Source organism: Paenibacillus massiliensis 2301065 = DSM 16942 (assembly GCF_000377505.1).
GTDB lineage: Bacteria > Bacillota > Bacilli > Paenibacillales > Paenibacillaceae > Paenibacillus > Paenibacillus massiliensis.
This window is the reverse complement of the sequence record NZ_KB898186.1, coordinates 57,672-288,357: the sequence shown is the minus strand read 5'-3', so window position 1 is coordinate 288,357 and position 230,686 is coordinate 57,672. Positions and strand designations below refer to the sequence as shown.

Annotated in this window: 189 protein-coding genes, 1 tRNA gene, 1 pseudogene and 3 riboswitches (1 of these 194 running past the window's edge); of the genes and pseudogenes, 74 read left to right on the top strand and 117 right to left on the bottom strand. The window is 48.7% G+C overall.

The genetic code is table 11. The features are described from left to right. Nucleotides 1-6,293, top strand: partial view of a non-ribosomal peptide synthase/polyketide synthase gene (locus D328_RS0105190; RefSeq protein ID WP_018883904.1) — the 3' portion only. 17,518 nt of this gene lie to the left of the window's left edge; only the last 6,293 of its 23,811 coding nucleotides appear in the window; its start codon lies beyond the left edge, outside the window; its stop codon occupies nt 6,291-6,293. Between the two features lie 112 nt (nt 6,294-6,405). Here D328_RS0105190 and D328_RS0105185 read toward each other — a convergent pair whose 3' ends face one another. From D328_RS0105185 to D328_RS0105140, 11 genes are all read right to left on the bottom strand, one after another. Continuing rightward, complete coding sequence (locus tag D328_RS0105185) at nt 6,406-7,695, bottom strand: MFS transporter (RefSeq protein WP_018883903.1); 1,290 nt, start codon at nt 7,693-7,695, stop codon at nt 6,406-6,408. Nucleotides 7,696-7,981: 286 nt separating this feature from the next. Then, nucleotides 7,982-8,626 carry an SDR family oxidoreductase gene (locus D328_RS0105180; protein ID WP_018883902.1) on the bottom strand — a complete coding sequence of 215 codons (645 nt, stop codon included), beginning with the start codon at nt 8,624-8,626 and terminating at the stop codon, nt 7,982-7,984. A gap of 105 nt (nt 8,627-8,731) precedes the next feature. Beyond that, entirely contained in the window at nt 8,732-10,498 is a 1,767-nt protein-coding gene (locus tag D328_RS28380; protein ID WP_018883901.1) for a methyl-accepting chemotaxis protein, read from the bottom strand. A 230-nt stretch (nt 10,499-10,728) separates the two neighbouring features. Beyond that, nucleotides 10,729-11,007, bottom strand: a complete 279-nt coding sequence (locus D328_RS0105170; RefSeq protein ID WP_018883900.1) for a hypothetical protein — start codon at nt 11,005-11,007, stop codon at nt 10,729-10,731. A 16-nt stretch (nt 11,008-11,023) separates the two neighbouring features. Continuing rightward, a complete protein-coding gene (locus D328_RS0105165; protein WP_154658970.1) occupies nt 11,024-12,367 on the bottom strand; it encodes a DUF3999 family protein in 1,344 nt (447 codons plus the stop codon). Then, nucleotides 12,333-14,918, bottom strand: coding sequence for a DUF2339 domain-containing protein (locus D328_RS0105160; protein ID WP_018883898.1), 2,586 nt, complete (start codon nt 14,916-14,918; stop codon nt 12,333-12,335). The genes D328_RS0105165 and D328_RS0105160 overlap by 35 nt, the downstream gene beginning before the upstream one ends. Before the next feature lie 540 nt (nt 14,919-15,458). Then, entirely contained in the window at nt 15,459-15,683 is a 225-nt protein-coding gene (locus tag D328_RS30155; protein ID WP_018883897.1) for a hypothetical protein, read from the bottom strand. Nucleotides 15,684-15,752: 69 nt separating this feature from the next. Next, the gene (locus tag D328_RS30150; RefSeq protein ID WP_018883896.1) at nt 15,753-16,112 is read right to left on the bottom strand and encodes a hypothetical protein; all 360 of its coding nucleotides are present in this window, start codon (nt 16,110-16,112) and stop codon (nt 15,753-15,755) included. Between the two features lie 138 nt (nt 16,113-16,250). Continuing rightward, nucleotides 16,251-17,939, bottom strand: a complete 1,689-nt coding sequence (locus D328_RS0105150; RefSeq protein WP_018883895.1) for a methyl-accepting chemotaxis protein — start codon at nt 17,937-17,939, stop codon at nt 16,251-16,253. A 288-nt stretch (nt 17,940-18,227) separates the two neighbouring features. Further along, nucleotides 18,228-19,439, bottom strand: a complete 1,212-nt coding sequence (locus tag D328_RS0105145) for an MFS transporter (protein ID WP_018883894.1) — start codon at nt 19,437-19,439, stop codon at nt 18,228-18,230. A 269-nt stretch (nt 19,440-19,708) separates the two neighbouring features. Continuing rightward, nucleotides 19,709-20,305, bottom strand: a complete 597-nt coding sequence (locus D328_RS0105140; RefSeq protein ID WP_018883893.1) for an SAM-dependent methyltransferase — start codon at nt 20,303-20,305, stop codon at nt 19,709-19,711. A 233-nt stretch (nt 20,306-20,538) separates the two neighbouring features. On the opposite strand from D328_RS0105140, the gene D328_RS0105130 reads away from it, so the two are divergent. The 3 genes from D328_RS0105130 to D328_RS0105120 all read left to right on the top strand — a co-directional run bounded on the left by D328_RS0105130 (nt 20,539) and on the right by D328_RS0105120 (nt 23,626). Next, complete coding sequence (locus D328_RS0105130) at nt 20,539-21,009, top strand: MarR family winged helix-turn-helix transcriptional regulator (protein WP_018883892.1); 471 nt, start codon at nt 20,539-20,541, stop codon at nt 21,007-21,009. 242 nt (nt 21,010-21,251) lie between these two features. Further along, nucleotides 21,252-22,529: an MFS transporter gene (locus tag D328_RS0105125; RefSeq protein WP_018883891.1), complete on the top strand. Its 1,278-nt coding sequence runs from the start codon at nt 21,252-21,254 to the stop codon at nt 22,527-22,529. Next, nucleotides 22,526-23,626, top strand: a complete 1,101-nt coding sequence (locus tag D328_RS0105120; RefSeq protein ID WP_018883890.1) for a saccharopine dehydrogenase family protein — start codon at nt 22,526-22,528, stop codon at nt 23,624-23,626. The genes D328_RS0105125 and D328_RS0105120 overlap by 4 nt, the downstream gene beginning before the upstream one ends. A 215-nt stretch (nt 23,627-23,841) precedes the next feature. On the opposite strand, the gene D328_RS0105115 is transcribed toward D328_RS0105120, so the two are convergent. Beyond that, nucleotides 23,842-25,194, bottom strand: coding sequence for a sodium-dependent transporter (locus tag D328_RS0105115; RefSeq protein WP_018883889.1), 1,353 nt, complete (start codon nt 25,192-25,194; stop codon nt 23,842-23,844). 190 nt (nt 25,195-25,384) lie between these two features. Here D328_RS0105115 and D328_RS0105110 point away from each other — a divergent pair, with 190 nt between their 5' ends. After that, nucleotides 25,385-26,194 (top strand): undecaprenyl-diphosphate phosphatase, encoded by an 810-nt coding sequence (locus tag D328_RS0105110; RefSeq protein ID WP_018883888.1) that lies wholly within the window; start codon nt 25,385-25,387, stop codon nt 26,192-26,194. A gap of 487 nt (nt 26,195-26,681) precedes the next feature. Next, a complete protein-coding gene (locus D328_RS30590) occupies nt 26,682-26,834 on the top strand; it encodes a DUF1540 domain-containing protein (RefSeq protein WP_018883887.1) in 153 nt (50 codons plus the stop codon). Nucleotides 26,835-27,056: 222 nt separating this feature from the next. Here D328_RS30590 and D328_RS0105100 read toward each other — a convergent pair whose 3' ends face one another. Further along, on the bottom strand, nt 27,057-28,598 hold the full coding sequence (locus tag D328_RS0105100; RefSeq protein WP_018883886.1) for a DUF4153 domain-containing protein: 1,542 nt from the start codon (nt 28,596-28,598) through the stop codon (nt 27,057-27,059). A 108-nt stretch (nt 28,599-28,706) separates the two neighbouring features. Between D328_RS0105100 and D328_RS0105095 the strand changes: the two genes are divergently transcribed. Continuing rightward, a complete protein-coding gene (locus D328_RS0105095; RefSeq protein WP_018883885.1) occupies nt 28,707-30,476 on the top strand; it encodes an ABC transporter substrate-binding protein in 1,770 nt (589 codons plus the stop codon). An 85-nt stretch (nt 30,477-30,561) separates the two neighbouring features. Here D328_RS0105095 and D328_RS0105090 read toward each other — a convergent pair whose 3' ends face one another. The 4 genes from D328_RS0105090 to D328_RS0105075 form a co-directional block, all read right to left on the bottom strand. Continuing rightward, on the bottom strand, nt 30,562-31,563 hold the full coding sequence (locus tag D328_RS0105090; protein ID WP_018883884.1) for an asparaginase: 1,002 nt from the start codon (nt 31,561-31,563) through the stop codon (nt 30,562-30,564). Between the two features lie 198 nt (nt 31,564-31,761). Next, nucleotides 31,762-32,868, bottom strand: a complete 1,107-nt coding sequence (locus tag D328_RS0105085; RefSeq protein ID WP_018883883.1) for a nuclear transport factor 2 family protein — start codon at nt 32,866-32,868, stop codon at nt 31,762-31,764. 256 nt (nt 32,869-33,124) lie between these two features. Beyond that, nucleotides 33,125-34,159, bottom strand: a complete 1,035-nt coding sequence (locus D328_RS0105080) for a HAMP domain-containing sensor histidine kinase (RefSeq protein ID WP_018883882.1) — start codon at nt 34,157-34,159, stop codon at nt 33,125-33,127. Continuing rightward, on the bottom strand, nt 34,146-34,841 hold the full coding sequence (locus D328_RS0105075) for a response regulator transcription factor (RefSeq protein ID WP_018883881.1): 696 nt from the start codon (nt 34,839-34,841) through the stop codon (nt 34,146-34,148). The genes D328_RS0105080 and D328_RS0105075 overlap by 14 nt, the downstream gene beginning before the upstream one ends. Nucleotides 34,842-35,124: 283 nt before the next feature. Here D328_RS0105075 and D328_RS0105070 point away from each other — a divergent pair, with 283 nt between their 5' ends. After that, nucleotides 35,125-35,943, top strand: coding sequence for a glycosyltransferase family 2 protein (locus D328_RS0105070; RefSeq protein WP_018883880.1), 819 nt, complete (start codon nt 35,125-35,127; stop codon nt 35,941-35,943). A 196-nt stretch (nt 35,944-36,139) separates the two neighbouring features. Here the strand turns inward: D328_RS0105070 and D328_RS0105065 are convergent, their stop codons facing one another. Beyond that, the gene (locus tag D328_RS0105065; protein WP_018883879.1) at nt 36,140-36,763 is read right to left on the bottom strand and encodes a hypothetical protein; all 624 of its coding nucleotides are present in this window, start codon (nt 36,761-36,763) and stop codon (nt 36,140-36,142) included. Nucleotides 36,764-37,063: 300 nt separating this feature from the next. On the opposite strand from D328_RS0105065, the gene D328_RS0105055 reads away from it, so the two are divergent. Beyond that, on the top strand, nt 37,064-37,861 hold the full coding sequence (locus D328_RS0105055) for a VLRF1 family aeRF1-type release factor (RefSeq protein ID WP_018883877.1): 798 nt from the start codon (nt 37,064-37,066) through the stop codon (nt 37,859-37,861). A gap of 255 nt (nt 37,862-38,116) precedes the next feature. Then, nucleotides 38,117-38,638, top strand: a complete 522-nt coding sequence (locus D328_RS0105050) for a GNAT family N-acetyltransferase (protein ID WP_018883876.1) — start codon at nt 38,117-38,119, stop codon at nt 38,636-38,638. Nucleotides 38,639-38,933: 295 nt separating this feature from the next. Here the strand turns inward: D328_RS0105050 and D328_RS0105045 are convergent, their stop codons facing one another. Both D328_RS0105045 and D328_RS0105040 read right to left on the bottom strand, forming a co-directional pair. Beyond that, complete coding sequence (locus tag D328_RS0105045; RefSeq protein WP_026281010.1) at nt 38,934-40,250, bottom strand: nucleobase:cation symporter-2 family protein; 1,317 nt, start codon at nt 40,248-40,250, stop codon at nt 38,934-38,936. Between the two features lie 110 nt (nt 40,251-40,360). Next, nucleotides 40,361-40,951 (bottom strand): xanthine phosphoribosyltransferase, encoded by a 591-nt coding sequence (locus tag D328_RS0105040; protein WP_018883874.1) that lies wholly within the window; start codon nt 40,949-40,951, stop codon nt 40,361-40,363. A gap of 183 nt (nt 40,952-41,134) precedes the next feature. After that, nucleotides 41,135-41,238: riboswitch (purine riboswitch) on the bottom strand. A gap of 306 nt (nt 41,239-41,544) precedes the next feature. Between D328_RS0105040 and D328_RS0105035 the strand changes: the two genes are divergently transcribed. The 4 genes from D328_RS0105035 (at nt 41,545) to D328_RS0105020 (ending at nt 46,098) form a co-directional block, all read left to right on the top strand. Next, nucleotides 41,545-42,252 carry a response regulator transcription factor gene (locus D328_RS0105035; RefSeq protein ID WP_018883873.1) on the top strand — a complete coding sequence of 236 codons (708 nt, stop codon included), beginning with the start codon at nt 41,545-41,547 and terminating at the stop codon, nt 42,250-42,252. Next, on the top strand, nt 42,249-43,244 hold the full coding sequence (locus D328_RS0105030; RefSeq protein ID WP_018883872.1) for a sensor histidine kinase: 996 nt from the start codon (nt 42,249-42,251) through the stop codon (nt 43,242-43,244). The genes D328_RS0105035 and D328_RS0105030 overlap by 4 nt, the downstream gene beginning before the upstream one ends. 225 nt (nt 43,245-43,469) lie before the next feature. Continuing rightward, complete coding sequence (locus tag D328_RS0105025; RefSeq protein ID WP_025676801.1) at nt 43,470-44,234, top strand: ABC transporter ATP-binding protein; 765 nt, start codon at nt 43,470-43,472, stop codon at nt 44,232-44,234. Next, entirely contained in the window at nt 44,209-46,098 is a 1,890-nt protein-coding gene (locus tag D328_RS0105020) for an ABC transporter permease (RefSeq protein ID WP_018883870.1), read from the top strand. The genes D328_RS0105025 and D328_RS0105020 overlap by 26 nt, the downstream gene beginning before the upstream one ends. Nucleotides 46,099-46,371: 273 nt before the next feature. Here the strand turns inward: D328_RS0105020 and D328_RS0105015 are convergent, their stop codons facing one another. The 3 genes from D328_RS0105015 to D328_RS0105005 all read right to left on the bottom strand — a co-directional run bounded on the left by D328_RS0105015 (nt 46,372) and on the right by D328_RS0105005 (nt 50,359). After that, entirely contained in the window at nt 46,372-47,931 is a 1,560-nt protein-coding gene (locus D328_RS0105015; protein ID WP_051091102.1) for an acyl-CoA synthetase, read from the bottom strand. A 167-nt stretch (nt 47,932-48,098) separates the two neighbouring features. After that, nucleotides 48,099-49,340, bottom strand: coding sequence for a serine hydrolase domain-containing protein (locus D328_RS30145; protein WP_018883868.1), 1,242 nt, complete (start codon nt 49,338-49,340; stop codon nt 48,099-48,101). Between the two features lie 251 nt (nt 49,341-49,591). Continuing rightward, nucleotides 49,592-50,359: a MerR family transcriptional regulator gene (locus D328_RS0105005; protein ID WP_018883867.1), complete on the bottom strand. Its 768-nt coding sequence runs from the start codon at nt 50,357-50,359 to the stop codon at nt 49,592-49,594. A gap of 162 nt (nt 50,360-50,521) precedes the next feature. Between D328_RS0105005 and D328_RS0105000 the strand changes: the two genes are divergently transcribed. Continuing rightward, nucleotides 50,522-52,828: a GDYXXLXY domain-containing protein gene (locus D328_RS0105000; protein WP_018883866.1), complete on the top strand. Its 2,307-nt coding sequence runs from the start codon at nt 50,522-50,524 to the stop codon at nt 52,826-52,828. Between the two features lie 353 nt (nt 52,829-53,181). Here D328_RS0105000 and D328_RS31450 read toward each other — a convergent pair whose 3' ends face one another. The 3 genes from D328_RS31450 to D328_RS0104985 form a co-directional block, all read right to left on the bottom strand. After that, entirely contained in the window at nt 53,182-53,295 is a 114-nt protein-coding gene (locus tag D328_RS31450; RefSeq protein ID WP_018883865.1) for a putative holin-like toxin, read from the bottom strand. A gap of 121 nt (nt 53,296-53,416) precedes the next feature. Further along, nucleotides 53,417-54,349, bottom strand: coding sequence for a dihydroorotate dehydrogenase (locus tag D328_RS0104990; RefSeq protein WP_018883864.1), 933 nt, complete (start codon nt 54,347-54,349; stop codon nt 53,417-53,419). Then, nucleotides 54,330-55,034 carry a dihydroorotate dehydrogenase electron transfer subunit gene (locus D328_RS0104985; protein WP_018883863.1) on the bottom strand — a complete coding sequence of 235 codons (705 nt, stop codon included), beginning with the start codon at nt 55,032-55,034 and terminating at the stop codon, nt 54,330-54,332. The genes D328_RS0104990 and D328_RS0104985 overlap by 20 nt, the downstream gene beginning before the upstream one ends. Before the next feature lie 130 nt (nt 55,035-55,164). On the opposite strand from D328_RS0104985, the gene D328_RS0104980 reads away from it, so the two are divergent. Next, the gene (locus D328_RS0104980; protein ID WP_018883862.1) at nt 55,165-56,046 is read left to right on the top strand and encodes an Rpn family recombination-promoting nuclease/putative transposase; all 882 of its coding nucleotides are present in this window, start codon (nt 55,165-55,167) and stop codon (nt 56,044-56,046) included. 118 nt (nt 56,047-56,164) lie between these two features. Here D328_RS0104980 and D328_RS0104975 read toward each other — a convergent pair whose 3' ends face one another. After that, on the bottom strand, nt 56,165-56,707 hold the full coding sequence (locus tag D328_RS0104975; RefSeq protein ID WP_018883861.1) for a guanylate kinase: 543 nt from the start codon (nt 56,705-56,707) through the stop codon (nt 56,165-56,167). A gap of 144 nt (nt 56,708-56,851) precedes the next feature. After that, nucleotides 56,852-57,523 carry a hypothetical protein gene (locus D328_RS0104970; RefSeq protein ID WP_018883860.1) on the bottom strand — a complete coding sequence of 224 codons (672 nt, stop codon included), beginning with the start codon at nt 57,521-57,523 and terminating at the stop codon, nt 56,852-56,854. A 314-nt stretch (nt 57,524-57,837) separates the two neighbouring features. Here D328_RS0104970 and D328_RS0104965 point away from each other — a divergent pair, with 314 nt between their 5' ends. From D328_RS0104965 to D328_RS0104940, 6 genes are all read left to right on the top strand, one after another. Beyond that, nucleotides 57,838-59,202: a tetratricopeptide repeat protein gene (locus D328_RS0104965; protein WP_018883859.1), complete on the top strand. Its 1,365-nt coding sequence runs from the start codon at nt 57,838-57,840 to the stop codon at nt 59,200-59,202. Nucleotides 59,203-59,533: 331 nt separating this feature from the next. Further along, the gene (locus D328_RS0104960) at nt 59,534-60,874 is read left to right on the top strand and encodes a helix-turn-helix domain-containing protein (RefSeq protein WP_018883858.1); all 1,341 of its coding nucleotides are present in this window, start codon (nt 59,534-59,536) and stop codon (nt 60,872-60,874) included. Between the two features lie 291 nt (nt 60,875-61,165). Continuing rightward, the gene (locus D328_RS28365; protein ID WP_018883857.1) at nt 61,166-61,420 is read left to right on the top strand and encodes an aspartyl-phosphate phosphatase Spo0E family protein; all 255 of its coding nucleotides are present in this window, start codon (nt 61,166-61,168) and stop codon (nt 61,418-61,420) included. Nucleotides 61,421-61,799: 379 nt separating this feature from the next. Next, nucleotides 61,800-62,543, top strand: coding sequence for a hypothetical protein (locus D328_RS0104950; protein WP_018883856.1), 744 nt, complete (start codon nt 61,800-61,802; stop codon nt 62,541-62,543). Between the two features lie 191 nt (nt 62,544-62,734). After that, a complete protein-coding gene (locus tag D328_RS0104945) occupies nt 62,735-63,082 on the top strand; it encodes a cupin domain-containing protein (protein ID WP_018883855.1) in 348 nt (115 codons plus the stop codon). Between the two features lie 178 nt (nt 63,083-63,260). Beyond that, a complete protein-coding gene (locus tag D328_RS0104940; RefSeq protein ID WP_018883854.1) occupies nt 63,261-64,775 on the top strand; it encodes an aminotransferase class V-fold PLP-dependent enzyme in 1,515 nt (504 codons plus the stop codon). Between the two features lie 12 nt (nt 64,776-64,787). Here D328_RS0104940 and D328_RS0104935 read toward each other — a convergent pair whose 3' ends face one another. From D328_RS0104935 to rlmN, 3 genes are all read right to left on the bottom strand, one after another. Continuing rightward, entirely contained in the window at nt 64,788-65,672 is an 885-nt protein-coding gene (locus tag D328_RS0104935; RefSeq protein WP_018883853.1) for a hypothetical protein, read from the bottom strand. A 15-nt stretch (nt 65,673-65,687) separates the two neighbouring features. Next, nucleotides 65,688-66,785, bottom strand: a complete 1,098-nt coding sequence (locus D328_RS0104930) for a glycosyl hydrolase family 8 (RefSeq protein WP_026281009.1) — start codon at nt 66,783-66,785, stop codon at nt 65,688-65,690. A gap of 112 nt (nt 66,786-66,897) precedes the next feature. Next, nucleotides 66,898-67,986: a 23S rRNA (adenine(2503)-C(2))-methyltransferase RlmN gene (rlmN, locus tag D328_RS0104925; RefSeq protein ID WP_018883851.1), complete on the bottom strand. Its 1,089-nt coding sequence runs from the start codon at nt 67,984-67,986 to the stop codon at nt 66,898-66,900. Nucleotides 67,987-68,214: 228 nt separating this feature from the next. On the opposite strand from rlmN, the gene D328_RS30140 reads away from it, so the two are divergent. Continuing rightward, nucleotides 68,215-72,120, top strand: coding sequence for a cadherin-like beta sandwich domain-containing protein (locus D328_RS30140; protein ID WP_018883850.1), 3,906 nt, complete (start codon nt 68,215-68,217; stop codon nt 72,118-72,120). A gap of 331 nt (nt 72,121-72,451) precedes the next feature. Continuing rightward, a complete protein-coding gene (locus D328_RS0104915) occupies nt 72,452-73,714 on the top strand; it encodes a DUF4179 domain-containing protein (protein WP_018883849.1) in 1,263 nt (420 codons plus the stop codon). Nucleotides 73,715-73,788: 74 nt separating this feature from the next. On the opposite strand, the gene D328_RS0104910 is transcribed toward D328_RS0104915, so the two are convergent. Both D328_RS0104910 and D328_RS0104905 read right to left on the bottom strand, forming a co-directional pair. Further along, a complete protein-coding gene (locus tag D328_RS0104910) occupies nt 73,789-75,057 on the bottom strand; it encodes a hypothetical protein (protein ID WP_018883848.1) in 1,269 nt (422 codons plus the stop codon). A 206-nt stretch (nt 75,058-75,263) separates the two neighbouring features. After that, entirely contained in the window at nt 75,264-75,629 is a 366-nt protein-coding gene (locus D328_RS0104905; RefSeq protein WP_154658966.1) for a winged helix-turn-helix transcriptional regulator, read from the bottom strand. A 168-nt stretch (nt 75,630-75,797) separates the two neighbouring features. On the opposite strand from D328_RS0104905, the gene D328_RS0104900 reads away from it, so the two are divergent. Continuing rightward, on the top strand, nt 75,798-77,033 hold the full coding sequence (locus tag D328_RS0104900; RefSeq protein ID WP_018883846.1) for an MFS transporter: 1,236 nt from the start codon (nt 75,798-75,800) through the stop codon (nt 77,031-77,033). A gap of 161 nt (nt 77,034-77,194) precedes the next feature. After that, nucleotides 77,195-78,172 (top strand): aldo/keto reductase, encoded by a 978-nt coding sequence (locus D328_RS0104895; protein ID WP_018883845.1) that lies wholly within the window; start codon nt 77,195-77,197, stop codon nt 78,170-78,172. Between the two features lie 295 nt (nt 78,173-78,467). Here D328_RS0104895 and D328_RS0104890 read toward each other — a convergent pair whose 3' ends face one another. The 3 genes from D328_RS0104890 to D328_RS0104880 all read right to left on the bottom strand — a co-directional run bounded on the left by D328_RS0104890 (nt 78,468) and on the right by D328_RS0104880 (nt 81,125). Beyond that, a complete protein-coding gene (locus D328_RS0104890; protein WP_018883844.1) occupies nt 78,468-79,313 on the bottom strand; it encodes a class I SAM-dependent methyltransferase in 846 nt (281 codons plus the stop codon). A 32-nt stretch (nt 79,314-79,345) separates the two neighbouring features. After that, nucleotides 79,346-80,353 (bottom strand): polysaccharide biosynthesis protein, encoded by a 1,008-nt coding sequence (locus D328_RS0104885; protein ID WP_018883843.1) that lies wholly within the window; start codon nt 80,351-80,353, stop codon nt 79,346-79,348. A gap of 85 nt (nt 80,354-80,438) precedes the next feature. Then, nucleotides 80,439-81,125: a glycosyltransferase gene (locus D328_RS0104880; protein WP_018883842.1), complete on the bottom strand. Its 687-nt coding sequence runs from the start codon at nt 81,123-81,125 to the stop codon at nt 80,439-80,441. 261 nt (nt 81,126-81,386) lie between these two features. Between D328_RS0104880 and D328_RS0104875 the strand changes: the two genes are divergently transcribed. Continuing rightward, on the top strand, nt 81,387-82,100 hold the full coding sequence (locus D328_RS0104875; protein ID WP_018883841.1) for a GT-D fold domain-containing glycosyltransferase: 714 nt from the start codon (nt 81,387-81,389) through the stop codon (nt 82,098-82,100). A 140-nt stretch (nt 82,101-82,240) separates the two neighbouring features. Here D328_RS0104875 and D328_RS0104870 read toward each other — a convergent pair whose 3' ends face one another. Next, nucleotides 82,241-82,981: a Bax inhibitor-1/YccA family protein gene (locus tag D328_RS0104870; protein ID WP_018883840.1), complete on the bottom strand. Its 741-nt coding sequence runs from the start codon at nt 82,979-82,981 to the stop codon at nt 82,241-82,243. A 290-nt stretch (nt 82,982-83,271) separates the two neighbouring features. On the opposite strand from D328_RS0104870, the gene D328_RS0104865 reads away from it, so the two are divergent. Both D328_RS0104865 and D328_RS0104860 read left to right on the top strand, forming a co-directional pair. Then, nucleotides 83,272-83,628 carry a DUF805 domain-containing protein gene (locus D328_RS0104865; RefSeq protein WP_018883839.1) on the top strand — a complete coding sequence of 119 codons (357 nt, stop codon included), beginning with the start codon at nt 83,272-83,274 and terminating at the stop codon, nt 83,626-83,628. A 292-nt stretch (nt 83,629-83,920) separates the two neighbouring features. Then, nucleotides 83,921-84,544, top strand: coding sequence for an acetate uptake transporter (locus D328_RS0104860; protein WP_018883838.1), 624 nt, complete (start codon nt 83,921-83,923; stop codon nt 84,542-84,544). Between the two features lie 90 nt (nt 84,545-84,634). Here D328_RS0104860 and D328_RS0104855 read toward each other — a convergent pair whose 3' ends face one another. From D328_RS0104855 to D328_RS0104845, 3 genes are all read right to left on the bottom strand, one after another. After that, nucleotides 84,635-85,111: a DsrE/DsrF/DrsH-like family protein gene (locus tag D328_RS0104855; protein ID WP_018883837.1), complete on the bottom strand. Its 477-nt coding sequence runs from the start codon at nt 85,109-85,111 to the stop codon at nt 84,635-84,637. A gap of 264 nt (nt 85,112-85,375) precedes the next feature. Further along, complete coding sequence (locus D328_RS0104850) at nt 85,376-86,332, bottom strand: radical SAM protein (protein ID WP_018883836.1); 957 nt, start codon at nt 86,330-86,332, stop codon at nt 85,376-85,378. A 209-nt stretch (nt 86,333-86,541) separates the two neighbouring features. After that, on the bottom strand, nt 86,542-87,603 hold the full coding sequence (locus D328_RS0104845; protein WP_018883835.1) for an LLM class flavin-dependent oxidoreductase: 1,062 nt from the start codon (nt 87,601-87,603) through the stop codon (nt 86,542-86,544). Nucleotides 87,604-87,926: 323 nt separating this feature from the next. Here D328_RS0104845 and D328_RS0104840 point away from each other — a divergent pair, with 323 nt between their 5' ends. Next, nucleotides 87,927-89,660, top strand: a complete 1,734-nt coding sequence (locus D328_RS0104840) for a cellulase family glycosylhydrolase (RefSeq protein WP_018883834.1) — start codon at nt 87,927-87,929, stop codon at nt 89,658-89,660. 159 nt (nt 89,661-89,819) lie between these two features. Here D328_RS0104840 and D328_RS0104835 read toward each other — a convergent pair whose 3' ends face one another. Then, entirely contained in the window at nt 89,820-90,842 is a 1,023-nt protein-coding gene (locus tag D328_RS0104835; protein ID WP_018883833.1) for an SDR family oxidoreductase, read from the bottom strand. A gap of 292 nt (nt 90,843-91,134) precedes the next feature. Between D328_RS0104835 and D328_RS0104830 the strand changes: the two genes are divergently transcribed. Both D328_RS0104830 and D328_RS0104825 read left to right on the top strand, forming a co-directional pair. Further along, complete coding sequence (locus tag D328_RS0104830; RefSeq protein WP_018883832.1) at nt 91,135-91,560, top strand: SRPBCC family protein; 426 nt, start codon at nt 91,135-91,137, stop codon at nt 91,558-91,560. A gap of 2 nt (nt 91,561-91,562) precedes the next feature. Then, nucleotides 91,563-91,883: an ArsR/SmtB family transcription factor gene (locus tag D328_RS0104825; RefSeq protein ID WP_018883831.1), complete on the top strand. Its 321-nt coding sequence runs from the start codon at nt 91,563-91,565 to the stop codon at nt 91,881-91,883. A 182-nt stretch (nt 91,884-92,065) separates the two neighbouring features. Here D328_RS0104825 and D328_RS0104820 read toward each other — a convergent pair whose 3' ends face one another. The 8 genes from D328_RS0104820 to D328_RS0104785 form a co-directional block, all read right to left on the bottom strand. Then, the gene (locus tag D328_RS0104820) at nt 92,066-92,839 is read right to left on the bottom strand and encodes an ABC transporter permease (RefSeq protein ID WP_018883830.1); all 774 of its coding nucleotides are present in this window, start codon (nt 92,837-92,839) and stop codon (nt 92,066-92,068) included. 13 nt (nt 92,840-92,852) lie between these two features. Then, complete coding sequence (locus tag D328_RS0104815; protein ID WP_018883829.1) at nt 92,853-93,902, bottom strand: ABC transporter substrate-binding protein; 1,050 nt, start codon at nt 93,900-93,902, stop codon at nt 92,853-92,855. 79 nt (nt 93,903-93,981) lie between these two features. Then, nucleotides 93,982-94,752, bottom strand: a complete 771-nt coding sequence (locus D328_RS0104810; protein ID WP_018883828.1) for an ABC transporter permease — start codon at nt 94,750-94,752, stop codon at nt 93,982-93,984. A 1-nt stretch (nt 94,753) separates the two neighbouring features. Beyond that, complete coding sequence (locus D328_RS0104805; RefSeq protein WP_018883827.1) at nt 94,754-95,497, bottom strand: ABC transporter ATP-binding protein; 744 nt, start codon at nt 95,495-95,497, stop codon at nt 94,754-94,756. Between the two features lie 59 nt (nt 95,498-95,556). Further along, nucleotides 95,557-96,309, bottom strand: coding sequence for a nucleoside phosphorylase (locus D328_RS0104800; protein ID WP_018883826.1), 753 nt, complete (start codon nt 96,307-96,309; stop codon nt 95,557-95,559). Nucleotides 96,310-96,839: 530 nt separating this feature from the next. After that, nucleotides 96,840-97,706, bottom strand: a complete 867-nt coding sequence (locus tag D328_RS0104795) for a YwqG family protein (RefSeq protein ID WP_018883825.1) — start codon at nt 97,704-97,706, stop codon at nt 96,840-96,842. Between the two features lie 126 nt (nt 97,707-97,832). Continuing rightward, nucleotides 97,833-98,255, bottom strand: a complete 423-nt coding sequence (locus D328_RS0104790) for a macro domain-containing protein (protein ID WP_018883824.1) — start codon at nt 98,253-98,255, stop codon at nt 97,833-97,835. Between the two features lie 138 nt (nt 98,256-98,393). Further along, a complete protein-coding gene (locus D328_RS0104785; protein WP_018883823.1) occupies nt 98,394-98,948 on the bottom strand; it encodes an NADAR family protein in 555 nt (184 codons plus the stop codon). Nucleotides 98,949-99,364: 416 nt separating this feature from the next. Here D328_RS0104785 and D328_RS0104780 point away from each other — a divergent pair, with 416 nt between their 5' ends. Then, nucleotides 99,365-100,522, top strand: coding sequence for a GIY-YIG nuclease family protein (locus D328_RS0104780; protein WP_018883822.1), 1,158 nt, complete (start codon nt 99,365-99,367; stop codon nt 100,520-100,522). On the opposite strand, the gene D328_RS0104775 is transcribed toward D328_RS0104780, so the two are convergent. Beyond that, complete coding sequence (locus tag D328_RS0104775) at nt 100,486-101,046, bottom strand: hypothetical protein (protein ID WP_018883821.1); 561 nt, start codon at nt 101,044-101,046, stop codon at nt 100,486-100,488. The genes D328_RS0104780 and D328_RS0104775 overlap by 37 nt on opposite strands. A 128-nt stretch (nt 101,047-101,174) precedes the next feature. Here D328_RS0104775 and D328_RS0104770 point away from each other — a divergent pair, with 128 nt between their 5' ends. The 3 genes from D328_RS0104770 to D328_RS0104760 all read left to right on the top strand — a co-directional run bounded on the left by D328_RS0104770 (nt 101,175) and on the right by D328_RS0104760 (nt 103,722). Further along, complete coding sequence (locus tag D328_RS0104770) at nt 101,175-102,101, top strand: phosphatidate cytidylyltransferase (RefSeq protein WP_033412316.1); 927 nt, start codon at nt 101,175-101,177, stop codon at nt 102,099-102,101. A 79-nt stretch (nt 102,102-102,180) separates the two neighbouring features. Further along, complete coding sequence (locus tag D328_RS0104765) at nt 102,181-102,630, top strand: carboxymuconolactone decarboxylase family protein (protein ID WP_018883819.1); 450 nt, start codon at nt 102,181-102,183, stop codon at nt 102,628-102,630. Nucleotides 102,631-102,660: 30 nt separating this feature from the next. Next, nucleotides 102,661-103,722: a sigma-70 family RNA polymerase sigma factor gene (locus D328_RS0104760; protein WP_018883818.1), complete on the top strand. Its 1,062-nt coding sequence runs from the start codon at nt 102,661-102,663 to the stop codon at nt 103,720-103,722. Nucleotides 103,723-103,896: 174 nt separating this feature from the next. Here the strand turns inward: D328_RS0104760 and D328_RS0104755 are convergent, their stop codons facing one another. From D328_RS0104755 to D328_RS0104740, 4 genes are all read right to left on the bottom strand, one after another. Further along, complete coding sequence (locus tag D328_RS0104755) at nt 103,897-104,931, bottom strand: formylglycine-generating enzyme family protein (RefSeq protein ID WP_018883817.1); 1,035 nt, start codon at nt 104,929-104,931, stop codon at nt 103,897-103,899. A gap of 54 nt (nt 104,932-104,985) precedes the next feature. After that, entirely contained in the window at nt 104,986-106,383 is a 1,398-nt protein-coding gene (locus tag D328_RS0104750; protein ID WP_018883816.1) for an SMI1/KNR4 family protein, read from the bottom strand. A gap of 380 nt (nt 106,384-106,763) precedes the next feature. Beyond that, nucleotides 106,764-107,621, bottom strand: a complete 858-nt coding sequence (locus D328_RS0104745; protein WP_018883815.1) for an SDR family oxidoreductase — start codon at nt 107,619-107,621, stop codon at nt 106,764-106,766. Between the two features lie 217 nt (nt 107,622-107,838). Beyond that, nucleotides 107,839-108,258, bottom strand: a complete 420-nt coding sequence (locus D328_RS0104740; RefSeq protein ID WP_018883814.1) for an Rrf2 family transcriptional regulator — start codon at nt 108,256-108,258, stop codon at nt 107,839-107,841. Between the two features lie 177 nt (nt 108,259-108,435). Here D328_RS0104740 and D328_RS0104735 point away from each other — a divergent pair, with 177 nt between their 5' ends. The 5 genes from D328_RS0104735 (at nt 108,436) to D328_RS0104715 (ending at nt 113,466) form a co-directional block, all read left to right on the top strand. Then, nucleotides 108,436-109,242 (top strand): helix-turn-helix domain-containing protein, encoded by an 807-nt coding sequence (locus tag D328_RS0104735; RefSeq protein ID WP_018883813.1) that lies wholly within the window; start codon nt 108,436-108,438, stop codon nt 109,240-109,242. Nucleotides 109,243-109,336: 94 nt separating this feature from the next. Beyond that, entirely contained in the window at nt 109,337-110,320 is a 984-nt protein-coding gene (locus D328_RS0104730) for an ABC transporter substrate-binding protein (protein ID WP_018883812.1), read from the top strand. Between the two features lies 1 nt (nt 110,321). After that, entirely contained in the window at nt 110,322-111,365 is a 1,044-nt protein-coding gene (locus D328_RS0104725; protein WP_018883811.1) for a FecCD family ABC transporter permease, read from the top strand. Beyond that, nucleotides 111,362-112,339 carry a FecCD family ABC transporter permease gene (locus D328_RS0104720; protein WP_018883810.1) on the top strand — a complete coding sequence of 326 codons (978 nt, stop codon included), beginning with the start codon at nt 111,362-111,364 and terminating at the stop codon, nt 112,337-112,339. The genes D328_RS0104725 and D328_RS0104720 overlap by 4 nt, the downstream gene beginning before the upstream one ends. Nucleotides 112,340-112,668: 329 nt before the next feature. After that, the gene (locus tag D328_RS0104715) at nt 112,669-113,466 is read left to right on the top strand and encodes an AIM24 family protein (RefSeq protein WP_018883809.1); all 798 of its coding nucleotides are present in this window, start codon (nt 112,669-112,671) and stop codon (nt 113,464-113,466) included. 78 nt (nt 113,467-113,544) lie between these two features. Here D328_RS0104715 and D328_RS0104710 read toward each other — a convergent pair whose 3' ends face one another. From D328_RS0104710 to D328_RS0104695, 4 genes are all read right to left on the bottom strand, one after another. Then, nucleotides 113,545-113,847, bottom strand: coding sequence for a hypothetical protein (locus tag D328_RS0104710; RefSeq protein ID WP_154658965.1), 303 nt, complete (start codon nt 113,845-113,847; stop codon nt 113,545-113,547). Nucleotides 113,848-114,001: 154 nt separating this feature from the next. Then, on the bottom strand, nt 114,002-114,919 hold the full coding sequence (gene hprK, locus D328_RS0104705) for an HPr(Ser) kinase/phosphatase (RefSeq protein ID WP_018883807.1): 918 nt from the start codon (nt 114,917-114,919) through the stop codon (nt 114,002-114,004). A 459-nt stretch (nt 114,920-115,378) separates the two neighbouring features. Beyond that, entirely contained in the window at nt 115,379-119,362 is a 3,984-nt protein-coding gene (locus tag D328_RS28355) for a glycosyl hydrolase 53 family protein (RefSeq protein ID WP_018883806.1), read from the bottom strand. A 205-nt stretch (nt 119,363-119,567) separates the two neighbouring features. Next, the gene (locus tag D328_RS0104695; RefSeq protein WP_018883805.1) at nt 119,568-119,921 is read right to left on the bottom strand and encodes a hypothetical protein; all 354 of its coding nucleotides are present in this window, start codon (nt 119,919-119,921) and stop codon (nt 119,568-119,570) included. A gap of 265 nt (nt 119,922-120,186) precedes the next feature. Between D328_RS0104695 and D328_RS0104690 the strand changes: the two genes are divergently transcribed. Continuing rightward, entirely contained in the window at nt 120,187-120,480 is a 294-nt protein-coding gene (locus D328_RS0104690; RefSeq protein WP_205622111.1) for a hypothetical protein, read from the top strand. A 9-nt stretch (nt 120,481-120,489) separates the two neighbouring features. On the opposite strand, the gene D328_RS0104685 is transcribed toward D328_RS0104690, so the two are convergent. From D328_RS0104685 to D328_RS31790, 5 genes are all read right to left on the bottom strand, one after another. Continuing rightward, nucleotides 120,490-122,295 carry a glycosyltransferase family 8 protein gene (locus D328_RS0104685; RefSeq protein ID WP_026281007.1) on the bottom strand — a complete coding sequence of 602 codons (1,806 nt, stop codon included), beginning with the start codon at nt 122,293-122,295 and terminating at the stop codon, nt 120,490-120,492. A 119-nt stretch (nt 122,296-122,414) separates the two neighbouring features. Beyond that, nucleotides 122,415-123,455: a sugar phosphate nucleotidyltransferase gene (locus D328_RS0104680; RefSeq protein WP_018883803.1), complete on the bottom strand. Its 1,041-nt coding sequence runs from the start codon at nt 123,453-123,455 to the stop codon at nt 122,415-122,417. Nucleotides 123,456-123,767: 312 nt separating this feature from the next. After that, nucleotides 123,768-124,649 (bottom strand): AraC family transcriptional regulator, encoded by an 882-nt coding sequence (locus tag D328_RS0104675; RefSeq protein ID WP_018883802.1) that lies wholly within the window; start codon nt 124,647-124,649, stop codon nt 123,768-123,770. 272 nt (nt 124,650-124,921) lie between these two features. Further along, on the bottom strand, nt 124,922-126,442 hold the full coding sequence (gene mqo, locus D328_RS0104670; RefSeq protein ID WP_018883801.1) for a malate dehydrogenase (quinone): 1,521 nt from the start codon (nt 126,440-126,442) through the stop codon (nt 124,922-124,924). Between the two features lie 261 nt (nt 126,443-126,703). After that, a complete protein-coding gene (locus tag D328_RS31790) occupies nt 126,704-129,337 on the bottom strand; it encodes an S-layer homology domain-containing protein (protein ID WP_033412269.1) in 2,634 nt (877 codons plus the stop codon). A gap of 247 nt (nt 129,338-129,584) precedes the next feature. Here D328_RS31790 and D328_RS0104660 point away from each other — a divergent pair, with 247 nt between their 5' ends. From D328_RS0104660 to D328_RS28350, 4 genes are all read left to right on the top strand, one after another. Next, complete coding sequence (locus D328_RS0104660; RefSeq protein ID WP_018883799.1) at nt 129,585-131,918, top strand: helix-turn-helix domain-containing protein; 2,334 nt, start codon at nt 129,585-129,587, stop codon at nt 131,916-131,918. A gap of 151 nt (nt 131,919-132,069) precedes the next feature. Further along, a complete protein-coding gene (locus D328_RS0104655; protein WP_018883798.1) occupies nt 132,070-133,698 on the top strand; it encodes an extracellular solute-binding protein in 1,629 nt (542 codons plus the stop codon). Between the two features lie 358 nt (nt 133,699-134,056). Continuing rightward, nucleotides 134,057-134,338: an ArsR/SmtB family transcription factor gene (locus D328_RS0104650; protein ID WP_018883797.1), complete on the top strand. Its 282-nt coding sequence runs from the start codon at nt 134,057-134,059 to the stop codon at nt 134,336-134,338. A 246-nt stretch (nt 134,339-134,584) separates the two neighbouring features. After that, the gene (locus tag D328_RS28350; protein ID WP_033412311.1) at nt 134,585-135,769 is read left to right on the top strand and encodes an MFS transporter; all 1,185 of its coding nucleotides are present in this window, start codon (nt 134,585-134,587) and stop codon (nt 135,767-135,769) included. A 290-nt stretch (nt 135,770-136,059) separates the two neighbouring features. On the opposite strand, the gene D328_RS0104640 is transcribed toward D328_RS28350, so the two are convergent. The 9 genes from D328_RS0104640 to D328_RS0104600 form a co-directional block, all read right to left on the bottom strand. After that, entirely contained in the window at nt 136,060-137,004 is a 945-nt protein-coding gene (locus D328_RS0104640; protein WP_018883795.1) for an ABC transporter substrate-binding protein, read from the bottom strand. A 40-nt stretch (nt 137,005-137,044) separates the two neighbouring features. Then, on the bottom strand, nt 137,045-138,070 hold the full coding sequence (locus D328_RS0104635; protein ID WP_018883794.1) for a FecCD family ABC transporter permease: 1,026 nt from the start codon (nt 138,068-138,070) through the stop codon (nt 137,045-137,047). Further along, nucleotides 138,067-139,074, bottom strand: a complete 1,008-nt coding sequence (locus D328_RS0104630) for a FecCD family ABC transporter permease (protein ID WP_018883793.1) — start codon at nt 139,072-139,074, stop codon at nt 138,067-138,069. Before D328_RS0104630 ends, D328_RS0104635 begins: the two co-directional genes overlap by 4 nt. Before the next feature lie 362 nt (nt 139,075-139,436). After that, nucleotides 139,437-139,982: a glutathione peroxidase gene (locus D328_RS0104625; protein ID WP_018883792.1), complete on the bottom strand. Its 546-nt coding sequence runs from the start codon at nt 139,980-139,982 to the stop codon at nt 139,437-139,439. Nucleotides 139,983-140,228: 246 nt separating this feature from the next. Further along, entirely contained in the window at nt 140,229-140,846 is a 618-nt protein-coding gene (locus D328_RS0104620; protein ID WP_018883791.1) for an NUDIX hydrolase, read from the bottom strand. 52 nt (nt 140,847-140,898) lie between these two features. Beyond that, nucleotides 140,899-141,132: a hypothetical protein gene (locus D328_RS0104615; protein WP_018883790.1), complete on the bottom strand. Its 234-nt coding sequence runs from the start codon at nt 141,130-141,132 to the stop codon at nt 140,899-140,901. 209 nt (nt 141,133-141,341) lie between these two features. Then, nucleotides 141,342-142,766, bottom strand: a complete 1,425-nt coding sequence (gene araA / locus D328_RS0104610; RefSeq protein WP_018883789.1) for an L-arabinose isomerase — start codon at nt 142,764-142,766, stop codon at nt 141,342-141,344. 297 nt (nt 142,767-143,063) lie between these two features. Beyond that, entirely contained in the window at nt 143,064-143,759 is a 696-nt protein-coding gene (locus D328_RS0104605) for an L-ribulose-5-phosphate 4-epimerase (protein ID WP_018883788.1), read from the bottom strand. 1 nt (nt 143,760) lies between these two features. Further along, on the bottom strand, nt 143,761-145,377 hold the full coding sequence (locus D328_RS0104600) for a xylulokinase (RefSeq protein WP_018883787.1): 1,617 nt from the start codon (nt 145,375-145,377) through the stop codon (nt 143,761-143,763). A gap of 309 nt (nt 145,378-145,686) precedes the next feature. Here D328_RS0104600 and D328_RS0104595 point away from each other — a divergent pair, with 309 nt between their 5' ends. Continuing rightward, nucleotides 145,687-146,778 carry a GntR family transcriptional regulator gene (locus D328_RS0104595; protein WP_026281005.1) on the top strand — a complete coding sequence of 364 codons (1,092 nt, stop codon included), beginning with the start codon at nt 145,687-145,689 and terminating at the stop codon, nt 146,776-146,778. Between the two features lie 311 nt (nt 146,779-147,089). Here D328_RS0104595 and D328_RS0104590 read toward each other — a convergent pair whose 3' ends face one another. From D328_RS0104590 to D328_RS0104555, 8 genes are all read right to left on the bottom strand, one after another. Then, a complete protein-coding gene (locus D328_RS0104590) occupies nt 147,090-149,576 on the bottom strand; it encodes a TIM-barrel domain-containing protein (protein WP_018883785.1) in 2,487 nt (828 codons plus the stop codon). Between the two features lie 124 nt (nt 149,577-149,700). Next, nucleotides 149,701-150,786 (bottom strand): beta-galactosidase BglB, encoded by a 1,086-nt coding sequence (gene bglB, locus D328_RS0104585; protein WP_018883784.1) that lies wholly within the window; start codon nt 150,784-150,786, stop codon nt 149,701-149,703. Continuing rightward, nucleotides 150,777-153,359, bottom strand: coding sequence for a hypothetical protein (locus tag D328_RS0104580; RefSeq protein ID WP_018883783.1), 2,583 nt, complete (start codon nt 153,357-153,359; stop codon nt 150,777-150,779). Before D328_RS0104580 ends, bglB begins: the two co-directional genes overlap by 10 nt. A gap of 7 nt (nt 153,360-153,366) precedes the next feature. Further along, nucleotides 153,367-154,188 (bottom strand): carbohydrate ABC transporter permease, encoded by an 822-nt coding sequence (locus D328_RS0104575; protein ID WP_018883782.1) that lies wholly within the window; start codon nt 154,186-154,188, stop codon nt 153,367-153,369. Then, entirely contained in the window at nt 154,188-155,105 is a 918-nt protein-coding gene (locus tag D328_RS0104570; protein ID WP_018883781.1) for a carbohydrate ABC transporter permease, read from the bottom strand. Before D328_RS0104570 ends, D328_RS0104575 begins: the two co-directional genes overlap by 1 nt. 89 nt (nt 155,106-155,194) lie before the next feature. Next, on the bottom strand, nt 155,195-156,484 hold the full coding sequence (locus tag D328_RS0104565) for an ABC transporter substrate-binding protein (RefSeq protein ID WP_026281002.1): 1,290 nt from the start codon (nt 156,482-156,484) through the stop codon (nt 155,195-155,197). Nucleotides 156,485-156,518: 34 nt separating this feature from the next. After that, complete coding sequence (locus D328_RS0104560) at nt 156,519-157,382, bottom strand: helix-turn-helix transcriptional regulator (protein ID WP_018883779.1); 864 nt, start codon at nt 157,380-157,382, stop codon at nt 156,519-156,521. Nucleotides 157,383-157,998: 616 nt separating this feature from the next. Next, nucleotides 157,999-159,372 (bottom strand): MFS transporter, encoded by a 1,374-nt coding sequence (locus tag D328_RS0104555; RefSeq protein ID WP_018883778.1) that lies wholly within the window; start codon nt 159,370-159,372, stop codon nt 157,999-158,001. A gap of 120 nt (nt 159,373-159,492) precedes the next feature. On the opposite strand from D328_RS0104555, the gene D328_RS0104550 reads away from it, so the two are divergent. Beyond that, nucleotides 159,493-160,374 (top strand): LysR family transcriptional regulator, encoded by an 882-nt coding sequence (locus tag D328_RS0104550; protein ID WP_018883777.1) that lies wholly within the window; start codon nt 159,493-159,495, stop codon nt 160,372-160,374. A 125-nt stretch (nt 160,375-160,499) separates the two neighbouring features. On the opposite strand, the gene D328_RS0104545 is transcribed toward D328_RS0104550, so the two are convergent. Then, the gene (locus D328_RS0104545) at nt 160,500-164,123 is read right to left on the bottom strand and encodes an LPXTG cell wall anchor domain-containing protein (protein WP_018883776.1); all 3,624 of its coding nucleotides are present in this window, start codon (nt 164,121-164,123) and stop codon (nt 160,500-160,502) included. A 369-nt stretch (nt 164,124-164,492) separates the two neighbouring features. Continuing rightward, nucleotides 164,493-165,296, bottom strand: a complete 804-nt coding sequence (locus D328_RS0104540) for a transglutaminase-like domain-containing protein (protein ID WP_018883775.1) — start codon at nt 165,294-165,296, stop codon at nt 164,493-164,495. A 13-nt stretch (nt 165,297-165,309) separates the two neighbouring features. Then, a riboswitch (cyclic di-GMP riboswitch) is annotated at nt 165,310-165,397 on the bottom strand. Between the two features lie 59 nt (nt 165,398-165,456). Further along, nucleotides 165,457-165,544: riboswitch (cyclic di-GMP riboswitch) on the bottom strand. A gap of 212 nt (nt 165,545-165,756) precedes the next feature. Here D328_RS0104540 and D328_RS0104535 point away from each other — a divergent pair. From D328_RS0104535 to D328_RS0104495, 8 genes are all read left to right on the top strand, one after another. Then, nucleotides 165,757-166,380, top strand: a complete 624-nt coding sequence (locus tag D328_RS0104535) for a GNAT family N-acetyltransferase (RefSeq protein ID WP_018883773.1) — start codon at nt 165,757-165,759, stop codon at nt 166,378-166,380. 193 nt (nt 166,381-166,573) lie between these two features. Then, a complete protein-coding gene (locus tag D328_RS31735; protein ID WP_018883772.1) occupies nt 166,574-166,696 on the top strand; it encodes a hypothetical protein in 123 nt (40 codons plus the stop codon). Between the two features lie 343 nt (nt 166,697-167,039). Further along, nucleotides 167,040-168,308, top strand: coding sequence for a hypothetical protein (locus tag D328_RS0104525; RefSeq protein ID WP_018883771.1), 1,269 nt, complete (start codon nt 167,040-167,042; stop codon nt 168,306-168,308). 1,082 nt (nt 168,309-169,390) lie between these two features. Further along, nucleotides 169,391-169,822, top strand: coding sequence for a YgiT-type zinc finger protein (locus tag D328_RS28345; protein WP_018883769.1), 432 nt, complete (start codon nt 169,391-169,393; stop codon nt 169,820-169,822). Between the two features lie 336 nt (nt 169,823-170,158). Then, nucleotides 170,159-171,253, top strand: a complete 1,095-nt coding sequence (locus D328_RS0104510; RefSeq protein WP_018883768.1) for an iron-siderophore ABC transporter substrate-binding protein — start codon at nt 170,159-170,161, stop codon at nt 171,251-171,253. Then, nucleotides 171,250-172,293, top strand: a complete 1,044-nt coding sequence (locus D328_RS0104505; protein ID WP_018883767.1) for a FecCD family ABC transporter permease — start codon at nt 171,250-171,252, stop codon at nt 172,291-172,293. The genes D328_RS0104510 and D328_RS0104505 overlap by 4 nt, the downstream gene beginning before the upstream one ends. Beyond that, complete coding sequence (locus D328_RS0104500) at nt 172,290-173,321, top strand: FecCD family ABC transporter permease (RefSeq protein WP_018883766.1); 1,032 nt, start codon at nt 172,290-172,292, stop codon at nt 173,319-173,321. Before D328_RS0104505 ends, D328_RS0104500 begins: the two co-directional genes overlap by 4 nt. Further along, nucleotides 173,321-174,139, top strand: coding sequence for an ABC transporter ATP-binding protein (locus tag D328_RS0104495; RefSeq protein ID WP_018883765.1), 819 nt, complete (start codon nt 173,321-173,323; stop codon nt 174,137-174,139). Before D328_RS0104500 ends, D328_RS0104495 begins: the two co-directional genes overlap by 1 nt. Nucleotides 174,140-174,663: 524 nt before the next feature. On the opposite strand, the gene D328_RS0104490 is transcribed toward D328_RS0104495, so the two are convergent. Further along, nucleotides 174,664-175,554 (bottom strand): AraC family transcriptional regulator, encoded by an 891-nt coding sequence (locus D328_RS0104490; protein ID WP_018883764.1) that lies wholly within the window; start codon nt 175,552-175,554, stop codon nt 174,664-174,666. Between the two features lie 291 nt (nt 175,555-175,845). Here D328_RS0104490 and D328_RS28340 point away from each other — a divergent pair, with 291 nt between their 5' ends. From D328_RS28340 to D328_RS0104470, 4 genes are all read left to right on the top strand, one after another. Further along, nucleotides 175,846-176,280 (top strand): MerR family transcriptional regulator, encoded by a 435-nt coding sequence (locus D328_RS28340; RefSeq protein WP_033412302.1) that lies wholly within the window; start codon nt 175,846-175,848, stop codon nt 176,278-176,280. A gap of 4 nt (nt 176,281-176,284) precedes the next feature. After that, nucleotides 176,285-177,256 (top strand): aldo/keto reductase, encoded by a 972-nt coding sequence (locus tag D328_RS0104480; RefSeq protein ID WP_018883762.1) that lies wholly within the window; start codon nt 176,285-176,287, stop codon nt 177,254-177,256. 253 nt (nt 177,257-177,509) lie between these two features. Continuing rightward, on the top strand, nt 177,510-178,463 hold the full coding sequence (locus D328_RS0104475) for a copper amine oxidase N-terminal domain-containing protein (protein ID WP_018883761.1): 954 nt from the start codon (nt 177,510-177,512) through the stop codon (nt 178,461-178,463). Between the two features lie 204 nt (nt 178,464-178,667). Further along, a complete protein-coding gene (locus D328_RS0104470) occupies nt 178,668-179,105 on the top strand; it encodes a MaoC family dehydratase (RefSeq protein WP_018883760.1) in 438 nt (145 codons plus the stop codon). 266 nt (nt 179,106-179,371) lie between these two features. Here the strand turns inward: D328_RS0104470 and D328_RS0104465 are convergent, their stop codons facing one another. The 4 genes from D328_RS0104465 to D328_RS0104450 form a co-directional block, all read right to left on the bottom strand. Continuing rightward, on the bottom strand, nt 179,372-181,066 hold the full coding sequence (locus D328_RS0104465; RefSeq protein ID WP_018883759.1) for a histidine kinase N-terminal 7TM domain-containing diguanylate cyclase: 1,695 nt from the start codon (nt 181,064-181,066) through the stop codon (nt 179,372-179,374). A 427-nt stretch (nt 181,067-181,493) separates the two neighbouring features. Beyond that, nucleotides 181,494-182,252 carry an AAC(3) family N-acetyltransferase gene (locus D328_RS0104460; protein WP_018883758.1) on the bottom strand — a complete coding sequence of 253 codons (759 nt, stop codon included), beginning with the start codon at nt 182,250-182,252 and terminating at the stop codon, nt 181,494-181,496. Nucleotides 182,253-182,451: 199 nt separating this feature from the next. Continuing rightward, entirely contained in the window at nt 182,452-183,762 is a 1,311-nt protein-coding gene (locus tag D328_RS0104455; protein WP_018883757.1) for a DUF4179 domain-containing protein, read from the bottom strand. Then, nucleotides 183,749-184,300 carry an RNA polymerase sigma factor gene (locus D328_RS0104450; RefSeq protein WP_018883756.1) on the bottom strand — a complete coding sequence of 184 codons (552 nt, stop codon included), beginning with the start codon at nt 184,298-184,300 and terminating at the stop codon, nt 183,749-183,751. Before D328_RS0104450 ends, D328_RS0104455 begins: the two co-directional genes overlap by 14 nt. Before the next feature lie 235 nt (nt 184,301-184,535). Here D328_RS0104450 and D328_RS0104445 point away from each other — a divergent pair, with 235 nt between their 5' ends. Both D328_RS0104445 and D328_RS0104440 read left to right on the top strand, forming a co-directional pair. Further along, nucleotides 184,536-185,273 (top strand): glycosyltransferase, encoded by a 738-nt coding sequence (locus D328_RS0104445; protein ID WP_018883755.1) that lies wholly within the window; start codon nt 184,536-184,538, stop codon nt 185,271-185,273. Next, on the top strand, nt 185,273-185,989 hold the full coding sequence (locus D328_RS0104440) for a glycosyltransferase (RefSeq protein WP_018883754.1): 717 nt from the start codon (nt 185,273-185,275) through the stop codon (nt 185,987-185,989). The genes D328_RS0104445 and D328_RS0104440 overlap by 1 nt, the downstream gene beginning before the upstream one ends. Nucleotides 185,990-186,287: 298 nt before the next feature. Here D328_RS0104440 and D328_RS31870 read toward each other — a convergent pair. Continuing rightward, nucleotides 186,288-186,616 (bottom strand): annotated as a pseudogene (locus D328_RS31870) (5-methyltetrahydropteroyltriglutamate--homocysteine methyltransferase); the annotation flags it as partial. 119 nt (nt 186,617-186,735) lie between these two features. On the opposite strand from D328_RS31870, the gene D328_RS0104430 reads away from it, so the two are divergent. Further along, nucleotides 186,736-186,975, top strand: coding sequence for a hypothetical protein (locus D328_RS0104430; protein ID WP_018883752.1), 240 nt, complete (start codon nt 186,736-186,738; stop codon nt 186,973-186,975). Nucleotides 186,976-187,130: 155 nt separating this feature from the next. Here the strand turns inward: D328_RS0104430 and D328_RS0104425 are convergent, their stop codons facing one another. After that, entirely contained in the window at nt 187,131-187,667 is a 537-nt protein-coding gene (locus D328_RS0104425; protein WP_018883751.1) for a hypothetical protein, read from the bottom strand. Between the two features lie 110 nt (nt 187,668-187,777). Further along, a complete protein-coding gene (locus D328_RS0104420; RefSeq protein ID WP_018883750.1) occupies nt 187,778-188,134 on the bottom strand; it encodes a MerR family transcriptional regulator in 357 nt (118 codons plus the stop codon). A 113-nt stretch (nt 188,135-188,247) separates the two neighbouring features. Between D328_RS0104420 and D328_RS0104415 the strand changes: the two genes are divergently transcribed. After that, complete coding sequence (locus tag D328_RS0104415; RefSeq protein WP_018883749.1) at nt 188,248-189,009, top strand: SDR family NAD(P)-dependent oxidoreductase; 762 nt, start codon at nt 188,248-188,250, stop codon at nt 189,007-189,009. Between the two features lie 203 nt (nt 189,010-189,212). Here the strand turns inward: D328_RS0104415 and srtB are convergent, their stop codons facing one another. The 7 genes from srtB to D328_RS0104380 form a co-directional block, all read right to left on the bottom strand. Next, nucleotides 189,213-189,992 (bottom strand): class B sortase, encoded by a 780-nt coding sequence (srtB, locus tag D328_RS0104410; protein WP_018883748.1) that lies wholly within the window; start codon nt 189,990-189,992, stop codon nt 189,213-189,215. Between the two features lie 18 nt (nt 189,993-190,010). Further along, nucleotides 190,011-196,274, bottom strand: coding sequence for a DUF7601 domain-containing protein (locus D328_RS0104405; RefSeq protein WP_018883747.1), 6,264 nt, complete (start codon nt 196,272-196,274; stop codon nt 190,011-190,013). 472 nt (nt 196,275-196,746) lie between these two features. Next, a complete protein-coding gene (locus tag D328_RS0104400; RefSeq protein ID WP_018883746.1) occupies nt 196,747-197,217 on the bottom strand; it encodes a DinB family protein in 471 nt (156 codons plus the stop codon). Nucleotides 197,218-197,290: 73 nt separating this feature from the next. Next, a complete protein-coding gene (locus D328_RS0104395; protein WP_018883745.1) occupies nt 197,291-197,692 on the bottom strand; it encodes an Rrf2 family transcriptional regulator in 402 nt (133 codons plus the stop codon). A 244-nt stretch (nt 197,693-197,936) separates the two neighbouring features. Then, on the bottom strand, nt 197,937-198,173 hold the full coding sequence (locus D328_RS0104390; RefSeq protein WP_018883744.1) for a DUF6953 family protein: 237 nt from the start codon (nt 198,171-198,173) through the stop codon (nt 197,937-197,939). Between the two features lie 69 nt (nt 198,174-198,242). Further along, nucleotides 198,243-199,163: a hypothetical protein gene (locus D328_RS0104385; RefSeq protein WP_018883743.1), complete on the bottom strand. Its 921-nt coding sequence runs from the start codon at nt 199,161-199,163 to the stop codon at nt 198,243-198,245. Between the two features lie 31 nt (nt 199,164-199,194). Beyond that, entirely contained in the window at nt 199,195-199,527 is a 333-nt protein-coding gene (locus D328_RS0104380) for a nucleotide pyrophosphohydrolase (RefSeq protein ID WP_018883742.1), read from the bottom strand. Nucleotides 199,528-199,692: 165 nt separating this feature from the next. Between D328_RS0104380 and D328_RS0104375 the strand changes: the two genes are divergently transcribed. Next, complete coding sequence (locus D328_RS0104375) at nt 199,693-201,327, top strand: DUF2075 domain-containing protein (protein WP_018883741.1); 1,635 nt, start codon at nt 199,693-199,695, stop codon at nt 201,325-201,327. A 281-nt stretch (nt 201,328-201,608) separates the two neighbouring features. On the opposite strand, the gene D328_RS0104370 is transcribed toward D328_RS0104375, so the two are convergent. Further along, complete coding sequence (locus D328_RS0104370) at nt 201,609-202,154, bottom strand: helix-turn-helix domain-containing protein (protein ID WP_018883740.1); 546 nt, start codon at nt 202,152-202,154, stop codon at nt 201,609-201,611. 336 nt (nt 202,155-202,490) lie between these two features. On the opposite strand from D328_RS0104370, the gene D328_RS0104365 reads away from it, so the two are divergent. From D328_RS0104365 to D328_RS0104340, 6 genes are all read left to right on the top strand, one after another. Next, the gene (locus tag D328_RS0104365) at nt 202,491-203,387 is read left to right on the top strand and encodes an MBL fold metallo-hydrolase (protein WP_018883739.1); all 897 of its coding nucleotides are present in this window, start codon (nt 202,491-202,493) and stop codon (nt 203,385-203,387) included. A 39-nt stretch (nt 203,388-203,426) separates the two neighbouring features. Next, on the top strand, nt 203,427-204,425 hold the full coding sequence (locus D328_RS0104360) for an alpha/beta hydrolase (protein ID WP_018883738.1): 999 nt from the start codon (nt 203,427-203,429) through the stop codon (nt 204,423-204,425). Between the two features lie 30 nt (nt 204,426-204,455). Next, entirely contained in the window at nt 204,456-204,836 is a 381-nt protein-coding gene (locus D328_RS0104355; RefSeq protein ID WP_018883737.1) for a RidA family protein, read from the top strand. Nucleotides 204,837-204,880: 44 nt separating this feature from the next. Beyond that, complete coding sequence (locus tag D328_RS0104350) at nt 204,881-205,780, top strand: DMT family transporter (RefSeq protein WP_018883736.1); 900 nt, start codon at nt 204,881-204,883, stop codon at nt 205,778-205,780. Between the two features lie 311 nt (nt 205,781-206,091). Next, complete coding sequence (locus D328_RS0104345; RefSeq protein ID WP_018883735.1) at nt 206,092-206,571, top strand: pyridoxamine 5'-phosphate oxidase family protein; 480 nt, start codon at nt 206,092-206,094, stop codon at nt 206,569-206,571. 111 nt (nt 206,572-206,682) lie between these two features. Further along, nucleotides 206,683-206,759 (top strand) — tRNA-Met (locus D328_RS0104340). Between the two features lie 121 nt (nt 206,760-206,880). Here the strand turns inward: D328_RS0104340 and D328_RS0104335 are convergent. Next, nucleotides 206,881-208,329: a DEAD/DEAH box helicase gene (locus tag D328_RS0104335; RefSeq protein ID WP_018883734.1), complete on the bottom strand. Its 1,449-nt coding sequence runs from the start codon at nt 208,327-208,329 to the stop codon at nt 206,881-206,883. Nucleotides 208,330-208,616: 287 nt separating this feature from the next. Between D328_RS0104335 and infC the strand changes: the two genes are divergently transcribed. Beyond that, on the top strand, nt 208,617-209,138 hold the full coding sequence (gene infC / locus D328_RS0104330) for a translation initiation factor IF-3 (protein WP_018883733.1): 522 nt from the start codon (nt 208,617-208,619) through the stop codon (nt 209,136-209,138). A 59-nt stretch (nt 209,139-209,197) separates the two neighbouring features. Here infC and D328_RS31865 read toward each other — a convergent pair whose 3' ends face one another. From D328_RS31865 to D328_RS0104290, 8 genes are all read right to left on the bottom strand, one after another. Beyond that, entirely contained in the window at nt 209,198-209,449 is a 252-nt protein-coding gene (locus D328_RS31865) for an IS3 family transposase (protein ID WP_081625219.1), read from the bottom strand. Nucleotides 209,450-209,963: 514 nt separating this feature from the next. After that, the gene (locus tag D328_RS0104320) at nt 209,964-211,049 is read right to left on the bottom strand and encodes a 5-methyltetrahydropteroyltriglutamate--homocysteine S-methyltransferase (protein WP_018883731.1); all 1,086 of its coding nucleotides are present in this window, start codon (nt 211,047-211,049) and stop codon (nt 209,964-209,966) included. Nucleotides 211,050-211,203: 154 nt separating this feature from the next. Next, the gene (locus tag D328_RS0104315; RefSeq protein WP_018883730.1) at nt 211,204-212,943 is read right to left on the bottom strand and encodes an ABC-F family ATP-binding cassette domain-containing protein; all 1,740 of its coding nucleotides are present in this window, start codon (nt 212,941-212,943) and stop codon (nt 211,204-211,206) included. Between the two features lie 579 nt (nt 212,944-213,522). Beyond that, a complete protein-coding gene (locus tag D328_RS0104310; RefSeq protein WP_018883729.1) occupies nt 213,523-213,885 on the bottom strand; it encodes a nucleotide excision repair endonuclease in 363 nt (120 codons plus the stop codon). Between the two features lie 102 nt (nt 213,886-213,987). After that, nucleotides 213,988-214,653: a type 1 glutamine amidotransferase family protein gene (locus D328_RS0104305; protein WP_018883728.1), complete on the bottom strand. Its 666-nt coding sequence runs from the start codon at nt 214,651-214,653 to the stop codon at nt 213,988-213,990. 165 nt (nt 214,654-214,818) lie between these two features. Beyond that, nucleotides 214,819-215,739 carry a helix-turn-helix transcriptional regulator gene (locus D328_RS0104300; RefSeq protein ID WP_018883727.1) on the bottom strand — a complete coding sequence of 307 codons (921 nt, stop codon included), beginning with the start codon at nt 215,737-215,739 and terminating at the stop codon, nt 214,819-214,821. 2 nt (nt 215,740-215,741) lie between these two features. Beyond that, nucleotides 215,742-217,298, bottom strand: a complete 1,557-nt coding sequence (locus D328_RS0104295) for an SAM-dependent methyltransferase (RefSeq protein ID WP_018883726.1) — start codon at nt 217,296-217,298, stop codon at nt 215,742-215,744. Nucleotides 217,299-217,363: 65 nt separating this feature from the next. Further along, entirely contained in the window at nt 217,364-218,029 is a 666-nt protein-coding gene (locus D328_RS0104290) for a DNA alkylation repair protein (protein ID WP_018883725.1), read from the bottom strand. A 247-nt stretch (nt 218,030-218,276) separates the two neighbouring features. On the opposite strand from D328_RS0104290, the gene D328_RS0104285 reads away from it, so the two are divergent. Beyond that, complete coding sequence (locus D328_RS0104285) at nt 218,277-219,257, top strand: YndJ family transporter (RefSeq protein WP_018883724.1); 981 nt, start codon at nt 218,277-218,279, stop codon at nt 219,255-219,257. Between the two features lie 362 nt (nt 219,258-219,619). Here D328_RS0104285 and D328_RS0104280 read toward each other — a convergent pair whose 3' ends face one another. From D328_RS0104280 to D328_RS0104245, 8 genes are all read right to left on the bottom strand, one after another. Further along, nucleotides 219,620-219,856, bottom strand: coding sequence for a hypothetical protein (locus tag D328_RS0104280; protein WP_018883723.1), 237 nt, complete (start codon nt 219,854-219,856; stop codon nt 219,620-219,622). Between the two features lie 69 nt (nt 219,857-219,925). Next, the gene (locus D328_RS0104275; protein ID WP_018883722.1) at nt 219,926-220,648 is read right to left on the bottom strand and encodes a formylglycine-generating enzyme family protein; all 723 of its coding nucleotides are present in this window, start codon (nt 220,646-220,648) and stop codon (nt 219,926-219,928) included. A 139-nt stretch (nt 220,649-220,787) separates the two neighbouring features. Next, nucleotides 220,788-221,267, bottom strand: a complete 480-nt coding sequence (gene rlmH, locus D328_RS0104270; RefSeq protein ID WP_018883721.1) for a 23S rRNA (pseudouridine(1915)-N(3))-methyltransferase RlmH — start codon at nt 221,265-221,267, stop codon at nt 220,788-220,790. 467 nt (nt 221,268-221,734) lie between these two features. After that, nucleotides 221,735-222,223, bottom strand: a complete 489-nt coding sequence (locus tag D328_RS0104265; RefSeq protein ID WP_018883720.1) for a DinB family protein — start codon at nt 222,221-222,223, stop codon at nt 221,735-221,737. Nucleotides 222,224-222,284: 61 nt separating this feature from the next. After that, entirely contained in the window at nt 222,285-223,307 is a 1,023-nt protein-coding gene (locus D328_RS0104260; protein ID WP_018883719.1) for an AraC family transcriptional regulator, read from the bottom strand. A 341-nt stretch (nt 223,308-223,648) separates the two neighbouring features. Beyond that, nucleotides 223,649-224,239: a GNAT family N-acetyltransferase gene (locus D328_RS0104255; RefSeq protein WP_018883718.1), complete on the bottom strand. Its 591-nt coding sequence runs from the start codon at nt 224,237-224,239 to the stop codon at nt 223,649-223,651. A gap of 506 nt (nt 224,240-224,745) precedes the next feature. Then, complete coding sequence (locus D328_RS30575; RefSeq protein ID WP_018883717.1) at nt 224,746-224,913, bottom strand: CxxH/CxxC protein; 168 nt, start codon at nt 224,911-224,913, stop codon at nt 224,746-224,748. 173 nt (nt 224,914-225,086) lie between these two features. Then, nucleotides 225,087-225,953, bottom strand: a complete 867-nt coding sequence (locus D328_RS0104245) for a hypothetical protein (protein WP_018883716.1) — start codon at nt 225,951-225,953, stop codon at nt 225,087-225,089. A 633-nt stretch (nt 225,954-226,586) separates the two neighbouring features. Here D328_RS0104245 and D328_RS0104240 point away from each other — a divergent pair. After that, entirely contained in the window at nt 226,587-227,429 is an 843-nt protein-coding gene (locus tag D328_RS0104240) for a DegV family protein (protein WP_018883715.1), read from the top strand. A gap of 101 nt (nt 227,430-227,530) precedes the next feature. Here D328_RS0104240 and D328_RS0104235 read toward each other — a convergent pair whose 3' ends face one another. Both D328_RS0104235 and D328_RS0104230 read right to left on the bottom strand, forming a co-directional pair. Further along, the gene (locus D328_RS0104235) at nt 227,531-228,769 is read right to left on the bottom strand and encodes a S1C family serine protease (protein ID WP_018883714.1); all 1,239 of its coding nucleotides are present in this window, start codon (nt 228,767-228,769) and stop codon (nt 227,531-227,533) included. A gap of 494 nt (nt 228,770-229,263) precedes the next feature. Next, nucleotides 229,264-230,373: a hypothetical protein gene (locus D328_RS0104230; protein WP_018883713.1), complete on the bottom strand. Its 1,110-nt coding sequence runs from the start codon at nt 230,371-230,373 to the stop codon at nt 229,264-229,266. Between the last annotated feature and the right edge of the window lie 313 nt (nt 230,374-230,686).

Here is a 230,686-nt window from a genome sequence, read left to right as displayed (position 1 = left end):
GGAAGCTCATCGTGGGCGGGGAGAATCTCAGCACCCATCTGGCGAGCAGCATCACAGAGCTGTTCGGCGGCGATATCCAGATCTTTAACGAATATGGGCCGACTGAGACCGTCGTCGGCTGCATGATCTACCGCTACGATCCAGTCCGGGATACACGGGAGTCTGTACCGATTGGCGTACCTGCTGACAATGTGAGCATCTATCTGCTAGACGCACAGGGTCATCCTGTACCGATCGGAGTGCCTGGGGAAATGTACATTGCCGGAGACGGTGTGGCACGAGGCTATCTGAACAGACCGGAGCTGACCGCGGAGAAATTCGTGGACAACCCGTTCGTACCAGGCGGTCGCATGTATCGTACTGGCGATCTGGCCCGCAGACTCGCTGACGGTCATATCGAATACCTGGGTCGGATGGATGAGCAGGTGAAGATTCGCGGCTACCGCATTGAGCTGGGCGAGATTGAAGCTCAGCTACTGAAGGTGGATGCTGTACAAGAAGTCGTTGTCACCGCCTATGCCGCCGAGGATGGCCAAAAGCAGCTGAGCGCCTATCTGGTCGCTGACCGGCTATTGACAGCGAAGGAGCTTCGTGGGGCGCTGTCCCAGGAGCTACCTGGCTACATGATTCCGTCCTATTTCGTGCAGCTGGAGCAGCTACCGCATACTCCGAACGGCAAGATTGACCGTAAGGCACTACCAAAGCCTGATAGTAGTCTCCCTACAGGAAGCGACTTCGTAGCCCCAAGGACGGCTGTAGAGCAAGCGTTGTCCGCTATTTGGCAGAGCGTGCTTGGCGTTGCAAGAGTCGGCATTCATGACAGCTTCTTCGACCTAGGGGGCGACTCCATCAAGTCTATTCAGGTATCTTCAAGAATGATGCAGGCTGGCTACAAGCTCGACATGAAGCACTTGTTCAGATATCCGACAATTGCAGAACTTAGCCCGTATGTTCAGACCCTTGTACACACTGCCGATCAAGAAGAAGTCGGCGGCGAGACACCGCTGCTCCCGATCCAGCACTGGTTCTTCGAGCAGACACCAGCAGATCCACAGCATTTCAATCATGCGGTCATGCTATATCGGGCAGATGGCTTTGAGCTGACGGCACTGCATCAGACGATGACGCGGATTGTGGAGCATCATGATGCACTTCGGCTTGTATTCCGTCTGACAGATAATGGATATAAGGCCATGAATCGCGGCATTCATGAAGGTGAGCTCTATACACTGGACGTTGCCGATGTCCGCGATGAAGCGGATTGTACTGCAGCGATCGAGGCAAAGGCTAATGCGATTCAGCGCAGCATCCAGCTGAATGAGGGACCTTTATTGAAGCTTGGATTGTTCCACTGCGCAGACGGGGATCACTTGCTGATCGTCATTCATCATCTGGTTGTGGATGGTGTGTCCTGGCGGATTCTGTTCGAGGATATTGCCAGCGGATATGAGCAAGCCATAAGCGGACAGGACATTCAGCTGCCATATAAGACAGACTCATTCCGCACCTGGGCGCAGCAGCTATCCTCATATGCCGCAAGCCCAGCCATCGAGGCGGAACGGGCCTACTGGCAACAGGTAAAACAGATGGCCTCAGCCATTGATTCGTTGCCGCAGGATTATGACCAGCCTATCGCTCGTGTTCAAGACACAGAGACGGTCATGGCCCAGTGGACTGAGCAAGAGACTTCTCAGCTGCTGACGCAGGCTAATCGCGCCTACAATACGGAAGTAAACGATTTGCTGCTGACGGCTCTGGGTATGGCAGTTCACGAATGGACTGGTATGGAACAAGTTATGGTCAGCCTGGAAGGACACGGTCGTGAGGCAATCATACCGAATATTGATATCAATCGAACCGTGGGCTGGTTCACCAGCCAATATCCAGTAGTGCTGAGGATCCAATCTGGGCAGAATGTATCGCGCCATATCAAACGCGTCAAGGAGGATTTGCGCTGCATCCCACATAAAGGTATCGGTTACGGCATACTCACATACTTATCCGGTAGCGGCGCGCATGAGCACCATGTATCTCCTCTACATCCCGATATCAGCTTCAACTATCTGGGGCAGTTTGATCAGGATTTGGACAGCAATGCCATACACATGTCCTCCTATCCAACAGGTGTGGCTATAAGCGAGAGCCACGTACGAAACTATGTGCTGGACATCAACGGCATGATTGTCGATGGCACGCTAAAGCTCGCTATCAGCTATAGCGGGCAGCAATATCGCAAGGAGACCATGGAGAAGCTAGCCGCTCTGATCCAGAGCAAGCTTCAGGAGATTATTCATAATTGCACAAGCAAGGAACAGGCAGAGCTGACACCAAGCGATGTGCTGCTGCAGGGGCTTGAACTGGACGAATTGGACAAGTTAGTGGAGAACACTCGACATATTGGTGAGGTTGAGAATGTGTACCAGCTTACGCCGATGCAGAAAGGAATGCTCTTCTTAAGCCTCACAGATTCGAATCCAGGCTCCTATTTCGAGCAGTCTGCATTCTCCATCCAGGGAGAGCTGAACATTCAGGCATTTTCACAAGCCTTGGATGCCTTGATGCAGCGACACGATGCCCTTCGTACAGGCATTTATCGTGGTATGGCCGAGCCTGTGCAGGTCGTGTATCGCCATAAGCGCAGCGCGTTTTACTTTGAGGATCTGCTCGAAATGGCTCCCGCCGAACGCAGTGCCTATGCAGACAGCTTCATCGTACAGGATCGATCCCAAGGATTCGATCTGACGCAGGATGCACTGTTACGTATCTCGATTCTCCGTGTTGGCAAGGACAGCTATCGTCTCATCTGGAGCTTCCATCATATTATTATTGATGGCTGGAGCGTGCCTCACCTGATGCAGGAGATCTTCGAGCACTATGCTGCGATTGTAGAGCAACGACAACCGGAGCTTGCTCCAGCACCATCCTACAGCACTTATATCGAATGGCTGGAGCAACGTGATCTGAACGCAGCAGCAGCATACTGGAGAGAATACCTCGAAGATTATGAGCAGCAGACTCTACTGCCACAGGACACGAATCATGGCAAGGCTGGCGAGTATGTACTAAGAGAGCTCATCTGTAACCTTGGTGAAGACATGACCAAGCGAATTGAACAGCTAGCCAAGCAACAGCAGGTAACGGTCAGCACTATTTTGCAGGCCGTGTGGGGTATTCTTTTACAGCGATATAATAACAGTCTTGACGTTGTATTCGGAAACATCGTATCGGGTAGACCTGCTGAATTACCAGGTATTGAGCACATGGTCGGCTTATTTATTAATACGGTCCCGGTTCGTGTTCGATCAGAGGAGCAGACGATTTTTGCACAATTACTGAGAACACAACAAGATCAATATCTGGCTTCACATGCTTATGATACGTATCCACTCTATGAAATTCAGGCGCAGACGGGTCAAAAGCAAAATCTGATTAGCCACGTCATGGTATTCGAGAACTATCCTGTTGAGGAACGCTTCAGCCAAATGGGCCAAGATGATGCGAGTGATCTAAGGATTTCCGATGTGACGATGTTCGAGCAAACGAACTATGATTTTGTGCTCACCATCGCACCAGGCACAGAGCTCAAGCTTCATATGAGATACAATGAGCTAGTATTTGATACGATGACGATTCAGCGAATTCAAGGACATTTGATTCGTCTGTTTGAACAAGTACTGGATCATCCATATGCTCGGCTCCGTGATTTGCAGGTGATTACGACACAAGAGGTAGAGCAAATTAGCAGCTTCCAGGGAGCTCCAGTTGACTACATGCACCATGCAACGCTTCATCAGATATTTGAAGCTCAAGCCGAGTCTAGACCGGAGAAAATAGCTCTCGTCTTCGAAGATCATCATCTGACCTACAAGGAATTGAACGAACGGTCGAACGCTCTGGCCCGCACTCTCCGTAACAAGGGAGTCCAGCCAGATCAGGTTGTAGGGATCATGGTAGAGCGTTCACTGGAGATGATCGTGGGTATTCTGGGCATACTCAAGGCGGGCGGTGCATATGTGCCGATTGATCCTGAATTCCCTGAAGAGCGCATTCGGTATATGCTGGAGGACTCTGGTGCACAATTGCTGCTCACCCGAGAACATGAGCTGGAGAAGACCCCATTTGACGGCAGCATGGTTAATCTCGATGATCCGTTGGTCTACCATATGGATCGAACGAATCTGGAGGCTGTCGCGGGGCCAACCCACCTAGCCTATGTCATCTATACTTCAGGCTCAACCGGCAAGCCAAAAGGGGTTATGATCGAGCATCGCTCCGCTGTTCATACTTTAAGTCAGTTGGAGCGCATGTACCCGATGCTGGACGACGATGCATTCCTGTTGAAGACGACATTCACATTCGACTTCTCTGTACCGGAATTGTTCAGCTGGTTCTTCGGTCAAGGTAAGCTGGTCATACTGCCTCAGGGCTTGGAGAAGGACCCGGCCGCGCTGCTGAAGGCTGTAGAGCAGCATCGAATTACACACTTGAATCTTGTACCTTCCATGCTCAGCATCCTGGTACAGTATATGAAAGAAGCGGGAGTAGAGCAGATGCGTGCATTGAAATACTTGTTCGCCTGTGGGGAGGCTCTGCCGGCTAAGCTGGTGGAGGAATACTACCAACTGACCCCGAATGCACAATTGGAGAATATTTACGGACCAACGGAAGCTACCGTCTACGCCACGAAATACTCAACAAGTCGCGACATTTTGCATGCGACTAATGTGCCGATCGGTCAGCCTTTTGACAATGTGCAGGTCTGGATCATGGACAGTACACAGCAGCTAGCTCCGATTGGTGTCGCTGGGGAACTGTGCATTGCTGGTGACGGCGTAGGCCGAGGATACTACAATCGTCCTGAGTTAACAGCCGACGTATTCGTCCCGCATCCCTTCATAGCAGGAGATCGGATGTACCGGACCGGCGATCTGGCAAGATGGTTGCCTGACGGCAATCTCGAATATTTGGGTCGGATCGACCATCAGGTCAAAATTCGTGGCTATCGAATTGAGCTGGGTGAGGTAGAGGCACAGATTCTGAAGCTTCCACCTGTACAGGAAGCGGTTGTCGTAGCACATGAGGATGAACAGGGTCAGAAGCAGCTGTGTGCTTATCTGGTGGCGAATCGCCAGTTGGCTCTTGGCGAGCTGAGAGGCGCTCTGATAGAGGGATTGCCTGCGTACATGATGCCAACTTATTTTATCCAATTAGAGCGTATGCCGCTGACGCCAAATGGCAAATTAGATCGCAAAGCACTGCCACAGCCAGAGAGCGTCGTACGCACCCATGGCGAATATATCGCACCTCGTACTCAACTGGAGAGCGAGCTGGCTACTGTATGGCAGGAAGTGCTTGGAATCGAAAAGATCAGTATGCAGGATAACTTCTTTGATCTTGGTGGTCACTCTTTAAAAGTACTGCAGCTTATCCAGCAGATCAGCTCTAAAATGAACGTGGCACTGTCGATTCATACTGTATTTAATGCACCTACGGTTCAGGACATGGCCCTGGAAATTGTAAAATCCGGATTTGCAGCAATCGCCGACCATGAAGAGAGTGAAATGATTCGACTGAATGAGCACGGCTCCATCCGCCTGTTCTCATTCCCGCCAAGAGTCGGCTATGGTCTGGGATATTATGAAATGGCCCGACAGCTTGAGCACACCAGCATCGTGTACGGCTTGGAGTTCATCGGAGATCGTTATACAGGTGAAGAAATGCTGGAACGATACGTTGATTCGATCGTGAGTGTCCAAAAGGAAGGTCCATATGTATTCCTCGGCTACTCGCTGGGTGGCAATTTGGCGTTCGAGGTAGCCAAAGCTATGGAACGTCGCGGTCACACCGTCTCTGATATCATCATGGTCGATGCATTACGCGAGACGAGCAAGGAGGTCATGTCACCGCAAGAGATCGATGATATTATTGATATGCTCCTTGTCAGTGTCTCTGAGAGCTACCGATCATTGCTTGAAGATCCGAGTGAACGTGAGAGGGTCCGGAACAAAATCAAGGCATATACCGAATACAGAAATGAGCTGATTAATGACGGCACTGTCAATGCCAATATTCACGGATTAGTTGCGAATGGCCTACAGACAGGACAGATGCGAGGCACTGATGAGCTATTATGGAGAAAAGCAACATCAGGGCATCATGCTGAGTATGACGTTATGGGTAGCCATGATGTATTGCTGGAAGCAGGCTTTATAGAAGCAAATGGACCTCTGATCCAGCAAATCATTCAAGAGATTGCAGGACGCATACTACAGACGCACACTACAGCCGAATAGCAACAACGGATCAGACATGTAATGAATATCAAAAAGCGTTACTGCTGTTAGCCCTCCTGCTGACAGCGGTAACGCTTGTTTTATGTGAAGAAAGGAACGCCGAGATACTGACTTAGAGAGAAGGAGCGTTCTCCACAGTCTTTGTCTGAGTAAGCGAAGATGGTTCATCCTCCGTATATCGAGGAAGTGTAGCCAGGTAATATACAGCTACAGCTAGTAGGCAACCACCGATAAGCAGGAACAACGCTTCAATGGAGATCGCAGCCGGGAAGCTGATTCCAATCATCCCCAGAGTAAACGAGTGAGATAACATCATCAGTGGATTAATCCATCCCTGCACACGTCCCATCATTTGCGGAGCAACGATGCGCGGCAGCCAACCGCCCAGACCAATATTCACGGCAGGTAAGGCAAAATATCCTAGAAAGCTAAAAACAAAAAAGCTGTATATATTGTTCATGAGCCCAGCAGCAGCGAGCATCACTCCACTGATCAGCAGACCAACGGATATAAGCTGATACAGCTTGAATCTAGAAGAGATCATTGAGGCTACGAGACTTCCTATTAATAGAGCTACACCGACAATCATCCCCATCCACACCGAGTACTGTTCATAGGTGTCGGGGACCAGCTTATATTTCAGAATGAAGATAGGCATGACACTCAATCCGCCATTAACTATACCGAACACAAAAAATCCCATAATCAGCGATAGTAACAATTTGCTTCTCAAGATGTATATGAAGCCTTCCTTGAAGTCACTCGCTATCATTCTGATGCCCATGTTCCTCCATCCACTCTCCCCATTAGGAATACGTGTCTTCTCCTCGATCGAGCAAGCTCGAATCAGAAAAGTCGCGACGGTGAAGGAGATCGCATCGATCAGGATCGCTCCCATAATTCCAATATTCCAATAGGCCACAGCGCCAAGAGCGCTGCCGAACAAGACAAATAGACTTCCCAGTGCTTGATTAAGACCCGCTGCAACTGTATAGGTTTCTTTGGACAGTATTCCTTGAATCAACGAGCTCTCGGCAGGAAGGAAGAATTTACAGACAGCACTTCGCAGAAATAAAAACATGAAAATCAGCGGCATCCAGTTCATCCAGATCGCTAGCAATAGACCGATGGATAGAATCGCACTAATTGAATTACAATGAGCAGCAATTTTCTGCCGATCGAGACGATCTACAACGACACCAACAAGGAGAAAGACCACCAGCGTTGGCAAAGAGTACATTAGCTCGGCTAAGGTTGCATAAGCTGGTTGATTGGAGAAACGATTAAGTAGATAGAACATAAATGCTGTCAGGCCAATCACATTGCCTAGCTGAAAAGTTAGACTAGCGAGAAACAGTTTTACATAACTAGAATTTCGAAATACCATCTTCAGTTGCTGCATGACACATCTCCTTCTTGGATCAGCTCGACCGTTCACTGGAATGATATTCTATTTCATCTAATTATTATGTTAATATATCCATCCAAATAAGTCTAACTATTCATGGTATCTCTGTTCTAATGTTGTGAACTATTTCTAAAAGGAATACCTTGGAACACAAAAAAAAGGACGGTTATCCCGTCCTGATACTTTGCAAGGCAGCTGTCACGCCTCAGTGTTCCGAGCCTGCCAGTAGAGGCTCCTGTATGATCTTGTCTTTACAATATCCTCAAAATATCCAATATACTCACAGCCGCTGCAGAGCAAGTGAAATGGGCATATTGCCTGAAATGACGTCAAAAGCACGCCTGATCGTCGTAGGCTCATTCAAGGCAGCGACAACGATAGCAGCTACATCCGCTCTAGGAATGGTGCGGCGGGACGCATCCTCTCCAATCTGAATTCCGCCTGTCGCCTCCTCATTTACCAATCCACCAGGACGGATAATAGTATAGTCCAGCTTACTATTCATCAGGATTCGATCCGCAAAGTGCTTCGCTACATAGTAAGGCTTGATCTCCTCTGGCCACTTCTCCCGCTGATCCGCATACATCGCACTTACCAAAATGAAGCGCTGGATGCCGGCCTGCTCCGCAGCCTCCATCGCCTTGACCGCGCCATCCAGATCAATCAGCAGGGTCTTGTCCGCTCCTGTATGTCCACCAGAGCCTGCGGTGAATACGATAGCCTCGCAGCCAGCCGCAGCCGTAGCGATATCTTCGACCGAGCCTTCCAGATCGGCAATAACCGTCTCCGCTCCCCATTGCTCAAGAGCAGGAGCCTGCTCCTCCTTGCGAATCATGGCTTTTGCAGAATGATTCTCATCCTTCTCCAGCAGCTGGACCACATGCTGTCCAATCTGACCGTTTGCGCCAATTACTAGTATCTTCATGATTGCTGCCTCCTTATCCTAGCGAGTAGGGTTCGATGATATACATGGATTCCAAACACAAAATTAGGCATCTCATTGTATATTACCCACGCAGACACACATTCATCAAAAAGCTGGCTGCTCCTCTTCATAGTCTTCCTTACGGACCGGAGCGCTTACCATCTGGTCGCCAACCTCCTGCGTAGCCTCCAGCCTGAACTGATTCATCTCCCGCAGCAATTGGTCTGCCATCTGCTGCAGTCCCTCTGCTGAAGCAGATATCTGCTCGATGGATGCAAGCTGCTCCTGGCAGGTGTCCGCAACACCTTGAGATTGTCCGGAGATCCCCATGGATAAACCGACGAGCTTCCGCTCAGATTCCAGCAATTGCTCGGTCAGTCCTGACAGTTCCTCGGTTGCGGCTGACACCTCTTGGGAATGCTCTGCTACGGTAAGGACCGCCTGCTGCACCTCATGAAATACACCTGCTGTGTCGCGGATCATTCTCGACCCGGTATCCATCTCCTGTGACCCTGCCCTCATGGCCTGAACGGCCTCGGACACTGTATGTACCATGTCATGGATGCGCTCAGCTATCTCGCCTGAGGCCTTCTGCGTCTTGTCCGACAGCTGCTGTACCTCTTCGGCTACTACCGCAAAGCCCTTCCCCTGTACTCCAGCTCTAGCAGCCTCAATCGAAGCGTTGAGAGACAAAATCTTCGTCTGGCGGGCAACATCCTGAATTAACTGCGTAATCTTGACGATACTCTGGGATTGTTCACCCAGCTCGAAGATCAGCCCGGCAGATTGCTCAATGGATGAATTAATCAGGGCCATCTGCTCCACAGTATGCTCAAGCTGCTGCTCACCGCGCTTGGCTTGGGATATTGCCTGCTCCGACAGCTCGGCTGTGACTGCGGAAGATTCAGCAATGACCCGAATCCGCTCGGCACTGTGTCTGACCGCCTGCTGATTCTCCCGATTACGCTCTACCTGGAAGCTTGCTGATTCGTTAATATTACGGACTGCCTCCGACATCTGCTCTGCGCCGCCTGTACTATGCGCAGACAGAGTTGACAGTTCACTTGATGCACGAGATAGCTGATTCGCATTCATAGCGACAGCCTTCAACAGGGATTGCAGCTGCTGCTTCATGATGTTAAAGTCCCTGCTCATATCCCCTATTTCATCCCGCTGTTTGATCTGCAGATCTGCCCCAGTTAGATCCCCGGCGGCAATCTGTCTGGCAGCCGCTGCCACCATCGTCACTGGGCGTGCAATCAAGCGTGTAGTCCAAATGGACAAGACTGCCCCAGCGGCTACTGCAAGCAGCACGGTGATCAGAATAAATGATTCAATCTGTTCAACCTTAGCCGTCAGCTCATCGCGGGACTGATCAAGCAGCTTCTGCTGGTATGCAGCCAGCTCGTCTGCCGTATCTGATAGCGCTTGCGCCATGGGAACACACTTCTCCATTACCAGACGGGTGTAGGCTTCGCGATCCTCCACCATTTTATAAGCCTTGATCTCCTGTACTACATCTGCATATTCCTGTTCCATGGCAACGAAGCGTTCTGTCATCTGCTCAGCTTCTACAGGAGTTAATCTAGCTTCAAAGTCCTTCAGCCTGTTTGCAAAAGCCACCCTGTTTTTCTCATATTCCTCATACTGGGATATCTCTCCCGTCAGTAGATAAGCACGGAAATTCTTGGTCTGCGTAAGCGCATTGCTCTTCAAATCCTGGATTTGAACAATCTTGTCCACCCGATTGGCGAATAACTCACGGTACGACTGCTCCATATCACGAATCTGGAACCAGCCCGCACCGCCCACAATTAGTGTAATACATAGAACTACAGCAAAGCTGAACGATAGTTTCTTGGTAATATTCACATGAGCTCCCCCTCACCAAGACCTTTAGACTAGGTCATAGTACCTTATTATCCAGCTTCAATTGATGTGAAACAAGTAGATTTATGTCAATATAATATGAAAAATGTCGTAATAAGTCGACAAAAAAAATACTCCCTTAAAAACGCATGATTCCACGCGAGCTTAAGAGAGTATTCAATATACAAATATTTATGGATGTATCGAAGCAGTCGTTGGTCCTTCGATGCTGCTTAGTCCTCGAACCCGCCTAACTCTTTGTCCATAAAATAGTCCATTTCCGTGTCAAGGATCGTCTCCACCGTAATTTCATCCAACTTCACGTCAGAACGGCTTAGAATGTAATCCACCAATTCATCACTATCAATGTCCACCTCGCCATTCACATCTGCTTGAGCATTATTGATAAAGTCCTGCTCATGCTTCAATACAAGCATAATGCTCTTGGAATCGATCTTGGTTTCATCTGCTATGAACTGGACCAGCTCCAGCTCATTCACCTTTTCACTCATTCATTTCAACTCCTCATTATGACTTGTTGTTGGTGTAGCTTAGTTTACGGACAAGATATATAACCAACAGGATGGTTACGATCATCATTATAACACGAAACCACTTCTCTGTCTGAAACCACCATAGAAGTTCTCCCGTCGGCTCACGATAAGTTGTGTTAGCCTGTTGGGTGCCGAGAAGAATATCACTTGGATGTGCTTGATCAATGTAGGGCTTGAATGCAGCCAGATCATAATCGGGAGCCCCAGCGTCTTCATTGCCATAGAGTAGCGCATAAGGAGCAGTCCCACGCGCCTCGAATACCAGACGGTCCAATATATATTCATTCCTGATGGCCAAGATGCTGAGTGGTCTGTCATCGCCATTGTTGATCTCGATCTGCAAACGACTATCCTTCAAGGGTAGCTCCGGTGTCAAGGTCAACGGCTCCGATCTGGTGTCGTTGGTAGATAGCTGATACAACTCAGATCCTTCATTAGTCGCCACAAGCTGACCTGTCTCATCCAGAAGCCGATAGGCTCGCTTGAAGCTCCCCTCCAGCTCCAGCTCAAGTCTACTAATCAGTAGCCGCTCGGGATTGTGTACAGTTATCACAGTCCGAGTCCCCGCTTCAGAGATATCGTAAGCAGGTACCTTCTGTCTGCTGATCGGCTGACGAATATCGTCTATTCGCACCTTCTGCTCCAGCAGCAGATCTGGAAAAGCAAGCTCTTCTGCATTATCCAATACCCGCAGACGGTAATATTGAAAGCGCTGAGCCTCTTCCCATTCGATGCTATTCTTCTGATTCTTATCGGTGCGATACAGCTGAGCCTTATCCAGAAATGTCCACTCTGCTCCATCATAGCTCCCATATACCTCGACTTGCTTGAGGAACATGGCTGACGGCAAGGTCCAGTTCAGATGATTAATGACTGGGTCCGTGAGTTCCCTCTCTACCATCACCTTATAATCAAAAGAGGTATGTCCATCCGCCCTCGTAGTTCTCAATAGAGAGGTGTGATATTGCTTGCTCACCTTCTCCTGCTGCCCCTCATTCAATTGTCCCGCAGAAACGTACATATCCGTATTCTCCATATAAAAAGGGATAAACTGGCCCGTCGAATCCACGATCCGAATATCCTCCAGCCCTGCACTTGCTTCTGCGTAGACCTCCTCATCCAGAAGCACACTATAGTATGTACTACTATTCGGTATTTCAATCATTTTTTTAAATTTCCATGCTGACGTCGGGTCGGCTTCCGTTCCATGCGTCAAGGAAGAGGGACTCAGGACTAACAGGAGGCTGATTGTGCCAAGCAGGCAGCCCATTCTACGTAGTAGACTAGACATCGGTATGGGTAGACGCTTCTTGCTCACTCTCGCTTCTCCTCCGATTCTCCTCTGATTCCGATCCCCCCAGCTTACTGGAGACCTTTTGGTACATATACGAAATGCCTAACAGAATTACACCAAAAACAAAATAAGAGACAATCTTGCTGCCAGCAGAAACATACGTCATATCGAAGAGAACTAGCTTGGCCGTCGCCAGCAGGGTCAGTCCCAGGCCCATACGACGGATATAGATATACCTTCCACGGAAGCCATAAGCTATATAACCAATTGCCAGCAACAGATACAGCATACTGAACAGGTAGCCTAGCTCCCCAAGTCGCAGCTGCACCAGCATGAACACCGTCAGCATAACTAGCAGGTACAGTCCCATAATGACTGGATACAGCTCAGCATTGGCGTAGCGCTGTTGCATGAAGCGCAGCAGCACATCACGTACATGAAGGAAGATGAATGCATGCACCACGAACAGGATGACCAGAGCTACGTATTCACTAATGGAATGTGTATCACGCTCCCACTGGAACGTAGGTATGGCCAGCAGAACATACAGACAGATGAGATACCCTACCGCATAGAGAGCCGCACGGTAATAACGAACTACAGTGTCCTCCAGGATCTGAATTCTGTCCAGTATATAGGATAGCCCGATGGTGAGACCTGCCAGCAGCAGCGCATGATAATAGTCATTATGCACCCAATCCTGCGGTACGAGACGTGTATAATTTACGTGCCCCTCATACAAGAAATAGAACCATAGACTGATAAGGGTGATCCATTTAAAGACCCTGATTAGCGTCCACTCATAGGGCATGAACTCCATAGCTTCCCCACGCCTTTGGCTGACAGCATAATGGAGGGTCACTCCAAGCATGCCTGCGATCACAAAGGTGTATTTTAGCTCAAAGAAGGCTTCATCCACGCCAAGCAGCTGATAGACCGTAGCATCCACGAGTAGAAATGCTGCCAGACACAGCACCAATATCCCCCAGCCTGCACGTACCATCGACTTCAGTTGATGCCTGCTGCCATAAATAATGAGCAGCACCGCTTCTGCCAGCCAGCCCATGGAGAGCCAGCGCATACCCAACTGGAATGGAATCATCAGAATGGCGAAGGTTAATGAAGTGACATAGAAAAGGATGACAGCCGACTTTTCCTGACGTGCCGTTCTCTCGGTCAGCTTCCCAAGTCCCCAGAAAGCAGCGCAGAATAGCAATGCCAGCAATCCACGATAATCCTGCCAGCCGGCCTGATTGAACAATCCATAGACCAACACGCAGCTAATCATGGTATTCAAGGCCAGCAGTACGATGTCCGTTACCTTCAGCTTGGCCTTATGCAAGAACGGGTAGCCCAAAGTAATGCCGAGATACATGAGGAAGGATAGCATCGTGTACAGGATAGCGGCAGGCACGTTCTCCGTGAAGGACAGCAGCAGCAGCCAAGATGGTGTATGAAGGACGAAGCTGATCTGATGAATAATCTCCCACCGTCTTCGGAAGGACACGATCAGGATCGCTGCATTCAACAGGAACAGGTACACCATAGCAGCATAGACTGCATTCCCCTCCAGACCTGAGCTCGCCCAGATGTAGGACATCAGTGGCATATACCCACCTGCCAGTGCCAGGCCGAGAATCGTACGGGACTGATAACGCAATGACAAGAGCACTGCCAGCAAGGATACAATCACAGACATGGCTAGACCGAGCCACAGACTGATGATATCCAACAAGAAATAACTATAGAATATGGACCCATACAGCACCGAGATTCCTCCGCCTAGCAGTCCTAATGCAAAGGTCTGCTTCTGACGTCGGAATAACCACTCGCCTCCACCCAGAAGAAGCAGGCCGAGCAGGAAGAACGCACTTCCTTTCATATAACTGTTGAACCAGGTTGCATAGCTATAACGAAATGCTGCACCTACTCCCAGAATAATGAGCAAAATACCAAGCTTGTTAATCCAGTTCAGGCCGATCTTCATTTCGATCTGATTTTGCTTGATTCTCCGCTGAATGGTGGCCTCATCCAGTTCCTCATGCGCCATAGCATCCAGACGACCCGTGACCTGCTCCCGCAGATGACTCTGTGCAGCTTGAACCTTCTCACGGTGCCGCTCAATCCGTTGATTCAGCTCTGCCGACACTCGCTGCATCATCATGGCGAGCTCCTGCTGCTCTGTCTTCAGCTCTGCTGAAGCCTGCTGGAAGAGTCGGATGATACGTGTGCGCGTCTCCATCTCTAGCGCAGCGAGCCTGTTCATGTGCCCCGCTGACTGTGTGCCGAAGTACGTACTCAGCTTCTCACGGGATACCTTGAGGATATTCAGCTTCTCATCCATCATCTGCTCGGCCAAGGAGGTCCGCAATCTTCCATTCTCCTCCTCCAGCTGGCGCAATCGAAGCTGGAGCTCTGCCAGACGCTTCTGCCGCTCCTCTGCCTGCTGTCGAAGCACTTGATTTTCCAACAGCAGATCCTGTGATTCATATTCCCGCACGAGGGATTCATACTCCTGCAGCAGTCGCTCCTGACCACCTTGAATGTGCCGGAGCTGTTCTCTGAAGTCTTTCATGCTCAATCCTCCGCTTGAACAGTCCGATAGACTATGGACTGCCCACTTCCAATGTTATGTATGAAGCCATGAATAATATGTACAAACAATACAGAAATCGTGACGACATACCCTTCTATAATTTCACTATAATATTATAAACACAGGACTTCAGGACTCGAAACCGAGTAACGACCTAAATATTAGTGAAAATAAAGTGAAAATAACAACCAACTGTGCCTGAAAAGAGCGAATCCTCAGCAGAGCACAGGGCTTTAGTCGCATCGGAGAAGCTACCAGCCCGAATGATTCATACGAGGTTATGATTCAGAGGTCACACAATTCATAAGAGCTCAAACGATTCATACAAGCTTAAACGTTTCATACGAGTTCAAACGTTTCATACGAGCTCAAACGTTTCAATGAGCTCAAAGCAGATTATAGACACACACGAAAAAACCCTCCCGTTTACCACGGAAGAGTCCTCTAATGAATGACCTATTTATTTGGTGCAGCTTACCGCCTGTTCACGAATGCTGACTGTTTCTCGAACCATTCCATCTATTTTCTGCGAGTATAGAACCAGCGTACCCCCAGTAACAATGCGACAATAGCTACTACAGCGACTAGTATAAGTATGGGACTAATACGTTCAAATGACGCTGTCTCTCCAGAGCCCACCTGTTGCTCGGATGACTCACTCTGCTGTCCAGCGGAGTCATCTTGACCCGGTAGTCCAGAGCCACCTGACGCTTCTATACCATCTGGCAAGTACCCGTCCCCCAATACGATAAGCTCCTCGCCAGCCTCAGCTACAGGCTTTGTCCCCTCACAGAGCCCCGTCTTCAGGTCATCTTAATCTCCATAGGCGAATACCAGATATTCCTCATTCACCCGGAAGCCCTCGTAGCCACAGCTTGCCCCATACATAGCTGTACGTATGCTTAGTTCCGCATGAGGCTCCCCTTTCCATAGCTGCTTCACTGCAAACGTAACCTCAACAGGGTCTTCGCTGGACATAATCTTCTGCAGGACAGGCTCCTTGATGCTGGTTACCGTCCCTTGAAATACAGCCGTCTTTCGCTCCAGTCTCTCCTCCACCGGACCCGGCTCTACACAAGAACACGCATATGCAGGGGCAGGAGCCATAGTCCAAGTTCCCGTAAGCAGCAATGCCAAGATACAAATTCCCAACCACACAACCTTCGGTCTCATATCCTCACCTCAGCCCTTGGACGTATGAGCATGGGGGATTGTTGCAGTCTAGAGGGATTTATTTACATATTGCTATAGATTCTGATTGCTCTAGATTCTGATTGCTCTAGATTCTGATTGCTCTAGATTCTGATTGCTCTAGATTCTGAACTGACTCAGCGAGGTATGTAGCTCATCCGATACCTCCGAAAGAGCATCTGAAGAGGTCTTCACCTGCTCAATCGAATCCAGCTGCATGGCTGCCGAGCTCGCGGTCTGCTGTGCGTTCAGGCTGGCCTGCACAGCGTGGTGGCTGATCTCATGTACCGAAGCTGTAATCTCTTCTACTCCTGCCGACATTTCCTCCGTAGTGGCCACCATATCCTCCAGCTCCCCGGCGATCTGGGCATTCATCTCCAGAATATGCCCGAAATGACGTTCTGTCTCTGTCGTTAACCGCAGTCCTTCCTCGACCTCGCGGATTACATGTGACATGGAGGCCGTCGATTGGCTCATCTCAAGCTCCATGGCGCTAACCAGCTTCTCAATGGTGGTGGACGACTCCGCCGATTGCTGAGCCAGCTTACGCACCTCCTCGGATACGACAGAGAAGCCCTTCCCATGCTCTCCTGCTCTGGCCGCTTCGATGGATGCATTCAGCGCAAGCAGATTGGTCTGGCGCGCAATGTCCTGAATAGCCCCTACCATATGATGAATCTGGTGCGACTTCTGCTCCAGCAGGCTAATGACCTGCTCCGTCTCTTGGGCAGAGGTATGGATCGCGGACATCTGTCTGACGGATAATTGTACGGTCTCGCCGCCAATCAATGCCTGGCTCCGCGAAGAAGCTGCTGAACTGGAGATGTAAGTTGCGCGCTCAGCGATACGCTGCACACCTGCAGACAGCTCCTCCATCGCCTTCAGATTCTCAGCAGTGCTCTTGGTCTGACTATCCGCCCCATCAGCAACCTGTGTTGCAGTAGAAGCAATGTGCTGTGACTCCTTACGGGTCTGCTCGGCGATCTGCTGGAGCATTCCTGTTGATGCTTTGACCTTATGAGCTGCCTGCAGTCCTCGGCTAATAATCTCCTGCAGATTCAGTCTCATCTCATTGTAGCCACCGGCCAGTTGACCAATCTCATCTTGCACCGGATCTGTAACCGATTGTGTAAAATTACCGGTACCTGCCTGCCTAATCGCAGCCGATACGCGCTGAATCCGGCGACTGACCCGTCGTATATACCATAAGATCAGCACCAGAGTAATTGTCATCGCCAGCAGACCCACAATAAGAAAGGTACGTAAGAATGAGGCCATAATCACATCCATCAGCGATTGGGAAGCACCGACATAGAGAATACCGATGACCTCTCCAGTCGCATTGCGAATCGGCTCATAAGCTGTCTGATACGTCTGGCCGACCACCACAGCCTCCCCATAATAACTCTGCCCCTGCTTCAGCACAGCCTCAGCCACAGCCCCGGATACTTTGGTCCCGACCGCCCGTTCCCCGTCGATCATGACATTGGTAGCTACACGCTCATCTCCCCGAAAGATTGTCGCCGTATCCCCGGAGGCTTCACCAATCTCATCGACCAATTCAAAGTTCCCGTCCATCAAGGTTGTCCCTTTGTATAGCTGTCCGTCTCGCACTTCCCAGTCACCTGGATGCTTGTATTGAATTAAGCGATTCGTCATGTCCAGATCCCGCTTGGCCTTCTCCGTGGCGAACGCAGCTATGCCGCGTTTCATCTCATAAGCCACACTGATTCCTATGGCTACTGAATAGGCGAGAATGATGCCAATCAAGATCATACTTATTTTTGTGCCAATGCTCATGCTTCTCATGTCGTGAGCCACCTTTTTTCCCGATAATTGTTAATATAGACCTAAATGAATTTCATGAAGATGCATATAACAATCAATGTATCGGTAAAATAATCCCGGCTTTTTATATGTTCGCAATGACATTAGTCACATTATTTCGACAAAATTCAACTTTTTTTATGCGTCGAACGAGAAACAACCGTTTCTTCAATGAGAAAACTCCACTAGCTACCAACATACGACAGATTCTAGATCAGTCTCCCAGCAGTTACATGTACGCAGCCAACTTCTCTAACTCCTTAGCCATCGTTATGGTTGAGACACAGAGCTACGGATGCCTTTGTCTTTGTCCCTCACAAGAGGGATCAGCCACAGCGCTGCCACTAGGAACAGAAAGCTTGCCGTAGCGAACACACCCATTAACGAGAAACTAACCTTCAGCAGCCCCGATATGGACATTCCAATGACGGTCAGCCCCGTGAACACTGGCATTAGCGTACCACCCACTCTTCCCACGAAGCCTGCTTCGGTATTGCGCAACAGAAGCGTGTTGATCCCGATATGGATGCATGGGAAGCCAAGGCCATTCAACATCTGCAATACAATCGTAAGTGGAACACTATGAGACCAGCCGGTTCCAAGCGTACCGATCGTGCTGAACAAGAGGCCTACAGCGAGTAGCGTCTGTGGTCTGATCTTGCCGGACATTCCCATTAACCAAGCTCCCCCGAGCAGCATCGCTGCTCCATTCGCCATCATGAACCATTTCAGAGCGGATTTATCCAGCCCCAAATTCTCCATTACCACAAAGATAGACAATGGCTGAATCAGCCCAGAGGCCAAGCCTGTGAAGGCAAATACTACCCCGAGCGTCCGCAGGACAGAGCTAGACCACACGTACCGAAGTCCTGCCTTCAGCTCATGGATGAACGAATCATAGCGGGCAGCAGCACGCTCTGTGGTGTCCTTGGGCAATTGTGCCAGAATCAATGCTGAGCTGAACAGCAGGCCACCCATCAGCAGCATGGAGACAACAATTCCGTATTGCTGATATACGAAGGTACCTACGACAGGACCAATGACCATGAATATTGCAGTGAGCGATTGAAACATCGCCATGACCCCTTGTAGCTGCTCTTCGGGAACATGCTGCTTGAACAGCTTCATTGCCGATGGCTGGGAGAACTGGGATAGAATCGCAGACACGAGTGTAGCCAGCAGCAAACCGTACCACGAGCCGGTTCCCAGCGTAAGTAGCACCACGAAGGCGGACAAGCCTGATAACACATCACACCAGATCATCGTCCGCTTTGGTAGCCACCGATCCGCAAAGGTCCCGCCAATGACCGCAAATACAAATATAGGTGCATATTCAGCAATAGAGATCACAGATACATAGACAGGATTGTTATTCGTTAGCTCCGTAACATAGAGCAAGATTGCAAAATTCCGTATCCATATCCCCAAGTGCAGACATACACGCGAGAAAATGACCGTAAGCACATACCGGTTCTTCAACACCTGTACCAACCTCTTTCCAAGCGGGCGCGGCCCGCTATCATCACTTTCATCCGGCCGGATGTTACCTTTTGTATTATGGGCATCACTCATGAGTTAGTCAACATTTTTTATAGACATAATTAAATATTATCTATAAATAGACAAACAAAATTAAATTAAGTCCTTATTTTTTGGGATTGAAAAGAAAAAAAGACGACTGCCCAAACAGAATTCTCTGTCCGTACAATCGCCGCCGTCCCTTATGCAAAAGCCATTTACCCATGAATCACTCAGGCTCTATAGACGTATACCCTTGTCCGCTGGATGTCCCTGCAGACAATGACACGCTCTGGTTGCCAGTCTGGCAGGGCAAAGCACACGCTAATAATAGTTGCTCCCGGCAATAGACGCTCATGGAACAAGCCACTGAGCCGCTTCATAGCAGCAGGATACAAATAACAGACGACAACATCTGTCTGCTCCAGGGGCCATTCAAACAGATCGGCCCTTCGAAATACAAGACGCTTCCCAAGCGATTGATCAGGGCGGGAAGGCAGGCCCCAAGACAGCAAGAAGCTAACGACTCCGAGGCGCAGCCAGGCACATGCATATGGAACCGTGGAATTCTCTACCCCTGTAATCCGCCAGCCCGGACAATTCCGAGCCAGATAGAACGCCAATGAGCCCCAGCCAGAGCCTGCCTCTAGGAGAGTTCCATATGGACCCAGACGCTGTAGCTCCGCAGCCACGGCAGCCCGCGACTCGATGGGCGAGGGCATCGGAGAGATGCCATTGCGCCAGCTATACAGCACTATGGATATCAAGATCAATAGACCAGCCACTACAAGGCAACCGGTCAGAATTGTCGTGATTACATCCGCATTCATCTGAACATCCTTTCTGACAATACCTTCGTTCATCTACATATCACTAAGCTTGGGCCCTCAACGCATGACTATGAATAGTAACCTGCTCGTGAGTGCCTTGGTGCTGATTTCCCCATAGTTCTAGAACCATTGTAACCCTCCCGTGAGTGCATTGGGACTATATTCTAATGTTTATTTTCTATGGTCAGAATCTTTGGCTTGATTTTTATAAGTTTAGAAACTAAACTAAATGCATGAACAATAATCCAACCGATCAGCCTATGCCGGACAGAAGACAACGATCCGAGCAAGGCTCCCGTAATCTGGGACGCCTCATTATGCAGCTTCGCCGCCTGGAGCGACAGCCGCACAGCTTTGGTACAGCAGGAGCTCTGACACCTAGCGAGATTCACACGATTGATGCCATTGGTCCGAATGGCGACCTGCTCATGAGCGAGCTGGCCAACCGTCTCGGGATTACCAAGGGGGCGGTGACCCAACTTACGGCAAAGTTAGAGGATAAGCTACTCATTCAGCGCTCCCCTCACCCGACAGATTCAAGGGGTGTACTGATCTCACTGACAGATAAAGGGAAGGAGGCCTATATGGCTCACGAAGAGGTGCACATCCGCTTCTATGAGCAGCTACGCTTGCAGCTAAGCGAGCAGGAAATTGAAATTTTCGAGCATTGTATAGAGAAGCTTAATTCTTTTTTGGAGCACTAGTTTACGGGTGCGCTAGTCTGACCAGATCAAATTGGAGAATATTCGCCATAAGCGGGGAGTCCTGTTGACCACGACGCTCCCCAAATCATTCAATCTGATGCGATATTCGATCAAGATGCCAGGTTGGCAGCTTATTTTTTTGCCATAATAGTATAGTTGCTAAATAAAAACCTCAAATTTAACACCACATAAAAAGCATTATAAATATGAACAAATCTACGATGCTACAGGAGGTTATTAAGTTGCCGCCAGACAATACATCATGCACCATAGCACGTCCCTCTTCCTATCTCCCCATGATGGCTGCTGTCTGTATAGGAGTATTTATTTCACACTTTACAGCAGGTGTCGTCAATATGGCCCTGCCTCATCTTGCAGCTGTCTTTCATAGCGATGCGAATACTGTGCAGTGGATTACAACAGGATACTTGCTGGCGATTGCGGCCCTGCTGCCTGTGATGGGCAAGCTTGCTGACCGCTATGGCAGTCGAACCATACATAACCTCGGGTATATCGTGTTCGGCATAAGCTCCTTATTGGCGGCTTGTTCCCCCAACCTGACCCTCTTGCTAGTCGCACGGATCATGCAAGCGGCAGGTGCAGCCATGTTTCAGGCCACTAATATGGCCCTGATCAGTATTCATTTGCCTCAAAGCCATAAAGGACGAGCGTTCGGCCTGGTCAGTACGGCAGTAGCCTTGGGAGGAATGGCGGGCCCTGCTGTTGGTGGATTACTAGTGGAATGGGTTAACTGGCGCTCACTATTCATCGTACATATGCCTGCTGCCATCCTGGCTACCTGGCTGGCCTACCGTTATATTCCCGCAGCTAGACCAACGCAGGTGCGAAAGGCCTTTGACTACACAGGTGCCGTACTATTCACCACCCTCATGCTCTTGCTGATCACAAGTCTTACGCAAGGCCGTTCACTCGGTTGGCACCCTCTTGTCATGCCCGCTGCAGCTGTATTTATACTGATGGCTTTATACCGCTGTGAGCGGCGTCATCCAGATCCGTTCGTTCCCGTGGCAAGCCTGCGCATGTCGGCTGTACGTCTGGGGCTAATCGTTAGCTGTGCCTCATTCATGCTTACGAACGCGGTTGTAACTGCCTTGCCGTTCTATCTACTGCGAAGCTCATTGCCAGCTTCAGCGGCTGGATTGATGTTAAGCGCCTATCCTTTCATGCTCGCTGTGTCAGGGCCTCTCGCCGGGTATCTCTCCGATCGACACGGTCCGAGAAAGTGGATGCTGATCGGAATAGCGATTACAGCGGCTTGTGTTCTTGTGCTAGTGCTGAATCTGAACGACATGCCAACTGTAGGGATAAGCTTGATGCTTATTTTGCTAGGGCTCGGGATGGGATTAACGGTATCACCCAACAACAGCTTCATTATGAGGCATACGCCAGCTGGGCTGGCAGGCTCTACAGGCAGCATGATCGCACTCTCCCGCAACACAGGGATGGCCGTAGGAGCCGCGATCGGTATCAGCTATATGAATGGAGGATTATTCGGATGAGAGATCAGATTATTGTAATCGGAGGATACGGGCATACGGGCCAAATGATCTGCAGAGCGCTGGGAGCCACCTATCCTGGGAAAATATTCGCAGCAGGGAGAAGCATGGAGCGCGCAGAACAATTCTGCGCTACTACAGATGGGCAAGTACTTCCATTACAGCTGGACATCCATAGCGACTGGCGCCCGGAACTATTCCAGAACGTCAGACTGGTTGTCATGTGTATGGATCAGACTGACACAGCATTTGTTCACGCTTGTCTGAGCATGGGGATTCATTACGTTGATATTTCAGCAAATGGGGCGTTCCTGTCTCAGGTCGAAGCCCTCCATCCGATTGCTCTATCGCAGGGTGCTACTGCTGTATTGAGCGTTGGACTGGCACCCGGATTGACGAACCTGTTGAGCCGGCATGCCGCTGATCACATGGATGAGACACATGAAGTAGACATATCCGTCATGCTTGGACTGGGCGATTCCCACGGCAAGGCTGCCATTGAATGGACGATTGATAACATGAACACCGAATACGAAGTCATAGAGCAAGGGGTCCCGACCACCGTCTCCAGCTTCAAGGATGGCAAAGTCATTGATTTCGGCGATATGCTGGGACAACACACCGCCTACAGATTTAATTTCTCGGACCAGCATATTCTGCCACGTACACTTGCGATCCCGACCGTCTCCACACGATTGTGTCTGGACTCGGCTGTCGTCAGCAGACTGCTAGCCTGGCTGCGCGCGGCAGGTGTGTTCCGTTTGCTGCGGTTCGGCCCGCTTCGCCAAGCTGCTGTCTATCTATTCAGTAAGCTGCGCGCGGGTGAGCCTGTATTTGCCGTCAAAGTCGATGCCAGGGGTAGCGTGAATAACAAGCCGATATACATGGAATATATGCTGCAAGGTAGTAGTGAGGCCGCCATGACAGCCCGCGTAGCAGCAGCGATCGCAGCGCTCCTGTATCGTGCACCTATGCCACAGGGCGTCTATCATAGCGAGCAGCTGTTCCAACTGCAGGATGCTCTGGGATCAGAGCTGAGGGATGTACCGCTGAGCATACGGAGAAACGGAGAGCCGTTCTTAGGCTCCGGGGCATCTTAGTCTAGCACATTGACCGAATATGAGCATAGCGCCCGCTGTAAGCAGGGACCCCTGTCGACCACTGTTAAGCTTGTTGTTCTTCGAGAGGCTCTATATTCACATTGAAAGCACAAAAAAGGGGTGACTCCAGCCATTTGTTGGCTTGGAGCACCCCTACTTTTCGTTTGATTCTACGCATTTTTACAATATGCACAGCATGCATGACTGTGACGCGATTAGAACTTGATGATCCCCGTAGAATGCAGAAGCACCAGCAAGACGAGAATTGGTGCCACGTAACGCATCATAAACAGCCATACTTTGAACCAGCCCGCGGATAATCCAGCAGCCTCTCCTGCATTTTTCCAGAAGTAGCCTACAAATATCGTGATAATAAATCCGCAAACAGGAAGCAATATATTCGATGTAATGAAATCAAGCCAGTCGAAGAAGGCTTTACCGCCAAAGGTCAGTTCAGGTACCATCCCGAGCGACATCGCCGCCGGTACGCCCAGCAAAAATGCTAGTACCGAAGTGATGACAACAGCCTTGTTGCGAGTCCAGCCCCAACGATCCATGGCAAACGTAACAGGAACCTCCAATATGGAGACTGCCGAAGTGAGCGCAGCGAAGGCTAGCAATACGAAGAACAATCCCCCAAAAATCGCTCCAAACGGCATAGCCGAGAAAGCAGCCGGAAGTGCAATAAATACTAGAGATGGTCCTGAGTCTGGAGCAATACCAAATGAGAACGTCGTTGGAAAAATAATCAGACCTGCAACAAATGCATAGATCAAGTCACCTGCCCCAACGGCCAATGAAGCAGCACCCAATGACTGCCTCTTATCCACATAAGCACCATAGGTAATCAGGATACCCATACCAAGAGATAGTGAGAAGAAGGCATGTCCCAACGCGACCAACGCCGACTGTGCTGTCAGCTTGGAGAAGTCTGGCTGGAGGAAGAACGCTACTCCCTCTGCCGCTCCTGGAAGTGTGACGGCACGAATCATTAGGATGACAAGGAGAATAATCAGACCAGGAATGAGAATTTTGTTGAATTTCTCAATGCCTTGTGAGATACCGCGTGCTACAACCCAGCCTGTAATGGCTAAAGCTACAAGCTGGAAGCCGAGCGCACCATAGCCGGTAATGAAGCTGCCAAACTGCCCACTGAAATCCGCCTGCTTGAACAATTGACCTGAAAACGCAGCATAAGCATAATACAATGTCCAGCCTGCAATGACGACATAGAACGAAAGAATCAGAAATGGCGTAATGACCTGCAGTATTCCGAGACGAGCCCAGATGGGTCCGCCGCCAACTTTGGTGAAGGACGAAGACGCGCTGCCCCGACCACTCCGGCCAATAGACAACTCTGCCAGCAGGACCGGCATACCAATCAACAACAAGCAGACAATAAAGATCAGGAAGAACGCCGCTCCCCCATACTGTCCTGTAATATAAGGGAACTTCCACATATTCCCCAATCCTACAGAGCTACCGATGGCAGCCATAATAAAGCCGAAGGACGAGAAGCGTTCCCCCCCTGACGACTGTGTATTCGATGTTCCTTTGCCCAAACTCATAAAATCCCCCTTAATCATCTCTCTGTCGATATTCCTCATATTATATCCCAAGATGTCAGCTAGGTCAGTAAGAAAATGCACCTCTATTATCGCTATATTTTTCTAATCTATACTTTTTTAGTACAATACTTAGATGAGCGGGCAGTAACATAGATTAACCCGACCAATATATAGGAGAGAGGAGATACTGATGGATTTTTTTGAATTGTTAAAGTATGCCTTTCTGGGGCTTCTGCAGGGAATAACCGAACCAATTCCTGTATCATCTAGCGGGCATCTGATTATTGCGGAGCATCTACTGGGCATACATATCGAAGGGCTGAGCTTTGAGGTGCTGGTTAACTTTGCATCCTTGATCGCGGTACTGATTATCTATCGTCATGATATCGTAAGGATCGCTGGGAATGGTTGGCTGTATCTGCGAAAAAGAGAGCCTGAGGCTCGTGCGGACTTCATGTTCATCATTTATGTCATCGTCGGTACAATCCCCATTGTCATCTTCCAGCCTCTATTAGGCGGACTGCTGGATCGCTACTCCAAGGACCTGAATGTCATTGGCGTAACACTGCTAATTACAGGGATCGCGCTGTGGCTGATTCGAAATATGCGAGGACGCAAGCAGGATAACGATCTTCGCTACCGTGATGCAATCATTGTGGGCCTGGCACAGTGTGTGGCACTCTTTCCAGGAATTAGCCGCTCAGGCTCTACGATCGTCGCAGCAATGGGCATGGGGATGAAGCCAGCGACAGCTTTGCGCTATTCCTTCTTCCTGTATATTCCGGTCAGTATCGGAGCGATGGTGCTGGAGGGCCGCAACATGCTGGCAGACCCGATGCTGGGTCAATTGCTAGTCCCTTATTCATTGGCCTTCATTTGCTCGTTGATTGCCTCTTACTTTGCATTACGCTGGTTCATGGGCATTATGGCCAAAGGCAATCTGCTGGTCTTCTCCATCTACTGTCTGCTGGCAGGACTGGCCGTACTCATATTCCTATAGGATATATGCATAGAATACACGAACCATACGTCATACCGTACGCTATGCCCTAAAGAGAACCTTAAAAATGCACGAAAGGACGCCGAATTCTCGGCGTCCTTCTTCATATATTACATAACTGCAAATTGCAAATAAATCATGTAGTGAAGGTACTCCATTTAGTGGAGTTATCCATGTCGTCACAGCTGTTACGGAGTCCACAGGTCAAACAGTTACGAAATTCAAAAATGTTGCCATCAAAAAATTCGGTAGTTATATCGCTGTCGAATATGGTTAATACCTTTAAAATAGCCCTGCAACCATGCTCGTGTAGCTTGCTTCATTCATGCAGCAAGCTCCAGATTGCAAGTTGCTGTGAATTTTGATATTGTTATATTCAGGTATAGCAAAATCCCCCTTGCCCTACAAGGAGGATCGTTCGGACAGGCTTTGCCTGTACCTAGCTATATTTGCTTGCCTATTACACCACGTAAAGGAGGCGAACATTATGGCAAAAGACGTACTGTGTGAAGTTAACGCCTGCACTTTCTGGGCTGAGAACAACAAATGCAGCGCAAGCTCCATCTACATTGTCAGCCACTCTCCAGAGAAGGCTAAGAACTCTGAGCAGACTGACTGCAAAACCTTCGAAGCTAAATAAGACTTCAACTCATCTTGTATAGCCATTTATGTGTTCCATAAGAGGAGCCCCTGCCAGGGTTCCTTTTTTCATTATCCAATAGCTTCAGTTCATCTTATCTCATTGTAGCAAGAATGATAATTATTATCAAGTCCTTTTTCGCAGCTGTGAAGCCAAGGAACCTTCAACGGTCAGATATTCTTATAGTTATTTGTTATTTGTTGTTCGTTATCAAAGAGACTCTTATTTCATATAATTGAAGGCGACCTCACCAAGAGCTTCTTCCAGATTCCGCATCGCTCGATACTGTGATAGATTGAATGATTGCCAGCCTTCGTGACCCGTCGATGTCATAACATCATACCGGTCCTGCAAGTAGCCTCTCATCGCTGGATATTCCTTCGAGAAATCAATCAGCTTCGGCGTCGCCTCCACCGACAGATTGCTCAGATATATGGCATCAATCCGCCCTGTCTCACGATAGCGCTGGATATTCTTCTCGGCAATGATCTGGTCCATTCCGATATAATTCATTAAGACATATGCGCATAGACCGAGTACAATGTAGCATTTAGCCAGAGGAATCTGCTTCCAGCGGATCCGGCAGCCAGCAATGACTAGCAGCAAGCCAAGAAAGATCATAAATGCATGGACAAGAAAACGTATATAGGTATACCCATACATCTCCTCGTACAGCAGCAGACGCTGATATCCCGAGTACAGCATGACTCCAGAGCAGGCAAGCAGGACATACAGCATAACGCGATTCATGGACTGTACAATACTTTTTTCCTCTCCACTCAGCAGCATTACAATCAGTATGATGGTGAAGTTAATCGCTGTCACTACGACGAGCTCCAGGAATCCGCTACGTGCATACTCCGCATAGGACTGTCCCTCCGGCAGCAGCCCCTGCCCCGCCCCGAACAGGTAGCTGAACTGAATGGCTACGAACAACACATAGACCATATTGATCGCAATCAGCACAGTGGCTGTAATGATAGGGTCCAGTCTTGGCTTCTCGACATCTGCAGCCCATTCAGCCAGTCTTTCCTCCAGTGCATCTCCTGTTTTGGCTTCCGATTCATAACGTTTGAAGTCAATGAACCCCCACAGATACATGAAGAACAGCAGTCCGAAGAAGATCACCCATAAGAAGCGTGCCGTTCCCTCTCCGAAGCTCACCTGACGTCCCAGCCAGTTCGGCAGCAGTGAGAGAATGTGGTTGAAGCCCCCATCCGCTGAAGATAACAAGGTGACGACAACGATTAGTAATGGTAACGAAATGAGTAGTCCGATCAACACTTTGCCAAGTGTCCGCTTATGCTCCTCATCCATACTGCGCCCACTCGTGCTTCTCACGACGCGGAAGATAGTAGGAACATGGCGTAGGCTCTGGACGATCACATGATCGAGGGCATCTCCCACCAGCTTCAGCACAGACCAGTCCAGACGGCGTTCACTGAGGGAATAGGCCATATGTATGAAGAACAATCCAGGAATGACCAGCAGATTCAGGACATAAAATACCACATTCGAGAACAGTACATAGGTCAACGACAACAGCATAATCACGGTGAACATCAACCAGCCGAACCAGGTGAATGGACGCAGCTTATCCTTTGCGAATACATACATGTAGCCGTACAAGCAGGCAACAAAGATTGGATAAGAGACGGCCGGATCATGACCAAAAAATAAATATTGATGAACAACCGCCAGCACGAATGCACCTAACAAGGAATATAAGGGACGACGATCGGAATAGAGCCATGAATTTTCCATTTAAATATTACCTCCATCGTGTTCTATGACCTATTGTAGATGATAAAATAAGAAGATAAAGAGAAGAAAAAAGATGACAAACTTCCTATTTTAGGAGTGAACACGAGGATGAAATTACATAGCCAATTTCTAAGGCTTCACGCCCGTTATGGGGAAAATAATGAAATTTTCGTTACGATGGACGAGCTGGCTGTAACCTTTGACTGCACCCATCGCAATGCGCTCACGATCATCAACCGAATGGTTCAGATGGGCTGGATTCGCTGGACACCGCAGCGCGGACGCGGACGTCGCTCCACCTTAACGTTCCTGACCCGACCGGAGGAGATCGCCGTCCAGTCGATGATGCAGGCCATCAATCGTCGCGATATTCAGCGAGCCATGGACCAACTACAATCACACTCTCCGTCGGCTACATTGCAGGAACGGCTGCAGGGCTGGTTCATGACCTATTTCGGACGTCACTCGGAGGTTCGCAGCAACAAGCAGATTGATATGCTGCGGTTGCCGATTCGGCAGCAATTACATACGGTCGATCCACTTTACATGAATCTGCTTGCTGAATCCTTCGTGTCCAGCCATATCTTTGACGGCCTGGTCCGCAAGTCGAACACCACTGGAGGGCTGGTGCCTGGCATTGCCCATGCATGGGAGACAGATGCTTCGCGCAAGCTGTATACCTTTTATCTACGCAAGGAGGTGCTGTTTCACAATGGTAAAATGCTAACGGCCTATGATGTGGTCTATACGTTCGAACGACTAATGCAGACCTCGCAGCGGATGCTATACAGCGCGATATTCAAGCAACTGCAATCAGTTCGTGCACTCCATCCCTACATGGTGACCATGGAGCTGAAGGAGCCAAATGAGCTATTTCTGCCGTTTCTCTGTACGAGCCGGGCAGCTATAGTCCCCCGAGATCTGGATCAGCTCGGTGATAAGCAATTCGGGCAGCGACCGATCGGGAGCGGCCCGTTCCAGCTGCGCGAGATGAACGACAATCTGTGTGTGCTGGAGGTGTTCAAGCATTATTATCAGGAGCGTGCTCATCTGGATCGGGTTGAAATTGTACACGTTCCCTGGCAGATGACGGATAGTCCGAATGGCGAGGTCGACACCGGGATCGACATGGAGGCAGGCTCCAATGAGCCACTCTCTCCTTTCCACGTTATTCACAATCCAGCCGTGAGGGATTCCGCTGCCTGGAGTCAGATTCACTCGGATGTATCTGTCCGCAAATTCGTGACCTTCAACACTAAGAAGACCGGACCGCTGAGCGATCCGGCCATACGAGCCGCCATATGGAATGGTCTAAAGAGAGGGGCTATGGTAGCTGAGGAAGCAGCAAAGTCAACGAGATCAGCCGGGCAGCAAAAGGCATCCTCGACTACCAATAATAAGGAGCAAGCCTTCGAGCCGCTGCGCATTGCCACCATTAATCATTACAAGGCGGATGCGGAACAGGTTGCTGCAAGTCTTCAGGCATGTGGTTATGCCTGTCAGGTCTTTTCTTCCTCGGCTGAGGAATTCAAGGGGCCCATCCGGCTGGAAGCCGACCTGATCGTCTTCTCGCTCATTCGGGACCGCGACGAGCAGCTTCGCCTGTACGATCTGTATTCGACCATTAGCGAGCATGTCGAGCCACATACTCGTACAGACATCCGATCCAGGCTGGAATCCATCATTCGTGAGCCTGACGCAGCTGCGAGAGATATCGGCTTTCGGACGATTGAGGAGCTGCTGATGAAGGAGCATCAGCTGTATATTTTATATGAGCATCCAGTACAGACCGCATTCCTCCCCTCCCTGCGCGGCGTTACCTTCAACAGTCAGGGATGGGTGGATCTACGGCGGGTATGGTTCCCACCCGAAGCATGAGGTAATGGACGATGAGAAGAATAGTCTCTGACCTTGGTCGGACGCTAAATGATGATCCCTAGTGCCCGAGAAGCTCAGCTTGGCGTCACGAATTCGGAATGGTCACTTCATTCGCATAGTTGGTTGCCATGATGCGGGCAACCTCCTTCGAATCCGTGGACTGACCGAGTGCCCACATCATTTTGGTCACAAGTGCTTCTGTCGTCATATCATAGCCGGGGATAACCCCCTTCTCCAGCACCTTCTGTCCGACCTCATAGATCGTAAGATCGCCACCTTCATACGGGCACTGAGTCGTCACAGCTATGCTAATACCCGCTTTCATGAGCTGCTCGATCTTGTCGATCAGGCTGCGCTCCTTGAATGGGACACCGCCCATGCCGAAGCCCTCGATGACAATCCCTTGATAGCCAAGAGCCTGGATCGCATCGAAGATCCCCGGATTCGTGCCTGGAATCAAGCGTAGCAGGAACACGCCAGCCGAGTAGCTCTCATTATATACATGGTCCACGGGTGTAGCAGGCAACAGCCCCTCCGTGAAATCAATCGCTCCATGCTCCACGAGTCCAATATAAGGATAGTTAATGCTCTCAAAGGCATTGTAGCTACGCGTGCGGATCTTCGAGGAGCGCGGGCCGTTGATAATCTTGCCATTAAATACAACGAACACACCCGTTGCTTCACTGCAGGCTGTCACGAAGGAATCAATGATATTCCTTTGCGAGTCGCTATTCTCGGCCAGAATAGACACCTGTGATCCGGTCAGTACTACGGGCTTATCCAGCGCACCCAGCATGAAGCTCAGTGCTGAGGCGGTGTAGGCCATCGTATCCGTACCATGTGCAATGACAATCCCGTCGTACTTCGGCAACGAATCTCGCACCAATCGCGCCATCAGCACCCAGTCCTCTGGCTGCGTGTTCGTGCTGTCCATGCTCATAAGATCATGCGCATCAATGCTGCAGATCGTGCGCAACTGGGGAATCTGCTCCAGAATGTTATCTGCCGATTGCGTCGGGGTTAATCCATGCTCTTGGTGAGAGGATGAAATCGTGCCCCCGGTATTAATAAAAAGTATGTTTTTCACAATGCACTGTCCTTCCGAAAGCCAATATGTTATCCCTCAGCATCCCCTAATTACTCAAGGGGAAAACACAGCAGTAAACACATCAGGAATAGACCCGATTTATACGATGCTGAGCGTGAGTTGTACAAAATTAAAATTGACTTCATTATACGGCAGGAGGACTTGAAATGGAACTCATTCACACGGAGCACTGGAGACTTATTTGGTCCAGCTTTCAATCACTTTCACGCTGTCGCCGTCCTTCGCGAAATGCAAGAACTGCATCACATCACCGGCAGTCTTCTCGCCAGTCTTCGTGTCCTGATTGGTAATTCTGTAATGAATGGCGGCCCAATCTCCACTGATTATCATACTATCAAAGCGAATACGCTTTACTTCGGTGGATTCAGAAGCGTTCTTGACGAAAGCCTTGTATTCCTCAAGAGTCATAGTTGTATCATTCGTATGGTACTGCAGGTTGCTGTCATAATAGGAATCTGCGCCTTCCGTCCAAGCATCCATACCTTTATTCCAATTTTCAAAATCGTTCAATATGGCCTGTTGAATCTCCTTAGCCAAATTATCTTCGATCGGCGTGGGATAGGTAACAGGATACTTGGCTACAAGATCCGTTGTATCGGGAATCGTGGCATTCACGATGGCATCCAATGCTGCCTGCTGTGCCGCTTTCGCAGCGTCAGTCTGGAAGGTCGTCAGACCAGCAAAATCTGCGCCTTTTGTTCCTGCCCAGCCTTCCACAACTCGGGTGCCCAGCTGATCTCCATAGTCCTTGAAGTGCACAAACTCCATCACACTTCCATCCGAAGTTTTTTGGGTCTGTCTGTTGGTCGTTGAAATATCGTAGCGAATCGCAGCCCAGTCACCGGAGATGATCATATTATTGAAGTTGCCCATCTGAATGTCGCTGGACTGCAGCGTCGCATTCATGGAATCCTGATATTCCTTCAAGGTGAGCTTCACACCATGAACGTTGTACAGGGAATCTTCAGTATACAGAATGTCGCCCCAGGTTTCCCATGCATCATAGCCTCTGTTCCAGTTTTCAAACCCATTCAGCAGTCTATTCTGAATGTTTTTCCCCATTTGCGTGTCAATGGGGGTAGGGTTGATGACCGGAAAAGTAGCCGATAGCTCCTCAGTATTATCATAGGAATCAGAAATAACGACCGCAGACTCACTTGGGATCGAACTTGCCGCGCTCACAGCAGGGCCCGAACCCGTTTTCGCTCCACACCCCACAGCAACAACCATGATGGCCAAGGCTGTCGCACCCGCCACCAACACCTTCGTTATATTTTTGTTCAAAATGATTCTCCTCTCATAATTTCATCAGGTTAATAGACTTACTGCCCACCAGACAGTGGGTCGTTGAACAAGGGTACTTCCTTTCTTGTTGATGTTCGTATCTTAGCCTGCGAAGGTTGAGCCAAAGTAAAATCAAACCGATTTTTCACGATAAGTGCGCACAAGCAAAAACAGTTGAAGCACGAACCTTGACCAAGGTTTGTGCTTCAACTGTTTTTTTATCTCTATTATATTACACTCGGTTATACTGCACTCGTTAGACGGGGAGCTCGATGATAAAGGTACTTCCCTCCTGAGGTGTACTCTCTACATGAATCTTACCGCCACACAGGGAAATAATACGTAAAACAATGGACAGGCCAATGCCGTTACCCCGCACAGTGGAGGTTGTATCGTGCTGGTAGTATTTCTCAAATATACGCGTGGCAGTTGCTTCGTCCATGCCCACGCCGCTGTCTGAAAATGTAAGCGTAAGCTGATCTGAGGTGCATTTGGCGGAGATTTTGATTTCCCCATATTCAGGCGTGAATTTGATGGCATTGCTAAGCACATTGATCCAGACCTGTTCGATCAACTCCGCATTGCCCACATAAAGTATATCGTCTACATCCAGCTCCAGCTCAATCTTCTTGTGTTCAATTTTTGGAAGCAGCAGGATTACACAACGTTTTATTTGCTCGGATAAGTCGAATGTTTCTTTTTCAGTGATGATCTCGCAGGCTTCGACCTTGGAAAGCAGGAGCATGTTATGAGACAGAGCAGACAAACGAAGGGATTGATCGGCAATGACCTGAAGATACTGAATCCGTTCTGGGCTCTCAATGCCATCTCCTGTATCAATAAGGTGTTGGGCAAATCCGGAGATTGAAGTAATCGGCGTCTTGAATTCATGAGAGAACTCATTCACAAAGTTCTGCATCTCTGCCTTTGTGTTCTTCAGTTCTGAAGTCATGCGATTAAATCCATCATAGATCGGTGCATATTCTTCTGCCTTTCTGCTGTCTAACCGAACCTCCAGATTACCAGCGGATACCTCTTGTATTCCAATTAACAGATCACCCATTTTCCGGCGAACGGACCGTAGCGTAAAAAATGTCCCCAAACCGACAGCAATCATCATAAGCGGAATGATAGCCAGCATGGAAAGAGCGTTCTCCCTCGTCATGCCCAGCCAGTATGTAGCGATAAATCCATAGGCCATCACTGCGCCGACAACTACGATTGCATCTGCAATGAGAACCCACCGGAACTGAACCAGCTTAAAGATTTCGCCTTGTTTATACCGTGTCATTGCCGCCTCCCATCTTATGGATGACCGCTTTATAACCCAGTCCCCGAATGGATACCAGCTCGAATTCCTTGCACATCGAGAACTTGTTGCGCAGACGGCTGATATAGGTTTTGATGGTATCATACTCCGTTTCGGAATCGTAACCCCAAATCTCATCCATCAACTGCTGTTTGGTGAATACGACATTGGGATAGGAGAGAAACTTGTACAGCAGTTCAAATTCCTTGTTTGTTAGTGGAATAGTCTCTTCGTTATACTTAGCGGAAAAAGTGTTCTGTTCCATCAAGAGGTTACCAATCACAATTCGCTTTTCGTTGGCAATCTGTGCTCGCCGTAGCAATGCCTCGATACGCCAAATAAGTTCCTCATAGTCGAGGGGCTTTGTCATGTAATCATCCACGCCTGAGGCAAAGCCCTCCTTTTTGTGAGCAAAGGTGTTCATGGCCGTCAGCATGATCACAGGCGTCATATCGTTGACATTCCGCAGGGACCGCACCAGCTCATACCCATTCATGTTTGGCATCTGAATATCCACGATGAGCAGCTCAATATGTTCGCGGTCAAGAACCTCCAACGCTTCTTTGCCATCAGCTGCTTCTTTGATTTTATATAACGGGCTCAGCTTCGCTTTCGTCAAAAGACGCACCATCTCATCATCTTCAACGATAAGAATTGTAATCATACAAGCCCTCCTTTTAGATTACTATAAAGCATATCTGCGAAAGGTTGAACAAAAGTAAATCATTAAGACACGTTAGTTACTGAAATAGCGACAGTCCAGAAACTGTAGTCTCTCATCCCTCGCTGTCGCTGCTTCATTATATAAAAGAATATCCCCCTAATGTATATTCGTAAGCTGGGGACTATTTCTCAATTTTGGGCATACACTGTTGGAGATAACGAACTGTTAAAGTATATGGCAGATCAAGCGGTTACCGTATCTCAAAACAAGGAGAGAACCTCGGATGTCCCAGGATGTATTAACTATAGCTATTTTAGCTAAAGACAAGGCGCATGTTTTACCGCTGTATTTGAAATTGCTTGAACAGCAAACATACCCTTCCTCAAAAATCAATCTATATATCCGGACGAATAACAACAATGATCGCACTGGAGAAATCCTGAAAGAGTGGAGCGAGGAAGTTAAAGGTGCTTATCATGAAGTCTACTTCGATGACAGCGATGTTGAAGAGCCGGTTCAGAACTACAGTCCTCATGAATGGAATAGCCTCAAGCTTAAAGTGTTGGGAAGGATCAGACAGGAATCCATACAATGGGCGTTGGACAGAGACACTCACTATTTTGTAGCAGACTGTGACAATTTCATTGCTCCTGACACGGTTGAAAGCCTGTTGAATACCGGAATGCCGGTGATAGGGCCTTTATTAAGGCTCGCTGACTCACTGGAAAGCCTCTACTCCAATTATCATCATCAGACCGATGAGAACGGTTATTTGAAATCATCTACCCAGTACTATGATATTTTTTATGGAACCACCAAGGGTTTGATTCAGGTGGATGTCATTCATTGTACCTATTTAATTCGCAAGGAATTTCTGCAATATGTGCAGTATGATGATGAAAGTTATCGGTATGAGTATGTGATCTTCAGCGATGGACTTAGAAAAGCCGGGATTCCTCAGTATATCGACAATCGTCGTGTTTACGGAGCGCTTACGTTTGTGGACACGGCTGAAATATTTGTAGAGAAGAACATTGAGCAGCAATTTTACCTGCTTGCTGGCTTACAGGAAATAAGATCAGAAGAAGGTCCCGATAGCTGAAGCGATTTATAAGATTATACTTCTTCAGTCGTTTTGACCCACTACTTTAGCATGCAAGAATATGGTACTAAAGTAGCATGCAATCCCCCTCTAATGGAGGAGCCTACTACTTAAGAAGCATCCTGGTCAGCTATACCATGCTATATCCCTCACAACGAATAGGGTCCTCTCCTCTTCTAATAAGCCGTGTATCCTGCTACAAAGCCTGAAATGATACAGGACTTCTGCTCTGCATTCGGGACTGATCCAGTCCTGCGTAATCATACAGATACCCTTCGTAGACAATCTCAAATGCAGGATGACAACCAAAATCAAACGGTGTTACCAGCCCAGATGAACGCTCCCACAGCTGGATTCCTGTCCGTCCAAGCACCTCTGCCACAAATTGCGAGCAAAAAAATGCATTGTCCCGCTCAATGCTAAAGTTCAGCAATACACCAAATAGCCCTACCAGATTGTACCGATAGACACCCTCATGCTCCTCAAAGGCTTCCAGCAGGCACGCTGTCTTCTCCTTCTGTCCATAACTGACGGGCAGACGAAGCAGCATGCACCTCGTATGTGGAAAGCGCCGATAGACACCCCCATACACGTCCTCGCGGACGAAGCCCGCTACCCATGGATTATAGGGCCGCTTCCGTCCGAAGCTGTATAGATCCTTCAGATTGGCATCCAGCGACAACGATGCATGATTGTATGGTGCCGACGTTACCTGCTTGATGAGCGTGCTGAACCATGTGCCAGTGTCTGTCAGAAGGACATATAGACTGGCCTCATCGCGCTTGTGAATGTGCCGAACCTTTTCCCTATTGTGATTCATTACCGATTCACCTCATTACAACGTACTGAGGCTAATTATAAATTCCAACCCTGCTGCTCAAGAACAGACCTGCGCACGGATTCCCTACTGGACCTTAGGCCAGATTGAACACAGACCTCTGGAACGTTTATAGCGAATTGCACCTTGAAAAATTTTGTCGACTTGCCTCTAATCAACCTGTTCCTCCCCCATAGTAGTTCAGGCTCCATTTCCCTCCTTTTTTCCATATATGTATTCTATAACTAGCTTGTTTACTTTTATTCATGTGTGGTAATCAAGCTTAAGGAGGATGATGCATACATGAAATGGATTGATAAGTGGAAGGCCGTTCAGCAGTATGAACAATCTTCATCCGAATGCTTCCTGACCATCTATCTCAATACCGAGACCGCCAATGGTGCCAACGCCGAATGGCCGCTACGTCTGAAGAATGGGCTGAAGAAGCTCATGGAGTACTCTCTTTCGGGAGAAAGCCCTGAGCAGCAGAAGACGCTCAAGCGCCTCTGTGCCAAGGTCGAGAAGGACATCAACAGTCATCGCACAACGCTAAAGAAAGGGCTTATTGTCATAGCAAGCTCCTCCGGCGATCTGTATTTTCTGGAGAAGCTGCAGGTGCAGCTCCCCAATGCGTTCTACTGGGAGTCTTCTCCCCATCTGGATGAGATGAACGAGGTATTCACTCAATATCCGGCTGCAGGTGTCATTCAGGTCGGCAGTGACCATATCCGGGTGCTGGATACTCTACTCGGCAACATTCATCAGGAGTATCGCTTCGATTGGGACAGTCAGACAGAGAATTGGCGTGAGCATATCGGTGCCGAGAGTGTCAAGAAAGTGTCAGGTCGTACTCAGAAGGAGAACTACGATGAGCGGATCGCTGTGAACAAACAGCGCTGGATGAAACGAATCATCCCTGTATTGCAGCGTTTCTCCAAGCAAAAGCGTTGGCAGGAGCTCATCTTCACAGGTGAGAAAGCCCTGGCCGCAGAGCTATCCAAGGAATGTGATTTCGCCAAGACAAGAGTCATTTCGAAAAACATGAACGGCGCACCTGCTCATGAGGTGTTGAATGGGGTATACTCAGCTATCCGCGCCTGACCATTGTCCCGCTCACTCATGTTGAGCGCCCTTACAGTCATTCAGCTCGCACTGGACAAGCCGTCTCCTGATCCCGTACTGTAGCCCGTACTGTACAACGTAGGATATGCAGGGCGAGTATAGAATACACTAATTCAAGTCCTTCCATGGCTCCGTCGGGGGTCAGGAAGGGCTTTTTGCGTTACAATAAACTTATAGGCGAGATTCAAAATCATATTCATAATCACATTACAAAATGGAGACGTGACATCCACTATGAATTACACACCATTCACAGAAGTGTATCAGCTCATGGAGCTATCCTTTCCAGAGAGCGAATTTCGTATATTCGAGCACCAACAGCAGCTGCTACATCATGCCTACTATTCCCTTCATACAGAGCAGGACGCGTCCGGTAGAGTTACCGCCCTCCTAGCCGGGTGGAGACTGCCGGGGTTCTCATTCATTGAGCATCTAGCAGTAGACCCCACGCTAAGAGGGGGAGGTGTCGGGGCACGCATGATTCAACAGTTCATACAGGAGAGAGAAGCAGAGGGACCGATTATTCTGGAGGTAGAGCCACCGGAGGAAGAGATGGCTAAGCGACGCATCGGATTCTATGAACGACTTGGCTTTTGTCTCAATGCATTCGACTATGTGCAGCCTCCACTTCGCCAGAATGCGAACGAGTTGAAGCTGCTTATCATGAGCTATCCCTCTCCACTAACACCGCAGCAGTTCAAGGACTATCGGGGAATTTTATACAGAGAGGTCTACGGAGTAGAAGCAGCGGAGTAGAGTTGAAGAGACTATTCTAGGTAGCCTAGAGGCAAGACAGGCTAGATGAGTCTGAGGCCTCAAAGTTGAGGTGGATTCCATGAGTAAATTGGAATGCCAAGGAATAAAGTGGGGCTTATCTGTACTATGAATACACTTGTAGCTGGTGAAGTCCTATTTAACAATAAAAAACCGTTGTGATCACAGCCATGAGCCGCAATCACAACGTTTTTATACTAGTACAAGCACAAGCTTCCATAAGCTTCGTCCATACGTTTATAAACTTATAAGCTTAATCGTCTATCCGATACGCTCTTTAATTCGTTGCAGGCGCATCTGGAGCTGGCAGATCCGAGGTCGTCACCTCTGGCTCCTCTGCACGATTGCCAAGGAATATATTCAGTACGATCGCTGTGATGGAGCCTGTTACAATGCCACTTTGCAGGAGCATCTTGAGCCACTCTGGCACCTGATCGAACATTTGCGGTACAGCAGCTGAACCAAGACCCACAGCAATACTGCAAGCTACGATGAGCAGATTGCTCTCCTTGCGCAGGTTCACTTCGGACAGGATAGATACACCCGCCGCAGCTACCGAGCCGAACATCACAATCATGGCTCCGCCCAGAACAGCATTAGGAATCACCGTCGTTAATGCGGCCAGCTTGGGTAGCAGCCCGAGCACGACCATAATTGCGCCCGCCGCGAAGATTACCTTGCGTGTCTTCACTCGCGTCAAGGTAATGAGGCCAACGTTCTGAGAGAATGCGGTATACGGGAATGCATTCAGAAGGCCGCCGAGCATGATCGCTGCTCCCTCTGAGCGAAGTCCGTTTACAATCTGGCGTTGCTCGACCTTCTGGTCGGTAGCACGCCCAACTGCAAGATACACACCCGTCGATTCCACCATACTGACGATATTCACGATAATCATCGTAATAATAGCCATCACGCTGAATTCGGGCTTACCGAAGTAAAAGGGCTGTGCAATGCTGAGCCAGGACGCCGAGCCAACAGCCTCAAAGCTAACAATACCCATGAAGTAGCCCATAGCGGTACCGACAGCCAAGCCCAGCAGGACGGAGACGGCACGCAGGAAACCTGTAGCCAGTCGATTAACCAGCAGTATAATCACTAGTGTAGCCAGAGCCAGCAACAGATTGCGTGGTTCGCCGAAATCAGGCATATTTTGACCACCTGCTACATTGTTCATCGCTACTGGAATGAGTGTAAGCCCAATGATGGTAACGACAGAGCCCGTCACTACAGTTGGGAAGAAGCGAAGCAGCTTCCCATATAGTGGTGCGAACAGCACGACGAATAACCCGGATAGTATAATGGCGCCATAGGCCGTCGCAAGGTTCGAGGTTGAAGCAATGGCGATAATCGGCCCCACCGCTGTAAAGGTACAGCCCAATACCACCGGAAGACCGCTGCCGAAATACTTGCTGCGCATAATCTGCAGCAGTGTTGCCAGCCCGCAGGTGAACAGGTCTGCTGCGACCAGATACGCCATCTGGGCAGGAGTCAGCCCCAAAGCTCCACCTACAATGAGCGGCACCGCAATAGCACCGGCATACATTGCCATGACATGCTGGAAGCCTAGTGCGAAAATCTTTTGTCTACTTAACATATTCACGTTCACTTCTCCTCTAATTCAATCGAACTCACCAGTACTCTTTTTTACACAGTTACTTATCTTGTACAGTTACTTGCCTTATATAGATATCTCTTTCTTACGACTCAATAGATGTACATCTCTTCTTCTATGAACTCAATCTGTCCAGGGGACATTGAAGCGATGCGTGCCAGTGAGTGCACCCGAATGCCTCTCTCCTCCAGCAATCCGCGTCCTTCCTGGAAGCTCTTCTCGATGACACAGCCAACGCCGACCAGCTCGGCACCTGACTCCGCCACCATATCCGCCAGGCCTACCAAGGCAGCGCCTGTAGCCAGGAAATCATCGACGATCAGTACCTTATCCCCCGGGGTCAGATACTTGCGTGCAAGGCTGATCTGATAGGTCTCGCCTTTGGTAAAAGAGTGTACGGGCGCGGAGAATACCTGCTCACCCTGTGTGATTGCCTTCTTCTTCTTGGCATAGACAAATGGAACCTGGAGATCAATCGCTGTCGCCATGGCAAATTGAATCCCGCTCGCTTCAATGGTCAGTACCTTGGTAATCTGCTCGTCCTGGAATCTGCGACCGAACTCCCGTCCAATCTCCAAAGCCAGCATGGGATCCACCTGATGATTCAGGAAGGAGTCTACCTTCAGGACCGTATCGGACAGTATCTCGCCTTCCTGGAGAATACGCTCTTGTAATACTTTCATGCTCGAATCTCTCTCCTTCTATGTGCGGTTGTTCAGAAAACGCAAAAAAGGACAGATCCCTTGACGTACTTCGCTCAAGTGAACCTGTCCTTCTGGGTTTTTGTCCCTGTAGGTGTAGCACAGTCATCCTGTGCCCGTATCGCTCGGACCAGCCTTTCCTTGCCCACGGCAAAGAAACGGAACCCTAGATACGCTATCACTCATAGTCGGACGATTGCAATGGTCATCCGGTAGAAACTTTTGGGCCATATCCCCAAGATTATATGAGCTTGCATGTTGTCTTGCTTACCTCTCACGAATCAGACAACATGCCTGTTGACGGTAACATGTATAGTACACCTTCTGCGGACAGGTTTCAAGGATTTTTAGCATACTTGTACCCTCTATACGCTAATGCCCGTCGTAGCAGCTAGTAGAAGGACACCTCTCACAGCACAGCTGTCCGCCCATGATGGACTTGATCGGTACACTTTGCACACGAATGTTATAATGGTCCGTAGATTCATACTGAATATGATCAGTACAATTGTACGATGTAAGGTTAAGATATTTGAGTACAAGTACACCTTGCTAAATAAGGAGCGTTCTATGTGATGCAAAAAATTATGATCGTCGAGGATGACCCCAAAATTGCAGAATTGCTGCAATCACATATATCAAAGTATGGCTATGAGGTGGTTCAGCCCCACCGGTTCGAGCATGTACTGGATGAATTCCACAACCACTCCCCTGATCTGGTCCTGCTGGATGTGAATCTGCCCAGTTACGATGGCTACTATTGGTGCCGACAGATCAGGGCTGTCTCTACGTGCCCAGTATTGTTCATATCAGCTCGTGCTGGTGAGATGGATCAGATCATGGCACTGGAGAATGGGGCAGATGATTATATTACGAAGCCCTTTCATTATGGAGTCGTGATGGCCAAGATCCGCAGCCACCTGCGTCGCGCCTATGGAGAATATGCCGCTCAATTTACGGAGCAGATACTAGAGAAGGCCGGGCTACGCCTCTACCCAGAGCGACTGGAATTGAGTCTGGATTACCGAACCGTGACATTGACACGCAAGGAATCCGATATTATCGAGAGCCTGATGGAACGCCATCCCCGGGTAGCTAGTAGAGAAGCTCTGCTGGAGAAGCTGTGGGACGACCAAGCCTTCGTAGATGAGAATACACTGAACGTCAATATCACTCGGGTCCGCAAAAAATTCCAGGAGCTGGGCGTCGAGGATGCTGTTGAGACCGTGCGCGGTACAGGGTACCGGCTGAATACCTCCTGGCTGCAGGAGGAGGAGCGATGAGATTATTCCTGCGAGAGCACGCCTTATTGGTTGTAGTGCAATGCCTTCAGTTTGTACTCATATTGTCCATCTATTGGATGGACGGCTACCGTAATCTTCGGCCAGCGCTCTACTCTATCTTCCTTGGAATATTCCTGCTCAGCTGCTATCTCATCTACCACTACATCAGCCGACGTCGCTACTATCAGCGTCTGAGTGAACCTATGCTCAAGCTGGATGCCTCCTTCCGCACCATGGACACAGCACCGATCTCCGAAGCTTTGGAGCTGCTGCTGCATACCCAATACAAGCACTACCAGACCCAGCTGAACCATGCCCAGGCACAGCAAAGTCAGCATCTGACCTTCATGGACCAATGGGTGCATCAGATGAAGACACCTCTGTCGGTCATCGAGCTAACCGTACAACAGATGGATGAGCCTGAGGGAGCGAGCATTCGTGCAGAGCTAGAGCAAATGCGCTCCAATCTGAACACCGTCCTGTACATGGCCCGGCTGCGTAGCTTTGAGCAGGACTTTCACGTCCGATCCGTGACCTTGGCCAAGCTCGTCAACGAGGTGCTGCATGATAACAAGCGATTATTCATTCGCAGTCACGTATATCCAGAGGTTCGTACCCTACAAGACATTCGCGTCGATACTGATGAGAAATGGCTCTTCTTCATGATCTCGCAGATTGTGATTAATGCGGTCAAGTATTCCGCTGGCCAGCATGATAAGGTACTCATTACCTCTGGCGCGAAAGGGAAGCAGGCCTACATCGAAGTCCGGGACCAAGGTGTTGGTATCCCGGCTGCGGATCTTAAGCGTGTCTTCAGCCCGTTCTTCACTGGGGCGAATGGTCGAGGCTTCCGCGAATCTACAGGCATGGGTCTGTATCTGACGAAGGAGGCTGCTGACCGCCTGGATCATCGTATTGAGCTGGAATCCATAGAAGGCGAAGGGACAACCGTCCGCATTCTCTTCTCCTCCTTCCACCGTGAATCCGCCTGAACGAGTGGAACGAAGCATGGAAGGCATCCCCAACCTTACACGCATGTAATAAAAGTGAAAGCTGATTCGATGGTTCAGATGAAGGCATCAGCACTATACTGTGAACATCTGATAGATGCACAACTGAAAGGCAGCCAGCATAGTCGATGCGATGAAGGTCCTATCCTGTTATGGTAGCTGATCTTGCGAGGCTTATGCGGCATGCTGAAGAAAGGGGAAGCTGTCATGCTGAATGTCAATAAAGTTAGTAAAATCTATACTGGCAATATCGCTTATCGAGCCTTGACGGATATCGAGTTCACCATTGAGGAGGGAGAATTCGTCGGAATCATGGGACCATCGGGTAGCGGGAAGACAACACTGCTAAATATGATTGCTACCATTGATGAACCAACAACCGGGAGTATATTGGTGGATGGCCGGGATACAGGGAAGCTGAAGAAGCATGAACTGGCCCGATTCCGGCGGCGTGAGCTGGGATTTGTCTTTCAAGACTTTAATCTTCTGCACACTCTTACGGTAGAGGAGAATATGGTTCTACCTCTCACCCTGGATGGTCACAAGGTGCAGGATATGAAGGAGAAGGCTCGCAATATTGCCGATGAGCTAGGCATTACTGGCATCCTGAACAAGCGCACATACGAAATATCAGGCGGGCAGGCCCAACGGGCAGCCATTGCCAGAGCAATGATTCACACGCCCAAGCTACTGCTAGCGGATGAGCCTACTGGTAATCTGGACTCCAAATCTGCGCGCGATGTCATGGAAATGCTGGAGCGGATCAATCATACGCAGCGCACAACCATGATGCTAGTAACTCATGACGCCATGGCAGCAAGCTACTGCCACCGGGTCATCTTCATCCGCGACGGACAGCTGTATACCGAAATTAACCGTGGCGATAACCGACAGACCTTTTTCCAAAAGATTATCGATACGCTGTCACTGTTAGGAGGCCATACCCATGACATTTCGTCAATTCGCGTTTAATAATGTCCTCAGGAACAAGCGTCTCTATGCCGCCTATTTCCTGAGCAGCCTCTTCACGGTAATGGTGTTCTTCACCTTCTCGATCTTCGCTTATCATCCGATGCTCAGCGGAGAGAATGTGCATGGCAGTGCCGCTACAGCCCTGTCCTCCTCCAAATGGATTATCTATGTATTCTCCTTCTTCTTCGTGTTGTACTCCATGAGTACGTTCCTGCAATCCCGTAAGCGGGAGTTCGGTCTCTTGATGCTGCAGGGCATGTCGGATGGGCAACTGCGACGCATGGTCTTCCTGGAGAATATGCTGATCGGTCTCGCAGCCTCAGCAGGAGGTATCGGGCTTGGACTTATATTCGCCAAGGCCATCCTGCTGCTCGGAGAGAACATTCTCCAGCTTGGGGGCAGTCTGCCCTTCTACATTCCGTGGCAGGCTATCACAGTAACACTAATCGCATTTCTGATTCTGTTCGTGCTCATCTCTCTTTTCATCGCGTTGGTGCTGCGTAGCGGCAAGCTTATCCAATTGATCAAGAGCAACAGGATATCCAAGGGAGAGCCCAAGGCTTCCCTACTACTATCGCTACTGGTAGTTGCCTTGATTGGCATTAGTTATACGTTATCCCTGAACGCCAAGGGAGTAGAAGTGGTACTTCTGCTGGTTCCTGTAGTCATCATGGTCTGCATCGCCACTTATCTATTCTTCACACAGCTTAGCGTCTATCTGATTCGCAAGCTCAAATCGAAGGAGCAAATCTTCTGGAAGAAGACGAACATGCTGTTATTCTCGGACCTGTCCTACCGCATGAAGGATAATGCACGTACGTTCTTCTTGGTAGCCATTATCTCAACTGTCGCCTTCTGTTCTATTGGTTCATTGTATGGCTTCCGCACGGTGCTGACCAAGCCTCTCATTGAAATAAACCCATACATTTTCCACTATGTATCCAAGCAAGGAGACACTGAGCAGCAGATGCATCTGCGGTTGATCGAATCGACACTTCAACGTGAGCAGATTCAGGCTACGCGAGGCGATGTCCGACTGAATTACTATCAGATCGAGGGTCAAAAACAACCTATCTTGATGATCAGCTTATCAGAGTATAACCGCTTTGCCGGATTGATGCAGGCAGATCCGATCGAGCTTGCGGGCAACGCTCCAATAGTCGTAGGGGCTGATTACGGTTTTGCTGCACCGAAAGAGTCCGAGCTGCTGAGCAAGCCGCTCATCACATCATCCAAGCTCACTCTCCGGGCAGAGCAGAAGGTCACATCCCATCTACTGCCGGGTTCACTACACTATCTTATCGTTCCAGATCATATCCAATCGCAATTAGGCAAGCCAGCCGAGCAAGAGCATTATTATGCATGGAACGGTAAAGCAGGACAACCCGGCGCTATTGCAGCAGGTAAAGCCCTGCTGGGCACGCTTAAGCAATATGGAGATCAATATCAATTCCTTCCGAGGGACTATCAATTGGATGATACGATCAAGGGCTATGCCCCCATCCTATTCATCGGCTTGTTCATTGGAATTGTATTCTTCGTATCAGCTGGCAGCTTCCTCTACTTCCGTCTCTATAGCGATCTGGATGAGGATAAAGAGAAATTCAAAGCTATTGCGAAGCTGGGACTGAGCAAACAGGAGCTGAGCCATGTGCTTACACAGCAAATTTCCCTGCTGTTCTTCACTCCCATTGTAATAGCATTAGTGCACGGTGCCGTGGCTCTGACGGCCTTGTCGAACATGTTCGAATACTCCCTATTCTGGGAATCCGCCTCCGTGCTAGGTATCTTCTGTCTAATCCAGTTCATATACTTCGTCATCGTTAGGTATTTCTATATCCAGCAGGTGCAGTCCGTGGTGTGATTCATAATCCAATGCAAATAGCCTGAAGCCAAAGGATAGTGTATCCCGGCTTCAGGCCCTTTTATTATAAGGCGGATCGTTGCGTGCGTCCTTCTAGATGTATGTGCAGAGCTACTCAGCCATGGCTACAAGGCAAGCATCCAGCACCTGCTGATGGCCCGATGAATATGAAGCTTAGGCTTCTCTACTTCACCTCATCATGTAAATTCAACCACACTACTCTGGCTTGGGCCTGGTACCTTACGCTTGGTGCCTTACACTCAGTGCCTTGGCTTAGTCTTGCGCTTGGTTGCGCTCCCGCTCACGGAGCTCTATCCGTCGAATCTTGCCAGAGCTGGTCTTCGGCAGGTCGCTCACGAATTCAAGCTTGCGCGGGTATTTGTAAGGTGCCGTAATCGCCTTTACGTGATTCTGTAGCTCTCTCGCCAGCTCTGGCGAGGCCGCAGATTCGTTGCGCAGCACCACGAACGCCTTAACTACATGCCCCCGCATCTCATCAGGACTGGCAACGACTGCACATTCTTTGACTAATTCATGCTTCATAAGCGCTTCTTCAACCTCAAATGGACCGATGGTATAGCCCGAGCTGATAATAATGTCATCCCCACGGCCTTCGAACCAAAAGTACCCCTCTTCATCCTTGCTGGCCCGGTCTCCCGTGACAAAATAGGCTCCGCGCATGCTGGCTTCCTTGCGACCCGGGTCCAGATAATACGTGCGGAACAAGGCCGGCATATCTTGATGGACAGCGATATCTCCCACCACACCTGCCGGTAGTGGCTGTCCTTCCTCATCAATGACCTCGATTAGCCCCGGCGTGATAGACTGCCCCATGGAGCCAATCCGAAGCGGAGCATCCTTGAGACTGCCAATCAGCAGCGTGCTCTCGGTCTGTCCATAGCCATCGCGAATTGTAAGATTGAAGTGCCGTTGGAAGATCTCGATCACCTCTTGATTCAGCGGCTCTCCCGCCGATACTGCACTGCGCAGCTTGGACAGATCATAGCCAGGCAGATCCTCTGCCTTCGCCATCAGCCGATATTCAGTAGGCGTGCAGCATAATACCTGAATTCCATATTGTTCAATCAACTTCAGATAACGTCCAGGCTTGAACCCACCATTGTAGATGAAACCCGTCGCGCCCCGTCCCAACACGGACAGGAACGGACTCCAGATCCATTTCTGCCAGCCAGGTGCAGCAGTAGCCCATACGGTATCTGAAGGCTGAATGTCCAGCCACAGGGATGCGGCAATCCGCAGATGAGCGTATCCCCAACCATGGCTGTGGACCACGCCCTTGGGATTGCCCGTCGTTCCTGAAGTATACGCCAGGATCGCCATATCATCCCGATGAGTCTGTACAGAAATAGACGCATCTGGCGCTCCCTGCATAAGCTCACTCAGATTCACCCAGCCTGATGGTGTCGCGAATGCATCTTCCTGCATGCTCGTAGAGGAATGAACGACAATACGGTGTGCCAGGGCAGGCAGATCAGCTTCAATCTTCTGCACCTCCTCCGTCGTATCGGACCAAGCAATGACAGCACGAGCCTCAGAATGACGCAGGCGATATTCGAGATCCTTAGCTCTCAGCATTTCAGAGGATGGAATGATAACTAGGCCCAGCTTGAGACAAGCAATATAAATGATATAGGCAATAATCTGCCTAGGGACCATGACGAGCACACGATCTCCCTTCTCTAATCCTAGGCCATGGAGCCCAGCCACCAGACGATTCGCCTTATCGAGAAGCTCTCCATATGTAATCTCCTCCGTGTCTCCATGGTCGCTCAGCCAACGCAGCGCCACACGCTCCGCCGGGTGATTCTCCATCTCGGCCGTGAGATTATAATATTCAGGTGCAATCCACTGTTCAAAATTCAAAGACAGGTCTCTCCCTTATGATCAATTGTGTAGCTATGTATATTATACTCCTAAATCCTAGGACCTGGTACTAGGACAACCAATATTCTTTTTTTCCCTAATATAATTCTAATCCTCTACCCTTGAGACCCGGGCCAAGAACAGGCCTTGGCTATCTCGCGAAGTGCAGCACCCACCACCGACTCCTGCTGCGGTCTGCCGGGGTCCATGTTCGTCAGGACAGCAGCACCCATTCCGAGCTCTGGAAAAGCTACCATCATGCCTTGGAAGCCGATTCCCCAGCCTCTGGACAAGATCTGAAGAACATCATCGGCGGAATGCAGGAAGATACCAAGCCCCGCAGCTGGCTCACAACCAAAGCCTGTCATCATATAACGAACCAGATCTGATCGCAGGAATGCTTGAGACTCCCCTCGCCAAGCTTCCATAAGCACAACCAGCATTCGTGCCAAATCCTCCGCCGTGGTCCACAGCCCTGCAGCTGCCTGATAAGGATAATAGGCTCGTCTGCCAGGGACGACCTCTCCTTGAGCGTTATGACCTGCCGCAATACCGCGCCCACCTTCAATATCCATATCTTCAATATCCATGGGCAATGTCCTTCCTTCAGGATCGGCAGCCGAATTCCAGAATGACGTGCGTCGAAGCCCTAGTGGTCCTATGACCAGCTCATCCATGGCCTCCGCAAAAGGCAAACCAGTCACCTGCTTAACGATCTGCTCGATGACACAATAGCCCGCATCCGAGTAGCTGAACCGACTCTCTGGTACATAGCTTACTTTCAGAGGTTGCTGGAGATATCGAGTGCGTCCCGCCAAAATGTCCTCCAGCTCGGGCACCTTATCACCAGGCTGACATGCATCAAAGCTGCCCTCCGGGTCCTCAAGCCCTCCCTGATGAGCCAGAAGCTGCGATAAGGTAACCGTGACCTGACGCAAGCTCTGATCCGATACTTCATCCATATGCTTGACGAAGATATGCTGGTCTACCTCTTCACTTCGAGCTCCAACTCTGTCCTTTTCCCGTTCATGACCCATGTCCTGTGCCATAGAAATCCTCATGTTCGGGCCTTCTGTCAGCTTCCAGGACCCAAGATACTCGTTCACATCCGCATCCAGTCTGAGCCGCTCCGCCTGCACAAGACGTAGCACTCCTAATGCTGTCACCATTTTGCTCATGGAGCAGGCATGAAACAGACTGTCTTGCACTGCTGGACGATCTGTGCCTCTCTCCAGCGTTCCCAGCCCCTCACTCCACGCGACCTGCCCACCCTGTAGGACAGCCACACTCATCCCCGGAGTGCCGTGTTCTTCCATAAGGCGGGAGAGAGCTTTCTTCAATTCAGCGAAGCTGTTCATTGCTCCTCACTTCCTTCCTCCATCATCTAGGCCGATTTCTATGCATTCTACCTTATAAATTCTATCCCCTACCCGCAGAGAATGAATATGATTATAATCCCTTGATACGGTAAACAAGCCCAAAGTGCCGCTCCAAGCACCACTGAAATCATGGACTTTGAAGCGGCCTGCACTTTACTTCCTACTGGGCTCCAGCTCACAGCTAGCACCACGATTAGATCAACTGTGAGTTTCTTATCCTTCTTCTCTTGTCAGTTATTCTCTTGTACGTCCTCCCGCCGATCAACATAGACCTCCATGGCATCCCGCATGAACACAGCAAGTCCTGCTCCGAATTGGTCAATATTGCGGGTAAAACGTTCGTCATCCACATACATCTGCCCTAGACCCTTGAAGGCCTCCAGCGTATAGCTGTGACTACCCATGCTGTTGAGAAAAACATACCAATCCCCGATCGCTTCCTGGGCCTCCGCGCTGTCCGGTGCACCATCTCGTAATGCAGCGAGCCTGAAGTAAATAGTATTCATGCGATCAGACATGGCCTGCTTCTCAGCTGCGGGCATTCCCTTGACTTTGGCATTGGCCCCATCCACAGCTTCATCGCCCCAGCGCTTGCGTGCTTCTTCTTCATAGGGATTACTCCCGAAATCAAAGCCCTTAAATTGTTCGCTTGCTGTCATCGTTATCTCTCCTCTTGTAGATTTCAGAGTCTTCTCAATCGTATCCATCATCACATCAAGCCTTCGTCGCTTCTCACGCAGCATATTCTGCTGCAGCTCCAGTGCCTCTACCCGATCAAAGGAAGGGCTGCTCAGAATCTCCTGAATCTGCTTGAGCGGGAAGTCCAGCTCCCTGAAAAACAGAATCTGCTGTAGCCGAGCCAGGTCATCCTCCGAGTACAGGCGATATCCTGCTGTAGTCACTTCATTGGGGACGAGCAGACCGATCTCATCATAATGATGCAGTGTGCGCACACTAATGCCTGCCAGCTTGGCGACCTCTTTTACTCTCATGGCCATGATTCATCCTCCCTTCATCACTGACTATAAAGTATCACGAAGCGTGAGGGTCAATACCTGAATTCTTACCTGATTTATCATTTGGAGCCAAAGGTAAAGTCCTCTATAATGAAAGCATCTACACTCACATTACGCGCAACCGGGAAAGGATCTGTGGAACTCATGTTACGACTTCAAGCGGTGCGACTGGGCTTTCTGCTGGGAATCTCGCTCATTCTGTCAGCCATGATCTATTTCTTCGCTGCGAACTGGGGTGGCATGGATCGGCTGGAGAAGATTTCTCTGGCGACCGGACTTGTCATCCTGTTCTATGGAGTATCCTTTGTGCTGAGCCGCATGAAGGGGCTATTCGGACATCAGCATTTCCTGTCAAACATTGTGCTAGTCGGGGGTTGTATCTCCTTCGGAACGGCGGTTGCCTTATTGGATCAGATCTACAATGCTCACGCCAATAGCTATGTGCTGTTTCTGGTCTGGTCCATCCCTGCACTGCTCTTGGCCTGGATTACGCGCTATCCAGCGTTTCATGTATTATCGTACTTTCTGGTACATCTGGCGCTATGGTTCTACTTCATACCGTCCTCTGTATTCATGGCGTATGAAGAGCCCTATATGCTTATGTATGGATTCATTTTCCTGCTGGTGAATCTGGTGCTATTCATCCTGATCGAGAGTCGCAGACTACGTTCACCCGCCCTGCGTATACTTAGCTTCGTCGTACTGCACATTACGCTCTGGTTCCTGTCCAACTCCTTCTATTACGAGACCTATGGAGTGTATCTGAATGTGCTCTGGGTGGGGATTCTGGCAGCAGGCTTCTATTACTTCCTTCATGTACGTTTCAATACGACCTTCGTGGCTCTGAATGCACTGGCTGTCTCGGGCTTCGCGGTCTTCAAATTCATTGAGCTGACGGTGTATCACTCGTCGACGCTATTTTTTCTGTACGGCCTGATCTTCGTCGCAGCGCTGCTGACGGGAAACGTACTGTTCTTTCGCTATTTGCGCAGGCTGGAGCAGACCAGAAATGCCGAATCTGGTGTCGATGAAGCACACGCTGATCGGGAGAGTGCTGCCCCGACAGACAGCCTAGAATCGAAGCCTGTACCATCAAATTCGGCACACGATGCACGTTCGATCATGAGCGTACTTGTATCCCGAATCATTAAAATCGTAGGAATTCTGATCGGAAGCATTTCCTTGATCGGGCTAGCGCTCATTACCACCGGACTGTCGCATCCAGAGTATGGATTGCTCGCTCTGAGTCTAATCTTCATGGTCTCCATGACGATATGGCGTTCCGTGGATTCCGTGATTCGTTATACGATGCTCTGCATCGGATACATTATCGGGGTCATCGCTGCACTATGGATAGATAACCTCGCTGTATCCATTATCATCACGTTATTGATCGGACTTGGATGGCTGCGCTCCGAAGGACGGACACAGCTGTGGGCCACGCATGCCATCTGGAATCTCAGCATGGGCATGATGCTGTATCAGCTGCTGGATGACGTACCGCGCAGCTTCACTTACATGATGATGATATTGGCTCTGATCAACGGAGGACTTCTGGCTGCTCACTCCCGTCTGACAGCCCCGTCCTTGCATGAGAATGCACGCAAGCATCTCGGAGAAAGTAGCTTGTTCTTCACGCTGCTCTTCCTGTTGTGGCTGACTTTCCTACAGTCCGCAATCCCTTACGGTCACTTAATGTTCAATATTTTGAACTTTATTGTAGTCACTTATCTGGCATTCCGATACCTCCAGCAGCATAGGATACTTCATGCGACTATAAGCGTGGTGTTCTGGTTCTTGTTTATCGGCTTCCAGTATTATGACCTTTTATGGCCCTTGCTGCACAAGTCTCTGACACTGGCTCTCTTGGGTATCCTTGCACTGGTGCTCGCTTATATAGCTGCCCGTCGGGCCGCAGGTAGCTCTGAGACGGCTGACTCCATACCGCACAACAGCTTGATTCGCAGACGTACGATTGCCATCGGGCTGGTGATTCTACTGCAGTTGGCTTACATCGGCTCTGTGACAGTCTACAAGGAGACGCTACTGCAGTCAGGAACAACGGTGAAGCTGGAGCTCGTGCCAGTGGACCCCCGCTCACTGCTGCAAGGGGACTATGTACAACTGGGCTATACCATCTCAAATCCGCCATCTCCAGCACAGGAGACGCTGATTGCAATGCCTTATAGAGCACGGGTAAGCGTCGTTCTTGCCCCGGGTGCCGACGGGGTCTACACCTTCCAACGACTATATCAGTCTGGTGAGACGCTTGAGACCGGAGAGCTCGTGCTGAACGGCAGGATGTCCGGAGGTGGTGGGATCTACTATGGTATTGAGAGCTACTTTGTTCCAGAAGGCACTGGATTGGATGTACAGACAAATGCCCGCTATGCCCACATCCGTATCAGCGCTGCCGGGGATGCCATTCTGGAGAGCGTAGGGCAGGATTAATGTGGATGGGATTGAGACCTACTCCTGTAGACAATAGCCCATGAAAGCTGCAGATTAAGGCGTATGCTCCGTTGTCAATATGACCAACTTTGTGATAAAATGTAAAAAGATTGTGTACCCTAAGAATAACATCTGTCGACTTGCTTCACAGAAGACAGACCGCACTTAGCGGAAGTTTTTCTTATGATGATAGAATGGTTAGCTCCACTGTAGACAGATTATATTCTATCGTCTATAGAAAAAGAGTAAGGATGTTGGCGCATCCTTACTCTTCGGCAACAGTCCGCTTACAAGGGCGGTAGGCTGCAGGCATTGGTACATGAGATAGACCGCTTACCTTTCGACAGGGCGGTCTATTTCTTTTTGTCTTGGGTCAGTGCAACGACAATGGTGACGACAAGTCCAATCAGCGCAATCAGCAGCGAACCGAACGTCATCATGAGTGTCAGTGCATCCTTCACCTCCACAGGCTTCACCTCCCCTACAGGAGACTAGCCGACCGCCCATCTAAGCCATTCTGTTGTTATGGAATATTATAACATATACCTCAGTTTTAGAGAACGAAAAAGCGAACAAAAATATATAAAACTATACAATTCCTCTAATCTCATCCAGAGCTTGTACCTTTTCTTGTCTCATCCATGCTTCCAGGCCTGAGATCAGCTCCACCCCTGCTCGCAGATTCATGAAATTATACGTCCCTACCTGCACGGCGGCAGCCCCTGCCATGATGAATTCTACGATATCCTCAGCGGAGGTGATGCCTCCCATTCCTATGACTGGGATGCGCACCGCTTGGGCTGTCTGATGGACCATCCGTAGAGCGATTGGCTTGATCGCTGGTCCCGATAGACCCGCATAAGTCTGCTGGAAGGCGCTTCGACGACGACGGATATCAATCTTCATAGCCTGAAAGGTATTGACCAGCGAGATGCCGTCCGCCCCCTCCTCTTCACACATGACCGCCATAGCCGTCAAATCCTCCGCTCCCGGAGACAGCTTCACGATCAGCGGAAGAGCTGTTGCCATTCGTACCGCTCGTACGACCTGACGAGCCACCTCGGTGCGGATGCCGAACTGCATACCGCCCTCCTTCACATTCGGGCAGGAAATATTGAGCTCCAGCATATCCGCTGTCCGTAGTCCTTCCCGACGCTGAGCAGCACAGGCATCATTGATAATACTCGCTGCTTTCACGTATTCTTCGATGTCGGCTCCTCCAAGATTGATCATAACCGCGGTATCCCATTGTGTCATGGACTCCAGTTCATCCCTTAGAAAGGCCTCCACTCCCGGATTCTCCAGACCTACACTGTTCATCATTCCTGACGCCGTCTCTTGCATCCGCGAGCCTTTGTTCCCCGCGCGAGGGTGAAGCGTAATGCCCTTGCCAGAAATACCACCCAGTAGACAAGGATCATAGAACTGCGCATATTCCCGGCCAAAGCCGAAGGTACCGGAGGCCATAATGACCGGATTCTTCAGCTCTACCCCTGCTATATTACAGGTCATGGAGTGCATTCCAATCCACCTCCCCTGCTTCAAATACGGGTCCATCCTTGCATACCTTGCGATTGCCATGGGGTCCTTGCACAGAGCATACCAGACAGGCCCCTATCCCACAGGCCATACGCTTCTCAGCAGACAGGAACAATCGTACTCCCGTCCCCTCTACCTTGTGAGCCAGCGCCTCCAGCATCAGATGTGGACCACAGGCAAAAATATACTCATAGCGCTCAGGCTGGACATGCTCCAAAATACTCTCGGCACCTACCGTAACCGTGACCTGACTTGTCCGTTCCTCAAAAGCAGACACGCCAAAGGCCGCTGTCGAAAATCCCAGAAATACCTCAGCCTGTGTATACCGCTTGGCAGCCATATATAGAGGTGCTGTTCCCATGCCTCCCCCTACCAGTGCTATGCGGCCTTCCACCTCGGGGAAGCCTTGACCAAATGGTCCCTCCAGTTGGACCTCGTCTCCTGGCTGCAATCTGGAGAGTAGCTCTGTCCCCGTGCCGACGATTCGGAACATGAATGCGATATAGCCGTCCCCTATGTCATATATACTGATCGGACGTGACAACACGGGAAAGCTGTCCCAGCAGCGCAGCATATAAAATTGCCCCATCGCGCCTGCATAATTGCCCTCCACCTTCAACACACTGATATCCGGAGCATACCGGACATTTGAGATTACTTTAGCCACAGTGAACCTCCCCTTTTGCATTCCTCTCACTATAATACAAAGGGCGGATTTCACATGTGAAATGAATCACTCACCTTCAAAACAAGCGCAGGATCATGCTATAATATTATAAAAATGGAGATGACTAGTGATGAGTGAGTTGCTGGATCCTCGAAATGACTTTGTATTCAAACGAATCTTCGGTAGTGAGGAAAATAAGGATGTACTTCTTGCTTTTCTTAATCGCACTTTCGCAGAAGCTGGCGAACAGCCATTAAAAGAGATTATCTTGCTCAATCCGTACACTGATAAGGATGCTCCGCTCGACAAACAGTCTATTTTCGATATATGGGCTAAGACGGCTACTGGCAAACACATTAATATTGAGATGCAGCTGTTCAATAAATATGACATAGAAAAACGTACCTTGTACTACTGGAGTAAGCGGTACTCAGGCCAGCTTCAGGAAAGGCAAACGTACAAAGAGCTAAAGAAGTGTGTCACGATCAATATCCTTAATTACTCTCTATTGGAATCGTCACGTTATCATCATGTATTTCATCTGCGTGAAGACTATACAGGTATCCAATTAACCGATGATCTGGAAGTCCATATTATGGAGTTATCCAAGCTGGACAATACCTCTATACCAATAGAGGGCGGCCTTTTGAACTGGTTACTCTTTCTCAAAGGGACAGATAAATCGAACTGGGAGGTGCTGCAAATGAACGAACCGACATTGAAGAAAGCAATGACTACCCTAGAGTTCTTAAGCCAAGATCGCGAGGCACGGCGTCGGTATGAGGAAAGGCAAAAGTTCCTTCACGATGAAGCCTCAGCATTGGAGTGGGCGGCAGAAAAAGGGATGGCCCAAGGTATGGCCCAAGGTATGGCTCAAGGTATGGCTCAAGGTGAGCGCAACAAAGCCTTACAGATTGCCCGGAATCTGTTATCTATGGGGATGGAAATCAAAGTGATTGCCCAGGCAAGTGGATTAACGGAGGAAGAAGTTCTAGCACTGAAATCTCAATGACAATAAGACACTATATATCACACAAGCCACTGTCATAGGATTAACCTATTCACAGTGGCTGTGTTCATTTCGCGGGCCCTTGTTCAGCCTTTCCGACCCGCACAAAATACTACATCATCTACTTTAACAGTGCCCGCTTCAGTAGTTGGATCACACCCTCGGCCTTCTGCAGCTGTTCATCATTATTATTAATGATTAGATCACACTGCCCCAGACTTTGTGTCTCCTGATCAAAGCCCATGAGACGGCGCTCGACCTCCTCAGGAGAGCTCTGGCGCTCCAGCAGTCGCTTGTGAATCTGCTCCCGGTCTGCTGCGATGCCAATTAGAAGCGTCTGGTCAGGGAAAAGCGCCTTAACCACTGCTGCCCCCTGTGCATCCATAACAGTAGAGACGGTCATTCCTCCCTCTATGGCCTCTTGCAGTGAGCGAAGTGAAGTTCCGTATAGCTCCCCGTGATAGGTAGACATCTCTGCCATACCACCTTGTCTGTACATGAACTCCAGCTCTTCTCGCGTAGCGAAGAAATAATGCTGTCCATGCTTCTCACCGTCTCGAGGTGGTCTAGACGTCCAGGTGACTACACGCGGCAGTCCCAGCATAGCCTGAAGCGTGCTTTTACCCGAAGCGCTTGGCCCTTGAAAAATAACAATACGATACATGTACGTCCTCCACATTCCTGAACTGCTTCTATTCCCGTCTTTAAAAATATCAAGATCGTGTAACAGCATTCTCCATGAAGAGGTCTTTGTTACACAGTCACTTGTGTGTCTGTCTCACTTCTCGCCTAACCGATGATATCCTGCTCAGGATTCCAACTGCAATACTGACAACACCTCGCGAACCAGCGGCTTCAGCGGATGTCCGATCAGGTTCCCCCTGTGATCCACCTGCCCTTTCACAGCATCTACCATAGATAGCTGAGCTACAGAGATTCTACAATCAGGCTTCTGCTCTAGCAGCAGACGAATACGCTCCGATATAACGGCATCATACGTTTCCTTGTCTCCCTGCATAAGGAGTGGAAAGGCCCCGTCAATGACCTCCGTCTCCACCTGCACAGTCTGACCTGAACGGACGGCATATTGCTGTAAACGGTTCATCGTCCCCTCTACCGTCTCGGGGTTGGTGAACAGGAGTAGCTGAGGGGTATTTATACGGCAAAGCTCCACAAAATAAGGCTCATCAATCGTTAGAATCGGAATATCACTGGATATGGGATCGCTGAGCTGTGACAGCAAAGCAGCATAGTAGGTACAGGTGATTAGAATTGCATCCAGTTGGCATCGCTGCATCCAATCCAATTGCTCCCTAACACGCCGCTTCGCCCCCTCATCACCCGGATCACGCTCTGGGTCTGAGCTGTATACAAGCCCTGGGTCTACAAAATGCATCCACTGAATCCCTTTATCGTGAAATGCTTCTTCAATATAGGAGATATTCGAATAGTGAGCATGCAGACAGCCCATTCGTTTCATCTTGCCTCTCCTCCTTCTTAATGAACTGAACTGGAGTTTATTTTAGCATAGCTGTGTAAGGTCGAAGAGAGAAGAAATCCTGTTATCCAACCCAGATTAATAGAAATTTGAAGAAAACAATTGACCGACGTCCAATAAATGGTTATATTTGTAACAATCATAAGGAAAAAAATTACATATGAATTTGATGATGGATTGAAGATGAGGCTCCCTTACATAGTAGCGTTTTTTTAGTTAAAAATTTAATAAATTATTCCAAACGTATATCTGGACGATCATCAGATCCTAATGTTAAGCTTTAAGGGGTGGTTATATTGGCACAGGCAACCACGATTCGCACAGAACTTGAGAACTACATGGAGTTGAAAGCACTTAATATTAGTCAACTGGGAAAAATTTCAGGCCTTAATCCAGGAACGATCAGTTCAATTCTAAGCGGTAACAAAGTGATTGCCGTGGACCAGCTTGACCGCATTACCACCGTAATGGGGCTGGAGCATGGGCATTTTTACGAACAGTACATTGAAGAATGTCTTATTAACGCGCCACTGAACTGGCGGAGGATCAGACCTTTCCTGTATCGATGTGCTGAGCTCGGCAAGCTGAGCTGTATGGAGAAGGCTGTGGCCCTGCTGATTGATAATTTGACGTACTCTCCATTATTGTTCGAGACGGCCGAGGATTTCTTTCAGGATAACAAGCGTGAAGCTGCGGCAATCCTTTACGATGTCGTTGCCTCCAGTGAGCGCAGACAGCATTCAGAGCGCCTGGCTCTGTGTCAATATCGTCTCTTCTCCTTAAGATTGGGAGAGGATCATTCCAAGAATCTGCAAGCCGCCATTCAGTTCGAGCCGTTCGTGGAGCGTCTGGATGAAATTGATCAGTTGGATGCACTCAAGGATCTGGCTAATACCTATCGTTCCTTACGGCGGTGGGATAAGGTTGAAGAGGTCGCCAAGGAAATGGGTAGAAAAGCAGAAATTTTATATTTCATGTCTCAGAGTTCTAGAAGAAGAAGATCCTTGGACGAGAAGAAGCCGAGTAAACTATTATTCACTTATGTTGCCTATGCCTATTTGCTTCAAGCAAATGTCTACGATGAAACAGGCGAGTATAATCAGGCTCTTCAATATATTGAATTATATGCTGATTTAAGCTGGGTTAAGGAAGATGACCCCGATACCTTACACGCGATTCGACTTTTTGAATCTTGGGCAGAAAATAATAGACTGGTTGTTAGATTATTATCTGGAGACCTCAGTATATTAGATGAATATGTTCAGAGTTTTCGCTCACAAAATGACGAGTTGCTCACCGGATTACTGAATATTTCTACTGCAGCTAATCGCCATAATTTTAACATTGATTATATTTTGGTTGAATTTATTAATGATATTTCCGAACTTATAACCACCCAAGAGACTAACCAGCGTTACACGACCAGAACAACATTTGACCGTTATATTGAGCTTATGGTTGAATTAACCAAGTACTATTTAAATAGCGGTAACTATGCTCCCGGTTTTAATAGTTTAATTTCAGGCTTATCTAATTCAGTGTTTAGAAATAAAAAGGATTGTATCCTTCAATTCATTAAACTGTTTGAGCAATATAATAAATTTGCATCTGAAGGCATTCGTGAAAAATACAGTAATATAATAAGTAACATGAGTGTTTAATCTACAGAAGGGGTTGAATGTATTTGCTAAAAAAAGTAACTGTAATCCTCGTAACGATATGTTTTGTACTGGGGTTCAACACACCAATAAATGGACCTATTTTCAAACCTAACTCCCATCATGGGGAATACTAACTTTCTAGAATAGATTTTTTTGAATGTTTAATAACACTCACAAAGTTTTTAGTCTGCTATTCCATACACCACAATTACATTTTTTTGAAATAGACAGGTAATATGAGAAGTAACATCTCATATTACCTTTTTATTTTATTTATGAGAGTAATTAGCACCTACAAGGCACTTTGCAACGAGGTGACAGGGGGGATATCGTGACAAGCTCTACGATCATTCTTACAGAGTTGCAACGATTCATGAAAGAACGGGAATGGAGTATCAGCAGATTAAGCAAGGAATCGGGTATCAATGCAGGCACACTCAGCTCACTTATTAACGGTAATAAAATTATGGCTGTCGATCAGCTTGATCGGATCACCACAGCAATGGAGCTTCCTCTCGGTCATTACTACGAAAGATACATAGAAGAGTGTCTAGCTGGTGCACCTCTGAACTGGCGCAGAATGAAGCCTTTTCTCTACCGCTGCGCATCACTAGACAAGCTGGAATGCATGAAGCTAACAGTGTCTCTTTTAATGGATAACCTGATATACTCCCCTCTTTTATTTGACACCGCAGAAGACTTTTTCCGAGAAGGCAAGCAGCAAGCAGCTCTGATCCTCTATAAAAATGTAGCAGCAAGTGAATGCAAACAACATTCAGAGCGTCTAGCATTATGCCAATATCGCATATTTACTTTGAAGCTGGGCAAAGATCAGGCCCAAAACCTGCAGGTCGCTCTACAATTCGAGCCCTATGTGGAAAAACTTGAAGAAATTGACCAGCTTGACGCTCTAAAGAGCTTACTTAACACCTATCGCGCCCTACGCGAATGGGATAAAGTCAGTGAAAATGCTGAGAAATTACTGTACAAAGCAAAAATCATGTATTTCAGTCATAAACATTTACATGATGCAGAAGCAATTGATGATAGCAGACTCAGCAGACCGCTCTTCTTCTATATAGCCTATGGGTACCTGATGCATGGCTCTGCATGTGAAGGACAGAAAAATTTCAAACAAACATTACTATACGTAGAAAAATATGCTGATCTGAGCTGGGTTCGTGAAAGGGACAGTGATACACTATACTGGATGGGCCTATTTAGGAAGTGGTCCACGCTGAATACACTGATAACAAAGCTTTTTATGGGTGAGTTAAAGTTGTTACCCGAGTATGTATCATACATCGAAACAAATCAGGAAGAGTCGCTAATTGGACTCATTAACATACTTAAAGTAGCCAATCTCTTTGATTTGGATGTGAACCTAATTATTGACCAATACCATTCTGACATTCTATCTGCCATCAAAGAAATAGCTCAACAAATTTATTATGAAGAACATATCTTGGACCTACATGTACAGCTGTTACTGGAATTAGCAAAGTACTATCTTCAAAGGGGAGTACACACGAGTGGCAGAGAATATTTGCTAAAGGGCATTTCAGAATCTCTTGCCATCAATAATCGGAACACACACATAATACTCTGCGAAATCGTCCAAGAGCTAACAGAGTCCATGATCAGTCAGCAATCACCATCGACTTTAGCATAACCGCAACCTATGCTGGTGAGTAAAAACGGGCTCTGACATAGTACGTCCATTAGATCCTTTTCCTGCCCAAGCGCCCAAGGTTATTACTTTAATACCTCTACCAAACGGAGAGACTCTTCTTATTACCTAGTTCCCGGCAGACATTCCAACCTGCAACTGGATATGTAACATGTCCAAATTATTTACACCCAGATATAGACATATCCCCCTAAACTAAGGATGTGGGATTCTAGCTACTGATAGATACGGCCCACACACACAGAATAACCCAACAGAAGGAGGTGTGTAGGGTTGATCCATCAGAAGTCCTTGCAGCAGAGCATTGATGTAGCCCGACAGCAGCTCTATAACTTGGCCAAGCACTATGATCTGAGTCACCCGATTGTGTTGAAGCAATCCATGGTGTTGGACGAGCTTATTAATAAATACAATCGCTTGACTTATAAACGGAGTCCTCGCCCGCTCAGTAACAACAACGAGATTCATGAAGAGAGTGCGGCCTATACACTATCCTATTCGAAGAGCTATTTGATGCCTACCACATGACCATAGTCTGTTCAGCCAAACGAATCCTATATCATAGACAGTCAGATGTCCGCTATTAATCCCATGTGGGAGCAACGTCCCCTTGTTCATCTGGCTGTTTTTTTGTGCTGTCTTGCGAACCTCACTCCAGTTCACGTATATCCATAGCCCTCTCCACTTCCCACCTTTGGTGATCTCATGCATCTATCGTTCTCGCATCACTCCGCCCCAACTCCATACATAACGCCCTACATCTTCAACAATTACTCAACTTACCTTCAGTCTATATTCAGCTTCGCAGCCGATGAACTGCTCTGTGGGCGCTGCAATAGGGCGTTGAATGTGAAAGAGGATAGACAACAAACCAAATTGATTACGCTGAAAGGAAAGGGACTCCACTATGTCTATTAGCACCGACTATTACCGTAATCTTTTATCTTACACAACTACAGAATACGGGAGTGTAAACCATGCACAGAAAAACTCTCCTACACTGCCTCCCAAGCCTGCGGGACAAGAACAAGGAAATCACGACTCGCTGCAGTTAAGTGTAGAATACACCGAACACACGTCTGGAGAGCAGGCCATTACTCCAACAGGTACCTACAGCAGGCCACCACGCCCGGAACCGCTGACCACGGATCAGGAGAAATCCTTGCTCAGCTCGATCCAGCAAGCTATTGCAGAAGCCTCAACGTCCAGCTCGGTCACAGGGCAATCTTCCAGAGGAACAGAAGAGGAGATCGATCCATTTGCGGAGCTGCAGAATATTTTGACGGATTTTGATGCCTCGGTAGCTACAGATGAGGAAGTATCCGAGCTGTTTGATCAGGTTATGGAGCTTATGGAGAGCCTGAGACCACAGCCACCAATGAAGCAAGCAGAGGAAGAGGCAAGTGATTTTAGCGGGATTCCTTCGGAACTGTTAGCCATGAACGGTATGCTGCCTCCGTTCGTCATGAATCTCAACTCTGCCTTCGCAGATCAGGACAATGATTCCAGCAAGCTGAGCACAGAGGACAAACGCATACTACTGTCAGAGCTGAGCGAGCTGGATACAGCAGCAACAGATGAGGAGATTGGCGCCTGGTATGAGGAGCTGACGAAGTTAATTCAGAATTCCACATCTAGCACAGAGCTGTAAGCACCAACGAGTCTATGCAGCTAGCCCACACCGAATGTCATATGCAGCATCAATGAGCACCAGCATTGTCTCAAGAGATGAGGAACGTATGCAGGCTTTGTCCGAATCTTTAGCGAAATACCAATTTGAACGATTAAGCTTCGAGACAAATGTGTGGTTGTTTTAGGAATTTCTATAAGGAGGGATAAAGGATGATCGTCAGAAATTTTTTGGAGGCACCGCTGAGAATCGCCAGCAGCCATCAGGGCAAAGGAGAGGTGAAATCCGTCAAGCTGTTCGGTGAAGAGGATTATGACAGTAAGCTACAATTTTTCTACTACATGGAGCTTCCCCCTGGCACGTCTATCGGCTATCACGAGCACAAGCAAAATGAGGAGGTGTACGTGGTTCTGGAGGGCCAGGGACGAATGACGGTAAACGGGGAGGAGAGGGATGTAAAGCCAGGAGATGTGATACTGAATAAACCGAATTGGAGTCACGGGCTGGAAAATGCTTCAGACTCTATTGTTCGGTTGCTGGTATATGAGGCAAATTGCTGAGTAGTCAGCTTCGGAGGCACAACCGCAAGTGCAAGCTCCGGTGTATCTTGCCTAGGTGGGTATCTGCACCTGGAGTTAGCATTTAAGTCGGAACAGTGAAAATCCTTAGCTTTCATTAACCTTTGGGCACCTTCCAGCGTAGGCTACATAGCAGACTGAATGCAAAAGGAGGCTCATGATGCTCCAGGCAATAATCGGCCATGCCGCCTATGCGCCGCGCAGTACATCGGAGGATTATTTTCAATGGTATCGTAATCAGGTCATCGGCCAGCACCACATCTTCGCGACGCCATACGGGAAACAAAGATTGCTATATACTGACTGGACGGCCAGCGGACGACTGTATCGTCCAATCGAAGATTACATGATTCATGACATAGGACCGTTAGTTGCCAACACCCATACAGGTTCGAATCTTACCAGCGCAGCCATGACAGATGCCTATCATGAGGCTAAGGCCATGATTAAGAGACATGTCCATGCAGATGAACAGGATGTTATCCTGTTCGCTGGAACAGGAATGACCGGTGCAGTTCACAAGCTGCAGCATCTGTTGGGCTTGAAAAAAACGCCGCTCCTGCCTCTGGCGTCTGAGGATCTTCCGCTGATCATAGTCACACATATGGAGCATCATTCGAATCAAATTTCCTGGGCGGAGACCTATGCGGAGGTGTGGTGCCTTCCACCTGGACCAGATGGATTAGTCGATCTGAACGCTCTTGAGGACGTGCTTCACCAGCACCGTGAGCGCAAGTATAAGATTGGTGCTTTTACAGCCTGTTCGAACGTAACAGGTCTCCGCACTCCGTACCATGATATGGCCCGCATCATGCATGAGCACGGTGGCATTTGTGTCGTAGATTTCGCAGCAAGTGCACCATATGAGACGATTCGCATGCATACAAGTAATCCGCTGGAGCAACTGGATGCAATCTGCTTCTCACCACACAAGTTCCTCGGTGGCCCGGGTAGCTGTGGCGTGCTGATTATGAATTCCAGGCTATACACCAGTTCAATACCGGAACAGCCCGGAGGTGGAACTGTATCGTGGACGAATCCATGGGGAGAGCATCGCTATCTAGGTGATATTGAAGCGCGAGAGGACGGAGGAACACCGGGCTTTCTGCAAGCTATCCGTGCGGCACTGGCAATTCGTCTGAAGGAGCAGATGGGTATACGTCACATCGAACAGCGTGAGCGGCAGCTCACTACACGACTGCTTCAAGGGTTGAGTCGTATCAGCCGAGTCTCTGTGCTGGCAGGACAGCATAAGGATCGTGCAGGTATTGTATCTCTACTGATTGAGGGAGTTCACTATAATCTGGCTGTACGTCTACTGAACGATCGCTTCGGGATTCAGGCACGAGGAGGCTGCTCATGTGCTGGCACCTATGGACACTATCTGCTCCAGCTTGGACCATCTGAGTCTAAGGCCATGACAGACCAGATTGATCAGGGCAACATGTCGCTCAAGCTTGGCTGGGTGAGAATATCACTGCATCCAGTGATGACAGATCAGGAGATCGAATACATTTTATCCGCGATTGAGGCAATCGCAGATCACGGCGCACAATGGCAATCAGACTACGTATATGACGCAAGCACAAATGAATGGCAGTACTACGGGGATTCCGATCATCAGGGACAGCCAGTGAGCATAGGGCATCCGTTATCCTTGTTAAACGCATTTTAGCCAAAGATAATCCTACCTTATTACTGATAGCCCCTGAACATCCAGATCTGTTCGTGAATGGTGTTCCAGCTCGGAAATGACAGTATCAATGCATGGGTACTGCTCCCATTGCTCCAGCTGAAACACCATAGCTCCGGAACGAACAAGAATCTGTATATGATGTCCCTGGCTGTTAATATACTCCACCTCCATCAGAGCCGCCTTCAGCCGACCAATGAGCAACTGTATGTAATCCTCATTCATCATAGGACATAGAATGACGAACCTCCCCTCTCCTATGAAGAAAGTGTAGTCATCGAATCTTAGCTCCCTCTGAATCGAATTGGATAGATCCATCAACAATCGTGCACAGCCTACAGAATCTAGTGGCTCCGTATCGGCTGGCTGCGGCCTTACCTTGAACATCATGATGCACAGACTATAGCATTCAGGAAAGCGACGTGCCAGATTGGAGTGCCTCATGACAGCCTCTTGTAACGCTTCCTTATTGCCCAGATTCGTGCATAGCCTGAGACCTGGGCTGGTTGATTGCGGTCCGTATAGACTCTCTGTTGGAGATTCGCGGCGCAAGAGCGATTGTATACGAGATGCGATGATTGCATTTCCCGGAATAAGGAGCAGCCAGAACAAGTTCCATGCACCGATGTTGTTGTATGAGACAAGCCAGATTGGATAGGCAATCAGGAACATCCCCACACAAATGATGGTCCTGCGTACAGAAAGTAACAAGCCAGCGACCAAAGCCACAAGGCTACCTATCAGAAGTAGTAGCTCCGTCAACTGATAGGCACCATGGATACGGCTATGCAGATACAGCGCTACTTGCTGCAAGCTTGCAATACTGATTAAGACAACGTATGCCCAGACGGCTCCTCGCGGTACACTTCTCTTCTTCATAGCTACCACCTCCTGCTATTTTCCCAGCGCCCTCTCAGCCAACAACGGAAGCAGATTATCGAACATATGTGTATTCTGATCAAATACATAGCCTCCAGCATAGGCACCATGATTCGTACGGAAGGTAATCATACGGGCGTATAACTGCTCAGCCCATGGACGGTCATTCATATCCAGCGCCAAAAGAATGGCCAGCCCATAGACAGCCGGAGATTCATACTCCACCTGCGCCTGCAATGTGCCTGCCGCATAGCGCCCCTTCAATCCCCCATGCTCTGCGAACTCACGCTTCATGAATTCTATGAGCGCCTCTGGTCTACGACCAGCCTCCACCATGTGGATGCCTACAATCAGCTGGTCAATCAGATTCACCTCGTCCGCGTACTGATATTCCCCGCTTAATACATTGAAGGTTCTAGGGAAGAAGGTCCCATCCTCCGGTAAAGTTAACAGCATCTGCTCATACTGGTTGTATTCCTCCTGTCCAATCCATCCCTTGTCCCGCATGCCGCGCAGGGCAACCGTGTCCACATAGACAAGACTTAACGTCTCGGGGACATAGCTATGCTTGAAATCATTAAAGTCAACAAAATAGCCCTGGTTACGTACCTGTTCATGCAATGTCTTGGATATCACTTCAGCAGTCTGCTCGTAAGCTCCTCCTTCCTGCTCCCATAGACTGGAGGCCTCTAACAAAGCACGGATGATTCGAAAATCATCTCCCAGAGCATTCGTATTCACGGTAGAGCTTCCATCCGGCTCCAGCTTCCAGGTCACATACTTCTGATCGTTCAGGAAGCGATCCATTAACACACGATAACTACTCTCGAAGAGCTGCTGATCCTCCTTCATGACTGCGTATTCCATCCACAGTCCCAATGACTCCGACAATGCCTCTCGGCCTGCAGGGATATCTGGATGCTCGGATATATCAGCCTGTAGATAGGAGGCCAACGTGCCGTTCGAATTCGTCATATGCTTCAGGATGAATTGCTCTGTGGAATGCGAGGGCTTATCAGCCATGCTACTATACCCCCACCATCCAAGAGCTACGCCTACCATGACCAGCGTCACTGCACCTGTAAGTCTAAGACTGCTTGTACGCCTCTTCATCTCTAGCAATCACATCCCTTAGTTGTCATGTCTTTATTGAATCACTGCATATGAAAAATCCAAAAAAAGAAGCGCGCCCATCGAGGTACACGCTTCTTCCTCTGCCCGCCCCTTAACCGGCTGTTACTTGCTTGCGATCTGCTGCATCCTTCTTCATCTGTTTGCTACGAAGCTGTCCACATGCTGCATCGATATCCGTACCATGTTCAAGCCGTACCGTGCAGTTAATGCCGTTCTTCTTCAGAATATCATAGAATGCAACAATAGATTCCTGTTCGCTACGCTGATATTGGCTGTGCTCATCAACAGGATTGTAGGGGATAAGATTAATACTAGAGCTTCCACGACGAGGTGCAATCAGCCGTGCCAATTCGACTGCATCCTCTCTACGATCGTTCACATCCTTGAGCAGGATATATTCGAACATCACCCGGCGCTTCGTACGCTCTACATAATAATCGACAGCCTCCATCAGCTGCTCGATCGGGAAAGCACGATTAATCTTCATAATTCGTGTCCGCAGATCATTGGTAGCAGCATGCAGAGAGATCGCCAAGTGCACCTGCAGGTCACTATCCGCGAATTCCTTGATCTTCTCTGGCAGACCACTTGTTGAAACCGTTATACGCTTTGGCCCGATAGCCAAGCCCTTGTGATCCTTAATAATACGGACGAAGTTAGATACATGCTCAAAGTTATCCAGTGGCTCGCCAATTCCCATCACCACAATGTGAGTGACTCGTTCATCTTGTCCACGCTGATCCAGATACAGCTGCACATTCATCAGCTGCTCCACAATCTCGCCTGCCGACAAATCCCGACTCTTCTTGATGAGACCACTGGCACAGAAGCTACACCCGATATTGCAGCCTACCTGTGTCGTTACACAGACAGACATGCCGTACTTTTGCCGCATCAGCACCGTCTCAATCAGATTGCCATCCTGTAGTCTCAGGAGGAACTTGACCGTGCCGTCTCGCGATTCCTGCTTCACATGCTCACTTAGCGTATGCATGACGAACTGCTCTGACAGCAGCTGTACAATCTCTGGCTTAACCTCTGTCATTCGTTCAAATTCCGTAACTCTCCGGCGGTACAGCTCTTCCCACACCAGTGTGGCCCAGAACTTGGAGTGTCCGCGCTCACCCAGCCATCCCGTCAGCTGCTCCATCGTTAATCCATATATAGAAGGCTTATTCATAGCTATCCTCTTTTCAATCTCCATAATGATCCTCGTATACGACAATTTCAAGCCACTTTATCACAAACACTACTTGCTTTTTGCCCTATTGCTCATTGTCCCAAATTTTAAAGATGAACACAAGAGAGAAAGCATGGGGATTCCTGTTCAGAATCGGTTCAGTGACCCTCGTTACAATAGTCCTTAAGTCTTGTGGCTTATAGACCAACTAGAGAAAGGAAGTCGAGAATGAACAGGAATTTCCTGAATGCAAAAAAAGCTGTATCGATGATACTCGCCTGTCTATTAGTCCTTGGTGGTATACCTGGATTCAACTTGGGAGAAAACCGTGCTCATGCAGCTACTGACACATGGGTTGCACTGGGTGGCGCGGGCTTAAGCGCCGGACAAGCCGAATACACCTCAATTGCCTTGGATTCTCAGAATAATCCTTATGTTGCTTATAAAGATATGGCTAACGGTGGTAAAGCAACGGTCATGAAATTTGTGAATGGCCAGTGGGAAGCCGTGGGAGGACCTGGTTTTTCGTCGGGCGAAGTAAATGAATTGTTCCTGGCCATCGACAAGCAAGATACGCCATACCTTGTTTATCAGGATGGGGGCAACAGTTATAGACTAGCGGTTAAGAAATTCACGGCTGGTCAATGGGAATCTGTAGGGAGTGGCAACCTCTCGCCAGGTGCAGCGAACGGTATGCAGATCGCTTTCGACTCCGCAAATAATCCCTACGTACTCTTCAGAGATCACCCGAATCAGCTTAGAGCTGTAGTCATGAAGTTCACAAATAATGCATGGTCTACCGTGGGTGGAGCGCCAGTAACTACAACCCATGCCAATGAGATGGCTCTCGCTCTGGATTCACAGGACACCCCTTATGTAGTGTACAGTGACGGAACAGACAATTACAGATTGTCCGTTAAGAAGTTCAACGGTACGCAATGGAATTACGTGGGGGCTAACAAGCTCACAGCCGGTCAATCTACGAATCACGCGATCGCAATCGGCCCCAACGATGTTCCTTATATTGCTTTTTCAAATGGAGACGCTTCTTATAAAATTGCTGTATTAAAGTTCACTGGAACCCAGTGGGAGACTGTAGGAAACAGTGGCTTCTCTATGGGTGCCACGTTTTACAACACAATCGTTTTCGACTCGGAAGGGGCCCCTTATGTTGCTTATGGTGACAACGGAACCATGTTCATGCAGCCGCCTTTCGGAGCTATCAGAAAGCTCGTCGGGAATCAATGGCAACCGGTTGGAGGAGGTAACTTCTCAGGAGTTTCTAACGGTAGTCAAGTGCAATATATATCGTTTGCTCTTGATTCCAACGACATTCCATATGTCGCTTACAAGGATCAACCAGCTGGTCAGAAAGCAACCGTGAAGTCACTGGTTACCCAATATAATGTAACTTACAACAGCAATGGTGCTGATGCAGGGATTGTACCTGTAGACAACAATAGCTATTCCACTGTGTCCCCTACAGTCACGGTAGCTGGAAATACAGGGAATCTGGAGAAAGCTGGCTATACCTTCGCGGGCTGGAATACAACAGCAGATGGAACCGGCACAAAGTATAATCCAGATAATACGTTCACAATCGATAATGCGGACGTCATCCTCTACGCCCAATGGCAAAATGCGGATGCAACTGTAACCTTCGAAACCAACGGAGGTACGAGCATCGATAGCCAACAAGTAAGCTATAACCATGCTGCAGTGGAGCCTCCGTCTCCTGAGAGATCCGGCTACTCCTTCTTCGGCTGGTACACCGATAGCGAACTGACTCAGGCTTATGAATTCCATACGCCAGTGACTAGCCATATCACACTGTATGCGAAATGGAAATCGGCTTCCGCGATCCTATCTGGCTTGAGTGTCGAACAAGGTACGCTAGAGCCAAGCTTCACGCCTGAAGAGCTGGATTATCAAGTCGATGTGGCTCCTGAAGTAACAAGCCTGAAGTTCTCCTTGACCAAACCAGAGCTTAGCCAGACCCTGTCAGTCACAGGAGTGACCTACCAATCCGTAACAGACGAGGTGTATACCTATACCATCTCTGATCTGGTAGAGGGCTTGAATCCTGTGCAGATCAAGGTTACTGCCGAGAACGGCAATAGCAATACCTACAATTTGGTGGTAAATCGCCTTGGCCTAGTTAGCAACAATGCTTACCTGGGCGAACTGACATTGTCCGGTGGTACACTATCTCCGGCCTTCGCCCCGAAAACAGCAGTCTACGATGTGGAAGTCGATAATGCGACTCGCAGCATCACAGTTACTGCAGCTACTGACGACGAGAATGCAACCATGGCAGTGAATGGTTCTGTCGTGACAAGTGGAGTGGCGAGCGAGCCTATTACCCTGTCTGTAGGCAGCAATCCAATTACGATCGTGGTAACTGCACAAAATGGACAAACGAAGACATACATCATTCATGTGACTCGTCAGGCCGTAGCTCCATCACAGGATGCCGCCCTGACAGCCATCACAATTCCGGGACTGAATCTGACTCCAGCCTTTAACCCGGATGTAGAGCAGTACACTGCTACAGTGAACAATGCAACTCGCTCCGTGTTGATTAGCGTTGCTACAGCCCAAGAGGGTGCAAGCATTCTGATCAATGGCACAAGTGGAAACAGTGCAGACATAGCTCTCACAAGTGGTCGTAATACCGTAACCATCGAAGTAACTGCACCAGATGGTAGCACGAAGAAGACCTACACACTGCTCATTACTCGGAGAACCAGCAGCTCTGATGACACTATCAATAATGGTAACACTGGTAGCACTGGAGGCTCATCAAGCACTGGTGGTTCAACTGGTGGTGGTGGAGCAACACCTCCTTCGACTGGCAATAACACAAGCAACAGCGTTCAGGTATTGGTGAACGGACAAGCCGAATCTGCTGGTACGTTGACGACTACTGATGTGAACGGACAAAAGATAGTGACGATTACTGTAAATGCTGAGGCTATTGCCCAGAAGCTGAATTCTGAAAGTCAGGGTACAGTAGTGACGATTCCGGTCTCAGGCAGCGATAGTGAGAATGCAGGTGCAGTCATCGGTGAACTGAACGGACAGACCGTGAAGCTCATGGAGGACAAGCAGGCGGCACTTGTGCTCCAGACCGAAGCAGCAACCTACACTTTGCCTGCACAGCAGATCCAGATCAACAGCTTGGCTCAACAGCTTGGCTTGAACAGCAATGCCTCCCTGGAGAGCATCAAACTGCAGGTGGAGATCGCTCGTCTGAGCAATACTACGGTACAAGCAGCCGAATCTGCTGCACAACAAGGCGGATATACTCTTGTTGGATCACCTGTGGAATTCAACGTTACTGCTACTTATGACGGTAAAAAAGTAGCTGTGAACCAATTCAACAGCTACGTAGAGCGCACGATTGGCCTTCCAGCCAACATCGATCCTAGTCAGATTACAACAGGCATCGTACTTGAGTCTGATGGCAGCGTTCGTCATGTACCAACTAAAGTCACGCAAGTCAATGGCGCATATCATGCGCAGATTAACAGCTTGACTAATAGTGCATATAGTGTCATTTATAACCCGCAAACGTTCGCGGATGTAGCGAACCACTGGAGCAAGACTGAAGTGAACGATATGGGATCGCGTATGATTGTCAGCGGCGTCTCGAACAATACATTCGAGCCGGATCGCAGCATTACACGTGCAGAATTCGCAGCTGTCGTCGTACGTGCACTTGGTCTGAAGCCAGGTGAAGGAAGCAACAGCTTCAGTGATGTGAGCGATAGCGACTGGTATGCAGATGTCGTGAAGACCGCCTCCAGCTACAGCCTGATCGACGGCTACGAGGACGGTACATTCCGTCCGCAAGAGCGCATTACCCGTCAGGAAGCGATGGCTCTGATCGCGCGAGCAATGAAAGTAACCGGACTAGACAGCCAAGTGCCTGCTGGTGCGGTACAGCAATTATCCAGCTACACAGATGCAGCCCAGGTAGCCAGCTGGGCGAAGGAAGCAGCCGCAGCAAGCATCCATACTGGACTGGTCACTGGCCGCGGATCGAACACGATTGCACCACAGCAGTCGATAACAAGAGCTGAGACAGCAGCCATTCTAAGAAGATTGCTACAGCAATCTGGCCTGATTTAAGGTAATAGAAATTCATTACTGACCATGGTCATAGAAATTAGGCCTGTGATACTCATTAAAGATCTATGGGAATATTTGATGATTTTTCAGACTGGCAGTGCGACTCGCACTGCCTTTTTGTTATACACTGGTAATGGATCTAAGGAATGGGTCTAGGAAATAGGTCTAGGGAATCGGTCTAGGGAATGGTTGCTAGTAATGCTTCTAATACTGACCTTTTGTGCCAGGGCCTTGGACCAGCTGCGCAAGCCATTAGATATCGAAAGGAATGATTCAGATAACTGATGAACTGGACAAACGTCTGCATACTCCACAGGAGGAGTACAATCGTATGCAGATTCCTGTTGAAACAAGCCACTCTATCCAAGAAGGAATACAGAAAGCACAGAGTCGACGCAGAACCCGGCAGCGCTGGTTCATCAGCCTCATCGCAACCTCCGCAGCCTTGCTAATCTTCACAGGATGTATTCGCGTGTCTCCTGCCTTCGCCTCCTATATTAAGCAGCTACCAGGGATGGAAGGATTCGTAGCTTTGATCCGACACGATTCTGGAATCATGGATGCAGTTGATCATGAGCTGCTACAGCCGATTGGAGCTACTGATGAGCATGATGGGCTAGCCGTGACAGTAGATGGAGTTATTGCAGATGAATCCCGTATGATTCTGTTCTATACCGTGAAGGGAACAGAGCAGCAGCTGCGCAGCCTAGATCGGGTCGATCTTCGAGATGACACGGGCGAACGGCTCCCCGTATCCTATAGCTATGATCACAATCCTGATAAGACATCCAAGGAATACAGTGATTATGTCGATATGCTGTTCCCGGCAGGCACAACGTTGCCCAAAACGATGTCTGTACAGTTCTACTCCAGCCAAGAGACAAATGCAGAACGCTGGGAGGTCACCTTCCCGGTAGACGTATCGCTCACACAAGGAATGAAACGGAGTATTCCAATAGGACAGACCCTAAGCGTGGATGGTCAACTTATTCACATCCGCAAGGTTATATTGTCTCCTCTAAGACTGCAACTGGATATAGAATATGATGCAGGCAATAGCAAAGAGATATTTAACTTTTCACAACTGGAACTGGTCGATGAAAGAGGACGAAGCTGGAAGAGTGATATCGCATTAACTAAAGGAAATGAGCGCTCCGTTTATTTTGAAAGTATGTATTTTACGATTCCTAAGCAACTGATGCTCAAGGCTTCCGGGATCTCTGCTCTAGACAAAAAATTGCTGGATATCCGTATAGACCCAACCTCTCTGGATATGAAGGGTGGTCCGAATGAGCTCGTGTACGAAGGTTGCCAGGTAACGGGGCAGGATCTTCAAGTACGCTTTTCCCTGGAGCCAGGAGAATTAGCAGAGCAGTTATCTACGGTGTCCTTCAGTACTGTGAAGGATCTGGACGGCACGGAGTACATGATCACGCAAGCTACAGGTTCATTTGATCAGGGAACACGCTCCGAGACCGTACTCACCATTGAAAATGGCGCCAATGCCCACGGTCCACTGCTGATGACGATTAGCACTTACCCTTTACAGATCGATTCGCCTATTCAGCTTGATATTCCCCTAATCGGCAATTGAAGCCTCGAACTAGCACATACATGAAGAGCCTCTGTCCGGCTAGACACCGAACGGAGGCTCTATGTTATACACGACTATACTTTGATATCAATGCTATTCTTGGGTATAGTTAGCGCGCTCTTTTGCTGCTGGTCCATATTCAGGGAAGAAATAAAGCTGTTCCAGTCCTCCACACTCTCATCTCGCACTTGATTGGCGAACTCAAGCTTGGCCTGTGGGCCCACATCCCCTTGCATACTCGGTGCTGATATGAAGCTATGATGCAGACTATTGAAGGCGTTCATCAATCCACTGCGGATATCCTCCGGCTTCTGATTCAATAAACCCTTCATGCTCTCCCACATGATCGTGCCTTCAGACTTCTTGGCAGTAGGGTCTTGTAATTGCTTATCAAACATACGCTTAATCTCTAGTGACATCTCTTCACGAGACTGGAATTTCTCCCGGAACTTAGGATTAATCATAAGCGAAGTTTTATAATCGTTAAATTCTGAAGTCCTCAGTTTATTATTCATTGCAGTATCTACAGACTGAGTGAACTGTTCCTTGATCGCAGAAGACATCGGCGATTGCTGCAAATACAAATCTAGCTTGAGACGTGCAGTCCCGAGCATATTGGCTTCCCATTCGGTATTGTTACTGTACGTATTCAATGCATTGGAGGTCGTATGCACCAACGCATTAAACACCCCTGCCACATCCTGGTAGCTAATGTCCTGGAAAGATGTAGACTCCGTCGCAAAAGCTTGGCTTGTTGCCTGCTTCAATTGATCTCGGAAGTCTGTAATTCCTTTCCCTCCCTGCTCAATAACCTGATTCCACTTGTCTCCTTGCTCTGACTGTAACTTGCCCAATATCTGCTGCTGTTCTTGCAGCATTCCCTTAATGCGACTAGCCAACTGGTCCTTATCAAAGATGGGTGAATCATTCTCAACATTTAAATATTGAGACAAAGTACTCGCTGTTGTCTGCGCAATATCCTCTATTTTAAGTTGAACTTGCTTATCGTACTGTTCAAGACGCTGATTCAACTCGTCTCCTGTGTAACGCTGAAGCAGTTGATCACGTTCATATGCGCTTTTTACTAAAAATCCGCTCACATCATCCTGAAAATTCTTTGAGTAGTCCGTACCGTGAACCGAAGCAAATTCCCTTCCACCAATCCACCGACCTCCCAATGCACGAAGCTCCTGTTGTCCTTCGTCAATCACACTCGGGGTGTAGGTCTCTACTGCGTCCGAAGCCTTGTTACCTGCAGAGGCAAGCGATCTAGTAGCAGACTGATTATTCTTTACTGCCACAGTGCTTGAAGTTGATGATGCATAAATACCGTTCATTTGCATCGCGGACCACTCTCTCTTCAATGAAGTATATGTTATCAATAATATATCGGAAGTAAGCAGTAAATAATTTACTCTGATTCCTAAAAATCTTCATTAAGGCTCATTTGAACGGTAAAAGCAGTTGATCCCAGTAATCTTACGCCTGTACTGAGACCGTCTATAGCCTTCCTAATGGGTTGTTTCGGACCCTGCTGTAGGCCTCAAAATTACCGATTTAACGGACTATCCACCAGTACCGTATGCTTATCGCCATACTCCCGAACAATGTGCTGCTCCCCCCAGGCACAGAGTGAATCGAGAATGGGCTTCAGACTTCTACCATACTCTGTCAGCTCATATTCAACCTTCGGGGGCACCTGGTTATAGGTGATCCGGTTCACAATACCATCCTCCTCCAGCTCTCGCAGCTGTTGGGTCAGCATTTTCTGCGTAATGCTTGGCATCACGCGCTTCAATTCACTGGTGCGCATTTTGCCATGTGTCAGATGACAGAGGATCACACATTTCCATTTTCCCCCGATTACCTCAAGTGTTGCTTCCACAGAAATATTATATTTCTTTCCCAATTCCATAACCTCCATTAACCTATCGCTTTGTCTGTTCTAATAGGCACCAAAAAGTACCTACATTACTTTCAGGTACTTATATCACTAAAAAGTACGTACTATTCATCTGTATTCCTTCCAGTCATAATAGCACTTACCTGCTACACATCTCAATATTTAGGAGTGATCCATTTCATGTCTACATCTAATGCACGGAGCAGGCTGGCTCTGCTAGCTCTTGCCGTTAGCGCATTTGCCATTGGAACGACCGAGTTCATTAGCGTAGGGCTGCTTCCCCTGATCGCCAATGATCTTCATATATCCGTTACGACTGCTGGCCTGACCGTCACCTTATATGCGCTGGGCGTCATGCTCGGAGCACCGATTCTAACCTCCCTGACCTCAGGAATACAGCGTAAGCACCTGCTGATCGGGATTATGCTGGTCTTCATTCTCGGCAATAGCCTGGCTGCTGCGGCTCAAGGCATTGTCCTGCTGCTGGTAGCCAGAGTGCTATCTGCTCTCGCCCATGGTCTATTCATGTCCATCGGGTCCACCATTGCTGCTGATCTCGTGCCTGCAAGCCGACGAGCCAGTGCCATCGCCATTATGTTCTCCGGCCTAACAGTAGCAACCATTACCGGGGTTCCGCTGGGCACCATGATTGGACAGCAATGGGGCTGGCGCGTTGCCTTCATTGCGATCGTCATTATTGGTATAGTGAGCTTGATAGCCAATCAGCTATTAGTACCTGCAGATCTACGCGGAGGCTCGCTAGCTTCCATGCGAGACCGGATCAAGCTGCTTACGAATCAGCGGCTGCTGCTGGCTTTTGCCATGACTGCTCTAGGCTATGGCGGAACCTTCGCGGTATTCACGTATCTCGCACCATTGCTGCAAAATATCTCAGGCTATCGTGAATCGACGGTGGCCGTCATCTTATTAATCTATGGGCTAGCTATTGCGCTCGGTAATATTATTGGAGGGCGAGTCGCCAATCAAAAGCCACTACGAGCACTCTTATTCATGTTCATAGCTCAATCCGTCGTCCTGTTCATTCTCGGTTGGACTGCAGCGGACTCCGTGCTTGGGCTAATAACGGTACTGCTCATGGGCTTGCTGGCCTTCATGAATGTACCAGGATTGCAGATTTATGTTGTTACTCTGGCTGAGCGATATGCTCCTACTGCCGTGGATTTCGCTTCTGCCCTGAATATCGCAGCCTTCAATGCGGGGATTGCGTTAGGTGCATTCATCGGCGGACAAGTAACCGCAAGTATCGGGCTTATCCATACCACCTGGGTGGGTGGACTCATGGTCGCTTTAGCTGTACTGCTGGTTCTATGGAGTCTCAGTCTACAGCGGCAAGAGACAACCACCACCGCACATGCGAATACTGTCCGTTCGCACACTAAGCAGACTAGTGTATGACACGCAGTAGGACCAAGAGGAGGGCGCCAAGCACGAGGAGCTGCACGTGGCACGAATGGGTCACTTTAAGTAAGAGCGCACTGACACAGTAGCTGGCACATTGCATGGCCCAGTGAGTATTTGCAATAATAGGACCAACTGAATGCAAAGGAGTGAGCAACATGCATTACCGCCGTCTGGGGCACAGTGGTCTACAGGTATCTGCATTAGGACTGGGCACGAATGCCTTTGGGAAACGAGCTGACGAGGAGAGCTCCATTCGAATCATCCACACCGCGCTCGATGCAGGGATACAATTCCTGGATACCGCCAATATCTATGCCAACACAGAGTCGGAACGCATCATTGGTCTTGCGCTGCAAGGGCGACGACATGAGGCTGTGCTGGCGACCAAGGCCGGATTACCTCGCGGACAGGGGCCGAATCAAGCTGGTTCTTCGCGTCTCCATGTCCAGCGCGAATTGGAGGACAGTCTTCGTCGCCTCAAGACTGACTATGTAGATCTGTATCAGATTCACACCTTCGATCCATCAACACCACTGGAAGAGACTCTTCGCACATTGGATGATCTGATATCTGCCGGTAAAATCCGCTATATCGGAGCATCTAACTATGCAGCCTGGGAGCTCATGAAGGCACTCAGCATCAGTGAGCAACAGCGGTTCGCTCGTTATATATCCGTCCAGGTCAGTTATTCCCTTGCAGATCGCACTCCTGAGAGAGAGCTGATGCCTCTCTGCCTTGATCAGGGCATCGGTATTATCCCTTACTTCCCCCTTGCTGGAGGAATCCTGACAGGCAAATATGCTCAGGGACAAGTTCCTTCAGGGTCCAGAGCAGACACGGACCCTAACTTCTCACGCTTTCTGAGTCCAGATCGGATTCAACTCGGGACAGCGGTTGGAACGCTGGCTGCTGAGCTGAATACCAGTCCTGTAGCTCTGTCACTGGCCTGGCTCATGCACCAGCCTGCGGTCTCTACGGTTATTGTAGGTGCCACTCGTCCAGAGCAGCTGCTTGAAAGCCTGCCAAGTGTAGACTTGTCCTACAGTGACGACATCGCACAGCGGCTGGAGAATGCGAGCAGCCGTTATATTCATCAGGAGCCTTTTGCTGTATATCGCCTGCCCGTAGAATAATCACACCTGAGCAGACCCATGGGGATGGAACCATCACTGCATGAGTAGAGAATAGCAGGTGGACGGGCTCCATATCGTGAATACAACCATCATTACAAGGTAGCCAATACTGCGGGAAGTGGCCACCGCTGCATGGTCTAATTCAAAGACAAGAAGGCTGCCCTTAGGCAGCCTTCACATCCTTTCCATAGTCTGACTATGCATCTCTATAGCTTGATCATGGACTGCCCATTGGCAGAGACGCTCATGCACACTTGAATCCGCAGATTACGTACTATGACAAGCATTCTGAATCTTAATTCCCTGGTCCGCTGTTCAGCTGTCCTCGCAAATGGGCAACGTTCACTCGCTCCTGCGCCAATTGAGCTCGCAGCACCTCAATCTGCTTGCCAAGCTGCTCGGATTGCTGACGCATCTCTTGCAGCTTCTTATCCCTGCTGTCCATATACTGCTTGCGTTCCCTGAGTAGCTTATCGCCCTTCTTCTCATACTCAAGATACTGAGCTTGATCCAGCTGCATCCACTTGAGTAATTGTGGAACCTTGAAGTCCGTATCAATCTGCTTGCTAATCTGATCCTTCCTGCGACCTGCATAGCATATATATTTGCTCTGTACCTCGACACTCAGTTCATCAAAATAGGACTCCAGCAGTCTACACAAGCTCCCCACATAGAAGGACTGCTTATGATCATGAAAGGGAAGGTAGCCGAAGGGCACCGTAATAATGACCCTCCCTCCCTTTTTCAGCAGACGATGAGCAGCTGACAGCAGCTTGTTAGGCTGAGAGAAATGCTCCAGAATCTCCCCCATGATGACCGTGTCATACGTACCTTCCTTAGGCTGCAGCATCGTTATATCCTTGAGTAGAAAACGCGCCTTCTTTTGCACCAGCAACGATTCCTTCATCAGCTCACTCTTGGCATACTTGATGCTTGTATCCTCGATATCAATTCCTGTGACCTGAAAGCCTTCGCGGGCTAGCAATATGGAGGTGATCCCTTGACTGCAGCCAATGTCGAGCACTGTGTTCCCCACCACTCGCTTGCATATCCAGTGTACGCGCTGGCGTGTAGCTTCATGGGACTGCTCGGAATTCACCAAGCCATAATAGCGCAGATTCACCTGATCATTATTCGCCATCTGACTTTACCTCCCGCCTATTATCCAAGCGGTTATCTGAGCGGACGGGCATCCGCGGCCAGCATGCCGCCTCTTTTCAACAAATTCGCAATCCCCTCTTCATCTAGAAGATTTGCATTGGAATGGTATTTGTCAAAGGTAACCGCCGGATATGTCTTATACCTCTCCACCAGCTCCGTTGAAGGATGGGAAGGCAATATGACATAGTATTGCTCGCTGTACTTGTAGGTGTATGGAGATTCATACGGTGACACCAGGTCCTCATGCAGCTTCTCTCCCGGGCGAATCCCGATCTCTCTAAAGCCTACCTCACGCTTGGCTAAGTACTTGCCCAGTGTCTTGGCCAGATCCGTAATCAGACAAGCATTCATCTTCATCACGAACGTCTCCCCGCCAATTGCCGCATGTGAAGCCTCTAGCAACAGATCAATGGCCTCCGAGACGGTTAGGAAAAACCGGGTCATATCCTTTTGCGTAAGTGTGAGATCCTGACCATCCAGAATCTGCTGCTTGAACAGTGGCACCACGCTGCCATTCGTCCCCAGCACGTTACCTCCGCGGATACATACAAAGCGGGTATGCGGACTCAACCGGTTGGCTCGAATCATCAGCTTCTCTCCGAGCGCCTTGGTCATGCCGTAGAAATTAATCGGGTCCACAGCCTTGTCGGTAGAGACATCAATAACCTTTTCCACCCGCTGCTCAATACTGGCCTTAATAATATTCTCCGTGCCAAGCACGTTGGTCTTGAGCGCTTCCTGCGGGTATTCCTCACAGACAGGCACATGCTTGAGCGCAGCGAGATGGAATACATAATCCACACCGCGGCAAGCCTCATGAACGGCCTCATAATCCCGTACGTCACCAATGATGAACTTGATTACATCCGACTGAAACGTTCGCTGCATTTTGACCTGAGAGAATTCATTACGGGACAAGATACGAATCTCGCGCGGGGCTTTCTTAAGCAGCTTCCGAGTCAACTCATACCCCCACGATCCCGTACCACCTGTGATCAGAATCGTCTTGTCTTTGAACATGAGAATCTCCTTCCTGTCTTGGAATGTTAAAGGTAGCTACCGGTTCGGTATTGTCCTACTCTGGATTTGAATGCCCAAATGCTAACTACATAAAGTCATTCAGAATGTTCTTCATATTAGCGGGGGTCAGTCTGGTAATATGCGCCGGCAGCCGCTTCTTAGAGGTTATGGAAGGATGCACGATGTTGACATAGTTACGCGGCTTCAGTAGCTCATGGCGCATCTTGATGGCATAGCCGTGTCCTCCGGGAAGCTTATAGCGCTTGCCAGCCATGAAGGCTTTAACACTATAGATGAGGGTATAATATTGCGGTGATTCAAAATACATCGGTATCATGCTGTTCTCTACGGTATCCCACATGTAGCCATTCTGGGTAATCAGCACTTGGGTGATAGGCTTATGCTTGAACTGGTGGAGCTGTTGGACGAAGGTCTTGTGAAAGAGATCATCCGAATCCTGGCGGGCGATGTACAAATCCTCATAGCCTGCAATATAGGCTTCGGTCTGACGTTTGGCCTCGATACTGGTCACAAAGCGGATATGTGGTGGAAGCGGTGGATATTTGCCTAGAACAGACTTGATGATCTGCTCGCAGTCGCCTGCTGTCTTGATTAGACACAAATAATCTTGATTCGTCTGCTTCTTCAGACTTCGCAGCGTATATTTATGAAAGATGGCGATCCGGTTGGCAATCCACGACTCCGTCAGCCTTGCAGGGTCGATGCCATAGTTGTTGAAATTGATTTCAATCACAACTCTTTTGCTTGACATTCACTCACTTCCTTGCGTTGATATCCTTCTCCTATGCTCGCAGCATATATTAACTTATGAATGAACCTTTCAATTGGAATGGACAATCGCTAGCTATTAGAAAAGATAGTTATTCGCTAGCTCTGCCGCGATATGGTATCGGGTGCAAAGGCGGAACAGGTTGTTTTTCTGACTCCAATCAGGTCTGGAGTACAAGCGTCCGCACGCTTTTGTTCATAGAATCTCTACGAGGAGATGCAAGCTGCAAAGGAGTGTGCTGATATGGCCAATAGCGTCCATCTGGGGCAAGAAGAAGTCATCCGAAGAATTGGTATGGCCCTGGAGACAGGGCAACCCTTTTCACTGGTTCGGATTGGCGACGGGGAGAACCTGGTACTGTCACAAAATTCCGTCATGTCCATGGATGATATCCTGCAGGAGCCTTGGGTCATCAAAGCCAATCAGGGACACAAGGGAGTGAAGCTTCCTAATATTTCACTCAGGAATCTACTGGTCCGTTCAATCCGCAGAGCCAGTATTGTAGGTCTGCTACCCCCCGGGGATCAGATTATCCAGGCTCCTACTTATCTCAAGCGAGAGCTGACGAACAAGATCATGACCCACTATCAAATCCATCCCACACACACCTGTCCAGCATGGATCAATCGCCAGCTCGCGCAGAACCCGCGGTTCTGGGCCATGCTGCACGGACGACGAATTATGCTCATGTATCAATCGATTGCGCAACTGAAGAGCGTACTGCAGAATGATCCTTACCGGATGCAGGTTACGTTGACCTACCCGTTCGTCCAATACGGACAGATGACTGAAGCTCTACAATTCATGATTCGTAACCAAGACAAGTTCGATGTCGCTTTGATTTGCTGTGGTGTAAATGCAGTCGTTCTGGCACAGAAGGTGGCCGAGTTGACAGGTAAGGTAGGTATTGACTTTGGCAAGGCCTCCAACATCCTGATTAAAGGCAAGCCGAATTAGAGTAGCTGCACTTCATTGAACTTAGCACTTCATTGGACTTAGCTCTTCAAGCGCATAAGTAGCACAAAAAAGCAATCTTCACTCGGAAGATTGCTTCTACATAATAGTCATTTGTAAGACTACAGGATGATTGGCCTCGATTAGTCACGACTGCGCAGCTTCGCGAGAAGACGGACCATCTCCAGATACAGCCACACCAACGTAACCATCAGGCCGAAAGCACCGTACCACTCCATATACTTGGGTGCCCCCTGCTCAGCCCCTCTCTCAATGAAGTCAAAGTCCAGGACCAGATTGAGCGCAGCTACTACAACGATGACGAGCGAGATAATGATACCGATCAGACTGTTATCATGAAGATAAGGTACGGTAATACCAAAGAAGCTCAGAACAAAGCTCAGCAGGTACATTAATGCAATGCCTGCAGTGGCAGCAAATACGCCTAATCTGAAATTCTGGGTAGCCTGAATGACCCTTGATTTATAAGCCAACAACAGAGCTACAAATACACTCATGGTCAACAGAGCGGCTTGCAGGGTAATTCCATAGTATAAAGCCTCGTAGTTCGCAGACAGTGCTCCCACGAACAGACCCTCCGCAATAGCGTATACAGGTACCAAATATGGCGCTGTTGTTGGTTTGAAGGAAATGATCAAGGCCAGAACCAATCCTGCAATAGCTCCACCGATGATGAGTCCTCCCACTGAATACCCGTTGAAATACATGGTCCAGGAAACGATAGCTGCACCGATTAGAATGGCCAATGTCATGAATGCCTTGTTGACCGTGCCCCCAATCGTCATTGGCTCGTGTGAGCCATAAAAGTCGTCCCGTTCAAAAGTGTTGTCATTTAATGTCGGATTACCACTACGTCCTACCAAAGTTGCTCCCCCTAATAGTCATATTTTCTCAAATATATCATATCATGCTTATAATAAGCTTATTTTTATTTGATCCTATGTATATGCTTATAATCTCGTATTCAGACTGCTAGCATAGCCAAAATTCAAAGCTCACATCAATATAACTTAAAAAAATCTATTTATGTTATTAATTTTATCTTTTCAGGAATATTATGGTCTTTCCGACATACGCTAATTAAGGTATAATTTGTCGGATGCTGAATGCTGTGATTAATATTACATATTTTTGAGGAGGAATTTATTTTTTTATGGAATGGTACTTAAAGGTGTTGAAAAATTATGTTGGCTTCTCTGGAAGAGCAAGACGCAAAGAGTACTGGATGTTTGCGCTATTCAATGCTATCGCTGTTCTAGTTCTTGCCATAATAGGGCAACTGATTGGCATTGAGCTTCTACTAGTCTACCTGTACTCTCTGGCTGTTATGCTTCCTAGTTTGGCCGTAATTATTCGTCGTCTACATGATATCGGCAAATCCGGTTGGTGGTACTTGCTTAGTTTCGTTCCATTCGGTGCTTTTGTTGTACTGTATTTCATTTGCCTCGATAGCGAGCCAACGGATAATCAATATGGACCTAATCCGAAGTTCTCTGGAGACAAATACTAATTTCTTATAACAGCATGCAAAATACAGCATTTGAGCATAGAAGAGACCTGACTCACTCTGAATCAGGTCTCTTTTTCTCTCCTTTTATTCTATTAATCATGAATATACCTCCTGAGCAGGCTACAATCACATCTGTTCACTATGTACTGAGCTCCGCAGCAGTGGTCCATTCCCGACACAAAGCTTTCCCAATTTATGCTCTATGCGAACGTGTTCACATCCGTTATACTGTAGGCTGTATCATTTCCGTGCGGAGATGACGAACCCATAATATTGGAGGCATTGGCAACACATGCAAAGCGCATCGCATACTCAAGTCAAGATTGTAACGGCCGATCCTAGCGGGATTGGTCTATTCGGGCTGGCGATCGTCACACTCGTCGCTTCGTCCCAAAAGCTGGGCCTGACTGAAGGCCTTGGCCTCGTCATTCCATGGGCCGTATTCCTGGGAGCTTGTGCCCAGCTACTAGCATGTCTGCTGGATGCCAAGCACAACAACACCTTCGGCATGACAGCCTTCGGAGCCTATGCGTTCTTCTGGTTCTCTATGGCAGCTGGCTGGATGATCAAGCTCGGCACGTTCGGCCCTGAGCTGGCCGCTCAGGTGGATGGACGTCAGCTTGGCTTTGCATTCGCAGGGTACCTGATCTTCACCATCTTCATGACCATCGGGGCCATGGAGACACACAAGGTACTATTCTTCATTTTCCTGCTGATCGACTTCCTGTTCCTTGGACTCACACTGAACGCCTTCGGAATTGCAGAGGAAGCATCACACGCACTGGCAGCATACTCTGAGATGGCGATCGGTTTGCTATCCCTTTATGGCGCAGGCGCAGCGGTACTGAATGTCCATTTTGGACGAGTGTTCCTTCCTGTAGGACGTCCGTTTGGTATTTTCAAGCCTCGCAGCTAGCCTATTCACTTAGGTATTTAGAAGCTATTCAGCGTAAATGAAGCCCGAGTTAGCTCCTGCAATGTATGCAGGGGCTTTTTGGAATTTTGCCTATATGAACAGCTGCATATCCGACTGAAGCGCATCCCCCAAATATGCCTGGGCATCCATAATCTCAACTTCTGGAATGAACTCCTCTGGCTTGAAGCCCATGATCTCGACAGACAGCTTGCAGGCACAGAACCGAACATCCTTCTTGCGTGCCCCCTTAAGGTAATGAATCAGCTTTGGAGCCTCGTGCTCCTCGATCATATCTGTCATCATCTGTTTGCCCAGTCCACTGAAGTTCATATGTGAGAGCGGCAGCTCCTCCGGTCCCTTGGGTGTCATCCAGCTCATCATTTTCTCATGCAGCGTCTTGCCTTCGTTCGTCATTCGTTCCGGGTCACGCAGCACCAACAGCCCCCAGAATGCAAAGAAAAGCGTCACCTCCACGTCCATATCCCGAGCAGCATTAGCCAGAATCAATCCAGCCATGACCTTATCGTAATCCCCACTGAAGATTAGCAGGTTCATCTTTTTGCCCATTACACAGCCTCCCAGCTTGAATACATACCACAGCCATGGATCATACTTCTTGCCCCATATATCGAAATGAATCCCGATGCTTCACTGCATCCCTTTCTGGATGACTGAACACGGATATCCCTAACCATGCACTGTCTGCATAGTATGGTCCTTCCTGCTCAGGGTATACCAAAAAACCGGATACGAATGCATCCGGCCACATGGTTCATATGATGAACAAGCGTACTCGCTATCATTAGCTAAAGGTTAATTGATAACTTAGGTTCACTCACCGCCGAAGAGTGCTTCATACGCCGGGCATGGCAGCTTCTCCAGATATTCCTGTAAGGCCTGTGGCCTATTCTGATATATATCACTCAGAGACGTACCTTGATAGATATTGCCGATCACCACCGGATGACAGAGCTCACAGATAATGATGTCTCCGTTCCCGTGCAAATGAAGCTGACGAGTACCATCTACGCAATTGGAGAAGTACACCCCAGGCTGGCCTTGAAGTCCGAGACGATCCGCAAAGCGATCCATACATGTAAAGTAAAGTATCATATCTTCCTGCTTATGCGCAATGAGCTCCTGAACCGAACGAACCAGTGCTTCGCGTGAAGCGATCTTGTTCCAGCCACGATGATCCATAATGATGCTGTTCTGGATCTCATGGATTCTGACACCCAGATCATATACACGATCACTGATGTCCAGCATCCGGCCCTGTGTCTCATCGAACAGTAGCGTCTCCAACACGGTGCTGATACCTGCTTCTGTACAAGCTCGAATGTTATGTTCGATCTTCGCATGGACTTGGGCAGGCACTCGATAGTAAGCAGCATACCGCTCAGCATCCGTAAAGTTATATGAAATGTGAATATTGGACACACCAGCTTCATGTAGCTGCATGACACGCCGTTCATTAAGCAGGCTGGCATTCGTATTCAGCTGTGTATCAATCCCATGGCTGGAGCAGTATTGAATAATGTCCAGACAGTCCTGAAATCTCAGGGTGACCTCACCGCCGGACAAGCGCACCCGCTTCAGCGTAGGTAGCTCACTGATCACGCGAATGACCTCTTGGCCGCTGATGCAATTTCCGTCATCACGCTTATAGGCACAGCAGTAGTCGCATTTGAGATTACAATTCGAAGTTACACCAACCTCCAGCCCATCCAGCTCATATTGATCTGGCTGCTGCAGCTCAAGTGCTTTGTATACATTTCCTACGGTCAAAGAAGATACCCTCCCGGTTCCTGAATTCGCCTCGTTACCTTGACCAGATCGAATGTGAGTGTAGAGCCGCTTCCCTAGGATCACTCACATGAACTTAGACTCGGTCAAGGTATTAATGGCTTAACTAAATAATTATAGCGAAGGGAACCGGGCTCGGATATGACATACCTTACGTTCGCAGATGAGTTGACGTTGGCCGTTGACGTGACTTATTCCTTCGGCTGACCTGCCGCCTCCCACGCTGCAATCTCCTCACGCACACGTGGGGCTACTTCTGTCCCGAGCAACTCAATTGCCCGCATGACTTCCTCATGAGGCATTGTACCCAGCGGTACATGCAGCATGAAGCGAGTGATGCCGACTTCCTTGCGCAGGTGAATGATTTTCTTGGCTACGGTCTCAGAATCCCCAACATACAGAGCACCTTCAGGACTACGAGCCGCATCGAAGGTCGCACGACTGTAATGGCCCCAGCCACGTTCACGGCCAAGCATATTCATGACAGCCTGAGCAGGAGGGAAGAACTTCTCAGCTGCTGTATGATCATCGTCCGCAATGAAGCCGTGCGAATGAGAGGCAACGGTTAACTTGGAGGCATCATGACCTGCATGTGCTGCTGCCTTCTTGTACAGCTCCACAAGTGGAGCGAATTGTACGGGGCGTCCACCAATAATGGCCAATACCAGTGGCAAACCTAGCAAGCCAGCACGAACGACGGACTCCTGATTACCGCCGCTTCCAATCCAGACAGGCAATGTCTGCTGTACTGGACGCGGGTACACACCCAGATTATGAATAGCTGGCCGATGCTTGCCCTCCCAAGTGATTTTCTCCGACTGACACAGCTTCAGCAACAAATCCAGCTTCTCATCGAATAGCTCGTCGTAATCATTCAAATCATAGCCAAACAATGGGAACGACTCGATAAAGGAGCCACGCCCCGCCATGATCTCAGCACGACCATTCGAGATCCCGTCCAATGTCGCAAAATCCTGGAACACCCGTACAGGATCGTCTGAGGATAAGACCGTAACCGCACTGGTAAGCCGGATTCGGGAAGTCTGAGCAGCAGCCGCAGCGAGTACAACAGCAGGGGAAGAGGCTGCATAATCCACACGATGGTGTTCGCCGACACCATAGACATCCAGGCCAACCTGATCAGCTAATACGATCTCCTCTACTACCTCACGCAGCCGCTGCGCATGACTCATGACCTCGCCTGTCTTCACATCCGGTGAAGTCTCCACGAATGTTGTAATTCCAATTTCCATGTTAATAGCCTCCCTATACGATGATTTTTGAATATCATATTTACAACCTTTTGGTTAGCAACTTACTTAATTCTACTCACAACTTATCTTTATATTGAACTATTTTCTCTATACTTGCAAGCCTCATTCATCAAATTTTGTGCGTAATTAAGATGTATGTGGAGACAGGCATCTTTTCAAGGTGTACATTATGTAAATAAAAGGATATAACTCTAATTATTGCATGAATTTAAGGCGAATAATGAGGGTGTTTATTCCAATTTTTGTATGTTACTCTGTATAAGAAAGCGCTTACAATATATAGTGAAGGAGACAAGTTAACCATGATCAAGCGTAAACGAAAAGCCTTTCTACCGTTAGCCGTCATTGCCGCTTTGCTCCTCAGTGTATTCCCCTCCGCCTCTTCTGCTCAGGAATCAGGCCGTGAGGGCATAGTCACCTCCTCCAATGCTACTCCGAGTTCATTGCAGTCCTACGTTGAGGATATGGCTCCCGGCTGGAATCTTGGTAATTCACTGGACGCTGTAGGCTCTGACGAGACTGCATGGGGCAATCCACCCATCACACAGCAATTAATTCAGAACGTCGCAGCCCAAGGATACAAGAGTATACGTATTCCTGTCACCTGGAACGCTCACATCGGCCCTGCACCTGATTACACCATTAATCCTGCCTATCTGAATCGGGTAGAGCAAGTCGTGAACTGGGCACTTGACGAAGATCTATACGTCATGATCAATCTCCATCATGATTCCTGGGTGTGGATCAGCCATATGGAACAGAATCGTACACAGGTCCGAGCCCGCTATGATGCTGCCTGGGAGCAGATTGCTGAACGCTTCAAGAACCATTCCTCCAAGCTGATGATGGAGAGCGTCAACGAGCCTCGCTTCAGCGATGGCGGTACTACCAGCGAAGCCCTGTCCTTCAGCATGCTTGAGGAGCTGAACGTATCCTTCCACGATATCGTACGTAGCTCAGGCGGCGAGAATGCCACACGTCCGCTTGTGCTCTCCACATTGGAGGCATCACCAACACAAGAACGAATGGACGAGCTCTACGACACGATTGAGCAACTGGATGATCCGAATCTGATAGCCACCGTCCACTTTTACGGATTTTGGCCCTTCAGCGTAAATCTTGCTGGATTTACCACCTTCAATCAGGAGGTACGCAGTGACATCACGAACACCTTTGATCGAGTATACAACACGTTTGTCGCACGCGGCATTCCCGTCATCCTGGGTGAATATGGACTCCTCGGCTTCGATAAGAATACCGACGTCATTCAACAGGGAGAGAAGCTGAAATTCTTCGAGTTCCTGGGACACTATCTACAAGATAAAGGAATTGCCCCGATGCTATGGGATAATGGACAGCACTTTGGCCGTCAATCCTTCACATGGTCTGATCCTGATCTATTTGCCGTTATGAAGGCAGGCTGGACAGGACGCTCTGCGACAGGGAATAGCGATCTGTTATTTCTAAGAGCCGGAGAGTCCATTACAGACAAGCCACTGCCCGTGAATTGGAACGGACACGGACTGGTCTCGCTGAAGGCAGGAGCCACAGCCTTGGTGGAAGGCGAGGATTACACAATCAGCGGTAATACCCTTACTTTGAAGGCTGATACACTGCAAGGCCTGATCTCTAATAATACTCATGGCCAACAAGCCGTGCTGACAGCCAAATTCAGCGGTGGAGCAGACTGGAAATGGCACATCATCGTATACGACACACCGCAGCTAGGCAGCACTACAGGCACGACTAACAGCTTCCAGATTCCGACTCAATTTAAGGGAGATCGACTGGCCACCATGGAGGCCGTATATACGTCAGGCGGCAATGCAGGCCCGCACGACTGGACATCGTTCAAAGAATTCCACACCACCTTTGTTCCGCAGTACAACGCACAGCACATTCAATTGCAGCCTGAATTCTTCAATTCTGTACGTGATGGACAGGTTAAGCTGACCTTCCACTTCTGGAGCGGAGCCAAGCTGGATTACTATATTACGAAATCGGGCAATAGCGTTACAGGCCAATCACAGCCTTAAGGATGTCCATGGAATTCGGTAGCAAGGCTACGCTACCCTTGCCCCGACCTCGAAAAATAGCCGATCCCGGAGAACACGCTCTCTGGGATCGACTACTTTTAATGATTAAAGAGTTCAGGCCATACAAGAGTTCAAATAACCCTACATTAGTACATCTATCTATTCGCCTCGCACCGTGTTCACTGCTACTTCCAGTGCAGATATAACCTTGTCACACCACACATCAAATTCCGGGTCCTCTGTCTGCAGCTCAGGATGCTCCAGAATATGCTGCACGGTCCGACGAATCCCCTGATCCAGGCGCGTCGTAGCCACGAAGCCAGGGACCAAGCGCTTAAGCTTGGCATTATCGAAGACGACCGAATGTGCTTTGTCGCCCAGCAGCCCACCGCGATAATCCTTGGCACCACCACATGCAGCCAGAAAATCCGACGGTACATATACGGCCTTGAGTGGTACACCCAGCGTATCAGCTACGATACTGTACACCTGATTCCATGTCACCGTCTCGTCAGAAGTGATATTCACAGCTTCCCCAATCGCATGGATATTGCCCATAAGCCCGATGAAGCCTTTGGCAAAATCACTACTGTGCGTCATCGTCCACAGCGAGGTACCATCCCCGTGAATGATAACAGGCTGATGATTCAGCATCCGCTTGGCAACCTGCCAGCTGCCCTTGGCACCCGATACCCCAAGTGGAATGGAGCGCTCACTGTAGGTATGGCTAGGCCTTACGATCGTGACCGGAAAGCCCTGCTCCCGGTACTGTGTCATCAGGTAATGCTCACAGTCGATCTTATTTCGTGAATACTCCCAATAAGGGTTGGCGAGTGGAGTTCCCTCCGTAATCCGATAGTCGGATAGCGGCTTCTGGTAGGCGGAAGCAGAGCTGATGAAGATATATTGCCTGGTCTTGCCTTGGAAAAGGCGAAAATCTCTCTCTACATCCTTCCAATCAAATGCAATGAAATCCACCACCACATCGAACTCATGTCCCTCCAACAGACTGGACACCTGCGTCTCATCATGAATATCTCCCTGTAGAAGGCGAGCACCTTCCGGCAGAGAAGCATTTCGCGTTCCCCGGTTGAGTAAGTACAGCTCACAGCCCTGCTCCAGCAGAGAGCCTGTAATGGCAGAGCTAATCGTCCCCGTTCCTCCAATGAATAATGCTTTCATGACGTCTGACACCTCCATCTTAAGAATCGACATTGAATCCCTGTCCAATCCCACCATAACATGCAGCTCTATGAATCACAATTCTGGTTGGCTCAATCATCATTCGGGAAGACTAGGATTCACCATAGATACAAATGTCCCTGTCTCCAATACGGATCTACGAGATACAGAGCTACAAGTTACAGGTTACCGTATGTAAATAACAGAAGACTTGTAATATAACACCCTTAGGTGTTATATTGAACTAAACAAAAAGAACACCCCTTGGTGTCACATTATAAAGGAGGCCCTTATGCCTGAAAAATCATCTATTCCCGACATTCGAAAAACCGTGCAATTGAAAGCTCCGATTGAGAAGGTGTGGAATGCTGTAGCTACAGCCGAAGGAATTGCAGCCTGGTGGATGCCGAGTACATTTGAGCCTATTCTTGGCTATGAATTCACTCTTCATGCCGGGCCGTTCGGAGACTCTCCATGCAAAGTGATCGATATTGACCCTAATTCACGATTGGAGATCGCTTGGGGCAAGGACTGGCGGCTCATCTTTGAGCTGCGGGCTATTACCTCCCACACGACTGAATTTACATTGATTCACACAGGCTGGGATGAAGAGACGGTTACCGAGTTCGGGCAACCGCATGCAGCCATCAGGGAACGAATGAACGGGGGCTGGGAAGGCATCGTTCACGACAGGCTTGTCCAGTATGTAGAGGGTTAACTATGTCTGCTACAGCTACCAAATATGATGTATTCCAGGCCATTGCCGACCCTACACGCCGCCAGATTCTGCATCTGCTCGTTGGCCAGGAGATGGCGGTCGCTGCTATCACAAGACAATTTCCCATCACACGTACTGCGATCAACAAGCATCTGTTCGTGCTAACAGAGGCCGGACTGGTCCAGCCGCAGCGAGTAGGGCGCGAGACGCGTTATACCCTTCAATCTGAGCCGCTGTCACAGGTCCAACAGTGGGTGCACTTCTTCGAGCCGTATTGGGATGACAAGCTCCGGGCTCTTCAGAACTATGTAGAGGAACCTTGATCAACCGTTGCTCATGTACATTACACATCTCACGTCGCACCTAGTACCTTAACCGGACTATATGTAAATGTGAGTATATATCTGCTGCAAGCGGAAGTCCTGTCGACTGCTGTTCAGCTTCAGCCAAAAAGGATCGGTCATGGGGATATCCCACATGCCGATCCTAGTAGTTACATAACCTGTTACATGACCTGCTCCTGAGATTCATGCCAATGCAGTAGTCTCTTCTCTGCGTACCCACACAGCGTGTATAATACCAGTCCCATGACGCTGAGGATCAGCACCGCTGTCATAATGAGGTTGATATCATAGGTCTCACTACCAAGGATGACCAGATAGCCGAGTCCAGCCTTGGCGCCGATCATTTCTCCAATGACCGCCCCTGTGATCGCGTAGGTAGTTGACACCTTCACCCCCGCCATAATGGAAGGCAGAGAATACGGAATCTCCACCGAGAGGAACTTCTGGAGCGGACGAGCTCTAAGGACATGTAACAGGTCCTTCATATTGGATTCCACGGAGCGAATCCCAATGATGGTGTTCACCATGATGGGAAAGAATACAACCAGGATCACCAGTGCAATCTTGGAGCTCGCCCCGAGGCCGAACCATAAGATAAACAATGGAGCGATTGAGATTTTGGGCGTAATTTGGGCCAGCACGACATAGGGCGTAATTAGACGCTCCATCAGCTCACTTTTGGCCAGCACATATCCGAAGACCAAACCAAGCACACAGCCAATGCCAAAGCCCACAGCAATCTCATACAATGTAGTTGTAACATGCTCACTGAAGCTGCTTGTACTGGTTATACGAATGAACTCCGAGGCATATTTCAACGGTCCAGGCAAAATATGCGCAGGTACTTGAGACACAGATACATACACCTGCCACAGGACCACGAAGATCAGAAAGGTCAACAGTGTAATAGTGGTCTTGCGTACACTCTTCCTCATATTATCACCTGTGTTACTTCAGATTGGTCAGTACCAACTCCTCGGCTGGGAACGACTCGGCAATAATGCCGAACTTCTGCTGACTGTCGATAGCTGTCTGCCATCTTGCCATGTCTGCTGCTCCGTAACCCTCTGTCTTGGTGAGCTCACTTTGCCACAGGTAAGGAACGAATACGTCATTGAAGATCTTGGCTACAACTTCTTCTTTACCTGCAAAAGTAGGAGCGTACTTCTCGACGGACATTTGGATGGAGGATTCTATGTTACCGTCCTTAATAATGTAGTCCAGCGCTTGATCCAGTGCTGTGGTAAATCCGATAACGTCTTCCTTGTTGGAAGCCAAGTACGACTCTGAGGTCACGACAACGTTACCAAAGGAAGGCAGAACCTCGTCCGAGCGGAACTCTGCTACATCCTCGCCACTATTCTGCAGCTCAACCGTTCTCAGCATGGAGAAGATGATCGCATCTACTTCATCGGCAACCAGAGCATTCACGATCGCGCCGCTGCCTACAATCTTCACGTTAACGTCACGAATACTGAGTCCGTGGCTTTCAAGCAATACTTGCAGCTGTATGTAGTTGGGGCTGCCATAGCTGGTCACAGCAATCGTCTTGTCCTTAAGATCCGCAGGAGTACTGATACCGCTGCTCTTCTTGAAGATCGTGGCACCCAGGCCATGCTGGTATGTAGTGTGTACGACTTTTACCGGGAGATCCTGAGACTTGGCTGTAACTACCGTGTCTGCATTCGGAAAGCCGAACTGTACGTTATTAGCAGCGACATTCCGTATGATAGTAGCGGCATCGGCATACAGGAACTCCACATCCAGTCCTTGCTCCTCGAAGAAGCCTTGCTCCTTGGCGACATACATTGGAGCATAATAAGGTACCGCTGCCCCATCAATCTGAACAGTAACCTTGCGTAGCTCACCGTTAGCAGCCTCTTTCTTCCCGGAATCCTGACCTGTGTTCGCAGAGCCATCACTGCTCCCCGTTGCTCCGCACGCTGTCAGCACACCGATCAACAACACAGACATCAGTAACATCATTACTTTCTTCATACCATGTTCCCCCTACGTGTAATATTTTTTTATATCTAGACCTTAGCATTACTAAGACGAACATCTCTGCACAGGCCAGCTATGATCTGCTCTGCTTGGAGTCGTGCCAGAACAAGAGACGATTCTCCAATAGGCCGATGCACGCATAGAAAATAATGCCCACAATAATAGTGTAAATAATGGAGGCGAACAGCATGGGTGAGTTGTAAGTGGTGCTGTTGAAGACCAGCAGGTACCCTAGTCCATTCTCGCCAGAAATCCATTCCGCTACAATAGCCGCAATGACGGCCTGCACCATCCCCACCTTCAGACCAGCAAAGATCTGTGGCATGGAATACGGAAGCTCCACCTGCAGCACCTTCTGCCACCAATTCAAGCCTGTAATCTGCATGAGTCCCTTAAGGTTATATGTAATACTCTTGAGTCCGAAGACCGTACCCAACATGACCGGAAAGAAGACCATCGAGATAATCAGTACCAGCTTGGAGGTAAGTCCCAATCCGAACCAGATGACGAACAAGGGTGCCAATGCAATTTTGGGTGCGGTCTGTGCCAAGAGGATATACGGCATCAAGGCCTCCTCTAGCAGCTTGACTTTGCCAATTAAATAGCCCATTACACAGCCCAGAAGTATACCAAACAGGAAACCGGCAAAGACCTCGCCTGCTGTCACGGAGAAATGAAACATGAGATCCTGCGTGGTGAACATGTCAATCATAGCTACTCCTACAGCTGAGGGTGTAGGCAAGAGGAATGCTGGGACATCAAAAAAATGAACATATAACGACCAAATCAACAAGAGAATGAAGACGGCTGCGACATATTCCCCGATTACTCTAAGTCTAGCCATCCTATCCCAACACTTCCCGAAGAGTCTTGACATAATTAACGAATTCAAGCGTCTCCTTCACCTCTACCGTGCGGGGACGAGGCAGCTCGATATCCATAACCTGATCAATCTTGCCAGGACGGGGAGACATGACAATGACCCGATCGGATAAGAATACAGCTTCGGAAATACTGTGGGTAACGAACAGGATCGTCTTCTTCGTCTCATCCCAGATTCGCATCAGCTCGATGCCCATCTTGTCACGGGTCAGCGCATCAAGTGCGCCGAACGGCTCGTCCATGAGCAATACATCCGGATTATAGGATAACGCACGCACAATGGATACACGTTGCTTCATCCCACCAGATAGCTCACGAGGATAAGCATTCTCGAACCCTTTTAACCCAGCTAGCTCCAGTAGCTTATCCAGGTTGCTTAAACTGTCCTTGCTCAGCAGCTTCTTTACCTCAAGCGGGAATCTGGCGTTCTGTAGTACCGTTTTCCAAGGGAGCAGCGTAGCATCCTGAAATACAAATCCGATGTTGTCGGCCGAATCCTTCCAGTCCATCTGGCCGCTTGTGGGCGGCTCCAGATTGGCCAAGATTCTCAGCAGGGTTGATTTTCCACAGCCCGAAGGACCGATGATCGAGATAAATTCACTTTGTCTTACATCCAGATTGATATGTGTGAGAGCCTGTACTTCCCGTCCACCACTGCTTTTGTAGACCTTGCTTACATCCTGTATGCGAATTGCGGCTGTCGTCACGTCGATGAACACCCCTTTTCTGATATGTCGTGCTGTAATTGGTCCTCATACTTAAGAATTCAGATGTCATTCCTTACCGCAAAACACGCATCCAGAACCGCCGTAGCCGCCTTGGCATGAATCGTATGATAATCCGCATCTGGCACCCACTGCTCCGTTGTCCGACTGACATGAGCAACCAGACAATTCGCTGCTCTGACCCCATACATCGAGGCAAGCACATAGATGGCTGCCGTCTCCATCTCGCAATTCAGAATTCCACGTAGCTGCCAATAGGACATCAAATCCTCAGGGTTAGGTCCTTGCCCGATCGCTGGCTTACGTCCTTGGCCTAGATAATATGTCTGTGTCGTAAGCCCAATTCCGGTATGTACAGTGAAGCCTTGCTCATGCGCAGTTCGCAGGAGAGCTCCTACCAGTAATGAATCAGCAACTGCAGGATAACCATCTGGCACATATGCTCCTAATGTCCCCGCTTCACGTGCCATAGCGTGGTTCACGATCAGATCCCCAGGGGCAATGTGCTTCTGCCAGGCTCCGCAGCCACCGACTCGCACCAGCATACGGGCTCCCAGTTCGATCAGCTCGATGACCGCAATCTCTGTGGAGCTGATTCCGATGCCCGTGGAGCAGACCGAGACTTTACGCCCCTTCCAATATCCGCTTATCAGCTTGTACTCACGATTGTTGCAGATCTCCTCAGACTCGTCCCAAGCCTCCGCCAATACCGCTACTCGGGCTGGGTCGCCCACGAGCAGTGTAACTTCGCCGAGGTCCTCAGGACGGACCTCTTTCAAATGCAGGGGCATCATCTCTCAACTCCTTCTTGCCTTCATACGGTGTTACCGTTCCACTGATTTCCGGCCAACTCGATGTCAGCCAAATCTAGGAACCGTCATCACAGATGGATATCCGCTGTTATCCGCACACCGACCGCTTTCCCCCTTATCTTAGCCGCCTATTCCTATTAGCCTGACGATGAAGGCGGCCTGACTCCAGTCTATTGCAGTAGTCTGTAACAAAAGGGGAGCTTATCCAGCGCTTCCATCCCCAGTATGATTATATACGACTAATTACGGGGGACACAGTGCTCCATATCCCAGAAATCATAAAAATATACCCGTTTATTCTGTAATTTTCGACACGTTTAGACATTCAGCCCATATTGAGCTATCCATCATCGAACCCTTTTCACTTGAGAAATAGGACACACCCTCCTGATGAGATCGAACTGCTCACTTGTGTGTCCCGAGCTCAGGATGACTAATGACCTGCAGAGAGTGAACTGCTGAATAGCGATATACAACAAAGAGACCGCCTGGAAAGGCAGTCCCTCTAGATGTTAACCACATTGCAATATGACCCAGACTCGTTCAAAATCACCGTTCTTCAAATCGTCCTCGTGTATCCAGAAATAGATCATTCCGAAGTCACCCCAGATCAGTCCCAGCTCCTCCACAGAATCAATCTGGAGCAGTAGCCTCCAGCCCTCTGCACCCGGCTCCAGCTCCTCGCGCCTTGGATCTCGGTAGCCGAAGGCATCGCCACAATTAATTCCGTTTGATACCAATTGAGTTTGTAACTGCATGTCGCCCTGAATTGGGTCTGGATGTCCGAGGAAGCGATGGATAACTGTATTTGCGCCGTTATGCTCAACCACGCTCTCCCTGAGATCCATGTACTTATCCATTTCATCAGCATTTGGTCCCAGCCGTTTCATCTCCAGCGTCCTCGGTGGAAGCAACGTCGTTTGCACAGAAAAGTTGACTGCGAATGCCTCCTCCTCGGCTTCGTCACGAGTCATCAGTCCTGCAGGCTTGGCTTTGCGTTCAAGTCCTGCCATGTCTGCGACATATATTACCTTCCATTGCCCCGCCTCTTCTGGATCAAAGCCCCACGGTTGATCGACTGCTTCATAGAAAAAGGACAATAACCCTGACTGCGGTAGTGGTTCAGGCTTCCATGGTACTTCGTCCAGCTGTATTTGTGCGATAAACGTCAGAGGCTTCCCGTCATACATCGGCCAGTCAACGGAAGCAGACAGGTCGGGATTCCCTCCGATTTTTGAAATCCCGACTACGATTTCGTCATCGGTCGCTGGAGTGACATGTATCCGGTTCGACAAAAGAGTCGTCTGCTCCAGTGTTCCCCCCATACGGTCGAGACCGCTCTCTGCTATTAGTTGTAGTACGTGTTCGTCTTTTAGCATGATGACAACCTCCGTCCTAGACTTTGTAGTAGTTATAACAATTATACATACTATAAACTGAGATCTACTATCTACACTCGTGCTAGAAACAAACTACTTATATTCTCTGTTAATCTTCAAGCCTATCTATTGCGAACATACCACAATGTCTATATCCGTCTCTTCAAAAACTTCTTGAATGATCTGCCGGGTCTTATCCCAACGAAGCCGATCCAGTCCGCAGCCAATACGAGGCATGGCGATCTTGTCGATTCCTGCCTGCACACACTGGTTCCTCATGTCCACGAGCGCTGCTGTCAGCGTGGCATACGAAGGCTTCTGCCAATATTTCGGCTTCGTGACCAGGTTCAGCACACGGCCCACCTGATAACAGCTTCCTACATCCAGTGGCTTGATGCTCGCCTGCTCCCGCAGCGAATTCAGATCAAAATGCTGACAAAAGGCAACCGCAATGCCCGCGCCCATCTTCGCATCAGCAGAGATACAATGCGCCAGCAGATAGCGCTCCTCTACAGTGAATAAATCCTGTTCCCGCTCTTGAAATGTCATCCTAACCTCCTGAATCAAGACATATCTACCGTGCAGACCAGACAGACATGTAGCAAATTCTACTCTCTACTCTTCAGCATTGATATTCATGTCACCATTGGAAAAGCTGTCGATCGCATTTCTGCGAAGCCGATGATATTACCGAGACGCAGCCAGCTGATCCCTCACCTCTGTCAAGGCGAAGCCTAGCAGATTCTGCCCACGCCATTTCATCGGATTCTCGGCATCCGGGTTGCTCTTCCCCATTCCAATACCCCAGATACGGTCTCGTGGGCTCGCTTCGACAAGAATTCGCTGCTTCGTATTCATCAGCACTTGGCCCAGATCCTGATTTTGCGTGAACTTGGCCACGTTCCCTCGTTTAACGATATCATAGCGCTGCTGCTCCCAGAGCTGCTGATCGAAGTCCTTCACTGCTCGACCATAAGCCTTCATTTCCTTCGGATGACGTGCCTCCAGGATCTTCTCCAGCATCTCCTCATCTCCGAACAGCCGCGCTTTCTCTGCCATCATATACTGCTCGGTGCAAGAGTACGTCACGCCCTCAATCTCAAAGCTACACTTCCACCATTGACTGAAGCAGCTCGCATTCAGTGTGCCGTCAGCAGGCGGTGTGTGGCCCCAGAACATCATATATTTAAAGCGGCTCCCTGCCTGATAAGCACGGCGCAGCTGTTCCACATTATAGATCATAATTTTCATCTACCTCCCCCATGTATCTACTTGCCCTATGTAGCTTCTTGCATCATCGTCATATGTTGTCTTCTGCATGTTACGTCCAGCGCTACTCTCATTTCCCTACAACAAATTGCTTTAAGATCAACGAAGGCACTAAAGAATGTGTTTGCGTCTAAATGAACCTATCACGTATAGCTGTTTTGTTATTCATTATTTAATAATAACTAATTGATAATAACAAAATATATGAATATCCCGCTCCTGTCAAGACGTACTCAAGGCCTACGATCCTCAGGTTCACTTCAAATCCCACTTTCCGTACTAGTACGTTCCCTTCTCACTCCTCTTGCCTCGGGCTTCACCAGGCGGCTAATCCATTCTATAATCTTATAATAGGTGTAGGGTACATCGTATAGATCGGAGGACTTGTCATGAATTTGACGGAAAAGGTGAATCATCTACCGCTAACCCCCGGTGTCTATCTCATGAAGGATCAGTTCGGTACCATCATCTATATCGGAAAGGCGAAGGCTCTGAGAAAGCGGGTTCAATCGTATTTTCACCAAAATACGGCCCATTCCCCCAAGGTCAAGCGTCTGGTGCAGCAGATCAGGGATCTGGAGGTGCTCCACACAGATACAGAGTTCGAGGCGTTCATGCTGGAATGCAGGCTGATTAAGCAATGGAAGCCGATGTACAATGCCAAGATGAAAAATCCGTTGGCCTATACTTATCTGGCACTGCCTTCAAACGGGGCACTGAAGCATATAGAGATCATCGACACTCCTGAGGACATTCAGGTTGAGCGAATCTGGGGACCTTACACAAGCAGAAGCATGATTGAGCAAGCATTATATGGTCTTCAGGAAGCACTGCAGCTATTGTGCAGCCATCCACATCTGAGACGTGGGGCGATGCTTTCAGGCAGCTCTCCTTGTCTGAACTATGAGCTTGGACTATGCCTTGGGGTATGTACAGGAGAGCTGGAGGCCATCCAGCAGTACAATGAACGGGTAGAACGAATCTGTCTTCTGCTACAAGGGAAGGATCAGAGCATACTAGAGGACATGGAGCAGCGCATGTATAAGGCTGGCGAAGCATATGAGTTTGAGGTAGCCGCCCGAATCAGGGATCAGTTAAAAGCCGTACGATTCCTGCTGCGTCATGAGCAGGTCGTGGAATTTGCAGCCGTGAATCATCAGATCGCTGTGCTGGAGCGGATGGAAGACGGACGTGCCAAGCTGATGCTGGTCACAGGCAGCCGAATTATGGATTCTACGCCGCTGGATGTCCTGGAGCTTACAGCTACAGAGCAACGTAGAACGCTGCGTTCTGCTATTATACATGGATTGCAGGGCATGCAAGATGATGAAGATTCAGGAAACACTACTCTCGTAGAACCTCAGCATAGCATAAGTCGGGATGCTATTGATGAAGCCCAGATCGTATATCGTTACATCCAGAGCGGGGAGTGCTGTTATGTGAATATTATGCCCCATATGCTAAATCATGGCGATCAGGAGGGAGAACACGCCTTGGACGAAGCCATCACTCACCTGCTGTCAGGTATCGGCTCATTCGGCTCATAATCGCTCAGCTTCCCTTCATAGATCAGCTCTAACCGATCGGTCTGCCTGAAATCGTCCGGCGTGACCAGTGCAGGGAGCTTGTTCCAGATCTTGATGCCTGAACGCTGCAGAATCTCGGCCACGAACTGTGAGCAGAAGTACGAATTGCTGAATTCGACGGGCTCCTTGAGTGTAATCCCGATGACACCAAGAAGGTTGTACATGAATTTCTGGCGACTGCGAATGAAGATATCCAGCACCCTTCTCATCTTCTCGACCTCACGCCCTGTGACACGAAGCTCATAGATCACACATGTGGTCTCAGGATATTTGCTGAAGGTGCCTTTCTTGATATCCTCTCGCACGAAGCCGCCATGTAGCGGATTGTTAGGATGCTTTCTACCGAAGCTATACAGCTCGGACAGCTCACGGTTGAATGCAATCGAGGCATGATTATAAGGTGCCTTTGTATAGGATTGAATCACCTTGGTGAACAGAGTTCCCGTATTGGTGAGCAGAATATAAATGGACTGATCAGCTGTCATCTCGAACATTTCTCCTTATCAGGATGGCATTATTGCTTCATAATACAACATAGGGTGCGGATATAGGAACCCTGACCCGTGCCCACTCAAGTAACTTCCCATATCGCATAGACAAGTTGGTGATTGCCATAGACCAGTTATTTCACAGTTCACTATTTACGCTTGGCTTGATCTTTGTAGCTCTTGCAGCCGTTCATCTCGCCTACACGATTATAGCCCGCCTCCAGCCTGACAAAGATTATAGCGCTATTGGCGTGCGGATTAAGACCTGGTGGGGCATGTTTTTTATTTTTTGCCTAGCTACCCTGTTTAATCCGGTCGTGTCCTTACTATCGCTCATGTTGCTCACGTTCTTCGCGCTTAAGGAGTACTTCTCCATGATTCGTACCCGCAAAGCTGATCGGCGCTTGTTCCTGTGGGCTTACCTGGCGATTCCCATTCAGTTCTACTGGATCTATATCGAGTGGTATGGCATGTTCATTGTCTTCATTCCACTTTATGTCTTCCTGCTGCTGCCCATTCCACGGCTCATTAACAAAGGAACTGTCGGATTTCTGCGCAGTGTCAGCTCGACCCAATGGGGACTCATGCTCATGGTGTTCGGACTGAGCCATCTGGCGTATTTTCAATTCGCCACCCCGCAATATGGCGGTGGATTGGTGCTGTTCCTCGTCGTGCTGACACAGCTGAATGATGTGGTGCATTATCTGGCTTCGCTCTACTGGGGCAGACGTAAGGTCGTTCCGACGGCGAACCCCAGCCTGACCTGGGAGGGCTTCATCAGCGCATTCGTTGTTACGACAGCTGTCTCCTATCTGATCTATCCGTATCTAACACCGCTTGATCCCGTATTCGGTATCGTATGCGGAATGCTGATCAGCCTCAGTGGCTTCTTTGGTAGTCTCACGGTATCCGTACTGAAGCGCGACTTGCTGATTGGAGATGACGATAAATTCGTGGCGCTCAAGCAGAGCTACCTGAGTCGAGTGGACAGCCTGGCGTATACCTCGCCTGTATTTTTCCACGTTGTTCGTTACTTCTTTGATTTCATGTGAAAAAGTTCGGCCCCTCTGTCACAGAATCGTTTCCTGAATGGTCTTCTATGTTGAAGACTAATTCAGGAGGCGATTCACTATGAATCTGAGATTCAATTACAGAACGGTAAATGCAGGAGCATTCAAGGCCATGATGGCGATGGAGGCTCATACATCCTCACGTTTTGCGGACAAGGTATTATATGAGTTGCTCAAAATTCGGGTATCGCAGATTAATGGATGTGCCTTCTGCGTAGATATGCACGCCAAGGACCTGATGAAGCTTGGCAATTATAGTGAACAGATCATGCTGCTACCGGTCTGGCGTGAAGCCCCGATCTTCACAGCCCCACAGCGGGTTATGCTGGAGCTGGCCGAGAAGGTCACTCGAATCTCGGAGCAAGGTGTACCACTGGAGCTGTATGAGCGGGTGCGAGAGCACTATAGCGAGGAAGATTATGTGGATCTGATCGTAGCGATGAATACGATTAATAGCTGGAACCGGATCGCGATCTCAACAGGTATGTATCCAGGCTGCTTCGAGGCCTAAAGGTCACCACCCACCGGAAGGAGATATTCCATGGACGTACAAGCGGCACATCATCAGAACCGACCGGGCAGACAGAATCCACAGGACGGCAAGTCAACCAATGGCAGCGATAACGTTCCTACTCTGGAGGAGCTGTACAACAATTATCGCAGGTATGCCTTTGCCGTAGCCTATCGCATGCTTGGCACTGTCACTGATGCAGAGGATATCGTTCAGGACTGCTTCATCGAGCTGAAGGTTCGACCCTTGACAGAGGTGCGGGATTTCAAGGCCTACATTGCGAAAATGATCGTCAATCGCAGCATCAACCGCCTGAACTCTGCACGTATGCAGCGAGAGACCTATGTCGGTGCCTGGCTGCCTGAGCCCCTCGGAGAAGCTGTCGATAGCCCGGAGGTGCTCACGGAACGCAAGGACCAGCTGTCTTATGCCTTCATGGTGCTGCTGGAGCAGCTCAGACCTGAGGAGCGTGCCGTCTTCGTGCTGCGGGAAGCCTTTCAGTATCCCTACAAAGATATAGCCGAGACGCTAGACATGACCGAGAGTAACTGTCGTCAGCTCTACAGTCGTTCCCGGCGCCGCCTGCAGTCGGCAACAGGTACTGGCGAGCATATGGACTCTGTAGAAAAAACAGGGAGCATATTAGCCAAGGTACCTCACACAGAATTCCTCAAATCAGCCCGGAGCATGACCGCACCCAGCGACCAAGTAGATCGGAACAGAGTGGACCAAGGCAGGGCAGCTCTGTTGGACCGCTTCACAGCGGCCTTTATGGCATATGATATTCATGCCATGGTGGAGCTGCTGGCAGAGAAGCCTATGCTGATCTCGGACGGTGGTGAGAAGGTCTTCACCGTGGCCAGACCGATGCACGGACAGAAGGGTGTCCTTGCGCTTCTGACCTCTCGCAAGGTCTTTACTTCATTGCGTGACCTCAAGCTGGCACCTACCATCATGAATGGCGAGCTACAGCTTGCCTTAATAGACGCAGGCAAAGTAATTGGCGCGATCTGTCTGAAGCTGACCCCGGATCAAGCACATATTGAGCAACTCTATGTCATGCTTAATCCTGATAAGCTACGTACTGTTTAGTATCCAGCCCCACAACAACCCTAATTAGACACCAAAGTCCGTCAGTCCATCATCAAGATGGATACTGGCGGACTTTTTCTGAATACATTCAATTAAAATGTAAAGAGCAGGGATCAATGATTGCGATGAACGTATGAACCTCCACCTGCGCTTAGCCCTCTTTATTCCTATCCATCATTGTTGAATCGCTGCAATGCTGGACTCCAGTCTTACGATTCTTCTAAAGTACATGGTATCCATGATCTCTTCCCACTCCAGCTCCTTATAAAAAGGATCACGATACGAAGTAGCCGTGGCCGGGAGATAGCCCATCACTACGCCAGAGCCACCGCACAGCAGACTTCCACCATCCCCACCCTTGGGTATGAATGGCTCCGAACGCTTCGAGTCCTCCGAATGCGGTACCGTCAGCTCGTATTTATAGGGGTCACCTGCGAATTGGATGCCAAAGGCATTAGGTAGCTCCAGAACATAGTCCTGATGCGGGTCCTCCGCCAGTTCTTCCAGATGCCGCAGCTTCATTTTGTAATTCCAGCTGTCCCCCCAGGGAAATAGCGAGCGTGCCCCACCGCCGAATAGATATTCCCACTCATCCTCCGTCAACAGGTCATAACCCAGACTATGCACCTCTTCGACGAACTCCTCCAAGAGCAGATCCTCGTTAAACACATAGTAATCAAGGCCCTGACCGTCCTTCCGGCGCTCCACGCGAAAGGATTGATACAGCTCATAGCTGTGGCTGCTGCGTTCTTCGAGATGGGCGATGGCCTCTTGCAACTCCGCTCCCCCATATTCCGCGGCTTCCTCAGCACTTACCTGAGTCCAGCCGAGGGAGTTCAGGCCACATTCGACAAGCAGAGGAGTAATCTCCGCCTCACGAACAGGAGACATCTGCTGACCCAGCAGCTCCTCGAGGTTATCAACGCCAAATTCTGGAGTGCTCTCGTTCAGTTCGGTGAGGGTAGCCTCGTCCATCTGGTGCAGAGACGCTTCCCAACCAAGCGTGATCTGGTCACCCGGAACGAACACAAAGCGGGAGTGCGTCCGCTCGAAGACACCCGTCTCCAGCTCCTGTCCATGACGGGCAAAACGACTCAACCCTGCATAGGTAAATCCCGGTGGCAATAGCCGTGCTAGCTCGCGCATCTGTGTGTCTTTCTCATCGCTAGACAGGCTCTTCCAACCTGTTCGATACCATGGATTGTACATACTGCTTCCTCCCCAGGCTAGACCCCAGCTTCTTCAACTCCGACTTCGAGCGAATCAGATCTGCTCAGCAGCAGCCTTCAGACGTGCGATAATATCACTATCCGCTTGGTCAGCCAGCCGGAGCTTGCCCTGATCCCGCAAGATGATGCCCTGCCAATTCCGATCATCCAGCCAGTCTGTAATGAAGGCTTCCGCATATCCACCTGTCCCGAACCCCGGCGCAAAGGCAATGATGTCCCGATATGCCTCCAGATACTGCTCGCGAGTAGGATTCGGATGCACACGGGTATAGAGCAAGAACTGTATGTCATACATCAGCAGAGAAAGCTCATCTGCATGCAACGCAAAATGTCCTTTCTCCTCCACAATGCGCGCTGCGACGGCACGAAGCCTTTGCTCAATATCCTCAACATCCGTCACTGCCGCACACAGCTCCGTTAGCAACGGAGAGAATGATCCCGTATTCACCTTGTGCAGCTCTTCTGCCTTACGCTCCTCCTCGGGGACCTCAAAATCCTCATCTGGACGCAGACCACGAATGAAGCTCTCAAAGTCCGGGGCCAGGAACGTAATCTCGTAATCCGCTTCCTGATCCACATGAATGACTGTAGGCTCTCCATCCTTGCCACAAGCACGATAATCCAGCATCACCACATCATGCCCGGCAGACGGGCAGTCACAGATCACTACACCAATATCTGGATAACCCCAGTCCTCAATCATGAATCGGCTGCCGGAATCTCCGCACAGGGATTCTGACTTGTCGCGCCCAATTCCCATAATGCTCGAAATAGCGATATGGTCCTCTGCCCATGAGGTCGATTCCTCTGTTGGAAAGCTCGTATTCCGCGGTACGCCACCATTTTGCACCTTCATTAAGGCGATGTACGAAGCTGGCAGCTTATAGCCCAGTTCCTCCTCCACGGAGGCAATCAGCTCCTCTGTTGGCGGCTCGGACACATAGGTTGTAGTGGCATATTCAGAATCGTCCCAGAACTCTGATAGGTCCATTCCGGCGAATGGCTCCGCATCTGTTAGATTCACCCGACTCTGATCCAGCTTGGCCCTTGCTGCTGCTGCACGCTGCTCTTGCCGCTCATGACGCTCCGCTTTCTTTTGGCTGATCTCCACCCATTCCGCTACATGCTCATCCGGCTCCAGCTCTTGGGCTTTAGCAAAAGCTTCTACTGCCTTAGGATACTGAAGCAAGTAGTAGTAGGCATATCCGATTCGATACTGCCACACCGGATCTTCCTCGCCTTGATCTGCTACAGACAGCAGCAGCTGCAGTGCCTCTTCATATTGGCCCAGATTGTTGTAGGCTCTGGCCAGATGCCCCACCATATCATAATCTCGCTCAGCAGAAGGGATTGCCGTGATCGCTTCTACAATCTCATCGAATTCATCATCCTCATGCCACTGATTCAAACGCACTTCTAATTCCTGATCCATCTATGTAATACCTCCCTCTTCCACTTGGCCTCCGAATGCATGCAAACCGTATACCCTGTTCACTCGCATAGGGATAGCGACGGGTACTATGCAGGAATCCGGATGCATCTGATTAGCTCTCATTATTCTACCAGAAGCTCAGGGCGATTAGGAAATAGTCGAGAGGTTCTATATTTTCAAATACCCGCTACATATAACTACGTGGCTTAGCACAAAGTCATCCCTCGAAATACAGCAAGAGCCCTCCACCACTATATTTCCAGTGATACGGAAGGCTCTCGTTAATATATGAACCTGCTGGGTCCGACTACGGGAGTCGGGCAGGGAGCTCCCGTAGCTTACGGGAATGAATATCTTAGATTAGTAAGCGAAATGGAGCATTAGCCTTGGTTGATGATCTGCCCAAGTGCAACCTTCAGAGGAGTCAACGGACGTCCCAATACGCGCTCGAAGTCAGTGCTCTCTACATCCAGCTCGCCCGCACGAATTCCCTGTTGTATCAGTAACAGGAACGGCAATGCTCCCTCAGGCACACCAGCACCCTTCAAGGTCTCGGTGTAGGCCTCATCATTAACCTGTTGAACTTGAATGTCCTTGCCACTCGCCTCTTGAACCAAGGCGGCCAGCTCTTCTTGGGTCAGAGGCTTGCCGGACAGCTCATAGATAACATTCTCATGCCCTTCTGTTGCCAGCACCTTAGCAGCAGCCTCAGCATAATCACGCCGTGCAGCCCAACTCACCTTACCGCTGCCAGCAGAAGTCAGCCATGGGGCTCCCTGCAGTGCAGCCTGAATGGTGCTAGCCTCATTTTCCAAATACCAGTTGTTGCGCAAAATAGCATAAGTGATGCCTGACTCACGAATTGCATTCTCTGTCTCCCGATGATCCGGTGCCAGGAACAGCCCGCTCTCTTGGGCCTTAGCTACGCTGGTGTAGGCAATGAATTGAACGCCTGCTGCTTTAGCTGCATCAACAGCCGCTTTATGCTGCGCAATCCGATCGCCGCTAGCGCTGGAGATCAGGAGAAGACGATCAATACCCGCAAATGCAGCACGCAGTGATTCCGGCTCGGTGAAGTCCCCTTGACGCACATCAATACCCAGCTTGCTTAGATGCTCAGCCTTCTTAGGATCACGTACGCTGACCGCCAGATCCTTAGCCTCCACCCATTTTAGTAGGGACTCAACCACCAATGCTCCCAGTTTTCCTGTTGCTCCTGTTACTAACAATTTTGCCATGTTCATTTCCTCCATATTCATCTGAGATTGTTATTGTATATATCACCACGTCGTAACAAAAATAGTTATAACACATACAGTTACAACGTGGGGTTAAAAAAAGGCTCATTGATGAGCATCTATAAAAAGATACCAGAGAGTAAGCTCTGGAGCACTCACTCTCCGATATCGTGTGACACACCACAAACAGCCATCCTCTTATGTTCGTTCTCGAACGCTATAGTAGCTGTGGCTGAGCTATAATGTGCTGGATCGTAACCTGATTCAAGCGTTGCTCCATCGCATCCTGAGCCGCTTTCAAATGCATGCTTAATTCCGTATTCACCGCATGGCCTACAGGACACGCTGGTACCGGGTTATGGAAGCCAAATAGCTGATTATTCTCCGCAACATCCACAGCACGATATACATCGAGAAGGGTAATCTCCTCAGGAGACTTGGTCAAATGTGCTCCGCCAATACCTGCACGGACCTCGACAAGCCCAGCCTTCTTCAGCATTCCCATAATCTTGCGTACAATGACCGGATTGCAGTTCACACTATCAGCAATATCATCCCCTGTGCACTGTTCAGGCATGCATGAGACATAGGACAGAATATGGACGGCGATCGAGAACCTGCTGCTAATTTGTTTCATTAAGATCACCACCGTTATAACCATTCTAGTTACAACTCGATCAAATGTCAAATCCTTTATTAAAACGAAATAAATCAGCTTCCTCATATGTCGACAATTAGCTAAATAACAGCCATAAGTCATGCTATATTAAGAACACATATGAATTACTGCAAAATATATAAAAGGGGAATTTTCATGAGCTTTGAGCAGCTAAACGCAGTCATCCCGGTATTTGAGCACATAGAAATGTTCCATGAGCCTTGTACAATCATACCTGAGACGGGATATGAGAAGCTGATCATTGTGCTGCAGGGGTACCTAATAATGGTGACGGAGACGGGGGAGTCCATACCAATATCCCATGGATACGCCTGCCACTCAGGAGCTGGAACGCTTGAGGTCCGAATCCCGGCGGGACGAACAGCAGAATATACCGTCATTGTGTATCGAATTTTACCAGAGCATGCGCCTTGGGACTGGAACGGACCCCAACGTCTCTTAAGCGATGTGAAGGTCAGATATATGGTCGATGGGCTACTGCAAGCTCAGGAGAATCCACCGGAACAAAATAAGGATGAGGTGGAGACACAGCAATTCCGCAACCGCATGATGCTGGAGCGAATTCTAAGCTTCTGTATGTACGAGAGCCAGTTAAGTGGAGAGCTACGAGCCTCGGGTTCGCAGATGGAGAAGTCCATTCAATATATCGAGGAGCACTATATGCTTAAGCTGACACTGCCTATGCTGGCGGAGCGGACAGGCCTTAGCAAGGGACATTACAGTGTCTTATTCAAGGAAAAGACAGGCCTTACAGTGAGCGGCTACCTCAAACGGCTCCGCGTGGAGCGAGCAAAGCAACTGTTCGCGCAGGGGGAGACGTCTGCCAAGAAGGCAGCACACAGCGTCGGATTTAACGATTATTTTCATTTCAGTCGTACATTCAAGGAAGTCACGGGGAGCAGCCCGACCCAGTATATACAGCAGCTTCAAGAAATCGAATAATTCAGCATGATGAATCGTGGATTCAGACATGTATAATCAGAAAATGAAGTGTTAAAATTACCGATAATAATTATCATTATCAAGGGGGAGCATCATGCTGCATCGTATCAAACACTTCTTTTCTTTAAGTCTAATCCTCATTCTTGCGGTAAGTCTCGCAGCTTGTGGTCAGGCAAGTAATACAGGTTCTACTGCAGGCTCAAATCATACCGATTCAGAATCAGCGGCCACTACCGAATCAGGCACGGCTGCCGGTTCCATTACTATACAGGATGTACGGGGGAAGGTGAAGCTGGACAAGGTACCCGAGCGGATTGTATCCATGGATTTCAGCTTTACGGATATGCTGGTATCGCTGGGTGTGCAACCTGTAGGCATTGCTGATGACGGCACACCGGAGCTGTTCATGGATAGCGTCAAGGATCAACTGGGCCAGTACACCTCACTTGGCTCACGCTATGAGCCCAATATTGAATTGATCAGCTCTGTACAGCCGGATCTCATCATTGCTGACATTAACAAACACAGTGCAGCATTGTCTCAGCTGGAACAAATTGCACCTGTTCTGGTGCTGGATGATTTCCAGGCAGACTATGATCAGATGCTAAAGAACTTTGATATCATTGCCAAGGCTGTAGGCAAAGAGAAGGAGGGGGCAGAACGCCTGCAGAAGCATGACGAGCTCGTGAAGGGTGCCAAGCAGAAGTTGTCCACTTCAGGCCTTACTGTGCTTCCAGCTGTCGTGAATCCCAAAGGCTTCTTCGGCCACTCGGATCATTCGTATACCGGCTCTATCGTCAAGCTCCTGGGCTTCACCGATCCTCTGCAGAACGAGAAGTCCTATCCTGAGCTGACACTTGAACAGCTTGTAGAATTGAATCCTGAGGTGCTGTTCTTGATGCCGACCGAGGAAGTAACCGTTGTCAATGAATGGGAGAAAAATCCGCTGTGGAGTAAAGTCGATGCTGCAAGTCACAATCGCATCTTCACGGTAGAGCGGCGCAACTGGTCTTTGTCCCGTGGCTTGCTTGGATCGGAGCAGATCATGACTGACATTACGACAAGCTTGGGTCAATAAGATGAGCGACGCAACACATACCCATCATGCCAAGCAAGAGCAGAACCGCGTAGCGGTTCTGCTGCTTCTGTTTTTCGGCAGCTTCGTGCTACTCATCATCTGCTTCCTGATCAGTCTCAAGGTCGGACCTGCTCAGATTCAGTGGCGAACCATCTTTGAAGCCATTTTGCATGCTGATCCAACGTCCAAGGAGCATCTATATATCAGTACGCTTAGGCTGCCGAGGGCCATTCTAGCGAGCATCGTCGGTGGAATACTCGCACTAGCGGGCCTACTCACTCAACTAGTAACTAAGAATCCACTCGCCTCTCCACATGTGTTCGGCATTAATGCAGGGGCTTCACTGGCGGTGGTAGGAGGGCTCCTGTTCCTGCCAGTCACCAGTCTGCTATCCTCAATCGGTCTAGCGTTCGTAGGAGCTACCGTCGGTGCATTAACCGTCTGGTCCTTGGCTGGAAGCGGTCCCCGGCGAACCGTTACACTTGCACTGGCGGGTATCTCGGTGCATTTTCTGTTCGCTGCGTTGACCGAAGGAGCCATGATCCTAAATCAATACTCAACAGAGAGTATGATCGTCTGGCTAGTAGGCTCCGTGAATCATGCCAGCTGGCAGCATATACAACTGCTGCTTCCTATCCTGTGCGGGGCACTAATCATCCTTGTGTGCCTGCTACCCTCGCTGCGCATGCTAGAACTGGATGATGAGGTCGCTGTCGGACTTGGCACGAGGCTTCAAGCTGTCCGAGCCGGGGTCATGCTGCTCGTAGTGCTGCTCGCTGGCTCGGCAGTCGCCATCTGTGGGCCAATCAGCTTCGTCTGCCTCATCGTTCCGCATATCGCGAGGGCATTGCTTGGCAAGAGCAGCAGACTAACCTTGCTTGCTCCATTCACGATCCTGCTGGGCAGCATTCTGCTGCTGCTGGCCGATGTCATTAGCCGCTGGATTGCTTTCCCGTTCGAATCACCAGTAGGTATCGTAACGGCACTTGTCGGAGCTCCTGCCTTCATTTATCTAGCTCGTCGCCAAGGAGGAGGTAAAGGATGAAGAGAGGCATACTGCTTATCGGCGGTCTCGTATTAATGGTGCTGCTATGTTGGCTCTCGATTGCAGCAGGAGTAGTACCTATCACTGCACCACAGGTTCTTAGCGGACTAACAGAACCGCAGAGCCCGTCCTATTTTATCGTGCATGAGCTTCGCCTGCCCCGGGTACTGGTCGCAATCTGCGCTGGCGCAGGTCTTGCGGTAGCTGGTGCTATTCTGCAATCGCTGCTCCGCAATCCACTTGCGAGTCCTGACGTGATTGGTATAACACAGGGAGCAAGCTTTGCCGCCGTGGCACTGATCTTCTTGCTTCCGGGCGCGGCTGCACAATGGATGCCTGTAGCCGCCTTTGCCGGAGCCATGCTGTCCTTCCTGATTCTAATCCTGACTAGCCGTAGACTCACACTGTCTCCGGCGTCGCTTGCTCTGGTCGGAGTCGCCGTCGGTGCCGTGTTCCAGGCTGGCATTCAGTATTTCATGGTGACTCATCCAGCCAATGTGAATATGGCGCTGCTGTGGATGTCAGGGAGTCTGTGGGGGAGAGGGTGGGATCAGTTAACTCCCCTCGCTCCGCTGATCATATTAATGCTTGCAATCGTATGGCTCCAAGCTCGAAAGCTGAATATTCTGCAGATTGGAGACGATCTCAGCCAGTCACTGGGATTGTTCGTGCGCAAAGAACGTCTGTGGCTGATGCTGCTATCCGTTACCCTGGCAGGGGTGGCCGTCTCCGCTGTTGGCGCGGTCAGCTTCATCGGTCTGCTGGCTCCTCATATCGCCAGAGCACTGGTCGGGGCCCGCAATCAATGGCGTCTGCCTGTGGCGGCAGTGATTGGAGCCGATCTGATGCTACTGGGTGATTGGGTAGGTCGGACTGTCTTGATCCCGCGCGAGATCCCGGTCGGAATCGTGATCGCCATCATTGGTGCACCTTACTTCATCTATCTGCTACGCAGGGAGCATAAAATGAAATGAAAAAGGAGCCCTTAACTAATTTACATGTGTCAAACGTTTCTATTATTAAGCAGTGGTAATGCCACAGTGAATTTGTCCATTTCAAAAATAACAGCAGGAACATATAGGAATTCTGGTTCATTATAATCTGGAAGGCGTTATAATCTGGGGTGAGTGGTAAATATGTGAAGAGGCGAGGTGGGTTAAGCGTTCAAATTCAGAACAGGCACACATGTCAGAAATGTCAGGTTACTGGCTTGTTGGTAGACAAGGGATGGAAGCCCTAGAAGCCCTAGAACAAGCTTTGAATAGCATGGACTCACATTATTTCAGACAGGGGAAGAGCATATATGGCATACACCATTAACAACCTGAAAGATAATCCAAATGTTGTGATTAAGCAAGAGATTGGCGGCTTTGCAGTCATAGAATATAAAGAGGATTTGAGCAGCACAACACTGGCTGAGGCACAGTCCAATTTCTTCATGAGCAAAAGTAATATGCGCAGCAAGCAGCTCATGATCGAACTCAACAACAATGAAGTGACTCTGAATTCAGGAGCTATGCAATACATGGTCGGTAACATTGAGATGACCTCTGGTGTGCAGGGCGTAGGAGGCCTGGTACGAAATCTCATATCAAGCAAAGTGACGGGGACCAGTGCTGTCAAGCCAGTCTACCGGGGCAATGGCACAATCCTGACAGAGACCACCTATAAATACATATGGCTGATTGATGTGGATAACGATGAAATTGTCATGGAGGATGGTATTTTCCTGGCGTGTGAGAATTCGCTTAAGCTGTCTGTCGTCGCGCGCAAGACGCTATCCTCTGCCGCCTTGGGCGGAGAGGGGTTGTTCAATCTTAGTGCCCGAGGTAGAGGCGTACTAGCCGTGGAAGTAGCGATCCCAACCGAAGAGGCTGTAGTCGTCGAGCTGCAGAATGATGTGCTGAAGGTGGATGGTGACTTTGCCATCATGTGGTCGCATTCCTTGGACTTCAGTGTCGAGAAATCCGGTAAGACCCGGTTAGGATCAGCTATGTCTGGTGAAGGACTGGTCAACGTATATCGGGGGACTGGGATGGTGTGGCTGGCTCCGCAGACGAAATACTCGAATAGCATTTTTCACTCTCCTCCAACGTCATAAATTATTTTCAAGAGAAGGTTAAAAAATACACACTCAGCGGATGCCCTCAGCTGGTTCATTCATTGGGCATCCCTGTGCTTACATGACGGTGACCGTTGCAATATCACGTCCCGCCCACAACTCGAAAGTAAAGCCCGGAGTCAAGAGGTGCCACGGCGCCTCGTCCGTAATAAAGGCGACATCTCCGAATGTATCCCATGTACCTTCGCTGCGCTCCATAACTCGTACTAGTACTGTCCAGGAGCCACCCACAGACCTGCCATCCTGACGATTCTCATGGTCACCAAGCAAAACAATCATGTCCAGGAGCCATTCACCGTCAGGAAAACGAGCTGGATCCAGATGCCACTGAATCATCGCTGGCCTGTGCCTTCTATTCATTCTTATGACTCCTCCAATCCAACTGCACAATTAACATTGGCCAAGATAATCGGCTGAAATATATGAACCATTACAGGCTACAGCCGTGGACATATTGGGGATTTATTGGGCTACATCAGAGTGACACGGCTATACCAAGCCATATCTACAGCGCTTAGGACTGCATTCCGTCATGAATTCGTTGCATGAATTCTTCAGCCGCACTATAGCCTAGCTGCTTGAGATACCAATTGTTGGCCGCAGCCTCAATCAATCCCGCTACATCACGTCCTGGCTGAAGCTGGACCTCAATATGAGGGATCTGGACACCCAGATATTCCGTGAACTGTGGTACGACCTCAAGTTCGTTATTGAGTGCATTTTCCCGCCATGGAGATAGCTCGATATCGAGCACAATACGCGTCTCATCCTGGAATGCCTTCCGCCCATATTGCCTGACGACATTAATCAGCCCAATACTACGTAGCGCCAAGAATTCGCGGGTCGTCTCATTGTGTGTTCCCAGCAGCGTCTCAGGTCCTAGCTTCTTCAAGACCACAATATCATCCGCCACGAAGCGATGACCACGACGGATAAGGGTATGGGTCGTCTCACTCTTGCCGATGCCGGACTTACCTCTAAGCAGGATGCCGATGCCCGAGACATTGACGCATACGCCGTGGATTGCCATTTCAGGAGCTAGAGCCTTCACCAGATAGCTATCCAGCTTCGGCATGAACTCAGTCGTCGTCTCGGATGTACGCAGCAGGGGGATGCCTTCCTGATCGCAGAATAGCTGCAGGTATGGGATCTCCTGCTGTCCCGTCGTGACAATGAAGCATGGCGGATGATATTTGACAATATTTCCGATATGTAGCTTGCGTTCCTCTACACTAAGCGTTAGTAGATAGGTGATTTCCTTACGCCCGAGCACCTGTACTCGTTCCATAGGAAAAAAATCGAAGTAACCAACAAACTCCAGACCTGGCCTATGCGTACGTGGACGCGTAACCGTGCGATCCAGACGACTGGCTCCCGCAAGCACCTCCAATTTGAACGTGTCGATTAATTTCTGCACGGTGATTGACTTCATATTTTATCCTCCTTCTGCGACTAGGCGTATCCTGAATACATAGTTATTACACATACTATATGAAAACAGGCGGCAATGTACAATTCCCGCCCTAGTAAAGACCCGCTAGAGCTTATGGGGCAAGGTCAACTCGCTACAATCTATCCCTGTATTGCTTATTTTATAGAAGAAGTATAGCTTACTTCCACTTTCATGTGAATATATTCACCAATATACTGATCCGTGTATCTATAACTAGATTCAATCATTCAGCTTCAAGTGCTCAACTAGAAATAGAGCCAGCTTGCCGGCCCGTATTGTTGATATGAACAAAATCCCCTTGCATTCAACCGTACCTGAGCTCCATAGCTCTCAGGATACCGTCTTCTGTAAGGGGATTCTCATCTACTATCTTGGTCTGAAACCAAGGTTCAAACTATTTCAAATATATAACTACATCTAGTCCAAGCCTGCTTAGTCCTACTCGGTTGTCGCTGTGACAATATCCGCAGAAGCCCAATGTCTGGACGGCACATCCGACCATGGAGAAGTAGCTGCATCGCCTGCAGCCTCCAGCTTGAGTACCCTGTTGAACAACGTGACAGCTTCGGCCCGGCTCAGGGTCTGGTCTGGACGGAAGGTACCGTCAGGCATGCCCTGAATGTAGCCCGCTTGCTGCACAAGTGCGATATCAGCCTGTGCCCAGTGCCCAACTGCATCGGGGAACGAAGCCGTGGCTTCCCCGTCCAGCTTCGCCCAACGAGCGAGCACGGCTGCCATCTCGGCTCTCGTCACCGGACGTTCAGGTCCGAAGGCCGTTTCGTTGTAGCCCTTCATCCACCCTGCTGCTGTCACGGCTGCAATCGGCTCCGATGCCCAGCTTGCTTGTGCTACATCAGCATAGCTTACACTTTGGTTCGCCGTAGAAGAGGAGATAAGCTGCTCTTCCTGCCCTGTGCTTAGACGGAACAGAATAGCGGCCAGCTCCGCCCGTGACACAGTGTGGTCTGGACGGAAGGTACCATCCGGATAACCCTGCATATACGGCTGTGAGCTTGTCTGTCCTTCATTAGCCTGTTCTGTACCCGCTTGTTCACCTTGCTCCAAATACAGCAGGGCAAAGGTACTGAAGCGGTTCACGGTAAAGGCAAGACCCGTAGGTACATCGCCTGCTTGTACAATAGTTGGCTGTACCAGTTCCTTGGTGCCATCACTATGCTCCACATACACGACCAGCTTGCTGAGGAACGCCTCACGCGCTTCTCCAGCAGCCGGAAGCGACTGCTGTGACAGTGGTAGTACCAGTTCCACCTGTTGTCCTTGAATATTCGTATCTATGGTAACAGGGCGACCAATAACGCTTACCTCACCTTGCCCTGCGGCAGCTTGCACGATACGCTCTTGCTTCGCACGATTCGAGAGCTCTCGAATGGCAGTCTCGTTCTTGATCGGCTTGAATGTCATCTGACGATCTCCATTCAATGCAGCCAGTGTGGAGGCTGGAAGAATAAGGCGCACGGCATTCATGTGCAATTCAAGACTAAGCTCCCCAGTCGCCAGCGTCCGGGCCGTATCTACTGGCAGATTGAACTCCAGCTCGGATACCTCATCCTTGGGATCTGGCAGCACCAGCCGGATACCCGGCTGCCCTGTGCTCTTGTCCTTGCTCAGTGCTGCTACAGCTTCAACTGCCTGAGCTGCTTGGTAAGTGAGCTTGTCCTTCTTGGTGCCATCCGCCTGTGTGGAGCGCTCAATCGTCACATTAGCGAGCGATGACAAGCCGTTCGAGCCGTTATCAACCTGGACCTTCACCTGCTCACTTGGAGCGGACACTCCGCCACCAGAGGACGAGCGATCCTTAGAGCCTTCAGAAGGCGTAGGAGTCGGACTCGGTGTTGGGTTCGGTGTTGGGTTCGGTGTTGGGTTCGGTGTTGGGTTCGGTGTTGGGTTCGGTGTTGGGTTCGGTGTTGGGTTCGGGTTCGGCTCAGGACCTTCTCCCTCACCTGAACCTGCACCCTCCAATTCTCTAGCGAACGTAAGATAGAAATCATCCAGCGTTCCCCATGCTCCACCATCTGCCCGGATCCGCGCACCAACCGTGAGTGTGCCATCCGTTACCTTCACATCACGAAGCTCTGGCTGATCCCACTGTACCCAGCCACTCACTCCTGTTGCCGCCTCCAGCTTCTGTTCTCCGCTCTCTACGAACAGCTTCATGTCTGCGTTATTCGCATTGCCTCCCTGGATGAACATGGAGACATCATAGTATCCCGGTTTCAGACCAGTGACTGTCTGTTGTACTTGGAAATCCACAGCTTGATCTGAATTGAAGTGCAAGGAATATTCCCCTGACTTTGCATCGGCTGCTTTATGCTGATAATCCGTATGCGCTGCTAATCCAGCACCATACGTGATCTCCCACATGCTTCGGTCGCTCTGCTCGAAACCACCATTACTCAGCAGATTCTGTCGAAGAATCTCCAGCTGTGCCTGCACTGGATATCCACCTTTTGCGGTCCCTGGAATGGTATAGCTACCTGCCCCCTTGCTCAGAGCCTGAGATAACGCATCCTGATCCCACACTACCGTGAGCTTGCCAGTGCTGCCATCATTATAGGTGGCTGTGACCACACTTGGCAGGGTTACGGGTTCACCATCATGAACAGTAAGCAACACGTCCTTGACCCCGTCTACCTTTAGTGGAGCCACTGCTCCGGTATTTACATACTTGAACACATTAATGGATGGCAACGGATGGCCTGTAAAGTCAAACAATGCCTGGTTATCAACCGCACTGCCGCCATACCATTTGCCTGCATCGTCAGGATCGTACTCGGATGCATAGCTGGTTGCCCAGCCCGAGCCATATTGCTCCCATAACAGCTTGTTCTGCTCAAGGTTCTCCTTCGGTCCGACTGGCAGCCAGGCTGGCTCCCAATAAAATACACCGATCCCTGCATCACCTACCTTGGCAACTGCCTCAATCACATCCCGGACAGAGTTCGCCTGTCCCTGTACCGTGATCGGGTAGTTCAACGTCTGACCTGAGCTTTTTGGCGCAGTATTCCCATGTCCGTCTCCTTCCTCCGCCGTATAGGCGTAGGACGTCTCTGCGACCATGACCTGCTTGCCATAGGTGTCTGCCACGTGCTTCAGCACAGACGTAAGGTTGCTCAGTGAACCGTGCCAGAACGGATAGTAGGAGCTGGCGAATACATCGTAATCTACTTGATGATCTGCCAGAGCCTTGGCATAGGATTCATAGCGACCAGACGACTCTGGATTGGCAAAATGTAACGCAATTAGAATATTCGGATCGACCAACCTTACGGCCTGACTTCCTTTATTGAACAAAGCACTGATCTTCGCCCAATCCGTCTCGCCCACGAACGACTTGTTCGTCTCGTTGCCGACCTGCACCATACCGACATCTACGCCCTCTGCGAGCAGCTGCTCCAGACTATGCTTGGTGAAATCGTACAGAGCCTGCTCCTTCTCAGCAAAGGACAAGCCTGTCCACGCCTTCGGCACATGCTGCTTGGCCGGATCGGCCCAGAAATCAGAATAGTGGAAGTCTACCAGAACCTTCATTCCATTCGCAGTAGCTCGCTTACCCATCTCAATGGCCTTGGCCAGATCATTATTACCTCCGCCATAGCCCCGACCTGCAGTATCATACGGATCGTTCCAAATACGCACCCGGACGTAGTTCACGCCAGATTCCTGGAACGTCTGGAACAGATCCTGCTGCAGCCCTTCCTCGTTGTAGAAGCGGACCCCACTCTGCTCCAGAGCAATCACGCTCGATATATCCACACCTTTGATGAAATCAGACTTCAGCCCCTCAACCTTCTTCACAAAGATATCTGCCTGCACTGGCTGGCTCGTATCCGTACTCACTTGCTTCAATTCGAAGCCGTCCAGATAGCCCCAAGCCTCTGGTAGACCACTGATCTTCGCGCCAATGCTCAGCTGCGGAGCATCCTCGGTCAGCACGAACTTGAGCGCCACCGCTCCCCACTGGTTGTAGCCAGTAGTAGGAGCAACACTGCTGCTGTCCCCATCGGCAAAAATCTGCAGCTGACCTGCCTGCTCGCCATCGCCGCCCATGGAATGCACTGACAGCTCATAGCTGCCTGCCGGCACATCCAACAGCGTCTGACTAATCGTAATATCCTGTTGGACTGACGCTGTATCCTTAATCCAATATTTGAATGCATAAGTGTCCTCATACGGTGTCATGAAGGAATCATCGGCATAATTGTAGCGCTCGATGCTCACCTGTCCCCAATCTGATGGGGTCACCTGCCATGAGGCATCGGCCCACCAATCCGTCTCGAACCCTCCGTTTGCCACACTCCATGCCTCTCCTGCCGCAGCCGTAGGCGCCTGCCGCCATGACCACATGCTCAGCACCATGGCCACGACCAGTAGCAACGACCAGGCCTGTCTAGTTGTTCTCATTCGCATATCCCCTCTCACCGTCTTGTTGAGCGCAGCACCCTCTATGTATATGAAGCGCTTTCAATTTGAACTGCGCTTTCACTATATCAGACCTGTCGCTACGGCAACATGAGACAATCACAACATTTTGTGTGCTTATGCAATCAATTAGGACAAGGTTAGTGAAAGACTTTCATATAAATATATATTTGTCTATATTTCCTAATTAAAATTCATGCGTGATATCCTGCCAGCCATCGAGATTCGGAAGCTTCTCTTGTCCCCAATAATCAAGGAAGAGAGGGATAATTTCTTGAGGATCATCTGTGATGTGACTATAATGCTTGAAGCTACCATCTTCATATTGCAGTCGGGTTTCTACTACTAGTCGACCTTCGTCATGCATAAAGGCACTTTGCAGATATATGCTATTCCCTATCGGTCTGGACGGCGCCAGCACAACGTATTCCTGTAGATCGAGATTGGTAATTAACTCGGTAATCAGTGAGGCGTTAATATTCTCATTCGTGTAGGTTGTACCGTCGCTCTCCAACCTGTAACTGATGAATTGAGGTTCCATAGATGTGGTATCCACCCTTCTTTTAGCTTCTTTAGTTTCTTTTAGCTTCTTTAGCTTCTTTTAATATCTTTTAACCTATTTTCACTTCTTCATTATACCTTGAGCCTTGCCGCGTCCATCCCAAATTTCTATAATTTTTATTATACGGCATCCAAATCTCTTTTTTCAGGAGGGAACTACCATTAAATTTTCTATCGCTGTTGTGTCCAAAAACAGAGCATACACGAAAGCCTACCGCCGAATCACTCCCGAGTTGATGGGCTTAATGGACAAGCTGGAGCAAGTCGAAATGGCCTCACCGTTCGGTGAGGCCGTATTGATCATGGCTACGGATGACAACGATTTATTGCCTGGTGAAATGAAGGAACTCCCTACTCGCGATGCTTATTTTCAGTATGCGGCAGGTATAGCCCCCTACACCAGCGATGAGCAGCTGAAGAGTGACCTCTTTACTGTGATTCGGCAAGTTATCGAGCGTGTGCCGTTTGCCAAACCTGACCACGAGCAATATGCCAGTATCTTGAAGACGTGGGAGTCATGCTTCATTCAGCGGCACTAACCTCACTGATTAATGTCGGGCACACTTGCTTCTACGCGATCGCAATGCACACTTCTGCAGCTTCTGCTGTCTAATTTGCATGGCTCTCTTCTTCGCATACAGACGCTTGAGCAGCCCCAGGCGCACGACTACCAAGGCTTTGCCAGAACGGGATCGCGCGTAGCGACGAGCTTTGGCACGAAGCCATTTCTTTCTTCTCCATTTGATCTTCAAGCGCCGTGCTTTGCCATACAGTAGTCTATGCCGCTTCACCGGACATCTCTTCTCCACTCGCGGCTTCACCCCGATGGAGAGCGGCTGAAGTGGCAGCACAGGCGCTGGCTGTATGGTTGCTCTTGCTTCCACAGGCTGTGCCTCTGCATGGTGCACATCCGCAGCATGCTCTTCTACGTGCTCGACAGCTGCATGATAGGCCTCATGCTGGGCTGCTACCAGCGGTGCGGCTTCTTGATGGGCTGCTTCATGCTGTACGGCTGCGTGGTATGCTGCCGCTTGCTGCGCTGCATGTTGAGCTACTATATGTTGTGCTGCTTCATGTCTTGCTGTTGCTTGCTGTGCTTCAGCTTGCTGTATTGCACCATGGTGCGCTTCAGCTTGTTGTACTGCGGCATGGTGCGCTACTGCGTGCTGGACTTCAATCTGCTGCACTGCTTCATGATGCGCTGCGGCATGCTGGACTTCAATCTGCTGCACTGCTTCATGATGCGCTGCGGCATGCTGGACTTCAATCTGCTGCACTGCTTCATGATGCGCTGCGGCATGCTGGACTTCAATCTGCTGCACTGCTTCATGATGCGCTGCGGCATGCTGGACTTCAATCTGCTGCACTGCTTCATGATGCGCTGCGGCGTGCTGGACTTCAATCTGCTGGACTTCAGCGAGATGTGCTGCGGCGTGCTGCACTTCAGCCTGCTGTACTGCAGCATGATGTGCTTCCTGCTGAGCTTCAGGCGTCGACTCTCCCACAAGATGTACAACTTTTGAAGGTGCATCCACAGGGACAACAGCCTGATCTGTATGAACTCCTTCGGCTGCCGGCAGCTCCTTACCCCATGGCGTCATGGATAAGAAGTGATTATACAATGGAAATGCTGGAGAGTCGGGCTCCCACCATTTCGAATCGCCGGCGAAGTGAACAATCTTATTGCTCAGATCCAGCTCATCATAGGCGAAGGTATTGAATCGTTTAGCCAGTGTCAGATAATTGGGACCATACACCGCATTCAGGATATCCTGATCCGGCAATCTCATGAGTGGGTATCTCTGCATGAATTGAAGCACTTCTTGATACCAGCTCGGATGATTGCGGATGTTATCCAGATGGAACAGGATCACCCCGGAGTTAAAATACCGCGCTCCGTTTAGACCTATGGAAGCACAGTATTCCTGCATGTTGGCCCCTTGGTCCAGAACAGCACCGAGGTAGCGATTGCCGAGATCAATACTCCATAGCTCATTGATGTCCAGACTGACCAGAATATCACAATCCAGATAGATCACGCGCTCTGCCTCGATAAAGTTCGTGAACAGCAGCCGGAACATGCTCGCCATCGTCCAGTAGTTAATCTTCTTTACAGTGGCCGCTACAGCCCTAAGATCCTCCGGGATCTCTACACGATAAAAGTAAATGTTATGACCGAAGTCCTCTGCCAACTGGATCAGTTTCGAAATATTCTCTTCACTAACGGTGTCATCATGCGCAATGTGTACATTCAGTGTCTGCTGGGTGTGGGAGAACACGGATGCAAGCACTACGCCTGCATGCTTCGTGTAGCTCCCGTCTTTATCATTGAGCGTTAATACCAACTCAACCATGCTCAGGATCACCTACCCCTTGGAAGTTTTCTTTTGCATAATGGTCTAATGCATTAGAATACTTTAGGGTATGTGTATCCCCAGCACTGGATTGGACTCATCCCCAAGGCATGCCCGGTTTATTTTGAACCATCCTTCACATTGGATGGGCTTCTGGTGACCGTCGCCTGATCTCCCAAGATATGACGCGCAGGACTTGCTTGGGTTGTCTGTTCCTTTAGCCGTACGCGAGACCCGAATACACTATCTTCTGCATGAATATGGGACAGCTCCACTTGCTCGGTCAGAATACTGTTCTTCAGAATGCTATGCTCGACAATACTGCTTGGCCCAACATAGACATAAGGCCCGATGACGCTGTTCGTGATACGGGCCGTCGGATCAACTCTGACTGGAGGTATACACTGCACTGAAGGGTCCAGATGGGCTGGTCTCGTAAAATTATCAGGGTCCTGATCCATTGTATACTGGTTGGCCTCAAGCCAACGTTCATGTGTACCTATATCAAAAAATCGAGCTGAAGTAATACTGTAAGCTACATGCTTGTCCCCTGCAATCAGCCGTTGGATCGCGTCAGTCATCTCGTATTCACCGCGTGCAGATGGCTTCAGTTGCTCAATGGCTGGCCAGATCGCCGCAGTCAGGGCATACACACCGATGATAGCCAGATCAGACTGGGGAACACTAGGCTTCTCTTCAAGATGAATGATCCGTCCCTCCCGGACGACCGCTACCCCGAATTGACGCGGGTCCTTCACCTGCTGCAGCAATATGGAAGCCGCCGCCTTCCTGTTCTCCAGCGATTGAATCAGTGGCAACAGTTCCCCATCGTACACATTGTCGCCAAGCATCAACAAAAAGGGTGAGTCCGCTACAAATGACTGCGCACATCTGACGGCATCCGCCAATCCCTTCGCTTCTTTTTGCTGGAGGTAGGTGATCGATGCGTTCCAGCGCTCCCCCGTCCCGATCGTCTCTTGAATTTCGCTCTGTAAAGGGCTTACCACGATGCCAATCTCACTAATTCCCACAGCAATCAGTCGCTTGATGATTGATACCAGAATATACTCTCCATTGACAGGCAACATGCACTTGGGCTTGGTATACGTGGAAGGCTGGAGTCTTGTCCCGCGTCCGGCACACAAGATTAACCCTTTCATCCCATCTCCCCCCCATGATTAGACTTCGCTTGTCGAACTCTGGTTCTTTTTGAGTTCTCTATATACTATGCATATTTCGTAGGAAGGCTTGGGTATCTAATAGACCGCCATGACACATTCATATCCCCCTGCCAATTCTTCAGAACATTTTATAACGACTAGTACCTTGCAGCCTCACAGAGCCCAGACATGCAGAAGCTACCACCACAGCAGGAATACAGCTACGATCCATGAGTGCACGAGCATGCCAAAACGCCCATCCCTCGTGGAATGAGCGCAATTGATGTTGCTATACCGCTATGCAGGATAGAGCTACTGCTGACGTTTTTTGCGAACAGGAATCCATATCTCACTTTTGTAGTTAGGCGAAGAAGTATCCTTGTGCTCATTCCAGAGCATCTCCGGCCCCTCGCTCAGCTCATAATCCGAGGACGGGAACCATTCAGCGTAGATTCTTCCCCAAGTCTCCTGAAGTGCTGATGGAAAAGGGCCCACCGCCGTAAAAACAGCCCACGTAGAGGGAGACACTTCGACATGATCCATTCCCTCTGGCGCATGCTCTGTCGTGGCGGCACCAATATAATGATCGAGTTCTCCCTTCTCTTCCATTCGTCCATCACTGAAATGAATAGATGCACTAATTAGTCCTGCTGGTTCCATATTTGACAGCTCCTTGATCTCGGCAATCCATGCAGGTGTCAAGGTCGCATACATGGCGGCGATCTCAGGGTTGACACCGTGAAATTGGATCGGGACCCTTTTCCTGATTCCTACAATGCGAAAAGCTTCCTTGTCTTCCAAACGATAGTTCATCTCACTGCCTCCTCTGATCGTTAACTGAAATGTCATTCTCGGGAAGGCTTTCAGCGGCTGACCATGAACTCTGGCTTCCGAGGGCGTGATACCATGCAAGACCTGGAAGGCTCTCGTAAAGGAGTCTGGCGAGGTATATCCATACTTCAACGCAACATCTATGATTCTGTTGTTCCCCCGGCTTAGCTCCGAAGCAGCCAGTGTCAGGCGTCGCCGCCGAATATATTCGGACAGAGGTATACCCGCAAGAAATGAGAACATTCGTGTAAAGTGGTATTCAGAGCAGCAGGCGATCTTGGCCGCCTCCTTATAATCCACAGACTCTGTCAAATTCGCCTCAATGTAATCCAACGCTTTGTTCAATTGCCCCAATGAATCCATGTCAGCACCTCCCTAATCAAGCATAGCAAAGGCAATGTCGCCCTTTCCGACATTTCATGCACCATACGGCAGGCAGCCGTGACGTAGGATGAGCACACCAACGTGACTAATTATAATCAGCATAATCGTCACTAACCGTTCTAGAATTGCTCGTCACTCCAACCATCATATCAATAATATTGAAGAAACAACAAAAAAGAGGGGCTCCCCCCTCCTTCGTGCCACACCCTCTAAGATGTGTATATCCACGCTCCCAATGGAGCATGATTTAATTAATTGCTGACCGCCTTCTTCTCCTCTTGCTCCCATGTTTCGTTGGTCAATGCCAGCGCACGATTGGTATTTCTGTGTATCTCCTGCAGAAGCTCCGGATTTTTGGACAAGGACACCCCATACGACGGGATCATCTCCTTGATCTTCGCCTCCCAGGCAGGCAGCTGCTGCGGGAAGCATTTTTGAATGACCTCCAGCATAACGGAGACTGCTGTTGATGCACCTGGCGAGGCTCCCAGCAGAGCAGCGATCGAGCCATCTGCTGCGCTGATGACCTCTGTACCGAATTGAAGCGTCCCGCGACCGGCTGGCGTATCCTTGATAATCTGCACGCGTTGGCCTGCGACGACCAGCTCCCAATCTTCACTTTTCGCATCAGGCACAAATTCACGCAGAGCTTCCATGCGTTGCTCCTTGGATAGCATGACTTGCCCGATGAGATACTTGGTCAACTGGAAGTTCTTCGCACCTGCCGCCAGCATCGTCAGCAGATTATCGTGCTTGACAGAGGTGAGCAGATCCAGGATAGAGCCGAACTTCAGGAATTTGGGTGAGAATCCTGCAAAAGGCCCAAAGAACAATAGCTCCTTCTTATCGATCACTCGTGTATCCAGATGCGGTACAGACATTGGCGGTGCACCGACGGAGGCTTTTCCATAGACCTTGGCACGATGCTTGGCAACGATCTCCGGCTTCTTACATACCATGAAGAGCCCGCTAACCGGGAACCCTCCAACTCCTCTGCCTTCTGGAATACCCGATTTCTGGAGCAAATGAAGACTGCCGCCACCGCCGCCGATGAAGACAAATCGGGCGGAGCGACGCTCTGTGACACCGCTTTCCAGATTTTTCACCTTCAGCTCCCACAGGCCTTCTGCATTCCGTGTTATATCTTCGATCTGATGATTATAATGAATGTTCACGTTGCTCTGCTGCAGATGCTTGAATAGTATGCGCGTTAAAGCGCCAAAGTTAACATCTGTACCAGAGTCGATCTTGGTCGCTGCTAGCGGTCGGTTACTTACCCGATTCTCCATCATTAGCGGAATCCACTCAGCCAGCTTGGCCGGGTCGTCTGTAAATTCCATGCCTTCGAACAACGGATTTTCTGAAAGCGCTTCAAAACGCTTCTTTAAAAAAATCACATCTTGTTCGCCCTGCACAAAGCTCATATGTGGTACGGGTACGATAAAGTCTCGCGGATCTGAAATCCGGTTGCTGCTCACAAGATATGACCAAAATTGCTTCGAAAATTGATACTCTTCATTGACCTTGATAGCCTTGCTTATATCAATAGATCCATCCGGTTGTTCTACGGTGTAATTCAGCTCACACAGCGAGGAATGGCCTGTACCGGCATTATTCCATTCGTTGGAGCTTTCTTCGCCTGCACTGGCTCGCCGTTCATACACGGATATTGACCATTCCGGCACTAATTCCTTTAGCAGTGCTCCCAGCGTTGCACTCATAATTCCGGCACCAATTAAAATAACGTCTGTGTTCAATTCTCGGTTACTCATTATACCGTCCTTCTCCCCTACAATTTGCAGGAAGGATGCTTGCGCTCCTGCTTAGTCGCCTAACAAATCCGTGTGTCACCTACTCACACACAACTTTCTGGATGATTTTGATATTAGTGTATCACTATTACTTAAAGATTTTAATAATTTTTCGAAATTTTTAAGAAAAATTGTATGGTAAAACCGTTAAATAAAGAAAGAACCATATCCCTCCCCGTAGCGGAGTGATATGGCCCTTCTCTCTAACTCATTTGAATATCATTACAGCCCTTCAATTAATGCACTAATAGAGCTATCCGTCTTCAGAGCACGGATAATGATCGTCAAGGCTTCGGCACGAGTAGCATGATTCTGAGGAACGAAGGTGGATGCAGACATCCCCTGCACCAGATTCGCAGACGAGGCTTGCTGGATGGCTTGCGCTGCCCAGTAATTGCTGCTCACGTCCGTGAAGCTGGCTGGCGTACCTGTAGCCAATACCTCAAGATTCAGCACACGCGAAATGATCGTTACCATTTCAGCACGGGAGATGGTCGCATTCGGCTTGAAGCTGCCATCCTCGTATCCGTTCACAATGTCTTTCTCCGCCAGCGTTGCAATATAGCCTGCTGCCCAGTGAGCAGAGGTATCCTTGAAATCAGTGGAAGCCGAGCCCGCTGTCAGACCAAATGCACGGGCAATCATCGCTACGAACTCCGCTCTCGTCACCGTGGCGTCAGGGCGGAAGGTACCATCACTGTATCCATCAACGACTCCTAGCTTGACCGCTGTCCCAACGGTATCACTACCCCAATGATTAGCTGTATCGTTGAATGATGTCGTTCTGTTGCTTGCCACAGCAATGGCATCAGTGATCGCCTGCAGCACAGCTTGCCTTGTAATGACGTTCGACTGGAACGGGTTCACGCCGCTTGGCTGCTCGGATGCACCATTATCAGTAGGAGTTGCAGGAGTCGTTCCGCCACTGGTTGTTCCACCCGTAGTTGTCCCGCCTGTCGTCGTTCCCCCGTTGTTCGTTCCACCAGATGTACCGCCTGTGGAGCCTGAGCCATCGGATGAGCTGTCAGAGCTTGACTTGGACGTGATGGAGAGCACAACCTTGTCTGTCTGATAGACGATCTTGGCATTATACTGACTTGGTACGCCAGTGATCGTTACGGCATCGAAGCTTCCTGTCCGCTCGTTAGCCCCATGTGTGATCAGGGTAATCGAGCCTCTGCCTGGTACATAGCCATCTGCGAATTTTACGTGCAGGGCCCCTGCCAGTTGGACTGTACCTTGGACATCGACTACGTCATCGGAACGAATCAGGTTCAGCTCCAAAGTACTGCCGGCTGTCTGTGTGAAGTTACCGCCAATCGTCATGGCACCATATACATTCTCTACAACGGTACCCCCATTATTAAATACATCACCGCTACCGAAGGCTGATGCAGAGTCCCCTTCCAGGGTACCTGCATTGATCTGTGTACCACCGGAGTAAGTATTGCTGCCTTGCAGCTTCAGGGTACCTGCCCCCTCCTTCGTCAGCTTGCCGACGCCGGAGATGTTATTGCGCCAGCGATCTTCTGCATGGAATCCACCCTGATAGGCATCCATCGTCACCGTTACATCGTTATGGAAGGCACCGTATCCGTCTGCCGCTGCAAACAGATTCAAGCGTCCCCAGCCCTCTGGATCATCCAGCACGGGGTAGCCGGATGGCAGACCCGTGGTAGCCAGCACTTCGCGGCGCTGCTCCGCACTCAGATACGGCAGGCGAGTCTCCAGCAAGACCTCCGCACCCTTAGGCACGCTAACAGGCTTCGTAGTCGAAGCAATCTGCGGGAAGTCGTAGGTCAGACGCTGAGTGAATTGCGCCTTGTTCTGATCATAATTGCTGAAGCGATCCTCTGCTGTACCTGTTTCGGTCAGCAGGAATTCATGCGCCTGATCATACGCTGCCTTCTTTAGCTCGGCGTTGTCGGGGTCATTCAGCGTAGCTGCAGCCAGCGCCGTCGCCATAACACGTCCGCCCATTACATCCAGCGGGGAGTGCATCCCGGCAACGATTCGGCTATTCCCCATTTCCGAGGCTCGGGTCAGTAGCTCCTGATAACGCTCAGGCACAGCATAAGCGAGTGACAGGGCAGCCAGATATGACGCATTCGTATGGCCGCTTGGGAAGCCACCATCTGTAGCTGGCGTCTGACTAATCGCAGGCACCAGTGTAGGCACGATAATGGAGGTATCATTGGCCCAACGGTACGGTCTAGGATAGCTATAGTAATTTTTCGCTGGTGTCGTCGAAGCATAGTTACCGCGCAGCTTCCCGATCAGGTCAACCATCTTGCCCAGCTCAGAGTTGGAGTCTCCCGCCTGATTGGAGCCATTGCCATCATTGTACTTGACCGATGTGGCATTCTCCGGAATGCTGGTAATCGTCGTATATGTGCCGGACTTCTCACGGTACACCTCGGATAGAGACCCCAGACCGTCAGCAGCCCCATACGTCTGATTCCTGCGGTCATCGTAGTAAGCTCTTTCCTCATCCGCAGCACTGCGAGTAGCAGCTGTATTGACCACATACTGAATGTTGGCATCCAGCACGCTACTATTCAGCTTTGTCCCGTTATCCCAGGAATCCCCCGGGGTCCACAGCTCCAGGAAGCCAGACAATACCCCGATCGAAGGGTTCGAGTAGACCTCCTTATTTACGGAAGTATTATTTTTGTAGGTATCTACAAAATGCCCCCATACCGGAGCTGCCGGTAGTTCAACCGTGGATGGAGTCCGTGACTCGCCCGATACAGCATAAGAAGGATTTAAGGCAACGCCATTGGACAGCAACATCAATCCCAACGTCACAGATACTAGCTTTCGAGTGGACTTCTTTTTCAATTTGTCTGCTCCCATCTTTTTGGATATCGAACGATTCGACCCCAATCTAGCATCGGAGCGTGCTCTACAGCAATATAACAATTTCTCCTTTATATCAATTTGGGATGCTCTCACTAGTTTATGAAGATTTATGTAAAAACCAAGCAAATATCGTCTATAATGAAGGTGTTAATTTTACATTCCGTTAATGAAATTCGACAGTTTCTTGTGTATAAGCCCTGAAAGGTGTGGTGTATAATCGCAGCGGGAGGGAGAGTATATCTTGAAAAAGTGGAATTCCGTATTCGCCAATCTGGCATTTTCCTACATTTCTATTGTGCTTGTCATTGTACTGCTGCTCTGCTCTGTCTTCTATATATACTTCTCCAATAACTACAAACAAGAATTACACGACAAGCATCAGATGATTCTTGAGAATACAGCTCATACCATTGAGACATCTGTTCTGGAGCGAGTCCAGCAGATCTATCTGGATATCTCACTGAACAGGAACGCTGATGTGCGATGGTTCGCCGATTCATCCCTGGACAGCAACCTGAGCAGGGTCATTGATCTGCAGGAGCTGCTTAAGTCCAAAGTAACCAGCAACTCGGACCTCGTACATGCTATTCATCTATATAATCCGAAGCAGAATATTCTGCTCTCTTCCATCTACGGGCTTGAATATCAAGCAGATCAAGGCAGTAGCTCGAGCGTGCTGGCCGATTGGGTCCAAGGTATGCGAAGCAACGAGCACAGTAGCCTATGGACAGGAGTCCGTCCGGTTCCAGTTGATGCCCTATCCAGCCTGCCTGATAACCATGATGCTGGCTTGATCACTTATGCCCACAGCTACCCCTTTCAAGAATCTGGCGAGAACGCCGATCTCATGATTGCTATTGATGTCAAAGAAAGCGCCATTAACGGTATCATTCAAAATATGATGCCATCTCCATATAGTAGTACGTTTATAGTAGATTCTTCTGGCACCAGCATCTCCGATCTGTCTCAGGAGGGGCCGACTCAAGCTTACGGCTCTGAGGTGATCAACGCCCTCATGTCCTCTGCGGAGAGCGGAAGTTTTCACAATATGGTCAATGACACCTCCTATGTAGTATCCTATGAGACCCTTCCATCCACAGGCTGGAAGATCATGAGTGCCATGCCTGCCAGCTCCTATTATGAGAAGACCATTGTCGTGCAGAAGCTGATTCTCGGTATCTGTCTGCTAGTCATTCTGATCGGTGTTGCACTATCCGGCTTTCTGGCCAGAGCAAGCTACAGTCCGATCAAACGGCTGGTCGGCAAAATTAAGGATTCGCTCGATCCTGCGACTGCACAGGTCACGAATGAATTCAAGCTGATCGACACAGCCTTCCTTCGATTAAGCGATAAGGTCTCCAGCCTTGAAGAGACCCTGCTCGCGAGCAGCTCGGTCATTAAGCATAATACGATACTGACCCTGCTCCGCAATGGCTATTCCCGTGAGGAATGGTCGAATGAACGAAGTCACCTGCGTCTCCCGCATGATTTTCGCCATTATGCCTGTATAGTCGTGAACTCTGGAGAAGTGTTCGCCCGGCTAAGCTCCAGCCATATGGAATATGTGGTACATGAAATGATCAAGCAACTGGAGGAGGATGCCCTGTCGCATAGTCATTCACTAAGCCATCCGCGAAGCCACATCATTGCCGAAGAGCTGCCTGACAAAAAGCTGGTGATCATACTGGGTGCCGAAGAAGCGAACAATCTGCTACTGGAGGAGCTGTCTTCATTCGTACTCACGGTAGGACGGCAGCAACTCAGTCTGGACTTTCAGCTCGCGTGGGGCTCCTGGGTGCAGGAGCTGACGGACATCCATGAGAGCTATAACAAGGCACAAGCCTTGATGAAATACGGGTATTTCTTGCCGGAAATGCCGATTCTGCGGGATCATCATTTACTGGAGCGAGAGCATAGCTTGGAGGAGCTGCCACAATCCATTCTCGTCCGCTTCCGTGAGAAGCTGCATGCCAGACAAGCTGATGAAGTCACAATCGTGCTTGACCAGCTCGTCGCCGCTATGCGCGAGGATAACTATCCTGCGGATTACTGTCATTTTATACTATCGAACACGGTGTTCACCGTCTCCGATTATATGAAGAATGTTCGGTACAGCCACCCTGAGCAAGGGAAGCTGGATTTGTACTATCAGTATATGGAGATTCAGAATATTCTGGAGTTCCGGAGTTGGCTTGTGGATGTGGTTGCCGACTTTATTATGCAGATGGAAAAGCGCAACAGTGAACGTGCCGTCTCCAGCATTGAACTTGCGAGGGAGTATATCCATAGCCACCTGGCAGAGGATCTATCACTTGAGGCGGTTGCTGCACAGGTGTATATCAGTCCAAAGTACCTGAGCAAGCTCTTCAAGGAAGAAATCGGTGTCACGTACACAAGCTATATAACCAACCAGCGTATGGAGCAGGCCAAAGCGCTGATTGAGACCACCGACATGACTGTCGAGCAGGTCGCTGCTACAGTAGGCTATGGCACAGCGGCTTATTTTATCAAAAAATTCAAGGAAATCCACGGCTGTACGCCAGGCAATTACCTGCGTACTTTGAAGCAGACCTAACACAAGTAGAGCAGACATAGCACACGTAGAGCAGACATAGCACACGTAGAGCAGACGTAACGGACGTGAAGCTGACATCTTGTACATGAAAAGCATCTACCGCTGGCCTGCAGCCTACGAGTCCGAATAACGCATAGGAAGGTTCCACAGCATGAAAATGAAGAGATTACAGCGCTTCGGCGTTCTTGCCGCAGTCATATGGCTAGGCCTCATTAGCGGCTGTGATTCGGTAGTGAGATCCACTACAGACATAGACGAACCTCAGGCCTCAGTAGCCTCTGCTGCTCCTGAATTCCATATTTCCTGGACGATGCATCAGAATCTCCCCGTGCCGGAGGATGCCGAGATGGTTCGGTATGTCGAGAACAAATTCAATGTACGACTGGATATATGGAACCTTGAGAATAACCGCTATGAGTCACTACTCGACATGAAGCTGGCACAAGGAGCCATTCCTGATCTGTTCAGGATAAGACAGCCGCAGGATCTTCTGAAGTATCAGCAGCAAGGCATGCTCGCAGAGATACCAAGAGACATGCTGGAGCAGAACGCCCCCAACCTCTTGAAGGCGATCCGTGAGCATGCTCCATCCTATGAAAACTATGGCACCATTGATGGCAAATATTACGGTATCCCTGTCGTGAATCCTACGAATATCTACCGGATTCCAGTGGTGTATCGCCAGGATTGGCTGGACACGCTTGGTCTGAAGGTACCTGAGACGCTGGAGGAGTTCGAGAAGGTCATCTATGCCTTTGCGAATGGCGATCCCGACGGCAATGGCCTTAAGGATACCTATGGTCTATCGAGTGAGGGCATGAATGTTGTCTTCGGCGCCTTCGGTCAGATCGTCTTCGCAGATCAGCTGTATTTTGGTAAGAAGGATCAGGAGCTGGTCATCGGCGCTCTGGAGCCAGAGATGAAGGAGTCTCTGCAATACCTCCGCAAATGGTACCAGGATGGCGTCATTGATCCCGAATTTATCACTGGTGAGAACAAGGGCGGCTACAAACACCTCTCGCACGCCTTTATCCAGGGCAGAATCGGCATGACCTCCAAGGGGAATTATTATCATTGGGTCCAGCAGGGCGATTACAAGACCTTGCACTACCGCGAAGGGATGGCTGCGGAAGAGTCACCTGTAGACGCAACCTTTAATGCTCGGGAGCTGCTCGCGAAGGAGCCTGACGCAAGGATTACCTTCGGTCAGCCCTTCACGGGACCCTATGGACAACGAGGCTCCAAGGCCTACGATATGCTGATGAGCTTCACGGCTATCGGGGCTGATGCCGCCAAGGAGCCAGGCAAGATGGAGCGAATTCTGCAAATGCTGGATTACGTCAGTGCCAATCCCGATCTGGACGAATATACGTCCATGAATTATGGTGTCATGGGCAAGCATTGGGAATGGGCTGATGCCAGCAGGAAGGATGTCATCGTCCTGCCGCCCTACAACAGCATGTTCAGCTATCAGAACAAGATCGGCGCCAATCTTGGCATGACGGTACCACGGATGCCCACAGACCGGGGCGCAGAGTGGGCCTCGACGCAGAAGCTTGACCGAGACGGTATCTACAATGCCTTGGAGATTGCCACCCCAGCCTTGAGCAGGTATGGACCCGAGCTGATGAAGCTGAAGAACAAAGCCTACGTTGCCATCATCACGGGTGAGAAGCCCCTATCGTATTTTGACGAGTTCGTTCATGAATTTATGGGTGCTGGGGGGGCCGAGGTGCTGCAGGAGGCCAATGATTGGTATCGTGAGCATACTGGGCAGTGAAATACGGATTTAACTAGTGGATATGCCCATACTGACGGAGTTCTCGTATGCTGATCAATACCACAGTTTGGAATCTGGCAATCGCGGGAGGCGGAATTGTTGGCGGCCTTATACTGTAGTCAGGCGGAGTAGAAGTGTTTCCGGGACTGTTGCTAGTTCTGCTGCTCCTTGCTGTAATTATTGCATGGAGCTCGAAGAAACATGCTTTCCCTGCTAAACATAAATAGAAAACGCGCTGTGTTGGTCTTTCAGTTGAAGTGGCGACGGCATTATTTTCTCTTTACACTGCAGCGATTAGGTGGTATCATCATTTCTATAATTATAGAATCATAGAAATCAAAATGGAAAGGAAATTATAATGGATCATGTTGAACACGAACTCGTGCAGGCTGTTAAAGTATACAAGGCTCTAGGTGAACCTACACGATTAAAAATTGCATTAATGCTGGTAAATGAAAGCAATCAATGTGTTACCGCGATTAGTGAACAGCTTGGAAACGTGGCTGGCTCAACATTATCTCATCACCTTAAGCAACTGACGGATTCGGGCTTAATCCAGTCGCAAAAGAGCGGTTCATTTATTCACTACAGTGTTAATCAAGAAGTGGCAAAGAAATTTGCGCCATATTTACTGGCGTAAATTTTTTGATAATAAATTCTATATATTTAGAAATATAGAAATGAAAGGAGCGAACGGATATGAAAAAAACACTCAACACTGGAACTTGGAATCTCTACACTTCTCCACACCAATTCCAATACAGGAAGCGTTATGCCTTACGAACGACTGCGACAAGAAGAGATTCAACTGGAAAGAAAATGTAAACCTATATCAACTTTAATTCTATATATCAAGATATATAGAATTGGAAAGAGGTACAATAAGATGCTTAAATCGTGGAAAATCTATATTTTAGCTATTGTTAGTTTTTTAGTGGGGACTTCGGAATTTGTAATTGCCGGAATATTGGATCTAGTTTCCAGAGATGTAGGCGTAACAATTGCTACTGCTGGCCAACTCATTTCGGTTTATTCGATTGCTTACGCGGTTGGCACTCCGATTCTCATTGCGGCTACCTCAAAAATAAGCCGAAGAAAACTCATGTTGGCTGCTTTGGCGCTATTCTTTATTGGAAATCTGATCACAGTGGTCACGAACGGCTATGCGATGCTTGTTGGAGCTCGGGTTATCTTAGCTCTTAGCACCGGTGTCTTTACGGTGGTTGCGCTAACTGTTTCTGCTCAAATTGCCGGACCTGGCAAACAAGGCACTGCCATAGCAACGATTATGATGGGATTTAATCTATCGCTTATTTTAGGTGTTCCTCTGGGAAGGGTCATTGCAAGCACCTACGACTGGAAAGTGATCTTTTACGGAATCGGGCTGCTTAGTTTTATCGCGATGCTGGTCATTTCATTCACTATACCAAAGTCCAAGGGAGAGGCAAATGTGCCTCTTAGAGAACAACTTGCCCTGTTAAAAAATCCCCAGCTTTTATTAACCTTGTCGATCAGCTTCTTCTGGATGGTTGGTTACACGATTATTTACACGTTTATTACACCATTTCTGCTGAACATTACTGGAATGAGCAATAGCATGGTGAGCATTTCGCTATTTGCTTTCGGCATAGCAAGTCTGCTTGGCGCCCAGGCTGGAGGATATGGTGCAGATAAGTTGGGTATTCCACGTACATTGAATGGAAGCCTGATCATCCACGCTGGTATTTTGCTCCTGATGACTGTATTTGCTCATTCTTCTATAGCTGTCTTTCCGTTGCTTCTTTTATGGTCGTTTTTTGCCTGGTTTACGGGGCCCGTTCAGCAAGTGTATATGATTGGCTTGGCACCAAGCGCATCGGGAATTCTCTTGAGCTTGAATACATCTTTCATACAATCGGGAATTGCGGTGGGAGCTGTTGTTGGCGGTGTGGTTGTGGAAAGTTTCTCACTGCAGTCGATCGGCGTGGCTGGGGCAATTGGTGTTGCAGTTGCACTCCTCCCAGCTATAATATCGCTTTCGATGCGAAGTCAATCTGCAAATGGAATAGGACCCGCCGCGGGCAAGCAATGAAACAGACTTTTTCCAAACTAGTATGCAGAAATTATGGCTCAACCTCAAAATCAGTGCTTGACCACTTAACTCGAAGGGCGATGACGATTGCATTCGACTAAAATGGCTGCTACAGAACTGATCATGTGTCCCTATGAATTGTTTAGCTCCGCGGATAACTTACAAATTCAATGATCTTAAAAAAGCATCTCCCGAGCGCAGATCAGCCAGCCTGCAGAATACCACAGAGCTACTGATACTACGTTCAAGAGATGCTTTTTAAATGTACCGAAGATCCTGTTCCACAGTCCTTAGTTGGACAAGATCCGCTCCAGGTCCTCTAAGGCCAGCATATTTCCGTATGCAGAGTAATCCAGCCACGGTTGCTCCTTCAAGACATACACCTGGTTATTCTGAACGGCCTTGAGGCCCATCCAGAGCGGATCAGACTTCAGATCCTCGAACACTTTATCGCTGCCCTCATCCACAGCGGATACTAGCACAAAGATTGTATCAGCTTCAAAGTCAGGCAGCACTTCCTTGGAGATATTCTCCCAGTTTTTCGTGATCGCTTCTACACCCTTGGCAGGAGTAAAAGCCAGATCCTCATACAGGATCGGTCCAAGCGGACGCTCCGTACCGTATACACGCAAACCCTTCGCAGATACACGGACCGCCATAACTGTGCCATCCCCCAGCTTCTGTGACGCTAACTCCGATACCTGCTTAGCTTTGTCCGTGTACTTGGCGATGTACTCTTCTGCTGTCTGCTCACGATCTACGAGCTTACCGATTTCACGCACACGATCCATCCATCTTCCCTCATCCAGGTTAATGACGTGCGTAGGGGCAATTTTCTCGAACTTATCCAGCCCCAATTTGTTAGCGAATTCGGCATCAATGAAAATTTCATCTGGCTGTAGACCAATCAAAGCCTCCATATCTGGATCTTTCGTAAAACCAAGATACTCCACATCGGGATAACGCTCTTCTGTGATCGGCAGATAATCGCTTGTTGTCGTCGCTGCTGGCTTAATGCCCAGAGCCATCAAGTCTCCAGTCAGGAAGATCGAGATCGAAGCGACTTTCTTATCATAGGCCCCTTCAGTAGACGCTGCTGCTCCTTCAGCTCCTGTCGTCGTCTCTGCATTGGTCGAGGTGTTCTCTGTGGTCGTCGTAGCCGAGCCACCTGCTCCGCAGGCCGCCAGTATGAATAACAGGCATAAGGTCGTGATAATCGTTGTATATGCTCTCATGTTGTGAGTCCCCTTTGTCAGTTCTATTTATAAGAGATTGCTAGTTATAAGTGATTGATCTTCGCAGCAGGTACAGAAAGTAGGGAGCGCCTACCGCAGCAACTATAATGCCTGCCGGAATAGCCTTGGGATCAAATACAGCTCGTGTCAAAGTGTCCGCCAGGACAAGAATGAGCATGCCCAGCAGCCCGGAGATTGGAATCAGGTACTGATGATACGGACCTACCAGCCTTCTGGCCATGTGCGGTGCTACCAGCCCTATGAACCCGATACCTCCCGCCATCGACACACTCGCTGACGACAACGCCACAGCAATACATAGAATCTGGATACGTTCTCGTTGTACGGGTATTCCAAGGCTAAACGCCGAAGCGTCCTCCAGTGCCATCGCATTCAGGCTCCTGCTCTTCATCCAGGCAATGGGGATCAGCGCCGCGATCCAAGGCAGAATTGCATATACGTTAATCCAATCTCTGCCCCATATATTCCCTAGCATCCAGCTTGCGGTGAACGAATAGGTCCGCTCATCCAGCTGTAGTGACAGATACAGGCTTGCCGCATTGAATCCAGCAGCTATGGCAATGCCAATTAGGATCAGGCGGGCTGGCAGGAACCCTTGCTGTCGCTCCCACACGAATAGGATAATGAGAGCTGCTGCCAAGACTCCGCCCATGAAGGTAAACAACGGGATCATCAGTACGGGGAGTGTGTTCAGTGACTGAAAATAGCTCATATAGATCAACAGTCCGAACGATGCTCCAGCATGAATTCCCAGTATGCCCGGATCAGCGAGCGCATTTCGCGTAATACCTTGCAGCAGGGCACCTGCAATACCTAGCCCCATACCTGCCAGCATCGTAATGATAATTCGGGGCAGACGATAATCGAAGAGCACCATCTCATGCCTGTCATTTCCATGACCAAGCAAGGTGTTGATAACGTCTGGGAAAGGAATGGCCATGGAGCCTGTATTGAGCCCTAACGCAATCGCAAAAATGACTGCTCCCAGTAGTACGGTGCCTATGCGGAGCGTGCGTGTAAGACGCTTATGTATGTGTGTCCTCATAGATTCCGTCTTTCCTTTCGCGCAACATAGAGGAAGAAGGGTACGCCGATGATGGCAACAACAACACCGATCGCCAGCTCTTTGGGTGGATCGGCCATACGTGCACCTAGATCAGCGAGGACTAGCAGTATGCTGCCAAGCACCGCCGACATGGGAATGACATAAGTGTAATTCACACCGACCAGCTTCCTTGCTATGTGCGGTATGACCAGTCCGACAAAGGCGATGGAGCCTACAGCCGACACGGACACCCCTGCCAGTAACAAGGCAAATACAATCGCATATACACGCACCTTGCGAATATGTACTCCCAGATTGGTGGCTACCTCTTCCCCTAAAGCGATAATGGAAATGGATCGACCCAGGATTAGGGCAATGAACAATACAACCAGAATGACTGGAAGAACTACACGTAGCTGCTCCCACTCCACTCCCGCTACGCCACCTGCATACCAATAAGCCAGATCCTGGCTCAGTTCAAAATAAATAGCGATACCCGAGGTTAACGAATGCAGCAATGCCGCGACTACCGTTCCAGCGAGTGTTAACTTCATCGGGGTTAACCCACCCGGAGTTCCTGCACCGAGCAGGTAGATGAAGGCTGTACTTGCGAGTGCTCCTGAGAAGGCCAGCAGCATCAGGACCGTGAACGGAAGATGGGGGAACAGTACAAAGCTGAGCGCCACAACAAACATCGCTCCTGCGTTGATGCCTAACACGCCGACATCGGCCAGCGGATTACGGGTGACACCCTGCATTAAGGCCCCTGCCACAGCAAAAGCAGCTCCTACCAAGGCAGCGGCGATTACCCGGGGAAGTCGTACCTCTTGAATAATCTGATGTGCGGTTGAGCTGCGGTCATAGCTGAATACGGCCTCCCACACGTTACTGATCGTTAAATCCTTGGCTCCGAAGGAAATCCCCATGAACATGGAGCAAGCGAGCAGCAGTATAGCCAGAAGCAAGACGAGAGTGAACCGGAGGGGCTTCACAGTATCATTCATGGAGTAGGTATCACATCACTTTTCTCACTGATAATCATTTTCAATTAATTGATTTTAAACGAAACCTATGATCACGTCAATTATGCAATTTCATTCATATTCATACCTTTCTTTCCTGTGACTAGAAATTAAAGATTAATAGCGTATATGAAATATCATCATTAACAACAAAAGGCCTCAGACAACCAAAAGCCCTCAAGGCCACACCCTGAGAGCTTGTTATCATTGATTTATTTCCAAATACTCTATCTCATGATCTCTATAAATTTAGCCACCGGATCAGGAGATAATGTGGTACTACACACGAATTAGCAATGTCTTTGCTCGGTCTCGCTAATGAAGAGGGAGGTAACCCAATAAGGCTAAAGTAACGACTGAATAGCTGGCTCCATATCTTTAATTTCCGTGATCGTCTCGAACCGAGCGGCTACATGTCCATGACGATCAATCACAAATTTGGTGAAATTCCATTTCACTCCATCCCCGGCGTAGATGTCCGGATACTTATTCTGCAAAAAGTCGTCCATCCATTGACCGCTTGAGCTCTGAGTATCAAAGCCTTGAAAGGGTGCTTGCTGCGTTAAATATTGAAATAATGGGTGTGCTCCAGCTCCCCTCACTTCTACCTTCTCGAACAACGGAAACGTCACGCCAAAAGTACCTCTACAATATCGCTCCACTTCAGCATTTCGATCCGGTTCTTTATCGTTGAATTGGTTACAGGGAAAAGCGAGGATTTCCAGCCCTTGCTCCCTGTAGTTCTCATATAGCTGTTGAAGATCAGCGAATTGACGGGAATAGCTACACTGGCTTGCTGTATTGACAATCACTAGAAATTTGCCCTGATAAGCACTTAATGGAACAGAGCTGCCATCGATCTTGTTCACTTGGAATTGGTATATCGACATTTCACCCTACCTCCCTTGAATCTCCCACTAATCATGAATTCAATGAAACATATTAGTAAGCTATACTGGTATCTTAAGTCTCAATGCTTTATTGTTCAAATATATAATACAAATACCGTCTATAGGATAACCCTATAAATAGACAATCAATATTTATACATAACCGATTACTCGGATGTACAAATAGGAACCCTAAACAGACCTCCCCTGACTTACTCAAGAGAGGTCTGCGAGAGAAGCAACACTCTATCTCATGATTTCTATAAAATGCTTCAGAATCCGCGCGGTTAAGCCCCAGATGGTGTAGCTCTGGTAATCATAGAACCACTCTTCAATGGGCCGTGTTCTCCACTGATAGTTGGCCCCGTTCATGATCTTGTCATAAGGAAAATCGGGTGCGGGCACAGGCTCTACAGCCACCTCATGCATATAAGGCTCGTAGCTTAATAGCCACTGGAGCGGCACCGTAAATACCTCCTCCACCTCATCTCTATTGTACGCATGAATGATCTGGTCGTAATCCACCTTCGCTACGAATGGATAGACCACGAAGGACGGCGAGGCCACATACGGACTTAACGGTCCTACAATCTGCACCGACTCGGGATCAATCCCCAGCTCCTCATGAGTCTCTCGCAAAGCGGCTCCGAGTGGTGATGCATCTGTCGCATCAATACGCCCCCCAGGGAAGCTGATATCACCGGGCTGCTTGCGCATCGTGTAGGAGCGGACCTCGAATAGAACATGCCATTCGCCCCCCACCTGGACCAACGGAATCATGACCGCACAGCGAAATGCCGTAGACTCCCCAATAAATAAAGACGGATGCTGAGCTAACTGGTTTTTCAATGTATCTAGGAACATGGAATTCCCCCGCCCCTTCTGAGTGTAGTATTTTGAGATATAGGTCATACAACTATTTGAATAGGTCCAATTCGGGTCGACAGTACCCTACAACAAAATCTAACAGTTCTAGTATAATGTCATCTTCTTCGACGCTACCTCTCAGCTGATTCAGGCATGTATACATGCTATCCTTTGACAAGCCTGTATCCTTGAAGGCAACCAGGAGCTCTCTTAGCTCCAGCACATCTTTACTCTCAGCTATATTACTACGCAATTCCTCACTGAGCTTATCTTCCATGGACATCCTTTCATATCCTTTCATTGTCCCCTTTGATCTTTCGATGCTTCCTTTACCATTTCGTCCCCTTACACATTGGACATCTCGGAATAGGAAAAAGGACCGCAACCCCTGCTATTGGTTATTATACCAACTGCACACGGTGACGGTCCTCATTATGATGCTATATAGGGCCTATTTCTCATCGGGCCACGTAAGACTGATTCCTTCATGAATTACTTAATAATGACGTACTCCAGGTTCACCAGCTTGGCATAAGTTACAATCTGATCTGTCGTCAGATTCAGGGAGACCACGGTATGATGCCCGCCGCCATTCTCGATCCAGGCTTTTACGCCGTCCTGGAAGTTCGGCTTGACCTCCCAGAGCACACGAGCCACAGGGAGCTTGGGAGCTGGTACTGTCGGCTCGAAAGCGGTAACCTCGTTGATGAGGAGCTTATAGTGTGTACCAAAGTCCGCCATGGATACCACAACACCGTCTCCAGCCTTACCATCAAAGACCAGACGAGCTGGATCTTCACGATCGCCAATGCCTAGTGGAGACACGACAATCTTAGGCTTACTGCTAGCCAGTGACGGGTCTACCTCCAGCATATGGGATTGCAGGATGGCCTCTTGACCCGCTGCCAATTCATAGGTGTAATCCTCCATGAAGCCCGTCGATTCATTGTGGCTCATGACCTTGAGCAGACGATCCAATGCGGCCGTCTTCCAATCTCCTTCGCCCGCGAAGCCATACCCTTGGGCCATCAGGCGCTGCACGGCCAGACCAGGAAGCTGCTTCATGCCATGCAGATCCTCAAAGTTCGTAGTGAAGGCGTTGTAGCCACCTGCGTCCAGGAAGCGTTTGATGGCAATCTCATATCTGGCTTGTACTTTGACACTAGCTTCCCAGGATTCCTTGCTGTTGGTGCCATAATCAAATTCATACAGCTCTGCATATTCAGCGAACAATGCGTCGACTTCCTCGTCCTTCACAGCGTTCACGACCTGCACGAGGTCTCCAATGCCAAAATAGTCTACCGTCCACCCAAATTGAATTTGGGCCTCTACTTTGTCGCCTTCGGTTACACCGACGTTACGCATATTGTCTCCGAAGCGGGCTACCTTGATGCTGAAACTCTCGTTGTAAGCTACGGCTACGTCCATCCAATCCGCAATTTGCTGTTGTACTTCTGGGCGCTCCCAGTAACCTACAACGATTTTATTCTGCTTGCGCAGGCGAGCATTGATGAACCCATATTCACGGTCTCCATGGGCAGCCTGATTCAGGTTCATGAAGTCCATGTCAATGGTAGCCCAAGGAATGCTCTCATTGTATTGAGTAGCCAAGTGGAGCAAAGGCTTCTGCAGCAGCTTGGTTCCGCGAATCCACATTTTTGCTGGGGAGAAGGTGTGCATCCAGGTGATGACTCCGGCTACCTCATCGCGATAGTTGACTTCCTTCATAATCGTCGTAATCTTGTCTGCGCTGACCGCCAGATCCTGCAACACAAGTGGATAAGGCAGGATGCCACTTTGATTCAACGCATCTGTCATCTCCTGCGCATGTGCCTTAACCTCCGCCAATGCCTCTTCCCCGTACAAATGCTGGGAGCCTACAACGAACCAGAATTCCTTTTTCACTGCGGTTGTCATGGTCATTCTACCTCTTTTCTTAGGATATGGACTCAATATCAAAATCAGCGATTAATTGCTCAGCAATGAAGGCGCTACGGGGCGAAGGTTTCTTACGATCGCTGTTAAAGCCCGATTCCAAGATTGTACAAGGATTATAGGTAGGAATCAGACTTAGCCTATGCTTCCGAAGTAGCTTTCTTAAAGAAAGCTTTAAAGGCGAACACTACCGTTTCTCCAGAATCCCTCCGCCCCTCTGCTCCAATTGCGGCCTAAAATCTACCACTGATGTTCAGATTGACCCTTTAATAGTTAGTGTTACTTCTGCCCGTAATAGGCGTCCTTGCCGTGCTTGCGCAAATAGTGCTTATCCAATATGCGCTGCGGCAGCTCCGGTGCAAAATGGTTCAGCTGACGAGCAAATAGGTTCGTCTTCGCCACTTCCTCCAACACAACACTATTCATAACCGCCGACTTGGCATCCTTGCCCCAGGTGAAGGGACCATGACCTTGCAGCAAAATGCCGGGCACAGCCAGAATATCCAGTCCACGCTCCTCGAATGTCTCGATGATCACATGGCCTGTCTCCGCCTCGTAGCCACGGTCTACCTCTTCCTGGGTCAGGAAGCGGGCACATGGCACTGAGCCGTAGAAGGTATCGGCGTGCGTCGTTCCCATGACAGGCACATCCAGCCCCGCTTGTGCCCAGGCGGTCGCCCAGGTGGAGTGCGTATGCACGATGCCGCCTATCTCGGCATAATGCTTATACAGTACGGCGTGTGTCGCTGTATCGGATGAAGGTCTCATATCTCCTTCGACGACCTGGCCGTCCAGATCGACCACGACCATGTCACTGGGCTTCATGTTCTCATAAGACACGCCGCTGGGCTTGATCACGAACAGACCGCTTTCACGATCCATAGCGCTCACATTGCCCCAGGTATATTTGATGAGCCCTTGCTTGGGTAGCTCCAGATTCGCTTGGTATACTTCCTCTTTCAGTTGCTCCAACATGTTAGTTCACTCCATTCTCCAGAAAATGGTCAACTGCTGCCTGCTCAATGGTAAGACCTTGCTTATACCGCTCGATGAATAGCTCAAAGCCCTTCACATCCGAGGCATCTGGAGCCATCTCCTGTGCGTCGACATCCTTGAAGACCTGCTCATCAAGGAAGTCCTCCAGAGTCTCCTGCTGCTCTTTATTTGCCATATAGGAAGCCAGAATGGCCATGCCCCATGCGCCGCCTTCTCCAGCTGTTGCCATCACGGAGATGGGCACGTTCATGGCCGCTGCCACCATTTTTTGCCCCACGACAGGGGTCTTGAACAGCCCGCCATGAGCGAGAATGCCATCAATAGCCACATGCTCCTCCTTGGTCAAAATATCCATACCAAGCTTCAGAGCACCAAAGGCTGCAAATAGATGCGTCCTCATAAAGTTAGCGAGATTGAATCTGCTCTCTGGTGAGCGGACGAACAATGGCCGTCCCTGCTCCAGACCTGTAATATTCTCGCCCGAATAATATCCATAGCTGAGCAAGCCACCACCGTCCGGGTCGGCCTCCAGTGCTTTATTCAGCAGTACACCGAACAATTGGCTCGGATCAGCCTTCACGCCCATGGCTTCAGAGAATTCACGGAATATACCCAGCCAGGCATTGAGATCGCTGGAGCAGTTGTTAGCATGCACCATGGCAACAGGACTACCACTCGGCGTCGTGACCAGATCAATCTCTGGATATACCTTGGAGAGCTCCTTCTCCAGTACGATCATGGCGAACACAGAAGTACCTACCGAGACGTTCCCGGTGCGTTTCCGTACACTATTCGTGGCTACCATCCCTGTCCCGGCATCGCCTTCCGGTGGACAGAGCGGAATACCGGGCTGTAATTGCTGTGATACGTCCAGCATGTGGGCCCCAGCTTCACTGAGTACCCCCGCCGACTCCCCTGCGCCGTACACTCGGGGAAGGATATCCTTCAGATTCCACGGATAACCCTTGGCGGCCACGAGCTCATCGAACTGCTCGATCATCGCAGCATTGTAATCCTGCGTGGCTTCATCAATCGGGAATATACCCGATCCGTCCCCGATACCAATAGCCTTATTGCCTGTCAACAGCCAGTGAATGAACCCAGCTAATGTCGTTATAAAATCAATGCGAGGCACATGCTGTTCCTCGTTCAGCATAGCCTGATAGAGATGCGCGATGCTCCAGCGTTCAGGGATATTGAATTGGAATCGCTCGGTCAGCTCCTTGGCAGCAGCGCCAGTTGTCGCATTACGCCAGGTCCGAAATGGAACCAGCATCTCCCCTGTGCTGTCAAATGCCATATAGCCATGCATCATGGCCGAGAAGCCGATTGAGCCTATCTTTTGAAGAGAGACTCCATACGTCCGCTCCACTTCTTCCTTCATCTCACGGTAAGCTTCCTGCATACCTGTAATAATATCTGTCAAGTTGTACGTCCAATAACCATCCTTCAGGAGGTTCTCCCACTCATAGCTACCTGATGCGATGGTCTCGAAGCGACGATCAATCAGCACGGCTTTGATGCGGGTGGAACCGAATTCGATCCCAAGAGACGTGTCTCCCCCGGTAATCGCTTGTTGAATCTGCTCATGATTCATGCTCACGTTGGTCCCCTCTCTGATACGGTATGAATAGCCTAATAATCGAAAGAAGGCGCTTTCCTTTACTTACAGCCTTAGTATATTTTTTTGTACGTACATTTGTCAATTATCATTATTATATATACACACAACTATAGATAAGTTGTTATGAATCCTGTGCGAATCAGTCTATGTTCAGTATCTTTCTTTGTATGTACAAGCTGGTGAACGGTTTGAATAATCTCTATATCATGCTAAAATATGTCCACACAAATAATTCAGAAGCGTGAATTCGTATGCGAACAACTATGGAAGAAGTGAGTGAAATTGAAGCCAAAATATCAGGTGATCATTGACGATATCAAAAGCAACATTCTGTCCGGGGTCTACAATGTAGGCGAACAAATCCCGACAGAATCGGCTTTGCAGGATACATATCAGGTGAGCCGTCAGACGGTTCGCAAGGCTATATTGGAATTATCAAATGAGGGATTCTTGAGAAGCGAGAAGGGCTCTGGCACTTATGTTAGCCACCAATATCGGGCCAAGGCCAGCGGAAATACGGGTAACAAAACGATCGGTGTCATTACGACGTACATTTCTGACTATATTTTTCCGTCCATTATTCGCGGGATTGAAGGTCGACTGAATGAGGATAATTACTCATTGCTGCTAGCCAGCACCAATAATGACGTGGCTCAGGAGAAGAAGGCACTGGAAATGATGCTGTCCTTCGGCGTGGACGGCCTGATCGTTGAGCCTACGAAGAGCAATTTGTTCAATCCTAATATCGCCTACTATCTCTCCTTCAAGGAGCAGGAAGTCCCCTTCATCATGATTAATGCTTATTATGAAGAGCTGGAGGTTCCCTTCTTCTGCCTTGATGATGTGCAGTCCAGCTATCTGGCGACCAAGGAATTGATCTCCAAGGGTCACACTCAGATTGGTATTATCTCCAAGATGGATGACCTGCAAGGCAAGTATCGAATGAAGGGCTACATCAAGGCACTTGGTGAAGCCAAGCTACGCTTCCACCCGGAGCAAGTTCTCTCCTTCGATACTGAGACGAAGCAGGAGCTCTCCACCAGCCTGAAGACCTTCCTGCAGGAGAATCGAGACATCTTGACGGCTGTGGTCTGCTATAACGATGAGGTAGGGCTCGAAGTGGTGAATGTGTGCCGCCAGCTGAATATTTCCGTCCCCGATGAATTATCCATTATCGGGCAGGACAATTCCTATATCGCCAAGAATGCGAATATCCGTCTTACCACCCTGACTCACCCTCAGGAACAGATGGGACGCGATGCTGCGGACTGGGTGATTAAGAAGCTGCAGGGTAAGAAGGATCTGCCGAACAGTACCTACTATTCGCCTGTGCTAGTCGAAGGAGAGACGGTGAGGGGGATTACAGAGGAATGATATAGAGGATTGATATAGAGGATTGATACAAAGGATTGTTACAGAAGAGAGACCGGTCAGTGTATGATCCGGTCTCCGTCATGCCTAATGCTCTGGGAGCGTAGTGGTGAGCGGAAAGCGGGAAAGTCCTAAAGAAACGAAGTTGAAAGCTTTTTGCAAAAAAGCTGCTTCGGAAGCATAGACTCCGCCTTTTAAGCTTGCCGTTCATCTGCTTAATATTCGTCCAAAAGAACAGCGAGCGTAACAGTGGTCGACAGGGCTCCCCGCTTGCAGCGGCCCTATACTCACAGTTGATCCCGGCAAGATACTGTTTAAATCGAAATCAGATCCTTTACATCGAAGTTCATACGAATGTCATAGTCCTCGTGCGGATTGTCATATTTCATGATAGCTGCCTTCTGCTCCATATCATAGAACCAGCCCTCGGCGGAAGCCTCCCATTGCTCTCTCCTAAGGAACATCGGGAGCTTCATGCCTTTCAGGTTAATTTGAACGGGGGCTACCTCTCTGCATAGCACCTCGACAACCATGGTCTGCACGGTGGTGCGATAGTCTCCCTCATGCATGAACGAGATTCGGGTATCCTTGTCCTTCTCGATGCAGATTGTTGTCTTCGCATAGTCTCCCTGCTTATATCGGTTGCTGCTTCCATCGTCATCGTACCAGACAAAGCAGGCCTCCTCCGATGGCTCCACCAGCAGATGCAGATGCTCGACCCGATCCTGGTGGATATTCATCAGCCCCGGTGCCATGGGAATGATGCCGCCGCATCGGATGAACATCGGAATAGATTCCAGCGTAACATCAAGCTGAACGGTCTGCCCGCCAGCGTATCTTGTCCGCGTATTCCACTCAACCCACTCCGTCCCCTTCGGCAAGTATAGCTCCCTTGTACAAGCGCCTTGCTCCAGTACATTCGCAACCAGCAGCGAGGTACCCACCATGAAGTCGAAGCTCTCCCCATACACCCGATCATCATCTTGGAACTCGTACACGAGCGGTCTCATTATCGGTGTCCCCTCTGTTGATGCTTCAAACAGCAGGGAGTAGAGGTAAGGCACGAGTCGGTATCTAAGCTGAATCGCTTCCCGAATATAAGGTGTGTAGGCCGGATACATCCACGGCTCTGTCACCGTATTGTCTGTGTTGCACGAATGAATGGAGAATCTGGGTTGGAAGATTCCATTCTGTACCCACCGTACGAACAATTCGGGATCAGGAGCCGGACCAAAAAAACCACCGATGTCACAGCCCTGATTGGCAACACCGGATAGCCCCAAGCCGAGAATAACGGGAATGTTGAACTTCAAGCTCTTCCAGCTGGTGTTATTGTCCCCTGCCCAGGTCTGTGCGTACCGCTGAATACCGGCGAATCCAGCCCGGTTCACAATATATGGGCGAACTGTTGGAGCGGCCTCCTCCATGGCCTCATACGCCATCTGTGCCATCAGATTCGGCATAATGGGGCGCAAGCCTGCAATAGGCTTCGGATCTCCTTCGACATGGCATAGCGCCTGCGAATCATTGATTTCATACTCATTGTTGTCGTTCCAGATAGAGGTAATCCCGAGCGACAGCAAAGAATGCTGCAAATGCTTCTTCCACAGGGCTCTACCCTGCGGATTCGTAAAGTCTACGAACGAGGCCGGCCCACCCCAGAATCGGTCCAAGTGTGACTGCTCTCCTGCCGGATTTTGAATATAGGCACCAGCCTCGTCGAATTCCTTGTACAACGGATTCGTCGCCAGCATGCCCGGCTTGATGTTCGGAGCCAGTGCTGCGCCCTTCTTCTTCATCTCCTCAACGAATCGCTTCGGATCGGGGAAGCGATCATGATTCCAGTGAAGCACATGCCGCTTTCCATCGGACCCGGTCGTATATCCCGAGGATAGGAAGAAGCCATCACAAGGAATCCCTTCTTCCTTACATTTATCCAAGAAGCCCAGAATGGCCTGGTCTGAATCCTGCTCCAGCTCCGTGTAATACATGGTAGATCCCATATACCCAAGTGAGTATTTGGCAGGGAGCACCGTTTTCCCGGTGAGGTCCGTATAATGCCTTACTACATCACGAATATGAGGGCCATGAATGAAGAACACGTCCAGTTCGCCACCATCGGCGCAAAAATAGGAGTATTTATTCCAGTAGCCACTCCGCTCGCACCCCATGTCGAAGACGGAGTCATGCGAATTGTGGTAGAACAGCCCGCTGGCTGTGCGATTACTGCCGCTCCATTTGATATAGAACGGAATATGCTTGTATAAGGGGTCTGTATGCTCCGAGTCATACCCAATAGTGTCCACATTGTGCATCCTCATACGGCGATGCTTTTTGTTCAGGTACCCTGCCTTTTCACCAAAGCCATAATAATAATCCTGATCGTCCAGGCAAGTATAATGATAGAGTCTGCCCTGCATATCACGAACATAGGATCTTTCCTTCAGGTCGGCGTGCAGCAGATTCCCGTCTGTATCCCTGATCTCTATGGCGAACGGTTCCTTGTAGATGCGTATACGCAATGTCCGTGTGGACAAGAAGAGGTGAGTGCCCTCATCGTCGTACTGTACAGGGAGAGCTTCAATTGTTCTACGGTCAGGGACCACAGAATTGAGCTTGTCTTCCCAAGCAGTCATCGCTAGTGCGTAAGAGGCCTCCTCGGGAAAATCCTCCTCAAACGTGCAGCGAATTCTCACGATATCATCCGTTAGCAGCATCACTCGGAATATGGCAGCATTCGTGAACAAGTCGAGATGACGGGCGCTGTTTTCTACATTTATAAGCTTCGTACTTATCTTCATCCGCTGTTGCCCCTCACTGTTATATTTTTGAATACACAGACATACGACTACGTACTTCCCCCCTCTGCGGAGTAAAGGAAGGGCGCCACCCCACATGGAATGACGCCACGATTACATCACGATATCAGTTCGAAGTATTGGCGTAACGCAGCCCTTCCATCAAGATCAGAAGTGTTAACGCTTGACCATACGTCATGGGACTTATCGGGATATCCTTATAGAATTGCGCATCCTGACCGACAGGAGTGCCGTACGAGACCTCCCCGACCACCCCATTCCCGTCGATGCGTTGGAGCACCGCCTGCAGTGCTTCGCGTCCGACCTGTAAATATTCCTGCGGTAAATAGCCTCTGCGTACGCCCTTCAAAATGCCATACCCAAAGGCAGCCGTACACGATGTCTCGGCGTAAGACGTGGGATCATCCAGAACCGTGTGCCACATGCCATCACTTGCCTGTAGAGCCGCAAGCGCCTCTACCTGGCTGTGCATCGTATCCAGTAAATATTGCTTGATTCCATCCTCCAGCTCCACCATGTCCAGAAAATCCACCAGCCCACAGGTATACCAGCCGTTACCGCGTCCCCAACGAACAGCACCATAGTTGTGTCTTCCTTGGAAATCCCACCCATGGAAGAACAATCCTGAATGGCGATCATACAAATATTTGATATGAATCAGGAATTGCTTCTTTGCTTCCTCGATATACGCTGGGCGCTGGAAGTATGCCCCTGCCTTCGCTAGAAAAAGGACCGTCATGAACAAGGTGTCGATCAGAATCTGTCCGTCATTCGGATCACCAGTAATCATATGCTGAAAGGCATGATCTCCGGTACGAATTAATCCGTTCTCCGGGTCCATAATCCAGCGACTCCACTCGTCGCATACCTGAGTGTATTCAGCGTTATCTGTCAGCTCGCACAGCGAGATCAGTGTAAGCAGCGGCGAACAGGTGTTGACGTTCTTCTCCGGGAGTCCTTCGCGAATGCGAGCATCGAACCAATCCTTCAGGAACTGAAGTGTTCCTGCATCCTTCGTCTCCTCGTAATATTGGTACATGCCGTATAGACCTACGCCCTGAGGCCATTCCCATAGATGAATATCAATCAATCCGATCGGATAGATCTCATCCATTCCTTCGTTTGTCATGGATCGCATGGCGCCAGACACCCGCTCGATCGCGCCAAGCATCGTATCCTGTGTCAAATGCAAGATGTCAGCCTCCCTTTACGGATCAATCGTCCCTCTACTCCACTGCCCTCGATGTGAACTGGCTTTCCATTCACCATCAAGAGCTCCTGCCAGCCGAAGCTTACCTCCCCATATGCCGGATCAACCAATCCAATCGTCAATGTCTCCACGGAGACTGTGAGCGGCATCTTCATCACATGCTCGCTGAAGCTCTCGAAGGAACCGAACTCCTGGCGATCTCCCGCCCGGACCAGCCACAGATTGCGTCGACCCTTCGAGATGAGCTCCCGTCCCCGGTTCGTTCCTTGCTCTGTGAGCTGCAGGCCGTTGGCGGCATACAGCGCAACATAAGCGTCACCCTTCTTGCTCAGGCACCAAGACCCGTGCTGCTCATAACGCTCGAAGGCATAGGTCGGGAAGTAAGCATGTGTATAATCTGCATCATGATTCTCATCAATATCGAATAGCAGGAGGCCTAGCCCCTTATATTGTCCTGCCTTCGGCAAGTAGCCATTACCTGCCCAGAAGCAAGGCCGTCCCGAGCCGTGCGCGTAAATCTCGCCAGGATGATTCACCCACACCTGTGCCTCAGGCGAGCACGCGAGATGCAGCACATGCTCCTGATAGCCCTTCAAGCCTGCCCGAAAGTCAGCAATGCTGGACATGACATATGCATTTGTCCGGTAATGTATAAGCTTCGCGTACCCGTCCTTTCCTTGCTCCAGGCGGAACTCCAGTTCTTCCTCAGGATTCAGCCTGATTCGCTCAGCAAAGTCTTGCGGAGGCGTATAGTCTGACAGGTATACGGATACGTTGAAGCTGGTGCTGTTCACATTTCCCACGCCATAGCCAGCCCAGATCAGCGAGGTCGTCCCTGCCGTATAGCCGCCGATCAGCTCTCGTTCGTAGCTACGGCCAAAGGTCGTCATTAGACGCCCCTCATGTGCCTCCGCTGTCATGTACGAATACAGTAGATCCATCGCTCGCTTGGCCTGCTCCCGCAGAATCGGCAGCTCCGCAAGGTCATGCAGCTGGATCAAGCCCAGGAAATCAATCGGGATATACGCGCTCGAATTCCATTCGGCCAACCCTTCCGTCAAGAAGCGTTCGAACCACTCCACTAGCTGCCCCTCCGCCTTCAGCCTGCGCTGCGTGCCTGTCTCACCGCTGTTCGTGAACACCTCGTCAGGGAACAGCTGGCCCGCCAGCAACTGACAGGTGTGGAATAGCAGTGCATGGTTCTCGCTGAAGAACCACATGACATCATCGCCCGGCTCGTCGATCCAATATCGGAAGTTAAGCATGGTCTCCTTGATCTGCTGCCAGACCTCCTCCTCGAATATGCCCTTATCGCGATAATCTCTCCACAGCCGGAACAGGGCGACCAGGTAGAAATCAGCGCAGTCCCGCCGTTCTCGTATGCCAATGAGTCCTTGAACAATCATATCCCGCGCAACCGCTGGGTCGCCTCCAGTCGCAAGCTTGGCCATCGCTGTATGAATATTCGGGATGCCGAGGGTAGCCACGCACTCCAGCGCGATGCGCTTGCGCTCTTGTACACTCAGGACTTCGCTGTCCTGTGGCTGAAAGCGACTATTGTACACCTCGATACCGAGTAGCTTGCGAATCTCTGCGGTTCCGATCTGAACAATCAACTCAAAATATTTATAGTCCGCGCCAAAATCATCCGTGTGGCCCAGAATAAGCTCCTGCTGCCCTGCCTTCAATTCCCGCTGCATCGTATATCGGCCATCGAAGAAGCTGTTGTAGGACACGCCAAAACGAACGTCCTCGTTAAACGGCTTGTCGAAGACTATGCGGAGCTGTTCGTCTTGGGCTGTACTCGTCGGAAAGTACGCCATGTCGAGCGCTCGCTCCATCACCATAATCTCTTCTGCCTTCTCCGACTCCGTAAGCGGAAGCTGAATCGTAATCGACTCAGGGCCGGTGTATTCCAGCGTAAAATGGTACAATGTATCCCGCTCCGCCAGGTCCTCATGACAGACGAAGAACTCATTCGTTCCCGCCTCAAGCTTGATCTCCACCTGCGTCTGTTGCTCAATATTTCTGGTGAATGGCGTAAAGTCGCTAACGAGATGCCCGTTTACCCATAGCGCCACTCCACCGCAGGTCTTCAAGTTGAAGATTGCCGTATGTGAGACAGGACTCACTACAAGAGTACGCCCGTACCTCAGCATGTGCGTCGGCACATAATAGAAGCCGGAAGCCTCTACCCGTGAGTTGCCCCATGGAAAATAGATGTTCCACTTGGCCTCCGTCTCCCACAAGAAGACCCTGTCCCCCGGCACTGGCGGTACTGTGAACGGCAATTGTGGGGGCGTCGCCCTGCGTTCATCCACGAATTCCTTGCGGCAGGGATTCTCATGAATCGAGAAGCCCTTAATTAGCCAATCGTTGATATCCCCTTCCATCGTCATGGGCTCGAAACGCACGCTGCGGGTCAGGATTCCACTGATAAGCCATCGATTAATCACACGATGCTTCAGCTGCAGCGGGGCATACGTTAGCACATGCTCGTCACGTTGGCTGTGTTGTTCGTGTTGGTTACGTTGTTCATGATCATCCGTTGTCATAGCTTCCTCACCCCTTCATCCCTGATGTCGTAATGCCTTGTATGAAATGACGTTGGAACACAAGGAATACCACCAGCACAGGAATCATCGTAATCGTCGACATCGCCAGCAGACTTCCCCAATCGACGTTATACTCTCCGATAAAGTTCGATAATGCCAGCTGAATCGTGTATTTCGCCGGATCACTGATAACGATGAGCGGCCACAGGAAGTCATCCCACCGCCACATGAACGAGAAGATCGCGAGCACGGCAATAATCGGTTTGGCAATCGGTAGGATAATACTCCAGAAGATCTTCCACTCCCCCGCACCGTCCATACGTGCGGCCTCCAGCAGCTCATCCGGGACAGACAGCAAATATTGTCGCACTAGAAATACCCCTGTTGGTGTAGCGGCTGGCGGAATAATGATGCCCCAGAGACTGTTGAACAAGCCCAGGAATGAGATGACCTTGAAGATCGGAATCATAATGACCTCCAGCGGGATCATCAGGGTAGAGATGAATCCGACGAGCAGAATCGTATCGCCCTTAAACCGATATTTGGCTAAGGCAAAGCCGGCCATCGTGTTGATTAGCAACAATAGAATCGTAGATGTAATGGTAACGATGGTGCTGTTCAGGAAATAGGTCCCGAAGTTCCCTTTGGCAAAAGCTGTGATGAAGTGCTCCAGAGAGAATTTCTCCGGCAGAATTGCAGGCGGCCAGCTATATAGCTCGGACTCCGTCTTGAAGGAGGACAGCACGGTCCAGAGAACCGGGAATAACCAGATCATCGTTAGGGCGATCAAGATCACATAAGTGCCTATCTTCGCTTGTCGCATCAGCATTAGTCAGCTCCTCCTTTCGAAAGACGGAATTGCAAGGCCGTGAACGCCCCGATAATTACGAATAGAATGACAGACATCGCACTGGCCATACCAAGCTCCTGCTTGGAAAAGCCAATTTCATAAATGTACTGTACGATGAACGTGGTCTCCTTGCCGGGGCCTCCTCCTGTGAGGGCAAACATCAGCGGATAAGCCTTGAAGGCGTCGATGAGCGCCACCATAAAGACAAGTAGGCTGGTCGGCTTGAGCATCGGAAGCGTAATATCCCGGAATGTTCTCCAGCGGGAAGCTCCATCCAGACTAGAGGCCTCGTACATATCGACAGGAATGGATTGCAGCCCTGCTATGAAAATGACCATGAAGAATCCCACTCTCGACCAGAGGGTAGCAATGATGACCGATAAGTTCGCATAGAACGGATCTGTCAGCCAGCCAATCGACCCGAAGCCAACGGTGTTCAGGATGTGATTCAGAATGCCGAATGAATCGCCGAATATCCACTTCCAGGTCAGACCAACGATAATGTACGAGATCATGGTCGGCCAATAAATGCTTGCCCGGAACAGGCCTTTGAGCCTCACCTCGCGAATCAGCAGCAGCGCAATTCCAAGCGATAGTGCATAAATACCCGGGACGACAACAGCGGCGTACAGCCCAGTTCGGCCCAGTGATGCCCAGAACTCACCATTAGCCAGCACAGCGGCATAATTTTGCAGACCCAAGAACTCCATTTCATTCAAGCCGTCGTATTCATGAAAGGAATACACGAATCCCACGAACGCCGGGATCACGATAAAGGTCAAGAAAATCACAAAGTTCGGTAACACGAATAAATAGGGGGCAAGCGATCTTTTTAGCTTTTCCTTCTTCCACGAGGTCCGCGAGCTGCTCTTGGAGCTGGTCATTACCTGAGACACTCAATCCTCTCCTTCCTCGGACTCTAGATGCCGGGAGTGTGGCTGCTGCCTCCTGGAAAGCGAGCAGCCCTTCCTCCCTTGTCTGGATGTTAGTCCTTATCCTTGGCAATCGCCTCATCAATCAGCTTCGCTGCATTCTCCAATGCTTGTTGTGTCGTCATCTTCTCGGCCAATACCTGTACGATGTCATTCTTCAGATCGGTAGAGAACTTGGGAATAATCGTCTGTCTCGACCAGTCATTAGCCGCCAGCGGAGTCGTATTCGCCAGCTCGTCTGCGAACACCTTGAACATCTCCTTGCCGAACGCATAATCCAGATCACTGCTGTCCTTGCGTGGGCTGATGAAGAGAGACTCCTGGTTGTAGCGGGAATTAATCTCCTTGGAGGTGGCCCATTTAATGAAATCAGCTGCCTCCTTCTCTACCTTGCTGCCTTCGAAGGCCATCAGGTACTTGCCGCCAGGAACTGAGGAGCGAATCTGTTCTTTCGGCATATACGTTACGCCCCACTCAAAGTTCGAGATGTCCTTGTAGCTGCTTAGCATCCAGTTACCAGCCAGGTGAGCGGCTACTGTACCCGAACGGAACAGGTTATTCGGATTCTCACCGCCGAGCCATACGGAATAAGGTGCAATTTCTTCTTTATGCAGACCTACAAAATAGTCAAGTGCTTGTGCCGCCTCCGGGCTATTAATCGCACTTTGGGTTCCATCCTCGCTAATCATGTGACCACCGAACTGATAGAGCATTGTGGACCAGCGATGTGGAGACACATCCCACACCAGACCATACTTCGCTCCACCCTTCTCCATGACTTGCTTCAGTGCTGCCTTGAATTCATCCCAGGTCCATACATTGTTCGGGTCTGTTGGCACCTGTACTCCGGCTTTGTCGAACAGGGTCTTGTTATAGATCAGACCATTGGCTGTAACATCCATAGGCGCAGCGATAATCTTGTCATCTGACACATAGTACGGCTTGATCGAATCTATGAATTGACTGGAGAACTCATCCGCCGTCCCGACGTAAGGCGCCAAGTCCAGCGCTTGATTCGCATAGGCTCCGGTATCGGTCATCCGGGACAGCGCAGGTGGTTGTCCTCCTGCGATCATCGTCTTCAGCTTCGTATTCAGATCCTTGTACGGAACCTCGATCAGGTTAATTTTCACATTCGGATTTTGCTTCTCGTACTCTTGAGTCAGCCCTTTGATGACCTCTCCTTCAATCCCGTCCGTGAACCACATGAAATCAAGGGTGACCTGCTTCTTTGCATCTCCCTCACCAGAGCTTGCGCCTGAACTTGCGCCACACCCCGCCACAACCATGATCAGTACAACGGATAACAACAGCATTGCAATCGCTTTCATTTTGCTCTTCATCATTTCTTTCGACCCCTCTTCCGATTGTAATGTTCTATTGATGTGTCTTGCGGTAGGTCTGCGGGGAGACACCCGCATATTGCTTGAACATACGGCTGAAGTGAATGGGATTGCTGAACCCGAGCAGCTCGGACATGTTGCCGACAGATTGGTCTGATAGCAGCAGTAGCTTCTTGGCCTCATCAATTCGTTTGCGGGTAACATAGTTATTAATGGAGATGCCTGTAATCTCTTTGAAGCAATGACACATGTAATACTTGTTCAAATGCATCACTTCCGATAGCTCCTCCAGCGTAATCGAGGTCCTATAGTGCTGATTGAGATACTTAAGCATCCGGCGTACATTCGTTTCCTTCTGTGATTGCGCAGGCGCGGTCAGCAGGGAGTAGACGTCCTTTGATTTGCGATAGATCTTCAGCAGAAGCTGCACCATCAACGTCTGCATCATCACCTCATGCCCGATAGCCTCCTTCTCTCTCTCGGTGAACAGGAGCTCGAAGTGACTGTCCATCTCATTCACGCCGCTCTCATCCCAGCGAATCAACAGCCCATTCGGATGCTCGAACAGATTGAGCAGCTTCGCTTGCAGCTCTTCTCCAGCCACCTCCTGAATGTAGTCGGATGTAAAATTAATGTAGCTTCTAACATAAGGTACATCCTTCGCCGGATTGGGCCGATGCAATACGTCGCCGCTAAACAGCAACATATCACCAGCCTGCAGCTGATAAATCTCATTTCCAATCACAAAATTCGCGTTACCCTCCAGAAAAAAGTACATTTCGTACCCCTCATGCGTGTGGAGCGGCCAGCTATTCTGCCATTCGGTCACACGATAACGGATATAGATACGTTCCTGCTTTAAGGCTTTGTTGGTGGGAAAATGAGCGTTATACTTCATCCACTGCCACTCCCCCTCATAGCTTTGTTTTAAATTGAAAGCGCTTTAATGGAATTCTAACATAGAAACTTTGATGGGTAAGCATAAAAATTGCTCAATGTTTATCATATCTTGCTGTCCAATTTCTTCCGGTCAATTACATCTATCACACTCTAGCTATATATACAGATAATGGATTTATCCGAAATTCCATTTGGTAGGAACCCTGCTCAGCAAAGGGAAAGCTAGGATACGGACAAGAATCCGATACAGGATGTGGCACAGCTGCGTTAAGTGCACTGACAGATAAGGCGCGGGGTGTGGCTACAGAGCACAGCAGGGTACTGCAGTATGACGACGGATGCTAACTGGTATGAAAGCCAGCATGCGAAAAAGGCCGCTGTATAGCGGCCCTAGCTGAAATATGTGTTGACTTCTAATCGCGAGCACATACTCTTACTTCTGTGTCTCTCCTGCTTTTATGATTGACTTGCTTACTTCTACGATTGACTTGCTTACTTCTACGATTGACTTGCTTCCTTCCATGATTGACGTGCTTACTTCTATGTCACTTCTGTGGCTAAGACACGCTTCTAAGACTAACTTGCTCCTCTAGCACACCTGCGGCTAAGAGCGCCTATGATGGCGTCCTGCTATGGCTCCCGCTCACTTCTCGCAGTTGCACCTTTCCCCTGAATTGCGCACAATACACGATCCATACGCCTCCAACGATCAGCGCTAATACAAGATAAATATTACTGTACACATAGGATACCGGAGACGCAACGAACGGATTCAGATGAAAAGCCGCACCTTGATCGACGACTTTACTATATATGCCTGTGGACACTGCCCCGGATAAGAAATTCAGCATGGATAACAGTCCCATACCAATTCCGGTCTGCTCCGTCGGCAACGCTCTGGATATCGTATTGGACAAGGCAATCTGCATGAACATCTGCCCCACATTACCGAAGATGAGGAAGACAGCGATCATCACAGGTGAGATACCAGCCAGTAGAAATAGTAGCGCAAAACAAATCATAAGCAATCCGCTGGCCAGCGAGAACAGGGTCATATTCCCCTTATCATCGGCTATTCTCCCCGCTCTACGTCCCAAGAATGCCGAGACCGCCGCTCCAGGCACCATCGCGAAGCCAATCACCCCCGGTGAGAGATGATGGACATCTGCCAGCAGTTGGGGTGTGAGGAACGGTAACGAATACCCCGCAGCCATGACCAATACGGTAATGCCAAGGCCCAGTGTGTAGCTTCTGTTCCGGAACAAGCCCGGATGCACAAATGGCGTCTCTGCCTGGCGAATACGAACGATGAATAAGAGGAGGGCTACTATGCTAAGTATGGCCGCAAGCCAGCTTGAGAACGTAATGGCCAGCAGTAGACACGTCACCGTTCCAGCCAGCAATGTGCCGCCGAGCCAGTCCAGTTTGCCCCCATTCCCCTGCTCATCACCGAGATATTTTCGGAAGAAAGGTAACATGAAGATTAGCAGCATCGGGAGGAAGAAGAGCCACCGCCAATGAGCAAAGCTGACAAGCATGGCAGACACGACCGGACCAATGGCATTGCCGATGGCTAGCCCGCTTGCCGTAATCCCCAGCGCCCACCCCCGCCTTTCCACGGGAAAATACCGCACCGGTACGATCATCGCTGTTGCAGGAATGACAGCCGCACCGCACGCTTGCAGGATTCTGCCCAGAAGCACCATCCAATAGGCCTGAGAAGCCAGCCCGACCAGAGAACCGATACAGAAGAGCAGCAGTCCGAAGGTAATCAGGCTCTTTAATCTGAAAAGATCGGCTAATTTGCCGTATACAGCAGAACCGATCGCATAGATCAGCAGGTAGATAGCAGATACCCAGCTTACCTGCGAGTACGATAGCTGGAACTCTTCACCCATCTTCGGTAGCACAATATTGAACATGGTTGCACTCATCGAGGAGAGAATCATAGTGAAGGCGAGGATATAGATTAACTTGTTGCTCTTCATGGAATCGAATATCCCCTTTCTTTTTGCTACAGACTATTCTACAATCCATTTTAGATAAATAATAATATATGTTTCCCTATGTATTCATAACCTTAAGTATATGGAAAAGAGGTGCTCGCCATGGAACTGCTACAGCTTCAATATTTCCGCACAGCTGCGCGACTGGAGCATATGACCAAGGCCGCTGAACAGCTTCATATTGCGCAGCCTGCGCTTAGCAAGACTATATCCCGACTGGAGGAGGATCTAGGTGTCCCCTTGTTCGACCGTGTGAATCGACAGATTCGTCTTAACGCATTTGGCAAAGCCTTTCTCGCCAAGGCCGAAGCAGCGCTATCCACATTAGAGGAAGGGCGACAAGAAGTGATGGATATGGCCGGGCTGGAGAGGGGTGTAGTAAGTATCGCCACAAGTACCTTGGATCGCCTCTCACCTGCGCTTGCGGCTTTTCGTGAGCAATATCCGGAGGTGAGCTTCCGAATTAATCAGATTGCACCTGCGGAGACCCACACCATTGGGGAGCTGCTGGAGCAAGGCGGCGCCGATCTGGGCTTCGGTCCGATGTATTCGTATAGACAGGGTATTCAAGAATTGCCCGTACTACAGACAGAAGTATTCCTGGCTGTACCCCGAGGGCATCGGTTCGCACATCAGGACAGCGTTACATTGGAGGAAATTGCGGACGAGCCGTTCATTGAATACAAGCTTGGACATCCGTTTCGTCAGGTCAATGATGAGATCAGCCGCAGAGCAGGAATCCAGCGGACAATCGTCTGTGAGGTAGAGGAGCCTAGTGCGTTAAGTAGTCTGGTACAGGCTGGCTTAGGGCTGGCATTTATTCCGGGTAACAAAGAAGACGACGCACTGCAATATCGGCTGGTGCATATCGAAGGCTCCGTCAGTAGACGAACGTTCTCCGTGTTCTGGAATGAAGCCAGATATCTGTCGGAGGCTGCGCGGGAGTTCCAACGGTTCTTGGCCCTGTATTTTGCCGACAAATAAAAAAAGCTCCCCCTGCCCTGAATCAGGACAAGAAGAGCTAGTATAGATTACAATACCCATATATTTGAGAAGAACAATCTATAGGGTACCATATAGGGCATGAGAAATTCACTCGCTATGGATACTTATTTCATTTTGATTCGCTTGCGAGCTAACCATACCCCCAGCAAGATCAACACGAGCCCGCCAATATAGAATGGAGCATGACTCGACTCTCCGGTCTGCGGCAGCAGCTGCACCTGTTGCTTCGACGCTGGAATGCGTGGATCAGGTGTTGGGGCTGCTGGCGTCTCCGGCTCAGGGTCTGGCTGTCCTGGCTCCGGCTCGCCTACACCGCGCGGAATATCGTCCTCATCAATCTCAACCGTAGGTGGCTGCGGGTCCCCTGGGTCTCCCGGCTCACCTCTTGGGATGTCTTTATCGGGCACTTCTATGCCGGTAGGTGGCGTACCCGGATTGGACGGATTGCCTGGACCCGGATCTGGATTATGATCTGATGGTCTATCCCGATCCGGCTTACTAGGTGTTCCCGGGTTACTCGGGTTACCTGGGTTGTCAGGGCCCGGGTCGGTTGGGTTGGTTGGGTTGGTTGGTCCGCCAGGGCCTGGATCCGTTGGATCGACTGGGTCCGTTGGGTCCGTCGGACCTCCAGGTCCAGGATTCTCAGGACCACCGGGTCCCGGGTTGCCAGGATCGGTCGGATCAACTGGGTCAGTGGGATCCGTTGGGCCCGGTCCGACAGGCTCTTCCTTCCGATTCGTTACCGTGATGCTCTTCACATTCCCCTGACTCTTAATACTGGAGTCAATGGTTACGTTCCATTTCGCCTGCTCGATCTTATAGCCTGCGGGAGCCACCAGCTCCTCCAGCACGTAATCGTCGTACAGCAGCTTCGTGAAGAGAATCTTGCCGTCCGCATCTGTAGTCTTCACTATCGGTACCCGCTTGCCTGCCTGATCATACAGCGCGAATTTGGCACCCGCCAGTGTCTTGGACGGATCAGCCAGATCCACCTTCGTCACCTCAAGGCTGCCCGTTACACCGCCCCCCGAGCCTGAGCCAGAGGAAGTACGGACAATGATCTCCTTCGTCGTATCCCTGACTTCTGTCTTCAGCTGATCTCCTTCGAGTCCCACCTTGTTGCTCACAGCTTCCTTATCCTCAGCCGTAATGAACGACTGATATTCCAGAATATAAGCTGTGGAGATGGCGTTCGTGAACTTTAATTCGAAGGTCTCCTGACCATCCTCAAGCCTGGAGATCGTCAGGGTATAATCCTTACCCTTCGTCAGCTCCTCAGCCTTGACCGCTTCGCCACTCACCTGGATCTTCGTCGCATACAAGCGGAATGAATCCTCGATCAGAATCTGATTGCTGCTTGGGAAGTCGATGATGCGAACGTTGGAAATATGAGACTGGCCTTCATTAATGCGAATCGACCAATCAATTTTATTCCCATTCTGGGCGCCTTGCTTCCTCACATAGTCGCCGCCATGAGGAACATACACGCTGGCCTTCCAGGTGGCCTCCTGCTTGCTGCCATTCCACAGCTCGGCTGTATTCTCGATCTGTCTGACAACCAATGTGCCTTGCAGCGATGTCTTGAACTCAATCCAGTATGCAGATGAGATCGGGTTGTTAAACTGAACAGACAGCTGATTGCCGTTCGCCTCCGAAGGCTCCGTCACCTTGTATTGAGACGCAGGAATCTCCGTCCCCTTCGTCACACCATTCCAGCTACCTGTCAGCTTCATCTCGTATACCTTCACTGAATTCGGCACCAGTTGCTGGCCTTGCTTCAGCACATCTGTCACGCTCGCCTGATCCAGCGGATCCAGATTATAGTTCAGCTTGACGTTCCAGGTAATCTCCTTGTTGACTGGATTATAGCTACCGTCCTTACCCCCGTTATTCTTTGTATAGTCATCCGACGCGAAGCTCGCATCCCGCTGAATAGGCCCTTTCACTTCGCCGTTCTCGACCCACGTCATGGTAGCTCTGTTCATGAAGTCCAGCTTACGATCCTTCAGCCAGTCGATGTCGAACTTCGAGTCATACTCGATCGTGTAGGTAGTGTCGATGGTCTTGGAGAAGCGTATGACAAAGCCCTTCCGCACATGGTCGTATTCGACCTTATAGTCACTGGCAGGCACGAGGTTCCCGTTCGATCTGACGATCACCGAATTCGGCAGGAATTCGAGTCCATCATGCGGGAACGTATCCTGAATGACTACATTCTCCATGCTGTACTTGCTGCCATCGGGCTTTTTGTCCCCGTTGATGGTAATCATCCATTTGGAAGTCTTGTTCGCAAAGTTCACACCCCATACACCCTTCACCAGAGCGCGGGTACCTTGTGCAGGAGCTGTGACCTCCTTAGACGTATCACCCGATACGACCTTGTTCTTCACTTGCTTGCCTTCGGCGCTCAGCCGATCAATCGGCTTCGTCTTGTATATGATTGTATATGGCGAATCAATCGCCTTCTCGAACTGGAGCTTGAAGCTATTCGGCCCCGTCATCGTAACGGTATAATCCTCTGTCGCCACCAGATCCTTGGCGTTCGTCGAATCTCCGGCATATACCTTCAGCGAATCAGGGACCATCGTATGAATGGCGCTGAATTCATCTGTGAGGACCGCCTGATCCCGTGTAAGCTTCTTCTCGTTGAAGTTGTACTTCACTCTCCAGGTAATGATGCCTGTCTCCGAGTCCTGGTTATACGACTTCTCCAGGAATTGTCCACGCTGCACGGTTACCGTCGCAGTAGCCCGGCTATCCTCCATGCCTTCGCCAGACAGTACGGCCGTATTCTCGAAGCGCTCCTGTTCTCCGGTCAGCTTGGTCGAGAAACGCAGCTCATAAGCCTTGCTGATAGTCTCATCCTGGAACGCAAGCTCCAGCTTCTTGCCCTCTGAGATCAAGATGGTATACTTGCTCGAATCCACCGCAGTGCCAAGCACCGTCGATCCGTCTCCATTCACCTGCAGGTGGTATAGCTTAACGGAATCCTCGATCAGCTCCAGTCCATCCGGCATCACATCCGTAATGACCGCATGCTTGATCTTATCCAGTGACTTGTTGACCTGCACCCTCCAGTCAATCTGACTCTTGCCGATGGCTGTCCCTTGCTTCTCGATCAGCTTGCCGCCCTTCGGCTTCAGATTCACAATGACGGTCTGCAATCCGCTCTGTACCGGGATCGCAATAATGACCTCCGTACTGCCCTGAATGGTTTCCTTCGTAAATTCGGTCCGAATCTCCAGCTTGCCGCTGACGTTGGAGTGACGTTCCACATAATCATTGAAGGTCATGACGACCTTCCCGTCCCGGTCCACGGTAAAGCGGCCTACCTCGTCTTGATCGGCCACGAGTGGTGCATCAATATCTGTAAAAATCTCAAACTGCTCAGGCAGCTCGAAGATAAATGTATCCCCATTCTTATAGCTATGTCCGTTCGGCAGTTCCCATTCGTAGCTCAGATTGACGGCCTCGCCAATCTCCAGCTTGCTGTCCGGGTTATATACCGAGTCAATCACAGTGCCATTCGAGTCCGTTAGTACAACCTTGGTCAAAATATTATCCGTATTGGTGACTGGCGCTGGCTGCGGGTCATAGACGTCATTTGTCACTCCATACACAGAATCCTGCACGCTTACAGCAGCCTGAACTGGCCAGGCAGATGTACCATACAGCGTCTGAATCATAAGCAACAGCGCTACAACGATTCCACACACTTTTCTCTTCATGATCGCTCCCTCAGTGTCTCCATCACCCGCATAGTATTTGGCTCCGGGCCAGCTTTCGTGCGCAAATCGGCTCTAGCAGCCGCTGGGCCACACGCCGATCAGAGGACCTCCCGTCCATCACCTCCACCTTTTCTGCTGCACGATATATTGCTTACATTCCCTGGAACCAAATGGGCTTCTTGCATTATAGCCGCCTCACCTCTACAAATTCTCTACATGAATGCGAACAAGCCCTGGACCTACGGTCCAAGGCTAAGGGTATAAACTTGCATTCCATTTGCGCATGATCACAAGTCACGCATCTGATTACTAGACTCTGTTTTATCTGAATGAATGCAATGGTCTCAATAAATAGAATTACATGCTAGATTAATAGATTTTGGAGGCGGAGTAGCGAGCGGCGTCCTTAATCATATTAAAGTCTGCACCCTTGCTCTTCCAGCTCGCATCGACTGTGGTATCAATCGTAACCCACTTGCCACCCAGATAGATTTCATTCCATGCGTGATAGATATCGACATAGTCTGACGTTCCCATCACCAGCTTGGTTGGAACATCCACACTCCGCAGCATGGAAGCGAACAAGGAAGCGTAGTCGTAGCACATTCCTTTCCGACCTGCGATCGTGCGGTTACTATCTGGCAAGTATTCTGTCAGCTCACTGGCAGCCAGAGCGTGGTCGTAGCGAATGGTGCTGATGATATATTCATAGATGGCTTGTACCTTCTCTTGATCCGATTGGGCTGAGCGGGTCAACTCCTTCGCAAGCTGAGCGGCCTTGTCCTGCTCGTTCCAATGGATATTCTGTACGGAGTTCAGGAACACCTGACTGCCGTTGGTCAGCTGGAGCTTCACTGCTCCTTCACGAACAGCCTTATAGGTTGTGCCTTTCACCTGCTCCAGAATGGTGATCTTGTAATCTCCATTGCCCATCTGTAACGGGAATTCCTCCTGCCGCTTGCTCGACGACAGCCCGTAAGTATATTTATCCTGTCCCTTTGCGATCATGAGCTTCGTCTTGACGCCGGGAGTCGATTCATAGCGAATGGCGATCACACCGCGGTCCAGCTGCTCCAGCCCCAGCCAATCTGCCGAAGATTCAGCCTGTACTGCAGGGGTCCAAATCAGGAACGCCAACAGACCTATCATAGCGAACAACATTACGTTGCGCATACTGCTAACTCCTTTCGGTAGCCAGGCTGCCATTGACATCATGTCAAGAAGGCCCTGTAGCTTTGCGTCCCGGTCTTTCGACAGGTTTGCCATTATCGTGCTAGAGTCTCACAGAGTTCCCATGGGTGCTTGTCCCAGAAAAACAAAAAAAGCGCCGTCGTTCGGTAACTGGCTGCCATTTGACATCGCGTCATGAAGGCCCTGTAGCTTTGCGTCCTTGCCTTTCGACAAGTTTGCCATTATCGTGAGTTGCTTTTGTGCATCCATTATATATGAAGATATTTGTACCCATCAAGGAAATAATTGGTTATTACGGAGATTGTCGAAAAATTATCTTTTGCAGTAGCCCAGAAGTTCAACACTTTCATGAATATCTGCCTCGAATTTTCATATCTACATAATAATTGGCAGGTATGATAGTAACGTTAGGCCCTAGACTGATGAAAAGCAGAGGTGCAGCATGAAGCCGCTAGTGTTGACGGGGAGCAAGGTTAAGCTCGTCCCTATGGAAGACCATCATGCCGACTCATTATTTGAGATCGGTCAATATCCAGAGATTTGGCAATTCACACAGATTCACATCAGTACCTGGGAGGATGCCAGAGAGTACGTCCGCACCGCTCTGGAGCAACCGAACGCCATGCCGTTCGTCATCGTCGAGCAGGACACTCAGCGCATCGTAGGAAGCACGCGGCTTTACGATATTTCGGCTCAGCACCGGAGCCTGGAGATCGGCTCCACCTGGCTCACCCCGGCCGTCTGGAGAAGCTCCGTGAATACAGAATGCAAGTACCTGCTACTGAAGCATAGCTTCGAGGCGCTCGACATGATCCGGGTGCAGCTCAAGACCGATAGCCGCAACGTCCGCTCACAGGCCGCCATTGAACGGATCGGAGCGACGAGGGAAGGTGTCTTCCGCAACCATCTGACTTTGCCGAACGGCTACGTTCGTGATTCCGTCTACTTCAGCATACTGGATCGAGAGTGGCTGGAGGTCAAAGCTCGGCTGGAGTACATGCTGGGGAAGCCTAGCATCACAGTCTCGCCTGTCCTATCTGCGCAAGATACGGCTTTGCTTGGTTAAATGGCGGTTGTGAGGTTAGAGGTTAGATAAGGACAGACTTAGATGAGGATGTAATTAAGGAAGTAATTAAGGAAATAAATAAGCGTATAAATAAAATACGGATAGGGTTCGCATCGAAGCGAGTGAAGAGGAAATCATGCGGACTTGGAGCTAGCGCTGAATTCAGAGCTCCTATGAGGATTTACAGCTGGCATTGAATTCGAAGCCCAATTGGGACCCGGAGTTAGCCTTCAATTCGGAGCTCGATGAGAAGCTGGGGCTGGGTGTTGGAGCCGGCTTGGATTGCGCTTACAATGTAGTATATGTCGAAGTGTGACGCAACGCCCCTATGATTCAACTATCCGAATCTAGTGATTTTTGAGAATTTCAATGAACAACACACGCGAAACATACGAATCCACTACAATAAAATCCACTACAATATAAAACCTAAGCGCCCTCTGCTAGTTAGCCTTGATCATCACGTACATGTGATGAAGTGCTCACTAGGGAGGGTTCTTTTATGTTTTCATCATCGCACCAACACTAGCCGATAGATGACAGCAATAACTCTCAATGTAAGTTCGCGGGCAGGAATGCCCTCCCATCTGTCGAACACCTCTAGAGAAGGCGCTTTTTGTGAGTAGCGTCCTATTTTACAAGAACCGAGGATATGACGGATGAAGCTACAATCTATATATAATGAATATGTAAATATCAAATTCAACCGGGGACTACCACCGAAGGCGATTGCTCCTTTTGCATATTGCACACTGGAGGACGATAGCACAGCGCTATTCGTGGCAGGTCAGCCAGAAGCAGATTCTTTCGTACAGTGGGCTGATGAGTTACAACCACCGGACCCAGGCTACACAGCAGACCCGGACTGGTCGCCTGTGCTCTCGAATTCTTTTCCAGCGCTGGATATCTACGACGAACAGATTCTGTATTACCTGCTCTACACCATCAACTCGACGACGACCATCGTCCCGGTTAATCCCTATAACGCCATGAATGATTTCATGAAGAATTATAGCTTCCTCCAGCTCAGCCGGGTGACACATGTCACCAGATTAAGCGATGAGCAGCGTGAGCAGCTAAGAGACTTCTTCTTCTTTTTCTATCTATACACGCATCCTGTAAATGGAGAGACACTCGAAGCCTTCTCCTTCAGCGGACCCAAGCTGCTGCATACGAAGACGAGCATCCAGATCGCGGACTATTTCTCGGCGTATCATGATTTCTATAGCGGACATCACAGTCAACTGAAGCAGGTGGCACCGGAGCTGGTGCAGCAAGTACAAAGTGAAAAGCAAAAGCACACGGATCAGGAACAAATGGAGCAGGCTGATCAGGAGGGGCACAACCAAATTAAGCCAGAGCGGCCGAGGCAGGTAGACCAAGGGGGGCAAGAGCTTGCGAAGCGAGAGCTGTCTGAGCAATTAGCTCCAGAGCAGAATAACGATAAGATGGCATGGTTGGTATCCCATCCGATAGAGGCTTACAAGAATCTCACACTGGAGATGTTGCAGTCCATTGAGGGAACAGCAGCACCAATAATCCTGCCTGCGGAGGATGGATGGGATGACGCGCTGCGGCTGATCAACAACGTGGATAACCTGCTCGAGCTTTACTCCAACAAGCCCTCTGCGTTATTCGAAATGATGAAGAATTGTGCAGCAGCGACAGCCAATCCGTATCAAGTGTATATCTACCGTAGCTTGCTGCAGCATTATGCATGCTATATTCTGTACTTTCGGTTCAATGAGCTTCATGCCTTGGTGGATTATTTCAAGGACACCCCGTCCTTGTGTAAGCTGATCGTCAGCCACCTCTTCACTGATGCGATTTTCATTCAGAAGATGATGCGGCAGCAGCAGACTGATCTGAGTGAATATGAGAATGTCACACAATTCTTTAATGAGCAGGCTAGAGAGATGTATTTGTAGGATGACGTTATATAGATTGAACTGAAGATGCTAAGAGTTGGGGGCGCGCAACTGCGGTGAACGTTTGAACCTCCGGCCGCTGTTGTCTCCAGATTTCTTCCATGTAAACGGCTTGTAGCCGTGGAAATCCAGAGACAAAGGCGGTCGCTATCGCTCCTCCAGTTCCAAACTTCCCCTCCGTTGCTCACTCCCCTACTCAATTTTATAGGTTCAATCTATATAGACTAAAGAGAGAAGGATAAAGGAAAAAGGCCGCACAATGGCGGCCTCTACGAAAACTATACTTTTCCGAGGATGACCGTCCATACCTCACAGATCGCTTCCGAATTACTCTCATCTATCCAAATAATGCTTCTCGATACAATTACAATTAGGACTTCTTATATCGTGTATACAGTCTACTTAGTAGAGTTATAACCAAATACACAATTGCAATATTCAGAATCAAGCTTCCTAGATCAATATGAAAAGAGCCGAACAAACTGGAACCCAACCCCTGATCATATACCGTCAAAAAAGGAAAAGGGAACCCTATTACACCGAGCTTATCTTCTACAAATCGAATGGGATATATATATGTAATAATGAGCACAAACCATGCAGATAAATTCATCGCTTTCCAGTCTAGTTGCTTAAACATATTTTTGATTTGATCCATTTGGCACACCCCTTCCCATATGCTAGAAAATAAATCAATTATATTCCAGTTACCTAAAAGGGTAGCAATAATGTGTTTATAGTGCAAACATTTTATAGTACTTTCTCATTATTAGATATTATTATTACCTGCACTCCCTCTCTAATCTCCATACATGGCCTGACGTTAGTAATTGTAGTAATCGGTGGTGGAATCACTTAATCCGATTAAAAAAGTCAATTGTACGCTTTACTTTTACATAAGTAAATGGCATTACTTCTTACAAAATTGAAGGAGGAATACATAATCACAGGTTGGCAATAAAGTTCAACCTTAACGAGCTCATAATTATCATAACTGTTATGGATAAGCACTGAAAAGTGCTTATCCCCTAAGAAATATTTAGATTTCAGACTATCCTAGGGGTATTGGGGGCTTAGAATATATGAGTAGTTTAATTAAAAGATGTGTAGAGTGTGGCTCAATTCATTTAGTAGAAATTAATTACACAATGGAGCATAAAGAAGACGGAAAAATATTTGTTATTGAGGATATTCCAGCCATCCAATGCAGTCAATGTAATGAGATATATTTAACTCCCGAAGCCAATAGATATATTGATAAACAATTAAGCATATTCCGCTCAGGGGGCTTCAATAATCGAGCTAAGGAAATTGCCAAGAAAAAAGGGATTACTCAAGAAGAATTAGGAAATAGAATCGGGGTAACAAAACAAAGAGCAAACCAGATCCTTCAGGATTTTAATTTAGATGCTCAAACGATGATTAAAGTGTCGTCAGCTATTGGGGAACCCGTAAACAATATTTTTGAATTTAGAACTATACATGAGAGAAGTAATAAATATTATTTAGATTAATGATAACTGATGCAATTCACATTTTGCCAACCTTTCCTTTCATCAGTACAGATATGTAATTCACTTCAAAAATACAGCAAAATAGAGGTACTGTTAATTTGACGTGGTTAACCATGTTTGCTTAACAGTACTTTTTTGTCCTCACCTATCCCCCCACACACATTGACACCCCGTCCATACCCCATTATATTTAATGACGATGATAATCATTATCGCAACGGAGAACCATGACATCTATAATAGAAGCTTCACACCCACTCCATAGGTGTCCGATCACTCCACCACACCAGTCCCTTCAAGTACAAAATACACTTTAGGATCAGGAAAGGAACCCATATGAACACAACACGCAAGTTCCCCTTCAAGACACTAATCACTGCAACAATCCTGGCACTGGCTCTCGCCGGTTGCGGATCTCAGACATCCAGTTCGACGCCTCCGCCAGCTACGAATGCGACAGATTCAGCAAATACACAGACACCTTCTACAGACACGACAGCTACCCAAGATGACAGCACTCAATATCCGATTGTGATCAAGCACGCCTTTGGCGAGACGGTCATTGATAGCAAGCCAGAACGTGTAGCTACTATTCAATGGGCGAATCAAGATGTCGTCCTCGCACTGGGCGTTGTACCTGTAGGCTTCTCTGCCGCGAACTTCGGGGTAGAGGATGACAGCGGTATGCTGCCTTGGACAGCGGCGAAGCTCAAGGAGCTTGGTGTGACGGAGCCAAATATCTACCAAGATACCGATGGTCTGGATTTTGAAGCCATTTCCGATTCGAAGCCGGACGTGATCCTGGCAGGCTACTCCGGAATTACGCAGGAGGACTACGACATTCTGAGCCAGATTGCTCCAGTCGTGCCTTATCAGACGAAGCCTTGGGCGACTACATGGCGCGAGCAAGTCATGCTGAATGCGACAGGCATGGGCATGAAGGCACAAGGCGAGCAGCTCATTAAAGACACCGAGAAGCTGGTTCAGGACAAAGCCAGTGCACACCCGGATCTAAAAGGCAAAAAAGTCGTATGGGTCAACTTCTCAGCGAAGGATATGTCCAAGCTGCATCTGTATACACCAGCAGATCCGCGTGGTGAATTCCTGATCGAGCTCGGTATGGAATATCCGGAAAGCGTAACAAGCCTAATTACCGATCCAACTAGCTACTCCTTGAGCCTGAGTGCCGAAAATGCGGAAGCGCTGAATGATGCCGACATCATCGTCGGATACGGTGACGATGCGCTGTATGAAGCGGTGAAGGCTGATCCGTTGCTTGGTAAAGTTCCAGCTATTCAAAGAGGCTCAGTCGTGTTCATCAGCGGCAATTCGCCACTTGGCGCTGCCGGGAACCCGAATCCTCTGGCAATCGCGTATACGCTGGATGATTACCTCGGTCTGATCCAAGGGGCTCTCGACAAGCTGAAATGAGCAGCTCATCCGTAACGAATCATGACCAGCAGCTAAGCTCACGAATTCCGAAGTATTTTACGATCGTGCTGATCCTCTGCCTTGTCTTGCTGGTGATCAGCGTATGTGCTTCGCTGATGTTCGGGTCCAGACCGGTAAGATTTCATGAGCTGATCGACGGGCTCTTCCGTCCAGAAGTTGATTCTTACGGGGCCAATGTGGTCCGAAAGCGTATCTCCCGTACGGTATTCAGCCTCATGTGCGGCGGAGCGCTTGGTGTATCCGGGTCGCTCATGCAGGCGGTCACCCGCAACCCTATTGCGGACCCCAGCATTCTGGGCGTAAATACGGGAGCAGCCTTGTTCGTGGTATGCGGCATTGCGTTTCTGAACATCAGCTCGCCGAATCAATATATCTGGCTGGCATTAGCCGGGGCGGCCATTACGGCAGCCTTCGTATTCGGGATCGGCTCCATGGGGCGTGGCGGTGCCACGCCCATTAAGCTTGTTCTGGCGGGAGCTGCGACCAGTGCAGCCCTTTCCTCATTGGTAACGGCCATCATGATCCCACGCTCCTACGTCATGGATCAATTCCGGTTCTGGCAGGTGGGAAGCGTCGGTGCTGCCACCTGGAGTGGCATTACTACATTTATCCCGTTCCTGATCATTGGTATCCTAATCGGCATCCTGACGATACCCGCGCTCAATGCGCTGGCCCTGGGTGACGAGGTAGCGACCGGGCTTGGCGTCCGCACAGGCACACTGCGCTTCATCGCGGCTCTGGCAGGTGTACTGCTGTGCGGGGCAACGACAGCACTGGCTGGGCCGATTGGCTTTATCGGGCTCTTATCGACACACGTCATACGCCTGATGCTCGGACCCGACCTGCGGTTTGTCATTCCGATGTCAGCCATCGCGGGGGCGATCATCCTGACCATAGCCGATGTAGGCGGCAGGGTCGTCAGTGGCCCTGGTGAGCTGGAGGTCGGTGTAGTTACAGCCTTTATAGGGGCTCCCATACTAATCATCCTAGCGATGAGAGCGAAAGTGCGTTCATTATGACCATTCAATCATTGGAATTTATATTGGCAGGCCGACGTCAACGGCGGCGGCGCTGGATCGTGGTGACTAGTCTTCTGGCATTACTCGCATGTGCACTATGCGGCGCCATGCTGATGCTAGGAAGCACCATCTATCCGGTACAGGATGTTATTCGGGTGCTAGGCGGAGAGCAGGTCAAGGGCGTGTCCTTCGCCGTGAATACAATACGGCTTCCGAGAATGCTGGCAGGTCTGCTCGCTGGATTCGCCTTCGGCGTGGCGGGATACACCTTTCAGACGATGCTGCGTAACCCCCTTGCGAACCCGAATGTGATCGGGATTACCTCGGGATCGAGTGCAGCAGCGGTATTCTGCATCGTAGTTCTCCACACCAGCGGGGCCATCGTATCTCTAGCCTCGGTCGGTGCGGGCCTGGCTACGGTATTATTCATTTACATGTTATCCAGAGGAAAAGCCTTCTCCATCGGTCGGCTGATCCTCATCGGGATCGCTATACAGGCTATGCTCGATGCCTTCATCTCCTATCTGATGCTGGTTAGTGCAGAGCAGGATGTACCAGCAGCTGTCCGCTGGCTCACAGGCAGCCTGAATGGCTCGCAAATGTCGCAGCTGCCTCCACTTGTAATCACGGTAGCTATCTTCACGCCGATCCTGATTGTGCTGGGCCGACATCTGAATATGCTGGAGCTTGGAGAGCAAGCGGCTACTTCGCTGGGGGTGGACACGGACAAGACTCGAATTACGCTGATTGTCAGTGCAGTCTTCATGATTGCGATTGCTACCGCTACGACGGGGCCGATCGCCTTCGTCTCCTTCCTAGCGGGACCGATTGCCAAGCGGCTGGTGGGTGTAGGCTTCTCGAACATCATTCCCGCGGGTCTCGTTGGGGTGAACTTGGTATTGGCGTCTGATCTAATCGGGCAATTTGCTTTTGAGCACAGGTTCCCCGTGGGCATCATCACAGGGCTGCTCGGAGCGCCGTATCTGATCTTCTTGCTCATCCAAATGAATCGGAAGGGAGAATTATAATGAAGCCGACGCATCATTTTCAAGCTGAGCAGCTCGTTGCAGGCTATGACAACAAGCCGATCATTCAGGGCATCGATCTGCTCATTCCCAGTAACCAGATTAGTGTCATCATCGGGGCCAATGGCTGCGGTAAATCCACCCTGCTCAAGACGCTGGCCCGACTGATTAAGCCGATATCTGGCAGCATTACGCTGGATGACAAGCCGCTTGCCAAGATCCCGCCCAGGCAGCTCGCCCGCGTGCTCGGACTTCTGCCACAGTCGCCGATTGTACCAGAGGGCATCTCGGTCACGGATCTCGTCGGTCGCGGCAGATTCCCGCATCAATCCCTGTTCGGTGGATGGAGCAAGAAGGATTCGGAAGCCGTCGCCGAGGCGATGAGCATTATGAACATCACGCAGTTCGCCAACCATCACATTGATGAGCTCTCCGGCGGTCAGCGTCAACGCGTCTGGATTGCCATGGCGCTAGCGCAACAGACGGACATTTTATTTCTGGATGAACCGACGACGTTCCTAGATATCACCTATCAGGTGGAGATTCTAGATCTACTCACAGACCTGAATCGGCAATATGGCACTACGATTGTCATGGTGCTGCATGATATCAACCTGTCGGCACGTTATGCAGATCACCTATTCGCGCTCCATGAAGGCAAGCTCGTCGCTGAGGGGCAGCCATCCCAGGTCATTACCAGCACTTTAGTGAAGGATATCTTCGGACTGAATTGCTCCGTCATTGAGGACCCTATCTCGGGTTCGCCATTGGTAGTACCCAAGGGAAGGCATCATGTGCAAGCGGAGTACACTCCACAATAGGAGAAGAGCTGCCTCACAGCAATGCCGCGACAATGTGGACGACAATGTGGGACGACCATGTAACACGACAATTTACAGCAACAATCGTGGCCCACAAGCCACTTCTGCCTATGTGCAGCAGTACAGCTCACGTAAGAAAAACGTCTATCGGCGTACTTCACAGAAGACAGACCATGTGCGGTTGAAATTTTTCTTGCGATGAACGATTTGCTCGACACCGCTGAAAACCTATAAATTCTATCCACTCAAAAAGGAGTTCTCCCCGAGAACTCCTCTTTGAATCTCCATATAAGTGGGCCAGCATCCATTACCACACACTGCATCCTGCAACCGTGCGGCGCCCGAGCCTCTTTTTACCGAAACTCTATTGCTCCTAAATGCTACCGCTCTTTTTCTTTACCGATCACGTTTCACCTGTACGCTACCTACTACCCCACTAGCAGCAGAAGCACATGCCGACGTTGATTTCATCGCACTATACCATGCTCCGATCCTCTTAGCACATGCCCCTGTTCAAGTCTCACTTACTTGGATCGAACTCGAATCCAGATCTCGCTCCAGCAGGCACTGCCGCAGTTATAGTACAGCTCCATATCGCAGCCGTCGATCTTCTCATAGTCCGCTGTCGGCAGCCACTCCGTGTATACTCGCTTGATGAGGTCTTGAATGGCTTCATCCGTCTTCTCCATGGTGTGATTCTCTGTTCTGAAGATCGCCCAGGTTCCGGCAGACACCGTTACTTCCCTGTACCCATGCGTATCACTCCGGTTGGTCTTATAGGCGAACAGCATATATGGAAAGGTCTGCTCCTCCTCCGCCGAGCGGTAATCAAAGATCGCATTGACCAGACACAACTCATTCGGCGCTTCGCTCAGCATATTCGTGGATTGGATGAGCTTATCGATACGTCCATCCTGGTGTGCAGCCTGCCAGAACTGGGGAATCACACGGAGATTCTCACCGTTCTCCATCGAGAACATTTCCTCAATGCCATAGATCACAAAAGCTTCCTTGGATTCGATTCTGTAATTCATTGCGACAGCTCCTCTGACAGTTAGTAGGAAAGAGATCCGGGGATAGGCGGTGAGGGTCACACCCTGCTCGCGCGCTGCTGAAGGTGTCTTCCCGTGAATGATGTTGAAGGCTCGTGTAAATGCCTCCGGTGAGTCATACCCATACTTCAGGGCAAGATCCACAATCTTCATGCTGCTATGCTGTAGCTCAAATGCTGCAAGTGTCAGCTTCCTGCGCCGAATATACTCCGACAAGGATACATCCGTAGCAGCGGAGAACATCCGCTGAAAGCTCGAAATCGAGCAGCAAGTGATCTTTGCCACTTCCGTCATGTCTACATACGTAAGAAGATGGTCTTCGATATAGTCCAGCGCTTCATTCATTCGTTCGAACCAGGCCATCCAGTCTCCCTCCCCTCTGCTTCCATTTAATCAGATTCAGCATCAATCATCCTTGCAGTTACTCTCCCAGTTCTGCACGACTGCAACATATATACTTTAGACAAACTAGCTTACTATAATAGTACTTGATCAAGAGAGGTCCAACAATAATCAAACCAATATTAACGGAAATGACACTTCATCCATACTCCAAAAAAAGACATGCTTGCCTTAGAGCGCGCTCTAACGAATATGATGTACCAGAACCAGCCGAGCACGTCAGCTTACAAGCTGAAGAAGGGATCGATCTATATGACATTCTCTATAAAAGAAGTCTCAGAGCGGCTTGGTTGCTCAGCTCATACCATTCGCTACTACGAGAAGGAGGGATTACTCCCTTTCATTAAGAGAGATAAGCATGGACATCGCCTGTTTGAACAAGAGCACATGGATTGGATCAAGCTGATGACCTGTTTTCGAGCAACTGGAATGAAGATGTCTTTAATGAAGCAGATGGTCAATCTCGCCTTAGACGGGGATTCCACCATTCCGCAAAGAAAGGCTATGCTGAACCAATACAAAGAGGACTTATTCCGACGTCAACGTGAGCTCGCGGAGGCTCTGGACGCAGTGAATAACAAGCTCGCCATTTATGAAGAGATCGAAAAAGGAAGAGTTCATTCGGAGAGTCAGCTCTTGAACCAGCTGGCAATGCAGCAGAATAAACCAACGGACGGAGATGGATAACGAGATGATGCCAAGAACATTAGGAAATAGTGATCTAATCGTATCTTCGATTGGACTAGGTATTATGGGCATGTCCCCAGGTATGTACGGGGAGACAGACGACGAACAGTCTATACAGACGATACATCGTGCTCTGGAATTAGGCGTTACGTTGATCGATACGGCGGATGTGTATGGAAATGGTCATAACGAGGAGCTCCTCGGAAGAGCCCTTCAGGGACGCCGAGCGCAGGCGGTGATTGCTACCAAGTTCTCGTACACCCCCAATTATGAAAGCCTTAGTGGGGACCCGGATTACGTGCACAAGGCTGTCGATGAGAGTCTGCGACGCTTGAACACCGATTATATTGATCTATACTATCAACACCGCGTGGACCCAAATATTCCGATCGAGGAGACAGTAGGAGCAATGGCCGAGCTAGTTAGCGCTGGGAAGGTTCGCTATCTTGGGCTTTCAGAAGCATCTGCCTCCACCATTCGCCGCGCGCATGCGATACATCCGATCTCCGCTTTACAGAGCGAATATTCGCTGTGGAGCCGAGATATTGAAGACGAGATTCTCCCCACAACGAGGGAGCTGGGAATTACGCATGTCGCTTACAGTCCACTAAGCAGAGGCTTTATTTCTGGAGAGCTCCGTACCTTTGAGGACTTGGCTCCCCATGATCTTCGCAGATACATGCCTCGATTCCAAGGAGACAACTTCAAGAAGAACGTTGAGATCGTTGATAAGATTAAGGAAATCGCCGACGAGAAGAACTGTACTCCTTCGCAGCTGGCCCTGGCATGGACCATATTCAACGGTGCGCTGCCTATTCCAGGAACCAAACGCATGAAATATCTTGAAGAAAATGCTGCCTCTGTGGACGTAGAACTAACAGCCGAGGACCTGACTCGCATCGAGCAGGTTAGTCCCAAGAACAGCGTTCACGGTACCCGATATATGAAGGACCAAATGTCTTTGCTTGAGGGCTAGTGTACTTGAAGGCTCGGCTAGTATTATTGAAGGTATTGTTGCAGATACAGCTTAGCCTCTGGCTTCCAAAATGGTGTGGAACAAAGTAACATAGAAGAAACTTCATCCGGGCCGCCCTTTATTGGGTGGTCTTCTTTTTTTGATAGTACTTTTTTCATGGTATAGGTATTTTTTGGAACACGGCCCTATACCAGCTATGTTATATTCAAGATGCATGTCCTATGATTTTCAATACACACCTAAAGGAGTCATCATGAAAAAAATAGCTTACATAACACTTATAGGGTGCATGGCGCTCCTGGTCGGATTGTTCTCATTCACTCCCCTGACCTCCGCCGCTTCCGTAAAATACACCCTCCACATCGATGGTAAGGCAATAACCGGACAACCTTCAGTCATTGTGGAAAACAACACCACACTCGTGCCTATGAAAGCCGTACTAACCAAGCTAGGCTATACCATGACCGTAGATAGCAAGACGAAGGCCATTACAGCCAAGAACACGTCTGGCTCTTCTATCATCGTTAAGACTGGCAGCAAGAAGGCCACCATCAACGGTTCAGAGACCGTATTGCCTGCATTGGTCAAGACCGTGAACGGAACGACCTACATTCCGTTATCAGCAATTCGGAGCTTGACTGGCAAGACGGTTGGCCTCGATAGCGCGCAGGGCTTTGCATGGATTGGAGATAAGCCAGCATCGAGCAGCATCAACATACCTTGGTCCATCAGTCAGGAGGAATTTAAGACGAATTCTGCTCATAAGCAGCTGATGGATGAAGGTGGACAAGGCGACATTCGTCTTCTCATGTATCAGGATTCGCTAGAGGCTGGAGCAACTGAAGAGTTATATATCTTTTACAAGAACAAACTCGCAGCTGTTGTACTTACCCCTGTCATTCCCGACTATGATCCAGGTGAACTGATCAGCTTTTATGCGGGGGTGTTTAGTAGTATAACTGAAGAGTATGGACAACCCGTGGCTGGCTCAAGTGCCCCAAATCCGAATAATATCAGTCAGTATGTCGCACGCTATGCTGTTGACGGTCGCCTAACCAGCGAATGGATTATGGATGGTACCAAGATTACTCTATTACTCAAAGCAACAACAGACGCAGGATATAGCCTGAGTCTACAGTACGTGGACATGTCCGTCGAGGAGCAACTGAACGCTACTTGGGCTGACATTAAGAATGCCCTGCAATAGTATACATTAACCATAACACGGAAGGAGCCAGGCTACTTATGCCAACGGCTCCTTCTCCACATTCACGACGCATGCCTCATAATAGATATTGTCTAATGATATGCTTGATTTCATATCTGCTCTGCCTTATACAGGAACACTCGAGGAAAAAAGGGAATCATAGATGTAAGCAGTATAAGTATTTATTTGAAGAGGAGTGTCGGCATGCAGTTTCATGAATTTTATATCGGCCAGATGTTTACCACCAAGGCAATTACCTTGAGCGAGGAAGATATTTCCCGATTTGCCGCCGAATACGATCCACAATACATGCACTTGGATAAAGCGAAGGCGGAACAAGGCAGATTCCAGGGCATCATCGCATCGGGCATTCAGACCCTCGCGATCTCATTTAAGCTATGGATTGAGACAGGGAGCTACGGTGAGGACATCATTGCGGGGACCGCTATGAATCATGTGAAATTCATACGGCCCGTCTATCCGGGTGACGAGCTGCATGCTGTTGTAGAGGTCGTAGAGCTGAAGAAATGGCGTAATCAGACAGGCATCGTCACCGTGAGAATGTCCACGTTCAATGCTCAGCAGGAGAAGGTGTTCACAGGTGAGCTGTCGGCTATGGTGAAAAATGAACACGCCGAATGAATCACCCTTGGCATAGGGCGAGTACGATTTGGGGGAAGGATACACAATCAACTGGAGTGGATGCATCCGTAAAAAGTATTTCCAGCTATCCCCAGACTTTCGTGAAATACGATCCTTCAACAAATGAGCTGACACGGAGACAATCCTCGTCAGCTCATCTAACATACTATCAACCATTCAGGATGCGCTCTTCAGGGCTTCCTTTATCCAACTCCCAACGTACAGCTATTTTCCCTCACTCATTTACCCAGAGATAGTACATCTCCTCAGTTAAACGAAGCTTGCTGGAAGCTGGCCAGCTCGATCCGGTTGCGCCCATTTTGCTTGGCTTGGTACAGAGCCTTGTCTACCGCTGCGAACAGCTGTATCAAGTACTCCTCTGGATCATCAGGCACACGTTCATCCTTAAAATCCTCGACCGACAGAATGCCCATACTGATCGTAATGGATACCGGCTCACGGCCATGCTCCACGACGATATGGTTCGACTCAGCTGACGATCTGACAAGCTCCGCGAGTTGCCCCGCCAGTTGTCGTCTTGTATGAGGGAGATAGATCATGAATTCTTCTCCTCCATAGCGGGCCAGAATATCCGTACTACGTATCGACTCCTTGACGATCTGAGCTGTGCGATACAGCACCTCATCACCGATGACATGTCCGTAGTGATCGTTAATATATTTGAAGAAATCAATGTCAAAGAGAATCAGGGAGAACGGAATCCGATACTGAATATTGCTCATCACTTCATGGGTCAGATGCTGGGTCAGATAGCGGCGATTGTAGCAGTCCGTCAGACTATCAGTAAGCACCAGTTCTTCTAGCTGCCGATTGGCTCGGGATAGCTCAAGACGAGTACGGTCGAGGGAATGATTCCGTTCCTGCAACATGCGATTTTTCCGGTTCATCTCCTCCACCAGGAAACGCTCTTGCGAGACATCCTGAAAAGTAAGAATACGGCCCATCGGCATACCATAAGCATCCACAATCGTTGACGCCTGCAGTATAAAATGACGAACACTATCGCGCTCCACGAGGATCTCAATTTGCGACATGGCAAGATCCCTTTGCTTATAGTGCTCAAGGAACTTCTCGCTATTGCCCTCCACCCGCACGGAGCTCAGAAGTGCTTCCATATCCAAATAATCACCGACATGCAGCTCAATGAAGAAGGGCAAAGCCTTGTTCACTTCCATAATGAATTCACGGTCATCTAGCACAAGAATTCCATAGGGGATGGTATTAATCACGTCCTCGTGAGCGATGGAGACGAGATCGAACATATTGTATTTTTTGATGACATAGATGAAAAATAGATCTGACAATACAATCCCGAGAGAAGTAAAGCCAGGGATGATCGGTAGCCACTCGCTTAGCACGACATTCAGAAGGGCATCAATGCTGGCAAATACGGCCAGAACCAGGATTCCCCATAGCATAATCTTCACCTGTATCCTATTCGTGACGGATGTGCTGGGCGACAGCAGAGTCCGAAACAGCACCAAGAGAGATGCCAGTAGGTAACCGACCAGAATAGCGATGACCACCCAGAACCATGGTCCATACTCGCGTTGAATATACCCCCCTTCCAAGGGAGCTACGAACACATGATTCGGGTTCCATACCACTCCCGCGGCTGCGATCAGCGCTGGAGCAAACAGCAGATAAGCTTTTCGGAGGCCTATTCGCCCTGCGTGACCGGCGAGAAAGACCGTAAGCAGGAGCCACCCCCCTCCCAGGAAGGCTAGGGCCACAAAGGACAGGGTCACATACAATAGCTGTAACCACAGATCATCCGTCAGATCTGTGGCCATTTGGCCTAGAGGCCAGAGCATCATAAAGAAATGGAAAATGAAATACACCTTATGTAAGTTCGTAATCCTAACCGTAGCAAACACGTAAATAAATAAAATCAGTAATACAAGGAACAAAAAGAGATCGTACCATACTAATGGATCCACACATCTTTCTCCTTCTTGAGCCAGACAACTACGATGACTTGCAATTGTATGCCATTACGCTAATAAAGCCTGAAAAGGGCCTATTTTCCCCACTATACATCGTTATAATCCACATCTTATCATACAGCTATAAGCACGAGCTAGCCCACACAATGGCAACTCAACCAGCCTATTACTGATATGGAGAGGAAATTAATATTGTGCATACAACGAAAGGAGCTGCTCAAGCACCCCCTTTCACCACTTCTCACTCTGCAATATTCTTGATATTCACTCAGCATAGTCATCTTATTTAACTTTAAGCTACATATAAAAGTGCAGCCACATATCAACGCCAATCTGTTCCGCAGCTACTCAACATGGTTATCTCAGCTAGCACGGTGCACGATTACAGCCATAGTTCGAATCTCCTTACGGTTTCACTCGCTCATAGCAGCGGGTTATTATCCGAAAATAACTCCGGCTTGTCCGCCAGCATCTCGGTAATCACCTTGGCCACGGCAGCTGCATCACATACTCGGACCACTGCGTCACCTAGCTGCCCCTTGCGCATCGCGCCTGTACTCTCAAGGACCTCATCAACCTTCCAGAAATGCTCGGACCACGACAATCCCCAATGTCTTCGGGAAGGCACGGGGATCTCCGTTCCATCAGGCAGCACGGTATATAGCATTTCATGAACATCTGTTAGTCGCCCCGGGATGTCGGCCCACTCCTCGACACCGTGGATGAAGGTATTGCGTCTTAAGTCGACTCCCACCAGCAATATGGTCGCCTTTCGGTCAAGCAGCTTCCCCCAGGCCGAGCCTCTGGCGCAAGGCGTGTCAAAGAGATGATCGTCTTTGGTGAACTCTACCGCATCCTGCCCCAATGCAGCTACCGAGTGCGTAGGATGCCAAGAGCGGACTACACCTGGTCTGTTACGAAAAAGCTCTGGCAGAATGCCAATACAGGATGGGGATTGATCTACGTAAAATCTAGGGTTGTCCGCTTTGATATAGGACCATGTATGGGTAGGCAGCACCAACAAGCCATCCTTCATATATGCGGTATATGCGTCTAATACGGTATCCGCGCCGCCTTCGACCGGACCCATGCTTTTCAGGGATGAATGGACCAACAGCGTACCTTGGCTGTCAATGCCCAGCTGTTCTAATTGCTTCACCAAGCTCTCTAACGTGTGCATATTCTATTCCCTCCTGCCGCCATTATAGCAGAACTCTCCATTATCGACCGTACACTTTATTTTTGCTGCATACTCTCTCTATCTATTACCTCTGTAATCTATCTTATATTATGCAGCTACCGCGAGGGAGGAAGCTACATTTATACCTGCCAAGGCAAAGTAGTGATTATGTGGAGGTATAAGGTAACTCCTCCTTCAGTCAATCGAGAGGAATATCTACCGTCTTGTCATACGTTTTTCTGTAATGAATCCCTTCAATATGCAACGTCTTCGACTGCCCGCTCGTGTCGAACAACAACGTGCGTTCCTTGAGAACCTCTCCATCCTTCCCCTTCGCCTCAGTTTGGCCTATGGTCGTGCGCAGCTCCGTCATTCCTTCCATCGTCTCCAGGGTCACCCCATTCAGGAGAACATCGTCTTCGGTCGCCAGTGTGATCTCTGTTCCTTCATCGGTCGTCTTAACCTGCTTAATCCATAGCTCCTTGCTGCCCACAGATATGGGCCTGTCAGCCTGAACGTCAGTCTGCGATCCATGTGTCAGGTTAACCTCCGCGTCAGTCCTCTCATAGCCTGAGAACGTCCTGACAACCAATTGCAGCGTCTCCAGATCCTTAGGCAAAGTATCATAACGAAGCTCGAACGTTCTTCCGCGTACAGAGTTGCTAACCCCGCTTCCTTCCATCGAGACAGGCTTGCCATTGGCGAGCAGCTCTATGCCCTCAAATGGCTGACGAACCCGGTCCAGCTCCTTCACATTCCAAGTCCCCTTGACGACGGTAGAGAGCGGTGTTGCTGTAATGGACCCGAATGTAATGGCTCCCTGATCGACGGCAATCCTGGTCTTAATCGCCTGCTGCACCTGTGTCTGGATGGCTTGCTTCGGATGGTAAGGAAAGGTTAGGCTGCCCATCCTCGTATGCTGATCATCTGTCTGCTCAGCGTAATGCAGCGTCAGTTGCTTGGCGAATCCATTGACCGGATCGAAGCTAGCGAGACCAATCAGCTCTGTCTGCTCGTCATTGATCGTCGTCGTTCCCCAGCCCATGTAGGAGTCTGTTAAGAAGCCCGTCAACTGGGATAGTCGAAAAGAATCCTGCGTATGCTTGGCAATACCGTCAGGATTGCGGAGAGAGTAGTACAAAATCAATTGATTGGCATCAGCCATTAGGCCGCTTACAACAAGCTCCGTGCCATCCTGCAGAACGACATGCTGATCAACCGTTTGTCCCATGCCAGCAGCATTTACTTTCTTTAACGTGCCTGTCATGACCGCATCGAACCCGAGGATTCTTTGGCCGTAGTAAGCAAAGGCTTCATAGTTGTAGCCACCAACCGATATCACTATAGCTGCTATCGCTACTGCAATCGCCCATCTTGAAGCCTTGCTGCGCCGCCTCCTGTCAGGAGTCCGATCCAGCGCCTGCCGAAGTCTTCCCTCCAGCTCTTCAGGTGCTTGTATAGCAGTTATCCGCTCTCGTTCATCGGCTAGTAGTTCTTCAATTCGTTTCATCTGATTCACCCCCGTACCATTTCTTGAGCTTTTTCAAGCCATTGAACACCCTGGATTTCACCGTTCCTACCGATACATTCGTGATCCTAGAGATAGCTTCATAATCCAGATCGTGAAAATATCTGAGCTCAATCGCTTCCCTCTGATCGGGATTCACCCGCTCCAGCGAACGGCGAATGTCCATGTTCTGATCCTGCTGTTCATACGGATCCTGGATACCCGCTGCATCGCGATCCCTGGCGTTGTCACCCTGCCACTCATCAATTAGAATGGTCTTGTTACGCCTCTTGATCATAGCTCTGCAATGATTCACCAGAATGGTTCGACTCCAGCTGTCGAATGAATCCACCTTTCTCAATTGGTGAATCTTCTCGTACAAGATGATGATCATCTCTTCTAAGGCATCCATCGCATCATGCTCATTCCCCATATACGATAATGCCAGTCTGTAATAGGCATCCTTATTGGCTAGAATCAATTGGAGCAAGGCTTCTTTATTCCCTTTCTGCGCTTGTCTGACCCCTCGGGCGACCTTCATCTCCTCACCTCATTCCCCTATAAGAGTATTGTGAGCGACAAAAAGTTCAATCGGCGAAATAGAAATTTCATCCAGCATCAAGCCCTCACTACCATTTGCTCTTTCAATCACTACGGCTCCTTGGCTGGTTCATGTGCTAATTCTCCATTTTGTGAATTGGCCGTTCCCCATAGCTACTAATTACATAGTTTAGAGAGAACTAGCTTCAATTATCACGAATAAGGGGAGCGATATCATGGGGGTCAGCCCAAGAAACTCTATCACTCAGCAAGGAGTATCTATTATTTCCTGTACGAATCGCAAGAGCTTTATCAAAAATCTACTTCGGAATTATAGTCGTCAGCGCCATTCCAAGAAGGAGCTTATTATTATTGTCAACAACGACTCCATTCCGCTAGCGCCTTATAAGAGCTTGGCCAGAGGCCTTCGTAACGTACACGTGTATCGGGTTCCACAGCATCACTCGCTTGGCGCTTGCCTGAATTATGCGGTCAAGAAAGCCAAATATAGCTACATTGCCAAATTCGATGACGATGACTACTATGCCCCCTACTATTTAACGGACAGCTTGCTAACCTTCCAAAAAACCAATGCGGATGTCATTGGAAAACGGGCACATTATATGTATTTACGAGGCTCCAAATCACTGATATTGCGCTTCGCGGAGGATGAGTATCGGCCTGTAAAGGTCATCCCGGGTGCGACGCTTGTCATCAAGCGCAAGGTATTGCGTAACGTTCACTTTCCCAATCGCAGCGTCGGTGAAGACGATCAGTTCTGTATTCGCAGTAGGCGGAAGGGGTACAAGGTCTACTCTGCCGGGCGACATAACTTTCTAGCGATACGCCGGAAGAACTCAGCACGTCACACCTGGGTCATCAGTGACCGGGAGCTGATCTCTGCCAGTCAACGGATACGGTCGGTGCGGAATTACAAAAAATTCGTACAGAGAAAACCAAAGGGCGTATCCTGATGGCCAGCTCAACTATTTCCCGTTCCCGGAACGGGGTATCAATCATCGTGTGTACCAAGCGTCGGCAATGCATGCGGGCCCTTCTCCGTAATTACAACAGACAGAATTATAAGAAGAAAGAGCTCATTATCATCTTGAATCATGATCAGCTACAGGTAGATGAGTATAGAACGGCCGCAAAGCCTTATAAGAATGTACGCGTCTATAGCTTGCCGGGGCGGGTATCACTTGGACGCTGCCTCAATTATGGGGTTGCGCGAGCCCGGTACAGCCTGATTGCCAAATTCGATGATGACGATTACTATGCCGCGGGTTATTTGACGGAGAGTGTACGGACCCTGCTGAAGACCAAGGCTGATATTGTAGGGAAGCGTGCCCACTATATGTATTTGGGTGGGAAGGGACTTCTCCTGCTTCGTTACCCTGACCAAGCGAATCAATATGTCTCCCTCGTCCAGGGCGCCACTCTGCTCGCCTCACGCCATGTGCTGAGTCAGGTGGGCTTCCCGGATCAAAATCGAGGAGAGTGCATCAGACTGTTCCGCAATAGCAAGGCCAGGGGATACCGAATATACTCAGGAAGCTCCTCCAACTTTCTCGCGATTCGCAGGAGGAATTCGAGGGGCCACACCTGGATTGTAAGAGATAGGGAGCTGCTATCAGGGCAGGCCAAGGTACTGAAGGTGGGAAATCCCAAAGCTTACGTATCTACGTAATATACCAACCTAAGCTATCAATTATTTCTTCGGTACATGTCGATGCTCCTGTGCCCTTCACCCAAAATCTTCTTCATATCTGCTCGCTGCTTGGGATGACCGTTCGCCATGGTATGCACAATAGCCATACGGAAGACTGAACCGTATAGCTACTACTTGAGTGACAATGATCCAGTTATAGCTTCTTAAGAAGCTTCTGGTACTTGGATCAGACTCAATGTAAGTATAGAGCCGCTGCAAGCGGGTGTCCGCTCGACCGCTATGAAGCTTGTTGTTCGGGATTGCTGAACTATTATTGGCTTAGGCAGATCCGATTCAGATCCACATATTGCTTCGCTTCCTCGATACGCTTCAGAATATCCTCCTTGCGCTCCAGCTCTCCCAGCTTGGAAGAGAACAAGCCTAGCACGACCTGCTGATTGTCCTTCAGAAAGCGTAGCGGCTTGAAGTCCCCTACCCGCTCGGTATCGAATTCCAGAAAGTAGCCGGAATAGTTATCAATGCTCAGCAGGGTCTGCGTGATTAGCTCATATCATACCCTCCACCTACTCCTGCATAGGTGGATACATAATTACTACGGCATACATGTGTGGTGATCACAAGATCGCTTGGCAGACCGTGCGTTGCTGTGGTTCCGCTATACCAAATAACAAAATTTGAACCTAGCGTAATATGTTGACATCTGATGAGGGATGCTGTATAAATTCTACGCCAATAAAAATGACAGAATGGAGGCTAGATATCCCATGCACAAGGTGATCAAAATCAGATACACACTCCTATACAATGAAGCGCCTGAATCAACATGTTATGGGTACATGGAGTTGAATTCAGACAGCCACCTGATCGCACTCTACAATATGTATGGCGAGGAAATCAATCTGTACGGTGGTCATGAATATGTCAGGATACGGACCATTGGCTCATTCGATAATGAGGACCGTGATCATTTTTATTCCTTATTGGAGATTGATGGTGTAGGCTGATTTGCACATGAGGTGATGGGGCTGTCACTGTGACCGCCCCGTTCACCAAGATTAGAGCCTGGAGAACGGCGCCACACTGAATAGACGCTGCATGCATCACGAATAGCCCCCTTCGACAAGGCCGAGGGAGCTCGAGCTTCGTATGGATGGACAGTCTAATCCTCATCCTGTGCTGCTGGAGTAGCCGGCGCCATGAAGCCCTGAACGGCACCGAGAAACGGGCGAATCGACTGGATCATGCCGTAGCCCATCTTCACGACAGGGACAAATCTCTGAATCATGCCGAACAGTCGCATGCCGCTACCGAGCATGCCACCCAGCCCTCCTGCACCCGCTGCGGCGCCGCCAACTCCGCCCAGACCACCGAACAGCGAGCCCATCATGGGAAGGAATGCCGACACCTTGGCATCTGGCCTACGGGAGCGCGAACGGGCAGATGGTCTGCGCGCACTGCGTTTTCCCTTGCTGCGACGGGCACCTGTTGCCTGTGAACCCGCTTTACCTTTGGTAGAACGGGAGCCTTGCTTTGTGGAGGAAGCCTCTGTAGGGGTCCCAGCGCTTGCAAGCACCAACCCACCGGAATTCACATCGGTAATATAGCCGACGTAGGTCTCTCCGCTGTGCAGAGTGATGCAGACCGGACGGCCCTGAAGCTTCTTGGCCCGCGCACGGATCTCTTTGGATTGTGCCATGAGTAATCACCTCGCTCACTGATTGATACTTCAGTGTACGCTAGGGACGGGCTAACTGCTTGTGCGAATGGGGCAATCATCGCTTGATGGGCATGGCCTGCTATCTCATCTTATTGGTTTATAAAGGTCTTGTAAGCGGAGATCTTATGCTCAAGCATCTCATCTGCAGCCTGTAAAGTCTTCATCTGCTGCTTAATTGCTTGTCTGTGCTCCTCTAATAAGCCTAGTCTCTCCTCTGACGTATGCTCTCCTTCCAGCACAAGTGCAGCATACTCCTTAATTGTTGCGATGGGCATTTGCGTCTCTTTTAGCTTAATTACAAATTGCAGCCACTTCAGATGTGAGTCCTGATATCGTCTGTCTCCGCTGGCATCCCGGTCAGGTATAATGATCTGTTCCTTCTCGTAGTACCGCAGTGTATGTGCGCTTATTCCTAATTTTTCGGCCACTTCGCCAATAGTATACAAGAGACATCAACCTCGCTGAATTTTTTCTTGACTTAGAGTTCACTCTAACCAGTATAGTGAACTCATTGCTTATTCACAATCCATGAAATAAATACAATTCGGGAGGCATTCAGATGAAATATACCTTGATTACAGGTGCTAGCTCAGGCATCGGATATGAATCAGCTCTTGCGTTTGCAGCACGCGGCAAGAACTTGATCATCGCAGCACGCCGAACAGAAGAATTGGAGCAGTTAAAGACAACCGTGGCAGACATGAACCCGGAGCTGGACGTGATCATTCGTACTGTTGATTTATCCATCACAGCGAACGTACATGAATTCTATGAAGGCCTCCGTGATTATCAGATAGAGACTTGGATTAACAATGCGGGCTTCGGGAATTTTGCTTCTGTAGGGGAGCAAAAGCTGGATAAGATCGAGACGATGCTTCACTTGAATATCGAGGCGCTTACGGTTCTATCTTCTCTGTATGTACGAGATTATGCCGAGGTGGAAGGAACGCAGCTCATCAATGTATCCTCAGGTGGTGGATACGTGATCGTGGCTGATGCCGTGACCTACTGCGCGACAAAATTTTATGTAAGTGCCTTTACTGAAGGGCTCGCACAGGAATTGAGGGGAAAAGGAGCAGCCTTGCAGGCGAAGGTGCTGGCACCTGCTGCCACAGAGACCGAGTTCGCCCAGCGCTCTCTGGATGTAGATGAGTTTCAATATAAAGGCTCGATTCCAAAGTATCATACGGCGAGAGAAATGGCCGGGTTCATGTTGGACCTTTATGATAGCGAGCAGGTTGTAGGTATTGTAGATGGTACAACGTATGAGTTCCAATTGAGAGATCCACTGTATCCTTATGTGTCGAGAATGAGAAATTAGGTGACGTGGGGACTAACTTGAAAATTTAGCACAGCATCTAATATACAGAAGACCATCCCACTAGCTTCTGAGCTGGTCTGTAAAGCATCCTAATAGATAAAAAAGCCTGTAGACCTGTCCCTAACGGAACTGTCGTCTACAGGCTATTGCGTCCTCCAGGAGAGAACACATCATGAAGCGCTTGACTCCTCATTGCAGCATCGTCATGTAATCTTCCGGGCAACCACCGCTAAGCGGCCGTTGTCAGTTGAGTACTCACACGTTGACAATACAATAAGCTTATCGCCATACTGGGCGGTTACGCCCGTGTCGTAAAGAGCAAGCTTCTTAATGCTCTGAACATACGAATCGAACTCGGCTGGCGTATTGACATTCTCAATCTGGTAGTATTTAAACACGTCGTCCGATTTTCGATACACCTCTGACAGAATAACGGCAACAATCTCATACTCATCCTTTTCGTAAAGCGTGTTGAATTGGAAGGTAGCATGCTTTTTATAGAAGCTTTCTTTCTTGTACTTCATGAGATCTTTGAACATCCAGCCGCTTTTCATATGGTGACCGTGAATCAATAAAATATCGGAACCGTTGATCCGGCTGTGCTCGTCCAAGAAAGGAAGCCCGCCTTTGCTGTCTTTTCGATCAAAATCGTGATTGAGATAGTACTGGGAATCCTGTGTATTCTGCATGACTGGATACTCAATACGGGTACCGTCGATCTGAAGCCAACCGACGATGTCTGGATTTCTCTCGTAAAGCTCTCGAAATTCGGGAAGCACGACAGGCTCATTCGCTTTCGCGAGCAAAGCGGAGGGAAAAGACTTCCCTCCGCCTCTGTCCGATTCTCTACTCCAGACGTTCGTCAGCTCCTCGATCTTCTGTTGCTCGGCGTAAGCCTCCACGAGCGTTCTCGCAAGATTGGCTAGAGAGAATACCAACACGAGGACGGATACGGCGATAAGAATTTTTTTCATTTTACTCATTTCTTACCGCCTCTCCGATTATTGAATGTGTTGCTTCCTCTTGCTACTGAGTAGACAGAATCCGATTGTGATGATGGACATCAGCGCCAATAGCATATAGAAGATTGGCGATACACTGCTATCTCCTGTTGCCGGGACATCGTCCAGCTCATTGCTGATATTGCTGGTTCCTTTTTTGACGTTACCAGTCACATCTTTCCCACCATCAGATACATTACCGACGTTACTGGCCCCAGTATTGCTGTCGACAGCTTCGCCGTTGCTATTGTCAGTTTCGACGTTGTCGTTGTCAGTTCCAGCGTTGCCGCTGTCAGTCCCTACGTTATCGGTGTCGATTCCAGCGTTGCCGCTGTCAGTTCCGACGTTATCGGTGTTGGTTCCAGCGTTGCCGCTGTCAGTCCCGACGTTGTCGGTGTTGCTTCCACCTTTACCATTATCGGTTCCGCTGTTACCGGTGTTGCTTCCGCCATTGCCGCTGCCGGGCACAGGATTTTCTGGCTCGGGTTTGCCTGGATCGGGTCCGGGGGTCGTCGGTTCAGGCTCAGGGTCTACAGGGACAGTACCGCCACCGCCGCCGCCGGAACTAATCGGCTTCATCGGTACGTCGTGCTTTACAATCTCGAAATCGACAGAGATCGTTTCACTCGTGTACGTCTCATATCCGGGCTTCGTTACAACCAGATAGTAATCCGTTTCCGGGAATACCATATACGCATAGAAGCCGGCTGCATCGCTGTCCTGCTCCGGGCTCTTGTTGTCGTGCGGTGGGAAGCCTGGAACCGCAGGCAAGGTTACTTTCGTGCCCGGCTCGATTCCCTTCAATCTGTTTCTCTCCGTATCCGCATAGTACAACGTTACCGTAGCTCCCTCGATTTGCCCTGTATTGATCCCTTTGTTTGCATCGTAAACAGTGCCATAAGGGTCAACGAGCTCCTGAGAAATATTCAATTCCCCATTCGCCTTCACGTCCAGTTCAGCCTTCTGAATCGTCAGCTCTTTGCCTGGCGCAACTTCGTAACGCACTTCCATCATGTACTTCTCCGCAGACAAGCCTTCCGCCGAGAATGCGCCGTTCGGTTGCAAGTCAAATGCTTTCGGAACGCCGTTCTCTGTTACATATTCACCGCTAGCATTTCGCAAATAAATACGCATCTTGCCAGCGAGCTCGCTGTTCAACAGTGAAGACTGCCCATCAGGCTGCTTCAGGAGCACGACGCCGACAGCCGTAATGTGCGCCGGAACCAACTCGCCGCCCTTCACATTGCCGTCAACTTCTGCCTTTTGCGTGAAAGTGATCGATTCGTTAGTATTTTTAATCTTTGTCGTGAAGCTGATCGTATAATCGCCGCCATACCGCACAGGGTGGAAGTATCTTCCTTGGTCGTCGGTCATGATCTCTTGCTCGTTGCCATTCGTTTTGTCGGTAATGACAATGCGTTCATTCGGAAGCACTTCGCCCGTTTCGTTATCGCGCAGCACTCCGAAGATTGCCGCCGGAACGGTGGTTACTTTCGTATCGGCAGTCAACTTCCCTTCCGTCGGGCTGTCTACCCTCGCCGTAATGAGATGATCCTCAGGCGTAGTCGTGTCCAGCTTTGGCGGTGTATAAGGGATGACCGCTTTGCCTTGCGTATCGGTCTTTGCTTTTACTTCCGTATTATCCGGCAGTGTAAAGATGACCTCGGTGTCCGCAACAGGCTTGCCTTCATGATCCGTCAACGTTGCCGTCAATTGTGATGGTGTCTTACCATTTCCTGGGACAACCGCAGGATCTGGCGTCAGCGTCAGCTGGCCAGGGAGATACTTCGCATTGACGAAGCGAGCTTCGGCAATCTGTTTCTCTACAATCGTGCCGCTATGCGTCCGATCCACCGGGTTAGCCGTGTAATCCTCGCCCGTATAATCTGTCTGGGTGACGATATAACTGTGACCGCTTGGAACATCAATAGCGACAGTCTGTCCATGCTTGAGCGTGATCGTCTCGCCAGACTGGATGGTTCCCGTCGTGCCGTCCGACTTTGTATAGTTGTACGACTCATTGGATGCAGCGTCAGGGAATTGAACAGTGAACTCAAATTCCTTATTCTTATCTGCACCACTGCCTTCTACGGTCTCCCCAATCAACAGACCGCCGTACACCATCCGCGTATTGACAACCTCTTCCTTATGATCGCCCTCCTCGGCAATAATACCGGTCGTCTGCCAGTTTGGCCAAGTCGTCGCGTAACCATCGCTCGTATAATCCGTCTCGGTGATGGTGTAGGCTGTATCCATCGGAATCCCATTGATGACAGCTGTCTCCCCATGCTTGAGGAGGAGCTTGCCACCAGACCCGATGGTTCCTGTTACACCATCCGATGTCGTATACGTATACGTCTTGCCCGCACCTGCGCCTGCAAAAGTAACAGTGAACTCGAACAGCTTGTCCTTGTCCCCACCATTACCCGCGACCGTCTGTCCGATCGTCAGCTTGCCAGGAAGGTACTTGCTATTGACGAATTTGGCTGTGGCCGTTTCCTCTGCTACAATGCTACCCGTACGTGTCAGGCTTTCCGGGTCTGTAGTGTAGCCCTCATCTGTGTAGTCTTTCTGAACGATAGTGTAGGTGATACCGTCAGGGATATCCTTGATGGTAATAGCCTCGCCATCCTTCAGGATAATCGTGTCGCCACTAGCCACAGTACCGCTCTTTGAGCCGGAATAGGCATAGGACTGACCGTTGCTAAAAGTAATCGTATATTCAAATTCCTTATCCGGGTCAGCTCCTTTCCCCTCGATCGCTGTGTCCAGCGTCACATTGCCGGGCACCCATATCGGAGTTGGCACAACTAGTGGGTTAGTGCTAGTTACCTCTACCCCGTCCACCCAGATCGGATTCCATGGAGTAGAAGCCACACGTACTTGGTATACTGTCGTGGTCGGCAGATAGGTGATCGGGTCAATATACGTTTGCTTGAGCACGTAAAGTCCCGCTTTGGCAAAAAGACTAAGCTTTCCGTCCACACCTGTAGTACCACCTGTGACCTCTGTGACGCCATCTGGTTCATAGAGCGTAAATATTACGCCGCCAAGCGGCTTACCCTTAGGATCAACCTTCAGTAGATCCAGCTTGCCTTGGGTCTCCGCGCTACCACCGACATCACTGCTGTCCACCGAGTGTTCGCTTCTGGCACCGATATTCTTCAGGGTATCATCACCCATCAGCTTGATCTCGTTGCCCACTTTTCCACCGTTAGGCACTTCGGTGACTTCAGTCTGATACACGAACTGGTAGAGCTGATTCGGATTGGTCATGCGGAACATCAACCGGGTTGTACCACCTTCGGTGACGCTGTCCACCTTGACCTCACTATTCGGATCGTATAGATTCAGCGCATCACCGTCCTTCGTCAGTCCACCGCTCGGGGTCAGCTTGGCGCGATATACAGCCATGTCTGGGCGCCGCAGCGAGAGATCCCCCTTCTCATCTTTACGCAGCGCCAGCCCCTCTCCAAGAGTGTCCTGGAGATAGACGCCATCCTTTATCTCGAAAGGCGGGGTGTAATTCACCGTCCACTCCAGTACGCCAGAGTTCGGCTTCGTTACCGATTTGCTCAGGGACTGCATGGGTACGATGACCTTACGGGTGGCTGTGACTGTGCTGGGCTCATCCCCCCATGTGATTTTCACCTCGGCGGTGTTCGTCATCTCATGCGTTGACTCGCCAGTATCAAAATATTGACGCAGAGTCTCCTCGCTAGGTCTTGCCTTGACCAGTACAACATAGGGACTTTCCAGCTTCGTAAAGGAAAAAGTACCTATGTTCCCTGCGGCAGAGAAGCTCACGAGATCACTTGGGTCGGAGATCAGCGTCGTTGCACTAGCAGTCGCTCCATAATCTGCCCGTGTTGCCTTGTAAATTGCAAAGTCCTGTCCTGGTGCGTAAGGCACAAACTCCCAGCCCTCAGGCAGGGTATCGACGAGTCTGATGTCACTGGCAACATGATTGCCACCATCCTTCGCCATCTCCTCAGTCTTCATGCCGTTCATATTGACTGACAGCCGGAAGGTTACCGTCTTGGTCACCTGATCATAGGCTGCCAATGTATGTGCCTGATTCGTGTCAACTCGGATATAGTGGTTAACATTCGCCGGATTAACAGATGTACCCTCCGGTCTCGATGCATAGAGCATCTCTTTGGCCAGCATACCGCTGTTGACCCGGATCGAAGGCCGCGTTGAGTCAATCGTCCGAGTTGTCCCTTCAAACAGGGACGCTCGATTATAATGGTCTGTGCTTCTATTGCCCGCGAAGTGCTCCCATTGTGTCATCAGGGAATTGTAAGTGAAGGAAGCGGGCTGATCCGTATTGTATCCACTAACCTGCAGCAGGTCTGCGACAGGCTTCCCATCCTGTGAAAGGGTGAATATCTGATGTGTTAAGCCATCACCCGACTGAAAGGAACCCGACTGGAACCGCTGGTAGTAATTCTCCCTAGAGTTCCCTCGCAACTGGTTCAAAATTGCGGCATCAAGCCCTGGGCTAGCAGTAACCTTGGTGAAGTCGATGGAGCTCGCATCCCCATACACGAGCAGATCGTACACTGCACCGTCTGGCAGAGCTTCCTGCGGTGTAAGGGATACCTTCCAAGGTAATATGCCCAGACCGAGGCTATCACCAGTACTAGCGCTCTTGGTTAGGGTGTGGGCGCCAATAGTGAGAGTGGCCGTGTCCCATACCGTAGCCTGATCATTGTCCTGCACGGTATTGACATCCAGTCCCCACTGCGCGATAGCCTTGTTAGTAAATCCAGTTACACTGCCTGTAACCTCAGACACAATGACCAGCCGGATCGGGCCATTGACCTCCCCGAAGGAATACACATGACTTGCATTAGGCGTGATCGGCGTTGTCGTAGCTGACCAATCCTTAGCTACACTGTCCCACGACTGCCATGCGGCTGATCTCCAGGTAAGACCCGTTGGCAGGGCATCAGTGATCGTGAAGTCCTTTAGACCCTGCTTGCTGTAGTTCTTGTTGACATCAATTGTCCATGTCATAGTCCGCGGGTCTGCAGAGCTCGAACGCTTGTCCAAGGTGCCGCTCTTCTGAATCCAGTCAGGCTTGAAGGCGACACGCCATGCATTCGAGGACAGCAGCTTATTATCTGAAGAATCTCTCAAGTCTGCAGTATTCGCGACCGTCTGGTACCCATTGTTGCCGCTGTTATATTCTGTGTAGTACTTTCCTTTAGGAATCCATGTCTTGAAAGTAACTATTGCTTTGTCGCCGATACCTGTAGGGAAGGTATACCCCAGCGCATTCGTGCTTGCACCATCAGGTGTCACTGTACTGCCATTGACCTTGAAGGAGCCCTCCACATAGGTACCCACCTGACTCGGATCAAGCGCGTTATAGAACTTCAGCCCGTCTAGTGGCTGCGGGATGGTAGGGTCGAACATATCCATTGCGGCGATTTCCACCTGCCACTCGATAGTTCCCTCCAAGAAATCTGCTGCATAAATCCAATTGTTCTCGGACACGTTACTAGTTGATTTCATGCTGATGCTGTATGCAGGCGTAACACTAGGGTTATCGAGCATATAGTTCGCCCCGAAGATATCAATCGGCTTTTGCTGGCCATAACCTATACCGGTTACATCGGCCTTAGCAGTAGATTCAAAACCGAAGGTGATGTTTCGACCTTGACCGTTGAAGAAGCGTTCTTCCCCGTCGAACACGACCCTAATGCCCGTTTCAGAGAAATGGGCCGTTCCAATGGTGTAGCCCGATTTTTCTCTAAGCGTCATGGTGGCCGTCGGCAGAATCACCTCCGGAAAGTAAGTCGCTCTGTCCAGCATCACGTAGTCACCATATACAATGACCGTGCTGTCATCCACCGTGTTCGGGTCAGCAGCGTCACCCTTCACCGGAACCTTGATGTCTATCGACTTCAGGGAGAAGGGCTTTCTGCCATGAATGGCCTCCCCCGTCTGCAAGACTTTCCCGTCCTGTATAACTTCTAGCGGAAAGGGCGTATTCGCTCCTATGAGTACCGCTGTCTTGTCCGTCAGGTCTGCCGCCAGCGAAATGAGTTTAGCCGGCAGTGCATACACCTCATCATGTACCGATGAAGGTTCGTCTGACGTATCGTACACGGCGTCTGTTACCGATACCGCTCCGTATCCGTCCGGTGCACTCCCCGCAAATGCGCTAGCCGAGAACGCAAACGTCTGCAAGAAAAGCAACACGGCCAAGAAGAAGGACAGCACAGCTTTACTTACACTGTGTTTTCGTTTCAAAAAAATTTCCCCTCCATTCCCAAAACTTTCGGTATACCGGGCTCATCCTCCCGATGAAAACCGCTCTAGCGAATAGACATATACTATTGGCATGCTCCCAACATCCCTTGATAGTATTGGAATCTTGCAGCGCTCCAGATGAGCGTGTAAGTGCCGTGGGATGCAGGTCGTTGACCATGCTTAGTAGCGATCTCCCCTCTCATTCGATGATTTTCGCCATGTGTCTACTGCAAATAGCACAAAACGCCCAATTTACACAGCGTATTTGTGACAATTATAGTACGAGGGACCTAAACAAAATCTCGACAATGACTCAACAATCAAAGCGTAAGGCCTACTGATGCCGGAGTCATTTGGAGGGCCACCTTGAATACTTCAAGCTTGGCCAAGTCCCAATACACGTACGATTAAATACATGAAAAAGAAAAGCCCCTTACCAGAGTAAGAAGGGCCTTAATATACTGCATTTATTCTAGACCTTAGCGAGATTCATTTTCGGCGGGGGATATCGGAGCATTCTGCCCATTTTTACAATTTGCCCTCTATGATGAAATTCGTGCGTGATGGTGTGCGTAAATAGCCATAATTCGCTGGCCTCTACGCTGTCATTCTGTCCAGATGCTTGATTGGAAGGCTCCCATTTGTCTATATACTCATTTAGAAATTCATACATAAGGGCGTCGATAGTTTTAAATACCTCGCGCATGTCCTCAACATTGCCAATGGACTCTGGTTTCACTTTGGGAAGTGCCTTACCAAGTGCGCGATTCCCTAACCATATTCGATAACAATCGGCTACATGAGCATGCAGATTACGAATTGAAGCTCCACCCAGGGCTTCAACTTCTGTAACATAATCAGCGGGAGATAACGTCTCACAATACCGGAACAATGATTCCCTTGTGCGCTGGATCAGCTCATACTGGCTTTTGTATGCATTCATTTTCTCGACCCCCTTATTATTAAATCCTTTAAAGATATATATTGTCCTTAATTATCCTAAAAAAATATATGTTCTATATCTCGATATTCATACCGCGGGCAAGATCTGACATCTTCTGATTTCTTAAATGCTCTTCCATCTTCTCTTCTGCTGATAGCACCACTTTTTGAATCGGACAGCCTGCTCCATGTTCAAAGCTGCAATCGAATAAGGAAGCCGAGCCTTCAATGGCTTGTATAATATCAAGAAACGAAATGTTCTCCCAATCTCGTTTAAGTCGATATCCGCCGTGTACCCCCGTTGTCGATTCAATCATGCCCGCCTTCACCAACTTGGTCAGTATTTTGGATAAATACGTTGGAGACACACTTTGTCGCTCTGCTAGCTGCTGTACACCAATAGCTTTTTGTGGAGTCGCTACAGCAAGAAAGAGCATGGTATGGAGAGCATAATCGGTGGCCTTGGAGTATTTCATCTATAATCACCTCTATTACAGATTCTGCATATCTATAATAGCTAGTATACCCCTTTTCGTCAACTACAATGTGTTAAAAGAAATAAACCTTCAATTACTTACTCTATATTGGCCCAAAGTCTGATCCCTTAACCCGAGAATGAGAAAAGGATGTCTCACCGTCGCTTAGGACTTTGAGGCACCCTCTGTGGAGTAGTTGATTTGAATGCCGCGTTATACACGGTATTACACCGTAATAAGCATCTTAGGTCCAAGCCCACATGAAGCTGTCGCGGTCCCAGGCAACTCTGCCGCCGTGGAGCTTGCGGAAAGCCTTCTTCACCTCTTTGGACAGCGATGCATTTCCATTTTCATTCACGAATACGAATTGCTCACCGAAGTTGGTCTTCACATATTCAATCGCAGCGGTCTGATACAGCGTACCCGTGAACCTGATTTCCTTGACCATCCATTCCGCCACCTCTTGTGCGGTTATTTCCATGGATCTTGCTCCTTCCTTCTCATGGATTGCTCCATTCTCTTATTACAGATTTTGGAGTATCCATTCATATCATAATGACTTTGATATTTTGCTTATAAATTCTTCCTTTAGCTTAGTCTCTTCAGATTTATCATAATATCTAGGGTCGACAATCCCTGATCCCGGGTTCTGTTGATTGAAAATATATATTATACTCTGAAAATTAATATAAGCAATGTTCGCCTTGGGAATTAAAATCTTGCCTTCTCCATCACGCTTCTCACTATTACTAATAAGAATCGAATTATCAAGATTGTAATTGAGAATGAATTTATCAAATAACTCCGTACCATCTTTTAGTTTGATATTGGCAGTAACCTTTTCTCTAATTGTAAAAAGCATAAATCGGAAAAGCAAAAAAATAATAACTGTATATATGCCTATAATGACAATTAAATATCTCTGTATTGACTCCTCGATTAAACTAAATTTAAGGAAAGCTAAAAACGTATTATCTATTTTAGAAGCCTTAATGTTCTCAGATTCTAAGATCAAACCATTAATCAGAAAACCTGCATACAGTGAATAGATTAAAAACAACAAGATCGGAACCAACGAAAAAGTGTTTAGCATTAGTCTTCGCAGTTTACTATATTTCAAATACGCTTTTCTAACAAATTTAATGAATACGGTTCTTACAACGAGTAGCAAAATACTCAAAATAAGAACTATGCTGAATGTGTACCAATTAAAAAATAAATTTGAAATTGTTATATATATTATAGGTATCTTATTAACTGGAATACTCGTAACAAGCAAAATATAGGCAAAGAAAATTGCCAAAAGTGCTAGCGCAAATAATATTTTTCTTAAAATGTTGATAGGTCCATTTGTGAACAGTTCTTCTTCCTTAGAAGCATGAACCCTTAATTTCACTAGTGCTCCGACTACAATGCCGGCAACAACAGTAGCCGTTGCTCTTATAATTGATTCTGCCCAAATATCATTCATAGAATCACTCTTTTCATGAAACTTCGTTATGCTACAAATGCGTGTATTTATCCTTCTTTCCAAACGCTTTCTCAACCGGGTACTTAACCTCATTTTTTCTTATTTTCGCACGAATAATCTCATCCAGATCAAGATTTAATGATTTCGCCATATAAACCGCATAAATCAATACATCAGCAAGTTCGTCAGCAATTCTCCCCTTTTTAGTCTCCAATGCCTCCTCCGATGTTTTCCACTGGAAATTCTCCAATAATTCGCTCGCCTCAAGAGTCAATGAGATAGCCAAGTCCTTAGGGTTATGGAATTGCTCCCAATCCCGCTGCTCTCGAAAACATATGATTAGTTTTATAAGTTCTTCATTCATCTGGTACCCACCCTCTATTCAATTATTCCTGAAATAAACTTCCTTGTAAGGATATTATCGAGAATTTTGACCGTCAAATTAAATAAGAATCGCACATCCTAGGGGAAATTAAATGTAGTATACTATAGTAGTGTTTACCAATTCCATGATCTATAGGTGACTAACATGACAAGCGAACTTATTATTGAAAAGATCAACTTTTCTTCACAGGACTTGCAACAAATAAAGGAAGAATTCCTAACGAGGCACCCTGTTGTCTACATTTTTTATAATCAAGATTCTCTCCAGGCTTATGTTGGCGAAACGGTTCAATTCAAGCGACGCTTGAGAGAGCATTTGAACGATAAAAGACGCAATAAAAAACTTCAGCAAATCATACTTATCGGACACAAGAGATTTCACCAATCTGCGACCTATAATATTGAAACTAATTTGATTAACTATCTGATCGCAGAAAATCGGTATAGACTTCAGAATGTCAGCCAAACCAAAAAAAGCGAGATGCACAATTACTATCAAAAGCAATACTACAACGAAGAGATATTTACAGAAATATGGAAAACACTTAAAGATGAGCAGCTTATACAAGAACCTCTTGAAACCTTGAGAAATAAAGATACCTACAAACTCTCGCCTTATAAAGAATTAACCCCTCAACAAGTAGAGGTTAAGAATCAAATCCTTAAATACTGCAAGGAAAATGATTATAAGACGGAGTCGAAAATACTAATTATTGAAGGTGATGCGGGAACAGGAAAAAGCGTACTAATAAGTTCTCTGTTCAATACCATTCAGGACCTTTCCCATGAAAATGGCTCTACTCTGAAGAAAAAAATGAATTATTTGCTGGTAAACCACGGAGAGATGTTAAAAACTTACCACAGTCTAACTAAAAGCCTTCCCAATATTAAAAAGAACAAAGTTATGAAGCCCACAACGTTCATTAATAATAAAAAAATAACATCTGCTGATATTGTATTAGTAGACGAAGCACATTTGCTTTTAACAAAGGAAGATCGATATAACAGCTTCAATGGAAAAAATCACCTTGAGGAGATCATTAAGAAAAGCAAAATAACAATTCTAATTTTTGATCCAAAACAGGTTCTAAGAATTAAAAGCTACTGGGACGACGATTTGTTAAAAAAAGTAACTAAACAGTATATTACTGAAACCTATTACTTAAAAGATCAATTACGAATGTATGCCGCTCCTGAATTTATTGACTGGATTGATAGTTTTGTATCGAAGAAGCTAATCAATGTGCCACACGTGAGTCAAAATACATATGACTTGCAGATTTTCAGCAATGCACTTGCAATGAAGAAAGCAATTGAGGATAGAAACAAAAAAGTGGGCTTGTCCAGAATGGTTGCTACCTTTGATTATGAACACAAAAAGGATGGACAGTTATATTATGTTGAGGCAGACGGACTGAAGATGCCTTGGAATATTACGGATAGCAATACTATCTGGGCAGAGAAAGAGAATACTATTCATGAAATAGGCTCTATCTACACCGTTCAAGGCTTTGATTTAAATTATGTTGGTGTTATACTAGGCCCTTCGGTCAGTTATGATGAACAGACAGACCAACTCCTTATTGATGTCACAAAGTATAAGGATGTCGGTGCCTTTAACTCACGGAGTGATTTTTCAGAGAAGGAAATACAACAAATTAAGCAAGATATTATTTTAAATTCAATTAATGTGTTGATGAAACGTGGTATTCGCGGACTCTATATCTATGCTACAGATCCTAAACTTAGAAAGAAGCTATTGTCTTTAGTTAAAAGATAAACAACGATGCAAGAGACTTAAGCGGTGGTCTTATATGAGACCACCGCTTAATAACATTGAAAACACCCCATAGAATATAGTGCTCATACGCTCAGCTTAACGGAACTATTGGCGAAAATGCCTTCAATTATTGCCGTATCACCTTTCCTACCAAGATCCCAACTAGACAAGTTACTTATGCAAACTATGTACAGATTTCACATGAGTGAGTATTCTGGCCTAATGCCATCTTATGAAAAATAAACTAACCAGGACACACAGTTGGAGCAATGCCGACTTAATCAAAAAGTAGGCGGCGTAGCAACTGCTATGAGCAGCGTTTCACCTTCCCAGATATTCTTATAACTATGGGGGATTCTGGCATCATAATAGATACTGTCCCCTTCTTCGAGCGTATAACGTTCATTGCCGAGCACAAACTCCAATCGCCCGGAATGAACAAATAGGAATTCCTCGCCATCGCTATGGCCAACGCCGATATCGCCATAAGCAGCTCCTTCTTCCAGCACTCCCCATATCGGCCCCATTCGGTTGCTGCTTCCTTGACTGAGTGCGTACCAGGTAATACGAGACCCCTCGGAATGCACTAATGGCTTGCGTTCATTTTTCCTAACGACAAGGCTTCGCTTCTCCTCACCGAATAAATCGGAAAAATTCACGTTTAATGCATTCGCTATGCGCTTCAGAACACTGATCGACGGATTCGCCTTATCGCGCTCAATTTCACTGAGAAAAGATAAGGATACAGAGGCTGCTTCAGCTACCTTCTTAAGCGTTAAATTCTGTTTTTTCCGCGTACTTCGAATGGCTTCGCCGATCGAATTCATATGCAAGCCTCCTGAATTTCCGATATTTTTACGTTATCAGCGAAATTTATAATTTTATAATAGGCGTAAATCCGAGCAATATCAAGCCCCTTCACCAGAGCGGGATTACGGTGTAAAAACGTTGATTTGGCGCTATTATTGGACTACTATTTAATCAAGGTTAACGAACGAATTTTACCCGGGTATCTGACATCGTTCATCTCAACAGAATTTTTTTCATTTTCAGCGAAATTTTCTAAGCATTACGAAGCACTAATTACATGATGGCAACGAAAAGCTGTTCCTTGTTATTTAGATTCATAGAAATATGTCAGAAGGACGAAAGGGGCATAAAGAATGACTACGAACATTCCCAAGGTCTATCAAGTAGGTGATGTTACCGTTACGCGTGTTACGGAAATGATACTTGACGGTATTCCACCAGAGGTGTATTTTGCGGGATCATGGGACCCCAGGTTCCTGGAGGAGAATCGGAACTCTCTTCCGGATGGCCTGATCGATGGCAGTTCTCAGCTTATCGTTAGCATTGGAACCTGGGTGGTGAAGACCCCGAAGCATACAATCCTTATCGATACGGCTACAGGAAATAATAAAAGCTTGCCTTTAAATCCGGACCTCGCCAATCTCCAGCTCCCTTATCTGGAGCGGTTGAAAGAGGCCGGAGTAACACCAGAGGAAGTCGATTACGTCCTGCTGACGCATCTGCATGTCGACCATGTCGGTTGGAACACGAAGCTCATTGATGGAAAATGGGTACCGACGTTCCCACATGCAAAATACGTATTTCCCCTTGCGGAGCAACAATATTACTCAAGTAAGGCCAGCCACAACAAAGCAAACGAAGCCAACTTTAACGTTTACGAAGAAAGCGTATTGCCTGTTGTTGAAGCCGGCTTAACGCAGACAATTAACCCTGAGGGCGGGGAATTTCTTGATATGTTCACATTCATTCCGACGCCCGGCCATAGTATCGGCCAAATGTCCATCCGTCTTAACACTGGCGGAGAAGAAGCTTTATTTGGCGCCGATGTGATGCACCATCCGTTCCAGGTGTTTAACCCTGAATGGAACTCCATGTACTGCGAATTTGCCGATCAAGCCCGAGCCTCACGACGACAGGTACTGGAGGACATCGCAGATCGTCCAGTCATTTATTTTAGCACGCATTTTCCAGAAAGCGCGGCGGGATACGTGACTCGAAGCGGGGACGGATACAAGTGGGACTTTATTTAATACGACCTGACACCAACACAATCGAAAGGCGCTGAGTTTATGACAACCCCTAGTTTTCTTCCTGATGTACATATCGTGACGGAAGACCTTCGTATCCCAAGTGATACAACTGGCATCGAACTTTATGTACGAAATAAACGACCAGCTTCCATGAACACCTTCTCTAATGAAAAAACAATCGTAATGGTTCATGGCGCTACTTATCCCATTGGCAGTCTGTACGATGTGGAACTGGATGGCTTCACTTTTCTGGACTATCTCGCCAGCCATGGATATGACGTGTACGCTGTGGACGTCCGCGGCTACGGCGGCTCGACAAGACCACCTGAGATGGAGCAGCCTGCTGACCTGAATCCACCGCTTGTCCGTACGGAAACAGGAGTCCGGGATTTGGGCACAGCTGTGGACTATGTTCTGAAGCACCGGAATTTAACGAAGGTGAATGTCCTGGGCATGTCTTGGGGTGGAACGGTTGCGGGAGCTTACACCAGTCAAAACAACGATAAGGTAACCAAGCTTACGCTTGTGGCTCCGCAATGGCTGAGCTCCAAACCGATTCCGATCGATACCGGGGGTCCGCTTGGTTCGTATCGCCTTGTGGCTGCTGTCAGCACGAAGGAACGCTGGCTAAGTGCAGCGCCAGAGCATAAACGTGGTGATTTGATTCCGGAGGGCTGGTTCGAACAATGGGTCAAAGCCACGCTGGCTTCCGATCCAGGAAGCCTAACCGAGCATCCTGAGCATATTCGGGCCACCAATGGTCCGATCCTCGATATCCGCGAATACTGGACGGCTGGCAAAGCTTTCTACGATCCTCAAGAGATCACCGTTCCCGTCCTTCTTGTGCATGCCGAGTGGGATATTGATGTGCCCCTTGAATTAGCCCAAAATTTCTTCACTTCCCTGACGGGAGCTGCCTATCGCCGCTGGGTCGAAATCGGGGAAGGGACGCACATGGTTTTACTGGAGAAAAACAGACTTCTGGCTTTTCAAGCCATCCGCGGTTTCTTGGATGAAGTGTACGCACCTGCCAAATAAGATGTCGCTGCAAGAGAGGAATGTAAAACAATGAGCCATATTGCCATAACCACCACAAAGGCACCGTCAGCTATCGGTCCCTATTCGCAAGCCATCGCTTTAGAAAATGCCGTCTATACGTCAGGCATGCTTCCGATTGATGCCGAAGGAAATCTGAAAGAAGGCATCGTTGACCAGACCCAGCAAATCTTAAACAACCTGCAAGCCGTCTTAGCTGAAGCAGGATTGTCTTTAGAAGACGTTATAAAAACCACCGTTTTCATGACCGATTTAGAGCAATTTCAACAGATGAACGAGGTGTACAGCCAATATTTCAGCGATCATTACCCTGCCAGAACAACTGTGGAAGTGTCTAGACTTCCACGAGACGCCAAGATTGAAATAGAGCTTATCGCAATCAAGCGCATTTAAATCTGCTCCACTATTCGTATTTCTATGAAAGAAGGCGCATCTGATTGCGAACGTATTGGCTTCTCTTGTTGTGCGCAACCCTTTACGGGAGCAATTTCGTCTTAGGTTCGCTGCTACTGCAGGCATTTCCCGCCTTACATCTGTCTGCATACCGGCTTATAGTGTCGTCTGTGTTCCTGCTTATTTATTTGGTTACAACCCGTCGCTTAACGAAGATTACGCTCCGTGACTCCGTGTATCTGGTGCCATTTGTTCTGATCGGGATGCTGCTGCATCAAGTTTCTTTCTTTATGGGGCTTCGGACAACGGATGCAACAACGGCTTCGCTCATCTTGTCGTTAGCTCCGATTTTTACAGCGCTATTTGCTCGCTTATTTTTGAAAGAGCCGTTAACGAAACGCATGGCGGCAGGTTCGATTGTCGCCCTCGCCGGTGTCTTCTTCGTGGTTGGACCTGGCGGAAGCAAGGGCATAGCCATTAACGAAGGCATCTGGATTATGTTTATATGCATGCTGGCATTCTCGGCATCTATGATCCTCATGAGAAAGCTGACGGAACGTATGGATGCGTTGGTCGCAACGGTGTATACAACGGGCTTGGGCTGCGTTTTGGTATACCCGATGGCGGTCTGGAGCGAGCCTCACGTACAGGCCCAGCCTGGTTTCTGGTGGTGGGTTCTCCTAATCGGATCGGCGCTGCTTATTCAGGGCTTATGCGCGGTCATCTGGAATGCGCAGATCCGCAAGGTAGGGGCGGCTAAAGCATCGCTGTTTCTGAATTTACAGCCGTTTGTTGCAATGGTTCTAGGTTATATCACGCTTGGCACCCCGATTTCCTTAACGCAAGTGGCAGGCTCTGTTCTCATCATTTGCGGCGTAGTTTTAGCCACCGTGCAGGGACAGCGAACAAGGAAAACACACCAATTCTCCCCTGTGGAGAGATAATGGCCTACGTGGTAATCGCGACTAAAGAAGAAAATTTAGGATTTACGACAAACCAAAGGGAGCGCTTTTTATCGCGCTCCTTTGGTTTTTTAATGGCAATGATTATAGAACGAAATCGAAGGACTCCTGCTCGAGTGCCTTATATTATTGCTAAGTGTACAATCTAGGGCAATATCCGTTGAACCATACCTAAGTCGAACAGAGTTATGATTGCGATTTAATGTTTTATCGTATTATTCTTCACATGCACTAAGATTTTACAATGGTAAGCTCAATAATGTATGCCTTATTACACTTTAGGAGGTAATATAATGAGCAAGTACGACGAGGCCATGAAACTGCTGGAAGAACAAGCGGGTAACAAGGATGGTCTGATCTCTCTGTCCACCATCGCACTGGAACCGGGGGCCGATGGCAAATGCCGGCCCGCAGCCCGCATTGTGGATGCCTATTATGAGGACGGCGCGTTCTACACCGTCACCTACGCAACCTCAGGCAAGATGCAGCAAATCGCCCAAAACCCCGAAGTCGCTGTCTGTATCATCGTCGAAAACTTTACAGCCGATGGCATCGGTGAAAACCTGGGCTGGGTGTGTGACGAGAAAAACTCGGAGATGATGACAAAGCTGCGCACAATATTCGCCGCGTGGTATAACGAAGCCAATAATGACGAAGATCCTAACACCTGCCTGCTGCGCATTCGCCTGACAAAGGGCCTGTGGAATGATGCCCACAAAGGGATCAGAAATGAGATTGATTTTGTCAATAAGACTGTCACTACTAACATATAATTTCCGGCAGTGTGACTCCAGTTAAACTCAAGAATTTGCATTGGGGCTCGAACTGCTGTAATATAAAACACCTGATGAACGAATTATGATCCAATTGATTCGTTATACTATCGCGGGGTGGAGCAGCCCGGTAGCTCGTCGGGCTCATAACCCGAAGGCCGCAGGTTCAAATCCTGCCCCCGCAACCAAACCTCTAATATTAGCTTAACACTTATATAAGAATGCCTCTGACCCACGGAAGGAACGTGGATAAGAGGCATTTTTGGGTTAATTTATACATTCCCTATACATTCATGGATACGGTCCTTTTTATTTCCGGTTCGCCTCATGTACTTTCAGCAGCTTACCCTTGACTGTTGTGTCCTTCATCTTACCCAGAACGAGGTGTCCTTTGCCATTGAGAATATCTACGTAGGAAGCGTTATCCTCTATCGTGATAATCCCGATATCATCCGCAGATACCCCATCAATCTTGGCAATCGTACCGACGAAGTCTACTGCTCTGATCTTCTTTTTCTTCCCCCCGTTAAAATATAGCTTCAGAACCTCCTGCTTCGCACGGGAGCTCTGGTCCTTCTTGACTGCTCGACGGTTCTTCAGCTTCGCTTCAAACGCAGGACTGTTACGTGCGATCGCTTCTTTAGTAGGGCCGCTTCTCTTCGGAATCTCGAACCCTATATATCGCTCGACGTTGGCCACGAATTTCTCTTCAGTTGGTGTGGCAAAGGAGATCGCTGTCCCCGATTGTCCAGCTCTTCCCGTTCGCCCAGTTCGATGGACATAGCTCTCGTTCTCTTGCGGAAAATCGTAGTTGATGACATGGCTGATGCTCTCAATGTCGATCCCTCTCGCGGCAACATCTGTCGCGATCAGATAGCGAAAATTGCCTTGTTTGAACGCGTTCATCATCGCCGTGCGATCGTCCTGCTCCATTCCCCCATGAATTCTGCCGCAGGGGTAGCCGTGCTTAAGTAATTCTTTATACACGACTTCAACCCTGATCTGTGTACGGCAAAAGATAATGCAGCTTTCCGGATTCTCAACGATGGTGACATCCCGGAGCAACTTAAGCTTGTTCTCGTCCCTGACCGAATACATCGAATGCTCGATTTGGCTTGTCGTTCTTGCCTCGGTCTTCACCTCGATGTCCAATGGATGATTCATGTACTTATGGCATAAACGCTCCACGTCACTCGGCAACGTCGCCGAGAACAGCATGGTCATCCGCTTCAGGGGCAGTTCACGGATAATCTTCTCCACATGCTCGATGAATCCCATGTTCAGCATCTCATCCGCTTCATCGATCACTAGAAACTTGATCTGCTCCAAGTCAATGGTCTGCTTCTCGATATGATCGATTAACCGCCCTGGCGTGCCCACAATAACGTGATTTCTCTGCTGCAGCTGCACCTTCTGCTTAGCGAAAGGCTGCTTCCCATACACAGCAGTCGCCTTGATTCGTTTATATCTGCCGATATTCATGATGTCCTGCGTAACCTGATCAGCAAGCTCACGGGTTGGCGTCAAGATCAGAGCTTGAGGCCGATTCTCTTCCCATGCCAACAGCTCGCAGATCGGAATGCCATAAGCCGCGGTCTTCCCGCTTCCCGTGTGAGACTTGACGGTCATATCCTTTCTCTCAAGCGCGAAGGGGATCACCTTGCGTTGAACTTCCGTGGGAAGAAGGTACCCCAGGCTGTCTAAAGACCGGGTAATGTCCTCGCCTAATCTATAATCCTTAAAGCCTTGCTCGCTCATAAGTAAACCCCTTTTATTTAAGTAACAACGAATGTCTACGCTCTCGTGTCTAGGATACATTTTATCTATTCCGAACATACCTGTCTATTCTTGCATGCAGGAAGTTCTATTGGCCGCAAACACGGGACATTATTTTAGAGAGAACAGGTCAATCACATGCTTCGGCATCATTTGAACCCCCAGCAGCTTCCGTATATGATTAACCATATGAGGATTTATACAGGCTGAACTTCAGGATGGCGTTGTCATTATTGTGTTCATCTGATCTGGCAGGAGGTTGAGTTACAGTGGCAGTCTTAATTAACGAACAAATTAGAGCGTCCGAGGTCTTGCTTACCGGACTGAATGGTGAGGCAATCGGCATTGTCACCAGAGAGGAAGCGCTGGCTTTGGCCAAGTCCAAAAAAGTCGATCTGGTCTGCACCTCACTGATGAGCAGTCCCCCGCCCTGCAGCCTGATGGCTAAAGGCAAAGCTAAAGCAACGGCACAGAAAGAGTCAGCGACTGCACGCAAAGCAGGTAAAAGTCAGCAAGCTGGCAGTAACGGTAGACAAGAGAAAGTCAAGGAATTGCGCTTCACCGCTCACATCGAACAGCATGATTACGATACGAAGCTGCGGCAAGCGGATAAGCATCTGCGCTCCGGCAAGCCAGTGCAGCTTGTAGTTAGGGCATCAGGTGCGAAGGAGGCAGCAGCAGCCAAGAAAGTGTTGGAGCTTCTATTGAGTGAACTTAAGGAAGTCGGAACTAAGGAAACGGGCATTCAGACTAGTGGAAAAGGCTCTCAGGTGAAGCTCAGACCGCGCTGAATGGTAGGGCTCTCTCTACTGCTATTGAGAAATCAATGTAGTAAAAAGACTCTGAGATTCTATTCTGAACTGACCCCTGTCAAGTAGACAATATTTAAAAAACAACTTAAAGCAACCTGAGTCCGATATTCATACGGGCTTAGGTTGTCTAGTTTTTGTTGAAAACGTTGGTGGTTATAGAAATGGATGTAACGTTGAACAGCATGTTTCACTTCCTCACCTGTTCGAAACGTGTAGCAATTAAAACACCCCGCTTTGAAATAGCTAAATTTGGTCTTGTAGCCTGGAAGTCTCTGTTCATAAGATTGCAAGGTACCGAACCCATTCCACCTTTCACATCTTTAAGAGCTTTTTTAGCAATTCATTTTCTGCTTCAAGCCGTTTGATTTTGGCCTCTGGATCTTCGGGCCTCGTTTGTGGTCTACCCATCCCGTCTTTTAAGTAAAAATCTACAGCTTTCTTCTTGATCGCTATATCATATGTTTTTCTAAATTTCCCAATAAGAAATCCCCCCATAATAGACAGAGTAAGGTGCTTGCTTTTTTCTGTCCACTATGGGGGGATCATATCAATTCGAGGGGTCATTTTCTTTTTCAGGAGGTATGTAACTGAGAATCATCAAAACTAAGCAAGGCATTTTGCGTAGCACGGATGTTCTTTCGTAGTGACAGAGAAATAGCCTACGATTTCAGTTGGGTTTGTCGGATTCTCTCTTGCTAACTGTGAAAGGGATTTTACATTTTGACCATTAATGAAGGCTTCAACTATAATTGTCTCTTTGTCTGCTTGAATCGCCATTTTTAATCCCTACGTTATTTAGATTTATTAATTCCAAACTTCTTCTGCAATTTCCTTAACAAAACGAAGTTTACGCCATTGTTGTGCTTCCGTTAAAATATTGCCTTCTTCTGTAGACGAAAAGCCACATTGTGGGCTCAAACAAAGTTGCTCAAGTGGTACATAGGTTGCCGCCTCTGCAATCCGAGCTTTAATTTGTTCTTTATCCTCTAACTCGCCTGATTTTGATGTGAGTAAACCAAGCACGATTTTCAAATCTTTTCGATTCACATATTTTAATGGCTCGAAACCACCTGAGCGCTCATCATCAAATTCTAAAAATAATCCATCTACGTTTAAGCCTCCAAATATGACTTCAGAAGCGTAATCATAACCACCGGTTGAGAAGTAGTTGGATTTATAGTTACCACGACAAATATGCATAGTCACAACTAAATCTGCCGGTTTACGAGACAAGGATTCATTAATCATCCGCTGCATCGTTTTCAACTCTTCCGCCGGTTCCAAACCTTTAGCACGTAGCTTATCGTGACCAGCTTCTGAGAATAGGTCTGCCCAAGCTGTATCATCTAATTGCAAGTATCGACATCCCGCATCATAGAAGGCTTGAATTGCTTTTTGATACGCCGCAATCGTATCTTGAAGGAATTGCTCTCGGTCCTTATAAATATTGGCGTCATTTTCCAATCGATAAAGAAGCATATTGGGACTTGGAATTGTCTGTTTCGCCACTGCGTCACCTGCATGCTTTTTCAAAAACTCAAAATGCTCAACAAAGGGATGACTCGAGAAATCAACTTTACCAACAACACGAATTCCACCCTTGCGAGTTTTCATATTATGGAATTTCGGTCCGTCTATTTCCTCATACAACTCTACGCCATCCAAGCCGCCCAGAAAATCAAAATGCCACCAGCTTCTGCGGAATTCACCATCAGTAACTGCGAATACGCCATTTTCCTTTTGCTTTTCAATAATTCGAATAATCTCTTTATCTTCCACAGCTCTTAATTCTTCATATGTGATGTTGCCTGATTTATATTGTTCACGTGCCTGACTTAAGTTTGCAGGACGTAGAAAACTACCTACATGATCATTACTAAATGGTATCATAGATGTTTCTCCTTCTAATTTTTAGTCTACTGAGTATAGCATGATCCAAATGAATGTGTGTTATATGAAAAAAGCATCACTTGTCATAGCTTTTAACAATAGCTAAAAAACCTTAAAAACAAAAAAGTAATCATTTCAATCAGTGCTTTGTCATTTAAAGCAGCTTAATCAGCTCTTCCAGCTCATCAACCAGTACTTTTGCAAGTTCAAAATCAGTATCTTTTAAAGCCAATTCTATTTTCATTTCAATCGACTTTTTCTGCTGTTCCGTTGCTAAATAGTCTTTATTAAAATGACTAGTATAAATCATCTGTCTAAATTTCCGCATACTCATTTTTCTAATCGTCTTGTCGTCAATGATTAACACATAGTCCATACCGTTTACAACAGAATAGAAATCGTGAGAAATCATCAGAATCGCACCTTTGTAGTCTTCAATAGCTTTCTCCAGTGCGAGCTGTGAATAGATGTCTAAATGGCTTGTTGGTTCATCGAGAAGAAGTACGTTTGCTTGACTGGCAGACACTTTAGCCAATTGAAGCATGTTTTTTTCTCCACCGGATAAAGATTCGATCTTCTGATTTAGGATTTCTCCTTCAAAGCCGTAGCTTGAAAGATACGATCTAATCTCATCATAAGTTGTAAATCCAGCATCAATGAATTCATCCAGTATGGTGTTCGAATCCTTAAGCGTTTCGCCTTGGTGTTGAGATAAATAAACCACTTTCGCATCAGCATGTATTTCAATGGAATCATGATTATTTTTGAAGATTTCTCGGAGTAACGTCGTTTTGCCAGTACCGTTTGCACCGATAATGGCTACTTTATCTGTAGATTTTATTTCAAAGCTAACATGGTGTAGAAGCAACTCATCAAAGGCAGCACTATAATTATTGACACGTACAACCACGGTGTCTTCCATTTCATGATCTATACCAAAATGAATATTCGGCTGCTTAATATCAACAAACGGCGCTTTAATTCTACGCGCTTCCAATCTTTCTTGAAACTTGACTCTGGCCTTTAACGCTCTACCTCTGGATGCTTCTGAATTATAAGTTGCGATTGCTCTAAGATTATCAATGATCGTATCGTTTCGCTCAATCTCTTCCTGTTCAGCGACTGCAAGCTCCTGCGACTCAATTTTAGTCTGAAGTAAAGAGAAGTTATACTCTATATATCGCCCATCAAACTCTTGGAGCTCCATGTTTTCCAGGTGTATAATTTTGTTGAAGCAATGATTCAATAGATATCGGTTGTGCGTAACAACCAGCAGCATTCCTTTGTGGGAGTTAATGAGTTTTTTCAGCGCATTCAGGTTATCAAAGTCTAAAAATACATCTGGTTCGTCCATAATCATTAAGTCTGGACTACTCAGCATCTCCTTCATCACTTGAATAAGCTTGAATTCTCCACCACTCAGATCGGATACCCTGAGATCTTTTAGCTTCATGAGGTTAGCTAGATTTAGCTTCTTATTCATGTTGCTTTCAAAATCATCACCACCCATGGATTCGAATGCGTCTAAAGCTAATTGATACTTTTCCAGAAGCGAGTCCATATCCGTTGATGTTTCCATTTCCGTACAAATCGATGTTATTTCATCTTGTATCCTAATAAACTCTTCTCCTATATATTCAAAAACGGTTGTTTCCTTCGCGTTGTCTACTTGTGAGAACTGACTGACATACCCGATTCTGCAATTGGGGTCTATCTCTAATTTGCCATCGAACAAATATCTTTCCGGATCGATCAGGATATCGATCAGTGTACTTTTCCCACTGCCGCTTGTTCCTATAAAAGCACAATGCTGTCCCTCTTCAAGCGTAAATGAAATGTCTCTATATAGTTCCTTTTGCGGAAACGAGAAGGATAGGTTATCAACTTTTATCATAGTGTTACCTTTCTTTATAACTAAAATGGTGGCTATTATTGGCGGTATGGCGGAACATAAATTTTGAGTTTACCGTGTCTCAGAGTAACACTGTTTATCACCAAGTTCAATTGGTTTACAGCCTTTACATATCACTTTATCAGGCCGATGAGCATATGCTCCTACGCTGTTATCTCCGAATGGCAGGTTTACCAAATATACACTGTTATCAGGCTGAAGCAGCGACTTCTGATTGGGGTCTCGGTTTTGATGTAGTAAATGCTGCTAAGTCCCTTCGCACCGGTGGACATCTTTATTTGGATTTTGACTTGCATTATAATCCAGCAGTTTCTTTCAGTAGTTTGAAAGAGAGTCGCTAGCTACTATTTGGGCAAAAAAGATATAATTGTACTTTTGGGGATGAAATTCACAAGAAAATTTTTCCTTACTTGTGATACGGTTCTCCGCAGTGGCTGAAGAGGCATGTTTTCACTGAATGAAAAAAGACGATCAGAATCCGGTTAAGCATTATTCCGGCTAAAAGTCGGAACCTCCCATCGAAAAGATGGGAGGTCGACAATTGCGTATATATTCGTTCATTTAGGCCTGCTTGAAAAATACTTTGTCTTCGTTATACTTCGCCTTGCCTTCATTAATGATATACGTTTCATAAATTTCTCTGTGGACAGGATCTTCAACAATACATACTTCGATTTTCGTTACTTCGTCCCTATGCATTCTGATCGGAGATACGGAATCCTCAAAATGTTTTTTTATTCTCGGTCTTAGCTTTCTAGCTTTTCCGACGAACAACAATTCGTCTTTATCGTTGTAGAACATAAAAATCCCACCTAATTCTCTAGTGATCAGGTGAAATTCGGTGAAGCCGTAAATGTTACTTTCTTGAGGATCAACCTTCTTGGTAATGGTGACATTAGGGGTGGGAATGATAATATTGATCATAATAGTTTACTTCCTTTGCCTGTATTAGATTGTATACTGTGCTTGTACTCTGAGCTTACTACATCATATCATTATATCCAACTTCTTATCCCCGTAAAAATTTCACGTCTCAACCAATTTCTGAATCTTTGAGCGGGAAATTAAATATACAGGACCCATTATTTCTATTTTGCCGTCCTTTACACGCATAGCGCTCTCCTGTTCTGCCGCATAAACATCCATTACTTCAGACAAGGGGAACAGGTAGCCTTGAACAAACGTGGCGTAGTCGCGTTTAGAATGAGATTCATAGGCAAAATGATCAAAGCCAATACCATCATAAATAGTACTTGTCTCCACTTCATAGCCAGTGTTATTCAAGCTTAACCATTTTGCAGACATGTTTAAAGCCCCGGCGCTAGCACCCATTATAACGCCATTGCTGTTCTTAATAACATCTGATAATTCATAGTCCTCCAGAAAATCCTTCTGCAAAACAGGATAACCGCCGCATAAAAAAATGACAGAAGCGTTCTGAATGAATCGCTGGGCTTCTTCTTTCTGCATGCGGTAATCAATGAAATGATATTCATTAAAAATAAGGTTAGCCTGATTTAACCATGTCCACTCAGGAATTTCATCAAAATTAATTTGCTCATCCGTATGATCAGACGGGTTAGCGCTAATCATAACAAGCGATTTTCTGTCTTGTATATCCTCATGCAACCATTTAACCAGCTTCTCTGGAAAAAAATCATTAAACCAACTGAAATAGTAGTGAGTACTCAAACTTAATGACCTCCCTCTTAATTAGCCTCTTTAAAGCGGATTAATTGGCCTAACTTTTCCCGTTTACTCATTTTGTCGTTTTACTACTAGCCTAGTTATAGCGAGCATTATGTATTCCTCCAGGCGATATCCCTACTATAGAACACAATGACTGACACCAGAGTGTCAGTCATTGTAGGATAGAAGCATATTTCGCATGTATTGCCGCAGATGCGCCCGTAATTCACGAGGCTCTAGCAGCTCGCACTCCTTGCCGAAGCTTAGAATGAATTTCAGCAGGCCCTCCTCATTAGGAAAAGTATCCGAAACGAGATAGAAGCCATCTTCACCTCGGCTAATCTTCTCTTTCTGAAAATACTCGGTAAGCTGCGCGCCAATTCGCGAGGTGAATCTCAACACAACCTGTATTTCCCGCTGCGAATAGCTGTGCTCAATGACCTCGGCTATTCGCTCTTTCGACAGCTCTCTTTTTGCAAAACCCGGCCCTTGCTCCAATCGCTTGATCCTCACGAGCTTGAATCTGCGGTAGTCCTTTCTGACCCGGCAGAAGCCTATCACATACCAATCGCCGTGGCGAAAGTCAATCCAGCTTGGCTCTACCGTTCGCTCTAGGTATTCCATATCCCTATTGATATAGTCGAACACCAACAGCCTGTTATCGGTGATGGCCTTGCTTATGATCCCGATATACTCTTTAATTTCCTGCTCCATGCTGAAATGGGACATATCCAGAGTCAGTTTATCCTTATTCGACTCCCGCTTATAGGTATGTTCAACCTTTAACATGATGTCATTAAAAGCTGCATTTCTGCCAAACAAGCCGTGTAAATTCTTCATTATAGCTACAAACGTATGAGCTTCATCCTGATTTAAAAAGAGGCTGCTTATATTATAGCTGTCCATAATATAGTACCCTCCGCCCTTGCCGCTGGACGATGCAATCGGTATACCGGCTTCGCCTATTTTTTCGATATCCCGGTAGATCGTCCGTAGTGATACCTCGAAATGCTCGGCAAGCTCCTTGCCTGTTACCGTACCTTTACCGGAGATGATCAGCAGCATGGAGAGTAATCGATCGACTCGCATAACTAATTCAACTCAAAATTGCTTAACAATGCCAATGCCTCTTCATGATCCGGCTCAAGCTCTATTAATTTCCGCAAGTATCCCAGAGCATCTTCGTCTAACTCTAACTCGAAACAACAAATAGCCAGACAATAAAATACGGTCGATACGATCTCACCTTGTTCTTGATCTATTGAGATTTCCAAAAACCGTTTGGCCTCCTCGTACATGTCCGACTCAAACAGTAGTAATCCTGCATCCAGTGCCAAATCATAGCGCTGCTCCATTACGTAGTGCGAGGACCACATAAGCTGTATACCGCTCAAAATATCCTGCTTTTCTCCATCGTCTGCATCCTGCAACAGACTCGAGATTCGCTTCGTACTTTGAATGAAAAATTCAACATCATATCCACCCAAACGCCAAAAACTTAAAATTTGTTGTAGTCCCATGTTATCTAGATTGCGATCTATCCCCATTTTCAAACTGAAAAACTCATCTGGGCCAAAGCGTATAATACTTCGACGATAAGCTAATCTTGTATTGAAATAGTCCAGCGGTGTATCCACATTGAGAATACAGCCCACATTTAAATTTTTATAGTGATGGGGAGGAAATAACGCCATGGCCCCCCTTTGTTCAAAAACATGCTGAATCGCATGGTAGTTGGCCGTTAAAGAAAAACTTCCGTGCAGGATCAACTCTGGCGGTTCTGCAAATTTCCAGTTATCAAGCAGGTGATCCCCCTTGTCTGCCGTTAATAATAGGAATCCTGCTTGAGATAACCGATTCAAACGTTCCAAACAAATGAGTCCAGCGACAGGAAATAAAATATGAGAATCCTCCAGTTGTTCCTGATAGACTGCTATGACATCACGATATGGAAAGGTTTCTTGCTCATACTCGGGCGCCCGCCTATGCTCATAACGCAAAGATATTTGGTTTAATAAATCAGATGGTTTAAGTGAAGCCTGCTGCTCAGGATACTCAACAAAAACATCAGCTTCATAAATTCGACCATCTCCTACATAAATCAACTCTTGAGGAATGCTATCAAAAAAGTAGTTGGCAATAATGATTAAGGGCTGCTTTACATCTGCCTCCCTAATCGTTGTGCCCGATACAACAAGGTTCAGAACCGTATCATGAACAGCATCGAATTGCGCAAAATCAAGTAATCCTTCTTTAATAAAAGATTGAAAAGCAGGATGCTCCCTCCAGGCTAGAACATTGTTTATCGCCAAATCCGTCATAATATAACGGAACGAAGGTAATGTAATCCCAGCATAATCTCTTAGCTGACACAGCTCACTTAACACATGGAATGCAAGACGCCCCGCTCCTGCTCCAAGCTCCACAATCACAACAGGTTCCGAACTATATCCCTTATTCGCCCGATCTTGAAGAAACCCGAATATCATTTCGGCATAGGAAGCAGCGATCATCGGATTACTCGTTATATATTGAGGAACTTGGTCATTGTTCCAAGCTTTTGTTCCTTTATCTTCATAGTACTTCCGCTGAATATTCCATATAGGTGCTTCACTAAAGCGGTAACGTTGTTTGTTTTTATTGGTCATTACGACTTATCCTGCCCTCTGAAAGTTTTGAGATACCTATTATCTTATTTCATTAAAGATCTTTCTTACGAATTTCGTTTGTTAACTTCAATTGCAATGAATTCCGGCAAATAATTGGGAGTACAGCCCTTTGAGACCATTTCATCTTTATAAAGACCCGTTTTCTCACCAAGTTCAATACATCGTGCTCGATACTTTTGATCATAAACACCGATCCACCCTGCAATGAAATTCATCGCCCATTGAACCTCCGGTTCTTCCTGCATAATATTAGCTTCAATTGCTGCTAGTAAGCCTTCGGTGTTGTCAGGCGGTGTTTGTCCAGTCCATCTCAATCGCGCTTGATAATACCAGAAAGTTCGCCTTTGAAGAGCAGAAGGGCTATTGTCCCATGACTCCATCATTGCAATTGTCTTCTTGTCTTTGGTGAGCTGATTAGCCATTAACCAATCCATTAAGTTATTTCGTTCAGTAAATGTGTGAACCTGCATATCCTGATCAAGCCTATTTAGCACATCTTCTGAAAGAAGCTTTTTGTCCATAATCAAGATGGCCAATAGTCTGGGCAAAAACTCTTCGGTTGACCAAAGTTCCATAGCTAATTCGTGATCTTTTTTAATGTCCTTCGCGATTTTTCGTAAGTCCCCTAACTTAGTTGTACTATTGATCTGTGCTAGGATGTTTTCTGCCTTTGAAGAACGTTTCATTTCTGAGCTTTCATTCTTATTCATTGGACACCACAACTCCTTTATTAAAGCACTGTGTCATAATATGTCCTTGGTGCGATATATCAATAACTTAATTTCGTTATAAGTCTTAACGCATACAAATGTACCATATCGGAGTGCTTCATTTCCCCCTACTTATGTACGGTTCACCATGTTAAACTAAAACGAGAATTACCTACTCTATACTAAAGAATGCTACATAACCAGATGTAGGCAGATTATACGCCAAAAATAGGTAGAAAGGGGCGCCATGAATCGTTCTCTGAAGCAACTGATGAAGTCATTATTAGTACCAGCGATCCCCGGTGGAATCATTACTATTCTTATATTTTATTTGGATTACTTCCAATTCGAACTTGTTGACAAATTTCTACTGTTTGCGGCTTTCGTCATTGTACCGCTTGTAATCTTACTTTTGAACTCTGACGAAAAGAATAAACATCAACGAATGCTTTATGCCTCTATTACATGGCTTCAATTTCCCGCAGCGCTTCTTGCCCTAACTTCCGTGATGAGCAGTAAGATGTGGGGATTAGAAAGTACGGCAATACCGGGGATTCTCTCCCTTGGGTGGCTACTGTTCACACTACTACTTGGTATTTATGGATTTATAAATATTGTAATTCACAAGGGAAAATCAGCGGAAATAGCGATTGGCGCGGGACTCGTTTATTTTTTTATCGGGGGCATTTGGTTTACCTTATATCAATATCAATTGAACCTCTTCCAAGCTAATCCTGCAACGCACGCGTTAAGCTCCGTCCACTTTCATTTTTCATCGGCTATCGTTCCGATTTTTATTGGCGCACTAGGACGGATCATGTCGAAGAAAAGCTGGTACCCCTGGGTCGTTGCCATTGATATCATCGGACCCATATTGATTGCTTTTGGTATGATTTTCTCCAAGCCAATAGAGTACATTGGTGTCACTTTGTTCGCCTGTAATATTGTAGTTTACACCACTTATCTCCTAACTTACTTGAGGAGACACTCTTTACGCAATCAGGCAACCTTCTTTTTAGGTCTTTCCTGCTTAGCCTTTTACACGGTTATCGTCCTTTCAATTCTATATCCTTTACTGAGAAGCATGTTTTCCTTAACCATACTCGATTTCATTCCCATTTACGGATCTCTGCATTCATTTGGTTTTGTCTTATGTGGACTGATTGGTTGGGTGCACATGGTAGACTCTATTAAGAAAAAAAACTTGTCTACGAGAACAGATGCGTGATCCACTTGTGTGATTGATTACATACAAAACTAAACGGCCTTCGTCCTGAATTCGATGGGATGAAGGCCGCTTAACGATCTTTATTTTTTGCACTGTTTACTTGACTGGGCAGTTCACTTTATTTTGCAGATGTATCACTTCTCTCCAGCAATAACTCTGTTCTCGCCGTTACTATCACTTGTGGTATGGTTCTCCTTATCACTCTAACTGCGAAAAATAAGGGTTCCAAATTGGAACCCTTATTTTTCCCGTCAACCATGGCCCATTTCATTTATTAGAACTACGTGGGGCGAGAGCCACTCTATCTAAAATTCAAATCGAATAGCCATAATAGCCCTTACCTTTCGCACACATTTTAATATTTAAACCGTCTTCTGCCCCTCATAAGGCTTGCCTTCGGTATTGTAGGTCACACTGAAAACCATATCCGCCAGCCACTTCTTGAAGGACGGATTATCCGTAAATTGCTTGAAAAGTTCCATGTTATCCGACATAACGCCGAGGATTGCCGATTGTAAAGCGCGATCACTTTCCATGCGGGCGTTTTGCTTGTCGGAATTTTTCATGGCGTTCTGGTAGGCTTTATCTTGCGACACCATGCCTGGGATGCGCTGAATCTGAGCCCGAACATTATCTGCATCTTTCCAATCAATGTTGATGTCACGTTCTCAAGGTTTTGTAACGGCTATTCTAAAACCAAGATCATCTATCTTGAAATCGGGCATGCTTTTCCTTCTACTGGTAGAACCACAGTTGTTCTCAACTTCAGCCCAGCTACCTCCGCGGAAGACCCTATAGTTCCCATATCGTTCAGTATCATATAGATCCCAGCACCATTCCCAAACGTTCCCAATCATATCAAAAAGTCCCCATGGATTAGGAAGCAGTTGTCCTACTTGATGAACGGAACCATTGGAGTTTTCTTGATACCATGCAATTTGATCAATTCTTGCATATCGATATCCCGTAGTTCCGGCTTTGCACGCATATTGCCATTCAGCGTCTGACAGTAATCTAAAGCCATTTGCTGTCTTGTTATATATCGTGTTCTCACTTTCATTTGTGAATGTGTAGCATTCCGTCCTTCCAAGCATTCTGGACAATTCATTACAAAAGACAAGCGAATCCATCCACGAAACTTCCGTAATTGGAAGATTATTCACATTCGGTTCTACTTCTTCTTCATACATGACAAAATGATACAACTGCTGGGTTACCGGATACTTCATTACATGGAAAGGTTCGATCGTTTCAGTCCATGTAATAGCTTTTTTATTACTTCCAGGGTCTGATAACGTGTAGTCAGAGCTAAACCATTTATTTGTGTTAATATAATCGCGTAATTCAATGGTCCCCCCCTTTACCGGCACCATCAAATTCATTAAATCCATTAGAAAACGCTCTCTGTCACTTCCGTATTTTTCGATAATCTTATTGACCTCCCTTGCTCATTTATCGCCAGAAAGTTTCATTTATTAATTGTATTATCCTGTTTAATAGCTCTGAAATGTACCCGCAAAAAACTTGCCCCTACTTATGATACGGTTCCCCCCGATTAATCTTCACCGCCCGATACACCTGCTCCACCAGCACCAGCCTCATGAGTTGATGAGGCAGGGTCATGCGCCCAAAGCACAGCTTCTGCTGAGCCCGCCGCAAGACCGCGTCAGCAATACCATGACTCCCTCCGATAACGAACACCACATGGCTCGTACCGTAGGTACCGAGCTTGTCCAGCTCGGAGGCCAGATCCTCAGAGCTCCAGAGCTTACCGTCCAGCGTCAGGGCCACTACATGCGCATCCGGCTTGATCTGGGCGAGGATACGTTCGCCCTCTTTATCCTTTACAATCTGCACTTCGGCATCACTGAGATGGTCAGGAGCCTTCTCATCCGGTACCTCAATGATCTGGAACTTGATATATGGCTTCAGCCGCTTGGCATATTCATTGATGCCATCGACCAGATATTTTTCCTTCAGCTTACCTACTCCAATAATTTCAACCAGCATAGCTTCCTCCTTGAATCCGTTCACGTAAGATACGTATACTATACCGTCTGCTGTCTACCTTGTCCAAGTGTATCCAAGCCTCAAGGCTCCTACTCTAACCGCAGGCCTCATCACACAGCAAAAAGAGCACCAACAGGCGCCCTTTCATACTAGTCTGCGATTGCATACTCCAAGACATTACATACACACATAATCAAATTGCATATCGCGCACTGTAATAAGCCACATAACTCAGCTACGAATTAAATCCTCTATATAAATTGAACCTGTAAAATTGAGAAAGGGAATGAGCAACGGAGGGGATGTTTGGAACTGGAGGAGCAATAGCGACCGCCTTTGTCTCTGGATTTCTACGGCTATAAGCCGTTTACATGAAAGAAATCTGGAGACAACAGCGGCCGGAGGTTCAAACGTTCACCGCAGTTGCACGGGCCCGAACTCTTAACCTTCAGTTCAATCTATATAGCCTACATATATAGCATCGAGAAATGTAGCTCATGCCCCAGCTGCTTCAGATAGTTGTACAGCTGCGAACGGTGGTGGAACACATGAGTCAGCGTCTCGATCTGCCACTGTGCCTGTAGATGACCGTGTTCTGCATAGAACGCCTTGGTCGAACGGTTCAGCAGATCCTCCTCGCTGAGCGACACGATATAATCCTTGTAGCCCTCAAAGTTGCTCCGCAAAATTGTCGCCAATTGCTCAGGATCGTCCTGCCCAGATAGGCGATTCTCCACCTCGCCAACCTCTGCCTCACCCTTTTCCTGCATAATGACCAGATCAGAGGCGGTAATCTGTACGAAATGATGCACTAACTCCTGTAAAGACCTCATATTATCCTGCGGTCGATAGGCCCAATCCTCAGGACGGATACGACGAATCAGCTCCGCTCCTGTACGCACTCCCGTCTCTAGCTCCTGCAGCAAATGATCTCGCATTTGGAAGGTTCCACTCATCTATCATATCTCCTTTGTTATCGATCCTCCAAGGATCGTATTGTACAGCTTGTCCAGCAATCTATACTTGTAGTGTACCCGAATATGGACGGGGCGTATTGTACATAACGGACATTTTTTGCTTATGCTCAGCAGCAGCTACACCGGGGGTGGCCCCGTACCAAGCGCGAAAATGACGAATGAGATGTGCCTGATCGAAGAAGCCATGTGCCACAGCCAGCTCCGCCCAGTCTTGGATATGTCCCTGCTGTATAGAGGCCAGCACCTGTTGGCAGCGCACAACCTCACTGAAGCGCTTAGGGCTAATGCCGATCCACGGCTTGAAGTAACGATGCAGCTGCCGTTCACTGACCGTCTCCTGCGCAGCCAGCTCCTGAATGCTAGTCTGCCCACCACTCGTAAATATACGATGCAGCACATTCTTCATGAGGTCACCTTCAGCCATATGCCCATGCAGAAGTGTACTGCTGATCCAGCTATTCAGGTAAGTGTCCATGAGCCGAGCACGTTCCCGGAAGCTTGTTGTCTCCAGCATCCGTTCACCCAATTCGCGTAGCTCCGTTGCACTTCTTGGCCAGCACTGCTCCAGTGGTATCCGTTGATCCGTGAATTCATCCAGAGATATACCATGGAAGACCCTAGCCCCTCCTGGAAAAAAACGTACCCCGAACGTATAACCTGCTCCTCTATTGCTTGTACTCACCTCTGTAGCAGGCTCTTCATGAAACACAAACGGCTTGGTGTAATTCCCGCAATACGACATGTCCAGCTCTTCCCGGACAGGGTCGTAGGTCAACAGAATATCCGAGCAGCCGTCAGGCAGGACCCTCGCGGATACAACCAAGCCTTCCTGTTGATTTCGTTGGTAAACTTCACCTGGAGCCGATTGCCTTTGCGGACTACCATGAATCCATTCAGCGAACTGCTCGAAATCATTCATAAGCTGCTCATGAGCGCCTGATTCCCAGTAGCAAGCCACATACGGGAGTAGCGAAGCAGAAGGGTGGCATTCAGCATACCCATTGCCCGTGGCCATACCGTTGATCTGTAAGGGGCGGTATAACGAATGCAGCCTGTAATCCATGTGCTCACCCTCCCAAAATCATGATCATACGCCCATAATATGCACCTGGTATCCTAATCCTTTTACTTCCTTTTACTTCTTTTTACTTCTTTCTTAATTCTTTTTATTTCCCTTTATTCTTATAAATTCTTTTGAGTTTTCTTTATCGCTCTTGAATTCTCACTATCGCTCTTGAGTTCTTTTTATCGCTTTTTATCGCTTTTTATCGCTTTTCATCGCTTTTTATCGCTTTTTACCGCTCTTTATCTCTCTTTATCGCTCTTTAAGTTTACTTTCTCTCTTAATAATTTCTTATACTTCTTCTTCATTTCCTTCGCTCTCTTGAGCGCTCTATTTTTCCTTTAACCAATCCGCTTGTCTTCACACTCCGCCATCCACCGCTGCTTCACCAATCCGAACATATGCAGGTCCTCATAGCGCTCGCAAAATAAGGCATACTGCTCCAGTAGCCCCTCCAGCCGAAATCCCATCCGCTGTAGCAAGCGGGCCGAAGCCTCATTATCCGGGTAGACGAGTGCGCTAATTCGATTCAGTCCCATCGGCCCGAAGCCATAGGAGATCGTAGCCTCTACCGCCTCTGTCGCGTAGCCCTGTCCCTGTGCAACCGGCTCCAGCTCATAACCGAGCTCTGCCCGTTGGTAGCCATGCACCCACGAGTGAAAGCCCACAGTCCCGATTAACCGTCGCTCCTGCTTCAATTCAATCCCCCACCGTATGCCCCGTAGCTCAAGGTACAGCAGCCGAAAACGCTCAATCATCTCCTCGGCCTCCATCAGCTCGATCATGGGATGACGTCCGTAATAACGCATGACCTGCTCCGATCCAAATATGCCGAACAAGGGCTCCGCATCCTGCGCCGTGATTGGACGTAGCCGCAGACGAGGTGTCTCCAGCTCCGGGAACTCCCGCCACTCCAGTGCTCCTGCTTCCATTTGCTTCTCCCCCGCTTTTGTGGATTTATCTATAACTTATTATGTATGTTTGAATTATAACATCATGCATACCGAGCAGACCCTCACCTAGGCAGCACCTCAGGTTAGCAACTAAAGTGAGTTGCCTAGCCTGGTACTTTGACCAAATAAGGTTTCGGGTTTTAATGATCTACATAGAACATCGTTAGCGGAAAGCGGGGAAGTCCTAGAGAAACGGAATGTCCGCCTTTAAGCTTGCTGTTCATCTGCTTATCAACTTTGGTCAAAAGAACAGCAAGCTTAACAGTGGTCGACAGGACTCCCCGCTTGGAGTGACTCTACACTCCTATTTGATCTAGTCAAGGCACTAACCAGCCTCTATGGAACAAAAAGAGCGTAATTGCTTACGCTCCTCTTCGTCATTCCACACGTCTGGCTTATATCTTCTTCTATCTATATGAACCGTTCCTCATTCATAGATCTCATCTCGCCTATAACCATCCCAATTCGCCGTTAGCTACGGCCCGTCATACTACCAGATACTCGCCCTTATTCTGACAATGTGCACATTGAACAGGAGGGTCCCAATCGGAGAATTCCGTCTCCTTGAGATCGACCACGTCCGGGGCATCCTCATATTCATCCAGAAAGTCATCCAGTGCCTGCTCCAAGTGTTCTTTACATACGACGTACATATTAGCATCCCTTTCTGTATTCCATACCTCATTTCATAGCAGCACATCATGACAGATATGTGGCAACCATGCCAACCTGCTACCTCTCATTTCTACCATACCTGCCCCAGAAAGAAAAGACCCGGCCCCAATTTGGTGCCGAATCCCAGCTTGCTTCATGACCTTATATGGTCTTATAATGCCCGCAGCCTTTGGCCGTCGAAGACAACACCGTCGTCCTCATCAAGCTCCCGTGACAATAGTGATGTCAACAGATAAGCATATCGTTCAAGCTGTACTGGTGAAGCATGTGTACGGAATGACTCCATGAAGGCTACACATTTCCGGAAGCCAATGGACTCATTATAGCGAATGAATAGCTCTAGCGTATGCAATGTATAATCAATCGCTCTGCCGTAATTCTCATTGTGGAAATAGTACAGCATGAGCAGATTCAGCACAGTCGTGTACTGAGACATCTTGAGCGAAGTATCCATAAGGTCAATCTGATGAAGATGATCCTCGAAGCGGATTAACACAGCATCTACATTATATTCATGCTTGATGGCTGCCTCCAGTATGGTACGGATCACAGGCACCGTCTCTTGAGGATTCGCCTCCATGTACCTGACGTATTGAGGCAGGATGTGCCACTGATTCTGAAGAATATCCAGCGCATACCGATTGCCCTCTGCCAGAATTCTAAGCTCGTCTGCATCCTTCTGGCCCTCAGAGACAAGAGCTACCAGCCACCCCAGATCCTGATAATGTTCAATGCATACTCGTTCCTCCTCGGCACGACCCAGTCGACGTAGAGCCATCCCTTTGATCATCAGGCTATAGCCATAATAGTAGACCAATGATCGCTTCGTACGCGGAAGTGTGCGAGACATGCCCAGATCATACCCTGTACGCAAATCCCCCAGCGTCTCATGCACAGCCTTGAACATCTGATCTGCAATCTCCACGACCTCTTCCCAATTCTTCAAGGAATAGGCCATCATTAGCAGCTTCTCGAATCCATCTAACTCTCTGAGCTCACTTAAGTTCAATCCCATCATGTCTCCATCCACCCTTTCTCCACTACCATCCTAGTCAGCTGCCAGATGAACACCTGTTACCTATAGGATGAATGATAGTTGAGCCAGATCCAGCAGCGAACACAGCGATTCTTGATCCTATGCTTAATAGAGAGATACTTCATGATGCAGCTAGGACGGTGCAGAGCAAATGCTACCTAATCCAGTGAATAGACTTCCCCGGAACATCCCTTGGTTACTTCAACAAACACCATCATCATGTTTCCATTAATTATATTAAGTGAATGTTATAACAAATTTTACCTGTCGTCAAATCCTAACATTGTCACACGCTGTTCACATCCAGAGAGGGAGCTTATTTGAATGCGTATTCCCCAGCGTTTATACTAGACGAAAGCCAATTGATTCATGCTGCTGCACATGTTCTGTCTTGCTGATATAGAAGCCATTCCAGACATTTATAACCATATATTTTAGCACTTTTTCATAATCTGATTAGTACCGCTGGTAGTGCAATATATAGTAGAAATTAGACGGCTCAGACATAGCCCAACAAGTGACTTGCGGGAGATCCCATGCGAGCTTCATAGATTGGACTTATGGACAGTATATAAGCATAGCACTGGCTCACGAAGTGAAGTAGGAGAGTGTAGAATGACCAAAATTAAAGTGGTAACCGATTCAACCGTGGACTTAGACGCAGAGCTGATCCGGGAGTATGGCATCGAGATTATTCCTCTATCGTTCACCATCGACGGAACCGATTACCTGGATGGTGTAGACCTTACACCTGCCCAATTCATCCAACAAATGAAGAAAGCGATTACGCTACCAACCAGCTCACAGCCGGCTGTAGGCCGATTCGTAGAACTGTATGATCGCTTGGGGAGCGAAGGCTATACGGTCTTATCCATTCATATGACCGGCAATATGAGTGGTACTGTCCGAGCGGCGGAGATGGCTGCAGCCATGACTGACACGGATGTTACAGTTGTCGACTCCAGATTCATTTCCCATGCCTTGGGCTTCCAGGTCGTAGAGGCCAGCATGATGGCGCGTCAGGGGATGGCGATTGAGGAGATTATTCAGCGCTTGAACGAGATCCGTCGTAATACCCGCTTGTTCGTCATGGTGGATACACTGGAGAATCTCGTCAAGGGCGGGCGAATTGGTAAGGCCAAGTCCTTAATCGGCACCCTGTTGAAAATTAAACCGATCGCAGCTTTGCGTGAAGGCGAGCTTGTACCTGCCACCAATATGAGAAGTCACATTCAGGTCGTCAAATACCTGACCAAGCAATGGCTGGAGGACACCAAGGGCAGGACAGTCAAAGGCGTAGGCATCGCTCATGCCGAGGGGCTGCGGCTGGCAGAGTCACTGCACCACACCATCGCAGAGGCCAGCGGTTACACGGATACGATCATTAACTACACATCTCCGATTATCAGCACACATACCGGAGCAGGAGCTATTGGCTTTTCATACTACTTTGCATAGAGGTACACATCCTTACACAAGAAAAGAGGTCTATCCGGTCGCCCGGTATAGGCCTCTTCCTGTGTATCCTGATGATTCGTGGTGATACTTGATCATTGCACTTATTCCTCCGGCTTATCGCTCAGCTGAAGTGTCACTTTCTGCTCTTTGCCTGCCCGGTAAAAGGTGACGTCCAGTGAATCACCAATCTTCTTCTCGTTATACAGATATCTGCGCAGTGCCAGCGTAGAGTCAATCGGCTCACCGTCGAAGGCGATGATGACATCATTGAGCTTGAGCCCTGCTTCCTTCGCAGGACCATGCGACTCCAGGACGACAACCCCCTTCTCCACGTGATCCGGCAGCTCCAGCTCCTTACGCTGCTGTTCATCCAGCGGAGCATAAGGATTCTCAAGATCAACGGTGTAGACCCCCAGGTAAGGACGCTCAATCTTGCCATCATCAATCAGATCATCGACCGTGATCATGAGCTCGTTGGCCGGAATAGCGAAGCCCAATCCCTCGACGCCCATATCCGCAATCTTCATCGTGTTCATCCCGATGACACGCCCATTCAGGTCCACCAGCGCTCCACCGCTATTCCCTTCGTTAATAGCTGCATCCGTCTGAATGACGCGCTGCTCCCAATCGTAGACTCCATCCTGATTGATGGAGACCGGAATAATACGGTTCGTATAGCTGATTATACCCGAGGTAAGGGTATCCCCCAGTCCCAGCGGATTACCAATGGCTATGACAGTCTCTCCAAGCCGTAGCCTGTTGGAATCCCCGATCTCGGCTACCGTGCGAATATTTTTATCATCCACCGACAGGACGGCAATATCGGTAATACGATCCTTGCCGATGACCTTCGCCTTCTTGGTCTCACCATCCACGGTGACTACCTCCAGCTGATTGGAGCCCTCCACAACATGATTGTTCGTCATAATGTATGCCTTTCCGCCCTGTAGGCGGAAGATGACACCTGAACCCAGTGCGGACTCCTGCATCGCGAACAGATCACCCTCTGAGCGGTGATTCACAATGCTGACTACCGATGGTCGAATCTTGGCTGCAGCCTGCACAATTCTCTCATACGGATCACCAGACATCAGATTGGAGCTCGAGTGATTTGCTGCTCTGGAGGCTGTACTGCCAGGCACGCCTGTAATGAAGCTAAATAGCAACACAGCCACTACAGCTCCCACTAGACCGCTAATGATGGCCACATACACGGTGGGCAGTGGACGGCGCCTTCTCGTGAATCTGCTTTGTTGCCGTTCCTGTCCTTGGCTCGGAGTGATATCTGTCGTGCGACTCGATACCTTTGTCGAATAGAAATCATCGTCAAACAACCCCATGCTGATCCACTTCCCTTCATTTCACACACCAGAGCCCCGCCTGTTCTCCCACAATTTATGAGCTACATTTATGAGCTACATGTTCTGAACCAAACCAACAACCTACTATATTAATCACCACAAAACAGGTCACCCAAGCGGCCCGTTGTCTATCATTTTTTAGGATAACAGAGTGTATAAGTATTCAGCCAAGCTGAATAATACAATTATTGCGAGAAACATCAGCTAAACACAGGCTGTCTTCTGTGAAAATAAGCCGCCGGACTTTTTTCTTAACATCATCACTATGCTCATAGTCTGCAAGCTCATAAGTGTTCAGACAGAACAGATGTCATTCAGCGGTTATATCAGGCTTATACGTATCAGCATACACGCCGAATTAAGCACTGGGTAGAGGAAAAAAGAGGAGGTATCCATCATGATAGAGCTATCATGACAGAGCTATTAGTTAACTTCTACCCTGCATTCTATTGGAGCCTCGCTATAGCTGCATGTCAAGGGATCAGCACATATGCTTCTCTCGGATTCACTTTGGAGTACATAACCATTCCGTAGGTAGACGCATCCCAGCGCACGACGTCATGAATGATCATATCCTCTGCCGGCATCGGTAGCTCTCCCTGACTAAGAAGCTCCACATAAGCGTGCCGCTCCCGAGAGCGTACATAACAAGCTTTAAGCTCCTCCCCATGGATCACGAACCAGCCATTTCCCTGCTCGGAGGTGAAGCGAACCACCCATGTCTGATCATCAAGCATGACCGGACGAAATAACGAGTATATTACCTGCCCCTCCTCAAGCTTAAGCAGCTCCTGGTAGCGGATGATCGCTCCCGTCGCATCTGCCACCATAAGTCGCACGCGCTCATCCTCATAGGATAGCAGTATCGAATCACCCTGCATGCTGATGCTCAATGGATAGGCTACGAATTCATCTGTCATCAGCTTTCTCGTATGGAGTACCTCGCCTGTCTCGTTCACAATGCTATGCTGCAGTTGTCCTTCCTGCTCATAGAGCAGGTGAATTCCTTCTTCATTTCGAAGGACCAGATCCGTGGAAGGCAATGGTATCTTGTGAATCTTTCGCTTCTGATAGAGCCCCTCACCATTGAACTCCAGACTGCACAGTCTAGGAGGTTTCTTGCTGTTGAACATATCATAGTTATAGAGCAACACGCTGCCAGGCACGGATAAATCTGCATCGACCGGGAATTCTCTACTCGTCACTCGCTTGGTAATGCGTTCACGTCCGTCCAGCGGCAATACGATTTCCTTAGACCCTTCCGACTGCGTGTCTGAGAGAGAGACCCAACGAGTACCGTCGGGCGCAGTAAAGAAGGCTGGCAGTACTCCTTCCTGCTCACGTCGGACCTGCACAAGCTGACCCATCCGGTCGATGGTCACATACTGTACATGGTAAAGTCCATCCGGCGTATACTCGTATATACATAGCTGGACCTCTCTGCTGCTCGGGTCAGATGAACTGCGATGCAGGGATAACTTCGGTACCTCATCGGCTATCGGTCGAATCGTGAACAGCGTGCCAGTAGGAAGCTGCTGCGTATGTAGTGTGAACGGGCTTCCTGCTTCGGCAAGCTCCTTCATTACAAAACCTCCCTTGAATGGGTTACATAGGGTTACATACGATTACATAGAGTTGCGACGTTCTCTTCATCCACGGCTATCCTTTTAATCTTTTTGGGAATAGAATATCGCATAGAAGTAGATATAAGAGGAATGATTTCAACCCATGTGGACTAGAATATAAATAAGACACAAGGACTGGCTAGGATAACTCCATACATACCTGAGCCTATCTTCACAGTTCCTCCTGTCAGCTTGTTATTGTTTTGTTGAATGATGCAGCTCGCACAGCACATGACACAGGGGTGGGGAGGCTACTTCTGAGCAACCCAAG

What these genes read in the sequence shown, in the direction of transcription:
- D328_RS0105185 (WP_018883903.1), bottom strand. Translation starts at nt 7,695, where the DNA reads ATGCAGCAACTGAAGATGGTATTTCGAAATTCTAGTTATGTAAAACTG.
- D328_RS0105180 (WP_018883902.1), bottom strand. Translation starts at nt 8,626, where the DNA reads ATGAAGATACTAGTAATTGGCGCAAACGGTCAGATTGGACAGCATGTG.
- D328_RS0105170 (WP_018883900.1), bottom strand. Translation starts at nt 11,007, where the DNA reads ATGAGTGAAAAGGTGAATGAGCTGGAGCTGGTCCAGTTCATAGCAGAT.
- D328_RS0105160 (WP_018883898.1), bottom strand. Translation starts at nt 14,918, where the DNA reads ATGAAAGACTTCAGAGAACAGCTCCGGCACATTCAAGGTGGTCAGGAG.
- D328_RS30150 (WP_018883896.1), bottom strand. Translation starts at nt 16,112, where the DNA reads ATGAGACCGAAGGTTGTGTGGTTGGGAATTTGTATCTTGGCATTGCTG.
- D328_RS0105150 (WP_018883895.1), bottom strand. Translation starts at nt 17,939, where the DNA reads ATGAGAAGCATGAGCATTGGCACAAAAATAAGTATGATCTTGATTGGC.
- D328_RS0105140 (WP_018883893.1), bottom strand. Translation starts at nt 20,305, where the DNA reads ATGAATGCGGATGTAATCACGACAATTCTGACCGGTTGCCTTGTAGTG.
- D328_RS0105130 (WP_018883892.1), top strand. Translation starts at nt 20,539, where the DNA reads ATGAACAATAATCCAACCGATCAGCCTATGCCGGACAGAAGACAACGA.
- D328_RS0105120 (WP_018883890.1), top strand. Translation starts at nt 22,526, where the DNA reads ATGAGAGATCAGATTATTGTAATCGGAGGATACGGGCATACGGGCCAA.
- D328_RS0105115 (WP_018883889.1), bottom strand. Translation starts at nt 25,194, where the DNA reads ATGAGTTTGGGCAAAGGAACATCGAATACACAGTCGTCAGGGGGGGAA.
- D328_RS0105110 (WP_018883888.1), top strand. Translation starts at nt 25,385, where the DNA reads ATGGATTTTTTTGAATTGTTAAAGTATGCCTTTCTGGGGCTTCTGCAG.
- D328_RS30590 (WP_018883887.1), top strand. Translation starts at nt 26,682, where the DNA reads ATGGCAAAAGACGTACTGTGTGAAGTTAACGCCTGCACTTTCTGGGCT.
- D328_RS0105100 (WP_018883886.1), bottom strand. Translation starts at nt 28,598, where the DNA reads ATGGAAAATTCATGGCTCTATTCCGATCGTCGTCCCTTATATTCCTTG.
- D328_RS0105095 (WP_018883885.1), top strand. Translation starts at nt 28,707, where the DNA reads ATGAAATTACATAGCCAATTTCTAAGGCTTCACGCCCGTTATGGGGAA.
- D328_RS0105080 (WP_018883882.1), bottom strand. Translation starts at nt 34,159, where the DNA reads ATGACACGGTATAAACAAGGCGAAATCTTTAAGCTGGTTCAGTTCCGG.
- D328_RS0105075 (WP_018883881.1), bottom strand. Translation starts at nt 34,841, where the DNA reads ATGATTACAATTCTTATCGTTGAAGATGATGAGATGGTGCGTCTTTTG.
- D328_RS0105070 (WP_018883880.1), top strand. Translation starts at nt 35,125, where the DNA reads ATGTCCCAGGATGTATTAACTATAGCTATTTTAGCTAAAGACAAGGCG.
- D328_RS0105065 (WP_018883879.1), bottom strand. Translation starts at nt 36,763, where the DNA reads ATGAATCACAATAGGGAAAAGGTTCGGCACATTCACAAGCGCGATGAG.
- D328_RS0105055 (WP_018883877.1), top strand. Translation starts at nt 37,064, where the DNA reads ATGAAATGGATTGATAAGTGGAAGGCCGTTCAGCAGTATGAACAATCT.
- D328_RS0105050 (WP_018883876.1), top strand. Translation starts at nt 38,117, where the DNA reads ATGAATTACACACCATTCACAGAAGTGTATCAGCTCATGGAGCTATCC.
- D328_RS0105045 (WP_026281010.1), bottom strand. Translation starts at nt 40,250, where the DNA reads ATGTTAAGTAGACAAAAGATTTTCGCACTAGGCTTCCAGCATGTCATG.
- D328_RS0105040 (WP_018883874.1), bottom strand. Translation starts at nt 40,951, where the DNA reads ATGAAAGTATTACAAGAGCGTATTCTCCAGGAAGGCGAGATACTGTCC.
- D328_RS0105035 (WP_018883873.1), top strand. Translation starts at nt 41,545, where the DNA reads ATGCAAAAAATTATGATCGTCGAGGATGACCCCAAAATTGCAGAATTG.
- D328_RS0105030 (WP_018883872.1), top strand. Translation starts at nt 42,249, where the DNA reads ATGAGATTATTCCTGCGAGAGCACGCCTTATTGGTTGTAGTGCAATGC.
- D328_RS0105025 (WP_025676801.1), top strand. Translation starts at nt 43,470, where the DNA reads ATGCTGAATGTCAATAAAGTTAGTAAAATCTATACTGGCAATATCGCT.
- D328_RS0105020 (WP_018883870.1), top strand. Translation starts at nt 44,209, where the DNA reads ATGACATTTCGTCAATTCGCGTTTAATAATGTCCTCAGGAACAAGCGT.
- D328_RS0105015 (WP_051091102.1), bottom strand. Translation starts at nt 47,931, where the DNA reads ATGGAGAATCACCCGGCGGAGCGTGTGGCGCTGCGTTGGCTGAGCGAC.
- D328_RS30145 (WP_018883868.1), bottom strand. Translation starts at nt 49,340, where the DNA reads ATGAACAGCTTCGCTGAATTGAAGAAAGCTCTCTCCCGCCTTATGGAA.
- D328_RS0105005 (WP_018883867.1), bottom strand. Translation starts at nt 50,359, where the DNA reads ATGGCCATGAGAGTAAAAGAGGTCGCCAAGCTGGCAGGCATTAGTGTG.
- D328_RS0105000 (WP_018883866.1), top strand. Translation starts at nt 50,522, where the DNA reads ATGTTACGACTTCAAGCGGTGCGACTGGGCTTTCTGCTGGGAATCTCG.
- D328_RS0104990 (WP_018883864.1), bottom strand. Translation starts at nt 54,349, where the DNA reads ATGCACTCCATGACCTGTAATATAGCAGGGGTAGAGCTGAAGAATCCG.
- D328_RS0104980 (WP_018883862.1), top strand. Translation starts at nt 55,165, where the DNA reads ATGAGTGAGTTGCTGGATCCTCGAAATGACTTTGTATTCAAACGAATC.
- D328_RS0104975 (WP_018883861.1), bottom strand. Translation starts at nt 56,707, where the DNA reads ATGTATCGTATTGTTATTTTTCAAGGGCCAAGCGCTTCGGGTAAAAGC.
- D328_RS0104970 (WP_018883860.1), bottom strand. Translation starts at nt 57,523, where the DNA reads ATGAAACGAATGGGCTGTCTGCATGCTCACTATTCGAATATCTCCTAT.
- D328_RS0104950 (WP_018883856.1), top strand. Translation starts at nt 61,800, where the DNA reads ATGTCTATTAGCACCGACTATTACCGTAATCTTTTATCTTACACAACT.
- D328_RS0104945 (WP_018883855.1), top strand. Translation starts at nt 62,735, where the DNA reads ATGATCGTCAGAAATTTTTTGGAGGCACCGCTGAGAATCGCCAGCAGC.
- D328_RS0104940 (WP_018883854.1), top strand. Translation starts at nt 63,261, where the DNA reads ATGCTCCAGGCAATAATCGGCCATGCCGCCTATGCGCCGCGCAGTACA.
- D328_RS0104935 (WP_018883853.1), bottom strand. Translation starts at nt 65,672, where the DNA reads ATGAAGAAGAGAAGTGTACCGCGAGGAGCCGTCTGGGCATACGTTGTC.
- D328_RS0104930 (WP_026281009.1), bottom strand. Translation starts at nt 66,785, where the DNA reads ATGAAGAGGCGTACAAGCAGTCTTAGACTTACAGGTGCAGTGACGCTG.
- rlmN (WP_018883851.1), bottom strand. Translation starts at nt 67,986, where the DNA reads ATGAATAAGCCTTCTATATATGGATTAACGATGGAGCAGCTGACGGGA.
- D328_RS30140 (WP_018883850.1), top strand. Translation starts at nt 68,215, where the DNA reads ATGAACAGGAATTTCCTGAATGCAAAAAAAGCTGTATCGATGATACTC.
- D328_RS0104915 (WP_018883849.1), top strand. Translation starts at nt 72,452, where the DNA reads ATGCAGATTCCTGTTGAAACAAGCCACTCTATCCAAGAAGGAATACAG.
- D328_RS0104910 (WP_018883848.1), bottom strand. Translation starts at nt 75,057, where the DNA reads ATGCAAATGAACGGTATTTATGCATCATCAACTTCAAGCACTGTGGCA.
- D328_RS0104905 (WP_154658966.1), bottom strand. Translation starts at nt 75,629, where the DNA reads ATGGAATTGGGAAAGAAATATAATATTTCTGTGGAAGCAACACTTGAG.
- D328_RS0104900 (WP_018883846.1), top strand. Translation starts at nt 75,798, where the DNA reads ATGTCTACATCTAATGCACGGAGCAGGCTGGCTCTGCTAGCTCTTGCC.
- D328_RS0104895 (WP_018883845.1), top strand. Translation starts at nt 77,195, where the DNA reads ATGCATTACCGCCGTCTGGGGCACAGTGGTCTACAGGTATCTGCATTA.
- D328_RS0104890 (WP_018883844.1), bottom strand. Translation starts at nt 79,313, where the DNA reads ATGGCGAATAATGATCAGGTGAATCTGCGCTATTATGGCTTGGTGAAT.
- D328_RS0104885 (WP_018883843.1), bottom strand. Translation starts at nt 80,353, where the DNA reads ATGTTCAAAGACAAGACGATTCTGATCACAGGTGGTACGGGATCGTGG.
- D328_RS0104880 (WP_018883842.1), bottom strand. Translation starts at nt 81,125, where the DNA reads ATGTCAAGCAAAAGAGTTGTGATTGAAATCAATTTCAACAACTATGGC.
- D328_RS0104875 (WP_018883841.1), top strand. Translation starts at nt 81,387, where the DNA reads ATGGCCAATAGCGTCCATCTGGGGCAAGAAGAAGTCATCCGAAGAATT.
- D328_RS0104865 (WP_018883839.1), top strand. Translation starts at nt 83,272, where the DNA reads ATGGAATGGTACTTAAAGGTGTTGAAAAATTATGTTGGCTTCTCTGGA.
- D328_RS0104860 (WP_018883838.1), top strand. Translation starts at nt 83,921, where the DNA reads ATGCAAAGCGCATCGCATACTCAAGTCAAGATTGTAACGGCCGATCCT.
- D328_RS0104855 (WP_018883837.1), bottom strand. Translation starts at nt 85,111, where the DNA reads ATGGGCAAAAAGATGAACCTGCTAATCTTCAGTGGGGATTACGATAAG.
- D328_RS0104845 (WP_018883835.1), bottom strand. Translation starts at nt 87,603, where the DNA reads ATGGAAATTGGAATTACAACATTCGTGGAGACTTCACCGGATGTGAAG.
- D328_RS0104840 (WP_018883834.1), top strand. Translation starts at nt 87,927, where the DNA reads ATGATCAAGCGTAAACGAAAAGCCTTTCTACCGTTAGCCGTCATTGCC.
- D328_RS0104835 (WP_018883833.1), bottom strand. Translation starts at nt 90,842, where the DNA reads ATGAAAGCATTATTCATTGGAGGAACGGGGACGATTAGCTCTGCCATT.
- D328_RS0104830 (WP_018883832.1), top strand. Translation starts at nt 91,135, where the DNA reads ATGCCTGAAAAATCATCTATTCCCGACATTCGAAAAACCGTGCAATTG.
- D328_RS0104825 (WP_018883831.1), top strand. Translation starts at nt 91,563, where the DNA reads ATGTCTGCTACAGCTACCAAATATGATGTATTCCAGGCCATTGCCGAC.
- D328_RS0104820 (WP_018883830.1), bottom strand. Translation starts at nt 92,839, where the DNA reads ATGAGGAAGAGTGTACGCAAGACCACTATTACACTGTTGACCTTTCTG.
- D328_RS0104815 (WP_018883829.1), bottom strand. Translation starts at nt 93,902, where the DNA reads ATGAAGAAAGTAATGATGTTACTGATGTCTGTGTTGTTGATCGGTGTG.
- D328_RS0104810 (WP_018883828.1), bottom strand. Translation starts at nt 94,752, where the DNA reads ATGGCTAGACTTAGAGTAATCGGGGAATATGTCGCAGCCGTCTTCATT.
- D328_RS0104800 (WP_018883826.1), bottom strand. Translation starts at nt 96,309, where the DNA reads ATGATGCCCCTGCATTTGAAAGAGGTCCGTCCTGAGGACCTCGGCGAA.
- D328_RS0104795 (WP_018883825.1), bottom strand. Translation starts at nt 97,706, where the DNA reads ATGCTAAAAGACGAACACGTACTACAACTAATAGCAGAGAGCGGTCTC.
- D328_RS0104790 (WP_018883824.1), bottom strand. Translation starts at nt 98,255, where the DNA reads ATGACATTTCAAGAGCGGGAACAGGATTTATTCACTGTAGAGGAGCGC.
- D328_RS0104785 (WP_018883823.1), bottom strand. Translation starts at nt 98,948, where the DNA reads ATGATCTATAATGTGGAACAGCTGCGCCGTGCTTATCAGGCAGGGAGC.
- D328_RS0104780 (WP_018883822.1), top strand. Translation starts at nt 99,365, where the DNA reads ATGAATTTGACGGAAAAGGTGAATCATCTACCGCTAACCCCCGGTGTC.
- D328_RS0104775 (WP_018883821.1), bottom strand. Translation starts at nt 101,046, where the DNA reads ATGACAGCTGATCAGTCCATTTATATTCTGCTCACCAATACGGGAACT.
- D328_RS0104765 (WP_018883819.1), top strand. Translation starts at nt 102,181, where the DNA reads ATGAATCTGAGATTCAATTACAGAACGGTAAATGCAGGAGCATTCAAG.
- D328_RS0104760 (WP_018883818.1), top strand. Translation starts at nt 102,661, where the DNA reads ATGGACGTACAAGCGGCACATCATCAGAACCGACCGGGCAGACAGAAT.
- D328_RS0104755 (WP_018883817.1), bottom strand. Translation starts at nt 104,931, where the DNA reads ATGTACAATCCATGGTATCGAACAGGTTGGAAGAGCCTGTCTAGCGAT.
- D328_RS0104750 (WP_018883816.1), bottom strand. Translation starts at nt 106,383, where the DNA reads ATGGATCAGGAATTAGAAGTGCGTTTGAATCAGTGGCATGAGGATGAT.
- D328_RS0104745 (WP_018883815.1), bottom strand. Translation starts at nt 107,621, where the DNA reads ATGGCAAAATTGTTAGTAACAGGAGCAACAGGAAAACTGGGAGCATTG.
- D328_RS0104740 (WP_018883814.1), bottom strand. Translation starts at nt 108,258, where the DNA reads ATGAAACAAATTAGCAGCAGGTTCTCGATCGCCGTCCATATTCTGTCC.
- D328_RS0104735 (WP_018883813.1), top strand. Translation starts at nt 108,436, where the DNA reads ATGAGCTTTGAGCAGCTAAACGCAGTCATCCCGGTATTTGAGCACATA.
- D328_RS0104730 (WP_018883812.1), top strand. Translation starts at nt 109,337, where the DNA reads ATGCTGCATCGTATCAAACACTTCTTTTCTTTAAGTCTAATCCTCATT.
- D328_RS0104725 (WP_018883811.1), top strand. Translation starts at nt 110,322, where the DNA reads ATGAGCGACGCAACACATACCCATCATGCCAAGCAAGAGCAGAACCGC.
- D328_RS0104720 (WP_018883810.1), top strand. Translation starts at nt 111,362, where the DNA reads ATGAAGAGAGGCATACTGCTTATCGGCGGTCTCGTATTAATGGTGCTG.
- D328_RS0104715 (WP_018883809.1), top strand. Translation starts at nt 112,669, where the DNA reads ATGGCATACACCATTAACAACCTGAAAGATAATCCAAATGTTGTGATT.
- D328_RS0104710 (WP_154658965.1), bottom strand. Translation starts at nt 113,847, where the DNA reads ATGAATAGAAGGCACAGGCCAGCGATGATTCAGTGGCATCTGGATCCA.
- hprK (WP_018883807.1), bottom strand. Translation starts at nt 114,919, where the DNA reads ATGAAGTCAATCACCGTGCAGAAATTAATCGACACGTTCAAATTGGAG.
- D328_RS28355 (WP_018883806.1), bottom strand. Translation starts at nt 119,362, where the DNA reads ATGAGAACAACTAGACAGGCCTGGTCGTTGCTACTGGTCGTGGCCATG.
- D328_RS0104695 (WP_018883805.1), bottom strand. Translation starts at nt 119,921, where the DNA reads ATGGAACCTCAATTCATCAGTTACAGGTTGGAGAGCGACGGTACAACC.
- D328_RS0104690 (WP_205622111.1), top strand. Translation starts at nt 120,187, where the DNA reads ATGGACAAGCTGGAGCAAGTCGAAATGGCCTCACCGTTCGGTGAGGCC.
- D328_RS0104685 (WP_026281007.1), bottom strand. Translation starts at nt 122,295, where the DNA reads ATGGTTGAGTTGGTATTAACGCTCAATGATAAAGACGGGAGCTACACG.
- D328_RS0104680 (WP_018883803.1), bottom strand. Translation starts at nt 123,455, where the DNA reads ATGAAAGGGTTAATCTTGTGTGCCGGACGCGGGACAAGACTCCAGCCT.
- D328_RS0104675 (WP_018883802.1), bottom strand. Translation starts at nt 124,649, where the DNA reads ATGGATTCATTGGGGCAATTGAACAAAGCGTTGGATTACATTGAGGCG.
- mqo (WP_018883801.1), bottom strand. Translation starts at nt 126,442, where the DNA reads ATGAGTAACCGAGAATTGAACACAGACGTTATTTTAATTGGTGCCGGA.
- D328_RS31790 (WP_033412269.1), bottom strand. Translation starts at nt 129,337, where the DNA reads ATGGGAGCAGACAAATTGAAAAAGAAGTCCACTCGAAAGCTAGTATCT.
- D328_RS0104655 (WP_018883798.1), top strand. Translation starts at nt 132,070, where the DNA reads ATGAAAATGAAGAGATTACAGCGCTTCGGCGTTCTTGCCGCAGTCATA.
- D328_RS0104650 (WP_018883797.1), top strand. Translation starts at nt 134,057, where the DNA reads ATGGATCATGTTGAACACGAACTCGTGCAGGCTGTTAAAGTATACAAG.
- D328_RS28350 (WP_033412311.1), top strand. Translation starts at nt 134,585, where the DNA reads ATGCTTAAATCGTGGAAAATCTATATTTTAGCTATTGTTAGTTTTTTA.
- D328_RS0104640 (WP_018883795.1), bottom strand. Translation starts at nt 137,004, where the DNA reads ATGAGAGCATATACAACGATTATCACGACCTTATGCCTGTTATTCATA.
- D328_RS0104635 (WP_018883794.1), bottom strand. Translation starts at nt 138,070, where the DNA reads ATGAGGACACACATACATAAGCGTCTTACACGCACGCTCCGCATAGGC.
- D328_RS0104630 (WP_018883793.1), bottom strand. Translation starts at nt 139,074, where the DNA reads ATGAATGATACTGTGAAGCCCCTCCGGTTCACTCTCGTCTTGCTTCTG.
- D328_RS0104625 (WP_018883792.1), bottom strand. Translation starts at nt 139,982, where the DNA reads ATGTCGATATACCAATTCCAAGTGAACAAGATCGATGGCAGCTCTGTT.
- D328_RS0104620 (WP_018883791.1), bottom strand. Translation starts at nt 140,846, where the DNA reads ATGTTCCTAGATACATTGAAAAACCAGTTAGCTCAGCATCCGTCTTTA.
- D328_RS0104615 (WP_018883790.1), bottom strand. Translation starts at nt 141,132, where the DNA reads ATGTCCATGGAAGATAAGCTCAGTGAGGAATTGCGTAGTAATATAGCT.
- araA (WP_018883789.1), bottom strand. Translation starts at nt 142,766, where the DNA reads ATGACAACCGCAGTGAAAAAGGAATTCTGGTTCGTTGTAGGCTCCCAG.
- D328_RS0104605 (WP_018883788.1), bottom strand. Translation starts at nt 143,759, where the DNA reads ATGTTGGAGCAACTGAAAGAGGAAGTATACCAAGCGAATCTGGAGCTA.
- D328_RS0104600 (WP_018883787.1), bottom strand. Translation starts at nt 145,377, where the DNA reads ATGAATCATGAGCAGATTCAACAAGCGATTACCGGGGGAGACACGTCT.
- D328_RS0104590 (WP_018883785.1), bottom strand. Translation starts at nt 149,576, where the DNA reads ATGAAGATAAGTACGAAGCTTATAAATGTAGAAAACAGCGCCCGTCAT.
- D328_RS0104580 (WP_018883783.1), bottom strand. Translation starts at nt 153,359, where the DNA reads ATGACAACGGATGATCATGAACAACGTAACCAACACGAACAACACAGC.
- D328_RS0104575 (WP_018883782.1), bottom strand. Translation starts at nt 154,188, where the DNA reads ATGCTGATGCGACAAGCGAAGATAGGCACTTATGTGATCTTGATCGCC.
- D328_RS0104565 (WP_026281002.1), bottom strand. Translation starts at nt 156,484, where the DNA reads ATGAAGAGCAAAATGAAAGCGATTGCAATGCTGTTGTTATCCGTTGTA.
- D328_RS0104560 (WP_018883779.1), bottom strand. Translation starts at nt 157,382, where the DNA reads ATGAAGTATAACGCTCATTTTCCCACCAACAAAGCCTTAAAGCAGGAA.
- D328_RS0104555 (WP_018883778.1), bottom strand. Translation starts at nt 159,372, where the DNA reads ATGAAGAGCAACAAGTTAATCTATATCCTCGCCTTCACTATGATTCTC.
- D328_RS0104550 (WP_018883777.1), top strand. Translation starts at nt 159,493, where the DNA reads ATGGAACTGCTACAGCTTCAATATTTCCGCACAGCTGCGCGACTGGAG.
- D328_RS0104545 (WP_018883776.1), bottom strand. Translation starts at nt 164,123, where the DNA reads ATGAAGAGAAAAGTGTGTGGAATCGTTGTAGCGCTGTTGCTTATGATT.
- D328_RS0104540 (WP_018883775.1), bottom strand. Translation starts at nt 165,296, where the DNA reads ATGCGCAACGTAATGTTGTTCGCTATGATAGGTCTGTTGGCGTTCCTG.
- D328_RS0104535 (WP_018883773.1), top strand. Translation starts at nt 165,757, where the DNA reads ATGAAGCCGCTAGTGTTGACGGGGAGCAAGGTTAAGCTCGTCCCTATG.
- D328_RS0104525 (WP_018883771.1), top strand. Translation starts at nt 167,040, where the DNA reads ATGAAGCTACAATCTATATATAATGAATATGTAAATATCAAATTCAAC.
- D328_RS28345 (WP_018883769.1), top strand. Translation starts at nt 169,391, where the DNA reads ATGAGTAGTTTAATTAAAAGATGTGTAGAGTGTGGCTCAATTCATTTA.
- D328_RS0104510 (WP_018883768.1), top strand. Translation starts at nt 170,159, where the DNA reads ATGAACACAACACGCAAGTTCCCCTTCAAGACACTAATCACTGCAACA.
- D328_RS0104505 (WP_018883767.1), top strand. Translation starts at nt 171,250, where the DNA reads ATGAGCAGCTCATCCGTAACGAATCATGACCAGCAGCTAAGCTCACGA.
- D328_RS0104500 (WP_018883766.1), top strand. Translation starts at nt 172,290, where the DNA reads ATGACCATTCAATCATTGGAATTTATATTGGCAGGCCGACGTCAACGG.
- D328_RS0104495 (WP_018883765.1), top strand. Translation starts at nt 173,321, where the DNA reads ATGAAGCCGACGCATCATTTTCAAGCTGAGCAGCTCGTTGCAGGCTAT.
- D328_RS0104490 (WP_018883764.1), bottom strand. Translation starts at nt 175,554, where the DNA reads ATGGCCTGGTTCGAACGAATGAATGAAGCGCTGGACTATATCGAAGAC.
- D328_RS28340 (WP_033412302.1), top strand. Translation starts at nt 175,846, where the DNA reads ATGACATTCTCTATAAAAGAAGTCTCAGAGCGGCTTGGTTGCTCAGCT.
- D328_RS0104480 (WP_018883762.1), top strand. Translation starts at nt 176,285, where the DNA reads ATGATGCCAAGAACATTAGGAAATAGTGATCTAATCGTATCTTCGATT.
- D328_RS0104475 (WP_018883761.1), top strand. Translation starts at nt 177,510, where the DNA reads ATGAAAAAAATAGCTTACATAACACTTATAGGGTGCATGGCGCTCCTG.
- D328_RS0104470 (WP_018883760.1), top strand. Translation starts at nt 178,668, where the DNA reads ATGCAGTTTCATGAATTTTATATCGGCCAGATGTTTACCACCAAGGCA.
- D328_RS0104460 (WP_018883758.1), bottom strand. Translation starts at nt 182,252, where the DNA reads ATGCACACGTTAGAGAGCTTGGTGAAGCAATTAGAACAGCTGGGCATT.
- D328_RS0104455 (WP_018883757.1), bottom strand. Translation starts at nt 183,762, where the DNA reads ATGAAACGAATTGAAGAACTACTAGCCGATGAACGAGAGCGGATAACT.
- D328_RS0104450 (WP_018883756.1), bottom strand. Translation starts at nt 184,300, where the DNA reads ATGAAGGTCGCCCGAGGGGTCAGACAAGCGCAGAAAGGGAATAAAGAA.
- D328_RS0104445 (WP_018883755.1), top strand. Translation starts at nt 184,536, where the DNA reads ATGGGGGTCAGCCCAAGAAACTCTATCACTCAGCAAGGAGTATCTATT.
- D328_RS0104440 (WP_018883754.1), top strand. Translation starts at nt 185,273, where the DNA reads ATGGCCAGCTCAACTATTTCCCGTTCCCGGAACGGGGTATCAATCATC.
- D328_RS0104430 (WP_018883752.1), top strand. Translation starts at nt 186,736, where the DNA reads ATGCACAAGGTGATCAAAATCAGATACACACTCCTATACAATGAAGCG.
- D328_RS0104425 (WP_018883751.1), bottom strand. Translation starts at nt 187,667, where the DNA reads ATGGCACAATCCAAAGAGATCCGTGCGCGGGCCAAGAAGCTTCAGGGC.
- D328_RS0104415 (WP_018883749.1), top strand. Translation starts at nt 188,248, where the DNA reads ATGAAATATACCTTGATTACAGGTGCTAGCTCAGGCATCGGATATGAA.
- srtB (WP_018883748.1), bottom strand. Translation starts at nt 189,992, where the DNA reads ATGAGTAAAATGAAAAAAATTCTTATCGCCGTATCCGTCCTCGTGTTG.
- D328_RS0104400 (WP_018883746.1), bottom strand. Translation starts at nt 197,217, where the DNA reads ATGAATGCATACAAAAGCCAGTATGAGCTGATCCAGCGCACAAGGGAA.
- D328_RS0104395 (WP_018883745.1), bottom strand. Translation starts at nt 197,692, where the DNA reads ATGAAATACTCCAAGGCCACCGATTATGCTCTCCATACCATGCTCTTT.
- D328_RS0104390 (WP_018883744.1), bottom strand. Translation starts at nt 198,173, where the DNA reads ATGGAAATAACCGCACAAGAGGTGGCGGAATGGATGGTCAAGGAAATC.
- D328_RS0104385 (WP_018883743.1), bottom strand. Translation starts at nt 199,163, where the DNA reads ATGAATGATATTTGGGCAGAATCAATTATAAGAGCAACGGCTACTGTT.
- D328_RS0104380 (WP_018883742.1), bottom strand. Translation starts at nt 199,527, where the DNA reads ATGAATGAAGAACTTATAAAACTAATCATATGTTTTCGAGAGCAGCGG.
- D328_RS0104375 (WP_018883741.1), top strand. Translation starts at nt 199,693, where the DNA reads ATGACAAGCGAACTTATTATTGAAAAGATCAACTTTTCTTCACAGGAC.
- D328_RS0104370 (WP_018883740.1), bottom strand. Translation starts at nt 202,154, where the DNA reads ATGAATTCGATCGGCGAAGCCATTCGAAGTACGCGGAAAAAACAGAAT.
- D328_RS0104365 (WP_018883739.1), top strand. Translation starts at nt 202,491, where the DNA reads ATGACTACGAACATTCCCAAGGTCTATCAAGTAGGTGATGTTACCGTT.
- D328_RS0104360 (WP_018883738.1), top strand. Translation starts at nt 203,427, where the DNA reads ATGACAACCCCTAGTTTTCTTCCTGATGTACATATCGTGACGGAAGAC.
- D328_RS0104355 (WP_018883737.1), top strand. Translation starts at nt 204,456, where the DNA reads ATGAGCCATATTGCCATAACCACCACAAAGGCACCGTCAGCTATCGGT.
- D328_RS0104345 (WP_018883735.1), top strand. Translation starts at nt 206,092, where the DNA reads ATGAGCAAGTACGACGAGGCCATGAAACTGCTGGAAGAACAAGCGGGT.
- D328_RS0104335 (WP_018883734.1), bottom strand. Translation starts at nt 208,329, where the DNA reads ATGAGCGAGCAAGGCTTTAAGGATTATAGATTAGGCGAGGACATTACC.
- D328_RS0104320 (WP_018883731.1), bottom strand. Translation starts at nt 211,049, where the DNA reads ATGATACCATTTAGTAATGATCATGTAGGTAGTTTTCTACGTCCTGCA.
- D328_RS0104315 (WP_018883730.1), bottom strand. Translation starts at nt 212,943, where the DNA reads ATGATAAAAGTTGATAACCTATCCTTCTCGTTTCCGCAAAAGGAACTA.
- D328_RS0104310 (WP_018883729.1), bottom strand. Translation starts at nt 213,885, where the DNA reads ATGATCAATATTATCATTCCCACCCCTAATGTCACCATTACCAAGAAG.
- D328_RS0104300 (WP_018883727.1), bottom strand. Translation starts at nt 215,739, where the DNA reads ATGCGAGTCGATCGATTACTCTCCATGCTGCTGATCATCTCCGGTAAA.
- D328_RS0104295 (WP_018883726.1), bottom strand. Translation starts at nt 217,298, where the DNA reads ATGACCAATAAAAACAAACAACGTTACCGCTTTAGTGAAGCACCTATA.
- D328_RS0104290 (WP_018883725.1), bottom strand. Translation starts at nt 218,029, where the DNA reads ATGAATAAGAATGAAAGCTCAGAAATGAAACGTTCTTCAAAGGCAGAA.
- D328_RS0104285 (WP_018883724.1), top strand. Translation starts at nt 218,277, where the DNA reads ATGAATCGTTCTCTGAAGCAACTGATGAAGTCATTATTAGTACCAGCG.
- D328_RS0104280 (WP_018883723.1), bottom strand. Translation starts at nt 219,856, where the DNA reads ATGGTGTCGCAAGATAAAGCCTACCAGAACGCCATGAAAAATTCCGAC.
- D328_RS0104275 (WP_018883722.1), bottom strand. Translation starts at nt 220,648, where the DNA reads ATGGATTTAATGAATTTGATGGTGCCGGTAAAGGGGGGGACCATTGAA.
- rlmH (WP_018883721.1), bottom strand. Translation starts at nt 221,267, where the DNA reads ATGCTGGTTGAAATTATTGGAGTAGGTAAGCTGAAGGAAAAATATCTG.
- D328_RS0104265 (WP_018883720.1), bottom strand. Translation starts at nt 222,223, where the DNA reads ATGAGTGGAACCTTCCAAATGCGAGATCATTTGCTGCAGGAGCTAGAG.
- D328_RS0104260 (WP_018883719.1), bottom strand. Translation starts at nt 223,307, where the DNA reads ATGGATTACAGGCTGCATTCGTTATACCGCCCCTTACAGATCAACGGT.
- D328_RS0104255 (WP_018883718.1), bottom strand. Translation starts at nt 224,239, where the DNA reads ATGGAAGCAGGAGCACTGGAGTGGCGGGAGTTCCCGGAGCTGGAGACA.
- D328_RS30575 (WP_018883717.1), bottom strand. Translation starts at nt 224,913, where the DNA reads ATGTACGTCGTATGTAAAGAACACTTGGAGCAGGCACTGGATGACTTT.
- D328_RS0104245 (WP_018883716.1), bottom strand. Translation starts at nt 225,953, where the DNA reads ATGATGGGATTGAACTTAAGTGAGCTCAGAGAGTTAGATGGATTCGAG.
- D328_RS0104240 (WP_018883715.1), top strand. Translation starts at nt 226,587, where the DNA reads ATGACCAAAATTAAAGTGGTAACCGATTCAACCGTGGACTTAGACGCA.
- D328_RS0104235 (WP_018883714.1), bottom strand. Translation starts at nt 228,769, where the DNA reads ATGGGGTTGTTTGACGATGATTTCTATTCGACAAAGGTATCGAGTCGC.
- D328_RS0104230 (WP_018883713.1), bottom strand. Translation starts at nt 230,373, where the DNA reads ATGAAGGAGCTTGCCGAAGCAGGAAGCCCGTTCACACTACATACGCAG.